Source organism: Streptomyces sp. B21-105, assembly GCF_036898465.1.
In the GTDB taxonomy this organism is placed as follows: domain Bacteria; phylum Actinomycetota; class Actinomycetes; order Streptomycetales; family Streptomycetaceae; genus Streptomyces.
Window position 1 is genome coordinate 2,412,793 of record NZ_JARUMJ010000001.1, and the last position, 225,969, is coordinate 2,638,761.

A 225,969-nucleotide genomic window follows, 5' to 3' on the forward strand; every position below is an offset into this window, starting at 1 on the left:
CCCGGTGCGGCAGCGGCAGCCCGGGCCTCGCCGGCCGCGCCGAGGCAGCACGCCGCCAGCAGGCCGGCGACGGCCGCCAGGACCGCGTGCGGTCTTGGCAAGCGCTTGCTAGGGAAGTGCGTCATTGCGGCTCCCAACAGGCTTACAGCGGAAGTGAGTCAGAGCGGTCGGATGCGGAACTCGCTGAACGTGGCCGCGCCGGCGTGCCCGGTGCCGGGCGGCGCGACGGCGAAGAGGCCGAGCAGGGCGCCGACCCAGCGCCAGGGGGTGGCCGCGAAGACGGGACCGGAGAGGCAGGGGCCGTCGCCGACGTCGTACCCGAAACGGCACCGCGCGCCCGCGCCGATCTCGATCCGCAGCCGGGCCCGCCCGTCGGGGGCGAGCCGTGGCCGGGCCGCGTCCCGCTCGCGCCCGGCGACCGGCTCGGCGAACCGGTGGACGAGGCGGACCGTGCCGTCGGCGTCCCGCTGGAGCCCGATCCAGCCGAACGCGTCGCCGAGGACCGTCAGTCCGGCGCGGGCTCCCGGTTCCTCGCTGTGCAGCCGCAGTTCCACCTCGACGGCGGACGGGACGCCGGGCAGCCGCTGGGTGAGAACGTTCGGCAGGGTGCGCAGATCATGCGCGTCCGGCGTCCGCACGCAGGTCAGCCGCAGCCCGTCGGCCGAGTGCTGGGTGGCCCAGCCGTCCTGGGGGTTGGCCGTCCACGACCACTGGCGGCCCGGACGCCCGCCGGGGAAGTCGTCGTCGACGGCGGGTGCGGCGGGCGGCTGCGGGGGCAGGGCGGGCCGCCGGTGCGTCAGGACGGGGGCGCCCTCGTCGCCGATCACCGGCCAGCCTCCCGCACCGTCCCAGCGCATCGGCTGGAGGTGGACGACCCGGCCGTACGCACCGCGCTGCTGGAAGTGCAGGAACCAGTCCTCGTCGGACGGGGTGCGCACCCAGCCGCCCTGGTGCGGGCCGTTGACCTCGGTGTCCTTCTGCTCCAGGACGATCCGTTCCTCGTACGGGCCGAAGAACTCCCGCGCCCGGAACGCGCCCTGCCAGCCCGTCTCCACCCCGCCGGCCGGGGCGAGGATCCAGAACCAGCCGTCGTGACGGTAGAGCTTGGGGCCTTCGAGGGTGAACCAGCCGGGGATGCCGTCCCCGTCGACGATCACCTTGCCCTCGTCGAGGAGGGACGTCCCGTCGGGGTGCATACGGTGGCCGGTGAGCCGGTTCTTGACGCCCGCGCGGGACTTCGCCCAGGCGTGCACCAGATAGGCCTCGCCGCTCTCCTCGTCCCACAGGGGGCACGGGTCGATCAGGCCCTTGCCCGCCTTGACCAGGTGCGGACGCGTCCAGGGTCCCCGGATCCCGGGCGCGTTGACCTGGAACACGCCCTGGTCGGGGTCGCCCCAGAAAATCCAGAAACGGTCGTCGTGGTGCCGCAACGACGGCGCCCACACCCCGCAGTCGTGCTGCGGCGTCCTGAAGTCGCCCGCCGGCTCCAGGCGTTCCAGGGCGTGCCCGACCAGCGTCCAGTTCACCAGGTCGCGCGAGTGCAGCAGCGGCAGTCCGGGGGCGCGGCCGAAGCTGGAGGCGGTGAGGTAGAAGTCGTCGCCGACGCATATGACGTCCGGGTCGGACCAGTCGGCGTTCAGGACCGGGTTCGTGTACATGCCGTGCCGCTCCCCCGTCACTGGCTGACCGCCTTCCGGACCAGCGCCGCGGCCTCGTCCCGGTCCGGGCGGCCGTCGGCGACGACGGTGACGATCCGGCGCACGACCGTCTCTCCGGGCGGGATCGGCAGCCGTTCGGCGGACGCGAGCGAGGAGCCGACGCCCGGGTACTCGGCGGTGCGGACGAACCAGGGGTCGCGGCGGGTGGCGTCGGTGGCGCCCGCGAAGACGAGCGTCCAGCCCGCGCCGGCCAGGGCGAGCCAGTCGGCGCGGGCGCCGTGCACGGCCGCCTCGCCCTCCGTGTCGGCGGTGAAGACGTCGGGGGCCCGGTCCTCCTTGCGGGCGCGCCAGAAGAAGCCGCCGTAGGCCGCGCCGGGACGTCCGTTCGTCGCCGGGCTGCCGATGGACAGCGGGGCGCCGAAGACGTTGGTGAGGGAGAAGGTGAAGTCCAGCGCCCAGGCGGAGGAGGTCAGTTCGGTCGCCGCGACCGTGCGGCGCTCGCGCAGCAGCTCCGTGCCCGACGCCACCCAGCGCAGCTCCTCCACGAAGCCGTCGGGGTCGCGCAGCTGGAAGGACCCGTGCCGCTGCGCGCCGTGGTCGTCCAGCTCCGTCGGGCCCTGGTCGCGGACGTAGGTGCGGCCGCCCCAGAAGTTGTGCCCCTCGACGTCGGGTACGGCTACACCGACGCCGAGGTGGTGGAGGTGGTCGGCCGGGCTGAGCTCGGTGACCGTGGCGCCGCCCAGGGTGGAGACGGGGTGCAGATAGGGGCGCGGGGAGAGCCGGGCGGGCAGCTCGGGCCGTGTGACGTAGCGGCCGACCGGGCGGCCGGCGACACGCAGGACGACCGGTGAGTCGGGTGCCGGTGCGGTCATCAGGGGCTCACCTCTTTCGGATGCGCGGTCGTGAACGCCCAGGGGGCGCCCAGTTCGGAGTAGAGGGCGAGGGTGTCGGCGGCGGCCGCGACGAGGCCGTCGACGCCGGGGACGACCCGCCGGTCCTCGTCGGGCAGCAGACGCCAGGCGTCGTCGGGCAGCCGCACCGGGTCGGGCGCGACCCGGATCGCCTCGACGACCCGCATGAACGACTCGGTGACAGCGGGCGGGACCAGCAGTTCCGTCCCGTCGGCGAGGTGCTCGACCAGGTTCTCCAGCAGGTCGGTGCGGCCGTGCTCGAACTCCTCGGGGCCGTGGCCGGCCCGCTGGAGCAGGACGCGGTCCTGCTTGTACCAGTAGGTGATCCGGCCGCGGCTGCCGTGGACGACGACGTAGGGGTCGTCGGGGTCCTCGGCGCACAGCGTGGCCGCGACGACGATCTGCAGGCCGTCCGCCGTGGTGACGCGGACGCAGGAGGTGTCGTCGCACTCGATGTCGTTGGCGTGCGCCAGCTCGGTCTCGATGCCCGCGACGTCCTCGGCGCGGGTGGCGCCGGCCAGCGCGAGGGCGGTGGCGACGGCGTGCGCCAGGGGGTTGGTGAGCGCCCCGTCGACGACGTCGACGCCGTTCAGGCGCCGCCTGCCCGCCCAGGGGGCGCGCCGGTAGTAGGACTCGGCGCGGGCCCAGGCGCCGGCGCCCCCGACCCCCGCGATCTCACCGATCGCCCCCTCGCGGATCAGCGCGCGGACCGCGGGCACGGCGTGCGAGCCGAGCGACTGGAAGCCGACCTGGCAGACCACGCCGGCCTCGGCGATCCCGTCGGCCATCCGGCGGAACTCCGCGTACGACGGCGCCGGCGGCTTCTCCAGCAGCAGGTGCACGCCCTTGCGGGCCGCGGTCAGCGCGAGATCGGCGTGGGTCGGGATCGGGGTGCAGATCACGGCGATCCGGGCGCCGGTGGAGTCCAGCAGCGCGCCGAAGTCGGCGGACTGCTCGGGCGTGCCGAGGCCCTCGGGGATCTCGGCCGGGGTCAGCGGGGTCAGCTCGCAGACGCCGGCGAGGCGGACGATGCCCTTGTCCTGGAGCCGGCGGATGTTGTCCAGATGCCAGCGGCCGTGGCCGCGCGCACCCGCGAGGACGATCGGTACAGCGGTGCTCATGGAATCCTCCCTGCGCCCGCGCCGCGTGCCACCGTGCGGTCGGCCGCCGCGGCGCTGTCGATCTTTGCGTGCAGGGTAGGCGTCCGGCCGCCGAACGCCGTGAGGTCGCGCCCGTCGCCGGCCGTGAGGTCGCGCCCGCCGTCGCTCGGGCCGTGGCTGCGGCGGTTGCTGCGGCAGGCGTGGCCCTGACGGCTCCTCATCCCTTCACCGCCCCTGCGCTGAACCCGGTGATCAGCCACTTCTGGATGAAGGCGAAGACGATCACCACGGGGACGGCGGCGATGATGCCGCCCGCGGCCAGCGCGCCCAGGTCGACGCTGTCGGCGCTCATCAGGGTGTTGAGGCCGACCGGGATCGTCTGCTTGGTCTGGTCGGAGAGGAACATCAGGGCGAACAGGAAGTGGTTCCAGGCGTGCACGAAGGCGAAGGAGCCGACGGCGATCAGCCCGGGCCGCAGCAGGGGCAGGACGACGATCCGGAAGGCGGTGAGCCGGTTGCAGCCGTCGACCCAGGCCGCCTCCTCCAGGGAGTAGGGCACGTTCCGGATGAAGCCGCTGATCAGGATGATCGACAGGGGCAGCTGGAAGACCGTCTCCGCGATGATGACACTGCCCAGCGAATTGATCATCTTCAGCTCGGCGAAGATCTGGAAGAGCGGGACGAGCAGCAGCGCGCCCGGCACGAACTGGGTGCACAGCAGGGCGAGCATGAACCCGCGCTTGATCTTGAAGTCGAAGCGCGCGAGGGCGTAGCCGCCGGCCAGGGCCACGAGGGTGGTCAGCAGCAGGGTCGCCACGCCGGTGAGCAGGCTGTTCTGGAAGTAGACGGCGAAGTCGCGTTCGTTCCAGACCTTGTTGAAGTGGTCGAAGGTCATCGGCCAGGGCACCAGCGAGGTGGAGCCGGCCGGGCGGAGCGCGAAGAGCAGGATCCAGTAGAAGGGGACCAGGGTGAAGATCAGGTAGATCCCCAGCGGGAGGTAGATCTGCCAGCGGGGGGCCTCGTCCCAGGCACGCTTGTGCCGGGACGGGCGGCGGTCGGGTGCGGCGGGCTCGCTCACGGGGGCGGGCACGACCTCGGGGGCCTCCTTGGTGATCACTTGTCGCCTCCTCCGAACTTGCTCAGCCGCAGATAGACCATCGAACAGAAGAGCAGGATCACGAACGCGACCGTGGTGAGGGCGGACGCGTAGCCGAAGTTGTGTGCGTCGACGCTGGTGTTGGCGATGTACAGCGGGAGGGTGGTGGTCTCCCCCGCCGGGCCGCCGCCGGTGAGCGTGTAGAGCAGGTCGACGTTGTTGAACTCCCACACCGCGCGCAGCAGCGTGGACAGGACGATGGCGTCCTTGAGGTGGGGCAGGGTGATGTGCCAGAACTGCTTGATCCGGCTGGCGCCGTCGACCTCGGCGGCCTCGTAGAGGTCCTTGGAGACGGACTGGAGGTCGGCGAGGATGAGGATCGCGAAGAAGGGGACGCCGCGCCACAGGTCGGCCACGATCGCCGCCGAGAAGACCGTGGAGGTGTCCGAGAGCCAGCTGGTGCCGTACTCGCCGATGCCCATGTCAGCGAGGTAACGGGTGATGCCCGTCTGGGAGTTGTAGAGCAGCACCCAGATCGCGGACGTCAGCACGCCGGAGACGGCCCACGGGGAGAAGACCAGCGCGCGGCCGAGCGAGCGCCCCACGAAGGTCTGGTTGACGATCAGCGCCAGGGCCAGCCCGAACAGCAGCTGCAGCCCGACCTCGACGAAGACCCACTGAGCGCTGAAGGTCAGCGTGTCCCAGAACTGCGGGTCGTCGGTGAAGGCGTGGACGAAGTTGTCGAAGCCCGCGAAGCCGTTGCGCCACGGTTTGGTGGGGTTGTAGTTCTGCAGGCTGTAGTAGAAGACGCTGACGACCGGGTAGGCGATGAAGCCCAGCATCAGCAGGGCCGCCGGCGCGACCAGCAGGTACGGCAGCCTGCGGGGCGTGGCGGAGGCACGGCGCCGCCGGGGCGGCGCGGGCCGTTTCGCCACGGCTGCGGCTTGGGCCATCACTGTTCTCCGTTCTCAGTGCGTCGTGCGTGCGTGGTGCGTGGTGCGTGGTGCGAGCTTCGGGAAGCGCTTTCTCCCTGTACAGGGGTGTGCGCCGTCCTGCCGCTTGCGCGTGGTGCGGTGGTGCGTGGTCTGTTGTGCGGTGTTCCTGTGACGCGTGGTGCGGTGGTCCTGCGACGCGTGGTCCGTGGTGCGGTGGTTCAGCCCGCGTACGGGTCGGCGACCCGGCCCGGACGAGCGAGGAACTCGAAGTCGCAGCCGGTGTCGGCCTGCGTGATCTGCTCGTTGTAGAGCGCTCCGTAACCGCGCTCGTAACGGGTGGGCGGCGGCGTCCAGTCCGCCCTGCGCCGCTCCAGCTCCGCGTCGTCCACATGGAGATGGAGGGTGCGCGCCTCGACGTCGAGGGTGATCGCGTCGCCGGTGCGGACCAGGGCCAGCGGGCCGCCGACGTACGACTCGGGCGCGACGTGCAGCACGCACGCGCCGTAACTGGTGCCGCTCATGCGGGCGTCGGAGATCCGCACCATGTCCCGCACGCCCTGCTTCAGCAGGTGGTCGGGGATGGGCAGCATGCCGTACTCGGGCATACCGGGGCCGCCCTTGGGCCCGGAGCCCCGCAGCACGAGCACGCTGTCGGCGGTGATGCCGAGCGAGGGGTCGTTGATCGTCCGTTGCATCGTCCGGTAGTCGTCGAAGACGACGGCCGGACCGGTGTGCTTGAGCAGGTGTTCCTCGGCGGCGATGTGCTTGATCACCGAGCCGTCCGGGCAGAGGTTGCCGCGCAGCACCGCGACTCCGCCCTCGGCCGCGACGGGGTTCTCCCGGAGCCGGATGACGTCGTCGTTGTGCACCTGCGCGCCGGCCAGCTGTTCGCGCAGCGTGTCGTGGGAGACCGTCGGCCGGTCCAGGTGCAGCAGGTCGGTGATGCGGGAGAGGAAGCCGGGCAGGCCGCCGGCGAAGTGGAAGTCCTCCATGAGGTACTTCCGGCCGCCGGGGCGGACGTCGGCGAGCACCGGCACCGTGCGGGCGATGCGGTCGAAGTCGTCGAGGGTGAGCCGGACGCCGGCGCGGCCGGCCATCGCGATGAGATGGATGACGGCGTTGGTGGAGCCGCCGAGGCCGAGGACGGTCGTCACCGCGTCCTCGAAGGCCTCCGCGGTGAGGATGTCGCTCAACCGGCGGTCGCTGTGGACCAGTTCGACGATGCGCAGCCCGGTCATGGCCGCCATCCGGTCGTGCCCGGAGTCCACGGCCGGGATGCTCGACGCGCCCGGCACCGTGACGCCCAGCGCCTCGGCCGCGGCGGTCAGCGTGGACGCCGTGCCCATCGTCATGCAGTGGCCGGGCGAACGGGCCAGGCCGCTCTCCAGCTCGGTCATCTCGCAGTCGCCGATGAGGCCGGCCCGCTTGTCGTCCCAGTACTTCCACATGTCGGTGCCGGAGCCGAGGACCTCGTTGCGCCAGTGCCCCGGAAGCATGGGCCCGGCGGGCACGAACGCGGTCGGCAGGTCGACCGAGGCGGCCCCCATGAGCAGGGCGGGCGTGGACTTGTCGCAGCCGCCCATCAGCACCGCCCCGTCCACCGGGTAGGAGCGCAGCAGCTCCTCGGTCTCCATCGCGAGCAGGTTGCGGTAGAGCATCGGGGTCGGCTTCTGGAAGGTCTCGGAGAGCGTGGAGACCGGGAACTCGAGGGGGAAGCCGCCCGCCTGCCACACCCCGCGCTTCACCGCCTGCGCGCGGTCGCGCAGGTGCACATGGCAGGGGTTGATGTCGGACCAGGTGTTGAGGATCGCGATGACCGGCTTGCCGAGGTGCTCCTCGGGGAGGTAGCCGAGCTGGCGGGTGCGGGCACGGTGGCTGAAGGACCGCAGCCCGTCGGTCCCGTACCACTGGTGGCTGCGCAGTTCCTCGGGCGCCTTCATATGGACCATCCGGCGGCGATGGCCGCCACCTCGGCGCGCTCGTCCTCGGGCAGCGTCCTGCTCGGCGGACGGACCTCGCGGCGGCACAGGCCCAGGGAGGCGAGGGCCTCCTTGACGACGGTGACGTTGTTGGCGGAGCCGCCTGCGGCCCGCAGTTCCTCGAACCGTCTGATCTGCTCCCACACCTTCATCGCGGCCGGGTAGTCACCCGAGCGGAGCGCCTCGATCATGTTCAGCGAGACGGCCGGGGCGACGTTCACGAGCCCGGAGGTGAAGCCGGTGGCGCCCGCGGAGAAGTAGGAGGGCGCGTACGGCTCGGCGAGTCCGGCGACCCAGACGAACCGTTCCAGGCCCGCGTCCCGCGCGAAGGCGGCGAACCGGGAGGCGTCCGGCACGGCGTACTTGACGCCGATGACGTTCGGGCAGGAGTCGGCGAGTTCGGCGAGGCGTTCGCCGTGCAGCTGCGCGTTGCGGATGTACGGGACGACGCCCAGCTCCGGCACCGCCTCGGCGATCTCCCGGTGGTAGTCGACCCAGCCGTGCTGCGAGACGTAGGGGTGGACCGGCTGGTGGACCATCACCATCTGCGCGCCCAGCTCCCGGGCGTGCCGCGCGGTGGCCACGGCGGTCGGCACGTCGTGTCCGACGCCGGCCAGGATCACGGCCCGTCCGCCCGCCTCGTCGGCGGTCAGTTCGACGACCAGCCGGCGTTCCTCGGGGGCGAGGGCGTAGAACTCCCCGGTGTTGCCGTTCGGGGTGAGGGTGGTGACGCCGCCGTCGAGCAGCCTGCGCAGCAGGGCCCGGTGGGCGTCCTGGTCGACGGAGCCGTCCTCGGCGAACGGGGTCACCGGGATGGCCACCACGTCGGCCAGGGCCGCACGCTGGGTCTCGAACGCCACGCTGCTCATTCCCGGCCTTCCTGTTCGGGTGACTGGTCCATGTCGGCGGTCTCGGGGAACGCCCGGCGCACGAAGGACGCGATGTGGGCGTGCAGGGCGCGGGCCGCGCCGTCCGCGTCGCCGGCCAGGGCGAGCCGGAGGATCTCGCGGTGCTCGCCGGCCTCCCGCTCCCAGGACGGCGAGGCGGCCCAGGCGACGGCGGAGACCAGGGCGGCCTGGTCGCGGACCTCGTCGAGCATCCGGCCGAGCAGCGGGTTCCCGCACGGCAGGTACAGGGCGCGGTGGAACTCCCGGTTGGCGAGGGACCGTTCGGCGGTGTCGGTCGCCTCGTCCGCCCTGGTCAGCGCGGAGCGTGCGGCGTCCAGGGAGGCGCCCCGGCGCACGGCCCGCTTGAGCGCCTGGGGTTCGAGGAGCAGGCGGACGTCGTACACCTCGCGCGCCATGTCCGCGTCCACCATGCGCACCGTGACGCCCTTGTACTGGCTCATCACGACCAGTCCGGTGCCGGCCAGGGTCTTGAGGGCCTCGCGCACGGGGGTCTTGGAGACCCCGAACTGCGCGGCGAGCTCGGTTTCGACCAGGGCCTGACCAGGCGTCAGGCGCCCGGTGAGGATGCGGCGTTTGATCTCCTCCAGCACGTACTGCGTGCGGGAGGGGATCGGCGTGGGCACAGAGGTCATGCGCGCCTCTCGGTGTCGCGTATCTGATCTCGCGTATCGCGTCTCATATATGACGTACGAAGTACGACGGGTTGAAGGTAGAAGCGCCTCTGTGTTTCGTCAATGCTTCTGACAAAGAAGTGTCGGAAGGGAACGGTCAGAGGGGGATGGTCTCGCCCTCGCGCGCGGTACGGGCCGGCCCGCCGAAGGCGACGGCCGCGCGGTCGGTCGCCGCCTCGCGGGTCAGCGTGGGACCGACATGGGTGATGTACAGCTCGCGCACCCCCGCCTTGCGGGCCGCGCCCCCGGCGTCCTCCGGTGTGAGATGGACCTGCTCGTCCTGTTCGCCTTCGCGATGGCTGTCGATGTCCGCCTCGCACAGGAACAGGTCGGCGCCAAAGGCGAGTTCGGTGAGCGCCCCGCACGGGCCGGTGTCCCCGGAGTACGCGAGGACGCTCCCCTGGCACTCGACGCGCAGTCCGTACGCCTCGGTGTCGTGGGCCATCGCGCGCGAGGTGAGACGCAGGTTCCAGTGCCGCACGGTGTGCCCGTCGAACAGGGCACGGAAGTCGAGGACGTCGCTGAGGAACCGCACGTCCGACCGGCCGAGGAAGCCCGCGACGCGCCGGGCGCAGTCGAGCGGCGCGTACACCGGGATCGGGGCCGGCGGGGTCATGCCTCCATAGGCGAACGCGTAGGCGGCGGCGAGGAGATCGGCGCTGTGGTCGGCGTGGAGATGGGAGATCCAGATCGCTGTGAGCCGCTCCGGGTCCGTGTGCTGTTGCAATGCGGCGAACGTACCCGGCCCGGCGTCCAACCATATCTCCGCCCCCGCTCCGCGCAGCAGGTAGCCGGAGCAGGGGCGGCCCGGCGCCGGGTGCGGAGAGGCGGCGCCGAGGACGGTGAGGCTGAGAGGCATGGTCGCGAGCGTACGTATCGCCCTCGCCGGACGCCCCCCGACTACGTCCGTCTACGGCAACCTGATGCCCGCGTCTACGGCCGGGGCGGCCGGCCGGGGTCGCGGCCGCTGAGTCCGACCGCCCGCTCCAGCAGGGGCGCGTCGTCGGGGACGGAGACGACGGGACCGAAGACGCCGTCGCCGGTGGCGGGGTCGACCGCGCCGGCGAGGAAGGCGTGCGCCGCCGCCAGCGCCGCCGGGTCGGGCTCGTACGGCTGGCCGGTGGCCCGGGCCAGGTCCCAGCCGTGGATCACCAGCTCGTCGGCGGCGACGGCGGCCGCGACCGCGCCGGGCAGCTCCACGCCGCCGGCGCGGGTCGTGCCGGTCCAGGCGGCGGGGTCGCGCCAGGCCTCGGCGAGCGCGTCGAGCGCCTTGGCCAGCTCCTCGCGCCACCCGGGGCCGATGTCGGGCGCGGCGGCGTCCGGCGGGGCGTCGGTGGTGGGGCCGAGGTCCTTGCGGGCGGCGTCACGGAAGGCCACGGCGAGGCCGGTCAGGTGCCCCAGCATGTTCCGGACGGCGCAGCCGGGGCAGGGCGTCGCGTCCTCGAGCTGGTCGTCGCGGACCGCCTCCGCGAGGCGCGCCACGACGGCGGCCTGGGGTCCGAGGTCGAACGTGAGGGTCGTGTCGTCGGTGTCGGTCATACGGGGTGGACCGGCGGCGCCGCGAGAACTCATCGGTGCGGCGCGCGTCGCCTTCCTGGCGCGTCTCCTTGGCGCGCCTCTCCTTAGCGCGCGTCGGATTCCGCGATCGTCCGCGGCCCGCCGGACAGGGCGTCTGCCCGATGCCCGGCCGGAGGCCTTAGGACCACGATGACCAGGCATGACGAAGAACTGGTCCGTGGTACGCGTCCTGCGGGACCGCGGCGCGGCGATCTTTCTGACGGCGTCGGTGGTCTCCGGCTTCGGGACCTCCGCGCTGTGGCTGGCGGCCGGCGTGTGGGTCAAGGACCTCACCGGCTCGAACGGGGCGGCGGCGCTGACCGTGCTGGCGCTGTGGGCGCCGACCCTGGCCGGCCCGCTGCTGGGCGGCCTCGCCGACCGGTTCCCCCGGCGGCCGCTGCTGCTCGCCGTCAACCTGGGTCCGGCGGCCCTGCTGCCGGTGCTCCTCGCCGTCGGCTCCCCCGGCCGGCTGTGGCTGCTGTTCGCGGTGCTGCTCGGGTACGGGGCCGCCGGCGTGGTGGCCGACGCGGCCGAGTCCGCGCTCGTCGCCGCCGTCGTCCCCGCGGGGCTGCTAGGCGACTTCAACGGGCTGCGCACCACGACGACGGAGGGCGTGAAGCTGGTGGCCCCGCTGGCGGGCGCGGGGATCTACGCGGCCTACGGCGGTCCGGCGGTGGCGCTGCTCGACGCGGCCAGTTTCGTGTGCGCGGCCGGGCTCTACACGTGCGTGCGGGTCCGCGAGAGGCACCCCCGGACGGGCGGGCGCGGCCTGCGGGGCGGAACAGCCGAGGGCGTCCGCTTCCTGTGGCGGCACCCGTCGCTGCGCCCCCTGGTGACGGCGGGCGGTACGACGATGCTGTGCGCGGGCGTCAACGGCGCGCTGCTCTACGCCGTGATCGAGGGCCTCGGCCGGCCGGCCGCCTATGCGGGCGCGCTCTACGCCGTGCAGGGGGCCGGGTCGGCGGCGGTGGGCCTGCTGTCGGGGCCCGCGCTGCGGCGGTTCGGGGAACGCCGGTTCGCCGCGTGCGGCATCGCTGTGACGGCCGTCGCGTTCGCGGTGCGGGCGGTGCCGTCGGACGCGGTGGCCCTGGTGTGCGCCGCGGCGATCGGGGCGGGGCTGCCGTGTGTGCTGATCGCCGCGCTGACGGCCGTCCAGCGGGAGACCCCCGACGCACTGCTGGGCAGGGTCGGCGCGACGGCCGGCACGCTGATGTACGCGCCGAACGCGCTCGGCCTCGCGCTGGGGGCCGCCCTGGTGGAGCTGCTGCCGTACCAGCCGCTGCTGGTCGCGCTCGGGCTGGTGCGGCTGGCGACCGTGGTGCCGCTGCTGCGCGGCGGCGCTCAGCGGGCGGCCAGCGCCTCACGCACGGACGCCAGGTCCCCGTCCGACGCCAACCCCGCGTGATACAGCCGGATCTCGGTCGCCCCGAGCTCATTCGCCCGCGCCGCGTCGGCGGCGAGCGTCCCCGGGCTGCCGCCCATTCCGGAGACGACGCCGAGGTTGGCGGCGAGGACCGTGCCCGCGCGGCGGTGCTCGGCGAACGGCGTCAGCAGTGCGGGCCCGCCCGCGCAGGGCACCACCACGCCGTCCGCCACGGACAGGATGTGCGCCGGGTCGACGCCCGGGTTGGCGCCGACGCGGTGGGTCACGGGGTCGGCGTGCAGCAGGATCTGGAAGCCGTCGGGGGCGGCCGCCCGCACCGCGCGCACGGCCGTCTCCTGGAGGGTGCGGGCCCGGTCGTCGCGCCACGCGCGCGTGGCGGCCGCGGTCTGCTCGCCGAGCAGCTTCTCGACGCCCGACCAGCCCTGGGTGTCGTCCGCCTCCCCGCGCCACAGCGGCTCCAGCGCGTCCCGTACGGCGGCGGCGAGCTCGTCGGCGTCCAGGCCCTGCTCGCCGTACCCGGCCCGGCAGGCGGGGCAGAAGCAGAGCGACATCAGGTACTGCCCGGCGTCCCCGAGTCCGACCCCGCCGGTCTTGTCGTGGGCGTGCAGATGCTGGAGGCCGTACCAGCCGAGGGACTCCAGTTCGACGCCGTTCGCGCGGGGGCGCACTGCCGCCTCGGCGGCGAGGTCGACGAGGTACGCGCGCGTGTCGGGCTGGGCGATGCAGGGCGCCCAGGGGTAGCGGTCGCCGTAGGCGTTGACGACCGAGGTGTGCGGATGCTCGGCGCCCAGCCTGGAGTTGTGCGCCAGCACCACCCAGGCGTGGACGTCGAGGCCGGCGCCCGCGAGTGCCCGGGCGGCCTCTCCGAAGGCGTCGCCGGGCGCCCAGTCGCCGGCCGGGTACGGGCGCAGGGCGCGGCCCGCCCAGCGGTCGCCGGCCGGGTACAGCACGGCCGCGTGCTCGGCGGTGACGACGCGGTGCCGCGGGTGGCGCGGGGTGAGGGCGCGGGTGGAGTGGTAGGCGGCGGCGAGGGTCACCTGTTCCACGCCGAGCCCGGCGATCCGGTCCGGTGCCGCGGGGTCGCCGATGACGTCCCAGGGATAGACGAATGTCGACGCCTTCACTCGGTTTCCTCCTCCAGCAGCGCGTAGCCGCGCTCGATCACCTGCGCGAGCTGTTTGACATGGTCCTCCCCCGGCTCGTGCAGCGGCGGACGGACCTCCCCGACGTCGAGGCCGCGCAGCCGCACTCCGGCCTTGACCAGGGAGACGGCGTACCCGCGGCCCTGGGCGCGCAGTTCGACGAACGACCGGTAGAACCCGTCGAGCAGGCGGTGGACCATGCGGTCGTCGCCGTCGGCGAGCGCCCGGTGGAAGGCCAGGGCGATCTCGGGCGCGAAGCAGAACACGGCCGAGGAGTAGAGGTCGACGCCCAGGGACCGGTAGGCGAGCTGGGTCTGTTCGGCGGTCGGCAGGCCGTTGAAGTAGAGAAAGTCGCCGGGGGTCTCGGTGCGCACGGCACTGATGATCCGCTGCAGGAGGTCGAGGTCGCCGAGGCCGTCCTTGAGGCCGACGATCCCCTCGGTGCGGGCGAGTTCGACGACGGTCGGCGGGGAGAAGACGGCGTTGTCGCGCTGGTAGACGATCACCGGGAGGTCGGTCGCCGCCGCGACCGCGCGGTAGTGGCGCAGCAGGCCCTCCTGGGCCGCGACGACGAGGTAGGGCGGCAGCGCGAGCAGGCCGTCCGCGCCGGCCGCCCGCGCCCGGCGGGCGTAGCGCACGGCGAGCGCGGTGCCGTAACCGGTGCCCGCGACGACCGGCACCCGGCCGGCGGTCTCCTCGACGGCCGCCCGCACCGCGGCCTCGAACTCCTCCGGCGTCAGCGCGTGGAACTCCCCGGTGCCGCAGCACGTGAAGACGGCGCCTGCGCCGGCCTCGACGCCCCGGCGGACGTGTGCACGGTAGACGTCGAGGTCGAGCGAGCCGTCGGGGCCGTACGCGGTGACCGGAAAGAACAGCGGTCCGCCGGCGGCGCGGAGGCGGGCGGCGAGCGGGGCTGGCGTCACGGCACTCCTTGGGACGACGCGTGCGTTCTTTTGACCGTGCGTTCTTCTGACCGATGTCCACATTTCTGAACGCGGCCAGCCTATGAAGGCCTTTCCTGCCAGGTCAAGCCCGGCACTCCCGCGCGAAGGGCGGAACAGCCTGGTCCGCGGCACACTTGACGCGAGGCACGGGAGATCCTTAGCGTGTCCACGCATGTGAATACCGTCCACACATGCGGCCGTAGATGCCAAGGAGACCCGAGGATGCCCGCTCCCCGAACCGTCCTGCTCACCGGCGCCGCCGGCGGCCTCGGCACCCTGATGCGGGACCTGCTGCCCGCCTACGGCTACCGTCTGCGCCTGCTCGACCTGCGCCCGGTGGACGGCGAGCCCGACTCGATCGTCGCCGACCTGGCCGACAAGGACGCGGTCCGGGAAGCCGTACGCGGCGTCGACGCGATCATCCACCTCGCGGGCATCTCCCTGGAAGCCCCCTTCGAGAAGATCCTCAAGGCGAACATCGAGGGCACGTACCACCTGTACGAGGCCGCCCGCGAGGAAGGCGTGCAGCGGATCGTCTTCGCCTCCTCCAACCACGCGATCGGCTTCACGCCCCGCCCCCAGGGCGACGACCCCCTGATCCCCGTCGACACCCCGCACCGCCCGGACACCTTCTACGGCCTGTCCAAGTCGTTCGGCGAGGACCTGGCCCAGCTCTACTGGGACAAGCACGGCCTGGAGAGCGTCTCGGTGCGCATCGGCTCCTGCTTCGCCGAACCGACGAGCGTGCGCATGCTGTCGGTGTGGATGAGCCCGGCCGACGGCGCCCGCCTCTTCCACGCGGCCCTGACCGCCGAGAACGTGGGCCACACCGTCGTCCACGGATCCTCGGCCAACACCCGGCTGTGGTGGGACCTCTCCACCGCGCGGGCGCTCGGCTACGAACCGCAGGACGACTCCGAGCCGTACGCCGAGAAGCTGATCGCCGAACAGGGCGAGCTGGACCCGGAGAACGTCGCCCACGCCCACCTCGGCGGCCACTTCGTCAGCGACCCGCCGATCTGGCCGTACTGACGGCGGGGCGGCTCGGCGGCTCGGGCGGACGTTCCGGCGGTGGCGCAGAGCACTCGCCGGAGGGGTGCTCAGGTAAGGGAACGGCAAAGTGGCCTCGCTCGTTCACCGGGTATGACAGCTATGACCCCCGGCTCGAACATCCCTCTCCCCACCGCGCGCGTGACGGTGGACGTCGCCGCCCCGGTGCGGCTCGACGTTTCGGGCCTGCTGCTCACCGCCGACGGCAAGGTGCGCTCCGACGACGACTTCATCTTCTACAACCAGCCCGCCGGCCCGGGGGTGACCTACCGCTCGGGCGGCGGCACGTCCCCCGACGCGATCGTGGTCGACACGGGCGCCGTCCCGCCGGGCATCGAGAAGATCGTGGTCACCGCGAGCCCGGACGCCCCGGGGCAGACGTTCCAGGGCATCGAACCGACCGCCACGATCCGCAGCGGGGACGACGGCGGCGTCCTGGCCACCTTCACTCCCCCGCGGCTCGGCACGGAGACGGCACTGGTGGTCGTCGAGATCTACCTGCGCAACGGCGCCTGGAAGGCCCGCGCGGTCGGTCAGGGATACGCCGACGGCCTGGCCGGGATCGCGACCGACTTCGGCGTGACGGTGGAGGAACCGGCGGCCCCGGCGGCCCCGGCGGCCGCGCAGGCTCCGCCGGCGCCCGCCATGACGCCCGCCGCTCCGCCCATGCCCCAGGCCCCGCCCGCACCCGCGCCCGGCACCGGAAAGATCAACCTGGACAAGGGGCGCGTCAGCCTCCAGAAGAACCAGACGGTGTCCCTCGTCAAGGGCGGCCGCCCGCTGCTCTCGCAGGTCAAGATGGGCCTCGGCTGGGAGCCCGCGTTCCGCGGCAAGGACATCGACCTGGACGCCTCGGTCATCGCCTACGGCCCGCAGCGCAACCACATCGACAGCTGCTACTTCGGCAAGCTCTCCATCGTCAACGGCGCGATCAAGCACTCCGGCGACAACCTCACCGGCGAGGGCGGTGGGGACGACGAAGTGATCGTCGTCGACCTCGGCCGGCTGCCCCAGGAGGTCAGTGGGCTGGTGTTCACGGTGAACTCGTTCTCCGGGCAGAAGTTCACCGAGGTCGCCAAGGCCTACTGCCGTCTGCTGGACGCCTCGAGCGGCGAGGAGCTCGCCCGTTTCGACCTCACCGGCGCCGAGGCACAGACCGGCGTGCTGATGGCGAAGCTGATCCGGCAGTACTCCGGCGAGTGGGAGATGACGGCGATCGGCACTTTCGTGAAGGCGCGGACCGTGCGCAACATGGTCAAGCCGGGTGCCGAGTCCCTCTGATCCGGGGTTCGTCGAGCAGTCGTCCGGCGCGGGGCGCCCGCCACCACGGGGGCGCCCGCCGCCGTCACCGCGCGGCCCGCCGTCACCGCGCGGGCCGCAGCCCCTCCGTCAGCAGCGACACATACCGGCGGACGGCGCTCCCGTCCCCTTTGGCCAGCTCGGACGCCGTGGCCACCCCGTGGGCGAGCCGCAGCACGTCGACCGGGGCGACGTCCACCCGCAGGGTCCCCTCCCGCTGGGCCGCCTCCACCAGCCGGGTCGCCGCCTCCTTCATGCCGGTGCCGCAGGCGGTGACCGCGACCGTGCCGCCGTCCGTCACGGCGGACCCCAGCAGCGACTTCATCCCGCGTACCTCGAGGGTCCCCACGCACAGTTCGCCCAGCCACTCCACCAGCGCCTCGCCCGCCGGAAGCCGGGCGGCCAGCTCGTCCGCGCGGGCCGCGAGCGCCTCCATACGGTCGAGGTAGGCGGCCTCCAGCAGCGCCTGCCGGGTCGGGAAATGCCGGTACAGCGTGCCGGAGCCGACGCCCGCCCGCTTGGCGATGTCATCGAGGGAGGCCCCCTCCCCGCGCTCCGCGAAGGCCTCCGCGGCCACCTTCAGCAGGCGCTCGTAGTTACGGCGAGCATCCGCACGCATGGGCCTGACCTGCGGCATCCACATACTCCTCGCACCCCGGGGGGACTTCCTCCGCACCCTAACGGCCCACGTCGGCGCGGGACACCGGCCGCGGGCGGCCAAACCGGCGGGGCCGGGCGCCGACACGCGGCCCGCGCCTTGTGGGAAGGCGCGGGCCGCACGACCGCGGGACTCAGGGCGCCCACGGCCACTTCGTGTCGTCGGCGGCCTCCAGCAGGGGCACCATCCGGAAGGCCGCGTCCGACAGTCCGCCGAAGGTGTGCCGGTTCGCCGTACCGGACGGGCCGTGGCCCGCGCGGTAGCCCGCGAGGTTCCAGGTGTAGACCGGCACGTGCGCCGGGACCTGGTCGGTCGGCCCGCCGTGGCGGCTGACGGCGTACTGCTCGTCGGTGACGAGCAGCACCCGGTCGTGCCCCCGGTAGTGCCGGCGTACGGCCTCGGTGGTGTCCGTACCCCCGAGGTCACCGAAGCGCTCCAGAATCTTCAACACGGACTCCCCCTTACGGAACGTGATCTCCTTGCTGGTGCTGCCGAACTCGACGAGGTCGGCGTCGGCCGCCCGCAGGGCGAGGGCCGTGCCGAAGACCGCCGCCGCGTCGGCCCGGTTGAGCTCCGAACGCTCCGACAGCCGCGAGTAGAACATCGAGCCCGAACGGTCGACGAGCACCAACGTGCGGCCGGGCAGCGCGGGCACGTTGGCCAGCGAGTGGCCGAGCGCCCGCTCCAGCGGGTACGCCCAGCGCAGCGAGGGCGCGTGCTGGTACGCGGCGAGGTACCGGAACGGGAACTGCCGCGAACGCGCGACCTCCGCCGGGTCGCTGATCTTCGCCGCCACCTGGGCGGCGACCTCGTCGCAGACTCCCGCCTCGTCGAAGTTGCGCAGGTTGCGGACCAGCGCCATCGCCCCCATGGACGGAATGACCGCCTCCCAGGCCGCCTTGTCCATCGGCCCCTGCAGCCAGCCCGCCAGCGCCTCCCAGGTCATGCCCGCCTCGGCCAGCCGCTGCGCGCCGCCCGCCCCTGTGACGACCTTGCGCCGCTTGGCGGGTCGCAGTGCCATCAGGTCGCGGTGCGCTGCCAGGAGCGGCAGCGACTTGGGTACCACGGCCGTGTCCGGGTGGTGCCGGCGGTCGAGGGCGTACTGGAACAGATCGCCCTGCCACGGCTTGGCCGGATCCGGTGCGGCGTGCACCAGGTTCAGGATGTCGCCGAAGCGGTAGCCCTTGGACGCGGTGTCGTACTTCAGCAGCGACTTGGCGTGGTAGAGCCGTCGTACGGCGTCGGCGACACCGCGCTTGACGGGCTTGGGGATGTTCCGGCCGTACGTCGCCGTCCAGTACCCGAGGAGCTCGCCGGGCTCGTCAGGCCGCCGCAGTACGGAGTCCACGACCTGCCGGTTCGAGGGGCCGCCGGTGGCGCCCGCCGCCAGCCGCGCGTGGACGTACTCGGCGGCGCCGACGAGCGCGGCGGTGCGGAGGTTGCCCTCGCCGCGCAGCCAGCCGAGCAGGCCGGCCGTCCAGTCCGGGTCGCTGACGGCGAGTTCGCGCACCAGCTTCGCGAAGCGGTCGTCGCGGGCCGCGCCGTCCTCGTAGAAGGTCTGCTGGGAGACGAAGTTGGCCAGCGCCAGCAGGAAGAGCTCGGAGCGGGCGTCCCGCTCGTGGCCGCGGCCGCCCTGGTGGGTGCGCAGCGTCCGGCCCGTGGTGGTCACGGGCGAGGTGGGCTGCGCCTTACGCGCACGGACGTTGAAACGCGCCATGGTGAATTCCCCCGAATTCGAGATTCGTCGAGCCGCCGGTCGGCGGTTCTTTTTCGGGGAGGGCGCAGCAAAGGGAAGGTGCTCGAGTTCAGGGGTCGGCGACGGACTTAGCCAGATGCTCTACCGACTGAGCTACACCGACCCGAAGTCGATGACGGGACTCGAACCCGCGACCGTCCGATCCAATGAAGTAACCGTTGCCTGCGCACCGGGCACCCACCTCATGCTGCGCCTCCCGAGATCAGTTCGGCGGCGGCATGGATTTCTGTTGAAGAGAAGTAGCCGCAGCCCGCGCACCGGGAGGTGCTGTGAAGTTGTGATGTCCAGAGATCGAGGCCGGCGGAACCGACAAGGTGCTCTGCCCCTGAGCTACACCGGCATGTCGTGCCGGCGGCGGGATTCGAACCCGCGGCCTCCCCATTATCAGTGGAAGTAGGTCCTGCCTTCGCACCTGGACGTGCATCACTTTAGGAGGACGGCCGCGGGTCGGGCGAGCGAATTAATTGCCGTTCATCGCTTACCGCTTGTGGCGCTTCCACGGCCCGGTGATCGCCAGCATGATGCCGGGCGTCTGGATGTTGGCGTACAGGGTGTGGCCGTCGGGCGAGAAGGTGACCCCGGTGAACTCGCTGTATTCCGGCTCGTCCTCGGTGCCGATGTTCAGTTCGTTGCGGGCGATGGGGTAGGTGCGGCCGCTGTCGGTGGCCCCGAAGAGGTGCTGGACGCCCTCGCCGTCCTCGGCGATGACGAGGCCGCCGTAAGGGGAGACGGTGATGTTGTCGGGGCCGTCGAAGGCGCCGTCGGCGGACGGGGCGGGGTTCACCCCGAGCAGCACCTTCAGGGTCAGTGTGCGGCGCTCGGGGTAGTAGAACCACACGGCGCCGTCGTGCTGCACGGGGCTCTCGTCACGGGCGTAGGAGGAGACGATGTAGGTGCCGCCGTCGGCCCACCACATGCCCTCCAGCTTGCGGGCGCGGGTGACCTGGCCGGCGGTGAACTGCTTGCGGACGGGCACCGTGCGTGCGTCGTGGTCGGGCACGTCGACCCAGTCGACGCCGTACACGGTGCCGGTCTTCGTGGCGCGGGAGAGGTCGTCGACGAACTTGCCTTTCGAGTCGAAGCACTTGAAGGCCTGGAGGACGCCCGCGTCGTCGGCGAGGGTGCGCAGCCTGCCGCGGCCGTGCCGGAAGCCGGCCGGCGGGGTCCAGCGGAAGAGCAGCCCGTTGGGTCCCGAGGCGTCCTCGGTGAGGTAGGCGTGGCCGCGTCGGGGGTCGATGACGACGGCCTCGTGGGCGTAGCGGCCGAACGCCTTGACGGGCTTGGGGGCGCGGTTGGCGCGGCGGTCGGCGGGGTCGACCTCGAAGACGTAGCCGTGGTCCTTGGTCATGCCGTTCTGGCCGGCCTGGTCCTCGGTCTCCTCGCCGGTGAGCCAGGTGCCCCAAGGCGTGGTGCCGCCCGCGCAGTTGATGGAGGTGCCGGCGATGCCGACCCATTCGGCGACGTGCCCGCCGGGACGCACCTCGACGACCGTGCAGCCGCCCGAGGCCGCCGGGTCGTAGACCAGGCCCTCGGTCAGGGGCACCGGGTGCTGCCAGTCGGAGCGCGGTCCCTTCAGCTCGTGGTTGTTGACGAGCAGGGTCGAGCCGCGCGGGCCGCAGAAGGCGGCGGTGCCGTCGTGGTTGGACGGGGTGATCTCGCCGGACTCGAGCCTGGTCCTGCCGCTGTACGTGATGACGCGGTACTTGAAACCGGCGGGCAGGGCGAGGAGGCCGTGGGGGTCGGGGAGCAGCGGTCCGTAGCCGACGCCCTGGTGTCCGGCGGCGGCCGGCGTGTGCGACGCGTCCCCGGGGTGCCCGGCGGCCGCGGTGTGGTCGGTGTCCGTGGCGGCGAGGGCGTTCGGCGCGCTGGCGAGGGCGCCTGCGCTGCCCGCCAGCGCGACACCGGCGCCGGTGAGCGCGGACTGCCTGGCGAAGTCCCTGCGGGTGAGCGACATGGTGTGTCTCCTGAGACGGTGAAGTGCCGGGGAGGGTGGTGGACCTCGGTTCGGCGTCACCGTCCCGTCCATGCCTGAACGGGGATTGAACGGGGGGCGGCTGCGCGGGACCCGCTTTCATGAATCCGTACGGATTCCCTACGGATTTCCCTGCGGATCCACTGCGGATCCACTGCGGACCCACTACGGATTCACTGCGTACGCATCGGGCCGCGGAACCTCGCAGAGGCCCCCCGGGGATGGTCAGCCGCCCTGCTGGGAGCGCGCCTTGAAGGCGGCCTTGCGGGCCTCCTTCGCGATGCGCTTGTCGGGGTGCAGGCGTCCCATCGCCTCGAGGACGTCGGGGGTGGCAGGGTGGTCGACGCGCCAGGCGGCCGCGAAGAACCCGCTGTGCTGCTGTGCCAGTCCCTCGACGAGGGCCTGGAGTTCCTCGGAGTTGCCCTCGGCGGCGAGTTGTGCGGCCAGGGTGTCGACGGTGAGCCAGAAGACCAGGTCCTCGGAGGGCGCGGGCACGTCCGTCGCGCCGAGTTCGCTGAGCCAGACACGGGCCAGGCCGCCGAGTTCGGCGTCGTCGAGGACCTCGCGGACAGCGGGCTCGGCCTGGCCGCCGACCAGGGAGAGGGCCTGCTGGCAGCGCAGTCGGCGCAGCGGGGCGCCCGGGTCCGAGCCGCGGGCGGCGGCCAGCAGCTCCCGGGCGGCGGCGAGCGGTTCGCGGCGGACCAGCCAGTGCTCGGTCTCGGCGAGGGCGGCGCGCGAGCCGTAGCCGGCGCTGCCGTCGAGGAGGACGTCGGCGCCCTTGTCGGCGAGGTCGCCGACGGCGGGGGCGTCGAAGCCGGCCTCCAGCAGCCGGGTCCGCATGCCGTGGAGGCCGAGCGGGGTGAGGCGGACCATGCCGTAGCGGGAGACGTCCGTCTCGTCGACCGGGGCGGCGGGCTCCTCGTCGGGGTCCGCCATCAGGGCCTCGTCGACGGGGCGGTAGGCGACGAGGCCGATGGGCTCCAGGAGCCTGAACTGGTCGTCGAGCCGCATCATCGCGTCGGAGACCTGCTCCAGGACGTCGTTGGTGGGCTCGTCCATGTCGCCGGGCACCAGCATGGAGGCGGCGAGCGCGGGGAGCGGGACGGTGCCGTCGCCGGGGCCGTCCTCGCTGGCGGTGAGGAGGTAGAGGTTGCCGAGCACGCCGTCGAGGAACTCCGTCTCGGCCTCGGGGTTCCAGTCGAGCCGGGAGAAGTCGACCTCCCCGCCCTCGTCCATCGCGTCCATCAGCTCGTCCAGGTCGGGGACGGCCGCGTCGGCGAGCACGGTCTCGAGGGCGGTGAGCCAGACGGCGAGGACGTCGTGCGGGGAGCCGGCGGTGAGCAGGGCCAGTTCCTCGCCCGCCGTGACGGTGCCGGCCTCCTCGTCGACGATCTCCACGAGTCCGGCGTCCACGGCGACCCGCCAGGCCTCGCTCGCGTAGGCCGCGGCGTCCTCCCCGGTCAGGCCGAGAACCTCGGCGGCGGACGCCAGTTGCTCCTCGACGAGCCCGCCGCCGGCGTCGACCCGGGTGTCGGGGCCGGCCCAGCGGGCGAGCAGAACGGCCCGGGAGAGCAACGGCGTGGACAGCGCGTCGCGCGCCAGCTCCGCTTCGGGGTGCAGGCGCACCGGCGGCAGGGGGGAGCTGTCTGACATCGGCTGGTTCTCCTAGGCGCGTCGTGCCACCGGCCCGGCTGTGGGCACTGGGCCACTCAGCCTAGACGGATATGGCCCCATGCCGCCCGGTTCATCTCCCGGTCAGGTTCCGTACATGGCCGAAACCTTGACAAGTGGCCTGACCAGGCAGGAGATTGACGCGCGTAGAAATCCGCTGGACATGTGTTCACCGTAGTTTCTACGCGCGTCGCGAATCGCCCCACCGGTCGCGGCTCCCGCGTCTTTGCTCCACCCTCGTCCCGACTCCCCCCTCATCCCTGCTCCACTCTCGTCCCGGCGCTCACGTACGTCCCCGGAGGGATTCCGTTGCCGAGCAAGAAGTCCGCGCGTCTCGCCGCGCTCACCGTCGCCGCAGTATGTTCCGCGGCCTCCACCGTCGCCCTGTCCGCACCCGCGCACGCGGAGACGGTGGCCGTTCACGACATCCAGGGCACCACCCGGATATCGCCGTACGTCGGCAAGGCGGTCACGGGTGTGGCCGGAATCGTCACCGGCGTGCGCACCTACGGTTCGTCCAAGGGGTTCTGGATCCAGGATCCGAACCCGGACGCCGACCCGGCCACCAGTGAGGGCGTCTTCGTCTTCACCAGCTCCGCCCCGAAGGTCGCCGTCGGCGACTTGGTCACGGTCACCGGCACGGTGTCGGAGTTCGTGCCCGGCGGCACGTCGAGCGGCAACCAGTCGATCACGGAGATCACCAAGCCGACGGTGACGGTCGTCTCCAGCGGCAACGCGGTCCCGGCGGCGGCCGTGGTGAACTCGCGGTCGGTCCCGGCCGCCTACACCCCGGCCGGCGACGCCGCCGCGGCCAACTCGATCAACGGCCTGACGCTGCGGCCCCGCACCTATGCCCTGGACTACTACGAGTCCCTCGAGGGCATGAACGTCCAGGTCGCCGACGCGCGCGTGGTGACCGCGACCGACCCGTTCACCGAGCTGTGGGTCACGGTGAAACCGCGGGAGAACGCCGGCCGCCGCGGCGGCACGCTGTACGGCTCCTACACCTCGCAGAACACCGGCCGGCTGCAGATCCAGTCGCTCGGCGCGACGGCCGACTTCCCCGTCGCGAACGTCGGTGACGCCCTCACCGGCGTCACCGCGGGCCCCCTGGACTACAACCAGTTCGGCGGCTACACGCTCGTCGCGAACCAGCTCGGCGCACTGAAGAGCGGCGGCCTGCAACGGGAGACGACGCAGAAGCAGAAGAAGAACGAGCTGGCGGTCGCGACGTACAACGTCGAGAACCTCGACCCGTCGGACGCCACGTTCGAGGAGCACGCCGCCGCGATCGTGAACAACCTCAAGGCGCCCGACATCGTGTCCCTGGAGGAGATCCAGGACAACAACGGCGCGACGAACGACGGCACGGTCGCCGCCGACCTCACGGTCGGCAAGCTGATCGACGCGATCGTGGCCGCCGGCGGCCCGCGCTACGACTGGCGCTCCATCGACCCGGCGAACAACGCGGACGGCGGCGAGCCGGGCGGGAACATCCGCCAGGTGTTCCTGTTCAACCCGCAGCGGGTCTCGTTCACCGACCGCGCGGGCGGCGACTCCACGTCGGCCGTCGCCGTCTCCAAGGTGCGCGGCAAGGCGCAGCTCAGCGCCTCGCCCGGCCGGATCGCCCCCGCCGACGCGGCCTGGGCGAACAGCCGCAAGCCGCTGGCCGGCGAGTTCGTCTTCCGCGGCCGCACGGTCTTCGTGATCGCCAACCACTTCAACTCCAAGGGCGGCGACCAGGGGCTGACCTCGCAGTACCAGCCGGTGGCGCGCAGCTCGGAGGTCCAGCGCCACCAGCAGGCGACGCTGGTCAACGCGTTCGTCAAGGACATCCTCGACGTGCAGAAGAACGCGGACGTCGTCGCGCTCGGCGACATCAACGACTTCGAGTTCTCCGGCACCGCGCAGATCCTCGAGAGCGACGGCGCGCTGTGGTCGGCGATCAAGTCGCTGCCCCGCAGCGAGCGCTACAGCTACGACTACCAGGGCAACCAGCAGGTTCTGGACCAGATCCTGGTGAGCCCGTCGATCCGGCGCGGCTGCGGCTTCGAGTACGACAGCGTGCACATCAACTCGGAGTTCCACGACCAGATCAGCGACCACGACCCGCAGGTGCTGCGCTTCGAGCCGTGATCCACGGCGGGGTCAGGCCGGGTCAGGACCGGCTGAACACGCCGTTCAGCCAGTCCTGCCACGCCTTCCCCGTCGCCCCGGCGTCGGCGTCCGGCGCGAAGTCGTGGACGCTGACGCCGACCGGGGCGCCCCAGCGGCCGCGGCCGAAGACCCGGATGAGGGCGGTGTCGGTGCGCAGTCCGAGGAAGTACGGGTTGCGGTAGTCCAGCACGGCGTCGAACCCCCGCGGCCCGCGCACGGTCACCCGGGCGCCCTGGGCGTCGTCCGCCGAGAGACCGAGCGCCGCACCGACCTCGGCGAGGGCGTCGGACGTGGCCGAAGCCGCGGGTCCCTCGGCCGAGGCGAAGGTCACCGGGCGGGGCGCGAAGTGCGTCAGGTACTCGCGCAGGGTGTGCAGATAGAAGTCGGTGTGCTTGGCCGCGCCGTCGTACTGGTTGTCCCAGTCGTCCGTGAAGATGCCGCTGTGCACATAGCGGACCCAGGCCCGCCGTCCGCCGTCGCGCGCCTCGATGACGTGCTCGAGCTGGTTCGCGCTCTGGGCGCCGAACCCGACGTCCTCGCTGCGGACGGTGAGGTGGTGCGGCGGGTCCCAGGCGGTGACGGTCGAACCGAAGGCGGCGGCGCCGCCCACCCGCGGCTCGGGCGGGTCCATCGGCCACAGATAGGCGCCGGTGCCGTGGGTGACGGCCTCCCACACCTGCTCCGGGGTGGCGTCGACCTCGAACTCGCTGACGATCTCGAATTCCTTGGACGTGACTACTCCCCCGCATAAATGCGGGGGCTTCTCGTCAAGCTGGTTGAGCTTGACGACGGGCCAGCCCGGCCCGCAGAACATTGGAAGCTCCCACGACGTCAGCGTGCGCCCGGTGGCCGCATCCAACGCAGTGGAACTTCTCCTGTGTGGGCCGGTTCTCCACGCTGACGTGCCCGCATTCGGGGCATGTCCGAGAGGTGTTGCGGGGGTCCACGGCGATCACGTCACGTCCGGCGCTTTCAGCCTTGGCGTGCAGGATCGTCAGGAACACCCCCCATCCGGCATCCGAGATCGAGCGGTTGAGGCCCGTCTTCGCCGCCGCGCCGTTGGGCAGGAATGCCCCTGGCGTGTCGGGGTCGGGCTTGGGTGCGGCGGTGCGCACCATGTTGCGGATCGTCAGGTTCTCGTGCGCGATGAGGTCGTGGTCGCGGACGAGGTCGAGCGCGGTCTTGTGTGCGTGGTCCAGGCGCTGACGCCGCACCTTGCGGTGCAGGTCGGCGACGCGCTCGACGGCCCGCTGGTGGTTCTTCGTCCGCTTGTCGCGGCGCACTCGTCCGAAGGTGGACAGCTTCCGTTGTGCGGCTTCGAGCTTCGCTGTGGCCTTGCGGCCGTGGCGCGGGTTGTCGATGTGCTCGCCGTTGGAGGTGGTGAGGAAGGAGGCGATGCCCATGTCGATGCCGACCACGGACCCTGTCCTGGGCAGCGGCTCGGGCTGGGCCTGCTCGGCGGTCAGCACCACGTACCAGCGCTTGCCCTCGCGCTTGACGGACACGGTCTTGACCTTGCCAGCCACGGGCCGGTGCTGCTTGACCTTGACGTGCCCGACGCCTTGGAGGCGTACGCGGGTCTGCGGATCATGCGGGGTGGAGTCCCAGCGGCAGCCGTCGCCGTCCTTGGGGAAGTCCACCGTGTCGAACCAGTTGACTCCCCGCAAGCGCGGGTAGCCGGGCGTCTCGCCGTGCTTGATGCGGCGGAAGAACGCGGCGAACGCCTTGTCGAGGCGCCGCAAGGTGGCTTGCTGGCTGGAGAACGACCAGCGGCCCTGACGCTCCGGGTCGAACGCCCGGATCTCCTTGAGCTGCGCGGACTGCATCCCGTACTTGATGCTCGTCTTCGACACGTGCCGGTAGGCGTCACGCCGTTCCTGCAAGGCCCCGTTGTAGAGCGAGCAGTGATCGCGCAGCATCTCGCCGAGAGCGGCGGACTGGCCCACGGTGGGCCGCATGAGGAACTTGTACGCACGGATCATCCGGCCCACCCCCTTCCTGGTCGTTGCGATCACCCTACTACCCTTGGGGTATGTCACCACGCTGGGAACCAGACACCGATATCCGCAGGGGGCGTCACGTCACCTTCGATCTCCACGCCCACTTGGTGTTCGTCACCAGATACCGGAAGGGAATCTTCGATGACGAGATGCTTCGGCGATGCGAAGAGATCATGCGGGAGGTCTGCGACAAGTTCGAGGTGGAGCTACGCGAGTTCAACGGCGAGCGTGATCACGTGCACCTGCTCGTGCACTACCCGTCCAAGCTCGCCCTCTCCAAGCTGGTCAACAGCCTCAAGGGCGTCAGCTCCCGGTACCTGCGCGCCGAATACACCGGCCGCGTCAACCGAACCGGGATGGGATCGGTGTTCTGGTCCCGCTCGTACTTCGCGGCCTCCTGCGGCGGAGCGCCGCTGTCGATCATCCGTCAGTACATCGAGGGCCAGCGCCGCCCCCTGTCCTGACCTCAACGAACAACGGTGCTCCGCACCGTTCCGCTTTCCCGCCCCGGCTGAAGCCGGGGATACCCAGCGGAGGACCTGATGGTGAGCTCCTGCTGCCTATCGGTCCAGTTCGGGGGTCTGCTGCTGGTCCTTGACCGTCGGATGCACGGCGACGACGATCCGGTGATCGCGGCCGCCCTCCGCGTCAGGGGCGTCGTACTTGCGGATCAACGCGCCGACACCGGCCGTCAACTCCTGGATGAACGCGGCCCGTTCCGCCGCGGAGGCGAAGCGCACCTCGCCGTCCAGCGCGAAGGTCGCCAGCGGCCTGCGGGCCTTGGCGGCCCCGGTGATCAGCGAACCGACGTCCCTGACCAGCCGAGCGCCGAGGGCGAGCATCCAGCGGGCGGAGAGCTGATCGCGGAAGCGGTCCGGGTCGGGCTGCACCTGGGCGAGGGCGAGCGGCGAGATCACGTACGACGCCGCGGTCGCCCGCATCAGCCGCTCGGTGACGTTGCCCTTGCGCCGCTCGCCGGCCAGCTCGACCAGGCCGTGCCGCTCCAGCGCCCTGAGGTGGTAGTTCACCTTCTGCCGCGGCAGCCCGACCTTCCCGGCCAGCATCGCGGCTGACGCGGGCCCGGCGGCCAGCTCGGCGAGCAGTCGGGCCCGTATGGGGTCCAGGGAGGCGGCCGCGGCCTCGGAGTCCTCGATCACGGTGACGTCCAGCATGCGACCACCGTCTCACCGAAAACTTTTTTTGTCCAGGAGAGTTGAGTTTTCGGTCACGCCGGACGGACGGACGGACTGCCGCGCACCCCGCCCCGTCCCGAAGCCCCGTCCCGAAGAAGCCGGAGGCGAGGGTGACCCACCCCCAATCTCGTAGCATTCCTTACGCATATATCGCAGTAGAATTAAGTAGAGCTTCACGATGGTGTCGCCGAGACTACGGCGTATGACGAAGCCCTCCCCACCCCCGCCCATGCCCCTCACCCACGCCTCCCCCTCCTCCTCCGCCCTTGCCGCTGCCCCTGCCCCCGTCTTCGGCCGCACGCTCTGCGCGATGATCACCCCCTTCACAGGCACCGGCGGCCTCGACCTCGACGGCGCTCAGCGGCTGGCGGACCGGCTGGTGTCCGAGGGCTGCGACGGGCTGGTGCTCTCCGGCACCACGGGCGAGTCGCCGACCACCTCGGACGCCGAGAAGGCGGAGCTGGTGCGTGCAGTGCGGGAGGCGGTGGGCGAGCGGGCGTCGATCGTGGCGGGCGTGGGCACCTTCGACACCCGGCACACCGTGGAGCTCGCGTCGGACGCCGAGAAGGCGGGCGCGGACGGCGTGCTGGTGGTCAGCCCGTACTACAGCCTGCCTCCGCAGGACGCCCTGGAGGCGCACTTCCGGGAGGTCGCGGACGCCTCCGGGCTGCCCGTGATGCTGTACGACATCCCCGGCCGTACCGGCGTCCGGATCGAGCCGGACACGCTGATCCGGCTCGCCGGGCACCCGAGGATCGTCGCGGTCAAGGACTGCTCCGCCGACTTCCTCGGCGCGCAGAAGGTTCTCGCCCGCACCGCGTTGTCGTACTACGCGGGCTGCGACGAACACAACCTCGCCCTGTACGCGGTCGGCGCGGCCGGATACGTCAGCACGGTCGCGAACGCGGTCCCGGAGCGGATGCGCGCCGTCCTGGACGCGTTCGACGCGGGCGACACCGCCGAGGCCGCCCGGCTCCAGCGGCGGACCACGGAACTGGTGGAGTCGATGATGGCGTCGGGTCTGCCGGGAGCCGTCACCGCCAAGGCACTGCTCAACGACCTGGGACTGCCGGCCGGTCCGGTCCGTCCACCGCTGCGACCCGCCGGCCGCGACACGGTCGCCCGGCTGCGCGCCGCCTACGAGCGCCTGACGGCCTGACAGCCCCCACCCACCTGCCTGCCGGCGCCACTCACGAGCGCCCGCAATTCCCGGGCGGGCCCCCGGCCGCGTTGCGTACGGTGGGCCGCATGAGCCGCCCGATGCTCTACCTCGACGTGGACGGTCCCCTCAATCCGTATGCCGCGAAGCCGTCGAAGCGGCCTGCGGGGTACACGACGATCAGGGCGTCCGTGGGCCGGCCGCGCCCCCTGCGGGTGTGGCTGCACCCGGGGCACGGCGCCGCTCTCCTCCGTCTTCCCTACGAGCTGTGCTGGGCCACGACCTGGATGGCGGAGGCCAACCGCTGGATCGCCCCCGTTGTCGGCCTGCCCGAGCTGCCGTACGTCGACTTCGGCGCGGTGCTGTTCGCCCACCGGCCCGACGGCGTCCACTGGAAGACGGAGATGATCGTCGCGCACGCGGCGGGCCGCCCGTTCGCCTGGGTCGACGACGAACAGTCGCCCGCCGACTCGGTGTACGTCACCGCCCACCACCCGGGACCGGCCCTGCTGCACCATGTGAACCCGCGCGTGGGTCTGCGGGACGAGGACTTCACGGCGCTGGCCGCGTTCGCCGCCGGCCTGCCGGCGGGGTCAGCGTCGGGGTCGTCCGAAGCCGGCCGAGGAGAGGAGGGACGTCGTGTCCCAGGAGGAACGTGACGCCAGGCTGGGCCTCACCGGCCTGACCGGCGCGGAGCGCCAGGCTCGGCTACGCCTGCTGACGGAGCAGGTGCGGCGGGAGGCCGCCGCGGCGAGGGCGGCACTGCGGGCGCAACGGGAACAGCGGGCGCAACGGGAGCAGCGGGCGTCCGGGAGGGCGGCGGCCGATGCCTCTGGCCCGGCGCAGGCCGGGGCAGAGGCGATCGACGACTCCGTGCACCGTCAGGACGAGTGAGCGATGCCCCGGCGTCACGGCACGGCCGCGGCCGTCGGTGATCAGTTGTGGCTGTGGAGGATCTCGTTCAGGCCGCCCCAGACGGCGTTGTTCGGGCGGGCCTCGACCGCGCCGGTGACCGAGTTGCGGCGGAACAGGATGTTCGAGGCGCCGGACAGCTCGCGGGCCTTGACGATCTGGCCGTCGGGCATGGTGACACGGGTGCCCGCGGTGACGTAGAGGCCGGCCTCGACGACGCACTCGTCGCCGAGGGCGATGCCGACGCCCGCCTCGGCGCCGACGAGGCAGCGCTCGCCGATGGAGATGATCACGTTGCCGCCGCCCGACAGCGTGCCCATCGTGGACGCGCCGCCGCCGATGTCGGAGCCGTCGCCGACGATGACGCCAGCGGAGATGCGGCCCTCCACCATCGAGGTGCCGAGGGTGCCGGCGTTGAAGTTGACGAAGCCCTCGTGCATGACCGTCGTGCCCTCGGCGAGGTGCGCGCCGAGGCGGACCCGGTCGGCGTCGGCGATCCGGACGCCCTTCGGGGCGACGTAGTCCGTCATGCGCGGGAACTTGTCGATGGACGTGACCTGGAGGTGCAGGCCCTCGGCGCGGGCGTTCAGGCGGACCTTCTCGACGTCGTCGACGGCGACCGGGCCGAGCGAGGTCCAGGCGACGTTGGCGAGGTGGCCGAACATGCCGTCCAGGCTCTGCCCGTGCGGCCGGACGAGCCGGTGCGAGAGCAGGTGCAGGCGCAGGTAGACGTCGTGAGCGTCGAGCGGCTTGTCGTCGAGGGAGGCGATGACCGTGCGGACCGCGACCACGTCGACGCCCCGGCGGGCGTCCGGGCCGACCGCCTTCGCCGCGGCGTCGCCGAGGAGCTCCACGGCCTGGTCGGCCAAGAGCCGCTCGGTGCCGGCCGGGCCGGGCTCGGCGACGAGCGCCGGCGCGGGGAACCAGGTGTCGAGGACGGTGCCGTCGGCGGCGATCGTGGCGAGTCCGGTGGCCGCGGCGCCGGTGGTGCGAGGAGCAGTCGTGTCGGTCATGACGGCAACCTAACCGGCGGGGGGCCGCAGAGGCCAACCCGCACAGCGGTGTCTCAGGAGGCGGGCCGCGGGGCCCCGCCCGCCTGCTGAGTTCTCCTTGGGAACCAACTGTGCCAGCATGGCGCTCCCCCCTCTGCGAGAGGCGGGGAGAAACCACGCAAGGCCGGGACGAGCCGCGGTGGCCGGGACGAGCCGCGGTGGCCGGGGTACGGCCGACGGCAGAGGGCCGGCAGCAGAGGGAGGGCGGGACGCATGGCGCGCAGGACGAGTCTGGAGGACTCCGGCTGCGCCATCGCGCAGGCCCTGGACGTCGTCGGGGACTGGTGGACCCTGCTGATCGTCCGGGACACCGCGCGCGGTGTGCACCGGTTCGACGAGCTTCAGCGCGAACTCGGCCTGTCACGCAAGGTGTTGACGGAGCGGCTGCGGCTGCTGGTCGACGCGGACGTGCTCACCCGGGTGCTGTACCAGGAGCGTCCGCCGCGGTACGAGTACCGGCTCACCCCGCGCGGCCGGGCCCTGCTGCCGGTCCTGGTCGCCCTCCAGGACTGGGGCGACGCCTGGATCCTCGGCGACGGCAGCGCCACGGCCACTGCCGAGGAGGCGTCCGCCGAGGCGCGGCGCGTGCACGCCCTCGTGGGCGCCCGGCTTCCCGTGCTCCGGCTGGTCGACGACCGCGGGACACCGCGCGATCCCGTGTCGGACGACGCCTCCTGCACCGTTCTCTACTGCTTTCCCGGCGCCTATGCCCGCCCCGACGGCTATCCGCCGGGCTGGACCGACATCCCGGGCGCCTCGGGCTGCACGCTGGAGTCGTGCACCTATCGCGACCGTCTGGCCGAGTTCCGCGCGGCGGGCGCCGCGGTGCACGGGGTGTCCACCCAACGGCCGGACGAGCAGCGGGCGTTCGCCGAGAAGGAGCGGCTCGGCTTCCCGCTCCTCTCCGACGCCGAACTGACGCTGATCAGCGCCCTGCGCCTGCCGACGTTCCGGGCGGCCGGGGCGAGCCGGCTGAAGCGGCTGACCCTGATCGTCGACCGGGAACGGGTCGTGCGCCACGTGCAGTACCCGGTCACCGACATCGCGGGCAGCGTGACGGCGGCCCTGGACGCCGTGCGCGACCTCGACACCCGCTGACGACACGCCGGGCGCACCGCTCCGCCGGGACCGGGCGGCACTCCGCAGGAGGCGACGGCGCTCAGCGGCCCCCGACGCCTCCGGCGTTTCCGATGCCTCCGACGCCTCCGACGCCTCCGGCGGCTCCGGCGGCTCCGGCGGCTCCGGCGGCTCCGGCGGCTCCGGCGTCCAGACGTGCGGGGACGAGCAGCCGGGCCAGGGCCTCCCGGGTGTACTCCTCGTCGTAGGGGGCGTCCGTCAGCAGGACCTGGAGGCAGATGCCGTCCATCAGCGCGACCAGGGCCCGTGCGGTGCGGGGGTCGGTACGGCGGGCGAGGAGAGCGGCGAGGTCCTCGGCCCACTCGGCGGCGACGGGGCGCAGTGCCGGGCGCCGTAGGGCGGCCAGGTAGAGCTCGTACTCCAGCTCGACGCCGGTGCGGTCGCCGGCCAGCCATTCGCCGAGCAGTCCGGCCAGTTCCGTCGGCAGGTCGACGCGGTCGTCCGCCAGTCCGCCGTGCGCCGCGACCACTTTGGCGAAGCCCTCGCTGGCCTGCCGCAGGGCGGCCGTCATCAGCTCGTCGAGGGTGGCGAAGTGGTACGTGGTGGAGCCGAGCGGGACGTCGGCCTCGGCCGCGACCGAGCGGTGGCTCAGGCCGGCCAGTCCTTTCGCCCCGACGACCCGGATCGCCGCGTCGATGATCCGCTGGCGCCGCTCGGGGTCGTAGCGGCGGGCCATCAGTGCGCACCCCCCAGGTTCAGCAGCACCACTCCCCCGACGATCAGCAGGATTCCCGCGATCCTGACAGGTGTCAGGGCCTCCCCGAACAGGACGAGCCCGATGAGGGCGATGGCCGCGGTGCCGGCCCCGGCCCAGATCGCGTAGGCGGTGCCGATCCCGACGGTCTTCAGCGTCTGCGCGAGGAGGAGGAAGGACAGCAGGTAGCCCACGGTGGTCAGCAGCGCCGGCCAGAGCCTGCTGAAGCCGTCGCTGTACTTCATGGCCGTCGTCGCGGCCACCTCGGCGGCGATGGCGCCGGCGAGCGTCAGATATCCCATGCGTACAAGCGTACACAGTGATGCGTACGGTCGTACACAAAGGCGCGCACCCAGCGCCACACCCGGTGCCAGTCCATGAAGGTGTTCCCCGCGCCCCTCCATGGGCGCGAACCCACGCGGAACCCCGCCCACCCACACGCACCCCCGCCCACCGCCACGCACCCATGCCCACCCACACACACCCGTGCGTACGCCTGGTTACGCGCAACGGCACGCATCGGTAGGCACATCCACACACATCGGCACTCCGGGCGCCGGTCGATCGCGCCCAACTGACGGGAGATTCGAAAGCGTTATGGAAGGCGCTCACCCAAACGGATGAACGCACGCCACAGCTTCCACTACTGTTTCACCGTTCACATACCGGCTCTTCAGTCGGGACGCCGCTGGAGGAACAGCGCATGCCAGAAGACAAGTCCCGGCCGCCCCAGGAACAGCCCTGGGAGAACGGCTGGGCCCCGGACACCTCCCGGGCCCCCGGAACTCGACGCCTGTGGCTGGCCGGCGGCCTCGCCGTCGCCACCGTCCTTGCGTGCGTGACCGCGATCGCCTTGAACGACAGGCCCGCTGACGCGAAGTCCGAAGCCGGCCGGCAGCAGACGCTGTCGGACGACGAGACGCCCGGCGGCCTCATCTCCTTCGCCACGCCCTCCGGCAGCGGATCCGCGACGCCGACGGGGAAGAAGCCCGCGTCCGCGTCCCCCTCGCCGTCGGCGTCCGTGTCACCGGAGACGTCCTCCTCCCCAGGGCCGCAGGGCAGTTCGTCGCCCGGCGTCTCGGCCGCTCCCTCGGCCCCCGCGCCCGGGAAGCCGGCCGACCCGCCGGCGTCCCGTGACGAACGGTCGGTGCAGGCGGTCAACTACCCCGACCGCTACTGGCACGTGAGCGGTTCGCTGGTGAAGCTCGACGCGCCGCGCGGCTCGGAGTCCCGCGAGGACTCCACCTTCCACGTGGTCAGCGGGCTGTCCGACAGCTCCTGCATCTCGTTCTCGACGCACGACGGCCGGTACCTGCGCCACCGGAACTTCGTCCTGCGCTCCGAATACAACGACGGCTCCTCGCTGTTCCGGCAGGACGCCACCTTCTGCCCCACGTACTCGGGGTATTCGGGCGCGGTGCTGTTCCAGTCGGTGAACTACCCCAACTACGCGCTGCGCCACAAGGACTTCCAGCTGCGCCTGGACCCGTACGGCTACAACACGACGAACCGGACGGACTTCGCGTTCCGGCTCGTGGGCCCGCTGGGCTGAGCCCCACCGACCGACCCGCCACCCTGCCGACTCACCGAGCCACCGGTTCCACCGACTCACCCGCACGTGAAAGCGGCGGCACCCCCGGTTGGGGGTGCCGCCGCTTTCACGTGCGGGTCCGCGTTGCTCGGTACGCGGTGACGGCTCTCAGACGTTGAAGCCGAGCGCGCGCAGCTGCTCGCGGCCGTCGTCCGTGATCTTGTCCGGGCCCCACGGCGGCATCCAGACCCAGTTGATGCGCAGCTCGTTGACGATGCCGTCGGTGGCGGACTTCGCCTGGTCCTCGATGACGTCGGTCAGCGGGCAGGCCGCCGAGGTCAGGGTCATGTCGATCGTCGCGATGTTCGCGTCGTCGATGTGGATGCCGTAGATGAGTCCGAGGTTGACGACGTCGATGCCCAGTTCCGGGTCGACGACGTCGTACAGGGCCTCGCGGACCTCCTCCTCGGAGGCCGGCTTCATCTCCAGGGTCTCGCTCATGCCGTCTTCCTTTCGACGTCGGCGTCGGCGCCCAGCGCCTGGGCCGTCGCGTCCTTCCACGCCATCCAGCTGAGGAGGGCGCACTTGACCCGGGCCGGGTACTTGGAGACGCCGGCGAACGCGACCGCGTCCTCCAGCACCTCCTCCATGGCGTCGTCGGGCTCGATCTTCCCCTTGGACTGCATCAGCTCCAGGAAGGTCTCCTGGATCTTCTGCGCGTCGGCCAGGTCCTTGCCGACCAGCAGGTCGTTCAGGACGGACGCGCTCGCCTGGCTGATGGAACAGCCCTGGCCCTCGTAACTGACGTCCTCGATCGTCGTACCGTCGTACTTCACCCGCAGGGTGATCTCGTCGCCGCACGTCGGGTTCACGTGGTGCACCTCGGCGTCGCCATCGCGCAGACCACGCCCGTGCGGGTGCTTGTAGTGGTCCAGGATGACGTCCTGGTACATCGAGTCCAGCTTCATGCGCTCGCTCGCCAACCCCTCAGCCGAAGAAGTTCCGTACGTGCTCCAGACCGTCGACCAGGGCGTCGATCTCGGCCGTCGTGGAGTACAGATAGAACGACGCTCGCGTGGTCGCGGGAATTCCGTAGCGCAGGCAGACGGGACGGGCGCAGTGGTGGCCCACCCGGACCGCGATGCCCTGCTCGTCGAGCACCTGGCCCACGTCGTGCGGGTGGATGTCGCCGAGCGTGAAGGAGATCGCCGCGCCCCGGTCCTCGGCCGTCGTCGGGCCGATGATCCGCAGGTCGGGGACCTCGCCGAGCCTGCGCACCGCGTACTCGGTGAGCGCGTGCTCATGGGCGAGGATCTTGTCCATGCCGATCGCGGACAGGTAGTCGATGGCCGCGCCCAGACCGACCGCCTGAGCGATCGGCGGGGTGCCCGCCTCGAACTTGTGGGGCGCCGGGGCGTACGTCGACGAGTGCATCGACACGGTCTCGATCATCTCGCCGCCGCCGAGGAACGGAGGCAGGTCCTCGAGCAGCTCCTGGCGGCCCCAGAGGACGCCGATGCCGGTCGGGCCGCACATCTTGTGGCCGGTGAAGGCCACGAAGTCGGCCTGCAGGGCCTGCACGTCCATCGGCATGTGCGGCGCGGCCTGCGAGGCGTCGATGCACACCAGCGCGCCGACCTCCTGCGCGCGGCGCACTATCGCCTCGACGGGGTTGACCGTGCCGAGGATGTTCGACACCAGCACGAAGGAGACGATCTTCGTCTTCTCGGTGATGATCTCGTCGATGTTGGAGAGGTCGAGCCGGCCGTCGTCGGTCAGGCCGAACCACTTCAGCTTCGCGCCCGTGCGCTGCGCCAGCAGCTGCCACGGCACGATGTTGGAGTGGTGCTCCATCTCGGTGATGACGATCTCGGTCTCGTGGTCGACCCGGTAGGGCTCGTCGGCCCAGCCGAGCATGTTGGCCACGAGGTTGAGCGACTCGGAGGCGTTCTTGGTGAAGATCACCTCGTCGCGGCTCGGCGCGTTGACGAACGCGGCGACCTTGTCGCGCGCGCCCTCGTACAGCGCCGTGGCCTCCTCGGCGAGCACATGCACACCGCGATGGACGTTGGCGTTGTAGCGCTCGTAGTAGTCACTGAGAGCGTCCAGCACCTGGCGCGGCTTCTGCGAGGTCGCCGCGTTGTCCAGGTACACGAGCTTCTTGCCGTCGTGGATCTGCCGATCCAGGATGGGGAAGTCCTTGCGGATCGCCTCGACGTCGAGGAGGCCCGGCAGCTGTGTCACGCGACTTCCTCCTTTGAGTGGCCTCCGGCCACGGGGCCACCCTTCGTGTCGACTTCGTCCTGCTTCGCGTACGCCTCGTAGCCCTCGTTCTCCAGCTTGTCGGCGAGCTCGGCGCCACCGGACTCGACGATGCGGCCGCCGGAGAAGACGTGGACGAAGTCGGGCTTGATGTAGCGCAGGATGCGCGTGTAGTGCGTGATCAGCAGGGTGCCGACCTCGCCGGTCTCGCGGACGCGGTTGACGCCCTCGGAGACGATGCGCAGGGCGTCGACGTCCAGACCGGAGTCCGTCTCGTCGAGGTCGGGATCGCGACCTTCGGCCGGAGCAGCTCCAGCTGGAGGATCTCGTGGCGCTTCTTCTCACCGCCGGAGAAGCCCTCGTTGACGTTGCGCTCGGCGAAGGAGGTGTCCATGTTGAGGCGCTGCATGGCCTCCTTGACCTCCTTGACCCACAGGCGGAGCTTGGGGGCCTCGCCGCGGATCGCGGTGGCGGAGGTGCGCAGGAAGTTCGACACGGAGACGCCGGGGACCTCGACCGGGTACTGCATCGCGAGGAACAGGCCGGCGCGGGCGCGCTCGTCGACGGACATCTCCAGGACGTCCTCGCCGTCGAGGGTGACGGTGCCGCCGGTGATCGTGTACTTGGGGTGACCCGCGAGCGAGTAGGCGAGCGTCGACTTGCCGGAGCCGTTGGGGCCCATGATGGCGTGCGTCTCGCCCTGCTTCACGGTGAGGTCGACGCCCTTGAGGATCTCCTTCGTGGCGTTGTCGGCCTCGACGGTGACGTGCAGGTCTCGGATTTCAAGCGTTGCCATGGGTGCCTCAGGACTCCTGGGTGAGGGAGACGAGCACGTCGTCCCCTTCGATCTTTACGGGGTATACGGGGACGGGGCGCGTCGCGGGAAGGCCGGACGGCTTGCCGGTGCGCAGGTCGAACGAGGAACCGTGCAGCCAGCACTCGATCTGGCAGTCCTCCACCTCGCCCTCGGAGAGCGAGACGTTCGCGTGGGAGCAGATGTCGTGGATGGCGAACACCTCCCCCTCGGTGCGGACGACCGAGACCGGCGTGCCGTCGAGCTCCACCCGTTTCGGGGTGTCGTCCTCCAGCTCGCTCAGTCCGCAGGCGCGTACGAAGGCCGTCATCAGACCGTGGCCTTCAGCTCGGTCTCGATCTTGGCGAGCAGCCGCTCCTCGATGTCGTCGACGCCGATCTGCTGGACCAGCTCGGCGAAGAAGCCGCGGACCACCAGGCGGCGGGCCTCGTCGGCCGGGATGCCGCGGGCCATCAGGTAGAAGAGCTGCTCGTCGTCGAAGCGGCCGGTGGCGGAGGCGTGGCCGGCGCCGACGATCTCGCCGGTCTCGATCTCCAGGTTGGGCACCGAGTCGACGCGCGCGCCGTCCGTGAGGACCAGGTTGCGGTTCATCTCGTAGGTGTCGGTGCCCTCGGCCTTGGCCTCGATGAGCACGTCACCGATCCACACGGCGTGCGCGGCCTCGCCCTGGAGGGCGCCCTTGTAGACGACGTTGGACTTGCAGTGCGGCACGTTGTGGTCGACCAGCAGGCGGTGCTCCTGGTGCTGGCCGGCGTCAGTGAAGTACAGGCCGAACAGCTCGGCCTCGGCGCCCGGGCCGGCGTACGTCACGCGCGGGTGGAGGCGGACGAGGTCGCCGCCGAAGGTCACCACGACCGACTTGAAGCTGGCGTCACGGCCGACGAGGGCGTTGTGCTGGGCCACGTGCACGGCCTTGTCGTCCCAGTCCTGGACGGAGACGACGGTCAGCTTCGCGCCGTCCCCGAGGACGTAGTCGACGTTGGCGGCGAGCACCGCGTCACCGGTGTGGTCGATGACGACGACCGCCTCGGCGAACGCGCCCAGCTCGATGACCTGGTGGCCGTAGGACACCCCGCCCTCGCCGTGCACCGAGACGCGGATCGGCTCGGTGAGGACCGTCTCCTTGGGGACGGTGATCACGCCGGCCTTCTCGAACGCCGAGTAGGCCTGGGCGGCGATCCGGTCCACCGGGACACCGGCCCTGCCCAGGCGCGGGTCGTCGCGGTCGGCGAGTTCGACGGTGACGCCGTCGGGGGCCTCGACGGCGACCTTCAGGCCCCCGCCCGTGGCGACGGCGGTGCCGTCGTGCAGGCCGCGCAGCCGCTCCAGCGGCGTGAACCGCCACTCCTCCTCGCGACCGTGCGGGACCGGGAAGTCCGCGACGTCGTAGGACGGGGGCGCGCTCATGCGCGTGGCGACGGTCGACTCGGCGGCCACCGCGATCTGGCCGGCGGTCGTGCTGCCCACCGGGATATTCGTAGCCTCAGCCATGGCTGTCGGTCTGCTCTCTTCCTACGTCAGAAATTGCTCGCTGCTGTCCGGCGGCGGGTCTTAACCGACCGCGCCTTCCATCTGCAGCTCGATCAGCCGGTTGAGTTCGAGGGCGTACTCCATGGGCAGCTCCTTCGCGATGGGCTCGACGAAGCCGCGCACGATCATCGCCATCGCCTCGAACTCGGTCATGCCCCGGCTCATCAGGTAGAAGAGCTGGTCGTCGCTGACCTTGGAGACGGTGGCCTCGTGGCCCATGGAGACGTCGTCCTCGCGGACGTCCACGTAGGGGTACGTGTCGGAGCGGGAAATGGTGTCGACGAGCAGCGCGTCGCACAGCACGTTCGACTTGGAGCCGTGGGCGCCCTCGCCGATCTCGACGAGACCGCGGTAGGAGGTGCGGCCGCCGCCGCGCGCCACGGACTTGGAGACGATGTTGGACGAGGTGTTCGGCGCCATGTGGACCATCTTGGAGCCGGCGTCCTGGTGCTGGCCCTCGCCCGCGAAGGCGATGGAGAGGGTCTCGCCCTTGGCGTGCTCGCCCATCAGGTAGACGGCCGGGTACTTCATCGTCACCTTGGAGCCGATGTTGCCGTCGATCCACTCCATGGTCGCGCCCTCGTACGCCACAGCGCGCTTGGTGACCAGGTTGTAGACGTTGTTCGACCAGTTCTGGATGGTCGTGTAGCGGCAGCGGGCGTTCTTCTTGACGATGATCTCGACCACGGCGCTGTGCAGCGAGTCCGACTTGTAGATCGGGGCCGTACAACCCTCGACGTAGTGCACGTAGGCGCCCTCGTCGACGATGATCAGGGTCCGCTCGAACTGGCCCATGTTCTCCGTGTTGATGCGGAAGTAGGCCTGCAGCGGGATCTCCACGTGCACGCCCTTCGGCACGTAGATGAAGGAGCCGCCGGACCACACCGCGGTGTTCAGCGACGCGAACTTGTTGTCGCCGACCGGGATGACCGTGCCGAAGTACTCCTTGAAGAGCTCCGGGTGCTCCTTGAGCGCGGTGTCGGTGTCGAGGAAGATGACGCCCTGCTCCTCCAGGTCCTCACGGATCTGGTGGTAGACGACCTCGGACTCGTACTGGGCCGCGACGCCCGCGACGAGGCGCTGCTTCTCCGCCTCGGGGATGCCGAGCTTGTCGTACGTGTTCTTGATGTCCTCGGGCAGGTCCTCCCAGGACTCCGCCTGCTTCTCCGTGGAGCGCACGAAGTACTTGATGTTGTCGAAGTCGATGCCCGACAGGTCCGAGCCCCAGTTCGGCATGGGCTTCTTCTCGAAGAGCCTGAGTCCTTTGAGACGGAGCTTCGTCATCCACTCGGGCTCGGACTTCTTCGTGGAGATGTCCCGGACGACGTCCTCGTTGATGCCGCGCTTCGCAGAGGCGCCGGCCGTGTCGGAGTCGGCCCAGCCGTATTCGTACTTGCCCAGACCCTCGAGTTCGGGGTGGGCAGTCTCCGTGGGGAGCGTCATGCGGGGTTCCTCCCGGCCGTGCTAGCGGATGCGTTCTGGGTGGCTGTGGAAACTCTGGGGATGAACGTCGTGCAGACGCCGTCGCCGTGCGCGATGGTCGCCAGCCGCTGGACGTGCGTCCCGAGCAGCTGGGAGAAGATCTCGGTCTCCGCATCGCAGAGCTGCGGGAACTTCTCCGCGACATGGGCGACGGGGCAGTGGTGCTGGCACAGCTGCTCGCCGACCGGTGCACTGCGCGCCGTAGCAGCGTACCCGTCTGCGCTCAGGGCCTTGGCCAGGGCTTCGGTGCGCTCTTCCGGGGCGGCCGCCTCGATCGCCTGACGGTATCCGGCGGCCTGCTCGGCGATCCTCGCGCGGGCGAACGCGACCACTGCCTCGTCCCCGCCGAAACGCTCCTGGATCCAGCTCAGGGCATCGGCGGCGAGCTTGTCGTAGGACTGGTCGAAGGCGTCCCGGCCGCAGTCGGTGAGAGCGAAGACCTTGGCCGGACGACCGCGCGTGCGCGCGCCGTACACGCGCTGCTCACGGGGCTGTACGACGTCGTCGGCGACCAACGCGTCGAGGTGGCGGCGTACGGCGGCCTGGGTGAGGCCCAGCCGTCCGGCCAGCTCGGCGACGGTCGAGGGCCCGTGGTCCAGGATGGACCGCGCGACCCGGTTGCGCGTCGAGCGCTCCCCGGTCGCGAGCTCCTCCTGCGGGGTCCCCGTAGGGGCCTCCCGAGCCTCGCCAACGTTTTTCACAACGCCATTGTTGCGTAATTCCTCAGGGGCAGGCAAGCCGTGCTTGATCCATCAGGCGGTGCCCTGCATCACTTAGGCATACCTAATCTGACCTGGAGAAACGATCTCCGCCCGACCGGCGACGCCCGGCCCGGCGCATAAACGGCTGGCCGGCCCGACCGGCATCCAGGAGACTGCCCGACCATGCCCACACCTCCTCCCATCGGCCCACTCGTCACCCGAAGCACCCTCGCGGCGGACCTCGGCGCGCTCGGTGTCGAATCCGGCGAAATCCTCCTGGTCCACTCCTCCCTCAGCTCCCTCGGCTGGGTGTGCGGGGGCGCCGTCGCGGTCGTGCACGGGCTGCTGGACGCGCTCGGCCCGGACGGCACGCTCGTGGTCCCGGCCCACAGCGGGCAGCTGTCCGATCCGGCGGTGTGGAGCGATCCGCGGGTGCCCGAGCCGTGGTGGGAGACGATCCGGGCGGCCATGCCCGCGTACGACCCCCTCATCACCCCCACCCGCGGCGTCGGCGTGATCCCGGAGACGGTCCGCACCTGGCCCGGCGCCCGGCGCAGCGCGCATCCGCACGCCTCCTTCGCAGCGCTCGGGGCACGGGCCGCCGAGATCGTCCACGGGCACGCGCCCGACTGCCGGCTGGGTGAGCACAGCCCGCTGGCCCGTCTGGAGCAGGAGGGTGCGCGGGTGCTCATGCTCGGCGCGGGCTACGCCGCCTGCACCAGCTTCCACCTCGCCGAATACCGCATACCGGCTCCGCTGGTGCAGGTGGGACGGCCCGGTCCGGGCGGCTGGGAGGAGGTCACCGAGGTGTCGATCAGCGCGGCCCGCTTCGACGAGCTCGGCCACGACTTCGAACGGGACCGACCCGTCGTGCGGGGCAGGGTCGGCGCGGCCGACGCCCGGCTGTTCCCGGTCGCGGACGCGGTGGCGTACGCGCAGCGGTGGCTGCCCCTGCACCGCTCCCGCGAGGACGAGTGCTGAGCGCCCCGCCGGGCCGAAGGCTGAGCCCCCGGCGGGCCGGACCCCGCCGGGCGCGGCCGCTTCCCGTACCCGCCGGTCGGGACCCCGGGCCGCGAACCTAGACTCTTGAGCCATGCGAAGCGAGCCTGTCGTGCGGGTCGAGGCCCTGGTGAAGCGGTACGGGGCGAAGACCGCGGTGAACGGCCTCGATCTGACGGCCCGGGCGGGCGTCACCGCCGTCCTCGGACCCAACGGCGCCGGCAAGACGACCACGGTCGAGACCTGCGAGGGGTACCGCAGGCCGGACTCGGGCACGGTGCGCGTCCTCGGCCTCGACCCCGTGCGACAGGGCTCCGAACTGCGCCCCCGGATCGGCGTGATGCTGCAGTCGGGGGGCGTGTACTCGGGTGCGCGGGCCGACGAGATGCTCCGGCACGTGGCGAAGCTGCACGCGCATCCGCTGGACGTCGACGCCCTCGTCGAGCGCCTCGGTCTCGGCTCGTGCGGCCGTACGAGCTACCGGCGGCTCTCCGGCGGACAGCAGCAGCGCCTCGCCCTCGCGATGGCCGTCGTCGGCCGCCCGGAACTGGTCTTCCTGGACGAGCCGACGGCCGGCCTCGACCCGCAGGCCCGCCGCTCCACCTGGGATCTCGTGCGGGACCTGCGCGCGGACGGCGTCTCGGTCATCCTGACCACCCACCACATGGACGAGGCCGAGCAGCTCGCCGACGACGTGGCGATCATCGACGCAGGCACGGTGATCGCGCAGGGCTCCCCCGAGGAGCTGTGCCGCGGCGGCGCCGAGAACACCCTGCGCTTCACCGGCCGCCCCGGGCTCGACGTCGGCTCGCTGCTGAAGGCGCTGCCCGCCGACAGCACCGCCGCCGAGCTGACCCCCGGCTCCTACCGGATCACGGGCAAGGTCGACCCTCAGCTGCTCGCCACGGTCACCTCGTGGTGCGCGCAGCACGGGGTGATGCCGGACCGGATCTCGGTGGAACGCCACACCCTGGAGGACGTCTTCCTCGAACTGACCGGCAAGGAGCTGCGCTCGTGACCGCCACCGGCACCTACACCCCCCGGCCCGGCGCGGCCCCGCTCCCCCGCATGATCGCGGCCCAGGCGGCGCTGGAGACGAAGATGCTGCTGCGCAACGGTGAGCAGCTGCTGCTCACCGTGGTGATCCCGACCCTCCTGCTGGTGCTGTTCAGCACGGTCGACGTGGTCGACACCGGCGCGGGCGAGGCGGTGGACTTCCTCGCCCCCGGCATCCTCGCGCTCGCCGTGATGTCGACGGCGTTCACCGGCCAGGCCATCGCGACCGGGTTCGAGCGCCGCTACGGGGTGCTGAAGCGGCTCGCCTCCTCACCGCTGCCGCGCTGGGGCCTGATGACGGCGAAGACGCTGTCGGTGCTGGTCACCGAGGTCCTCCAGGTGATCCTGCTGACGGGGATCGCCTTCGCGCTGGGCTGGGACCCGCACGGCGGCCCCGCGGCCGTCCTGCTGCTCCTGGTCGCCGGCACGGCCGCCTTCTCCGGCCTGGGCCTGCTGATGGCGGGCACCCTGAAGGCGGAGGCGACGCTGGCCGCCGCCAACCTGGTGTTCCTGCTGCTGCTGGTGGGCGGCGGGGTGATCGTGCCGCTCGACAAGTTCCCGTCCGGCGCGCAGGACGTGCTCGGCCTGCTGCCCGTCACCGCGCTCTCCGACGGCCTGCGGGACGTGCTCCAGCACGGCGCCGGGATGCCCTGGGGCGACCTGGCGGTCCTGGCGGTCTGGGCCGTCCTGGGGCTCGCGGCGGCCGGCCGGTTCTTCCGCTGGGAGTAACCGCGTCCGCCCCACGGCGACCCTCGTGAAAGCGTGCACAAGCGGCCCGCTTACGATGGGACGCGTGCTGAACGTGACCCGTGCCGACGCCGTAGCCGCCGTGCGCAACCCCCTCTCCTTCATCGCCGCACGCTGGACCCCCGCCCCCCGGACGGTTCGGCGGGCGGCTCTCTTCGCGCTCGTGATGTCGGTGGTGATCGTGGTCACCGGCGGCGCCGTCCGCCTCACGGGCTCCGGCCTCGGCTGCCCGACCTGGCCCAAGTGCACCGACGACTCGCTCACCGCGACGAGCGAGATGGGCTTCCACGGCGCCATCGAGTTCGGCAACCGCATGCTGACGTACGTGCTGTGCGCGGCCGTCGGCTGGGCGATCATCGCCGCGCGCTCGGAGAAGCCGTACCGCCGGAGCCTGACCCGGCTGGGCTGGGCGCAGTTCTGGCTGGTGATGAGCAACGCGGTGCTCGGCGGGATCGTCGTGCTCGTCGGGCTCAACCCGTACACGGTCGCGGCGCACTTCCTGGCCGCCTCGGCGCTGATCGCGGTCGCCGCGGTGATGTGGCAGCGCACCAGGGAGGGCGACGGGGAGCCCCGCACGCTGGTCGGCAGGCCCGTGCAGCAGCTGGTGTGGTTCCTGGTCCTCGCCTCGATGCTGCTGATCGCCGTCGGCACGGTGGTCACCGGCGCGGGCCCGCACGCGGGCGACTCCAGCGAGGTCGAGCGGATGCCGCTGGACTGGGAGACGGTGGCCAAGCTGCACGCCGTGCTCGCCTGGATCGTGGTGACGCTGACGTTCGCCCTGTGGTTCATCCTCAAGGCGGTGGACGCGCCGAAGAGCCCGCTGGACCGTACCCGGGACCTGTTCCTGGTGCTGCTCGCCCAGGGGGTCGTGGGCTATGTCCAGTACTTCACCGACCTGCCCGAGATCCTGGTCGGACTGCACATGCTCGGATCGTGCCTGGTGTGGATCGCCGTCCTGCGCGTACCCCTGGCGCTGCGCGAACGCGCCGGAACGCCGGCCGACCTGCCGCACCCGGCACCGGAGGCGACGGTCGGCACCCGCGCCTGAGCCGTACGCGCCCTGGTCACCGCGCCTGAACCGGCGCACCTGAGCCGGCCGTCCCGTCCGGCCGTACCCGCGTCTCAGCCCAGCCCGTACACCCGGCGGGCGTTGCCCGACGCGATCAGTCCGGCCACCCGCTGCGCGTCCCCCGGCGACCACGCGCCCTCCGCGACCCAGCCGCCCAGCACCCGCGTCAGGGCCTCGCGGAACAGCCGGGCCCCGACCACGTGCAGCTCGGGCAGCCCGTGTGCGCCGGTGGAGAAGAGGATCTTCCCGAAGGGCGCCAGCTCCAGGATCTCCGCGAGGACGGTCGCGGCGCGGGCGCCGGTCCGCACCAGGGCCGCCCCGGAATCGGCGTACACGTGCGGGAAGACTCCCGCGAGGTGGGCGGCATGGCGGTGGTAGGGGTAGCCGTGCAGCAGGACGAGGTCGGTGCCGAGGCCGGCCGTGGCCCGGACGAAGTCGGTGAGCAGCACGGGGTCGGTGCGGTCGATCCGCCCGCCCGGCGCCCCGAGGCCCGCGTGCAGCTGCAGCGGAAGCTCCGAGGCGACGGCACTCCACAGCAGGTGCCGCAGCAGCACCGGGTCGCTCAGCTCGCCGCCGACCCGGCGCGCGGCCAGCCAGCGGCCCGCCGCACCCCGCACCTCCCCCGGCCCGGGCGGCTCGGGCGCCAGCGCGAGGCCGTGCCGGACGCCCGCGACGGAGGTGAAGGCCACGGCGTTCACGGCCGCCCCGTGGACCGCCTCGGCGAGGTTGGCCAGGAAGGACTCGACGGTGCCGGAGGTGTCGGCGACCTGCTCGGCGAGGAGTTCCAGACGGACGATCTCGCGGGCCTCGGCGTCGCCCGTCGAGGCCAGCTCGCCCGGCCCGGTGAGATCGCCGGGCAGGCCCGTGTCGACCAGGTACGTCGTGATGCCGCTGCCGCGCAGCAGCCGGCGGCCCGCTTCCAGTACGCCGAGTTCACGGCGCCGGGCGAGATAGCGGGCGGGCGGCGCGTGCGGTTCCAGGCCGAGCAGCGGGGGGCACCAGCGGCGTACCGCGAAGCCCGTCTGGGTGTCGAACAGCGTCGTGCCGGGGGCCGGCGGGCCCTCGGTGCGGGCCAACTGGGCCTCGAACGTGCCGAGACCCAGCTCCGTTCTCAGGACGCCGTGGCAGTACTGATCCACCAAGGACGGCGTTTCGATCATCCGGACTCCCCGGGAGATGGACCACGTCGCGTGCACGTCGCTTCTACGGGTCCTAACGGGTGACCGGGGCCTCAGGTGTTGCTGCCGGCCGACTGTTCGCCGCTCAGTCGTTCTTCGGACCGCCGACCTGGATGCCCGCCATCCGCGTCCACTCGTACGGCCCTGTCCGCACCTTCGCCGCGAACTCGCCGTCGAAGGCCTCGTGGACGGTGATGCCGGCCTTCCCGACGGCCTGCTCGGCGACGGCGACCGAGGGGGCCACCAGGTCGCCCCAGCCGCCGTCCTCGCCGACGAGGACGATACGGGCGCCGCGCTCGCCGATATAGGCGATCTGGCCCTCCGCCCCGCCGTGTCGCCCGGCGAAGGCGCTGATCCGTTTGGCGAGCCGGCCCGCCGTGCGCTCGGCCTTCGCGGCCTGCTTGGCGTCGGCGGTCTCGTCAGCCTGCTTGGTGTCTGCCATGGCCAGGATGCTACCGACGGGTAGAGCGAACGGCGACGGCCGGGGTGCGTGGCGTCGACCACGCACCCCGGCCGCCGAGGGTGCCGTCGGGGGCTGCCGCTCAGCGCAGGAAGGGGTCCACCGCGACCGCCACGAAGAGCAGCGACACATAGGTGATGGACCAGTGGAACAGCCGCATCTCCTTCAGCTTCCCGCCCGTGACCTCGGCCTTCGCGCGGTTCTGCAGTCCGTGCGCCTCCCACAGCCACCAGCCGCCCGCCGCCAGCGCGATCGAGGTGTAGAACCAGCCGGTGTAGCCCAGCGGCTGCAGCAGCAGCGAGACGCCGACCATCACCCAGCTGTAGAGGACGATCTGCTTGGCGACGGTCTTGTTGGAGGCGACGACCGGCAGCATCGGCACGCCGACGCGCGCGTAGTCGTCCTTGACCTTCATGGAGAGCGGCCAGTAGTGCGGCGGCGTCCAGAAGAACATGACGAGGAAGAGGACGACCGGCGCCCAGGACACCGAGTTCGTCACGGCCGACCAGCCGATCAGGACCGGCATGCAGCCGGCGATGCCGCCCCACACGATGTTCTGCGAGGTGCGCCGCTTGAGGATCATCGTGTAGACGACGACGTAGAACAGGAGTGCGCCGAGGGCGAGCCAGGCCGACAGCCAGTTGACGGTGAGCCCGAAGAGCAGGGTCGAGACCACCGCGAGGGTGATTCCGAAGACGAGGCATTCACGCGGGCTGACCATCCCGGTGACCAGCGGACGCTGCGAGGTGCGGTCCATCAGGGCGTCGATGTCGCGGTCGATGTACATGTTCAGCGCGTTCGCGCCGCCCGCGGACAGATAGCCGCCCAGGCAGGTCAGCACCACCAGGCCCAGGTCCGGAACGCCCTGCTGCGCCAGGAACATCACCGGGACGGTGGTGATCAGCAGCAGTTCGATGATCCGCGGCTTGGTCAGCGCCACGAACGCCTTGACCCGGGCCCCGACCGGCCGCCGGCTCGGGCTCTGACTCGCCCCGACAATCCCCACTGGACGGGATTCAACGGCCGTCACGCACACCCCTGACAGAGACTCCCAGCGAGCCTCCCCATGTGAATACGGGGTAAAGGCTCGCGCGTACCACGCCACTGTAGACGTTGCCCATACCCCGGGATTCGCGGGGGTGGGGTCGTGTTGGAAGGCACCCGCGGAAGAGCCGGAAGGCACTCTGTTGAGCACTCGTACGAGCGGGTCCGTATTCACTTGCTGAGCAGGAAAGTCGCCGGTCGGCGGGCGGGTCGCGAAGCTACCCGGCAGTCTGGAATGACTCGAAAAAATGCACGTTCTGACGGGGGTAGGCTCGACATCGGCCGGTGGGCGCCGCGTGCACCGGTATTCGACATGTGTGACATGTGGAGAGGAGCCCTGACCCAGGGTGAGCACCAAGCCGACCACCACAGACCTCGAGTGGACCGAGTTGGACCAGCGGGCCGTGGACACCGCCCGCGTCCTGGCCGCCGACGCCGTACAGAAGGTCGGCAACGGCCATCCCGGTACGGCGATGAGCCTGGCGCCTGCCGCGTACACCCTCTTCCAGAAGGTGATGCGACACGACCCGGCGGACGCCGACTGGGTCGGCCGCGACCGCTTCGTGCTGTCCGCGGGCCACTCGTCCCTGACCCTGTACACCCAGCTGTACCTGGCCGGTTTCGGCCTGGAGCTGGACGACCTGAGGGCCTTCCGCACCTGGGGCTCGAAGACCCCGGGGCACCCGGAGTACGGCCACACCACCGGCGTGGAGACGACCACCGGCCCGCTCGGCCAGGGCGTCGCCAACGCCGTCGGCATGGCGATGGCCGCGCGCTACGAGCGCGGTCTGTTCGACCCCGACGCCCCGGTCGGCGAGTCGCCCTTCGACCACTTCGTCTACGTCATCGCCGGTGACGGCTGCCTCCAGGAGGGCATCTCCGCGGAGGCGTCCTCGCTGGCCGGCCACCAGAAGCTCGGCAACCTGGTCCTGCTGTGGGACGACAACCACATCTCGATCGAGGGCGACACCGAGACGGCAGTGTCCGAGGACACTGTCGCGCGGTACGAGGCGTACGGCTGGCACGTGCAGCGCGTCGCCCCCAAGCCGGACGGCGACCTGGACCCGCACGCCCTGTACGACGCGATCGAGGCCGCGAAGCTGGTGACGGACAAGCCGTCCTTCATCGCGATGCGCTCGATCATCGCCTGGCCGGCCCCGAACGCGCAGAACACCGAGGCCGCGCACGGCTCGGCGCTCGGCGACGACGAGGTCGCCGCGACCAAGCGCGTCCTGGGCTTCGACCCGGAGCAGTCCTTCGAGGTCGCGGACGAGGTCATCGCCCACACCCGGGGCGCCCTCGATCGCGGCCAGGCCGCCCGCGCCGTGTGGGAGAAGTCCTTCCAGCAGTGGCGGGACAACAACCCCGAGCGCGCCGCCGAGTTCGACCGTGTCGCCGCGGGCGAGCTGCCCGCCGGCTGGGAGGAGAAGCTCCCGGTCTTCGAGCCCGGCAAGGGCGTCGCCACCCGTGCCGCGTCCGGCAAGGTGCTCCAGGCGCTCGGCGCGGTCATCCCCGAGCTGTGGGGCGGCTCCGCCGACCTCGCCGGCTCCAACAACACGACGATCGACAAGACGTCGTCGTTCCTGCCCGAAGGCAACCCGCTGCCCGAGGCGAGCCCGTACGGCCGCACGATCCACTTCGGCATCCGCGAGCACTCCATGGCCGCGGAGATGAACGGCATCGCGCTGCACGGCAACACGCGCGTCTACGGCGGCACGTTCCTCGTGTTCTCCGACTACATGCGCAACGCCGTCCGGCTGTCCGCCCTGATGCACGTGCCGGTCACCTACGTGTGGACGCACGACTCCATCGGTCTCGGCGAGGACGGCCCCACCCACCAGCCGGTCGAGCACCTCGCGTCGCTGCGCGCGATCCCCGGCCTGAACGTGGTCCGCCCGGCCGACGCCAACGAGACCGCGATCGCCTGGCGCGAGATCCTCAAGCGCTGGACGAAGGTCTTCGGCAAGGGCGCCCCGCACGGTCTGGTCCTCACCCGTCAGGGCGTGCCGACCTACGAGCCCGACGAGAACGCCGCCAAGGGAGGCTACGTCCTGTTCGAGGCCTCCACGGGGACGCCGGAGGTGATCCTCCTCGCGACCGGCTCCGAGGTGCACGTCGCCGTCGAGGCGCGCGAGCGGCTGGAAGCCGACGGCGTGCCCACCCGGGTGGTCTCCATGCCGTCCGTGGAGTGGTTCGAGGAGCAGGACCAGGGGTACCGGGACAGCGTCCTGCCCCCGTCCGTCAAGGCCCGCGTGTCGGTCGAGGCGGGTATCGGCCTCACCTGGCACAAGTACGTCGGGGACGCAGGCCGCATCGTTTCCCTGGAGCACTTCGGTGCTTCCGCCGACGGCAAGGTCCTCTTCCAGGAGTACGGCTTCACTGCCGAGAACGTGGCGGCCAAGGCGCGGGAATCCCTCGCCGCCGCCCAGCGCTGACGCTCACACACGACCCGTAGGAGATGTAATTCCATGACAGACGCACTCAAGCGCCTCTCCGAGGAGGGCGTCGCGATCTGGCTGGACGACCTGTCGCGCAAGCGGATCACGTCCGGCAACCTCGCCGAGCTGATCGACCAGCAGCACGTCGTGGGCGTCACCACCAACCCGTCGATCTTCCAGAAGGCGATCTCCCAGGGCGACGGCTACGACCAGCAGCTCTCCGACCTCGCCTCCCGCGGGGTCACGGTCGAAGAGGCCATCCGCATGATCACGACGGCGGACGTCCGTGACGCCGCCGACATCCTGCGCCCGGTCTTCGACGCCACCGGCGGCCAGGACGGCCGGGTGTCCATCGAGGTGGACCCGCGCCTCGCGCACCACACCAAGCCGACGGTGGCCGAGGCCAAGCAGCTCGCGTGGCTGGTCGACCGCCCCAACACGCTGATCAAGATCCCGGCCACCATGGGCGGTCTGCCGGCCATCACCGAGGTCATCGGCCTGGGCATCAGCGTCAACGTCACGCTGATCTTCTCGCTGGAGCGCTACCGCCAGGTCATGGACGCCTACCTGTCCGGCCTGGAGCAGGCCAAGGAGCGCGGCCTGGACCTCTCGAAGATCCACTCCGTGGCGTCCTTCTTCGTGTCCCGTGTGGACACCGAGATCGACAAGCGTCTCGACGCGCTCGGCACCGACGCGGCCAAGGCCGCCCGCGGCAAGGCCGGCCTCGCCAACGCGCGCCTCGCCTACCAGGCGTACGAGGAGGTCTTCGCCGGCGAGCGCTGGGCCGCGCTGGAGAAGGCGGGCGCCAACAAGCAGCGTCCGCTGTGGGCCTCCACCGGCGTGAAGGACCCCGCGTACAAGGACACCCTGTACGTGGACGACCTGGTGGCGCCGAACACGGTGAACACCATGCCGGAGGCGACCTTGTTCGCCGCCGAGGACCACGGCTCGATCACCGGCGACACCGTCGCCGGCACCTACGAGCAGGCCCGCGCCGAGATCGACGCCGTCGAGAAGCTCGGCATCTCCTACGACGAGGTGGTCCAGCTCCTCGAGGACGAGGGCGTCGAGAAGTTCGAGGCGTCCTGGAACGACCTGCTCAAGTCGACCGAGGCGGAGCTCCAGCGCCTCGCCCCCTCGGAGGGCTGAGAATTTGTCGAGCAGCAACCCGCTGCGTGACCCCGCCGACCGACGGCTCCCGCGTATCGCGGGGCCGTCGGGCCTGGTCATCTTCGGCGTCACGGGCGATTTGTCCCGGAAGAAGCTCATGCCCGCGGTGTACGACCTCGCGAACCGGGGTCTGCTGCCGCCGGGCTTCTCCCTGGTGGGCTTCGCCCGCCGGGAGTGGGAGCACGAGGACTTCGCACAGGAGGTCCACGACGCCGTCAAGGAGCACGCCCGCACTCCCTTCCGCGAGGAGGTCTGGCAGCAGCTCGTCCAAGGCATGCGCTTCGTGCAGGGCACCTTCGACGACGACGACGCCTTCGACCGGCTGCGCGCGACGATCGACGAACTCGACCGGGCCCAGGGCACGGGCGGCAACTTCGCCTTCTACCTCTCGGTGCCGCCGCGTTCCTTCCCGGTGGTCATCAAGCAGCTGAAGAAGCACGGGCTGGCCGACCAGCAGAACGGTTCCTGGCGGCGCGCGGTCATCGAGAAGCCCTTCGGCCACGACCTCGCCTCAGCCGAGGAGCTCAACAAGGTCGTCCACGAGGTCTTCGGCTCGGACCAGGTCTTCCGCATCGACCACTACCTCGGCAAGGAGACCGTCCAGAACATTCTGGCGCTCCGCTTCGCGAACACCATGTTCGAGCCGATCTGGAACCGGTCGTTCGTGGACCACGTGCAGATCACCATGGCCGAGGACATCGGCATCGGCGGCCGGGCCGGCTACTACGACGGCATCGGCGCCGCCCGTGACGTCATCCAGAACCACCTCCTCCAGCTCATGGCCCTCACCGCCATGGAGGAGCCGGCATCCTTCGACGCGGACGCGCTGGCCGCGGAGAAGACCAAGGTGCTCGGCGCGGTGAAGCTGCCGAAGGACCTGGGCCGCGACACCGTGCGCGGCCAGTACGCGGCCGGCTGGCAGGGCGGCGAGAAGGCCGTCGGCTACCTCGAAGAGGACGGCATCGACCCCAAGTCGAAGACCGACACCTACGCGGCCGTCAAGCTCGGGGTGGACAACCGGCGCTGGGCGGGCGTCCCGTTCTACCTGCGCACCGGCAAGCGCCTCGGCCGGCGCGTGACCGAGATCGCGGTCGTCTTCCAGCGGGCCCCGCACTCTCCGTTCGACTCCACGGCCACCGAGGAGCTCGGCGCGAACGCCATCGTCATCCGGGTCCAGCCCGACGAGGGCATCACGGTCCGCTTCGGCTCCAAGGTGCCCGGCACCTCCATGGAGATCCGGGACGTGTCGATGGACTTCGCCTACGGCGAGTCGTTCACCGAGTCCTCGCCCGAGGCGTACGAGCGGCTGATCCTCGACGTGCTGCTGGGCGACTCGAACCTCTTCCCGCGCACCGAGGAGGTCGAGCTGTCCTGGAAGATCCTCGACCCGATCGAGCAGTACTGGGACAAGAACAGCAGGCCCGCGCAGTACCCGTCGGGCACCTGGGGGCCGGTCGAGGCCGACGAGATGCTCGCACGAGACGGACGGAGCTGGCGCCGGCCATGAAAACGGACCTCACGGACACCACTGCCAGCAAGATCAACAAGGCGCTGGTGCAGGGCCGCCGTGCGATAGGCACACCCGCCGTCGGCATGGTGCTCACCCTCGTCGTCGTCACGGACGAGGAGAACGCCTACGACGCCCTGAAGGCGGCGGGCGACGCGTCGCACGAGCACCCCTCGCGCACGCTCGTCGTCATCAAGCGCGTCTCCCGCTCCTCCCGGGGCCGCACCCAGTCCCGCCTCGACGCCGAGGTGCGCCTGGGCGCGGACGCCGGCAGCGGCGAGACGGTCATCCTCCGGCTGTACGGCGAGGTGTCCGACCACGCCCAGTCCGTCGTGCTGCCGCTGCTGCTGCCGGACGCCCCCGTGGTGGTCTGGTGGTCGGTGGACGCCCCGCGCGACCCGGCGGGCGACCCGCTGGGCGCCCTGGGACAGCGCCGGGTGACCGACAGCTACACGGCCGAGAAGCCGGTCGACGAGCTGCGTTCCCGCGCCGAGAGCTACGAGCCGGGCGACACGGACCTGGCGTGGGCCCGGATCACTCCGTGGCGTTCCATGCTGGCCGCCGCGCTCGACCAGGTCAGCTGCGAGATCGTGTCCGCCGAGGTGGCGGGCGAGGAGTCCAACCCGAGCGTCGAGCTGCTCGCCATGTGGCTCGCCGACCGACTCCATGTGCACGTCCGGCGGGCGGTCTCGGCCGGTCCCGGTCTGACCCAGGTGCGGATGGAGACCACCGGCGGCCCGATCACGCTGCACCGGTCGGACGGGGCGATGGCCACCCTGGCGCTGCCCGGCCAGCCGGACCGGGCGGTGGCGCTCAAGCGCCGGGAGACGTCCGAGCTGCTCGCGGAGGAGCTGCGCAGGCTCGACCCCGACGACACGTACGCGTCCGCCCTGCGGTTCGGCGTGGACCGGCTGGGCGGCCTGCAGTCGGCCGCCGAGCGGGTGGCGGAGCGGGCCGAGGCCGCGTCCCAGCCGCCGCCCTCCCTGCCGGTCCGCGCCGTGCCGGAACCTGCCGCCGCCGGCCGTGACTCCGCCCCGGCCGCCTCGACGGGCGCTGCTGCGGGCTCCGGTGACGCCGACCGGCCGTCTCCGGCGCAGATGCCCCCGGTCCGGAAAGCGGACCCGCAGTGAGCACGCCCCAGCTGGTCGTGCACCGCGACAAGGAGCTGATGGCGCAGGCCGCAGCGGCCCGTCTGATCACGAAGATCGTGGACGCGCAGGCCTCCCGGGGTCATGCGTCCGTGGTCCTCACCGGCGGCCGCAACGGCAACGGCCTGCTGGCCGCCCTGGCCGTCGCGCCCGCCCGCGACGCCGTCGACTGGGCGCGGCTCGACCTGTGGTGGGGCGACGAGCGGTTCCTGCCCGAGGGCGACCCGGAGCGCAACGTCACGCAGGCCCGTGAGGCCCTGCTGGACTCCGTCCCGGTGGACCCGGAGCGTGTGCACGCCATGCCCGCGTCGGACGGTCCGCACGGCGCCGACGTGGAGGCGGCCGCGGCCGCCTACGCCGAGGAGCTGGCCCGCGCGGCCGGTCCCGAGAACCACGGCGCGGTCCCGTCCTTCGACGTGCTGATGCTGGGCGTCGGCCCGGACACCCATGTGGCCTCGCTCTTCCCCGAGCTGCCGGCCGTACGGGAGACCGAGCGCACGGTGGTGGGCGTGCGCGGCGCGCCCAAGCCCCCGCCGACCCGCGTCACCCTCACCCTCCCGGCGATCCGGGCGGCCCGTGAGGTGTGGCTGCTCGCGGCCGGCGAGGACAAGGCGCAGGCCGCGGAGATCGCCCTGTCCGGAGCGGGCGAGATCCAGGCCCCGGCCGCGGGAGCCCAGGGACGCGCCCGCACCCTGTGGCTGCTGGACTCGGCGGCGGCCTCGCGGCTGCCGAGGTCCCTGTATCCGCCGGCTTCGTCGTAACGCCTTTCCCCGCCCCGCAACAGCAGTCGGCGCCGGGTCCCGTCCAGGGACCCGGCGCCGACTCGTTCGGCACTCGTTCAGCGCACCGTCAGAAGGGACGCTCCGGTCCGGGCCGCCTCACTGCCGGCCGCGCAGCTCCCGATAGGTGGCGACGAGGGCCCGGGTGGACTCGTCCAGGCCGGGCACGTCGGCGCCTTCGGTGAGGGCCGGTTCGACGCGCTTGGCGAGGACCTTGCCGAGCTCCACGCCCCACTGGTCGAAGGAGTCGATGTTCCACACCGCGCCCTGCACGAACACCTTGTGCTCGTAGAGGGCGATGAGCTGGCCGAGCACCGACGGGGTCAGTGCGCTCGCCAGGATCGTGGTCGTGGGGTGGTCGCCCTGGAACGTCTTGTGGGCGACCAGCTCCTTTGGAACCCCTTCCGCGCGGACCTCCTCGGGCGTCCTGCCGAACGCCAGCGCCTGCGTCTGCGCGAAGAAGTTCGCCATCAACAGGTCGTGCTGGGCCGCCAGTTCGCCGCCCAGCTCGTCGACGGGCCGGGCGAAGCCGATGAAGTCCGCCGGGATGAGCTTCGTGCCCTGGTGGATCAACTGGTAGTAGGCGTGCTGCCCGTTGGTGCCGGGCGTGCCCCACACCACCGGCCCGGTCTGCCAGCTCACGGGCCGGCCCTCGCGGTCCACCGACTTGCCGTTGGACTCCATGTCCAGCTGCTGGAGATAGGCGGCGAACTTCGACAGATAGTGGCTGTAGGGCAGCACCGCGTGCGACTGGGCGTCGTGGAAGTTGCCGTACCAGACGCCCAGCAGGCCCAGGATCAGCGGGGCGTTCGACTCGGCAGGCGCGGTGCGGAAGTGCTCGTCGACGAGGTGGAACCCGTCGAGCAGCTCACGGAACCGGTCCGGGCCGACGGCGATCATCAGCGACAGGCCGATCGCCGAGTCGAAGGAGTAGCGGCCGCCGACCCAGTCCCAGAACTCGAACATGTTCGCCGTGTCGATGCCGAAGCCGGCGACCTTCCCGGCGTTCGTCGACAGCGCCACGAAGTGCCGGGCGACCGCCTTCTCGTCGCCGCCCAGCCCGTCCAGGAGCCAGGAACGGGCCGACGTGGCGTTGGTGATCGTCTCGATGGTGGTGAACGTCTTCGACGCGACGATGAACAGCGTCTCGGCCGGATCCAGGTCCCGGACCGCCTCGTGCAGGTCCGCGCCGTCCACGTTGGACACGAACCGGAACGTCAACTCGCGTGCGGTGTACGGCCGCAGCGCCTCGTAGGCCATCGCCGGGCCCAGGTCGGAACCGCCGATGCCGATGTTGACGACGTTGCGGATACGCCGCCCGGTGTGCCCGGTCCACTCGCCGGAGCGCACCCGCTCCGCGAAGCCGGCCATCCGGTCGAGCACGGCGTGCACCGCGGGGACCACGTTCTCCCCGTCGACCTCCACCACCGCGTCACGCGGCGCGCGCAGCGCGGTGTGCAGCACCGCACGGTCCTCGGTGAGGTTGATCCGCTCGCCGCGGAACATCGCGTCACGCAGCCCGAAGACGTCGACGGACGCTGCCAGCTCACGCAGCAGTCGCAGCGTCTCGTCGGTGACGAGGTGCTTGGAGTAGTCGATGCGCAGGTCGCCGACCCGCACGGTGTGACCGGCGCCGCGCCCGGGGTCGGCGGCGAACAGCTCCCGCAGCCGCACCTCGCCGAGTTCCTCGCGGTGTTCGGCCAGAGCGGTCCACTCGGGCGTCTGGTTCAGCCTCGTACGGCCGTCTGCGTTCATCTCGGACTTCAGCCCTTCCTCACCTGTCCGTGCTGCCTCGCACGTCTTGCCCCGCCGCTCCCAACCTAGTTGATCACGAGAGGGCACGAGCGGACGTGCCGTTGCCCGCGGGGCAACAGGAAGTACGTCCCGGAGGCGCTCGGGTGTCAGCGCGGCGAGGGCCTGTGCGCGGAGAGGAGACCGGCGAACCGCGAAGGAGGACAGCGCGAAGGGCCGTCGCGCGGGCGCGGGCGGCGACCCGGGCGCGAAACAGGTCCGGCCGGGCGCCCTCGGGCACCCGGCCGGTCTCCGTCGCTAGATCTCGCCCCGCAGTTTGGCGAGCGCCTCGGCGAGGATCGCCTCGCCGTCCGCGTCGCTGCGCCGCTCCCGCACATAGGCGAGGTGCGTCTTGTAGGGCTCGGTGCGCGGGGGGGCCGGGGGGTTGTCCCGGTCCTGCCCGGCGGGAAAGCCGCAGCGCGGACAGTCCCAGGTCTCGGGAACCTGCGCGTCGCTGGCGAAGCTGGGCACCGTCTCGTGTCCGTTGGAGCACCAGAAGGAGATGCGCAGACGGGGCGCGGACTCGCCCCGCTCGGCCTCGCCCATCGGCCCCGCCCCGACCCGGCTACCTCGGATCGCGTTGCCACTTGCCACGGTCGTAACTCCCTGCGTGATGGTGCCGCGAAGCGAGTCGGCGTTTCGCTTCGCTGCGAGCGCCTCAGTCTACGTAAGGCCCAACGCGCGTCCAGTGATTGGAGTTACAGCTCCCACACCTGGACGCAAGCCCCATGATAGGCCGCGCTCTGCTGCGCGTACCGAACATGGGGCCTTACGTACCGGAATGTGCGTGCCTGTGAGAAGTTGATCAGTTGTTCGTCTTCATCAGGATGCCGAGGACGATGATGGAGGCGAACCACAGCATCCCGACCACGACGGTGATGCGGTCGAGGTTGCGCTCGGCGACCGAGGAACCGCCGACGGAGGACTGCATGCCACCGCCGAACATGTCGGAGAGGCCGCCGCCCTTTCCCTTGTGCATCAGCACGAGCAGCATCAGCAGCAGGCTGAAGACGATCAGGGCGATCGAGAACCCCAAAACCACGGCTGGACCAACTTCCTCGGATTCGGATAAGGACCGGAACGGACAACGGGGGCACAGCGCCGTTGTCCCGTGCGGCTGCGCCGTGTGACGTGCCGCGTGGCGCTATGCCCCCGCAAGGGTACGACGGATCGCCGCTACCGCATACTCACAGCTCGGATCACTGGTCGCGGAAGCGCACGATCTTGACGAACTCGTCCGCGTCCAGCGAGGCTCCGCCGATCAGCGCGCCGTCGATGTCGGCCTGCGCCATGATCTCGGCGACATTGCCCGACTTGACGGAGCCGCCGTACTGGATGCGCACCTGGTCGGCCAGTTCCTGGCTGTACAGCTCGGCGATCTTGGCGCGGACGGCGGCGCAGACCTCCTGCGCGTCCTCGGCGCCGCAGACCTTGCCGGTGCCGATGGCCCACACCGGCTCGTAGGCGATCACGATCGACTCGGCCTGCTCGGCCGGGAGGTCCTTCAGACCGCCCTCGACCTGCGCGAGGGTGTGTGCGACGTGGTTGCCCGCCTCGCGGACGTCCAGCTCCTCGCCGACGCACAGGATGGGGGTCAGGCCGTGCTTGTAGGCGGCCTTGACCTTGGCGTTCACCAGCTCGTCGGTCTCGGCGTGGTACTGCCGGCGCTCGGAGTGGCCGATCGCCACGAACGTGCACTTCAGCTTGGCGAGCATCGCACCGGAGATCTCGCCGGTGTAGGCGCCGGAGTCCTGCGCCGAGATGTCCTGGGCGCCGTACTTGATCTTGAGCTTGTCGCCGTCGACCAGGGTCTGCACGGAGCGCAGGTCGGTGAAGGGCGGCAGGACGGCGACCTCGACGGCCTCGTAGTCCTTGTCGGCCAGGGCGAAGGCGAGCTTCTGGACGTGTGCGATGGCCTCGAGGTGGTTGAGGTTCATCTTCCAGTTGCCGGCCATCAGCGGCGTACGAGTGGTCATGCGGGGTCAGCCTTCCAGTGCGGCGAGGCCGGGGAGCGTCTTGCCCTCGAGGTACTCGAGAGAGGCGCCGCCACCGGTCGAGATGTGGCCGAATGCGTTCTCGTCGAAGCCGAGCGTGCGCACGGCCGCGGCGGAGTCTCCGCCGCCGACGACGGTGAAGCCGTCCGAGTCGACGAGAGCCTGGGCGACCGCCTTGGTGCCCTCGGCGTAGTCGGGGTGTTCGAAGACGCCCATCGGACCGTTCCAGAACACGGTCGCGGCGTCGGCGAGCTTGCCCGCGTACAGCTCACCGGTCTTCGGGCCGATGTCCAGGCCCAGCTGACCCTCGGGCATCTTGTCCGCGTCGACGGCGGCGTGCTCGGTGGGCGCCTTGGCCTTCAGGTCCGGGAATCCGGGCGAGACCACCACGTCGACCGGGAGGACCAGCTCGACGCCCTGCTTCTCGGCGCGTTCCAGGTACTCGATGACGGCCGGGATCTGGTCCTCCTGGAGGAGGGACGCGCCGACCTCGTGGCCCTGGGCCTTGAGGAAGGTGAAGGCCATGCCGCCGCCGATGAGGATGCGGTCGGCCTTGCCGAGCAGTTCGTCGATGACGGCGAGCTTGTCGGAGACCTTGGAGCCGCCGAGCGCCACGACGTAGGGGCGCGCGACGTCCTCGGTGAGCTTCTTCAGGACGCCGACCTCGGTGGCGATCAGGTAGCCGGCGTAGTGCGGCAGCTTGCCCGGGAGGTCGTACACGGACGCGTGCCCCCGGTGCACCGCGCCGAAGCCGTCGCCCACGTACACGTCGGCGAGGGCGGCCAGCCGGTCGGCGAAGGCGGCGCGCTCGGCATCGTCCTTCGAGGTCTCGCCGGCGTTGAAGCGCAGGTTCTCGAGGACCGCGACCCGGCCGTCGGCGAGGCCGGCGACGGTGGCCGTGGCGGAGTCGCCGACGGTGTCGGTCGCGAAGGCCACGTCGGCGCCGAGCAGTTCACCGAGGCGCGCGGCGGCGGGAGCGAGCGAGAAGGCCGGGTCCGGGGCGCCCTTGGGGCGGCCCAGGTGGGAGGCGACGACCACGCGGGCGCCCGCCTCGGCCAGCGCCTTGACGGTGGGCAGCACGGCGCGGATACGGCCGTCGTCGGTGATGGTGGTGCCGGCCAGCGGCACGTTCAGGTCGGCGCGGACGAAGACGCGCTTGCCTGCGACGCCTTCGGCGAGAAGTTCGTCGATCGTCTTCATTGAGTGGGCTCCCGGGAGGACTGGTGGTGCTCGTGACCCTAAGAGGGCTGGTCTGCACGTGAGTCAGGGCCCGGGCGGCGCGTCGTTGCGCCGCCCGAGCCCTGCTCTCACATCAATGTGCTCGCTCTGTCGCTCAGAGCTGGCCGCCGACGAAGACCGTCAGGTCCACGAGGCGGTTGGAGTAGCCCCACTCGTTGTCGTACCAGCCGAGGATCTTCACCGAGTTGCCCTCCTGGACCATGGTCAGGGAGGAGTCGAAGGTGCAGGAGGCCGGGTCGCTGACGATGTCCGAGGAGACGATCGGGTCCTCGGTGTAGGCCAGGTAGCCCTTGAGGTCGCCGTCCTCGGAGGCCTTCTTGAACGCGGCGTTGACCTCGTCCTTGGTGACCTCGCGCTGGAGGGTCACGACCAGGTCGGTGGCCGAGCCGGTCGGCACCGGGACGCGCATCGCGATGCCGTCGAGCTTGCCCTTGAGCTGCGGCAGGACCAGGGCGGTGGCCTTCGCGGCGCCCGTCGTGGTCGGGATGATGTTCTCGGCGGCGGCGCGGGCGCGGCGCAGGTCCGAGTGCGGGAAGTCCAGGATGCGCTGGTCGTTGGTGTACGCGTGGACCGTCGTCATCAGGCCCTTGACGATGCCGAAGTTCTCGTCGAGGACCTTGGCCATCGGCGCCACACAGTTGGTGGTGCAGGAGGCGTTGGAGATGACGTGGTGGTTCGCCGGGTCGTACTTGTCCTGGTTGACGCCCATCACGATGGTGATGTCCTCGTCCTTGGCCGGAGCCGAGATGAGGACCTTCTTGGCGCCGCCCGCGATGTGCTTCTCGGCGTCGGCCTTCTTGGTGAAGATGCCGGTCGACTCGATCACGATGTCGACGCCGAGGTCGCCCCACGGGATGTCGGCGGGGTTGCGCTCGGACAGCACCTTGATGGTGTGGCCGTCCACAGTGATCGTGTCCGCCGTGTGCGACACCTCGGCCTTGAGACGGCCCAGGATGGTGTCGTACTTGAGCAGGTGAGCGGTGGTCGCGGTGTCACCCAGGTCGTTGACAGCCACGATCTCGATGTCAGCACCCTGCTCCAGCAGCGCGCGGAAGTAGTTACGACCGATGCGGCCAAAGCCGTTGATGCCTACGCGGATCGTCACGAACCGATCTCCTCGTTGGTACGCCGGCCACGAGGTGCCGGCGAGCTGTATTTGGGATGTCCCCGACCACCCACGACCCTACCTCTCCGGGGCCGCAGGAGTGACATCGACTTCGCCCATACACGGCACGGCGGTCCGTACCCGCCAGTAGGGGTACGGACCGCACGGGCCGGGCGGGCCTGATCACTCGATCCGGTTACGAACCGTCACCAGGGGTTGACTTGGGCGTGTCATCGCGCAAGTGAGGCGAGGGCCTTTCCGATGAGCGCCTTGCGGTCGGCCGCCGAGGTGACGTGCTCCAGGCCGAAGCCGAGCAGCACGGTGTCGTCGGTGGTGACCGCCGCGTACGTCTGGAACAGGACGCCGGTGCGCGCCCAGTCCTTCAGGACGGCCGGGCTGCCGGCGGGCGGTCCGCCGGCCTTCCAGGCGCCGAGCGACGTCTCGAAGCCCTCGGTCTCGACCCCGCCGCCGCCGACGACCAGCGAGGCCTCGTCCGCGAGGACGCCCCGGCCGCCGCTGCCCGGATCGGTGACGTAGGCGATCGAGACCTCGACGTTCTTGCCCGCGTACGCGCTCAGGTCGAAGTTCACCTGCTGCCAGCCGCTGGAGGCGCCGGTGAGGGCGTTCCAGGCGCCGGTGGAGCCGGTCGCGGCGCAGTCGTTCGTGCCGAGGGTGAGGTAGTGCTCGAGCCAGGGATGCTCACCGACGTAGAAGCCGGCCCCGCACTCCGCGGGCACGGTGGTGCGGGTGGCTCCGCTCGCCTCGGGAAGCGTGGTCCAGTCGTCCGCGCCGACGGTGTGGATCTCGACGATCGCGTTGTCGTAACCCGGTTCGGTGTCCCACAGCAGCTGGGTGCGCAGCGTCGGCTTGCCGGCCGCGCCGACACCGCCGAGGTCGATGGTGCGGGTGAGGCGCTTGTAGGCGTCGTCGGTGTGCACGGCCGCGGCCATGTAGGAGCCCGCGTAGGGCCCGTAGGGGTTGACGGTCCCGGCGAACTGGCCGGCGCCCGCGCTCGCGAACTGCGGGTAGGCCGTAGCGGGCAGCTCGTCCGAGGTGACCGCGTAGGTGCCGGCCTTGTCGAGCGGGTTGCCGGTGGCCGGGCCGAGAGCCGCGACGGGTCCGGCGAGCCTGCCGGAGCCGGTGAAGCCGGTGGCGCCGGGTGTCGTGGTGCGGGAGTAGGCGCCCAGGTAGTACTGGCTGAAGTCGTTCGAGGGGGTGCCGTCGGCGAGCGCGACGCTGCCGCCGGCCAGCTCGCCCGCCTCGATCAGCTTGCCGCCCTCGTTGAGGTACGCGCGCAGCGCGAGCTGGGTCGCGTTGCCGGGGGTGCTCGCGCCCGTGTAGTGGACGACCGTGCGGAAGTGGCCGAGCACGCCGAGCGCGTCGGGCGCCCCCTGGGCGGCGACGTCCCAGACGATCGCCTTGCGGCCGTTGGCCTTCAGCGCGTCCACATAGGTCTGCGCCTGTGTGGCGGCCGCGCCTTCCTCGGCGACCACGAGCGTGTCGGCCTGGGGCCGGGCGGCGACGGTGTAGGTGAAGTGCGCGCCGGCGACCTTCTTGCCGTTCTCGGCCCGGCCGGTGAACCACACCTCGACCTTGTCGCCCGGCCGGCCGCCCCGCACCTTGGCCCGGTACTCGTCGAAGTAGAGGTTGTCCTCCCCGCCGTAGGTCTCGCCGCCCTTCCAGCGGCGGAGCTCCTGGTCGCGGGTACGGCCGCCGTTGACGCGGTACTTGAGCTCCTTGTCGCGGACCGCCTTGCGTGCGACGACGGAGACCTGCTGGTCGGCGCCGCGCGCGTACGACGTGGTGAACGGCGCCGGGGTGAAGTCGGCGGCGGTCAGACCGACCGAGGACTTCGGCCGGTCGGGGCGTGCGGCGGACTCGGCGACCGACAGCGCGAACGGGACGTTCTTGGCGAACTCGGCCTGGATCAGCTTCTCGTCGTCCGGGAAGTGGAAGCCCGACCGGCAGTCCGCGCTCTTCCACTGGTCGTCGGGGTCGACGTCCGACGCGGTCTGACAGGTCGACATCTCGGGGGTGAACATGGCCATGCCGTTGACGTTCGAGGCGTGGCCGTCCGCCTCGCCGTTGGTGGTGTACAGCTCCGAGGAGACCTGCGGGTGGTAGCCCGGGACGGCCGAGTTGTCGGGGGTGCCGGCGAGCGCCTCGTAGGCGACGTCGTCGGGGGTGTCGGTGGCGACCTGCCAGCCGACCCCGTAGAGGAGGAGTTCGGCGGCGGAGTGGTAGTTGATGCCGTAGGTGAAGCCGATGCGCCTCTCGAAGGCGTCGAGCGCCCTGGTCTCGGGTTCGGAGGCGGGCTTCGCGCCGCGGTAGGTCTCGCTGGTGGGGTTCGGGGACGAACCCTCGTTGTCGTAGCCCCACTTGTAGGCGAAGTTGCGGTTGAGATCGACGCCGTCGCCGGTGGAGATCGCGCCGTCGCCGTTGACGTCCCGCAGGTTCTTGCGCCACATGCGGTTGTCGGTGCTCTTGAAGGTGTAGTCGTAGCCGTCGGGGTTGGCCGACAGGACGAACCACAGCTCGTTGGAGTCGACGATCTTCTTGACGCGCTTGTCGGTCCGGTAGTGGTCCAGGTAGTAGTGCATCAGCCGCCGGGTCATCTCGGGGGTGATCCACTCGCGCGCGTGCTGGTTGGACATGTACAGCACCGCGGGCCTGGAGCCGTCGGCGGACTTCTTCGCGTCCCTGGTCAGTTTGACCGCGAGGATGTCCTGGCCGTTCACGGTCCTGCCGAGGGAGACGACCTTGGTGAGGCCCGGGTTCTCCCGGCCGGTGCGCAGGATCTCCTCCCGCAGTCCGCCGCTTCCGCTGTACGGGCGGAACACGCCTTCGGCGGCGGCCGCGACGCGCTTCTCGGACGTGGCCGAAAGGGTGTGCTCGGCGAGCCGGACGCCCTGCTTGCCGAGCTTCTTCGCCTGCTCGTCCGTGAGGTAGACCTCGACGGTCGCGGTACCCTTCGCGGGCACCTGCCCGCTGAGTTCGTGTCCGTCCTGACCGGCCGCCAGCAGCAGGGGTACCTGCTGTCCGGTGACCTCCGCCCGGAAGACCTTGACCTCGGCCGGATCGGGCTTCGGTGAGTGTGCGGGCTGCGCCTGGGCGATGGGCGCGATTGCCGCTCCGCCGAGCAGGAGTGCGCCGACAGCGAGGATCGATCTCGCTCTAGGTCTCATGAACCCCCCTAGCGTGCGTTCGCCACAGCAGCGAACTCTGCCAGGCTCATGACAGTTCATGATCCAGTCAAGAGCGCCTCAAAGCCAGACAAAAGCCGGTGTCGTCGCCCGATCGGACGACGACACCGGCCTTCTGACGACCGATCAGCCCACCAGGTTGTCGGCGAGCTCCTCGCTGAGGTTGCACTCCGTGCCCGGGATGCCGAGGTCCGAGGCCCGCTTGTCGGCCATCGCCAGCAGCCGGCGGATCCGCCCGGCGACCGCGTCCTTCGTCAGCGGCGGGTCGGCGAGCGCGCCCAACTCCTCCAGAGAAGCCTGCTTGTGGTCCATGCGCAGCCGGCCGGCCGCCGCGAGGTGCTCGGGCACCTCGTCGCCGAGGATCTCCAGGGCCCGCTGGACGCGGGCCCCGGCGGCGACCGCGGCGCGTGCCGAGCGGCGCAGGTTGGCGTCGTCGAAGTTGGCGAGCCGGTTCGCCGTGGCGCGCACCTCGCGGCGCATCCGGCGCTCCTCCCAGGCCAGCACCGACTCGTGCGCGCCCAGCCGGGTGAGCAGGGCGCCGATCGCGTCGCCGTCGCGGACCACGACCCGGTCGACGCCGCGTACCTCCCGGGCCTTCGCCGCGATGGAGAGCCGGCGGGCCGCGCCGACCAGCGCGAGCGCGGCCTCGGGGCCCGGGCAGGTCACCTCCAGCGAGGACGAGCGGCCGGGCTCGGTGAGCGAGCCGTGCGCCAGGAAGGCGCCGCGCCAGGCCGCCTCGGCGTCGCAGGTCGCGCCGGAGACCACCTGCGGGGGCAGGCCCCGGATGGGGCGCCCGCGGCCGTCCACGAGCCCTGTCTGGCGGGCGAGCTGGTCACCGCCCGCGACCACCCGCACGACATAGCGCGAGCCGCGGCGCAGACCGCCGGGCGCCATCACGATCAGCTCCGAGCCGTGGCCGAAGATCTCCAGGATGTCCCGCTTGAGCCGGCGGGCCGCCATCGCCGTGTCCAGCTCCGCCTCGATCACGATCCGCCCGCTCACCAGGTGGAGGCCGCCGGCGAACCGCAGGATGGCGGAGACCTCCGCCTTTCTGCAGCAGGTCCGGGTGACGGGGAGCCGGGAGATCTCGTCCTTCACCGCTGCCGTCATCGCCATGGGCCGATCCTTCCATGCATCCGAAAAATACGGTCGTACGCGGCGGCCAACAGCTCCGGGTCGTGCCTCGGGGTGCCGTCGGGCCGGGCCACCGGCGCCAGCTCGACCGCGGCTCCGAACCTCTGGGCGGCGTCGGCCAGCGAGTCGCGGTCGGGCACGGCGGCCTCGTCGGCCAGCACCACGTCCAGGGCGAGTTTAGGGGCGTGTCGTCCCAAAACCTCCAAATGACGCTGCGGGGAGAAGCCGTCGGTTTCACCGGGTTGCGGAGCGAGGTTCAAGGAGAGCACCCGGCGCGCCTTCGTCTCCATGAGCGCGTCGAGCAGGTCGGGCACCAGCAGATGCGGCATGACCGAGGAGAACCAGGAGCCCGGCCCCAGCACCACCCAGTCGGCGTCCAGGACGGCTTCGACGGCCTCCGGGACGGCCGGCGGGTCGTGCGGCACCAGGTGCACGGACTGCACCTCGCCCGGCGTCAGGGCCACGGTCGCCTGCCCCCGGACCGTGTCGACGTCGTCGGGCCGCTCAGGATCGTGCCCCTTCACCAGCGCCTGGAGCTCCAGCGGCACGGCGGACATCGGCAGCACGCGCCCCTGCGCGCCGAGCAGCCGGCCGACCAGGTCCAGGGCCTGCACGTGGTCGCCGAGCTGCTCCCACAGGGCGACGATCAGCAGGTTGCCCACCGCGTGACCGTTGATCTCGCCCTGCGACTGGAAGCGGTGCTGGATGACCCGGGCCCAGGTCTGGCCCCAGTCGTCGTCGCCGCACAGCGCGGCGAGCGCCTTGCGCAGGTCGCCCGGCGGCAGGACGCCCAGTTCCTCGCGCAGACGGCCGCTGGAACCGCCGTCGTCGGCCACCGTGACCACGCCGGTGAGGTCGCCGGTGATCCGGCGCAGCGCGGTGAGCGAGGCGGACAGGCCCATGCCGCCGCCGAGGGCGACCACCTTGGGCTGCGCGCCGCGACGGCGCGGTTTGCCGCCGCGGGCCTCGGCCGGCCGGCCCGTGCGCCCCTCCGGGGCGACCCTGCGCAACCGGCCGAGCCGTGGAGAACGTCCCGTCATTCCCGTCCCATGTCCCGGTGCACGACCACCGTCTCCACGCCCTCGGCGGCGAGGCGCGCGGCGAGCTTCTCCGACATGGCCACCGAGCGGTGCTTGCCGCCCGTGCAGCCGACCGCGATGGTCACATAGCGCTTGCCCTCCCGGCGGTAGCCCGCGGCGACCAGCTGGAGGAGCTCCGCGTACCGGTCCAGGAACTCCTTGGCGCCGGGCTGGTTGAGGACGTACGCCGAGACCTCCTCGTTGAGCCCGGTGTAGGGGCGCAGCTCCGGGACCCAGTGCGGGTTGGGCAGGAACCGCATGTCCACGACCAGGTCGGCGTCGACCGGCAGGCCGTACTTGAAGCCGAAGGACATGACGGTGGCCCGCAGCTCGGGCTCTTCCTCGCCGGCGAACTGGGCGTCCATCTTGGCGCGCAGTTCGTGCACGTTGAGGCTGGAGGTGTCGATCACCAGGTCGGCGTCGCCGCGCAGCTCGCGCAGCAGCTCCCGCTCGGCGGCGATGCCGTCGACGATGCGGCCGTCCCCCTGCAGGGGGTGCGGGCGGCGCACCCCCTCGAAGCGGCGCACCAGGGCGTCGTCGGAGGACTCGAGGAAGACGATCCGCCGGGTGACGCCCTTCGTCTCGAGGTCGGCGAGCGACTCGCGGAGGTTGTCGAAGAAGCGCCGGCCGCGGACGTCGACGACGACCGCGATCCGCGCCACGTTGCCCTGGGAACGGGCGCCCAGCTCCACCATGGTCGGGATCAGGGCGGGCGGCAGGTTGTCGACGACGAACCAGCCGAGGTCCTCCAGACACTTGGCCGCGGTCGAACGGCCGGCCCCGGACATGCCGGAGATGATCACCAGCTCGGGGATGGCCGCCTCGGGGATCCCGGGCGGCGAGACGTCGGTACTCACCTGTGCTCCGTCTTCATGGCGTGCTTCTTGCTGCGGGCTGTCGGGGACCGCGGGGTGCCGGGCGGGATCCTCGCCGGGATCCCTGTGTCCCTGCCGGGACGCGGCTGTCGGCACAGTAGTGGGCGACTGTTCCCGCCGCCCCGTGGGGTCTGCGTCGTGCTCGGTCATGTCTCCTGCCCCCGTCGTTCTTCCGGGGCGCCCGCGGTGACGGGGTCTCCGGGGGAATCCGGCGTGGCGCCGGGTTCCTCTTCCTCAATGATCTCTCCGGTGGCCGTGTTCACGGCGGGGGCGGGCGGCGCCGCCCGGGCAAGGGCCGCGGCGATGGTCTCGGCCGTCTTGCGGCCTATCCCCGGGACCTCGCAGATCTGCTGGATCGTCGCGGCCCGGAGCTTCTTCACCGAGCCGAAGTGCTTGATCAGCGCCTGCTTGCGGGTCTCACCGAGACCCTGCACCTCGTCGAGCGGGCCGGCGCGGAAGCGCTTGGCCCGTTTGGTGCGCTGGTAGGTGATCGCGAAGCGGTGGGCCTCGTCACGGACGCGCTGGAGCAGGTAGAGGCCCTCGCTGCTGCGGGGCAGGACGACGGGGTCGTCGTCGCCCGGCAGCCAGACCTCCTCCAGGCGCTTGGCGAGGCCGCAGACGGCGATGTCGTCGATGCCGAGCTCGTCCAGCGCCCGCCTGGCGGCAGCCACCTGCGGCTGTCCGCCGTCGACGACGACGAGCTGGGGCGGGTAGGCGAAGCGCCTGGGGCGGCCGTCCTCGTCCTTGAGGCTGCTGGTCAGAGGCGCTTCGGCGGTATCGGTGAGGAGCTCCCCGGCGGCATGGACGGGGGCGCCCTCGGCGTCTGCGCGCGCGGAGATGCCTCCGGCGTCGGCGGGGAGCGTTCCGGTGGTGGCGGCGGGCGCCGTCCCGGTGGCCTCGGCGGGCGCCGTCCCGGTGGCCTCGGCGGGGGTGGTCTCGCCGTCGGTCCACTCGCCGGTGCGCTCCTTCTCGACGAGGTAGCGCCGGAAGCGGCGGGTGATCACCTCGTGCATGGAGCGTACGTCGTCCTGGCCCTCGAAGCCCTTGATCTGGAAGCGGCGGTACTCGCTCTTGCGCTGGAGGCCGTCCTCGAAGACGACCATGGAGGCCACCACGTCGTCGCCCTGGAGGTGGGAGATGTCGTAGCACTCGATCCGCAGCGGGGCGCTGTCCAGATCGAGGGCCTCGGCGATCTCCTCCAGGGCACGCGAGCGCGTGGTCAGGTCGGAGGCGCGCCTGGTCTTGTGCAGCACGAGCGCCTGCTGCGCGTTGCGCTCGACCGTCTCCATCAGGGCCTTCTTGTCACCTCGCTGCGGGATGCGCAGGGACACGTTCGACCCGCGGCGCCCGGTGAGCCACTCCTGGACGGGTTCCGCGGGCTCGGGCAGGGCGGGGACCAGGACCTCCTTGGGGACGGAGTCGCCGCTCTCCTCGCCGTACAGCTGCTGGAGGGCGTGCTCGACGAGGGCGCCCGTCGTGACGTCCTCGACCTTGTCGGTCACCCAGCCGCGCTGACCGCGCACCCGCCCGCCACGGACGTGGAAGATCTGGACGGCCGCCTCCAGCTCGTCCTCGGCGACGGCGATCAGGTCGGCGTCGGTCGCGTCCGCCAGCACGACCGCGCTCTTCTCCATGGCCTTCTTCAGCGCCTCGATGTCGTCGCGCAGGCGGGCGGCCCGCTCGTACTCCATCTCCTCGGCCGCCTCCGTCATCTGCTTCTCCAGACGGCGGAGATAGGTGCCGGTACGGCCGGTCATGAAGTCGCAGAACTCGTCGGCCAGTTCCCGGTGGTCGTCGGCGCCGATGCGCTCCACGCAGGGCGCGGAGCACTTGCCGATGTAGCCGAGCAGGCAGGGCCGACCGGTGCGTGACGCGTTCTTGAAGACGCCGGCGGAGCAGGTGCGTACGGGGAAGACGCGCAGCAGCAGGTCTACCGTGTCCCGGATCGCCCACGCGTGCGCGTACGGCCCGAAGTACCTGACGCCCTTCTTCTTCTGGCCGCGCATCACCTGCACACGCGGGTACTCCTCGTTCATCGTGACCGCGAGGTACGGGTAGCTCTTGTCGTCGCGGTACTTGACGTTGAACCGGGGGTCGTACTCCTTGATCCAGGAGTACTCCAGCTGCAGCGCCTCGACCTCCGTGGACACCACCGTCCACTCCACCGACGCGGCCGTGGTGACCATCGAGCGGGTGCGCGGGTGCAGGCCCGCCAGATCCTGGAAGTAGTTCGCCAGGCGCTGGCGCAGGCTCTTCGCCTTTCCGACGTAGATCACCCGGCGGTGCTCGTCGCGGAACCGGTACACCCCGGGAGAGTCCGGGATCTGTCCCGGCTTGGGGCGGTAGCTGGAGGGATCGGCCATGTCTCACACCCTACTGGCGCGGGGTGACACTCCGGTGGGGCTGTGGACAACGGCCGGAGCGTCCGCCCGGACCCCGCGCCGACACGGGCGCGGGAGGGGCGGGGCCGGGGCACGGGAGGGGCGGGGCCGGGGCGTCGACTCGGCCAGGCGCACATGCCACTCGGGCATCAGGTGTTGTCGGGACTTGGTCAACACGCTTCAATGCGGGGGGACTCGGGGCCTGAACGCCGCCTTACGGATGTGAAAACGCTGCGCGCGCCGGCAAGGCCCCGACCGTTGCGCGAACGGTCCGACCAGCCGTCGTGAGCATTCACAGAAAGGCCCCTTGCATGCCGCACGCCCCACAGCACGCGGACACCGCCGGTCAGGCCCCCGCCGCGGAACTGGACACGGCCCTGCAGGGCGGCCCCTTCCACGTGGCGCTGCGAGCCGCGATCGCCGCCCGCGGACTGCCGCTGCAGCGCGTCCAGCATCACCTGTCCCGGTACGGGGTCAGGGTGGGCGTGACGAGCCTGAGCTACTGGCAGCAGGGCGCCCGGCGGCCGCAGCGCCCCGAGTCGCTGCGGGCCGTGCGCGCGCTGGAGGAGATCCTGCACCTGCCGGACGAGTCCCTCATCCGGCTGCTCTCCGAGTCGGACGACGGACACGGATCCGCGTCGGCGCGGGCCTCCGCGGGCCGCTCCTACCGTTCGCTGTTGCAGGCCTCCGGAGTCCTCGAACAACTGCTCGCCGAACTGGAGTGCTCGGTGGACGAGGGTCTGCACACGCTCGGTCATCATGAGCGAGTGCGCATCGGGGCGCGACGCGAGCTTTCCGGCCGCGAGTCGCAGCACATCGTGCGCGCCCATCGCGACGGCGTCGACCGCTTCGTCGCCGTCCATCACGGCGACCCCGGCTGCGCCCCGGAGCGGATGACCGTGCACGCCCTGGAGAACTGCCGGGCGGGCCGGGTGCGCCGCCATCACGACACCGGCGTGCTCGTGGCGGAGTTCCTGTTCGACACCCGGCTGCGGGCCGGCGACACCTTCCTCTTCCGTTACTGCGTCGAGGACGGCACCGCCGGCGTGTCCCGCGAGTACGTGCGCGACTTCGGGGCGGCCGGCGGCCAGTACGCGCTCCAGGTCCGCTTCACGGAGAACGCGCTTCCCGTGCGCTGTCACCGGTTCACTCAGCACTCGGCGGCGGCGCCGCGCGGCGGCCGCCAGGATCTGCCGCTCAGCGGCCGGCACCGCTCGGTGCACCTCGTGGAGCCGCGCGTGCGGTCCGGGATGGTGGGCATCGGCTGGGACTGGGCCTGAACGGTTGCGGAGACCGGGCCTGACCGGGTGCGCCCGGGACGGAAGGGCCTTCCCGACCGTGCGCGACGTCGCCTCGCCCCGGCCTTCGAGGACGCGAAGGCGCCCCGCGGGAGTTCCCGCGAGGCGCCGTTCTACCGCCGATCCCCGCCCGTGTGCGCGGCAGGGCTCGGCCCACGCGCGGCGTGTCCGCGTCAGGCCTTGCGGGCCCGCGTCGTCTTCTTCTCAGGGGTCGCCTTCGTCGCGGCCGACTTGGCGGCAGCGGACTTCGCCGTCGTCTTCGCGGTCGTCTTCGCTGCGCTCGTGGCGGTGGCCGTGGTGGCCGTCTTGCGCGTCGTCGTCCGGGCCGCGACCGTCTTCTTCGCCGCCGCCTTGCGCGGGGCCCGGACCGGGGCCCCGTCGCTGATCCGGTCGGCGTCGAGGATCTCCCGCAGGAACTTCCCGGTGTGGCTGGTCGGCACCGCGGCGACCTCCTCCGGCGTGCCCTCGGCGATGACGAGTCCGCCGCCCGCGCCGCCCTCGGGGCCCATGTCGACGACCCAGTCGGCGGTCTTGATCACATCGAGGTTGTGCTCGATGACGATGACCGTGTTGCCCTTCTCGACCAGGCCCGAGAGGACCTTCAGGAGCTTGCTGATGTCCTCGAAGTGCAGGCCCGTGGTCGGCTCGTCCAGGACGTAGACCGTGCGGCCCGTGGAGCGCTTCTGCAACTCGCTGGCGAGCTTCACCCGCTGGGCCTCGCCGCCGGACAGGGTCGTCGCGGCCTGACCGAGCCGGACGTAGCCGAGGCCGACGTCCTTCAGGGTGTTGAGGTGGCGGGCGATCGCGGGGACGGCCTCGAAGAACTCCGTCGCCTCCTCGATCGGCATGTTCAGGACGTCGGCGATGGACTTGCCCTTGTAGTGGACCTCCAGGGTCTCCCGGTTGTACCGGGCGCCGTGGCACACCTCGCACGGGACGTAGACGTCCGGGAGGAAGTTCATCTCGATCTTGATCGTGCCGTCGCCGGCGCAGTTCTCGCAGCGGCCGCCCTTGACGTTGAAGGAGAAGCGGCCGGGCAGATAGCCGCGGACCTTCGCTTCGGTCGTCTCCGCGAAGAGCTTGCGGACGTGGTCGAAGACACCGGTGTAGGTGGCCGGGTTGGAACGCGGGGTACGGCCGATGGGCGACTGGTCGACGTGCACGACCTTGTCGACGAGGTCGTCGCCCTCCACGCGCGTGTGCCGTCCCGGGACGTTCCTCGCGCCGTTCAGTTCACGGGCCAGATGCGTGTACAGGATGTCGTTGACCAGCGTGGACTTGCCGGAGCCGGAGACGCCGGTGACCGCGGTGAACAGGCCCAGCGGGAAGGACACGTCGATGTCCCGCAGGTTGTTCTCGCGGGCGCCGTGGACGGTGAGCCGGCGCGAGGGATCCTGTGGACGCCGGATGTCCGGCAGCGGGATCGCCTTCTTGCCGGACAGGTACTGCCCCGTCTGCGACTCGGCGTTGGCCAGCAGTTCCTTCAGCGAGCCGCTGTGCACGACCTTGCCGCCGTGCTCGCCGGCGCCGGGGCCGATGTCGACGATCCAGTCGGCGACCTTGATGGTGTCCTCGTCGTGCTCGACGACGATGAGCGTGTTGCCCATGTCCCGCAGCCGGACCAGGGTCTCGATCAGCCGGTGGTTGTCACGCTGGTGCAGGCCGATGGACGGCTCGTCGAGGACGTACAGGACGCCGACGAGGCCGGAGCCGATCTGGGTGGCCAGCCGGATGCGCTGGGCCTCGCCGCCGGAGAGCGTGCCGGCCGCACGGTTGAGCGAGAGGTAGTCCAGGCCGACGTCGACCAGGAACCGCAGCCGCTCGTTGACCTCCTTGAGGACCCGCTCGGCGATCTTCTTGTCGCGGGCGTCGAGCTTCAGCTCGCCCAGGAACTCCGCGCAGTCGCTGATGGACATCCCGGAGACCTCGGCGATGGACTTCTCCATGACCGTGACCGCGAGGACGAGCGGCTTCAGCCGGGTGCCCTGGCAGGTGGGGCAGGGCACCTCGCGCATGTAGCCCTCGAAGCGCTCCCGGCTGGCGTCGCTCTCGGCCTCGCCGTGCCGCCGCTTGACGAACGGGACGGCCCCCTCGAAGGGCGTGGTGTACACCCGCTCCCTGCCGTACCGGTTGCGGTAGCGGACCTCGATCTGCGTCTTGTGGCCGTGCAGCAGGGCCTTCCTGGCGCGCTGCGGCAGACCCGCGAAGGGGATGTCCGTGCGGAAGCCGAGCGCGTCGGCGAGGGCTCCGATCAGGCGGCCGAAGTAGTCCTTTGTGTGGCCGTGCGACCAGGGGTGGATGGCCCCCTCGTCGAGTGACTTGTCCTCGTCCGGGACGATCAGCTCGGGGTCGACCTCCATGCGCGTGCCGATGCCGGAGCACTCGGGGCAGGCGCCGAAGGGCGAGTTGAAGGAGAACGAGCGCGGCTCGAGCTCCTCGAAGGACAGGTCGTCGTACGGGCAGTACAGGTGCTCCGAGTACATGCGCTCGCGCTCGGGGTCGTCCGCGGCGAGGTCGACGAAGTCGAGCACGACCATCCCGCCGGAGAGCCCGAGGGCGGTCTCCACGGAGTCGGTGAGCCGGCGCTTGGCGGTGTCCTTCACCGTGAGGCGGTCGATGACCACCTCGATGGTGTGCTTCTCCTGCTTCTTCAGCGTGGGCGGGCTGGACAGCTGGACCGTCTCGCCGTTCACGCGCGCGCGGCTGTAGCCCTTGGTCTGGAGATCGGCGAAGAGGTCGACGAACTCGCCCTTGCGCTCACGCACCAGCGGCGAGAGCACCTGGAAGCGGCTGCCCTCCGGCAGCTCCAGCACCTTGTCGACGATGGCCTGCGGCGACTGGCGGGTGATCGGCCGGGCGCACTCGGGACAGTGCGGCTTGCCGATGCGCGCGAAGAGCAGCCGCAGATAGTCGTAGACCTCGGTGATCGTGCCCACTGTGGAGCGCGGGTTGCGCGAGGTCGACTTCTGGTCGATCGAGACGGCCGGGGAGAGGCCCTCGATGAAGTCGACGTCCGGCTTGTCCATCTGCCCGAGGAACTGCCGGGCGTAGGACGAGAGGGACTCGACGTAGCGCCGCTGGCCCTCGGCGAAGATGGTGTCGAAGGCCAGCGAGGACTTACCCGACCCCGACAGGCCCGTGAAGACGATGAGCGAGTCGCGTGGCAGGTCGAGCGAGACATTCTTGAGATTGTGCTCGCGCGCGCCACGGACGATGAGACGGTCGGCCACGCCGGTCCGCACCTTTCTTCAGAGAAGTGACAGGGGCGAGGCCCCCGTCTTCCTCAGACTAGGGGGAGCCACTGACAACGCCGGTCGGGATTCAGCCGGGGTTCACCGGTTCACAACAATCCCCGGCCTTCCAGCATGCCCGACGCCGCCACCGACCTTATAGCACGTGCATTCGATTAGCGGCCTTGGCCGACCTCCTTCACCCGAACGAGTGGCGAGGCTAGGGTCAGCACCATGATTGATCACGCTCATGACCTGGCGTCCGTACGTACCGCGACCGAGCGGCTGCTCCACGCACTCGCCGGACAGGCCGACGCCTCGGTCGCCGAGCCGTCCCGACTGCCCGGCTGGAGCCGCGGGCACGTCCTCGCTCACCTCGCCCGCAACGCGGACGCCCTGGTGAACGTCCTCGAGGGCCGTCCCATGTACGCCGACGCCCAGGTGCGCGACGCCGACATCGAACGGGACGCCCCACGGCCCCTGCGGGTCCAGCTCGCGGACGTCCGGGAGAGTGCGGCCCGCTTCCAGGCGGCCGCAGCCGTGCCCGCGGACTGGTCGCGCACGGTGGAGCTGCGCAACGGCGTCGTCGACTCGGCGTCCCGTCTGCCGTTCAGGCGGTGGGTGGAGGTCGAGCTGCACGCCGTGGACCTCGGCGTCGGCTACGAGCTGGAGGACCTGCCGGCGGAGTTCACCGAGCGGGAGACCGAGTTTCTCGCCGAGCGGTTCACCGGGCATCCCGACGTGCCGCCGACGCGCCTCACGGACGGCACGCGCGCGTGGCGCACGGGCCGCAATGCGGACGAGCCCGAGGTGACCGTCACCGGCACCCCGGCGGACCTCCTCGGCTGGCTCGCCGGACGCCGCGCCGGAGCCGGGCTGACGGCCGCCGGCGGCCCGCTCCCGGCCCTTCCCCCGCTATAAGCTGCGGCCATGACGTACAGCGGACAGGTGACGGTCGGCGGCCCGGCGGACGTGCACGAGCTCAAGGACCTGATGATCACCAAGATCGCGGTCGGCCCGATGAACAACAACGCCTATCTGCTGCGCTGCCGGGCCACCGACGAGCAGCTGCTGATCGACGCGGCGAACGACGCGCGGGCACTGCTCGGCACCATCGGTGACGACGGCATCGCGTCCGTCGTCACCACCCACCGGCACGGCGACCACTGGCAGGCGCTCGCCGAGGTCGTGGCGGCCACACGCGCGCGTACCTTCGCCGGCCGCGAGGACGCCGACGGCATCCCGGTACCGACCGACGTCCCGGTCGTCGACGGCGACGTCATCCGGGTCGGGAACGTGGAGCTGACGGCACGCCACCTGGTCGGGCACACGCCGGGCTCGATCGCCCTGGTCTACGACGACCCGCACGGCCACCCCCACGTCTTCACCGGCGACTGCCTGTTCCCGGGCGGTCCTGGGCGGACGACGAACCCGACGGACTTCACGTCTCTCATGGACGGGCTCGAAGAGAAGATCTTCCCCCTCCCCGACGAGACGTGGATCTACCCGGGCCACGGCGACGACTCCACGCTCGGTGAGGAACGCCCCCACCTGAGCCAGTGGCGCGCACGCGGCTGGTAACCGGTTACCCCGGCAGCCGGCTGGTAGCCGGTTCCCCGGGAGGGAGCGCAGCCGTCCGGGGATCGGGTCACCGACCATGAGGAGGCGCCTGACGAGAAACGGGGCGACGTACGGTCGGCGGTCCTGCTGGGGCGCGGGCTTCACGCCTGACCGACCCTGGTCCACGAGGGACGACCGACGAGGGGCCGACAAAAGGAGACCCTTCATGTCCACCATGACGACCGACCACCCGGTCCCCCCACGTCGACTGTCCCCGCGAACGAGGGCCAGAAGGTGCAGCTGTTCGTCCGAGAGCACGAGGCTCCTCCGGCCCCGCTGCGAACCGCAAGGCCGTCCTCGGGACCGCACAAGCTTCTCGTCACGGTGAAGTGCGCCGGCCACTCGATGCCCTGAAAAAGCCAGCACAAGAACCTGCACAACCTGTCGAAGCACTGGCTCAAGCACACCAAGGTCGACGCCAAGACCCAGGACAAGTTCGAGATGGACGAGAACGGCAGGCAGCCCGGCGCCATGAGTCTCACCGGCTCGTGCACGGTAGGCGGTGAGACGTCGCGAACTTCGGCGTGGTCCGGATTCACGTCTGCCGTGCCGGCTTCAGGTCTGTTCACGCGCCCCGTGTGAATCGCGTGCACGCGCCGGCGCTCCACGCGCGCTCCCCCACACACGTGGTTGCACGGTCAACTGGTTGCAGCCCCGCGCGGGATGACGGCTCCGGCGCGGATGGGCCGCCGGTCCACGTTCCCCGCCCTCGACCGGCGGCCCCGGCGCACCTACGCGTTCGCCTTGGCCGGGCCCGCCAGCGCCGCGACCCGCTCCACGCCGAACACGTATCCCTGCACCCCGCAGCCCGCGATGACGCCGTCGGCGCGCAGCGAGACGTAGGAGTGGTGCCGGAACGACTCACGCTGGTGGATGTTGGAGATGTGGACCTCCAGCACCGGCAGGCCGTCGCAGGTGTTGAGCGCGTCGAGGATCGCGACGGACGTGTGCGAGTAGGCGCCCGGGTTGATCACGATGCCGCAGTGGTTCAGCCGCGCCTCCTGGATCCAGTCGACCAGCTCGCCCTCGTGGTTGGACTGGCGGAAGTCCACCGTGCCGCCGTGCCCGGCCGCCGCCTCGACGCACATCGCCTCGACGTCGGCCAGCGTGTCGGAACCGTAGATCTCCGGCTGCCGCTGCCCCAGAAGGTTCAGGTTGGGGCCGTTGAGGATCATGATCGGGGCGTGGGCCAGGCTGCGGGGCACGGTTCCTCCGGTCCGTCGGGGCGACCGTCCGGGGCCGCCGCTCGACCCCGGTTTATCACGGTGAAAGAGCGGGCGGAGCGGCCGTACGCTCCAGGCATGACGACCCCGGTGTACCCGCCCAAGCCCTGCCCCGGCGACCGCATAGCCGTCCTGTCGCCCTCGGCAGGCCTGCCGGCGCTCTACCCGCGCCCCTACGAACTGGGCCTCGCCCGGCTGCGTGAGAACTTCGGCCTGGAGCCGGTCGAGTACCCGACCACGCGCACGATGGATGCGACGCCGCAGGCGCGCGCCGACGACATCCACGCCGCGTTCGCCGACCCGGACGTCACCGCGGTGATTGCGTCGATCGGCGGGGACGACCAGATCACCGTGCTGCCGTTCCTCGACCGGGAGTTGATCCGGGCCCATCCCAAGCCGTTCTTCGGTATGAGCGACAACACCAACCTGCTGGCGTTCCTGTACACGTCCGGTCTCGTCGGCTACCACGGCACGAGTGTGATGGTCGAGCTCGGGCGCCCCGGAGCCATGCACCCGCAAACGGCCGACTCCCTACGGGCCGCGCTGTTCACCTCAGGCCCCTACGAGCTGCGGCCCGCCGAGCGGTGGGGCGACGTCAACGGCGACTGGGCCGATCCGGCGACCTTCGCGGCCGAGCCGGAGACTCCGAAGCGGGGCGGCTGGACCTGGCGGGGCCCCGACCGCGTGGTGGAGGGCCGCAGCTGGGGCGGCAACCTGGAGATCCTGTCCTGGCTGCTGATGGCCGACCGCGAGGTCTCCCCCGACCCGTCGGCGTACGACGGCGGCGTGCTGATCCTGGAGACGTCGGAGGAACTGCCGAGCGCCACGGAGGTCTTCCTGATCCTGCGCAGCATGGGCGAGCGCGGCCTGCTGCGGCGCTTTCCCGCACTGCTCATGGCCCGTGCCAGGACGTGGTCGTTCGAGCACCCCAACTCCCCCGAGGCGGCCGCCCGGTACGCCACCGAGCAGCGCGAGGCGGTGGAGCGCGCGCTGGCCGTCTACGCCCCAGACACGCTGGCCGTCTTCGACGTCGACTTCGGCCACACCGACCCTCAGTTGGTGATCCCCTACGGCGGCACGGTCCGCGTGGACGGCCCGGCCCGGCGCATCACGGTCACCTACTGACAGACCGGCGGGGCACCGGGCCGTGATCTCGTGCGCCCCGCAACCGGTGGTCGCCGTGGTGGGTTGACGCGGCATGCACGACGCACGCACCGCGGGGACGCCCTCCATGCTCCGGCTCGCCGCCGCCTCGCTCGCCGGGACCGCCATCGAGTTCTACGACTTCTTCGTCTACGGGACGGCGGCCGCACTGGTTCTCGGGCCCCTGTTCTTCCCGACGTTCTCGCCGCTGGCGGGGACGCTGGCCGCGTTCGCGACGTTCGGCGTGGGCTTCGTGGCCAGGGCGCTCGGCGCGGTGCTCTTCGGCCACGTCGGGACCGGCACGGACGACGACCCGTCCTCGTCGTCTCCCTGCTGTTGACCGGCGCCTCGACGGTCGCGGTCGGCTGCGTGCCGACGTATGACGCGATCGGCGTGGCCGCTCCCCTGCTGCTGCTCGTGCTGCGCTTCCTGCAGGGGCTCGGGCTCGGCGGTGAATGGGGCGGGGCGGTGCTGCTGACGGCGGAGCACGCGCCGGCCGGGCGGCGCGCCCTGTGGTCGAGCTTCCCTCAGGTCGGGCCGTCGGTGGACTTCCTGCTCGCCGACGGGGCGGTGCTGGCGCTGTCGGCGGCGCTGACCGACGCGCAGTTCGCGCGGTGGGGTTGGCCCCCAGCCGTCCGCGCCGATGGCTGTGCGTGGGTCGTTCGCGACATTGCCGCCCGGCTCTGCCACGACCCTGCCGTGCCGCAGCAGAGCGTGGGTGCCGTTGACGACGTCGATCGACGGGTACGCGGGGTCGAGCGGCAGGTCGACGTCGTCGGTCGGGTCCTCCACCACGCCGAGGTCCGTGGCGCGTTGGGTGTACGTGAGCTTCGCGCCCACCGTCGCGTGGTCCCTGAGCCACTGTGCGCCGCCCTCGGCCTGGGCGTCGTCACCGATGCCCTGGAGCACCATGCCCCCCGGCGGGACGTCCGTTCCGCCGCGCGGGGACTTCACCGCTGTGACACGGCCCGACGCGTCGACCTCGACGCCGTCGGCGTCGACCGCCGCCATGAAGGGAGTGTGCCGGGGCTTGGGCGTCTTCTGGCCGTAGGCAGAGGTGAAGACGACGATCTCGCTGTAGTCCTGGTAGCCGCTCTTGATGACCTTGCCGTACTGGTCGAGCCGTTGGACGTGCCCGTTGGCGTCGGTCGTGTACGGGAGGGCCGTGTCGCCTGCCTCCTGCGGGCAGAACACGATCCAGCCCGGGTACCGGTTGACGGCGTCGACCACGCGCGTGGCGTCGTCGGCGGTGTCCGGGTGTTCTGGTCGGACCCGGGTCGATGACCGCCACACGGACGATCTCGGAGGAGTCGCTGGAGTACGTGGTCCGCTCGATGCCGTCCGCCACCGTGAGGTGGTGGGCCGTCAGGTTGTCCAGGACCGACGTGATGTCGTTGGGGTCGGCTCGAAGCGGACGATCTGCACGACCTTCTGCGACGTGCTCATGGTGCCTCCACCGCCCGGTTCCGGCGCCCCACAGCGGAAACGCCCGACTACCAACGAAGCACCGGGAGCGGTGGTCGGCAATTCGCCGCGCACCGCTCCCGGGGGTGGTTGTTCCTGCGTCGTGCGTGGTCAGGCTCCGATGCTGTCCTTCGGAGCGCCTTCGCTCGCCGTCTGCGCCGCCTCGGCCGCCGCCTGCTTCCGGGAGGCCCGCAGGCTGGTGATCGTGGTGACGATCAGGACCGAACAGATGACGCCGAGCGAGACCGGGATGCTGATCTCGGGGACGTGCACCCCTGACTCGTGCAGCGCGTGCAGCACCAGCTTCACCCCGATGAAGCCCAGGATGACCGACAGGCCGTAGCTGAGGTGGACCAGCTTCCTCAGCAGACCGCCGATGAGGAAGTACAGCTGCCGCAGACCCATCAGCGCGAAGGCGTTGGCGGTGAAGACGATGTACGGGTCCTGCGTCAGCCCGAAGATGGCGGGGATGGAGTCGAGGGCGAAGAGCACGTCGGTCGTGCCGATCGCGAGCATCACGACCAGCATCGGGGTCATGACCCGCTTGCCGTTCTGCTCGATCCACAGCTTCGTGCCGTGGTAGCGGTCGGCGACGCCGAACCTGCGCTCGGCGGCCTTGAGCAGCTTGTTCTCCTCGAACTCCTCGTCCTCGTCGTCAGCCCGGGCTTCCTGGATGAGCTTCCAGGCCGTCCAGATCAGGAAGGCGCCGAAGAGGTAGAAGACCCACGCGAAGCTGGCGAGGATCGCGGCGCCCGCGGCGATGAAGATCGCCCGCAGGACCAAGGCTATGAGGACGCCGACGAGCAGGACCCGCTGCTGGTACTGCGACGGGACCGCGAACTTGCCCATGATCAGGACGAACACGAAGAGGTTGTCGACGCTGAGCGACTTCTCGGTGATGAAGCCCGCGAAGAACTCTCCGGCGGGCTGCCCGCCGGAGAAGAGGAACAGGCCGAGGCCGAACAGCCCGGCCAGGGCGATCCAGACGACCGTCCAGATCCCGGCTTCCTTGATCGAGACGTCGTGCGGTTTGCGGCCGATGAAGAAGTCGACCGCGATCAGGGCGGCCAGGCCGACGATGGTCAGAACCCACAGGTTCACGGAAACATCCACTGCGCCTCCGGCAGTACGTAACGGCAGGTGAACAGCGCCGTCGCGCTGCCGGAGGTCTCTTCCACCCGTGAAGGGCCGGCGCCCCGGGATCAGGCCTGATCCGTATTGACGGGTACGCCGCAGCAGGGAGTACTCCCCTCCGTGAGAAGAAGAGTACCCCGATTACCAAGAAAAGGTAAAGCACTTGGCAAAATCAAGGCCAAGTCTACTGGTCAGGGGAGTTTACGAATAGTTGGTGCGGGCCGCCGCCACCTGTGCCAGCACCTGCTGCAGCACCTGACTGCCGGGCGGCGCCAGGCTCGGCTCGTATGTCCACGCATGGCCCACCCAGGGGTCGGCGAGGTGGTCGTCGGCCACCGGGGTCAGCCTCAGCAGCCCGCGCCACAGCGGGTCCAGCAACGGACCGTAACCAGCGGCGTCCTCCCGGTCGGCGACCATCATCAGGTGCACGCCGACGGCTGGGCCCTCGTCCGCGAGATAGCGCAGCTGGGTCACGGCACGGTCGTCGAAGCCATGCGGGAAGTCGTTGACGACGAGCAACTGCTGGGCGGTGTCGAAGCCGGGCGGCAGGGCGTCGGCCACTCCGCCGCGCACCGCCATCTGCACCAGGTCGACCCGCTCGGTGAGCTGCCCCAGGACGGCCGCCACGCCCGCCGCACCGGCCGCGGGCGGGGCCGCGAGGACCCCGGACCGCACCAGCGGCGCCAGCTCCCCGGCGCCCGAACCGGCCGGGTCGAGGACGTGCACGGTGAACTCGCCGGCCGGATGCACCGCGAGCAGCCGGGCCGTGTGCGCCACGGCCGACTCCATGGCCAGGCGACGCATGTCGTGCGCGTCGGCGAACAGTCCGTCGGACGAGCCGGTACGCCCGCTGTCGATCCACAGCCCGCGTTCGAGGGGGAGCCGGACCAGCATCGGGATGCGCAGCGGCTCGCTCTCGGGCACGTGGAGGTCGCCCAGACGCAGCGCCATGGGCATCTCCATGGGGACGCGGTAGCCGTGCCAGACGGGGTTGTCCCAGCGCGCGTACGCGGCGGGCAGCGCCGGTTCCACGACGTCGGCCTCGGCGCCGAGCTGGCCGAGGTCGCGGTCCAGGGCCTCCCGGGCCTGGTCGACGAGCTGACCGTGCTTGGCCTGCGCCGCCTCGCGGGCGGCATCGCCCTGGCCGCTGATCCTGCTGCGCGGGTCGGACAGGACCTGATCGAGCTCCTTCTCCATCCGCGCGTCGGCGAAGTCGACCGCGCTGCGGTATGCGGCGGTGCTGCGGGCCAGGTCCTCGAACATGCCCCAGACCTGGTTGTAGAGCCGCTCCTCCATGGACCAGCCGGTCGCGTCGCCGGCCACCGGCCGGGCGGGCTCCCCGGGCTGCGCCGGGGGCGCGGTGGGCGGCAGCGGGGGCGGAGCCGTGTTCTGCCGACACGGATGGCTGTAGTCGATCGGACCGCCGGCGGCGGGCGCGGGCACGGCCTGCGCGGGCTCGGGGTCGGACGGCGTGGCGCCGCCCGCCGGGTTCGAGGGCCCATGGGGGCTCGATGTCGCTCCGTACGGGCCGCCGGTGCTCTGACTCCCCGAGGTGCCCTGGGCGCCGTGCGTTCCCTGGGCGCCGGGGGTGTTCTGCGGGCCGTACGGCGAGCCGCTCTGCTCCGGGCCGAGCGCGGACGGTGCCGTCTGCCGGGAGCGGTCGCCGTCGGGCGTGCGCGGAGGCGGAGCCGGCACCGAGCGGGCCAGGCCCCGCACCACGGCGTCGTTGATCTCGGCCGCGAGTCGGTGCGCCTGCGCCAGGCCCTGGTCGGTGAGGAGTTCGGCGAGGCCGCCCGCGTAACCCTGGCCGACCGCTCGCACCTTCCACGCGCCCTGCCGCCGGTACAGCTCCAGTGCGACGACGGCCGACTCGGCGTCCAGGCCGGTGAGGGTGAAGGTGGCGATCTCGGCCCCGTCGAGGCCGGTGACCGCGACGAAGGGGGCCGCCACCGCGCCGAAGGAGACCGGTCCGCCGACTCCCGTGGGCAGCGCCAGCACGACGCCGACCCGGTGCACGGCCGCCGGCACGGCGTCCAGGTCCACCGCGAGGCGGTGGTCCGCGGCGGCCTGGCGGGAGACCTCCAGGCCGGGCAGTGTGGGCCCGCCCGGATGGGCCACCCGTTCGACGCCGTGGATCCTGCCGCTCTCGTCGCCGAGAACGGCCGTCGCCACGACGGGCTTGCCGGCCGAGATCCGGATCTCGAGCCGGACCTGGGAGAGCGGGTGGTTCTGCCCCCGCACCAGCTCGGCCGTCATCGCCTTCGTCCCCCTGCGTCACGTGTGGTGTTGTGGTGGTACCGCTCGCCGGCCGACGGCCTTACAGTGCCGGCAGGATCGCGGGCATCAGGTCCTGGAAGGTACGGCCGTTGGCCGGGGTGCCGAGGGCCGTCATGTTCCAGCCTCCGCCGACCCGGTGCACCTTCGCCATGATCTGCGCCGTGTACGCGCCGCCACCCGCGAGCGTGTAGCGCGCCAGCTCCTGGCCGTTGGTCTCGTCGACCAGGCGGCAGAAGGCGTTCTGCACCTCCTGGAACGTCTGGCCGGTGAACGAGTTCACGGTGAAGATGATCTGGTCGATGTGGACCGGCACGCGCGCGAGGTCGACGAGGATCGCCTCGTCGTCGCCGCCCTGGCCGACGCCGCCGACCAGGTTGTCACCGGTGTGGCGGACTGAGCCGTCGTCGCTCACCAGGTGACGGAAGAAGACGACGTCGACCGGCTGCTTGTCCGCGAACAGAACGGCCGAGGCGTCGAGGTCGATCTCCCGGGTCCGGGAGCCGAACAGGCCGCGCCGCGGGGCCGCCTGCCAGCCGAGACCCATGCGCACCGCGGTCAGGCTGCCCCCGTCGTTCTTCTGCAGACTGATGGCCTGACCCTTGGTCATGTTGACGGTCACGCGCTGATTCCCCTCTCGGACTGTCCCCTGTTGCCGCGGCGCCCGCGGTTGTCGGAAACCCTACGCAAAGGCACTGACAGTGCCGTACCCAGGCCCGCACTTTGTGTCGGTCTTGCAACACAGCACGTGCGGGGCCGGGGCACAGGAGTCGCACGGGTCCGTCAGGCCAGACCCGCCTCTTTCATCTGGCGCAATTCCTTCTTCATCTCGGAGACTTCGTCGCGGATCCGGGCGGCGACCTCGAACTGCAGGTCCGCTGCGGCGGCCCGCATGCGCTCGGTCATCTCCTCGATCTGCTCGGCGAGTTCGGCCGCCGGACGGTCGGTCGGCACCGTCACCGCCGCCTTGCCCCTGGCCTGCCCGGACTTCGCGCCCTTGGCCGCCTTGTCGCCGAGGGAGGGCACCGGGGCCTTGGTGGCGCGGCCGTCCTTCTTCGCCCGGTAGCCCGAGCCGAGCAGCTGCTCCGTGTCGACCTCCTCGCGGGCGATCTGCGCGACGATGTCGTTGATCTTCTTGCGGAGCGGTTGCGGGTCGATGCCGTTGGCGGTGTTGTAGGCGACCTGCTTCTCCCGGCGGCGGTTGGTCTCGTCGATGGCCCGTTCCATGCCCGGGGTGATCTTGTCGGCGTACATGTGGACCTGTCCGGAGACGTTGCGCGCCGCCCGGCCGATGGTCTGGATGAGCGAGGTTCCGGAGCGCAGGAAGCCCTCCTTGTCGGCGTCGAGGATCGCCACCAGGGACACCTCGGGCAGGTCGAGGCCCTCCCGCAGGAGGTTGATGCCGACCAGGACGTCGAACTCGCCGGCGCGCAGCTCGCGCAGCAGCTCGATACGGCGCAGCGTGTCGACGTCGCTGTGCAGGTAGCGCACCTGGATGCCGAGTTCCAGGAAGTAGGCGGTGAGGTCCTCGGCCATCTTCTTCGTGAGCGTGGTCACCAGGACGCGTTCGTCCTTCTCGACGCGTTGCCGGATCTCGTGCACCAGGTCGTCGATCTGGCCCTCGGTGGGCTTGACGACGACCTCGGGGTCGATGAGGCCGGTGGGGCGGATGATCTGCTCCACGACGCCGTCCCCGCGCGAGAGCTCGTACTTGCCGGGAGTCGCCGACAGGTACACGGTCTGCCCGATGCGCTCCTGGAACTCCTCCCATTTCAGCGGGCGGTTGTCGAGCGCCGAGGGCAGCCGGAAGCCGTGGTCGACGAGGGTGCGCTTACGGGAGGCGTCGCCCTCGTACATGGCGCCGATCTGCGGCACGGTGACATGGGACTCGTCGATGACGAGCAGGAAGTCGTCCGGGAAGTAGTCGAGCAGGGTGTTCGGCGGGGAGCCGGGCGAGCGGCCGTCGAAGTGCATCGAGTAGTTCTCGACGCCGGAGCAGGAGCCGATCTGGCGGAGCATCTCGAGGTCGTACGTGGTGCGCATGCGCAGGCGCTGCGCCTCCAGCAGCTTGCCCTGCTTCTCCAGCTCGGCCAGGCGTTCGCCGAGCTCCTTCTCGATGTCGTTCGCGGCCCGCTCGAGCCGCTCGGGGCCCGCCACGTAATGGGTGGCGGGGAAGATGTACAGCTGCTGGTCCTCGCTGATGATCTCGCCGGTGAGCGGGTGCAGGGTGGACAGGCCCTCGATCTCGTCGCCGAACATCTCGATACGGACGGCGAGTTCCTCGTAGACCGGGAAGATCTCGATGGTGTCGCCGCGCACCCGGAAGGTGCCACGGGTGAACGCCAGGTCGTTGCGGGTGTACTGGATGTCGACGAAGCGGCGCAGCAGTTGGTCCCGGTCGAGCTCGTCGCCGACTCTGAGGGGGACCATCCGGTCCACGTACTCCTGCGGGGTGCCGAGGCCGTAGATGCAGGAGACCGAGGCGACCACGACCACGTCACGGCGGGTGAGCAGTGAGTTGGTCGCGGAGTGACGCAGGCGCTCGACCTCCTCGTTGATCGAGGAGTCCTTCTCGATGTAGGTGTCCGACTGCGGGACGTACGCCTCGGGCTGGTAGTAGTCGTAGTACGAGACGAAGTATTCGACGGCGTTGTTCGGCAGCAGCTCCCGGAACTCGTTCGCCAGCTGGGCGGCCAGGGTCTTGTTCGGCGCCATCACCAGGGTGGGGCGCTGGAGCTTCTCGATCATCCACGCGGTGGTGGCGGACTTTCCGGTGCCGGTCGCGCCGAGCAGGACGACGTCTTTCTCGCCCGCTTCGACGCGCTGGGCGAGCTCGGCGATGGCCGTCGGCTGGTCGCCGCTGGGCTGGTAGGGACTGACGACCTCGAAGGGCGCCACCGTGCGTTCGATGTGGGAAACGGGCCGCATGCCATCCACCGTACGACCCCCCACTGACAACGGGGTCCGATCAGGGGTTTCGGGGCGTCCGCAGGAGCCGGCTCAGCGGTTCTGCGGGGTGCGGGGCTCGCGGTGGGCCACGGTGCGGCGGGCGTGGAGCCGGGCGCCGCGTGCCGGGTGCCCGAGGGGCGGGTGCGCCGGGACGCCGGGTTCGTGCGGCACGGGCGTCCGGTCGAGCTTGCCCGTCGCCATCAGCGGGTCGAACATCACGACGACGCCGGCGAGGCAGAGGAACGCGAGGGGGCCGATCAGCATCGGTGCGAGCAGGGCGGCGGGCGAGTCGCCGGCGGTCGGGGCGCCGCCCGTGTGCAGATGGACGCTGAGGGCGGCCATGCCGGTGTAGTGCATGCCGGTGACGGCGAGCCCCATGACCAGGCTGGCGCCCATGCTCCACAGGAATCCCCTGACCTGCCCCGCGGCCCACAGGGCGGCGGTGGCGGCGGCCATGGCGATGGCGACGGAGACGTAGACGGTGACCGTGTTGTACTCGAAGGTGCCGTTCAGGCGCATCCCGGCCATGCCCAGGTAGTGCATCGACGCGATGCCGAGACCGGTGAGGGTCCCCCCGGTGAACAACGCGGTTCCGGTCGCGCCCCGGTAGCCGACGATGAAGATCCCGACGCCCACCATGACGACGGCGACGCCCAGGCTGCCGTAGGTCATGGGTTTGTCGTAGTGGATCGGGGCGCCCCGGACGGTGAAGCCGATCATCGCGATGAAGTGCATGGTCCAGATCCCGGAGCCGATCGCCGCGGAGCCGAGGGCGAGCCATCCCGGCCGCCAGGAGTGGGCGACGCGCAGGGCTCTGGCAGTGCAGCGCAGGCCCAGCGCACCGCCGAGGCAGGCCATGAGGTAAGCCACCAGCGGGGTGACGAGTCCGTAGCTGAAACCGTCGACCGTGCCGTGCATGCGCGGTTGCCCTTCGCCCTGTTGCTGGATCTTGCCCGATGTCTGCGGAACACGGCCTTCCAGGACCGCTGCGCGCCGTCAAGGCCGAAGGAAAGTATGACTCCCACCGGAATGGTCGAACGATTTTCCGGCAAAGAAACACGTCCTTGCCCCACATGTGCGGCACCGGTGAGGGGTGTCGGGCGTCTCCTCGCGTGGTGCGCGGTCGTCCCGCGCCCCTCCGCGGTGCACCCTGTGCTGTCACTGTTGAGCTGTATGTGATCGCTCGACGCGAGGAGTACGCATGCACACACGCGTAGTTGCCGTCACGACCACCGCGGTCCTGGGCGCCGTGGCACTCCTGATTCCCGTCCACAGCGCCCGCGCGGGCATCTCGTCGCGGCCCGCGGTGATCGCTCACCGGGGGGCCTCCGCCCTCGCCCCCGAGAACACCCTGGACGCCGTGGACCGCGCGGCGTCGCTGGGCACTCTCTGGGTGGAGAACGACGTCCAGCGCACCCGGGACGGCGAACTCGTGGTCATCCACGACGAAAGCCTCCGTCGGACGACCGACGTCGAAGAGGTGTTTCCGGACCGGGCTCCCTGGAAGGTGAAGGACTTCACCGCCGCGGAGATCGCGCGCCTCGACGCGGGAAGCTGGTTCGCCCCCGCCTACGCGGGCGTGCGTGTGCCGACGCTGACGCAGTACGTCGACCTGGTCGACCGCAACCACCAGAAACTGCTTCTGGAGATCAAGAACCCCGAGCTCTACCCGGGCATCGAGCAGGAGGTGCTCAAGCTCCTGGGCGACGAGGGGTGGCTGGACGAGCGCCACCTCGCCAACCGGCTCATCGTGCAGAGTCTCAACGCCGACTGTCTGCGGACGGTCCACGAGCTGATGCCCGCGGTGCAGACCGGCATGCTCGGCATGCCGGCTCTGTCGGACCTGCCCCGGTTCTCGGTCTTCGCCGACCAGGTCAACCCGTCCTACACGGCCCTCTCCTGGGCGTACGTCGCCGCCGTGCAGGAGCTCACCGGGCCGCACGGGCGGCCGATGAAGGTCTTCACCTGGACCGTCGACGACTCGGAGACCGCCCGGGCCGTCGCCGGATACGGCGTCGACGGCGTCATCACCGACAAGCCCGACGTGGTCCGGCGGGCGCTGTACTGGTACTGACTGGTACTGACATGCGGCCCTCGCCGGGCGTTGTCAGTGGCTGCCCGTACCGTGGGCGCATGGACAGCCATGCGGAGTACGGGCAGCGGGTCGTGTGGGCCGTCGTCGGCACCGACATCGGGCCGCTGATGCTGGCGGCGACCTCCGTGGGGCTGCTCAACGTCGTCTTCCACGCCACCGACGCGGTGCGCGACAAAGCGCTCGCCAGGCTGGCGGAGCGGCTGGGCACGGAGCCCGTCGAGGCGCCCGGCTGCCCGTTGCTGGCCGAGGCGATACGCCAGTTCGACGCCTACTTCTCAGGGCGGCGGCAGGTCTTCGAGCTACCCCTGGACTGGTCCCTGATCTCGGGCTTCAACCGCCGGGTGCTGCGCGAGCTGGCCTCCGGCGTTCCCTACGGGGCCGTCGTGGGCTACGGCGATCTGGCGGAGCGGGTGGGGCAGCCGGGGGCGGCGCAGGCGGTGGGAGCGGCGATGGGATCCAATCCGCTGCCGCTCGTCGTGCCCTGTCACCGGGTGGTGGAGAGGGACGGCGGCATCGGCGGCTTCGGCGGCGGTCTGGAGACGAAGAGGAAGCTGCTCGCCCTGGAAGGGGTCCTGCCCGAGCCGTTGTTCTGAACCGTTCGTATCGGTGGTCCGAGCCGCTCCGCCGGGGTCTGGGCGCGGCGGAGCAGAGGGGGGAGACTGCGCCGGTGACCCACATGTCCATGTGCCCGCGCGGCCGGGCCGCCACGCACCGCCACGCGGTGGCGCAGCTCGCCCTCCTGGTGGCGCAGTCCCCGTTCGTGGTGCGGACCGTCCGTGCGGCGACGCATGCCGGCGCCGTGGAGAGGAGCCTCACGTGACCGCCGCCGAGCGCGCCGCGGCGCCGCCCGTGGACGCGGTGCGGCTGCCCGCGCTGCGCCGTCGCACGACCGTCGTGCTGGTCGCCAGCCAGATCCTCGGCGGGCTCGGCGTCGCCACCGGCATCGCGCTGGCAGCCGTCCTGGCCCGGCAGGTCAGCGGCACGGAGGCCTTGTCCGGGCTCGCGCCCACCGCGACCGTCGCCGGCACGGCCGTGCTGTCGATGCCGATGGCCGCGTTGATGACCGCGCGCGGCCGCCGTCCGGGGCTGGTGCTGGCCTACCTCATCGGCGCGCTGGGTGCCGGCGTCGTGGTGGTGGCGGCACACTTCGGGAACTTTCCGCTGCTGCTGTGCGGCATGGCCGCGTTCGGCGCGGCCTCCTCGGCGAATCTGCAGGCCCGGTTCGCCGCCGCCGACCTCGCCGAGCCGCGGCACCGGGCTCGGGCCATCTCCGACGTCGTGTGGGCGACGACCGTCGGTGCGGTCCTCGGCCCGAACATCGCCGCGCCCGCCGGCCGCAGCGTCGCCGGGCTCGGGATACCCGCGGCGGCGGGCCCCTTCCTGTGGGCGGCCGGCGTCTTCGTCGTCGCGGCGGTGGTCGTGGCGGTCTGGCTGCGCCCGGATCCGCTGCTGACGGCCCGCGCGCTGGCGCCGGAGGACGAGCGGTCCTCCGAGGCCCGTTCCCTGCGGGCGGGTCTGGCGGCCGTCGCCGCCTCGCCGCGCGCACGGCTGGCGCTGGTGACGGTGGCCGTGTCGCACACGGCAATGGTCTCGGTCATGTCGATGACCCCGGTGGACCTCGCCCATCACGGCGCGAGCATCGAGCTGATCGGGCTGGTCATCAGCGGGCACATCGTCGGCATGTACGCGTTCGCGCCGTTGATGGGGCGGCTGGCCGACCGGGTGGGGCGCTTCTCGGTGACGGGCCTCGCGGCGGGGCTGCTGGCCGTGGCCCTGTTCCTGGCGGGGACGGCGGGCGACGACCCCCGGCAGACCGCCGCCGGACTGTTCGTCCTGGGCCTCGGCTGGTCGGCCGGGCTGGTCTCCGGTTCGGCGCTGCTCACCGACGCGGTGCCGCAGTCCGCGCGGGCCGCCGCCCAGGGAATCTCCGACCTCGCCATGAACACCTCGGCGGGCGTCGGCGGGGCGATCGCCGGGCTCGTGGTGGCACGGGCGAGCTACGGGTGGCTCAACGTCGCCGCGGCTGCCCTGCTCCTCCCGCTGGCCGCCCTGGCGTTGTTCACCCGGAGCGGGGGCCGCGGCGGCGGTGTGGGCGGTGTGGGCGGCGATCGTCAGTCGTAGTGCCGCGCCTCCACGACGTTGCCGTCCGGGTCGCGGAAGTAGAAGCTGCGCGTGGCGTCACCGCGGGCGCCGAAGGAGCCGTGCGCGACATCCGACACCGGGACGGCCCGCTCCTCCAGGCGGCCGCGGAGGGCGTCGAAGTCTCCCCTCGGCAGGGCGAGGCAGACGTGGTTCGCGGGATGCCCCGCGCTGTCGGCGGCCCCGGGAAGCATCCTCATGCGCTCCGCTGCCGCCGACGGCATCAGGTCGAGCAGCGAGTCCTCGCTGACGCGGACGGAGGGGAAGGGCGCCTCACCGGCGACGAACTCGGCGAGTCTGACGGGCGTCAGCCCGACGGTCCGCTCGTAGAAGTCGGCCGCGGCTGCCGGGTCGCGCACCCACAGGACGACGTGGTCGAGACGTGCCGTGTGCTCCTTCATGCCTTCCAGGCTGGTGTCCTGCCCCACAGGACGCAAGGGTTTGGCCGGGCGCCCCGCCCGCCAGAGATGAGAGGAGACCGACGGACAGGAGGCAAACGCGTGGTGCTGGTGGTGTCGGAAGAGGTGCGGAACGCGGTCGACGCGCGTCAACCCGTGGTGGCCCTGGAGTCCACGATCATCTCGCACGGGCTGCCCCGCCCGCGCAATCTCGAGGTGGCGCTGGAGCTGGAGGCCGTCGTCCGCGCGGAGGGCGCCGTGCCGGCGACGATCGCCGTGTTGGACGGGCGGCCCCATGTGGGACTGGACGAGAAGCAGTTGGAGCGGGTCGCCAACGAGGACGGCTTTCGCAAGCTGGGCCATCGCGACCTGCCGCTGGCGGTGGCGTCCGGAGCGAGCGGCGCGACCACGGTGTCGGCGACGGCGCTGCTGGCGGCGCTGGCGGGCGTGCGGGTGTTCGCGACGGGCGGCCTCGGCGGGGTGCACCGGGAGTGGACGGTCACCCAGGACGAGTCGGCCGACCTGGGGCTGCTGGCGAGCACCCGGATCACGGTGGTCTGCGCGGGGGTCAAGTCGATCCTGGACGTGCCGGCGACCCTGCAACGGCTGGAGACGCTGGGCGTCGCCGTCGCCGGGTACGGCACCGACCGCTTCCCCGGGTTCTACCTGTCCGACTCGGGTCATCCGGTGGACTGGACGGTGCGCGATCCGGAGCAGGTGGCAGCCGTGATGCGGGCCCAGGACGCCCTCGGCGCGCCCCGCTCGGCCCTGATCGTCGCCAACCCGGTCCCCGAGGAGGAGCAGCTGGATCCCGAGCTGCACGCGCGTGTGCTCGCCGACGCGCTGCACGCGTGCGAGGAGGCCGGTGTCTTGGGCCAGGGGGTCACGCCGTTCCTGCTCGACTACCTGGTCCGGCACACCGACGGCGCGTCCCTTAGCGCCAACCTGGCGGCGGTGCGCGGCAACGTACGCCTGGCGGCACGCATCGCGACGGCGTGGTCCGAGGCATGACGGCGCGACCGGACGGGGCGAGCCGTGACCACGCGGGCCCGGTCCGGAGCCCGAAGACACCCGCGGGCGCGAGGCCCACGGCGGACGCGGAGGACGCGGCAGACGCGGAGGGGACGTCCGGCGCGGAGGCGGGCATCGGGCCCCGGGTGACGGCCGGCGCGGGGGCGCCGGTCGGGTCCGGGGGCCTGTCCGGTTCCGCGCCGGAGGGTCCGTCGGGAGGGCCGTCGGGGGGTGGGGCGTTGCTGGTCGTCGGGGACGTGGTGACGGACGTCGTCGCCCGGCACCGGGGTCCGCTGGCCTCGGGAACGGACACCGTCGCGGTGATCCGGACCCTGCCGGGCGGCGCGGGCGCCAACGTGGCGTGCTGGGCGGCCCACTGGGGCTGTGCGGACGTCCGGCTGCTCGGCCGGGTGGGCGCGGACTCGGTGACCTGGCACGAACGGGCGCTGACCGCCGGCGGGGTACGGCCCCTTCTCGTCGTGGATCCGCTCGCGTCGACCGGCACGGTGATCTGTCTCGTCGACACGGACGCGGCGGCGGAGCGGACGTTCCTCACCGACAGCGGCGCCTCCCTGCGCCTCGCCCCCGCCGACTGGTCGGATTCCCTGCTGGACGGCGTCGGCCGGCTCCACCTCTCCGGTTACCTGCTGTTCTCGGAGTCGGGGCGGGCGCTGGTGCGTACGGCGTCGGGGGCGGCACGCGCGCGGGGAATCCCGGTGAGCCTCGACCCGGCGTCGGCGGGCTTTCTGGTGGAACTGGGCCTCCACCGCTTCCTGAGCCTCGTCGCGGATGTGGACGTGCTGCTGCCCAGTCGTGACGAGGCCCGTCTGCTCACCGGCGTGTCCGACGGGGAGGACGCGGCGGCCGAGCTGAGCCGCCGTGTGCCGCTGGTGGTGGCCAAGCAGGGGGCGGACGGCGCGCTGGTTGCCCGCGAGGGCGCGGTCCTCGCCCGCGTTCCCGCGACCCCCGCGACCCCCCGGGACACGACGGGCGCCGGCGACGCCTTCACCGGCGCGTTCCTCGCGGCGCTGCTCGCGGGCGTCGACGCCGTGGGCGCGGCGGCCGAGGGATGCCGGGCGGGCGCCCGGGCCGTGGAACGGGTGGGCGGCCGGCCGCCCACCCCGGAAGAGGCCACGGCGACGACGACGGACCGGGCCATCCGGGCGGGCTGAAGAGCGCGACGCCCCCGCAGGACGCTCCGGACGGGCTGAAGCTACGCGACGCCCCCGCCGGGGGCTCCGGGCGGGCTCGTTACTCCTTGCGTCCCCAAGCCGAGATCATCGGGGCCGTCGCCAGGTCCATGCCACCTCCGGCGACGTTGGCCAGATGCCGGTCGATCTCCTCGTCCGTCGCGACGCCCGCCCCGACGAGCTGCTCGCGGATCTGGCGGACCGTCGCGGACTCCAGAGCGGCGCAGGCGGGCGAGGTGACGGGGAAGTAGGCGTCGGCCTCGACACGGCGCAATCCGGCCTCGCGCAGCAGACGTGGCAGCTTGCGGCCGTAGGAGAGGTCGGCGCCCCGGCCGGCGAGGAGCTGACGGAAGCCGTGCCGCAGACGGTTCGCGAGCTGCTGCTCGGGGCCGTGCTCGTCGGGGCAGGGCAGAGGCTGCAGGGCGGGGTCGGCGTCCTCGATGAGCAGCCGTCCGCCCGGGCGCAAGGCGCCCACCATCGACCGCAACGCCCGCTCCCGGTCGGGGATGTGGACCAGCACGAGCCTGGCGTGCACCAGATCGAAGCCCTCCATCGGCGGCTCGTCGGCGCCGAGGTCGTGGACGCGGACCTCGACCGGCGGGCGGGCGGGCGACACCAGCCGGGAGGTGTCGACGTCGGTCGCGAGGACCTTGCCGGTCGGGCCTACCCTCTTCGCCAGCCAGGACACGACGGAGGAGCCGCCCGCACCGGCCTCCCAGCAGCGCCAGCCCGGTCCGACCCCGAGCCCTTCCAGATGACGGAACGTGGTCGGGTCGAAGAGGGTGGCGAAGGCGTCGAAGCGCTCCCCCGCCTCGGGCTGCCGGTTGTCGAGGAGGTATCCGTCGGATCGCGTCATAGGCCGATCATCCCAGCCCCGCGGCCTGCCGGAGGTGGTCGACGCGGCCGGGTCCAGGATGCCGTGGAGGCCCGTCAGCGGCCGAAGCGTCGTCGGGATCGGCCCGGGGTGTCCTCAGGGCCGGGGTGTCGTCAGGGTCGGGTCGGGTCGCTGCTCGCGTAGACGCTCTCCGCCCAGGCGGCGATCTGGTCGTCGGTCAGGTGCCGGGCGAGGTCGGCTTCGCTGATCATGCCCACCAGTCGCTTGTTCTCGATGACGGGGAGCCGGCGGATCTGGTGGTCCTTCATCTCCTGGACCACCTCGCCGACGTCCGCGTCGGCGTCGATCCAGCGTGGCGTTCCGTGAGCCATGTCCCCGGCGGTGATCCGGGCGGGGTCATGGCCCACGGCCACGCAGCCGACGACGATGTCCCTGTCGGTGAGGATGCCGCAGAGCCGCTCGTTCTCGTCGCTGATCGGCAGCGCCCCGACGTTCAGTTCGCGCATCAGCCGGGCGGCGTGGTCGAGGGTCTGGTGGGCGGGGATCCACTGGGCGCCCCGGTGCATGATGTCTCCGGCGGTGGTCATGAAGAACCTCCCGGTGCCGGACGGCCGGCGCGGCACGGGGGGCGCCGCAAGTCCCGGCCCTTCATTGTCGCCGGGCCGCCAGGGGCCCGCATCTCAACTCCGGCGGCTCATGGGCAAAGAGTGGCTCATGGGCAAAGAAGCCCGGCGCGTCCCCGCCGTGAGCGGTTCGCCGGCGCGGAAGCCGGCGCCCGGTCTGGGCGTCAGCCGCCCCAGGCCGGGTGACGCGGGTCGTCCGCGCGGACGAGTACGTCCGCGGTGGCGGCGGGGTCGGTCTCCTGGGCGTACCGCTCGAAGGCGGGGAGCGTCCAGTGGTCGGTTTCGGGGGTGCGGCGGCGCAGTGCGGCCGGTGAGAGGAGGGCGTGGACCGTCAGATCGAAGGGGAACCAATGCCGCAGGAGAAGGGGACCGTGCAGCAACAGGAAGCCCCCCGGGGGCAGTGCGACGTAGCCGCTGCGGGTGGCGCGGTCGGTGACGGGGTCCCGCAGGTCGGGCAGGATCCGCCCGTTCCCGTCGGCCTCGAGCGGGTTGAACACCTCGCGCCACAGCGCGCCGGTGTCGAACCAGCCGTCGAGGTAGGCGTCGACGTCGTGGTGGCCGTACTCCAGGCGGAGGGAGGCCGGGCGCAGGAAGCCGTGCGTGTCCACGACGCACGATGGCCGGCCGCGGGTACGCAGCGCTTCCGCGACGCGCTCGGCGAGATCTCCGGGGCGGGCCGCCGGCGCGCCGTCGAAGGCGATGCGGCGCCAGGGGCTGCCGTCGTCCGGTTCCAGGTCGAGCAGGCGCTCGGTGAGGAGGTCGCCGAGCCGTTCCCAGGTGATCGCTTCGAGTCGCACACGGCCATCATGCGTCAGGCGCTCGCCGCGGCGGCCTGCGGGGAGTCTGGGGAGTCTTTGGACGCGCTCTCCGGACGGGGTCTGCAGAGGGCGGTCTTCGAGGGGTCGGCGGCGGGACCGCGGGGCAGGCGGCGGGCGGGGTGCCACCGCGGCGAGGAGGGGGAATGAACCCCTCATGGCAACCACAGCCCTCCCGGCCCCTGCTCCCGGATCCGGGCCCGAGTCCAGGTCCCTTTCCGAGTCCGCGTCCGAGTCCGAGCCAAGGTCCGGTTCCGAGTCCAGGCCCGGACCCGGATCGGGAACCGGAATCGGAATCGGCATCGGGTCCGGCCTTCTGGTCGTCCAGCCGCTGCGGCGGAAGCACTGCGCCGGTTGCCAAGGCGGGCCGCTGTCGATGCTGGTCCTGGAGGACGCCGCACCGCGCTGCCTCGACTGCGCCGACCTCGGGCACATGGTGTTCCTGCCGCGCGGCGACACGGCGCTGACCCGCAGGTCACGGGAGGAGAGCGGGCTGTCGGTGGTGGTCGTCCGGTTCAACCGGCGCAGGGGACGGTACGAACGACAGGGCGTCCTGGTCGAGGAGGTGGCGCTCACCCGCGCCGAGGAACGGTGCCTGGCGGACGCGGAGGCCCGGCGCCGGCGCCGGGCGCGCGACGCCCGGCTGCGGTCGGCGCAGGACGCGCACTTCGCGGAGGCGTTCGCGGCGGAGATCCTGCGGCTGTTCCCGGGCTGTCCGGCCGACCGGGCGCGTGGGATCGCCGCGCATGCCTCGCTGCGCGGCAGCGGCCGGGTCGGCCGCAGCGCCGCCGGGCGGGCCCTGTCCGAGGCAGCGGTCGTCTTCGCGGTCAGGGCGTCCGTCCGGCACCTGGACACCCCGTACGACCGGCTGCTGATGAGCGGCGTGCCACGGTACGAGGCACGCCGCCGGATCGCGGCGGACGTGGAGACGCTGATCCGCGCGTGGGGCGGGGATCGGAACGTACGGACGGCACGGGACGGAACCGCGGCACAGAGGACGGTTGCGTAGCGCGCGGCGGTACGGGCAGGATCACGCTCGACGGGTGGGAGTTGACGTTGCCATGATCGAGGGACCGTACGTGGTGCTCGCGGTGCTGGGCGTACTGACGACGGGACTGATGGCCGGGGTCTTCTGCGCCTTCTCCGTCCTGGTGATGCGAGGGCTCGCCGCGTTGCCGCCCGCGCAGGGCCTCGCCGCGATGAACGCGATCAACGCCTCGGCGATGACACCGGTGTTCATGGTCCTGTTCCTCGGCTCCGCGGCCCTGTGCGCGGTGATCACCGTGGTGACGTTCGTACTGTGGCCGGACCACGGGACCGCACGCCTGCTGGTGGGCAGCGCGCTGTATCTGTGCGGCGCGTTCGGGGTGACCGTCGTGGCGAACGTGCCGCGCAACGAGGCGCTGAAACGGAAGGGGCCGGGCACGCCGGAGGCCGTCGCGTACTGGCCCGTCTACGTGCGTGAGTGGACGCGGTGGAACCATGTGCGCACGCTGGCGTCGGCGGCCGCGGCGGCCGCGTACCTGCTCGTCCTGGTCTGACCGAAGTCCCCCTGTCCTGCCCCTCTGCGTGCGGGGCCGGCAGAACGTATCGTGGCCGAGAGAGTGCCGCCCGACGACGCTCGGCCTGTCGTACGCGTACGCAAGGGGCACGCCATGGCCGATCCCAAGGGATTCATGACCACACCGCGCCGGGACTGGCCCCGTCGGCCGGTCGCCGAACGGGTCGCGGACTGGGACGAGGTGTACGTCCCCGGGGCGCTGCTGCCCCTCATCGGCAAGCAGGCCGACCGGTGCATGGACTGCGGCGTACCGTTCTGCCACGAGGCGTGTCCGCTCGGCAATCTGATCCCGGAGTGGAACGACCTGGTGTCGCGGGAGGACTGGCGGGCGGCCGGCGAGCGCCTGCACGCGACGAACAACTTCCCCGAGTTCACCGGCCGGTTGTGTCCGGCGCCGTGCGAGGCGGGTTGCGTCCTGGCCATCAACCAGCCCGCCGTCACCATCAAGAACGTCGAGGCGGCCATCGCCGACCGGGCCTGGGCCGACGGTCTGACGCCGCCGCGTCCGCCGGACCGGCTTTCGGGGAAGACGGTGGCGGTGATCGGCTCCGGGCCCACCGGACTGGCCGCGGCGCAGCAGTTGACCCGGGTCGGGCACACGGTCGCCGTCTACGAGAAGGACGACCGCGTCGGCGGGCTGATGCGGTACGGCATTCCCGCGTTCAAGATGGAGAAGCGCCATCTCGAACGGCGGATCGAGCAGATGCGGGCCGAAGGCACGAAGTTCCGTACGTCGACGACCGTCGGGCGGGACGTCATGGCCGCGGATCTGCGGTCCCGCTACGACGCCGTGGTGATCGCCACCGGGGCGACCGAGTGGCGCGAACTGCACGTTCCCGGCCGGGAGTTGACCGGCATACAGCAGGCGATGGAGTATCTGCCGCTGGCCAACCGGGTGTGCGAGGGGGATCTGGAGACGTCCCCGATGTCCGCCGCCGGGAAACACGTCGTCATCGTCGGCGGTGGCGACACGGGCGCCGACTGCCTGGGCACGGCGGTGCGCGAGGGCGCCGCGTCCGTGACCCAGCTGGACATCTACGCGCAGCCCGGCGCGGAGCGCGACGAGGACGCGGACCCCTGGCCGACGTATCCGAAGATCTACCGGCTCTCGGCGGCGCACGAGGAGGCGCGCGATCTGGAGTCCGCGCCGGCCGCGGACGCGGACGCCCGGCTGTTCGCCGCGTCCACGCTCCGCTTCTCCGGCGACGAGACCGGCCACGTGCGGTCCCTGCACCTCACCGAGGTGGACGCGCGCCGCAGGCCGGTGCCGGGCACGGCCCGCGCGCTCCGCGCCGACCTGGTGCTGCTCGCCCTCGGTTTCTCCGGACCCGACCGGGAGGACGGGCTCGTCGAACAGCTCGGGCTGGCCCTGGAGCCGCGCGGGACGATCGCGAGGGACGCCGACTTCGCGACGAACGTCCCCGGTGTCTTCGCCGCGGGGGACGCGGCACGCGGCCAGTCGCTGATCGTGTGGGCCATCGCCGAGGGGCGGGCGGTGGCGGCGGCGGTCGACCGCCGTCTGACGGGGAGTTCCCGGCTGCCGGCGCCGATCGGCCCGTACGACCGGCCGATGAGCGTCTAGGAGACGGGCCGCCGCGCACGCCCGCGCCGGCGCGGAACGCCGGCGCGCCAGGCGGGCAGAACTCCGGCGCGCAGACGCGCGGACTCCGACGAGCAGACGCGCGGGACGCCTTGGGAGCGAACCGACCGAAGCCGAGACGGACCGGGGAAAGACTGCCGGTAGGGTGCATCCTCATGGCAGATTCATGGGTCAATTCCGCACAGTTGATCGGCGCGGACCTGCATCTGGAGCTGTCCGGGCCGGGCGGGCGGCGAGCCGCGCTGATGCGGGCGCTGCGCGAGGCCGTGCGCAGTGGACGGCTCACCCCGGGCACCCGTCTGCCCCCCTACCGTTCGCTCGCCGCCGACCTCGGCGTCGCACGCAACACGGTGGCCGACGCGTACGCGGAACTGGTCGCGGAAGGCTGGCTGACCGCCCGGCAGGGTTCCGGCACCCGGGTGGCCGACCGGGCCGAGCCGCCGCGCCGCTCCGAGCGCGTGGCCGTCAAGGCGCCCGCACGCGTGCGCGGCCCCCGTCACGATCTGCGGCAGGGCGTTCCAGACGCGTCGTCGTTCCCGCGAGCGGCATGGCTGGCCTCCTACCGGCGTGCCCTCCAGCAGGCGCCCACCGAGGCGTTCGGGCCCGGCGACCCCGCCGGACGCCGGGAACTGCGGGAGGCCCTGACCGAGTACCTGGCACGCGCGCGTGGCGTGCGCACCGTGCCCGAGCGCCTTGTGATCTGCTCGGGCTTCGCTCACGCACTGCGTGTGCTGTTCACCCCGGGCGGCGGGGTGCTGCGCGGTCCGCTGGCCGTGGAGGCCTACGGGCTGGGCTTCCACCGGGAGCTGCTGGCGTCGGCGGGCGTACGGACGTCGCCCCTGCCCCTGGACGGGGACGGGGCGTGCGTCGACGGACTGGGGCGTGAGCGTGCGGTACTGCTCACCCCGGCGCACCAGTTCCCGACCGGCGGCCCGCTGCACGCCAACCGCCGGGCGGCAGTAATCGACTGGGCACGCGCGCGTGGCGGCGTCGTCCTGGAGGACGACTACGACGGGGAGTTCCGCTACGACCGCAAGCCGGTCGGGGCGGTGCAGGGACTCGATCCCGAGCGGGTGATCTACATCGGCTCGGTCAGCAAGAGCCTGTCGCCCGCGCTGCGCCTCGGATGGATGGCGCTGCCCGAGCGGTACGTGGACGGGGTCCTCGCGGCCAAGGGCGAGCGGGAGGCGTGGGCGAGCGTGCTGGACCAGCTCAGCCTGGCCGACCTCATCGCGTCCGGGTCGTACGACCGTCATGTACGTCGTATGCGGCAGCGTTACCGCAGTCGCCGGGACCGGCTGGTCGAGGCGCTCGCCGCGCAGGCGCCGCACGTCGAGGTCACCGGGGTGGCGGCCGGTCTCCACGCGGTGCTGCGGCTGCCGGCGGGCACCGAGCGGTCGGCGCTGAAGGCCGCCGCCCGGCAGGGCGTCGCGCTGGACGGTCTGGCCGCCTTCCGTCATCCGGCCACGGACATGACGGCGCCGGACGGGCTCGTCGTCGGATACGCGACGCCGCCCGACCACGCCTACGGGGCGGCGCTGGACGCGCTGTGCCAGGGCCTCCCGCCAAACCCGTGACGGCGCCCCGCCCACGGACGGGTCACGGCCGACGGCCGAGTCACGGCGAGCCGTCGGACGCCCTGGGGGAGGGCCGGCATCTGCCCGGCCGGGTCCGGTCCGGTCCGTCCAGTCTGTCCGGTCCGGACCCGTCGGGTCATGAGGCTCCCCGTAAGCGTCTGACGCGGTCGATGAGGATCAATTCAGTGCCAAAGTTAGGAAGTCGAGCGAAGGAAAAGGCAATCGACAGACGTCCACGGCATCGCCGAAACGTCATGGCAAGTCACCGCAAGTCACTTCACGACAACAGGAAGTCCGCCTCTCCCGCCTTCGCTCCCTCGATGAAGGCCGTCATCTCGTCGGTGGTGTAGATCAACGCCGGACCGTCCGGGTCGGTGGACTGACGGACGGCGATCCGGCCGTCGGCGAGCTTCATCGCCTCCAGGCAGTTCCCGCCGTTCCCGCCGCTCCACGGCTTGTGCCAGCCTTCACTGCCCAAGTCCTGCGCGGGCATGCCGTTGTAGACCCGTTTGCGCGGCTTGATGCGATCCATTCACAACTCCTTGCGGAGATCCCGGAGGATCTCCTTCGTGCGATGTGCTGTAGCGGCCTGCGCCGCCATGCGGTCCATGACCTCGAGGTGGGTCGCCACCTCGGTACGCGCGTCGAGATAGACCGCGCCGGTCAGGTACTCGCTGTAGACCATGTCCGGAAGCTCCGGCATGGCGAATCGGAAGAGCACGAAGGGCCCGTACGTGCCCGGGTGCGGCCCGCTCGCGAACGGGGCGACCTGCAACGTCACGTTCGGCAGCTCCGCGGCCTCGAGCAGTTTGCCGATCTGCGCGCGCATCACCTCCGGGCCGCCCGCCGGGCGGCGCAGGACGGTCTCGTCCATCACGACCCACAACCGGGGCGCGTCCTCGCGGGTGAGCAGATCCTGGCGTTGTATGCGCAGCGCGACGAGGCGCTCGATGTCCTCCGGCCGGGTCTGGCCGATCGCGCCGGACCGCAGAACCCCACGCGCGTAGTCCTCGGTCTGGAGCAGTCCGGGAACGAAGTGGGGCTCGTACTGGCGGATGAGAGCCGCCGCGCCCTCAAGACTGACGTGCATCGAGAACCAGCCGGGCAGGACGTCGTGGAAGCGCTGCCACCAGCCCGGCTTGTTGGCGTCCTCGGCGAGCTGGACGAAACCCTCGGCCTCCTCGTCGGTGACCCCGTAGGCCTTCAGCAGCAGCTGAAGGTACGGAATCTTGAGGCTGACCTCGGCCATCTCCATGCGGCGGACCGTGGCGGGCGCGACGCGCAGAATGCCGGCGGCCTCCTCGCGCTTGAGCCCGGCGCGTTCCCGCAGGTCCAGCAGACGCCGACCGAGGACGACCTGTCCGACCGTCGGCGCGGACCGCGGTTCGCTCACGCTCCACCTCCACGAAGAGCCCGGCCGGTCACGCGGGGCCCCACGAGCCCCGACCCGGCCGGTCCACGAAAAGAATCCCGACAGCCCTACGGCGCCGCTCGAGGCATGTCCGAAGGCCTGCACGGATGAGTACGGGTCTCCGGCGATCCCGACCGGCGCCGTTCTACGTGCTGTTGCGGAGCAGTGTGCCACGGCCCTCCACCGCGTCACACGGCACTCTGCATTTTTCAGAGTGACACTTGCCAAGTGTTCACGGCGGGGCGATAGTGGCAAGCGTGATTCCGTCCGCGCCCTTAGGAACAGACGCCGCCGCAGGCCGCCCCCAGGGTCTCGGTGCCAGCGCGGGAGCAGGCCCCGACCAGGCTGCTGCCGAGCGCCGGTTCCGATTCGAGCTGGCCGCCCACCCGGGTTCCCCCGCCCAGGCCAGACGCCTGACGAGGGCCCGGCTCACGGGCTGGTCGGTCTGCGAGGACACCTGCGACACCGCCGTCCTGGTCGTCTCCGAACTGGTCACCAACGCGATCGTGCACACCGCGAGCGACATCGTCGTCTGCGAGCTGCACGACGGCGACGACCTGGTCCGCATAGCCGTGCGCGACCAGGGCTGCGCCCCCGGTGAGCCGCATCCCTCTCCGCAGCGGCCCGAGGAGGAGCACGGGCGCGGACTGATCCTGGTCGAGGCCGTCTGCCACTCCTGGGGCGCCCAGGAACACGGGCCCGGCCTGCTGGTCTGGGCCGACCTGCCGCGCAAGGCCGACGTCCCCCGCGACCCGGCCGAACCCCTCAACAGCCTCGGCGTCGACGCCGCCGCGTCGCACCCCTGCGACCTCGGTGACCTCCTCGACACCCAGGACGAGTTCCACGACGGCCCCACGCGGCCGTCCGCCGTCCCGCCCGGGCCGCGCAACGACCTCGGCTGGGGCGCCCGCCCGAAGCCGGGGCCGGCCGACGACCCGGCCGACGACGACGAGCCCGCCGAACAGCGACTCCACACGACGACCGGCCCGGCGGCGGTCGCCCCCGCGCAGGCGCGCCCGCATCCCGCGTCCGGCGGCACCGGCGTCCTGGCCGCCCGCGTCGCACCGCAGTGGCACCGCGCGGCCGACCACAACGCCGCCGAGGGCCGCGACGCCCGACACCGCTGGGCGGCCGGTCACGCCGCGGCCGCACTCCCGCACCCCCTCCCCCACCCCCACCCGCTCGAGCCCGGCCGCGAGCGGGGAAGGACGTGAACCCCGCCCCCGGCCGGGCCCCCGTGCTCACCCTCGACACACTGGTGCGCCTGCAACGCGGACCGTGCGGTCCGCCCACTGCCGCACCCCCGCCCCGGCTCGCCCTCCCGGAGGGCATGACCGCCCCGTTGGGCTGTGACGCCGTCTCGGTCCCCGCCCGCCTGGGCCCGCTGCTGATGTCACGCCTGCCGCGCCTGGGCTGTGTCTACGCCGACCAGGCGCACTGGTGGTGGATGGTCCCGTCGGACTCCGACTACGCGGTGGAATGGCCCGCGCCCGCGCACTACGCCACGGGCGCGCTCCTCACGGGCTCCCCGCAGGTCCCCGCTCTCATCCACCGACCGGACGGCACCCTTCCCTACACCCCGCCGATCCCGCTCTACCTGGCCCTGTGCCGCCTCACGGACTCGACGCCCGTCTGGTCGCGGCCGATCAGCGCCTGAGCGACACCGTCCGAACCCTCCGGCGAGCGGCCGTCGTCGCCGCCGTCCCCGGAGCACGCCCGCGCGTCCTGTCTCCCTCCTCCTGCGCCCTGCCCACGAGGCTCCTCGTCCCGCGATAGTGGCCGTCGTCCGCGACGCGATCGGGGAGGCCGGCGGTGGGGCAGGCACGACAGGCGGGAAACGGACGTCCGACGGAGAAGGAGCGACAGCCGGAACGGGAGGGTCAGGACGCGGAGCAGGACGCGGGGGCAGGACGCACGTCCCGACGACCGTGACGTGTCTCAGAAGGAACTCTGTGATGCGCCGGTCCGTATCCGCGTCCCTGCCTCGTCACCGTCGGGTTGTCTCGGTCTTCGCCCAGGTGAACGTGTGCGAGATCGCCGGGCTGAGGCTGGCCGAGGGGGCGATGCGCCCGCGATTCGAGCAGGATCGCTGGGTGTTCTCCGGTCTGGTGGACTCGCACCGGATGATCACCGAGCGCGAGCAAATCTGGGACTTCACCGAGATCATCAATCCGCAGTGGCGGGTCGTGGCCAAGGAGATCCTGTTGGCGATGCTGGCCCCGCAGTACGAGGCGGTGCTGGAGTGCGCGCATGCGCTGCGGGCGGCTCGCTCCCCTCGGACTCTCAACGGCTTCCTGGAGAAGTACATCGAGTGGTTCAACTGGCTTACAGAGAAAGGCATTACCTCTCTGCGTGGCGTCTCGCAGGAACTGTGTAAGCGCTATCTGGAGGAACGCTCATGGAGCGTTCCTCGCCTGGGGCGGCCCCGACGACGTCTGGAGCCGTACTCGGGGTTCGTACCGTGGAAGGGGAAGACCTCCACCCAGGTCGTCGGCTACAAGTCGAAGGGGCCGAACCTGACACCTCCCGTGCCGGACTCCATGCTGCAACCGTTGCTGGCCACCTGCCTGCACCTGGTCAACGAGGTGGGGCCGCATCTCGTAGATCTGATGGAGACGGTGCGTGCCGACAGAGCGGCCCTTCCGACGTCGGGCGGCGTGACGCTCGCGCAGCTCCCCGCTCTGCGGCAGGTCCTGGAGCGCATGCGGACATCGGGTGCGCCCCTGCCGGCAGTCGATGACGCTCAGCTGCGCAAGCGGACCACGCTGGGAGAAGAGGGCCCGCTGAAGCATCTGGGCTGGGAAGCCCTCGCCCGCACGGTCGGCGCCCGGAGATTCGGGGACGACGCGCGGCAGGCTCTGATCCCAGAGCTGACCGCGCTGGCCGCCGAGGTCGGCTTCCAGCCGCCGCTGGCCAGACAGGCCGCGGTAATCCCGCGTGTGGTCGACGGCGAGCTCGTGCCATGGACGCTGCCGCTGGCCGACGGTGATCTCTTCTTCATGGTCGATCACGCAGTGACGGCCTGTCTGGTGGTGACCTGCGCACTCAGTGGGATGCGGACCAGTGAACTGTTGGAGCTCGAAGCTGGCTGCCGACTCGCCGCCGTGGCGACGCCCGGGGGCGGCCGTCGGTTCCGGCTCGCCAGCCGCCTGATCAAGGGGCAGAAGTTCGGAGGCGTCCCAGACGAGTGGGTGGTCATCGAGCAGGTGGACCACGCGGTGGCCCTTGCCGAACTGCTGGTGCACCGGCCAGCCGGTGAGGCGCTGTTCTGCACCATCGACCTGGCCGGCCGGTTGAAGAATCTGCGCGGCTGGCTGGAGCGGACCGGCAACCGGGAACGCTGGGGCTTGCCGGTCATTCCCCAAGGTCCGCTCAGCGCCCGGATGTTGCGCCGGACGCTGTCCCTGGCCATCGCAGAACGGCCCGGCGGCCTCCTGGCGGCGAAGATCGCCCTCAAGCACATCTCCGTGGCCACCACGGAAGGCTATGCCGCTCGCCCCGGCGGCTCCCAGCGACTGTTCCATGCCGAGGTCGAGGAAGCTGAGGAGGCCCATCACGTGCAGCTGACGGTGGAGGCATTCCGGGATGTCCAGGCGGGCCGGATGCCCGCCGGTCCGGGTGCGCGGAGCCTGATCGAGGCGTTCCACCACGTGGACGCTCAGTTGAAGAACGCGGCCCGTACGGACCCGAAGATCCTCAAGGACGACCGTCACCTGGAGGGACTCCTGCGCAAGCAGGCCAGGACACTCCACGTCGGGCCCGCCAACTTCTGCTGGTTCCGCGACCCGTCCAAAGCCCTATGCCTGCGCCTGGCCGGCACGCCTAATGCCACGAAGCCGCTGGTAGGGATGTGTGACTCGGCGCGCTGCCCGCAGGCCACCCACCATCCGTGTCACCGTCCCGTGTGGGCCGGGCAGGCCACCGCCATCGACGTGTTCATAGTCCCCGGGTCGCCAAGGGCGAGAAGGCGCGGCTGACCCCCGAACGCGACCGCGCCCTGCGAGTAGTCGCCGAGATCGACGCCGCCCAGACCGTTTCCATTGGAGAGGACTGAGATGGCCCGGCTCACCGAGGAATCCAAGACCCACGACGAGGCCGCGATCCGAGCCGCCATGGAACGGATCCTGAAGGGAGATCTCCCACCCGGCGGCAAGGCCGACCTGAAGACCCTCGCCGCCCTGGCCGGCGTGACCCGCACCGGCTTCTATCCCAAGAAGAACCGCGACGGAACCACCCGGCCCGGGGCCTACCAGCACCTCGCCGAGGAGTTCGAACGCAGGTTGAACGAACTCCGCGACGCCGGAGAGATCGTCGATCCCCGGATCGCGCAGATTGAACGACTCAAGGCACGAAATGCCGAGCTCAAATCGCGCATCGTCACCCGCGACGAGCAGATCGCGCAGCTCACCGAGTTCAGAAACCTGGCGATCTCTCGCCTTGCCGCTCAGCACGACGAGATCGAGCGTCTGCGCAGGCAAGTCACCGACAACGGCGTCGTACGACGGCTGCCAGAAGCCACGAACCACATCGCGCCCTTCGGCTCGTGTAGTTAGAAGTCATCTCATTTGGCTAGGTAAGCTGCCGCTCGTGGCAGGGATCGTTGAGCGGCTGCTGCCGGACGAGTTGTGGGCGATGTTCCAGCGGGTGGTGCCGGACGCTCCATCGCGGCCTCAGGGCGGTGGCCGGCGTCGGCACGGCGACCGCGAAGTGCTGGCCGCAATCGTCTTCGTGGCGACCTCGGGCTGCACGTGGCAGCAGTTGCCGTCCGCCTCGTTCGGGCCGTCGGGAGCGACGGCCCACCGACGATTCACCGAGTGGACGAAGGCTCGCGTGTGGGCAAAACTCCACCGCCTGGTCCTCGACGAACGCGGCTCCCGCGGCGAGCTGGACTGGTCCCGCTGCGCGATCGACTCGGTGAACATGCGGGCCCTGAAAAGGGGGAGCTGACAGGCCCGAATCCTGTCGATCGAGGCAAGTACGGCTCAAAGACCCACCTGATCACCGAGCGGAGCGGTCTGCCCCTGTCCGCCGGGATCTCAGGGGCGAACCTGCACGACAGCCAGGCGCTGATCCCGCTGGTGAAAGGGATACCGCCGATCCGCTCGCGGCGCGGACGCCGACAGCGCAGACCGGACAAACTCCACGCCGACAAGGGATACGACTACGACCACCTGCGGCGATGGTTACGCGAGCGTGGCATCACCCACCGCATTGCCCGCAAGGGCATCGAGTCCTCGACCCGGCTGGGCCGTCACCGCTGGACCATCGAGCGCACCATGGCCTGGCTCGCCGGCTGCCGACGCCTCCACCGCCGCTACGAGCGCAAAGCGGAACACTTTCTCGCTTTCACGAGCACCGCCTGCACCCTCATTTGCCACCGCAGGCTCGTGCCCACCCGGAGCAGCGAGGCTCAGGTGTTGGCGGCGCCATAGTCCAGGACGTTGCCTTGTGGAAGCAGATATCCGATGTCCCGTGTCTGCGGCAACCTTCCTGCCAGCGTCGATGCGTCGGTGCAACCAGAGACCTCGAAGCCGATGACCCCCAGGCTGAAGGAGGCGCTCTGGAAGGTTTCGGTCCCGATGGCAGCCAGCCATTCGTCCATCACGTCGGACCTGAAGCACGGCCGACCGTCCCAGTACGTAAGACCCGCGTGACCCAGCGCACCGACGGGGACGTAAAAGTCCAGCCAGTCGCCGCTTTCATCACCGCCGCGGATCGCCACACAACCGCACACGACCAGTTGGCCCGTCGGCAGACGGACCTGACCGTGGAGGTGGCCGAAGTCGGTCAGCGAGCCAACCGTGCACGGCACGGGATCCTGCTCCTCAGGTTCACAGTCTCTCTGCCCGAAGCACCCGTGAACATCTGCGGCGGACCACAGAGCACTCAGGACGGCCTGAAGCCGGGCATCATCACTCGATCCGACCTCTATGGCCAGCTCGTAGTAGCCATCGGACCAGTTGGTCTGGTCCCGGAAGGCGGCAGGATTCGTCACGGCGTAATCATGCGGCAGAACCCGCTCCAATGCCACCCGCATTCAAGCGCGCGGCCAGGCCAATTGAGATGACCTCTTAGGGCCGGTCGCGGTTCAGGACCCGGACGAGGCGGTGGCGGTTCAGCTCGCCCAGGTGGATTCCCGGTCGCGCCGTCGGCGGGCGGCGCGACCGGGACGTGGTTCAGCTAATCGGGCCGAAGATCTTGGTGCGGTCGAAGTCGGCGTCCATGCCGTCCAGCACCGCTCCCAGTTGCTTCTCCTCGTACTTGAAGTGCGTCTCCATGACCGCCTCGATCCCGTCCAGGTGGCGGTGCGCCACCTCCGGGTCGGTCGAGTCGGCCACCGCCTTCTGCAATCCACCGATGAGGTGCTCGATCATGTTGTGGTCCTGAGTCAGCTTCGCGACCACCGGCGCCAGGTCGGGTCGCGCCCGTACCAGTTCCGGGAACAGCGAACCGTCCTCGGCGCGATGGTGGCCGGACAGGGCAGCGCAGAACCCGTGGCAGAACAACAGCAGGTCGGTGGCGGCGTCAGCGGGGTCGCCGCCGTCCAGTCCCGCCCGCGCCAGCGCCAACGCATTGCGCAGCTTGCCGTGCACCCGCTGCAGTTCCCCGCCCCAGGCGGTGACGCGGTCAGTCGGCAAGAACGCCCTCCCGTCGCAGCCAGGCCGCGCACGCGGTCGTCCAGGACGCGGTGTGCGGCTCGCGCGCAATGAACTTATGCGGCTCGCCGCCATATTCCACGCCGTCGGCCAGGCCGATGCCGTGGCTGCCGCCCGGGTAGACGTGCAACTCCACCGGTACTGCGGCCGCCGCCAGCGCCCGGGTCCACTCCAGGGCGTTGGGCAGGCCCGGCGGGTCCTGAGCGGTGGCCCATACGAAGGTCGGACACACCGACGCGTCCACATGCTTGGCCGGGGATAGCTCGTCCTTGATGGGCAGCAGGTCGCCGAGCAGGTTCTCGACCACCGACGGCGGCAGCAGGTCGAGGTCGGCCAGCGCATAGGCCAGGATCGCGAAGTCCGGTCGGGGCGGGTCGGCGACGCCCTCCTCGATGGACAGGACCCGGCCGGTCATGAGCAGGCCGGCGAGTTGGCCGCCCGCGCTTGATCCGATGACGCCGATCCGGCCGACGTCGAGGCCGTGGTCGCCGTTGCGGATGTGGTCCAACCCGGCCCGGGCGTCTTCGAGCGGGGCCGGGAACCGGTCCGGCAGCAGCCGGTAGGACAGGACGAAGGCGTGGATGCCGAGGCCGGACAGCCAGCGCGCGTAGCCTTCGCCCTCGTGCGGTGGAAGTTCCCGGAAGCCGCCGCCGGGCAGGACGAGGACGGCGGGTCGGGGGCCGAAGAACCGGTCCTCGGCGGGGTAAAGCGTGATCTTCTGTGAAATTGGGGTGGGAATGGCCGGAGCCACCTTTCGAGACGACGCCTCCATGCCTGACGATCCATCCGTCACCGGCACGCGACGCTGCCTGAAACTATAACTGCCAAGGGCAGAAAGGTGGTTGCGTCGCGCTGCCGCAATGGCGTCAGGGTGAGCACGCAGTCTCCGAGGACCGCGAGTCGGCGTCATCGCCTCACACTGCGTTCTCGGCAACGTCAAGCGCGCCTCGCGCATGCCGTCTTCTCAAGCAGCCGCGCGGCGGCTACTCCGACTGGGATCCTGGTTACTCGTAACACCCGTGAAGGCACACACCGATGCACCGCAGCGCGTCACAGGCCGGGGCGCCGGCCCTCCGGAATGCGACACGACCTGCGGGGGACACGGTGTCTGCAACGACTAATCCGCTCCTGCTGCCGCTGCTGGTGACGATGACCCTGCCCAGCGCCTGGAGCGCCCTGACGAACGCCCGGCGCCGGTACGAGTCCTTCCATACCTGAGTGCAGCACGCGCGCGGGGCATCTCATCGCCGGCCTGCTCACCGAGCCGGCGGCGGCGCCCGAGATCCGGGTCCACGGGGTCGGCCCGTTCCTGCTGCATCGGAAAGATGATCGTCAAGCTCTGAGTCCGTCTCCGTCACGCCGCGGCGAGGAACCTGCCGTGCGCCGCGGCGGGGCCCTCGCGCGTCAGTCGCAGTGCAAGACCGAAACACCCTGGCGTCGCACAGATCCCGACGCCGACGGCATCACAGAAGCATGCATCGGTTGCGATCACCGACCCGCCCACTTGGCATTACGACCATAATTCAATGAGGTGGCCCTCTCAGCCACGCCATTGGCGTTCTGATCTTCATTCCTCTCCACCTCACCAGGAACTCTGTATGGACCTCTCCACCAGCACCGCCCTTGTCACCGGAGCAGCCAACCGGGGCTTCGGCCGCGCGCTCGCCGCCGAGCTGCTCAGCCGCGGCGCCACCGTCTACGCCGGGGCCCGCAACCCCGACCAGGTCGACCTGCCCGGCGCCCAGCCGATCGCGCTCGACATCACCGACCCCGCTTCCATCGATGCCGCCGCCGAGGCCACCGGCGACGTGACCATCCTGGTCAACAACGCCGGGTCCTCCACCGGCGCCGACCTGCTGACCGCCGACCTGGACGACATCCGCCTGGAGATGGACACCCACTACTTCGGCACCCTTTCGGTGACCCGCGCCTTCGCACCTCAGATGTCGGCCAACGGCGGCGGGGCGATCCTGAACATCCTGTCCGGCCTTTCCTGGGTCAGCTTCCCGGACTTCGGCGCCTACTGCGCCGCCAAGTCCGCCGAGTGGTCCCTCACCAACGCCCTGCGCCAGCAACTCGCCGACCAGCACATCCGCGTGGCCGGTCTGCACGTCGGCTACATGGACACCGACATGGTCCGAGCCGTCGACGCGCCCAAGTCCGACCCCACCGACATCGCCCGGATCGCCGTCGACGGCATCGCCGCCAACGCCTACGAGATCGTCGCGGACGACGCCTCGCGCCAGGCGCAGGCCGCACTGGCCGGAGGCGTCTGCGTGCTCTACCCCCAGCTCCCCTGAAAGCAGCCGCCCAGCGATCCGCCCCCAGTGCGGCGGATGCCGGTGCTCGCTGTCGCTTCCTCCATGCCGTCGCCCGCCGGCCTTCACGTCATTGATCCATCGCCCAGTACGTCAGCCCAGGGAATGCAGGGAACGCCATGAAACAGCAACGCAAGCAACGGGTTCGGGGCGACAGCGCCGTCTGGGCCATAGTCATCACCAGCGCGGCCGGGTTCATCACCGCGCTCGACAACCTGATCGTCACCACCGCCCTCCCGTCCATCCGTGAGGACCTCGGCGGCGGTCTGGAGGACCTCGAATGGACGGTCAGCGCCTACACGCTCACCTTCGCGGTCCTGCTCATGTTCGGCGCTTCGCTGGGTGACCGCTTCGGCCGCCGGAGACTGTTCGCCATCGGACTCGGTATCTTCACCACGGCGTCGGCCGGTGCCGCGCTCGACTGGGGAAGAGTCGGTGTTCCAACCCTGCGCTATTCGGCCCGGAAGCAAGATGATCGATTCCGAGGGATGCCAGCGGAGTGTGTGGGATGAGCGGTGGGCTGCCGGCCCTGGTTGTCGAGGTGGCAGCGGGCGGTCAGGCGTCCGGGTCGACTTCGGGGTGTGTGAACCGCACGGGCTTGCCCAGCGACCGGGCGTAGGCGATTTCGGCTCGGGTGCTGTCTCCGATGTAGTCGCCGACTACGAGCACCTCATCGGCGAGCCGGATCTTCGCCCGGTGCAGATCGTCGAGTCGAACCTTCAGCGCTTCGGCCTCGACAGGATCGGACCAAAGTTCGTGCGGCGACTTCATGTCAATGCCCGGTTTGACGACAATCTTTCCTGCTTTGGTCTCCCACAGATCGGCCTCGTTCATCTCGGTCATGAAGCGAGTGGAGCCGCAGATCACAACGATATGCGGGAGGCTCAGCAGCTTCTTCGCGTCAGCGAGCTTCTCCTCGGGGGTGGGCAGTTGCGGGTATGACACTGGTTGCTCCTGGTGGCGGGGTCCATGGGGTGCCTGCGGAGACAGGAACCTGAGCCCTGCTCGCTTACTTCCGATTCACCGTGCCTACCACAGGACGGGGCGGTTGGCGGAGATGTACTCGTCCGCGATATTGAACACGCTGGCGCAGCGTGGGCATTCGGCCTTGCCGAAGAGGTGGGCGATTCCGTCGGCGAGGGACTCGTGCCCGTCGCGGACGGCAGTCTCGTGCATCCAACGGCCGGTGCCGGAGAGTGCCTCGGACGACGCTGGCCGTAGGTCGCGACGGTCCACGTCGCCCCGGTACCGGTCCCGGATCGCTGCATATCGCCCGTGGTCCCCGATAGCGATCGTCACTTGCACGGCGCAGTGGGGGCAGGCCAGGTGGTAGAAGTCGTCCGTGAAGTCCCCCAGGACGGCACTCCAGTGGTACTCCCCCTTGGCCGCGAGCGTATCAAGGAAGGTCGCGAGGTAGTCGGCCGGCCGCGATTGCAGGTGCCGGTCCAGCAGCTTGCGGAACTCCGCGATCGCGTCGTCGCAGTCCGCCAGCAGATCGTCGCAGCCGTGGTGTCCTGCCGCGCGTCGCAAGATCGCTCCGGCCAGTCCACGCGCCCGTGCGCTCCTCGAGGCGAGACGCACCAGGCGCGGCAGGGCGGCAAAACTGGCAGGGAAGACGAGGTCGTGTTCGAGGACCAGCCGGTATCCCAGCTCCTCCCATGCTTCGGCGTTGTCCTCGAGCTCCACCCGTTCCAGAAGCACGGGGACGCGATCGACATCCCCGTAGCAGTCGTGCATCTGCGTCCAATTCACCACCTGGGCATTAAAGCGCCCCATGGCAGCAGGGGTGGCCTCTCTGTTCCTGACACCCATCGGACAGTCCCGATCCCGGCCCGCCGTGATTCCGGTGGAGATCACCCCCGTCGGGATCTGACCACGCCGATGCGCCGGCCGGCCACGGCGGTCTTCCCTTCCAGATCGAAGGCGCGCCGGCCAACCGGGGGCTGCTCGACCAGGTCGCCGCACTGGAGTGGGGGCGGGACAACATCGCCGCGTTCGGTGGCGATCCGGGCCGGGTGACGGTCTTCGGTGAGTCCGCCGGGCCGGTTCGATCGCGGCGCTGCTGGCCATGCCCCGGGCCACCGGACTGTTCCGGCGGGTGATCGCGCAGAGCGTGCCGGGCACGTTCTTCTCCCCGGAACTGGCCGACGACATCGCCGTCGCGTGCGCCGCCGAACTCGGGCTGCGGCCGACACCGGCCGACCTCTCCTCCATCGAGCCGACCGCGCTGGATCGGTGAGCAGCCACCCGCCGACGCGGTGGCCCTGCCCCAGTGGATGAGTTCCGCATGGACGGCCTTCGCCACCACCGGCACCCCCGGCTGGCCCGAGTACGACACCGAACAGCGCCTCACGCAACTCACCGACACCGAACCCCGCGTCACGCCCTACCCGGCCGAAACCACCCGCCGCATCTGGGCGGACCACACCTTCAACGCCCTTCCGCTGCGCCCGGCCTGACCACCCGCCGACGCCAGATCGAGGCCTGGCCGGATCCGCCCTTCCGCCGGCGACGCTCCGCCAGGGTTCCGGCGCAGGAGCCCTTGGCCTTGCCGGTGATACCGCCACCGCCACAACACCCGTTTCGCAACCGGTGGGAACGGCGGCCGCTCCCACTCGACATCACCAAGATCACCTAGCCGATGCTCACAACAATGCCCTGGACGCGAGGCAGTCACATCACCGCGTCTCATCGCTTGTCCCCCTCTGCTCCGGGACCGATCGACGGTCCCCGTAGTCCCTCCGGAGTTCTCCATGTACATCGCCTATGTCGTCATCGCTGTCGTGCTGCCCCTGGTGCTGGTCCTCTCTGCCGTTCCCGACATCACGCGTGATCCGAAGATCACAGAGGGGCTCAAGGCGATCGGGGTGCCCGACAGCTGGTTCTTGCCGCTCGGCCTGGTCAAGATCGCGGGCGCTCTGGGGCTGCTCGCCGGCATCGTCTACCGACCGTTGGGCATCGCGGCGGCGACCGGTGTCGTCCTGTACTTCCTGGGCGCCGTGATCACACACATCCGTGGAGGCGACACGAAGGGAATCGGCATCCCGGCCACCATCATGCTCGTTGCCGTGGCGCCGCTGGTGCTGGGTTTCGCGACGGCCTGATCGTGCTCCACGATCGCGATCAGAACAGCTCCCGATCACTCGGCGCAGCCACTGACAGACTCCTGCCTCCAGCGCCCGGGCTGGGGGCAAGTCGCTCCGGGGTGGCTGGCGTCGCCGGCCGAGCGCCGCCTCACTGCGCGGCGTCGACGCTGCGCACGACCACCAGGAACGTGTCCGTGGCGAGATCCATGACGACCTCGGCGGCCAGACCCTCCATGCGCCGCGCGTGCGCGAACTCCTCCGCGGGCCACGACCCGCGCGGCCCGCCCGCGGGAAAGCGCTCGAGCACGGTTCGCCCGTTCACCATGGCGCCACCTCCGATCAGCGTCGTACTTGTAGGAGTTAACGCTTCACGGACGCCCATCGCCTCGCCCGGTTGCGGGACTGAGACATAGGTGACACGCGTTCGGTGCGGAGTGTGAGAATCCGGTCACCTGACGAACATCCCGGCCACCTTACGTGTCAGTTGCCGTACGCGTCGTGACAGCGGCGGGCGCACACCGCCTCCGGGCTCAGCGCCGTCACGGAACGTCTCGGCCCGGAACGTCTCGACCGGGACCGTCTCAGCACGTCTCAGATGGGGGCGGCCAGGTTCGCCTGCGCGGCGGGAGGCAGGGAGGGCGCCGGGCCGGGCAGCCCCACCCGTGCGCTGCCCACCGCGAGTTCACCGAGGAGCCCGGTGAGGCGCTCGCGGTGCCGGGAGGTGAGCCGTCCCGTGTCGTCGAGGTGGACCGCGCAGGCCGTCGTCGTGTCGACGAGCCGTTCCAGGACGGCTGCGACCTCGTCCGTGCCCTCCGTGTGCCGGGCGAGCGCGGGCAGTTCGTGGGCCGCGAGAGCGATGGCGGTGCGAGCCTCGGAAAGCGTGCGGTAGGCCTCGCGGCGCAGCGTCCAGCGGACGGCGCGGTCGTCGTCTCCGTCGAGAACGGGGCCGTCGTCGACGCCATCGAGGGCGGGGCCGTCGCCGACACCGCCGAGGACGTGGGCGAGGTAGGTGTACGCGGCGTCCGCGGCCGCGGCGAGCTGGGCGCGCACCTGACCGCCGCGCTCCTCCGGCATCGGCAGATGCCCGACGATCAGCACGATCGCGCAGGCCAGCAGGGTCTCCGCGATCCGGCTGACCGACGCCTGCGGCTCCCCGCCGACCATCACCAGCGCCAGTACGAGGACGGTGGCGACGGCGGTCTGCGCGGCGAAGTGCCGGATGGCGACCGGTATCAGCGCACCGCAGACGGCGACCAGCGCGACCAGTCCCTCCGGCCGGGGCAGCACAGCGGCGAAGCCGGCGAAGAGCACCGCACCGAGCACGGTCCCCGCCGCCCGGCACAGCACCCGGGACACCAGGGGCCCGAGGTCGGGTTTCACCAGGAAGACAGCGGTGGCGGGCAGCCAGTACCAGTGCGGGTGCCGCCCGTACCCGTGCGAGTGGTAGAGGGCCTGGGCGACGGCGACGCCGGCCCCGAAGGATAGGGCGACCCGCAGGCCGTACTCGCGGCCGCCCGCCCCGAACGCGGCGCGCACCAGGTCGCGTGCGCCGCGCCGCCGGGTGTGCAGGTCGCTCCCGCGCCCCTGGTCGAAGGCGTCGGCGGCGTGCAGCAGGGCGTCGTCGAGGGCGCGCAGCGCGGGGGCGGACCGGGAGGGCGCCGGCAACGGACCGGGGTGCGTGTTCCGGCGCACCGCGTCGGCGAGCCGCCGGGGTCCGGCCGAGGCCCGCTCCGAGAGCGGTTCCCCGCTCCAGGCCAGCGCGGTCGCGGCCTCGGCGAGCGGCAGCGCGGCGGCGTACTGGGCGTGCAGCCGCCGCTCGACCGCGGAGCCGGCCCGGCGACGCAGCCGGGGGCCGGCCAAAGCGTCCTGGGCGTGGTCGAGGGCGGCGGTGAGCGCGGCCCGGAGCTCGGTGGCGCGGCCCGTGCCGACGGTGTCGAGCAGCTCCGCGACGGCGTCGTAGACGCGGGCCACCGCGTCCCGTTCCCCGTCGAAGCGGAAGTCGCCGGTCAGCGCGCCCGGCGTGGGGAGCGCGAGGCGTAGCGCCAGCAGCCAGCCCGCCCCTGCGAGGTAGGCCAGAGCGCGCGTCCATCCCGCTTCGGGCAGCGGCATCCCCGCCCCGACCGCCGCGCCGACCAGCAACTGCGTGCCCGCCGCGGAGGCGACCGGCCCTATGGCGCTCATACCGCCGGCGAGGAGCCCGAGGCCGGTGAGGACCGCCGTCAGCGCGACGGCCCTCAGCTGCTCCCCGCCGTACGTGCCGACGCACAGTCCCGCCGCTCCGGCGAGCGCGGGCGCCCCCAGCCGTTTGACGGAGGCCCGTCGGCTGCCGGGCCGGTCGTTGATGCCGGCCAGCATGGCGGCGATGGCGGCGACGACCCCGAGGGAGATCTGGCCGACGAGCAGGGCGGCCAGGAGGAGCGGGCCGGCCGACAGCGCCCCACGGGTGACCGCGCTCCACGGCACCGGTCCGCGCTGGGTGCGCAGAGCGTGGGAGAGCCAGGGCGGCAGAACGGAATGTGCGCGAGCGGGAAGGTGCGGGCGCGGGAACACGGAGCTCCTGTCGGGGCGAGGGCGGGGTGCGCCTTCGGGCGACGGTGGCCGGGGCGGTCAGCGGTGAGCTGCGGTGTCCACGGTAGGTGGTGGTTCTGTGCGGAGCGGGACCGTTGCGTTGCGAGGAGGTGACGGCTGTGGCCGGTCCCGGGTTCTTTATGAACGCAACGCCCGAAGAGCGCCGCTCGTGCCGAAACGGGACGCCCGTCCGTTCTCTTGCCCCATCTGCGCCTCTGCCGGTCAGCACTCCCACAGGTTCCGGTGACGGTGGCGGGTCGGCGGATGATCCAGTTCCTCGGCCGTTGCGAGGAGTTCGCCGGAGGGGGCCGCACGCAGACGGTTGCGGGCGGTCGAGCGGAAGACGGCCAAGGCCGCGCGGGCACGACTCTCGTAAGGGCCGTCGACCTGCGCGTTCAGGCTCCGGGGAAAGGTGCGGGCGCGGAACGCCCGGACCAGCGGTACGGGCGTCGGACGCCGCCGCTCACACCGTGCGCGACACAAGTCCGCCGCTGTGTAACGGAGTTCCACGAGGCAGTGACCGGTGACGAGGCGCCGGCTCCCGGCGGGCAGGTGCAGGGGCTCGACGCGATGTCGGGGACGGACGTGATGAACGGTTCGGGACATGGCAGACCTTCTGGGGCCCGCCGGAACTTCCGGCGTGGCCGCTAGAAGTCCGCCGCGGCGAATCGGCCCGGTTCCTTGCAGCGCATGAGAGGAAGCCTGGCGAAGACAGTCCGTTCTGTCCAACGGTTAAACCGACGAGGGGTGAGAGGCGAGAGGCGATTGTCAGTGGTCCGCGCTTCAATGGGAGTCGTCACAGAGCGTCACGAATCGAGTGCAGCGGGGAGTCGCCATGAAGGGACATGAGGAGTCCGGGGGACGCAGCGAGGAGAGCGAGTGCTGTCGGCCCTACGTGTCACTGGCCGGGCTGCGGATGAGGGGATGGACGGGTCCGCTGCTGCACCGGCTGCTGGGACCGCCGGACCGGCTCAGCGTCGATGCTCGCACGCGGGCCGCACCGCAGATACGCCTCTACCGCCTCGAGCGGGTGGAAGCGGCCGAACGCAGCGAGGAGTTCCGGAAGGGCCACGCCCCCCAGGCACCGGGACCCGGACACGGACCCGAACAGGAACCCGAACCCTAATGCGGACACGGACCCGAATACGGACACGGACCCGGACCCGACATCGAGGCGAGGTGACTCCGTGAGGAGTCAGCCGCCGCGCCGTTCCGGGGCGACTTCCGTGCCTCCCCCGGCGGGCCTCGACGCAGCGGGCGACGTCCCCGAGCCGTCCGTCCGTGCGGGCCGCCACGCCCTCCCCTTGGGCTCCGGTTTCGCGAAGCTCCCTGCTCGGCTGGTCGTCAGGCCCAACCCGACCAGCCCCTCCGCCAACTTCACCGCAGCCCCCACCCCGTCCACTACCGGAAGGCCCAGCTTGTCCCCCACCACCCGTTGCAGGCCCGTCATCCCGGCGCACCCGAGGACCAGCACCTCGGCTCCCGCCTGCCGAGCGCGCTCGGCCGCGGCCAGGAAGGCCGCCTCCGTGCGCTCGGAGTCGCCGAGGTCGAGAACACCGAGCCCGGTGCCGACGACCGCGGCGCAGTTGCGGCCCACTCCGGCGAGCTCCAGGCTGTCCTCGATCTGGCCGCAGGAGCGCTCCAGCGTGGTCACCACCCCGTACCGGCGCCCGAGCAGACATGCCAGATGCGCCGCCGCCTCGGTGATGTCGACGACGGGCACGTCGACCAACTCACGCACGCCCTCCCGTCCGTGCTCGCCGAAACCGGCCATGACGACGGCGTCGTAGGCCGGTCCGGCATAGGTCCGCAGCGCGTCCATGACCGCCGCCGCGGAGAGATAGCTGTCCAGCCAGCTCTCCGCCGACTCCGGCCCCCACGCGGGGGTCAGACCGGTCACGGCGGTGCCCGGGCCTGCCGCGGCCCGGGCGCCTCGCACGATCTCCTCGGTCATCTCCCGCGTGGTGTTGCAGTTGGTGACGACGATCCGCACGTTCCGCACGCTCGTCAGACCTCCACCGGCTTCTCAGCGACCGTCGCGGCCCCGGCCGTCCGCTCGTCGCGGCACAGCAGCACGTAGAGACCGGCGCCGAGGGCCGTCCCGATGAACCAGGAGTAGGGAGCGACATCGCTGAACGTCTTCACCAGCGCGAGGACCGCCGCGACCGCCGCGGAGGGCAGGAACGCCCACAGGGCGCGGGGGTTGACGCCCTTGCGGTAGTAGTACCGGGAGCCGGGCCGGCCGTCGAACAGCTCCTGCACGTCGACCCTGCCGCGCTTCACCCAGTAGTAGTCGACCATGATCACGCCGAACAGCGGGCCGAGGAAGGCCCCGAGGCCCCCGAGGAAGTAGTTGACGACGGTGGGGTTGGAGAAGAGGTTCCAGGGCGTGACGACCAGGGCCGCGACCGTACTGATCATGCCGCCGACCTTGAACGTGATCTTCTGTGGCCAGACATTGGCGAGGTCGTACGCCGGCGAGACGAAGTTGGCCACGATGTTGACGCCCATGGTCGCGATGGCGAAGGTCAGCGCACCCAGGACGAGCACCCAGGTGTTGCCGACCTTGGCGACCAGTTCCGCCGGGTCGGTGATGGCCTCGCCGAACACCTCCAGCGATCCTGCCGTCACGATCACGGAAACCACCACGAAGGCCGTCGAGTTCAGCGGCAGGCCCCAGAAGTTGCCGCGCCGGACCGTCCGGTAGTCGGGCGCGAAGCGGGAGAAGTCGCAGAAGTTGAGCATCAGCGTGCCGTAGGTGGCGAGGATCAGGCCGATCGCGCCGAACCACTGCCGCCACTGCTCGCCCACGGAGACCGGGTGCGGGGTGGAGGTGAGAGAGATGGTCCAGCCCGCCTTGGACAGCACCCACACCGCCAGCGCGATCATCACCAGCCAGATCGCCGGACCGCAGAAGTCCTGGAACTTGCGCACCGACTCCATGCCCCGGCTGATGATCAGCGCCTGAACCAGCCACAGGGACACGAACGACACCCAGCCGAGCGCGTCGAGGCCCAGGAACGAGCTGTGCGTCCAGGACTCGAGGCCCGGCCAGGCAGCCAGCAGCATCACGTTGACGGCGACGGAGGCGAGGTAGGTCTGGATCCCGTACCACATGATGGCGATCACGGCCCTGATGAGAGCCGGGATGTTGGCCCCCCAGATTCCGAAGCTGATGCGGCTGACGACCGGGAAGGGCACCCCGTGCCGCTGGCCGATCCTGCCCATCCAGTTCATGCCGACGTAGATGAGCACGAAGCCCACGAGGAGGGAGGTGAAGACCTGCCAGACGTTCATGCCGAGGACCAGGAGACCGGCGGCGAAGGTGTAGTTGCCGAGGTTGTGGACGTCCGACATCCACATGGCGAAGAGGTCGAAGACCTTCCAGTTCCGCTTGTCGGCGGGTGCGAGGTCTTCGTTGGTGAGCCGGGGGTCGGGGACGAACGCTGGCGTGCCGGTGACTTCGGCGCTGTCGGCGAGGGACACGGGGCCTCCCTGGGCGAGGGAACGGAGGAGGAGGACTATGACCGGTCGTTTGGTATACCAAACTGCGGACATGGTCCCGGCGTCAAGCGTTCTGACCGATGTCCGTCGCGTTACGGCCCGGTAAAAGCCCCCTCGCATCGGCGAGGATGGGTTCATGACGAAGATCGAACCGCTCGGAGCGGTGCGCGAGCGGGTGTTGGGCACCCTTCGACAGGAGATCATCGCCGGCAGTCTCCGCCCCGGGGACCGGCTCGTCGAGCGTGAGCTGGCCGAACGGTTCGGCGTCTCCAGGGTCCCGGTGCGGGAAGCCATCCGGGCCCTGGTGGCCGAGGGCTTCGTCCTGTTCGAAACCCCGCGCCGTACCGTCGTCCGCCCCCTGAGCCCCGCCGACGTCAACGAGCTCTTCGAGCTGCGCGAGGCCCTCGAGGTCTACGCGGCCGGGCTCGCTGCCGCCCGCGCCACCCCGGAGGACCTCGCCGAGCTGCGCGAACTCCTGACACGCGCGGCAATGGCCACCGAAGCCGGGGACGCCGAGACGATCACCGACATCAACACCCGCTTCCACGACCGTGTCCTCGCCATGGCCGGCAACACCTTGCTGATCTCGGTCATGGAACCCGTCGCCGGACGCCTGCAATGGCTCACCCGACGCAACGAGGAATGGCTCCAGCTCCTCACCGAGCACCAGGGGCTCTACGACGCCATCGCCTCCGGCGACCCCGACCGTGCCCGCACCCACGCCCTCCAGCACGTGCAGGCCAACTACCGCTCCACCATGCGGCACCTCTTCGGCGACGTTCACGAAGCCCCGTCGGCCTGAACCTTCCCGCCAAGGGCTCACCCGTCTCGGGCCACGGGGTCGCCACCCTCGGCCACCGACCGCGGACCACCGGTCACCCTTGACCGGCAGACGCGGCGGAGGCGGAGGCGGGCTACTCCGGTCCAGCCGCCCCCGCGGCCGTCCGGAGCACATCACGCAGCATCTCGGGGGTGAGCCGACCGGTGAAGGTGTTGCGCTGGCTGACGTGGAAGCAGCCGAAGAGATCGAGACCGTCACCGTCCTTCGGGCTCTCCAGTCGGACCCGCGTTCCATGGGCGAACCCGGGCCGCGGCCGTGGCAGAACCCAGCCCGCCTCGGCGAACGCGGGCAGCGCGGCCTGCCAGCCGAAGGCGCCGAGCACCACTACCGCGCGCAATGTCGGCCTCAGCAGCCGCAGCTCCTGTACGAGCCAGGGCCGACAGGTGTCCCGCTCCCCCGGAGTGGGCCGGTTGGCCGGCGGCGCGCAGTGCACCGGCGAAGTGACCCGGACGCCGTACAGCTGCAGGCCGTCGTCGACGGAGACGGCGGTGGGCTGCGAGGACAGTCCCACCTCGTACAGCGCCTGGTACAGCACGTCCCCGGAGCGGTCGCCCGTGAACATCCGCCCCGTACGGTTCCCGCCGTGCGCCGCCGGAGCCAGTCCGACGATCAGCAGCCGTGCGTCGGCCGGACCGAACCCGGGAACGGGCCGCCCCCAGTACGTCCAGTCCGCGAACGCCGCCCGCTTCTCACGCGCCACCTCCTCACGCCATGCCACCAACCGAGGACATGCGCGACACCCCGCGACACGCCGGTCGAGCTCGGCAAGGGCCGCCCCGGACCCACCGCACGGGCCGACAGGGACGGCAGCCCCGGCAGGGACGGCACCGGCAGAGCGACCGGAGCGAGCCTCAGGGGTGCCGGGATCGTCGGAGGCGTCCATGTCTCCACCGTAAGTCCGAGCCGAGCAATCCCTGGGGTCCTCTCCGTCACACCCAGCGTCGTCCACGCCTCAGCAGCCTCGCGTTCGACTCGCGTCGGGTCCAGGCGATGAGCGCGAGCGGCACCAGCAGGATCAGCGGTGTCACCGCGTTCTGCCCGCCGAAGAGCGTGACCTGGACGACGAACGCGCCCACCATCAGCGCCCCCAGACCGATCGCCGCCACAGACTGGAGGACCGGGATCAGCAGGGCTACCGCGCCGGCGAGTTCGAGGGCGCCGATGGTGTACATGCCCGCACTGCCCCAGCCGATCGTGTCGAAGACCTCGGAGGCCGACGGGTGCGCGATCAGCTTCGGAAGTGCGCTGGCGACCCCGTAGAACAGCGCGAGGATCACCTGGAGGCCCCGCAGAGCGATCCGCGCGCGGCGGCCCGCGGTGGGAGGAGCGGAGGGGGAGTCGGTCGCGGCGGCGAGCGAAGCGGTGGTCTCGGGCATGGCGTTCTCCTCTGGTGAGCGGTGCGTCGTGGCGTCACGGCCTGTCGCAGAGGTAGACCGACCTCCGGCACCCGACTCATCGCCTCACACCAGGTTTTCCCGCCCGCCCGGCTTCCCTCCTGCCCCGCCGGTCTCCTTTCCGGGCTCGCGACTCCTGTCCTGTCGTCAGTCCGTCATCGGCACCGCCCGCACCCAGACCCTGTCCTCCGTCAGGTATCTGTCCACCCTGAGGCCGGCTTCGGTCAGGGCCTCCTCGAACTGTTCTCGGGTCAGGGGCCGGGACAGAAAGGTCTGTGTCCAGACGGCGTCGGGGAACTCGTACTCCGCGTGTACGGCGTGGACGCCGTCCTCCGTGGGCTCGGCCGAGACGATCCGGGTTGTGAAGCCGCTCGGGTCGACCCGCTGGCGGGGCAGATCGGTGTGGTAGTCCTCGCCCTCGCGTTGGATCAGCACGCATCCGCCCTCGGCGACGTGGCGTAAGCAGGTTCGCAACATCCCGCGCCGGACTGCGACGTCTCCGCTGTGCACGAGGAACGAGGCGAGCATGACCACGTCGAACGTCTCGCCCAGGTCGAGATGCTCGATCGGGCCGCATATGGTGCGTGCGCCGCGGACGCGTTCCAGCATCTCAGCGGATTCGTCGACTGCGGTGACGGTGAATCCTCGCTCCAGCAGAGCGTGGGTCACTCGTCCGACACCGCTGCCGAGTTCCAGGATGCGGGCGCCGGCAGGCCCCGCCGCAGCGATGATGTCTGGCTCGTTCCCTACCGGGAGCCGGGTGTAGAACTCGACCGCGCAGCCGTCCGGCGTGATCGCACCGGGGCCGGTTCCCTTGTATCCGTCGCGCATTTCTCGTGTCATACCCGTCCAACGGGCGGGTGGCCGAGGGCCGTTCCCGCCCCCCGGCGGTTCACTCGTACGAGGAATGGCCCGCTGTTCGAGCGCGTCTGTGGGGGCGAGGGAGCCTGTGGAGGACGTCCGGGCAGTGGAGTACGTTGAGGTGAGGAGCCGTGATCGGGATGCGTACGGGCAGTGAGCCGACGACAGCGCGCAGTGCGCTGCGGATGCGTCTGTGGCTGTCCCTGTGGGGACTGGCCTGGGCCGTCTTCGGGACGGCCGCGTTCGCCTTGGTCGGACGCCCGGGGTGGGCGGCGGCGTGCGGGGTGCTGTGGCTGGTGATCACCGTCGACCTGGCGGTCGTCCTCAGACACCTGCGGCAGGGCCCCCACTACCAGCCGGGCCGGGACGTTCCCCCGTACCCGCCGCCCGATCCCCCTCCGCGGTGACGGGCCCCGCCTCAGCTGTCGAAGCGTGCGGCTTTCAGGTACTCGGGGTTGGGGTCCAGTGCGGCGGCCAGCCGGAAGTGACGTTTGGCCTGGTCTCCGCGGCCCTGCCGCTCGTAGGTGCGGCCGAGTGCGAAGTGCGCGAACGCGTTGTCCGGCTCCCGCTCCAGTACGACGGTGAACTCCAGCTCGGCGGGCCGTAGTTGAGCGGCGGCGAAGAAGGCGCGCGCCCGCAGGAGCCGGGCGGCGGTGTTCTCGGGGTGTGCGGCGATGACCGAGTCGAGCAATTTCACCGCGCCCCGCGGGTCCCGTGCGGCGAGGAGCTGTTCCGCGGCACGGAAGTCGATGACGTGCGTCTCCGGAGTACGTCCGGTCGAACCTGCGGTATTGGGCACGGAAAAATCCTTCCCTTGCTGGAAGGGTTCAACGCGCGGAGCCGGCGGCGCTATTCCGGGGAGCTCCCGGCTTGGGCGTGTGCTCGGCGCAGGAGGTCGTCCCAGACGTCCTGCACGCGTTGTTCCAGTTCGGGCAGCGGCACGTCGTTGTCGATCACGATGTCGGCGATCTCCCGGCGGTTCTCGCGAGTCGCCTGGGCGGCCATGCGGGCGCGGGCGTCCGCCTCGGTCATGCCGCGCAGCCGGACGAGCCGGTCGAGCTGGGTGTCGGGTCCCGCGTCGACGACGATCACGACGTCGTAGAGGGGGGCGAGGCCGTTCTCGGTGAGGAGGGGGACGTCGTGGACGACGACGGCATCCTTGGGGGCCGCCGTCTCGAGGTCGTGGGAGCGGGCGCCGACGAGGGGGTGCACGATCGAGTTGAGGAGGGCGAGTCGCTCGGGGTCGGCGAAGACGATGGAGCCCAGGCGGGGACGGTCGAGGCTGCCGTCGGGTGTCAGTACGTCCTCCCCGAAGGCGTCGACGATCGCCGCGAGACCCGGGGTGCCCGGGGCGACGACCTCGCGTGCGATGCGGTCCGCGTCGATGAGCACGGCTCCGTGCTCGACGAGCAACCGTGACACCTCGCTCTTGCCGGCGCCGATCCCGCCGGTCAGGCCCACCTTCAGCATGAGCGGAAGCTTAGGGCCTGCCGGTGACAGTGCGCCCGGCGGTCCCGGTACCGGCCGACCCGCTTCCGGGCGCCAGTCTCTGCGCGGTGACGCCCGGGACGCAGCCGGCTGCTCAGCCCTCGCCCTCCCGCTCCGCGAGGAAGCGTTCGAATTCCAGCCCGATCTCGTCGGCGGACGGGATGTCGACGGGCTCGGCCAGCATGTTTCCGCGGGTCTCGGCGCCGGCAGCAGCGTCGTACTGATGTTCGAGGCCCTGGACGAGTGAGGTCAGCTCCTCGTCGCCTTCCTGGATCTGGCGGTCGATCTCGGTCTGCGTGCGGTGTGCGTCCGTGCGCAGGGCGTGGGCGATGGCGGGCAGGACCAGTCCGGTCGCCGCGGTGATCGCCTCCAGGACCGTCAGAGCGGCGTCGGGGTACGCGGAGCGGGCGATGTAGTGCGGGACGTGCGCGGCGACGCCCAGGATGTCGTGGCCGGCTTCCATGAGGCGGTACTCGACGAGCGCCTCGGCGCTGCCGGGGACCTGCGCCTCGTCGAAGGGGCTGCGGTGGCCCGGCATGAGGTCGGTGCGGTTGCCGTGCGGGGTGAGGCCCACGGGTCGCGTGTGCGGTACGCCCATGGGGATGCCGTGGAAGTTCACCGACAGGCGGACGCCGAGCCGCTCGACGATCTGTTGTACGGCGGCGGCGAAGCGCTCCCACTCGACGTCCGGCTCGGGACCCGACAGCAGGAGGAAGGGCGCGCCGGTGGTGTCCTGGAGGAGCCGCACCTCGATGGCCGGCTCCTCGTACTCGCTCCACCGGTCGCGTTTGAAGGTGAGCAGCGGGCGGCGGGCGCGGTAGTCCACGAGCCGGTCGTGGTCGAAACGGGCGACGAGTTGGTGGGGCAGCGAGTCGAGAAGCCGCTCGACGATCTGGTCGCCGGTCTCGCCCGCGTCGATGTATCCGTCGAAGTGGTAGAGCATGACAAGTCCGGCCGACTCCTGGGCCAGCGCCATGTCGACGACTGCCAGGCCCTTCGGCTCCCATGCGTACAGACTCTGCGGATCAAGCACTTGGACCGCTCCTCCTCGTGTTCCTTCTGGTCAACGCCCGTGGGAGCGTGGGCATTCCCGTCCGGGCCCCATGATCGGAGGACTCGGAGCGTCGGAGGACTCGTGCGCGGGCGGGGTCGCGGTCAGCACTGAGGGCCCGCACCTCGAAAGGTGCGGGCCCTCAGTTACGTGCTACGCCTCAGCTACGTGCTACGCCTCGGCGGCTGCGATCAGCTCTGGCCGCCGGCCAGCTTCTCGCGCAGCGCGGCAAGCGCCTCGTCCGAGGCCAGCGCGCCGGACGTGTCGGCGCCCTCGGAGGAGTAGGAGCCGCCACCGCTGGACGCGGCCGGAGCCGCACCCGCCGTGTCGCCACCCTCGGCGGCGGCCTTCTCGTCCGCCTCGCGGGACTTGATGACCTGAGCCTGGTGCTGCTCGAAGCGCGTCTGCGCCTCGGCGTACTGGTTCTCCCAGACCTCACGCTGCGACTCGAAGCCCTCGAGCCAGTCGTTGGTCTCGGGGTCGAAGCCCTCGGGGTAGATGTAGTTGCCCTGGTCGTCGTACGACGCGGCCATGCCGTAGAGCGTGGGGTCGAACTCGACCGAGGCCGGGTCGGAGCCGAAGGACTCGTTGGCCTGCTTCAGCGACAGCGAGATCCGGCGACGCTCGAGGTCGATGTCGATGACCTTGACGAAGATCTCGTCGTTGACCTGGACGACCTGCTCCGGGATCTCCACGTGGCGCTCGGCCAGCTCGGAGATGTGGACAAGACCCTCGATGCCCTCGTCCACGCGGACGAACGCACCGAACGGAACCAGCTTCGTGACCTTGCCGGGCACGACCTGGCCGATCTGGTGGGTGCGGGCGAACTGCTGCCACGGGTCTTCCTGGGTCGCCTTCAGCGACAGGGAGACGCGCTCGCGGTCCATGTCGACGTCAAGGACCTCGACCGTGACCTCCTGGCCGACCTCGACGACCTCGGAGGGGTGGTCGATGTGCTTCCAGGACAGCTCGGAGACGTGGACCAGACCGTCGACGCCACCCAGGTCCACGAAGGCACCGAAGTTGACGATCGAGGAGACGACGCCGGAGCGGACCTGACCCTTCTGGAGGGTCGTGAGGAACGTCTGGCGCACCTCGGACTGGGTCTGCTCCAGCCAGGCGCGACGGGACAGGACCACGTTGTTGCGGTTCTTGTCCAGCTCGATGATCTTGGCCTCGAGCTCCTTGCCCACGTAGGGCTGGAGGTCGCGGACGCGGCGCATCTCGACGAGGGAGGCCGGCAGGAAGCCACGGAGGCCGATGTCGAGGATGAGACCACCCTTGACGACCTCGATGACGGTGCCGGTGACGATGCCGTCCTCTTCCTTGATCTTCTCGATCGTGCCCCAGGCGCGCTCGTACTGGGCGCGCTTCTTCGAGAGGATCAGGCGGCCTTCCTTGTCCTCCTTCTGGAGAACAAGGGCTTCGATCTCGTCGCCGACCTTGACGACCTCGTTGGGGTCGACGTCGTGCTTGATCGAGAGTTCGCGGCTCGGGATGACACCTTCGGTCTTGTAACCGATGTCGAGCAGGACCTCGTCCCGGTCGACCTTCACGATGACGCCGTCGACGATGTCGCCGTCGTTGAAGTACTTGATCGTCTCGTCGATCGCGGCGAGGAAGGCTTCCTCGTTACCGATGTCGTTGACCGCAACCTGCGGGGTGGTGGCGGTGGTCTCGGTGCTGCTCGTCATGTGGGAAAGGGCTCCGGTTACGGACAGAAAGTCGTAGGTACTGCTACGCCGGGAGCCCGTGTCGCTCTGCAGAAGCCGGACAGCCAAGGACGCGCCCCACCAGAAACTGGTGACGACGCCTCGAAAACCGAGGGGACATACAACAGATGCGAGCGCAGCCTGCTACGTCTGAGGTGCGCAGGCTCGCAGCGCAACTTGTAGCATACGGGGGCAGCCGGGCAGGGTCAATGCGCGAAGACGCACACCCGGGGCGGAACACCGCAAACCCGGCACACAACCTTTCTCCTGAGGCCATGCACGCCGCAGGAAGCCCCTCCGGCGACACCTCGGTGCGCCGTCGGGCGGGTTGCACGGAAGAGTACGACGAGGGAGCCCATCATCCAAGAGCCCGCATCGTCCGAGCCGGCCTTCGAGCCGGAAGCCACCCGACGCGACGCCGACGTCGCCGAGAGCTCCCGGGCCAACCGGGGCTGGTGGGACCGCAACGCGGACGAATACCAGGTCGAGCACGGCACCTTCCTCGGCGACGACCGCTTCGTGTGGGGACCCGAGGGTCTGGACGAGGTGGAGGCCGAGCTGCTCGGCCCGCCGGAGGACCTCAAGGGCAGGTCGGTCCTGGAGATCGGCGCCGGCGCGGCGCAGTGCGCGCGCTGGCTGGCCGCGCAGGGCGCCCGGCCGGTCGCGCTGGACCTCTCCCACCGGCAACTCCAGCACGCGCTGCGCATCGGCGGCTCGTTCCCGCTGGTGTGCGCCGACGCGGGCGCGCTGCCCTTCGCCGACGCATCCTTCGACCTGGCCTGCTCGGCGTACGGGGCGCTGCCGTTCGTCGCCGATCCGGTGCTGGTGCTGCGGGAGGTGCGGCGGGTGCTGCGTCCGGGCGGGCGCTTCGTGTTCTCGGTGACCCATCCGATCCGCTGGGCGTTTCCCGACGAGCCGGGTCCCGAGGGCCTGTCCGTGTCGTCCTCCTACTTCGACCGCACTCCGTATGTCGAGCAGGACGATCAGGGCCGCGCCGTGTACGTGGAGCATCACCGCACGCTCGGCGACCGGGTCCGCGACATCGTGTCGGGCGGGTTCCGGCTGGTGGACCTGGTCGAGCCGGAGTGGCCGGCCTGGAACTCGTCGGAGTGGGGCGGCTGGTCCCCGCTGCGCGGCCACCTGATCCCGGGAACGGCAGTCTTCGTCTGCGAGCGCGACTAGGACGTGTGCGACCGCTCGCTGCGTCCTGCCGTCCTGCCGCGCCCCCCTGCGGGGCGTACGACACTGGGTGCGTGATCCCCCGTTTCGATGCCCTGGACGCGCTGCCCGTGCGGGCCGCCCTGCCCGATCTGAACGACGCTCTGGAGGGGCACGGCGCGGCGGTGCTCGCCGCGCCGCCCGGCACGGGGAAGACGACGCTGGTGCCGCTGGTGCTGGCCGGGCTGCTGGGTGAGGGGCCCGCGCGGCGGGTGGTGGTGGCCGAGCCGCGGCGCATCGCGGCGCGGGCCGCGGCCCGGCGGATGGCCTGGCTGCTGGGCGAGCGGCCCGGCGAGAGCGTCGGTCACACCGTGCGCGGGGAGCGGGTCGTGGGGCGGCACACGCGTGTGGAGGTCGTCACGACGGGCGTGCTGCTGCAGCGGCTCCAGCGCGACCAGGAGCTGACGGGCGTCGACGTGGTGGTGCTGGACGAGTGCCATGAGCGCCATCTAGACGCGGACGCGTCGGCCGCGTTCCTGTGGGACGTGCGCGAGACGTTGCGGCCCGAGTTGCGGCTGGTGGCCGCTTCCGCGACGACCGACACGGCCGGGTGGGCGCGGCTGCTGGGCGGGGCTCCGGTGGTTCAGGCCCACGGCTCGGCGTTCGACGTGGAGGTGGTGTGGGCGCCGCCGATGCGTCCCGTGCGGCCGCCGCACGGGACGCGGGTGGATCCGGCGCTGTTGGCGCATGTGGCGTCGGTGGTGCGGCGGGCGCTGGCGGAGCGGTCGGGGGACGTGCTGTGTTTCCTGCCGGGGGTCGGGGAGATCGCGCGGGTCTCGGGGCAGCTGGGGGCGCCGGCCGGGGTGGACGTGCTGCAGGTGCACGGTCGGTCGCCGGCGGGTGTGCAGGACGCGGCGCTGTCGCCGGGTGTGCGGCGCCGGGTGGTGCTCGCGACGTCCGTGGCGGAGTCGTCGCTGACCGTGCCGGGGGTGCGGGTGGTCGTGGACTCGGGTCTGGCGCGGGAGCCGCGGGTGGACCACGCGCGCGGGCTGAGCGCGCTCGCGACCGTGCGGGCCTCGCAGGCGGCGGGACGGCAGCGGGCGGGGCGGGCCGGGCGTGAGGCGCCGGGGGCGGTGTACCGGTGCTGGGCGCAGGCGGAGGACGCCCGGCTGCCGGCGTTTCCGGCTCCGGAGATCAAGGTGGCCGATCTGGCGGCGTTCGCGTTGCAGGCGGCCTGCTGGGGTGATCCGGACGCGTCGGGGCTGGCGTTGCTGGATGCGCCGCCGGCCGGGGCGATGGTGGCGGCGCGGGAGCTGCTGACGGCGATCGGCGCGGTGGACGCGGCGGGCCGGGCGACGGCCCGGGGGGTGCGGTTGGCGCGGCTGGGGCTGCATCCGCGGTTGGGGCGGGCGCTGCTGGACGGGGCGTCGCTGGTGGGGGTGGAGCGGGCGGCGGAGGTGGTCGCGTTGCTGAGCGAGGAGGCGCCGCGGGAGTACGGCGACGATCTGACGGCGGCGCTGGGCTGCGCCCGGCGCGGGGGCGACGCCTATGCGGGGAGGTGGCGGTCGGAGGTGCGGCGGCTGCGTGCCGTCGCGGCGGACGTCGACGTGCCGCCCGTGCGGGAGGCGTCGTCGGCTGCGGGGAGCGCCGGGGGCGGGGCCGTCGACGGTGAGGATCTCGCCGTCGGCCATGTGGTGGCCCTGGCCTTTCCGGAGCGGGTCGCGAAGGGGGACGGGGGGTCGTGGCTGATGGTTTCGGGGACGCGGGCGGAGGTGCGGGAGGGGTCGGGTCTGCGGGGCGCTCGCTGGCTGGCCGTGGCCGTCGCGGACCGGCCGGTCGGCAGGGGGCACGCGCGTGTGCAGCTGGCGGCGGTGGTGGACGAGGAGGTGGCGCGGCTCGCGGCCGGTGCGCTGCTGGACGAGCGGGAGGAGGTGCACTGGGCCGACGGGGACGTGGTGGCGCGGCGGGTGGAGCGGCTCGGGGCGGTGGAGCTCGGGGCGCGTCCGTTGCGGGACGCGGGCGCGGCACTCGTGCGCGGTGCGCTGGTGGAGGGGCTGGATAAGGAGGGGCTGGGGCTGCTTCGCTGGTCGGCCGAGGCGGTCGTCCTGCGGCAGCGGCTCGCGTTTTTGCGGTTGCGGCTCGGTGAGCCGTGGCCTGACGTCGGTGACGCGTCGTTGCACGCGCGTGTGGACGACTGGCTGGAGCCGGAGCTCGGTCGGGCGCGGCGGCGGAGCGATCTCGGGCGGATCGACGCCGGGGCGGCGCTCGGACGGCTGCTGCCGTGGGCGTCCGGTGCGGCGGGCCGGCTGGACGAGCTGGCGCCCGAGCGGATGGCCGTCCCCAGCGGGTCCAGGGCGCGGATCGACTACGCGGACCCGGAGCGGCCTGTTCTGGCGGTGAAGTTGCAGGAGATGTTCGGGCTGCAGGAGTCGCCGCGGGTGGCGGGGGTGCCGTTGCTGGTGCATCTGCTGTCGCCCGCCGGGCGGCCCGTGGCCGTCACCGCGGACCTCGCGTCGTTCTGGCGGGAGGGCTACAAGGGGGTGCGGGCGGAGTTGCGCGGCCGGTACCCGAAGCATCCGTGGCCGGAGGATCCGGTCGGCGCGGAGCCGACCCGGTACACCAACGCGCGGCTCAGGCGGTGACCGGCTGTGGTGCGGCGGGGGCCGTGGGGGCGGGCGGCCGGGGGCGGCGGGAGCGGGCCTCCAGGTACAGGGAGAGCGACATGAGCAGGGCGGCCAGCAGGAGGAAGCTCCAGGGGAGGTAGGAGGTCAGCAGCAGGACCAGGGTGCGGTTGGACTTGACGACGGACACGGTGTGGTCGATGTAGTCCTCACGCATCTTGACGTGTCCGGCGAACGCGGTGACCTTGGCGCGGTCGCCGAGGAGGGTGCCGCCGCGCAGTTCCTCCTGGTGGATCTCCTCGCCGTTGACGGGTGCTCCGGTGACGGGCTCGACCCAGAACCTGCGGACCGTGGTGTACCAGCGGGTGGTGCCGGTCTTGGCGATGTCCGCCGGGGTGATGCCCTTGACCGGCATCGTTTTGGGCATGGCGACCTGGGTCCAGGGGACGGTCTGCTCGAAGTAGTAGACCGTCAGGCCGCGGAAGGTCCGGGTGCCCCGGTAGTGGATGGGGGCGCTGGTGCGGGTCTGGGCGTCGAAGTACTGGTAGTCGCGCTTCTCCGTCAGGAACGGCCACTTGAACTCGATGCCCGTGCGGCGCACGGGGTCGCCGTCGACCATTTCGCCGGTGGCGTGGACGGGTTCCTGGGTGTGGGCGTCGAAGATGTAGCGCTCGGGGACCTGGGAGACCATCTTGCCGTCGGGTCCCTGGACGTAGGACAGGCCGTCCCAGACGACGACGTCCCGGCCGGCCGTCTTCTCGATCTTCTCGGAGGCTTCGACGTCGCCCTTGAGGGTCTGCACGATGGTGACCTTGGGGACGGTGCGGGCGGTCAGGCCGACGTAGTCGAGGAGGGTGGCGTTCCTGGCCTCCAGGACCATCGTCTGGTACTCGTTCGCGGGGATCTTGGCCAGGCGGGGGAAGACGTACCAGCGCATCAGCGGGGAGAGCGCCGCGAAGAACACGGCGAGGGCGAGCAGGATCAGGCTTGCCTTGCGGCGCATCTCGGCCTCCTTCGCGCGGGGGGGGTGGGGTCAGGGGTGGGCGGGGACCGTCGTCAGCAGGGGTCGGGGGGACGTCCGGCCTGCGGAGGCGCCGAGCGCGGTGAGGGTGAACACCAGGGCGAGCGCGAGGGCGAGGCCGGTCGCGGCGGCGATCAGAGCGCGCATCGGGACCTCCTGGACGCGTCGGCGGAACTCCCACGGAACTGACAGGTCGTCAGGTCGAGCACCGTAGCAACGGGCGCGCGAGATGAGAACACGTCGGACACGACGACGGCGGCCCCTCGGTGCGGAGAGGGGCCGCCGTCGTCGTCGCGTGGAGGCGGTGCGGACCGCCCGCGGACGTGCGGGCGGGTGCGCCGGGTAGGCCGGATCTACGAGCCGGAGGGCGTCGCCTCCGGCTCCGACTCGACGGGCGCGGGGTCCGGCGTCGACGTCTCGGCGGCCTTGACGGTCAGCTCGAGGGTGAGGACGGCTCCGCCGGTGGTGGTGATGCGCAGCAGGTAGGCGCCGGCGGTGTCGCCCGCGTACAGCGGGGGCAGTTGCAGCATGCCGTCGGCGTCCGTCTGCAGGTCCAGCGTGCGGACGGGTTTCTCCGCGGCGTCCTTGAAGTAGGGGCCCTCGTCGTTCGCGGTCGGGTCGTCGGCCGACCTGACCAGGGTGGCGGTGGCCGCGACCCTGCCCGCCGCCGCTCCCTTGTACGTGGCCTTCACCACGACCCGGTCGGCGAACTGGCCGCCGACGGTGCAGGTGAGCGCGGTGTCTCCGGTGCGGGCGAGGGCGTCCGCGGCGCGGGGGGTGACGGTGGCCGCGTAGTCGACGGCGGACACCGTACGGCCGAGGACGGTGGCGCGGACGGTGAAGGCGCCGGTCTTCTCGCCTGCCTGGAGGGCGGGCGCGAGGGCGACGCCCTTGGCGTCGGTGACGATCGTGGCGACGCTCTCGCCGCCGGTGAACTCGGCGTCGGTGTCGCCGACGATGGTGAAGCGGACCCTGACCTTGGCGACGGCCTTGCCGGCCGCCGTCTCCGCCCGGGCGCTGACGCGGTCCGTGTACACGTCGCCCGCCATGGCGGTGATCTTCGCCGGGCCCACGGCCTCGAGGTGGTGGACCGTCTCGGTCGGCGTGGGAGTCGGCGTGGGCTTCGGGGTCGGCTTGGCGGGCGTGGTGGGCTTGGTCGGCTTTCCGGGCGTGGACGGCTTCGTCGGCGTGCCGGGCGTCGTCGGGGCGGACGGCGTGCCAGGCGTCGTCGGGGCGGACGGCCAGGTCGGCCGGTAGTCGTCGCTGCGGTCGGTCGGCACGGTGCCGGTGCCGTCGGGGATCTCGTGAGAGCCCTTGCGGTAGTACTCCAGCCACGACAGGACCGTGTTCAGGTAGTCCGTGGAGTTGTTGTAGCTGAGGATCGCGGTGCGCATCCCGGTCGTCGTCGCCATGTCCCAGCCGTAGCGGCACAGGTAGTGGCCGGCGGCGAGTGCGGCGTCGTAGATGTTGTTGGGGTCCTTCTTGCCGTCGGCGTTGCCGTCGCGGCCGGCCCATGCCCAGGTGGACGGGATGAACTGCATGGGGCCCACGGCACGGTCGAAGGTGGTGTCTCCGTCGTAGGCGCCGTTGTCGGTGTCCCGGATGTTGGCGAAGCCGCTGCCGTTGAGGACCGGTCCGAGGATCGGCGAGACGGTCGTGCCGTCGGCGGTGACGTTGCCGCCGCGTGCCTGGCCCGACTCGACCTTGCCGATGGCGGCGAGGAGTTGCCAGGGCAGGTTGCAGCCCGGCTTGGCCTGCGCCAGCTGGGCCTCGGCCTTCTTGTAGGCGTCCAGGACGGTCGCGGGGATGCCCGCCTCGCCTGCGCCGCCGCCCGCCGGGGTGGTGGCGGGGCTCTGGCTCGGCGCCGGGAGGGGGCTGTGCAGGGGCGGCAGGTCCGTGTAGTACGGCGAGTTGCCGGTGGCGCTGTCGTCCGAGCCGGCGCCGGTCTCGGCGCCCGTCTCGGCGGCGGGAGTGTCCGCGGCGGTCCGTCCGCCCGGGGTGTCGGCCGTGACGTCCGGTGCCTGGGACGCGGCCAGAGCCGCGACCGCCAGTGCGGCCACGGTCGTGTTGACCGCTCCCTTGCGCAGCCTTGTGCCGAAATGCGCCGACATGAAGTGAGACCCTCCCGGTGTCGCCGTTGCCACTCGCGTGACGAATCAACTGCCACTCGTGTGACGATCAACCCGCCCGGCAGGTTGCACGCGTGGGCGGTTTGCGCTGTTCTGTTCCTCGGTTCGGCGCGCCTTAGGGCGCGGCGACCCAGGTGACCCTACGACAACTTCTTTTTGACCGGCACCCGTTCGAGCGTCGTTTTCACCGGCCGCACACGTGACGAGGGCCGGGAACCGCGCCTCGCACCCCGGACGTCGTTGATCATCGGGTCGGCCGGCCCGTCAAGCCACGCCCCCGGGAGCCCTGTTGCCGTTCACTCTGAGTCACGCCGCGGCCGTGCTGCCCGCCGTGCGCACCGACGGCTCCGGCCGCGGGCGACTGGCACCGGCCGTCCTCGTGGCGGGATCGTTCGCCCCCGACCTGACGTACTACGCGGCGAGCGTCCTGCCCGACGCCATGGAGTTCGGTGACGTCACGCACTCCTTCCCCGGCGTGTTCACGGTCGACGTGCTGCTGGCGTGGGCGCTCGTCGGGCTGTGGCTGCTGGCACGCGAACCGCTGGTCGCACTGCTGCCGCGCGCCCGGCAGGGCCGGACGGCCGCACTGACCCGCTGCGGAACACCACGCGCGCGTGTCCGGCCGGCCGCGGCCCTGTGGTGGTACGTCTCGGCGGTGCTCGGCGCGCTGACCCACGTGGTGTGGGACGCGTTCACCCACCTCGACCGCTGGGGCATGCGGCTGCTTCCCGTGCTCGGCGAGACGATCGCCGGCTCCCCGCTGTACTGGTACCTGCAGTACGGCGGGTCGGCGGTGGCGGCGCTGGCGATCCTCGCGTTCCTGGTGCGCGCGGTGCGCCGGGCGCCCGATGCCGAGCCGGTGGGGGTCGCGGCGCTGTCGGCGGCGGACCGGTGGTGGGCCGCCGCCGTGATCGGCGGCTGCGCGCTGGTCGGGGCGGTACGGCGGGCGACACGGTGGTGGGACTACTGGGGCGCCCGGGACGCGAAGCCGTGGGAGCTCATCCCGACGGTGTGCTTCGGCGCGGGCGCGGGGCTGATTCTCGGCCTGCTGGTGTACGCCGTCGGCGTGCGGGTGTGGCGTCCGGCCGGCCCGGGCGGCCGCGCCGGGGAGCCGGAGCAGCCGGAGTTGCCGGAGGCGGCACCGGTGGAGGTCAGCGCGGGAGGGAGCCGTCCTGGGGCCCGGTGAGGGGCGTGGGCGGCGCGACGAAGAGGGTGATGCGGGGAGCCGTACGCGGTCCGCGGCGGAGCCGGCCGAGGACGCCGGAGACGAGCGCCCAGCGGCCGCGTACGGCCCCGGCCCATATCCGCCAGGTGTCACCGCGCGGCACGAGCCGGCCGGCGACCGGGCGGACGAACAGCTGGACAATCGGGCGGACGAACGGGCGGACGCGCCGGGACATCGGCGGGGGCGGGGGCAGGCGTCGGGCGAGCCCCTTGCCACGCAGGCGCACGGTGGCCGTACGCACGGTGGCCGTACGCAGGGCGGCGCCGGGGGTTCCCGGGATGCGGGGAGCGGCGGCCCGGGGGGCCCGGGCGGGGCGCGGGCGGCTCCAGGGACCCTTGCCGGGGCGGAGCCGCCCGGTCGCGGCGGCCGTGGCGTGAACGCGTGCGCGGGCCTTTCGGCGGTGGAGCATGCGTATACCCATGGCCGCATCCTGGTGGCGGAAGTCGGCCCGGTCCTGTTCTCGGGGGCCACGCGGGTGAGGCCCCTCCACACAAGGGGCCCGGTCCGAGGAGTCGTGTCCGAGGGGACCTGGCGGCGGGGACCTCCCTGTCCGAGGGGTCGTGTCCCAGGGCACTTGTCGGCAGGGACCTGTCCGAGAGGTCGCGTTCGAGGGCACCCGTGCGAGGGGCCGGCCCGAGGGTCCCTTCCCGCTCGCCGACCGGGCCCCTTCCCACGGTGCCGGGCGTGCCGTGCCCTGTACCCCCGGCCGTCCGGGCGGGCCGCCGGGCCGGCCTTCGCGGCCACGGGCCGTCGCCCGGCTTTCCAAAAGCCTGAACGAGCCCCAGGAACCCGCCGACCGCCGGGGCTCAGCCGTCCCACCGCCGAGGCCCCGGCCTGCCGACCGCTTGACGCTCCCGCCGACCGCCGGAAGCCCCGCCCTCCGGCCCGCCGGGACCTGAACGACCGGCCGGGGTTCGACCGGCCGTCGGGGCCCCGGTCGTCCGACCGCCTGAAGCGTGGACGACCGGCCGGAGGCCGATCGGTCGCCGCAGGCCCTACCGGGCGACGGCAGGTGGTGCCGACCTGGCGCCGAAGCACTCGGCCCGCCCCGCCGACCGGCCGCCCGAAGCCGGAAACGACCCCCGGAGCGGCCGGCCGCCAGGCCCGCCGGCCCGCCGGCCGCGTCCCGACCCCTCGGGGACAGCTAGTGCGCCGCCGACTCCCAGTCCGTGCCCGCACCGACCGACACGTCGAGAGGGGCCCTGAGCTGGACCGCCCCGGCCATCTCGCGGCGGACCAGCTCCTCCGCGGCCGCGCGCTCGCCGGGGGCGACCTCCAGGACGATCTCGTCGTGGACCTGGAGCAGCATGCGCGACTTGAGGTCCGCCGCCCGCAGCGCCGTGTCCACCTTGAGCATGGCGATCTTGACGATGTCCGCCGCCGTGCCCTGGATCGGCGCGTTGAGGGCCATGCGCTCGGCCGCCTCGCGACGCTGACGGTTGTCGCTGTTGAGGTCGGGCAGATAGCGGCGGCGGCCGAACAGGGTCGCCGTGTAGCCGGTCGCCCGCGCCTCGTCGACGGCACGGCGCAGGTAGTCCCGCACGCCGCCGAAGCGTTCGAAGTAGGCGTCCATCAGAGCGCGGGCCTCACCGGCCTCGATGTTCAGCTGCTGGGACAGGCCGAACGCCGACAGACCGTACGCCAGCCCGTACGACATGGCCTTGATCTTGCGGCGCATCTCCGCGTCCACCGCGTCCCGCTCCACGCCGAACACCTGCGAGGCGGCCGTGGTGTGCAGGTCCTCGCCGGAGGTGAACGCCTCGATGAGACCCGCGTCCTCGGAGAGGTGCGCCATCACGCGCAGTTCGATCTGGCTGTAGTCGGCCGTCATCAGCGACTCGAAGCCCTCGCCGACGACGAAACCGCGGCGGATCGCCCGGCCCTCGTCCGTGCGGACGGGGATGTTCTGCAGGTTGGGGTCGGTGGACGACAGGCGGCCCGTCGCGGCGACCGTCTGGTTGAACGTCGTGTGGATGCGGCCGTCCGCAGCGATCGTCTTGATCAGGCCCTCGACGGTGACACGGAGCTTCGCCTGCTCGCGGTGGCGCAGCATGACGACCGGCAGCTCGTTGTCCGTCTGGCCGGCGAGCCAGGCCAGCGCGTCGGCGTCGGTGGTGTAGCCGGTCTTGGTCTTCTTCGTCTTGGGCAGGCCCAGTTCACCGAACAGGACCTCCTGGAGCTGCTTGGGCGACCCCAGGTTGAACTCGTGGCCGGCGGCCGCGTGCGCCTCCTTCACGGCCTGCTGGACCGCGCCCGCGAACATCTGCTCCATGGCCTCCAGATGGGCGCGGTCGGCCGCGATGCCGTGCCGCTCCATACGGGCCAGGAGCGCCGACGTCGGCAGCTCCATGTCGCGCAGCAGATCCGCCGCGCCGACCTCCTCCAGCCGGCCGCGGAAGGACACGCCGAGGTCCACGATCGTGCGGGCCTGCACCATGAGCGCCTCGGCCTCGGCGCCGTCGTCCGTGCCGAAGGCCAGCTGGCCGTCGGCCGCGGCGGCCGGCGCCAGTTCGCGGCCCAGGTACTCCAGGGACAGCGCGTCCAGGTCGAAGGAGCGGCGGCCGGGCTTGACCAGGTAGGCGGCCAGGGCGGTGTCCATGAAGACGCCGGCGACGGACCAGCCGTGCTCGGCGAAGACCCGCATGGCGCCCTTCGCGTCATGCAGCACCTTGGGGCGGTCCTCGGCGGCGAGCCAGGCCGCCCACGCGTTGTCGTCCGCCTCGTCGAGCTCCGTCGGGTCGAACCAGGCGGCCGCTCCCTCGGCGGCGGCCAGCGCGATCTCGGTGACCGAGCCGGCGCCCAGCGCCCACGCGTCGACGGTGGCCACGCCCAGCGTCAGCGCGCCGTGCTCGGCGAGCCAGCCGGCCAGCTCGCCGGCGCCCAGCACCGTGCCGTCCAGCTCCACACCGCCGGTGATCACCGGGGTGGCCTCGGCCTCCTGCCCGCCCGGGTCGACGGCGAGCAGCCGCTCACGCAGCGACGGGTTCCTGATCTCCAGCGTGTCCAGGATCATCGCGACGGCCGTGCGGTCGTACGGGGTGCGCTCCAGATCGGTGACCGACCCCGGCAACTCGACGTCGCGAACCATCTCGGTGAGGCGGCGGTTGAGCTTGACCGATTCCAGATGGTCGCGCAGGTTCTGCCCGGCCTTGCCCTTGACCTCCTCGACGCGCTCGACGAGCTCCGCGAACGAACCGAACTGGTTGATCCACTTCGCGGCCGTCTTCTCGCCGACGCCCGGAATGCCCGGCAGGTTGTCGGACGGGTCGCCCCGCAGGGCCGCGAAATCGGGGTACTGCGCAGGCGTCAGCGCGTACTTCTCGAAGACCTTCTCCGGGGTGAACCGGGTCAGCTCCGAGACGCCCTTCGTCGGATACAGCACGGTGGTGTGCTCGGAGACCAGCTGGAAGGAGTCGCGGTCGCCGGTGACGATCAGCACCTCGAAGCCCGCGGCCTCGGCCTGGGTGGCCAACGTGGCGATGACGTCGTCGGCCTCGAAGCCGTCCACCGCGAAACGGGAGACGTGCATCGCGTCGAGCAGTTCGCCGATCAGCTCGACCTGGCCCTTGAACTCGTCGGGCGTCTTGGAACGGTTCGCCTTGTACTCGGTGAACTCCTCGGAACGCCACGTCTTGCGGGACACGTCGAACGCGACCGCGAAGTGCGTGGGCGCCTCGTCACGCAGCGTGTTGGCGAGCATCGACGCGAAGCCGTAGATCGCGTTGGTGGGCTGGCCCGTCGCGGTGGTGAAGTTCTCCGCGGGCAACGCGAAGAACGCGCGGTAGGCCAGCGAGTGCCCGTCCATGAGCATCAGGCGCGGACGGCTTGCGCCGGAGGGGGTCTCGGTCTTCTTCGATGCTGTCTCTGCCACGCCCCGATCCTGCCACGCCCCACTGACACTCGGTCCCGGCCGCCACGGATCCCGCCACACCCCGCCCCGCGGAACCCGCCGCTCCCCCTCCGGGCCGCCCCGCGGGGACCCGGCCCGCCTACCCGCCCCGCAGGACCCGGCCCGCCCGGGCTCGATGTCGGCGCCGCGTGCGAGGATCGGAGACATACCGCACCCGTGGCAGGTCGAAGGAGATCGCGCGATGGCAACGAAGCCGCCGAAGGCTGATCCGGTCCAGGACGCGCCGCTCGTCGAAGAGCCGAAGCGCGCGGCGGCGGGCCTGCCGGCCGTCGGGCACTCCCTGCGGATCGCCCAGCAGCAGATGGGCGTCAAACGCACCGCCCTGACACTGCTGCGCGTCAACCAGAAGGACGGCTTCGACTGCCCCGGCTGCGCCTGGCCCGAGCCCGAGCACCGGCACGCCGCCGAGTTCTGCGAGAACGGCGCGAAGGCCGTCGCCGAGGAAGCGACCCTGCGCCGCGTCACCCCCGAGTTCTTCGCCGCGCACACCGTCGCCGACCTCGCCGGCCGCAGCGGCTACTGGCTCGGCCAGCAAGGGCGCCTCACCCACCCCATGTACCTGCCCGAAGGCGCGGACCGCTACGAGCCGGTCACCTGGGAACGCGCCTTCGACATCGTCGCCGAGGAGTGCGCCGCCCTCGCCTCCCCCGACGAGGCCGTCTTCTACACCTCGGGCCGCACCAGCAACGAGGCGGCGTTCCTCTACCAGCTCTTCGCGCGCGAGTTCGGCACGAACAACCTGCCGGACTGCTCCAACATGTGCCACGAGTCGTCCGGCTCGGCACTGTCGGAGACCATCGGCATCGGCAAGGGCAGCGTCCTGCTCGAGGACCTCCACCAGGCCGACCTGATCATCGTCGCCGGGCAGAACCCGGGCACCAACCACCCGCGCATGCTCTCCGCGCTGGAGAAGGCCAAGGCGGGCGGCGCGAAGATCATCAGCGTCAACCCGCTGCCCGAAGCCGGCCTGGAACGCTTCAAGAACCCGCAGACACCACAAGGCATGATCAAGGGCGCGGCACTCACCGACCTGTTCCTGCAGATCCGTATCGGCGGCGACCAGGCCCTCTTCCGTCTCCTCAACAAGCTCGTCCTGGAGACGGACGGCGCGCTCGACGAGGCGTTCATCGCCGAACACACCCACGGCTTCGAGGAGTTCGCCGACGCCGCCCGCGCCGCCGACTGGGACGAGACACTCACCGCGACCGGCCTCACCCGCGCGCAGATCGAGGAAGCCCTGCGCATGGTGCTCGCCTCGAAGCGCACCATCGTCTGCTGGGCCATGGGCCTCACCCAGCACAAGCACTCCGTGCCCACCATCCGCGAAGTCGTCAACTTCCTCCTGCTGCGCGGAAACATCGGCCGCCCGGGCGCCGGCGTGTGCCCGGTGCGCGGCCATTCCAACGTGCAGGGCGACCGCACCATGGGCATCTTCGAACGGCCCGCCCCGGCCTTCCTCGACGCCCTGGAGAAGGAGTTCGGCTTCGCGCCGCCGCGCGAGCACGGCTTCGACGTCGTACGGGCCATCCGCGCACTGCGCGACGGCGAGGCGAAGCTGTTCTTCGCCATGGGCGGCAACTTCGTGTCGGCCTCCCCCGACACCGAGGTCACCGAGGCGGCCATGCGGCGCGCCCGGCTGACCGTGCACGTGTCGACGAAGCTGAACCGCTCGCACGTCGTCACCGGCGCCCGCGCGCTGATCCTGCCCACCCTGGGCCGCACCGAACGCGATCTGCAGGGCGGCGGCGAGCAGTTCGTGACCGTCGAGGACTCCATGGGCATGGTGCACGCCTCCCGGGGCCGCCTCGCGCCCGCCGGCGCCCACCTGCTGTCCGAGCCGGCCATCGTCTGCCGCCTGGCGCGCCGGGTCCTCGGCGAGGACAGCAGGACTCCGTGGGAGGAGTTCGAGAAGGACTACGCGACGATCCGTGACCGCATAGCGCGCGTCATCCCCGGCTTCGAGGACTTCAACGCGCGCGTGGCACGGCCCGGCGGCTTCACCCTGCCGCACGCCCCGCGCGACGAGCGCCGCTTCCCCACCACCACCGGCAAGGCCAACTTCACCGCCGCACCGATCGAGTACCCCCGGCTGCCCGAAGGCCGTCTCCTGCTGCAGACGCTGCGCTCGCACGATCAGTACAACACCACGATCTACGGCCTCGACGACCGCTACCGGGGCATCAGGAACGGCCGCCGCGTCGTCCTCGTCAACGTCGACGACGCGCACACGCTGGGCCTGGCGGAGGGCTCGTACGTGGACCTGGTGAGCGAGTGGCGGGACGGCGTCGAGCGGCGCGCCCCCGGCTTCCGCGTGGTGCTCTACCCGACCGCGCGGGGCTGCGCGGCCGCCTACTACCCCGAGACCAACGTGCTGGTCCCGCTGGACGCCACCGCGGACACCAGCAACACGCCCGCCAGCAAGTCCGTCGTGGTCCGTCTGGAACAATCGACGACCGACTGAGCGTTTGCTTAAGTCACCGCCGGACTTGTATCGACGAACGGAGCCGGGCCCCATGGGCGAGCAGCACCACGTGAAGTTCCCGCAGGAAGTCATCGACGAGTACGCCGCGCTCGGCGTCGACATCCTCGCCCTGTTCTCCGCCGGACACCTCGGCACCCGCATGGGCGTGCAGATCCTCGAAGCCTCCGCCGAACGCGTCGTCGCCACCATGCCCGTCGAGGGCAACACCCAGCCCTACGGACTGCTGCACGGCGGCGCCTCCGCGGTCCTCGCCGAGACCATCGGCTCGGTCGGCGCCATGCTGCACGGCGGCAGCTCCAAGATCGCCGTCGGCGTCGACCTGAACTGCACCCACCACCGCGGCGCCCGCTCCGGCCTGGTCACCGGCGTGGCCACACCCGTGCACCGCGGACGCTCCACCGCCACCTACGAGATCGTGATCAACGACGAGGAGGAACACCGCGTGTGCACCGCACGACTGACCTGCCTGCTGCGCGACGTCCGCGCCGGCGACGGGGCACCCGTCCGCACGGCCGGGGACTGACACCCGCGGAGCACACCGGCCGGCGTCCCACGCTCCCGACGCTTCCGGGGCCCGTGCCCCGGGAGCCCGCGGCACACCCCGCCCGGGCCCGACCCACCCGCCCCGGCCCGCATTCCGCCCGTTCTCCCCGCAGCGGAACAGGCGGCTCCCACAGAAAAGCGTCGCTGAACGTCGGATTTTCTTTCCCCGCCGTAACTCTACGTAACGCGCGCGCAATACCGGAGCAGGCATCCGGCCCCGGCCCGCACTACGCGCACAAGCCCTTCGAACCCCTACAGGTCGCCTCCAGCAACGAAGCACCGTCACGACCAAAACGCCCGAGACACCTGAACACCGCCACGTTCGTCCTGCACGTTCTCACCATGCGGACAGGACGAATCAGCCCTAATTCCGCCCTTCCGCCCTCCAAGTACCGCTCTGCATTACCTCGTGTCATAACAAGAGCGTCACAGCCTTGGTCAGACCCTCCTCCGAGTTCCCTCCCCGCGCCTAGAGTCACGCCCAGTCACCGCGCCACCGGTTTGGAAGTCAATTCGGCCCCGCGCTCGACTCGGCGCGTTCCAGGGGGAACCGCCGTGCCAGGGAAAGGACCTGATTCGTGCGTCAACGTTCGATCATCGCCATCACCGCCGCGCTCGCGGCGGGATCGCTGACACTCACCGCCTGTGGGTCGCGTGACGACGACGGCAAGAGCAGCAGCGGAGACAAGACCACCGTCGTGATCGGCGTCGACGCCCCGCTCACCGGCGACCTGTCCGCGCTCGGCCTCGGCATCAAGAACTCCGCCGACCTCGCCGCGAAGACCGCCAACAAGCAGGAATACGTCAAGGGCGTCGAGTTCAAGATCGAAGCGACCGACGACCAGGCCCAGCCCTCCGTCGGCCAGCAGAACGCCCAGAAGTTCATCAGCGACAAGGAAGTCCTCGGCGTCGTCGGCCCGCTGAACTCCGGCGTCTCCCAGCAGATGCAGAAGCCGCTCAACGACGCGGGCCTCACCCAGGTCTCCCCCGCCAACACCGGCACCGAACTGACCCAGGGCGACGGCTGGAAGACCGGCAACTCGGTCCGCCCGTTCAAGACGTTCTTCCGCACCGCCACCACGGACGAGATCCAGGGCGCCTTCGCCGCCGAGTACCTCTTCACCAAGGCCGGCAAGAAGAAGGTCTACCTGATCGACGACCAGAAGACCTACGGCGCCGGCCTCGCCGCCTCCTTCAAGGCGAACTTCACCAAGCTCGGCGGCCAGATCGTCGGCACCGACCACATCAACCCCGACGACCGCGACTTCAACGCCGTCGTCGCCAAGATCAAGAAGACCGGTGCCGAAGCCCTCTACTACGGCGGCGAATACCCCGCCGCCGCCCCCCTGAGCCAGCAGCTCAAGGACAGCGGCCAGAACATCCCCCTCATGGGCGGCGACGGCATCTACTCCGGCGAATTCCCCAAGCTCAACAAGAAGGCCGAAGGCGACCTCGCCACCTCCGTCGGCAAGCCCGTCGAAGAACTCCCCTCCGCCAAGGAGTTCATCGCCAACTACAAGACGGCCGGCTACAAGGACGCCTACGAGGCCTACGGCGGCCTCACCTACGACGCCACCTGGTCCATCATCGAAGCCGTCAAGATCGCCGTCGAAGGCAACGACGGCAAGGTCCCGACAGACGGCCGCAAGGCAGTCCTCGACGCCATGTCCAAAGTCAAGTTCGACGGCGTCACCGGCACCGTCTCCTTCGACGAATTCGGCGACACCACCAACCACTTGATGACCGCCTACAAGGTCACCGGCGGAACGTGGAAGCCCGAATACAGCGCCGCACCCAACGTCAGCTGAACGAAGCAGGAGCAGCCGCACCTCCCCACTTCACGCATTGATCAGGCCGCGCGGGAGTGCCCACCAGCGCTCCCGCGCGGCGCCATATCCGAACCACTCCACGGAGGCCCTGCGGTGCACGAACTGCCGCAACAGCTGGCCAATGGACTCATCCTCGGCGCGATGTACGGACTCATCGCGATCGGATACACGATGGTCTACGGCATCGTTCAGCTCATCAACTTCGCCCACGGCGAAATCTTCATGGTCGGGGGCTTCGGCGCCCTCACCGTCTGGCTCGTCCTCCCCGGCGGCTTCGCCCTCGGCGCAGCGATACCCCTCATGATCCTCGGCGGCGTCCTCGTCTCCGTCGCCGTCGCCACCGCGGCCGAGCGCTTCGCCTACCGGCCCCTGCGCACCGCCCCGCGACTGGCACCCCTCATCACCGCCATCGGCCTCTCCATCGTCCTCCAGCAGGCCGTATGGATGGGATACCCCGACGCCAAGAAGGACCGCCCCTTCCCCCAGTTCTCCGGCGGCCCCATCGACGTCCTCGGCGCCAACATCCAGCGCGGCGACCTCTTCGTCCTCATCGCCGCCCCCCTGTGCATGGTCGCCCTCGGCTTCTTCGTCACCAAGACCCGCTCCGGCCGCGGCATGCAGGCCACCGCCCAGGACCCCGACACCGCCAAACTCATGGGCATCAACACCGACCGCATCATCGTCATGGCCTTCGCCATCGGCGCCGCGTTCGCCGCCATCGCCGCAGTCGCCTACGGCCTCAAAAACGGCCAGGTCGGCTTCCGCATGGGCTTCCTCATGGGCCTCAAAGCCTTCACCGCGGCCGTCCTCGGCGGCATCGGCAACATCTACGGAGCCATGCTCGGCGGCCTCGTCCTCGGCGTCGCCGAATCCCTCGCCATCGGCTACATCGGCGACATCCCCGGCATGAACCTCTTCGGCGGCGGCGCCTGGAAGGACGTATGGGCGTTCGCCCTCCTCATCCTCGTCCTGCTGTTCAGGCCACAAGGCCTGCTCGGCGAACGCGTCGCGGATCGGGCGTGAAAGCGATGACGACCAACATCCCCACCCAGAAGAACACCGACGCCGTCAAGACGCCCACCGGCGACACGGCCCCCCTCATCCCCCTGCCCGCGGCCCTCGCCCCCGTCCTCACCCTCGCCGGATCCGCCGTCGCCCTCGCCGGCACCTTCCTCGCCTGGACCTGGACCGACGAGTTCCCCGGCAACCTCACCATCACCGGCTACCCCGGCGGCCTCCAGGTCCTCACCCTCATCGGCGCCGCCCTCACCATCCTCTTCGTCCTCTCCGGGTACGGAATCCGCGGCCTGCGCTGGCTCACCCCCGGCGGCACCAACAGCCCCGCCCGCGCCACCACCCTCGGCGTCCTCGGCGCCACCGGCTACGCCCTCGGCGCCATCAGCTACGTCCTCGGCGGCGTCGTCAACCTCGAACCCGGCGCCTGGGTCTCCGCCATCGGCGCCCTCATCGCCACCATCGGCGCCTTCGCACTCCCCGCCGACGTCCCCCACGACGCCGACGACGCGACGAACCCCTGGACCCTCTTCCGCCACAGCTTCGCCGCCCCCGAACCCGGCCGCGCCAAGGAACTCCCCTCCTGGGCAGAGATCCTCATCATCACCGCAGCCTTCGGCATCGGCCTCTACGTCTTCTCCTTCGGCATCGGCGTCGACGACGACAACCCCCAGCTGTTCATCGGCTTCCTCGTCATCACCGCGTTCAGCTTCACCGCACTCAACCGCGCCGGCCTCCTCAAGCGACTCTCCGCACTGACGGCCAAACACCGCAGCGTCACCCTCGGCGCCGCGTTCGCCGCCGCGATCTGCTTCCCCTTCACCCAGACCAACGACCAGTTCGCCCTCATCGGCGCGAACATCCTCATCTTCGCCACCGTCGCCCTGGGCCTCAACGTCGTCGTCGGCCTCGCCGGCCTCCTCGACCTCGGATACGTCGCCTTCCTCGGCGTCGGCGCCTACGCCGCCGCCCTCGTCTCCGGCTCACCCCAGTCGAGCATCGGCGTCCAGTTCCCCTTCTGGGCCGCCGTCCTCACCGGCGCCCTCGCCTCACTGATCTTCGGCGTCGTCATCGGCGCCCCCACCCTGCGGCTGCGCGGCGACTACCTCGCCATCGTCACCCTCGGCTTCGGTGAGATCTTCCGCATCACCGTCAACAACCTCAACGGCACCAGCGGACCCGACGTCACCAACGGCTCCACCGGCATCCCGAACATCCCCGACCTCAACATCCTCGGGTTCGACTTCGGAATCTCCCACGACGTCCTCGGCCACCAGCTCACCCGCCCAGGCAACTACTACCTGCTGATGCTCCTCTGCACCCTCCTCGTCGTCACGGTCTTCCGCCGCAGCGCCGACTCCCGCATCGGCCGCGCCTGGGTCGCCATCCGCGAAGACGAGACAGCCGCCACCGCCATGGGCATCAACGGCTTCCGCCTCAAACTCCTCGCCTTCGCCCTCGGCGCCTCCCTCGCCGGCCTCGCCGGCACCGTCCAGGCACACGTCTCCTACAGCGTCACCCCCGAGCAGTACCAGTTCGCCGGCTCCGTGCCGCCCAACTCGGCCTTCCTGCTCGCAGCGGTCATCCTCGGCGGCATGGGCACCATCAGCGGGCCGCTCGTGGGCGCCGCACTGCTCTACCTCATCCCCGCCAAACTCCAGTTCATGGCGGAATACCAGCTGCTCCTCTTCGGCGTCGCGCTCATGCTCCTCATGCGCTTCCGCCCCGAAGGCCTCGTCGCCGACCGCAGGAAGCAGCTCGAATTCCACGAAACCGGACAGCTCGACGTACCCGACGACAAGGGCCTGCCCGAGACCGCCACCGGCGTCGCCAAGGCAGGGGCGTGACCGCGATGACCACCACCACAACCACCGCCACGACCACCACGGTCCTCGACGCCTCGGGCGTCACCATGCAGTTCGGCGGCCTCACCGCCGTACGCTCCGTCGACCTCACCGTCAACAGCGGCGAGATCGTCGGACTCATCGGCCCCAACGGAGCCGGGAAGACCACCTTCTTCAACTGCCTCACCGGCCTCTACATCCCCACCACCGGCACAGTCAGCTACAAGGGCACCGTCCTCCCGCCCAAACCCCACCTCGTCACCCAGGCCGGCATCGCCCGCACCTTCCAGAACATCCGGCTCTTCGCCAACATGACCGTCCTGGAAAACGTGCTCGTCGGACGCCACACCCGCACCCACGAAGGCCTCTGGTCCGCGCTCCTGCGCCTGCCCAGCTTCAAAAAGGCCGAAGACGCCTCCCGCGCCAGGGCCATGGAACTCCTCGAGTTCACCGGCCTCGCCGCCAAGGCCGACCACCTCGCCCGCAACCTCCCCTACGGCGAACAGCGCAAGCTCGAAATCGCCCGCGCCCTCGCCAGCGACCCCGGCCTCCTCCTCCTCGACGAGCCCACCGCCGGCATGAACCCCCAGGAGACGCGCGCCGCCGAAGAACTCATCTTCGCCATCCGCGACCAGGGCATCGCCGTCCTCGTCATCGAGCACGACATCCGGTTCATCATGAACCTCTGCGACCGCGTCGCCGTGCTCGTCCAGGGCGAGAAGATCGTCGAAGGCCCCGCCGAAGTAGTCCAGGCCGACGAACGCGTCATCGCCGCCTACCTCGGCACCCCCTTCGAGGGCGCACCAGGAGCGGAAGAAGTCGCCGAAGTCGAAGCCGCAGAGGCCGCCGAGGCGCACAGCACCACGGAAGGAGACGAGAAGTGACCGCACTGCTCGAGGTCGAAGACCTCAGGGTCGCCTACGGCAAGATCGAGGCGGTCAAGGGCATCTCCTTCAAGGTCGCCGCAGGCGAAGTCGTCACCCTCATCGGCACCAACGGCGCCGGCAAGACCACCACCCTGCGCACCCTGTCCGGCCTCCTCCAGCCCCTCGGCGGCCAGATCAAGTTCGACGGCAAGGTGCTCAACAAGATCCCCGCCCACAAGATCGTCTCGCTGGGGCTGGCCCACTCCCCCGAAGGCCGCCACATCTTCCCCCGCATGACCATCGAGGACAACCTCCGCCTCGGCGCCTTCCTCCGCAACGACAAGGAAGACATCGAGAAGGACATCCAGCGCGCCTACGACCTCTTCCCCATCCTGGGAGAACGCCGAAAGCAGGCCGCAGGCACCCTCTCCGGCGGCGAACAGCAGATGCTCGCCATGGGCCGCGCCCTCATGTCCCGGCCCAAACTGCTCATGCTCGACGAACCCTCCATGGGCCTCTCACCGATCATGATGCAGAAGATCATGGCCACCATCCAGGAACTCAAGTCCCAGGGCACCACCATCCTGCTCATCGAGCAGAACGCCCAGGCGGCCCTGTCCCTGGCCGACCACGGCCACGTCATGGAGGTCGGCAAGATCGTCCTCTCCGGCAGCGGCCAGGAACTCCTCCACGACGAGTCCGTCCGCAAGGCCTACCTCGGCGAGGACTGAACCACCCGCACACGACGAGGCCCGCGCCCCTTCTCCGGGCGCGGGCCTCGTCGTGTACGCGTCCACGTGACGCGGACGTCCGACTCCGTCTCGCGGACTACGCCTTGTCCGCCTTCTTCTCCTCGGCGTCCTGGATCACAGCCTCCGCCACCTGCTGCATCGACATCCGACGATCCATCGACGTCTTCTGGATCCACCGGAACGCCGCCGGCTCCGTCAGCCCGTACTCCGTCTGCAGAATCGACTTCGCCCGGTCCACCAGCTTGCGCGTCTCCAGCCGCAGCGTCAGGTCCGCGACCTCGTTCTCCAACTCCCGCAACTCCGTGAAACGCGAGACGGCCATCTCGATCGCCGGGACGACATCGCTCTTGCTGAACGGCTTCACCAGATACGCCATCGCGCCGGCGTCACGCGCCCGCTCCACCAGGTCGCGCTGCGAGAACGCGGTCAGCATCAGGACCGGCGCGATGCGCTCCTCGGCGATCTTCTCCGCCGCGGAGATGCCGTCCAGCTTGGGCATCTTCACATCCAGGATGACGAGGTCCGGCTTGTGCTCACGGGCGAGCTCGATCGCCTGCTCACCGTCGCCGGCCTCCCCGACGACGCTGTAGCCCTCCTCCTCCAGCATCTCCTTGAGGTCGAGGCGGATCAGCGCCTCGTCCTCGGCGATGACGACACGGGTCGTCAGCGGAGGTACGTGCGACTTGTCGTCGTCGGGCGCGTCCACGGGCTGGGGCGACTCGGGGGCGGTCACGGGGGCTCCTCGTTCAGGGGCGGGTACTGCTGACAAGAGCCTACCTAGCTGCGCCTCGACATGGTCACCCGGTACACTCCTCTCGGGTTGGCCAGCCGGGTTGGCGGAATGGCAGACGCTGATGTCTCAAACACATCTGTCCGAAAGGACGTGCGGGTTCGAATCCCGCACCCGGCACGCTAAAGCGGAGGTTCACATTCTCGTGAACCTCCGCTTTTCCGTGCACACAGTCGCGATCAGTCACGCAGTGTGTTCGCATGAACTTTCACGGCACTGCTGTTCGCCAAAAGGCCATCACGCTCCTACGCGAGGGGGCGCGCAACGCGGACGTGGCCCGTCACTTCGACATCCCCCTGGGCACAGTCAGCTACTGGAAACACATGGACCGCGCGAAACGCGGCGAGTGTCCGGGCCGCACTCCCCCACCGTGCCCCCGGTGCGAGGGCGAACTCGCTTCCCCGCCCTACTCCTACCTTCTCGGCCTCTACCTCGGCGACGGCCACATCATCCAGAACCGCGCGATGCGAGTGCCCAGCCTGTCCATCTCCTGCGCTGATGTACACCCCGGGCTGATGGACGAGTGCGAGGACGCCATGCGGGCTGTGTTTCCCGCGAATTCTGTCTGCCGGGTCCGCCGGAAGGGCTGTCACGAGGTGAAGCTCTACTCCAAACACCTATGGTGTCTCTTTCCCCAGCACGGCCCCGGCAAGAAGCACGAGCGGGCGATCGTCCTCGAACCCTGGCAGCAGGCCATCGTCGATGAGCACCCCTGGGAGTTCATCCGCGGCCTCATCCACTCCGACGGTTGCCGCATCACCAACTGGACGACCCGCATCGTCGCCGGTGAGCGCAAGCGCTATGAGTACCCCCGCTACTTCTTCACCAACGTCTCCGACGACATCCGGCGACTCTTCACCGACACCCTGGAAAAGCTGGATATCGAGTGGACGCACTGCACCCGCAACGGGAACCCCTACAACATCTCCGTCGCCAAGAAGGCGCACGTCGCCCTCCTCGACGCCCACGTCGGCCCCAAGCACTGACCCCCGGTGGGCTACCTCGGGCCGTCGTCCTCGCCGATGTGGTGGACTCGGACCAGGTTCGTGGTGCCCGAGACGCCGGGCGGGGAGCCGGCGGTGATCACGACCACGTCGCCCTTCTCGCAGCGGCCGTACCGCAGCAGCAGCTCGTCGACCTGGTCGACCATCGCGTCCGTGGAGGCGGCCGCCGGGCCGAGGAACGTCTCGACGCCCCAGGTCAGGCTCAGCTGGGAGCGGGTCGCCGGTTCCGGGGTGAAGGCGAGGACGGGGATCGGGGAGCGGTAGCGGGAGAGGCGGCGGACGGTGTCGCCGCTCTGGGTGAAGGCGACGAGGAACTTGGCGCCGAGGAAGTCGCCGATCTCGGCGGCGGCGCGGGCGACGGCTCCGCCCTGGGTGCGGGGTTTGTTGTTCTCCGTCAGTTCGGGCAGGCCCTTGGCGAGGAGGTCTTCCTCGGCCGCTGTGACGATCTTGGCCATGGTGCGGACGGTCTGGACGGCGTGTTTGCCGACGCTGGTCTCGCCGGAGAGCATGACGGCGTCGGCGCCGTCGAGGACGGCGTTGGCGACGTCGCTGGCCTCGGCCCTGGTGGGGCGGGAGTGCTCGATCATGGAGTCGAGCATCTGGGTGGCGACGATGACCGGTTTGGCGTTGCGCTTGGCGAGTTTGATGGCGCGTTTCTGGACGATGGGGACTTGTTCGAGTGGCATTTCGACGCCGAGGTCTCCGCGGGCGACCATGATGCCGTCGAAGGCGGCCACGATCTCGTCGATGTTCTCGACGGCCTGGGGCTTCTCCACCTTGGCGATGACGGGGAGCCGGCGGCCTTCCTCGTCCATGATGCGGTGGACGTCGAGGATGTCGTGGCCGCTGCGGACGAAGGAGAGGGCGATGACGTCGAAGCCGGTGCGCAGCGCCCAGCGCAGGTCGTCTTCGTCCTTTTTGGAGAGGGCGGGGACGGAGACGGCGACTCCGGGGAGGTTGAGGCCTTTGTGGTCGGAGATGACGCCGCCTTCGACGACGCGGGTGTGGACGCGGGGGCCGTCGACGTGGGTGACTTCGAGGGTGACTTTGCCGTCGTCGACGAGGATGCGTTCGCCGGGGGTGACGTCGTCGGCGAGGCCGGCGTGGGTGGTGCCGCAGTGGGTGCCGTCGCCTGCGACGCCTTCTTCGACGGTGATGGTGAAGGTGTCTTCGCGTTCGAGGAGTACGGGGCCTTCCGCGAAGTGGCCGAGGCGGATCTTCGGGCCTTGGAGGTCGGCGAGGGTGCCGACGCTGTGGCCGGTTTCGTCTGCGGCCTTGCGGACGTGGCGGTAGCGCTCCTCGTGTTCGGCGTGAGTGCCGTGGCTGAGGTTGAAGCGGGCGACGTCCATTCCGGCTTCTACGAGGGCTTTGAGCTGGTCGTAGGAGTCGGTTGCGGGGCCCAGGGTGCAGACGATTTTTGCTCGGCGCATGTTTCGAGCTTATGTCTTACCGGTGGGTAGCGAATTGGGGGCACGTGACTGCTCAACAACCTTTGGGTGAAGGGTTGTTGACAACTTCTAAAGTGTGCGGGGTGTCGCTCTTTTGAGCGCGGGCTGTTTTCCGTGGGGATTCCTTCCTCTTGTACGTGAATTCCCCGAACGGGTGAATTCACAGGCGTGGTGGATTCATCGTGAAGCGTGCGGTGACTTCGGCGCAGACGTGGATGCGCTGGGGTTCGAGGTCGAGGGGTTCGGGGTCGGGGGACTCGATTTCCGTCGCGGCGCCGGAGAAGCGGACGGCGCTGCGGCCGAAGGCGGAGCGGGTGCGGGGGCGGGCGCTGCCGGTTGTGGTGTCGGTGAGTTCGAGGAGGGCGGCGAGGGTGGTGTCGAGTGCTTCGGCGTATTCCTTGGCGCGTCGGACGGCGTCGTGGACGGCGTGGCGGCGGGCGGTGCGGTGGACGGGAGAGGTGGGGCGCAGGGTCCAGGAGGGGCCGTCGACTCGGGTGAGGTCGAGGTCGGCGAGGCGGGTGGTGAGTTCGCCGAGGACGGTGAAGTCGGTGAGTTCGGCGGTGAGGTGGATGGTGCCGTGGTGGGTGTGGATGTGTTCGTCTCGGTCGTATGGGGTGAGTTCGGGTCTGAGGGTGAGTGTGCCGGTGGAGAGGTTTTCGACGGTGTCGCCGTAGGACTTGAGGAGGTCGAGGGCGGTGGTGTTGCGGTGGGTGAGGTCGTCGAGGGTGGTGCGGCGGTCGTGGCCTCGGGCGGTGAGGGTGACGGTGATGCGGGCGATTTCGGGGTCGACCTCGAGTTCGGCTTCGCCGCGGACGGTGAGGTGGGGGGTGTCGGGTGTGGCGTGGGGGTGGTGCTGTGGGGTGGTTGTGGTGGGTTGGGTGGGTGGGGAAGTCATACGTCCCAGGTTGTCATGTCTTCGTCGTTCGGGTGGGTGGGTGGATGTGTTCCGGTCATCAGATCGAAACCTCCGTGACCTGTTGCGGTCGGTAGTGGGCGGTGCAGAATCTACGCGCGTTGGTCTACGCGCGTCGTCCGCCATCCCCGAGGAGCACGAGTCATGTCGTTGAACCGCCGGAAGTTCCTGAAGAAGTCCGCCGTGACCGGGGCGGGGGTGGCGATCGCGGGAGCTGCGGCGGCTCCGTCGGCGCAGGCCGCGGTGGCGAAGCCGGGTAAGCCGGGCGAGCAGCCGAAGCGGTATGCGCTGACCGTGATGGGGACGACGGACCTGCACGGTCATGTCTTCAACTGGGACTACTTCAAGGACGCGGAGTACAAGGACGCGGCCGGTAACGCGCAGGGTCTGGCGCGGATCTCGACGCTGGTGAACCGGATCCGTGCGGAGAAGGGGCGTGAGAACACGCTGCTGCTGGACGCGGGTGACACGATCCAGGGCACTCCGCTGACGTACTACTACGCGAAGGTGGACCCGATCACCGCCAAGGGCGGTCCGGTGCATCCGATGGCGCAGGCGATGAACGCGATCGGGTACGACGCGGCGGCGCTGGGCAACCACGAGTTCAACTACGGCATCGAGACGCTGCGGAAGTTCGAGTCGCAGTTGCGGTTCCCGTTGCTGGGGGCGAACGCGGTGGACGCGAAGACGCTGCGGCCGGCGTTCCAGCCGTATGTGATCAAGACGTTCTGTGTGAAGGGTGCGCCGCCGGTGAAGGTGGCGGTGCTGGGCCTGACGAACCCGGGTATCGCGATCTGGGACAAGGCGTATGTGCAGGGGAAGCTGGCGTTCCCGGGTCTTGAGGAGCAGGCGGCGAAGTGGGTGCCGAGGCTGAAGTCGCTGGGTGCGGATGTGGTGATCGTGTCGGCGCACTCGGGTTCGTCGGGTACGTCGTCGTACGGTGACCAGCTGCCGTATGTGGAGAATTCGGCGGCGTTGGTGGCGCAGCAGGTGCCGGACATCGACGCGGTGCTGGTGGGTCACGCGCATGTGGAGATTCCGGAGCTGAGGGTCGTCAACGCGAAGACCGGGAAGACGGTCGTGCTGTCGGAGCCGTTGGCGTATGCGGAGCGGCTGTCGGTGTTCGATGTGGAGCTGGTGTTCGAGAAGGGGCGGTGGTCGGTCGAGTCGGTGTCTTCGAAGGTGCTGAACTCCAACTCGGTCGCGGACGACCCGAAGATCACGAAGCTGCTGGGTGACGAGCACGCGAAGGTCGTCGCGTACGTCAACCAGGTGGTGGGTTCGGCGACGGAGACGTTGACGACGGTGGAGGCGCGGTTCAAGGACGCGCCGATCATCGACCTGATCACGAAGGTGCAGGAGGACGTCGTCAAGGCGGCGTTGGCGGGGACGTCGTATGCGTCGCTGCCGGTGATCGCGCAGGCGTCGCCGTTCTCGCGTACGTCGGAGATCCCGGCGGGTGAGGTGACGATCCGGGACCTGTCGAGCCTGTACGTCTACGACAACACGCTGGTGGCGAAGTTGATGACGGGTGCGCAGGTGCGGGCGTACCTGGAGTACTCGGCGGAGTATTTCGTGCAGACGGCGGCGGGTGCGGTGGTCGACACGGAGAAGCTGACGAACGCGGCGGGGCGTCCGGACTACAACTACGACTATGTGTCGGGTCTGGCGTACGACATCGACATCGCGCAGGCGGCGGGTTCGCGGATCAGGAATCTGACGTACAACGGGGCGGCGTTGGACGATGCGCAGCAGTTTGTGCTGGCGGTGAACAATTACCGGGCCAATGGTGGTGGGGCGTTCCCGCATGTGGCGTCGGCGCAGGAGTTGTGGGCGGAGTCGACGGAGATCCGTACGCGGATCTCGGAGTGGGTGACGGCGAAGGGTGTGCTGGATCCGAAGGACTTCGCGTCGGTGGACTGGAAGCTGACGCGTGAGGGTGTGCCGGTGTTCTAGGGGTTCTTGGGCTCTTGGGCTCTTGGCTTCTTGGGCTCTTGGGCTCTTGGGCCTTCTGGTTCCCCGGGGGGGGCGGTGTGTCGTGCGGTGGCGTGGTCGGTCACCGTGTGCGCACCGCCCTTTTCGTGTGCTGGTGGTGTCTAGCGTCGGTCGACGAGGGGGGTGAGGGTGGGGGCTTGGCGGGCGGTGGGGACGCGGGGTGCGGGTTGGGGTTGTTCGAGTCCGAAGGTGGTGAAGGCGGTCCGGGTGGGCAGGGGGTAGGTCTCTTTTTCGGTGAGGGCGTTGAGGATGGTGGCGCTGCGCCAGGCGGCGAGGCCGAGGTCGGGGGCGCCTACGCCGTGGGTGTGGCGTTCGGCGTTCTGGACGTGGACGTTGCAGCCGGTGGCGGTGATGGAGGGGTCGAGGACGAGGCGGTGGTGGGCGTCGATGCGGGGGCGTTCGCTGTTGTCGCGGCGGATGTAGGGGTCGAGGCCGGCGAGGATGCGGTCGAGGGGGCGTTCGTGGTGGCCGGTGGCGAGGATGACGGCGTCGGTGGTGAGGCGGCTGCGGGTGTTCTGCTGGGTGTGTTCGAGGTGGAGTTCGATCTGGGTGGTGGAGATGCGGCCGGCGGTGCGGACGGTCACGCCGGGGGTGAGGACGGTGTCGGGCCAGCCGCCGTGGAGGGTGCGGCGGTAGAGCTCGTCGTGGATGGCGGCGAGGGTGTCGGCGTCGATGCCTTTGTGGAGTTGCCATTGGCCGGCGAGCAGGCGGTCGCGGACGTTTTCGGGGAGGGCGTGGAAGTAGCGGGTGTAGTCGGGGGTGAAGTGTTCGAGGCCGAGTTTGGAGTACTCCATGGGGGCGAACGCTTCGGTGCGGCCGATCCAGTGGAGTCGTTCGTGGCCGGTGGGGCGGTGGCGGAGGAGGTCGAGGAAGACTTCGGCGCCGGACTGTCCTGATCCGACGACGGTGATGTGGTCGGCGGTGAGGAGGGTGTCGCGGTGGGTGAGGTAGTCGTCGGCGTGCAGGACGGGGACGCCGGGGGCGTCGGCGAGGGGGCGCAGGGCGTCGGGGATGTGGGGGGTGGTGCCGATGCCGATGACGATGTTGCGGGTGTGGGTGCGGCCGAGGGCTTCGGCTTCGCCGGCTGCGTCGAGTTGGGTGTAGTCGACTTCGAAGAGGTCGCGTTCGGGGTTCCAGCGGACGGAGTCGACTTGGTGGCGGAAGTGGAGGGCGGGGAGGTGGTCGGCGACCCAGCGGCAGTAGGCGTCGTATTCGGCGCGTTGGATGTGGAAGCGCTCGGCGAAGTAGAAGGGGTAGAGGCGGTGGTGGGTTTTGAGGTAGTTGAGGAAGGTCCAGGGGCTGGTGGGGTCGGCGAGGGTGACGAGGTCGGCGAGGAAGGGGACTTGGATGCGGGTGCCGTCGATGAGGAGGCCGGGGTGCCAGTCGAAGCGGGGGCGTTGTTCGTAGAAGACGGCGTCGAGTTCGGCGAGGGGGTGGGCGAGGGCGGCGAGGGAGAGGTTGCTGGGGCCGACGCCGATGCCGACGAGGTCGCGTGGGGTGCCGGCGTCGGGGTGGGGCGTGTTCATGTGGGGGTGTTTCCTTCCACCAGTCGCAGGAGGGCGGTGAGGTCGGCGGGCCGGGTGTGGGGGTTGAGGAGGGTGGTCTTGAGCCAGAGCCGGCCGTCGAGGCGGGCCCGGCCGAGGACGGCGTGGCCGTGGGTGAGGAGGCGGCGGCGGATGTCGGCGACGGCGGTGTCGGTGGCGTGTGCGGGCCGGAAGAGGACGGTGCTGAGGGTGGGTGGGGCGTGGAGTTCGAGGCCGGGGTGGGCGGTGACGAGGTCGGCGAGGTGCTGGGCGTGGTCGCAGACCTGGTCGACGAGGGCGCCGAGGCCGCTGCGGCCGAGGGTTTTGAGGGTGACGGCGATCTTGAGGGCGTCGGGGCGGCGGGTGGTGCGCAGGGAGCGGCCGAGGAGGTCGGGGAGGCCGGCTTCGGTGTCGTCGTCGGCGTTGAGGTAGTCGGCGTGGTGGTGGAGGGCGGTGAGGTCGTGGGGGTCGCGGACGGCGAGGAGTCCGGCGGCGACGGGCTGCCAGCCGAGTTTGTGGAGGTCGAGGGTGACGGTGTGGGCGGCTTCGAGGCCGGTGAGGAGGGGGCGGCGGCGGTCGCTGAAGAGGAGGCCTCCTCCGTAGGCGGCGTCGATGTGGAGGCGGGCGCCGTGGGTGTGGCTGAGGGCGGCGAGGGCGGGGAGGGGGTCGATGAGTCCGGCGTCGGTGGTGCCGGCGGTGGCGGCGACGAGGTGGGGGCCGGGTCGGGTGGTGAGGGTGTGGTGGAGGGTGGCGGGGTCGAGGACGCCGGTGGGGGTGGGGAGGATGACGGGTTCGGGGAGGCCGAGGAGCCAGGCGGCGCGGGGCAGGGAGTGGTGGGCGTTGGCGCCGCAGACGAGCCGGAGGGTGGGTCCGTGTGCTTCGCGGGCGAGGAGGAGGGCGAGATGGTTGGCTTCGGTGCCGCCGGTGGTGACGAGGGCGTCGGCGGGGGGCGTGGGGGCGGTGGCGGTGGTGGTGGCGGTGCTCGACGGTGTGGGGTCTGTGCTTGACGGTGTGGGGGGTGTCGGGTTGTGGCCGTAGATCTGCGCGGCGAGGGCGTGGGTGAGCAGGGTTTCCAGTTCCGAGGCGGCGGGGGCCTGGTCCCAGGAGTCGAGTGAGGGGTTGAGGGCGGTGGCGGCGAGGTCGGCGGCGGTGGCTACGGCGAGGGGCGGGCAGTGCAGGTGGGCGGCGCAGAGGGGGTGGGCGGGGTCGGCGGCGCCTTCGGCGAGGGTGCGGACGAGGGTGTGCAGGGCGCCGGGGTCGCCGTGTTCGGGCAGCGGGTCGCCGACGGCCTCGCTGACGCGTGCGGCCACCGTGTGCGGTCCGCCTGCGGGCAGTGGCCCGCCGCGTGAGCGGGCGCCGGCGTCGAGCGCGTCGAGGACGGTCGCCAGCAGGGGGCGCAGGGCGTCGGAGCCTTCGGGGCCTGAGGCGAGGGGCGGCATGCTCACGGGGGTTCCTCCGGGGCCGGGGGCGGGTGCCCGCAGCGGGGAGGTCCAGCTTGTCGGGTGGGGCGGCGACGCGCCCGGAAAGCCCGGGGACAGGAACCCGAAAGTGTGGTGGTCGCCGGGCGGGATCATCCGGAGCCCGGTGCGGTGGCGGTGGGGGGTTCCCGCCGGTGCCGGGGGAGCCGTCGGCGGGGCGTGGGGCGCGCGGTGGCCGGGGCGCTGTCGGCGCGGGCGGCGGGGCTCAGGCGCGTGAGGGCGGCCGTGCCGTCGGGTCGGGCGATGAGGGAACGGGGTTCCTCGACGGCTGGGCTTCGGGGTGGAGCGGCCGGGCGCTCCCGGCGTCGGGACCTGTCGGTGAGCGGCGGTCGGGGCGGCGCGATGGGGCGGTGCGGTGGGCCGGGGTGAGGTTCGGCCCGCCGTAGGGCCCCGCACGCCGGCCGGGGTGTGCGGGGCCCTACGGGGGCCGTGGCCGGGGTGTCAGGCCTGGTGGGCTTCGCGTACGCGCAAGGCGCGGGTGAGGTCGTCGAGTTGGTCGACGAGTTTGCGGCGCAGGGCGGGGATGGGGTGGGCGTCGGTGAGGCATTGTTCGCCGAGGCGCAGGGTGTCGGGGTCGATGGCGTGGCCGGGGAAGGCCCAGCGGCCTGCGGCGTCGGCGATGGCGGGGCCGCGGCGGGCGGCGACGGCGACGGCGTCCTGGTAGTAGCGGGGGATGTAGTCGGTGAGGAGGTCGGTCTGTTCGGGCTGCCAGAAGCCCTGGGCGGTGGCGGTGAAGAGGTAGTTGGAGAGGTCGTCGTCGTCGAACATGGCGGCCCAGGCGGTGTGTTTGGCTTCGGCGTCGGGGAGGGCGGCGCGGCAGCGGGCGGCGCCTTCGCGGCCGGTGGCGGAGGGGTCGCGGTCGAGTTCGGCGGTGATGTCGGTGTCGTCGACGGCGCCGAGGACGGCGAGTCGGGCGAGGACGCGCCAGCGCAGGTCGGGGTCGAGTTCGGGGCCGCCGGGGACGGTGCCGTCGGCGAGCCAGGCGGCGATGGTGTCGGGGTGGGCGGCGACGTCGATGAAGTGGCGTACGGCGATGAGGCGCAGGCTGGGGTGGTCGCCGTCCTCGGTGCGGCGGATGAGGTCGCGGCAGAGCGCGGAGAGGGCGGCGAGGGCGGCGGGGCGCTGTTCGGGGGTGGCGTAGCGGTCTGCGGCCTGGGTGGAGGCGAAGGTGAGGACGCCTTGGACGAGGGCGAGGTCGGTTTCGTGGGGGAGGTGGGTGCGGGCGGTGTCGAGGTAGGCGGCGGGGGTGAGTTCGCCGTCGCGGACGGCGTCGCGCAGGGCGTTCCAGACGACGGCTCGGGTGAGGGGGTCGGGGAGGCCGCTGAGGCGGGCGCGGAGGGTGTCGAAGGAGGCGGGGTCGAAGCGGATCTTGGCGTAGGTGAGGTCGCCGTCGTTGAGGAGGAGCAGGGCGGGGCGTTTGCCGAGGGGTTCGGGTGTGTGCTGCGGGATGTCGATCTCGAGGCGTCGGCGTTGGGTGAGGTGGCGGTCCTCGTCGGCGAGGTCGAGGTCGTAGAGGCCGACGGCGATGCGGTGGGGGCGGCTGCCGTGGTGGTCGACGGTCAGGGCGTGGTCGCCGTTGGAGCCGCTGACGGTGGGGAGGAGGGTGTCGACGCCCGTGGTGCGCAGCCAGGCGTCGGCCCAGGCGTGGACGTCGCGGTCGGTGTGGGCGGCGAGGGAGTCGATGAAGTCGGTGAGGGTGGCGTTGGCGAAGCGGTGTCGGGCGAAGTGGGTGTTGATGCCGGCGAGGAAGTCCTTCTCGCCGAGCCAGGTGACGAGTTGGCGTAGTGCGGAGGCGCCCTTGGCGTAGGAGATGCCGTCGAAGTTGAGGAGGGCGGAGGCGGTGTCGTCGACGTTCTCGGGGGCGACGGGGTGGGTGGAGGGGCGTTGGTCGGCGTCGTAGCCCCAGGGTTTGCGGACGACGCCGAATTCGGTCCAGGTGCCGTGGAAGCGGGTGGCTTCGGTGAGTGTCTGGTAGCCCATGTATTCGGCGAAGGACTCGTTGAGCCAGATGTCGTCCCACCATTGGAGGGTGACGAGGTCGCCGAACCACATGTGGGCCATCTCGTGGGCGATGACCATGGCGCGGGTCTGGCGTTCGGTGTCGGTGACGGCGGAGCGGTAGACGAATTCGTCGCGGAAGGTGACGAGGCCGGGGTTTTCCATGGCGCCGGCGTTGAACTCGGGGACGAAGGCCTGGTCGTAGGAGTCGAAGGGGTAGGGCTCTTCGAATTTCTCGTGGTAGCGGTCGTAGCAGGCGCGGGTGATGTCGAGGAGTTCGTCGGTGTCGGCGTCGAGGTAGGGGGCCAGGGAGCGGCGGCAGTGGAGTCCGAAGGGGAGTCCGCGGTGTTCGGTGCGTACGGAGTGCCAGGGGCCGGCGGCGACGGCGACGAGGTAGGTGGAGATGAGGGGGGTGGGTGCGGCCTGCCAGCGGCCGTCGCCGAGGTGTTCGGTGATGCCGTTGGCGAGGACGGTCCAGTGTTGGGGGGCTTTGACGGTGAGGTCGAAGACCGACTTGAGGTCGGGCTGGTCGAAGGCGGCGAAGACGCGTTGGACGTCTTCCATGAACAGCTGGGTGTAGAGGTAGGTCTCGCCGTCGGTGGGGTCGGTGAAGCGGTGCATGCCTTCGCCGGTGCGGGAGTAGCGCATGTCGGCGTGGACGCGCAGTTCGTGCTCGCCGGGGGTGAGGCCGGTCAGGGGGAGCCGGTTGTCGTCGAGCGTGTCGGGGTCGACGGGGCGGCCGTCGAGGGTGACGGAGTGCAGTGCGGCGGGCCTGATCTCGACGAAGGTGTCCCCGTGGGTGCGCGCGGCGAACCGGATGACGGTGCTGGACTCGAAGGTCTCGTCGCCGGTCGTCAGGTCGAGCTCGATGGTGTAGCGGAGGACGTCGAGGAGTTTGGCACGGTTCTGCGCTTCGTCGCGCGTCAGTACGGACATGCACGACATGCTGCCTGATGCCGCTGGCCGGGCACAGGGGCGGATCGGTACGCGCCCTATGTCCCTTCTCGCGCCGGGGCGCCGATTCTGTGTCGTTTCCGCGCCGGTCGGGTTCCGGCCATGTGCCGGTCATGTGCCGGTGCCGTGTACCGGTGTGCCGTGTGCCGGTCATGTGTCGACATGCCGGCCGGCCAGGTGCCTGCGTACCGGTGATGTGCCGGTGGCAGCTGGGCAGGGCGGGTGAGTGCGGGTGCGGTGTCGGTCGCGCGGTGCCGGTGGTGCGGCTTCGGCTTCCGCGCTTCGGGCCGGTGTGGTTCAGTCGCGTCCGGGGGCCGCGGTGTCCTCGGCGATGCGCTCGTGGTGGCGGATGACCTCGGCGATGATGAAGTTGAGGAACTTCTCGGCGAAGGCGGGGTCGAGCTTGGCGCTCTCGGCGAGGGTGCGCAGTCGGGCGATCTGGCGGGCCTCGCGGGCCTGGTCGGCGGGCGGGAGCTGGTGGCGGGCCTTGAGGTGGCCGACTTGCTGGGTGGCTTTGAAGCGTTCGGCGAGCATGTGCACGACGGCCGCGTCGATGTTGTCGATGCTGTCGCGCAGCCGGGCGAGCTCCTCGCGGACGGCGGGGTCGACGTCGCCGGCGCCGGGCGCGCGGGTGTTGCTGGTGGTCATGGGCGATCACCCTAGGGCATGTCCGGACGGGCGTTGCGGGCTGCCCGTACAGTGGAATGGGGTCCTCGGCGTGTTGGGGGTGCGGCGTGGCGAACGGCGGGCCGGTCGAGCACGGTTACCCGCATCTGGAGACGGTGCGGGCGGCGGTGACGGCGTTGTACAAGCGGTTGTCGTACGACACGATCCACCAGTTCGCGACGAGTGTGGCGCCGGCGGATGTGGCGTTCTGCGACACCGATGATCTGCATCTGGGGGTGCAGCGGGTGGCCCGGGAGCTGGTGCGGCACTTCCGGTTGCCGGACGCGCGGATGGTGGTGGCGTTCCGGGAGATGGAGCATGCGGCGCACATCGAGCTGGCGGCGGGGCCGGAGTACTTCGTCGAGTTGAACGATCGTTTCCGCACGCATCGTCGGGACATCGGTGCGGCGCTGGCGCACGAGATCATGCATGTCTACCTGCACCGGTTGGGGTTGTCGTTCGCGGAGACGCGGGACAACGAGATTCTGACGGACACGGCGACGACGTATCTGGGGGCGGGCTGGCTGCTGCTGGACGCGTACCGGGTGGACGGGGTGTCGTCGCAGAAGCTGGGGTATCTGACGCCGGAGGAGTTCGGGTACGTGCTGGCGAAGCGGTCGCTGGTGTTCGGTGAGGATCCGTCGGTGTGGTTCACGAGCGCGGAGGCGTACGCGGCGTACGGGCGGGGTCTGGAGCGGGCCCGGTTCGACGAGCGGCAGCCGCCGCTGACGGCGGCGGGCTGGGCGGGCCGGCGGCGTTATGCCCGTGACCGTCGGCATGCGCAGGGGGCGCGGGCGGGGTCGGGGGACGCGGGTGCCCCGTATGCGTTCGTGCATGATCCGCAGGGGCCGTTGCGGGTGACGTTCGCGTGTCCTACCTGTCGTCAGCGGATCCGGGTTCCGGTCAGGGGGCGGGTGCGGGCGCGCTGCGGGTTGTGCGGGACGGTGCTGGAGTGCGACACGTGAGCAGGGTGACGGGTGGTGCGGTCGCGGAGTTGTTCGGCCCCGTGTCGTCGTCCGGGTGTCACGCGCCGTAGACCCGTCCCGGCTGTTCGGCGTGCGCCAGCAGCTTGCGCGCGGTGTCCCCTGCTTCTGCCGGGCTCCGGCGTCGTCCTTCGTCCGCCGTCGGTCCCGGCCGCCAGCCTTCCATGACGGTGATGCGGCCGCCCTCCGTCTCGAAGACGCGTCCGGTGACGCCCTCGCTGGCGGTGGAGCCGAGCCAGACGACCAGGGGGGAGACGTTGTCGGGGGCCATGGCGTCGAAGCCGGTCTCGGGGGCGGCCATGGTGGCGGCGAAGGCGTGTTGCGTCATGCGGGTGCGGGCGGCGGGCGCGATCGCGTTGACCTGGACGCCGTAGCGGGCGAGTTCGGCGGCCGCGACGAGCGTGAGGCCGATGATGCCGGCTTTCGCGGCGCTGTAGTTGCCCTGTCCGACCGAGCCGAGGAGTCCCGCACCGCTCGCGGTGTTGACGATGCGTGCGACGGGTGTGCGGCCTGCTTTGGCCTCGGCGCGCCAGTGTGCGGCGGCGTGCTTGAGGGTGAGGAAGTGGCCCTTGAGGTGGACGCGCTGGACGGCGTCCCAGTCGTCCTCGTCGAGGTTGACGAGCATGCGGTCGCGCAGGAAGCCGGCGTTGTTGACGAGGGTGTCGAGTCGGCCGTAGGTCTCCAGGGCGGTCGTCACGAGGGACGCGGCGCCCTGGGGGGTGGCGATGTCGCCGCCGTGGGCGAGGGCGGTGCCGCCGGCCGCGCGGATCTCGTCGGCGACCTGCCGGGCGGGGCTGTCGGGGCCGGGGGTTCCGTCGAGTCCGACGCCGAGGTCGTTGACGACGACTCGGGCGCCCTCGGCGGCGAAGGCGAGGGCGTGGGCGCGCCCGAGGCCGCGTCCGGCGCCGGTGACGACGACTACGCGTCCGTCGCAGATTCCGCTCATCGCAGGTCTCCTCTCACGTCTCTCACGTCTCTCACGTCTCTCGGGTCCTTCGCTTCAGGGCGGCCGAGGTCCGTCAAGTCGTCCCAGGGCGTCCCAGGTCGTCTCGGGGGTTCTTGTTCGCGGTCGCGGCGTCGAGGAAGGCGGGTCGTTCGCCTCCGCCGTGCAGGAGCAGGCTCGCTCCGCTGATGTAGGCGGCCGCGTCGGAGGCGAGGAAGACGGCGGCGTCGCCCACGTCGTCGGGGAGGGCGAGGCGGCCGAGGGGGACGGTGCGGGCCACGGCGTCGACGCCGTCGTCGTCGCCGTAGTGGAGGTGGGTGCGCTCGGTGTGGACCATGCCGACGACCAGGGTGTTCACGCGGATCTCCGGCGCCCATTCGACGGCCATGGACCGTGCGAGGTTCTCCAGGCCGGCTTTGGCCGCGCCGTAGGCGGCGGTGCCGGGTGAGGGACGGCCGCCGCTGACGCTGCCGATCATCACGATGGAGCCCCGGGCGCGCCTGAGGTGGTCGTGGGCGGCGAGGGACACGGTGAGCGGGGCGAGGAGGTTGAGTTCGATCACGCGCGCGTGGCGGTGCGCGTCGGTCTCGGCGAGGGGCCGGTAGGGGGCGCCGCCCGCGTTGTTGACGAGGACGTCGAGCCGGGGCAGTCCGGCGAAGAAGGTGCGGACGGCGTCGGCGTCGCGTACGTCCAGGGGCGCGAACCGGGCTCCGGGGACCGGGGCGTCGGGGGGTCGGCGGGCGCAGACGACGACGTCGGCGCCGGCGCGCGCGAGGGAGCGTGCGATGCCGGCGCCCACGCCGCGGGTGCCGCCGGTGACGACGGCGACCTTCCCGTCCAGCTTCATCGGCTGCTACCTTTCACCTAACAAACGTTTGGTGGAAAGGTAGCTGATGCTTCCATGGGTGTCTCCACCTCGTCCCCGGAAAAGGGGGCGGAAAAGGCCGTCGCACTGGTCACGGTCGACTTCCCGCCGGTGAACGCTCTGCCGGTGCACGGCTGGTTCGCCCTGGCCGAGGCGGTGCGCGCGGCGGGCCGCGATCCGGGCACTCGGTGCGTGGTGCTGGCCGCCGAGGGGCGGGGCTTCAACGCGGGCGTCGACATCAAGGAGATCCAGGCGCAGGGGCCGGGCGCGCTGATCGGCGCAAACCGCGGCTGCTTCGAGGCGTTCACGGCGGTGTACGAGTGCGAGGTTCCCGTCGTGGCGGCGGTGCAGGGGTTCTGTCTGGGCGGCGGCGTCGGCCTCGCGGGGAACGCGGACGTGATCGTGGCGAGCGAGGACGCCGTGTTCGGGCTGCCAGAGCTGGACCGGGGCGCGCTGGGCGCGGCCACCCATCTGGCCCGGCTGGTGCCCCAGCATCTGCTGCGCGCCCTGTACTACACGTCGCGCACGGTCACGGCGGCCGAACTGCACGCGCACGGCTCGGTGTGGCGGGTGACGCCGCCCGGTGAACTGCGCGCGGCGGCGCTCGAGGTGGCCGGCGAGATCGCCGCGAAGGACGGCGAGCTGGTGCGGCTGGCCAAGGCCGCCATCAACGGCATCGATCCGGTCGACGTGCGTCGCAGCTACCGCTTCGAGCAGGGCTTCACCTACGAGGCGAGCGTCGCCGGAGTGGCCGACCGGGTCCGGGACGGCTTCGGCAGAGCCGCACGGGAGGAGAGCTCGGGTGGGTGACAAGACGATGAGCGCCGAGGAGGCCGTCTCGCGCCTGGAGAGCGGCATGACCCTCGGCATCGGGGGCTGGGGTTCACGGCGCAAGCCGATGGCGCTGGTGCGGGCTCTGCTGCGGTCGCAGGTCACCGACCTCACGGTGGTGTCGTACGGCGGGCCGGACGTCGGCATGCTGGCGGCGGCCGGGCGGATCCGCAGGCTGGTCGCCGCCTTCGTCACGCTGGACTCGATCCCGCTGGAGCCGCACTACCGGGCGGCCCGCGAGGGCGGGGCGCTGGAGCTGACGGAGGTCGACGAGGCGATGTTCCTGTGGGGGCTGCGCGCGGCGGCGCACCGGATGCCGTTCCTGCCCGTGCGGGCGGGCCTCGGCTCGGACGTGATGCGGGTGAACCCCGGTCTGCGGACGGTGACGTCGCCGTACGAGGACGGGGAGACGTTCGTGGCCATGCCCGCCCTGCGGCTGGACGCGGCGCTGGTGCACGTCAACCGGGCCGACCGGCTGGGCAACGGACAGTATCTGGGCCCGGACCCGTACTTCGACGACCTGTTCTGCGCGGCGGCGGACACGGCGTACGTCAGCTGTGAACGCGTCGTCGACACCGCGGAGCTGACGAAGGAGGCGCCGCCGCAGTCGCTGCTGATCAAGCGGCACACGGTGACGGGGGTGGTGGAGGCCCCGAACGGGGCGCACTTCACGTCGTGCGCGCCGGACTACGGCCGGGACGAGGCGTTCCAGAAGCGGTATGCGACGACGCCGTGGGCGCAGTTCGCGGCCCGCTACCTCGCCGGGGACGAACAGGCGTACCGGTCGGCGGTCGGGGAGGACTCGTGAGCGGGACCACGCGTGCCGAGTACTGCGTGATCGCCTGCGCGGAGGCCTGGCGCGGCGCGGGCGAGATCCTGGCGAGTCCCATGGGCGTGATCCCCTCGGTCGGTGCCCGGCTCGCCCGGCTCACGTTCGCGCCGGATCTCCTGCTGACCGACGGCGAGGCGCTGATCGTGCGTGCGGACGGGACGCCGGAGGGCTGGCTGCCCTACCGGCAGCATCTGGAGCTGGTCACCGGCGGCCGGCGGCACGTGATGATGGGCGCGAGCCAGATCGACCGGTACGGCAACCAGAACATCTCCTGCGTCGGCGACTGGGCGAAGCCGGTGCGGCAGCTCCTCGGGGTGCGCGGGGCACCCGTCAACACCTTGAACAATCCGACGAGTTACTGGATCCCGAAGCACTCGCGGCGGGTGTTCGTCGCGAAGGTCGACATGGTGTGCGGGGTGGGGTACGACCGTGCGGCCGGCACCCGGCACCACGGCATTGCGCGGGTCGTGTCCGACCTCGGCGTGTTCGACTTCGCCACGCCCGACCGGTCGATGCGGCTGGCCTCGCTGCATCCCGGGGTGAGTGTCGAGCAGGTGCGGGAGGCGACGGGGTTCGAGCTGGCCGTCGCGGAGGAGGTGCCGTGCACCCGTGAGCCGACGGCGGCGGAGCTGCGGCTGATCCGTGAGGTGATCGACCCGGGCGGCTCCCGGGCCCGGGAGGTGCCGGCCTGATGGAGACCGCCTCATGGAGACCCCCTCATGGAGACCGCCTGATGGAGACCGCCTGATGGAGACCGCCTGATGGAGACGGCGTTCACCCGGCTGGTCGGGGTCCGTCACCCGATCGTGCAGACCGGCATGGGGTGGGTGGCGGGCCCGCGGCTGGTGTCGGCGACGGCGGAAGCGGGCGCGCTGGGCGTCCTGGCCTCGGCGACGATGACGCTCGACCAGCTGCGGGCGGCGGTGCGCGAGGTGAAGGCGCGCACGGAAGCGCCCTTCGGCGTCAACCTGCGGGCCGACGCGGCGGACGCCGGCGACCGGGTGCGGATCGTCGTCGACGAAGGGGTGCGGGTCGCGTCGTTCGCGCTCGCCCCCTCCGCCGAGCTGATCGCCGCGCTCAAGGAGGCGGGGGTCGTGGTCGTCCCGTCCGTGGGGGCGCGTCGGCACGCCGAGAAGGTGGCCGCGTGGGGCGCGGACGCGGTGATCGTGCAGGGCGGCGAGGGCGGCGGCCACACCGGCGAGGTGGCGACGACGGTCCTGCTGCCGCAGGTGGTGGACGCGGTGGACATTCCCGTCGTGGCGGCGGGCGGCTTCTTCGACGGGCGGGGGCTGGCGGCCGCGCTGGCGTACGGGGCGGCCGGTGTCGCGATGGGCACGCGGTTCCTGCTCACGTCGGACTCGCCGGTCCCGGAGGCGGTGAAGGCGCGGTACCTGGCGGCGACGGTACGGGACGTCACCGTCACCCGGGCGGTGGACGGCCTTCCGCATCGCATGCTGCGCACGCCGCTGGTCGACGGCCTGGAGGAGTCGGGCCGGGTGGGGGCGCTGCTGCGGGCGGCGCGTCACGCGGCGGGGTTCCGCAGACTGTCGGGGCTCACCTGGCGGCAGCTGGTCCGCGACGGCCTGGCGCTGCGCCACGGCAAGGACCTCGCCTGGAGTCAGGTGCTGCTGGCCGCGAACACGCCGATGCTGCTGAGGTCCGCGATGGTGGAGGGCCGCCCGGAGGCGGGGGTGATGGCCGCCGGGCAGGTCGCAGGGGTGATCGACGACCTGCCGTCGTGCGCGGAGCTGGTCGAGCGGACCATGAAGGAGGCGCAGGACGTGCTGGCCGCCCTGGACCGGCTCGGAAGGACGTGAGGACCGGCCCGCCGACCCATCGACCCGCCGGCCCGTCCCCGTCCCTCCGCACCGTTCGGCGCAGCCTCGCTGTTCGGAGCGCCCTACCGCTCCGAACAGCCTCACCGCTCAGGCATCCGTACCGCTCAGGCACCCGTGCCGCTCGGGACCCGCGTTCCCGTCAGAGCCTCTCGATGATCGTCACGTTGGCCTGGCCGCCACCTTCGCACATGGTCTGCAGTCCGAACCGGCCGCCGGTGCGCTCCAGTTCGTGCAGCAGCGTCGTCATCAGCTTCGCGCCGGTCGCGCCGAGGGGATGGCCGAGGGCGATCGCGCCGCCGTTGACGTTGACCTTCTCCGGGTCCGCGCCGGTCTCCTTCAGCCAGGCCAGCACGACGGGCGCGAACGCCTCGTTGATCTCGACGAGGTCGAGGTCGTCGATGGTGAGGCCGGTCTTCTTCAGGGCGTGCGCGGTGGCCGGGATGGGCGCGGTCAGCATGCGGATGGGGTCCTCGCCGCGCACGGACAGGTGGTGCACGCGCGCGCGGGGTGTCAGTCCGTGCTCGCGCACCGCCTGCTCCGAGGCCAGCAGCAGCGCGGCCGCGCCGTCGGAGACCTGCGAGGAGCAGGCGGCGGTGACGGTGCCGCCGTCGATGACGGGCTTCAGCGCGGCCATCTTCTCCAGGGAGGTGTCCCGGCGCGGGCCCTCGTCGGTCGTCACGTCCCGGTAGACGACGGTCTCGCGCGTGAAGCGGCCCTCGTCGATCGCGCGCAGTGCCCGGCGGTGCGAGCGCAGGGCGAACTCCTCCTGGTCCTGGCGGCTGATGCCCCACTTGGCGGCGATCATCTCGGCGCCGGCGAACTGGTTGACGGGCCGGTCCCCGTACCGGGCGCGCCAGCCCTCGCTGCCGGCGAAGGGGCCCTGGGTGAAGCCGAGCGGTTCGGCGGCCTGCCGGGTGGCAAAGGCGATCGGGATCTGCGACATGTTCTGCACGCCGCCCGCGACGACCAGGTCCTGCGTCCCGGACAGCACGCCCTGGGCGGCGAAGTGCACGGCCTGCTGCGAGGATCCGCACTGCCGGTCGACGGTCACGCCCGGCACCTCCTCGGGGAGTCCGGCGGCCAGCCAGCAGGTCCGTGCGATGTCCCCGGCCTGCGGTCCGACGGTGTCCAGGCAGCCGAAGACGACGTCCTCGACGGCCGCCGGGTCCACGCCCGAGCGGGCGACGAGCTCCTTCAGCACGTGCGCGCCGAGATCCGCCGGGTGCACCCCGGACAGACCTCCCTTGCGTCGCCCGACGGGCGTACGGACCGCTTCGACGATGTAGGCCTCGGCCATGTCAACTCCCTCATGCACAGGGGCACGTCAGTGGACTATTCGCGGACGGCGATGCCGTCCAGCACCATCGACAGGTACTGGCGGGCGATCTCCTCCGGGCTGTGCTGCCCACCGGGCCGGTACCAGGACGCGGCGACCCACACCGTGTCGCGGACGAACCGGTAGGTGAGACGTACGTCGAGGTCGGCGCGGAAGACCCGGGCCGCGACTCCGCGTTCCAGCGTGGAGAGCCAGGCCGTCTCGAACCTGCGCTGGGAGTCGGCGAGGAACCCGAAGCGTTCCTGCGCCACGAGCTGCCTGCTCTCCTTCTGGTAGATCGCGACGGCGGCGCGGTGCCGGTCGATCTCCCGGAACGACTCGGTGACCAGGGCCTCCAGGGTTTCGCGGGCGCCGAGCGGGGCCGCGAGGACGGTGTCGTAGCCGTCCCACAGTTCGTCGAGGAAGCTGCGCAGGATCTCCTCGAGCATCGATTCCTTGGAATCGAAGTGGTAGTAGAGGCTGCCCGCGAGCATGCCCGCGTGGTCCGCGATCTTGCGCACGGTGGTGGCGTTGTAGCCCTGCTCGGCGAAGACCTCGGCGGCGGTCTCGAGAAGTTCGCGGCGGCGCGCGGGCGCGGCGCTCACCTGGGGCTTCTTCTTCGTAGGTGGCTTCGTGGGAGGGGTCGTAGGAGGCACGCGTCCATTGTCCGCCTAGGGCGTGTTTCGAAAGTGGCGTCGTCTGCCCGAAGGGCAGGCCCGGCGGCGTCTGGTGCGTGCGATCGCAAGGCGGAGGGTCGCCCCGATACTGGTTGTACCGGGGTGATCCCGACAACGCGGCTGGGGGTCCCCCTTCTGGGGGAGTGCGTGCCAGGCCTCGCCGGGCAGACGGGACTTTCGAAACACGCCCTAGGGATGCTGGCCACTGACGGAGACCACTTCGCCGGTCATGTACGAGGAGTAGCCGGACGCCAGGAACACGATCACGTTGGCGACCTCCCAGGGCTCGGCGTACCGCCCGAAGGCCTCGCGGCCGGTGAGCTCCTCCAGGAGTTCGGCGGAGGTGACCTTCACCAGGTGGGGGTGCATGGCGAGGCTGGGCGAGACGGCGTTGACGCGGACGCCGTAGGCGGCGGCCTCGATCGCCGCGCAGCGGGTCAGCGCCATCACGCCCGCTTTCGCGGCGGCGTAGTGCGCCTGCCCGGCCTGGGCGCGCCAGCCGACGACGGAGGCGTTGTTGACGATGACACCGCCGCCGCTGTCGCGCATCCGCCGCAGGGCGGCCCGGGTGCAGCGGAAGGTGCCGTTCAGGGTGACGTCGAGGACGCGGGTCCACTGGTCGTCGGTCATGTCCGCGAGGGATGCGGTGCCGCCGAGGCCGGCGTTGTTGACGACGACGTCGAGCCTGCCGTGGGCGGTGACGGCGGCGTCGAACAGGGCCCGCACCTGGTCCTCGTCGGTGACGTCGCAGGGCTGGGCCGCCACCGACGCCGGCCCGAACTCCTCGGCCAGCGCGCTCTCGTGGGCCTTGAGCCGCCGGGTGTGGGCGTCGCTGATCAGCACGCGCGCCCCTTCCTCCAGGAAGCGCCGTGCGACGGCTCCGCCGATGCCGGCCCCGGCCGCGGCCGTGACGACGGCGGTGCGCCCCCTGAGCAGCCCGTGGCCGGGCACGTATGCCGGACTCTCGACGCCTGTCATGGAGCCACGCTAACCTACCAAACACTTGTTAGGGAAGAACGGCCCGTGAAAGGCCCGTGAAAGGCACCCGCAGGAGAGCACCCGAGGAGCGCCCGTGGATCTCACGCACTCCCCGCCGACGAGGCGTTCCGCGCCGAGGCCCGGGACTGGCTGCACGCGCATGTGCCGCCCGAGCCGCTGCCCTCGCTGGAGACCGCCGAGGGCTTCGCCGCGCACCGCGCGTGGGAGGCCGAACTGGCCTCGGACGGCTGGTCGGCGGTGAACTGGCCCAGGCGGTACGGCGGACGGGAGTGCGGTCTCGTCCGCTGGCTGCTGTTCGAGGAGGAGTACTACACGGCGGATGCCCCGGGCCGGGTCGGCCAGAACGGCGTGAGCCTCCTCGCCCCGACCCTGTTCGCGCACGGCACCGAGGAGCAGCGCGCGCGGGTGCTGCCCGCGATGGCGCGCGGCGAGACCGTGTGGGCGCAGGCCTGGTCGGAGCCGGAGGCAGGTTCGGACCTGGCCTCGCTGCGTGCCCGGGCAGTACGGGTCCCCGGCGGCTGGCGGCTCAGCGGCCAGAAGACGTGGTCCTCGCGCGCGGCCTTCGCCGACCGCGCCTTCGGTCTGTTCCGCAGCGACCCGGAGGCCGCGAAACCCCACCAGGGGCTCACCTACGTCATGTTCGACCTGCGGGCGAAGGGCGTCACCGTTCGGCCGATCGGCCGTCTCGACGGGAAGCCGGCGTTCGCCGAACTGTTCCTGGACGAGGTGTTCGTGCCGGACGAGGACGTGATCGGCGAGCCGGGCCAGGGCTGGCGGATCGCGATGGCGACGGCGGCCGACGAACGCGGTCTGACGCTGCGCTCCCCCGGCCGTTTCCTGGCTTCAGCCGAGCGGCTGCACGCGCTCTGGCGGGCCCGGGGCGCTCCGCAGCGCGCGCGGGCGCAGGTCGCCGACGCCCTGATCGGCGCCCGCGCCTACCAGTTGGCCACCTACGCGACCGCCTCCCGTTTCCTCGGCGGCGAGCGCGTCGGCGCGGAGGCGAGTCTGAACAAGGTCTTCTGGTCCGAGTACGACATCGCCCTGCACGAGACGGCGCTCGACCTTCTGGGCGAGGAGGGCGAGTTCGCCGAGGAGGAGTGGTCGCAGCGGTATGTCTTCGCTCTCGCCGGGCCGATCTACGCGGGCACGAACGAGATCCAGCGCGACATCATCGCCGAGCACCTGCTCGGCCTGCCGAGGGGGCGCCGGTGACGGTCTCGCCGCACACCGCCGCACCCAAGGCGCCCACGCCCGCGCCGCGCTTCCTCCTCGACGCCGAGCAGCGGGCCTTCGCCGGGTCGCTGGGCGCGATGCTGGCCGCGGCCGGCACACCGGCCGCGGTCCGCGACTGGAGCCGCGGCGAGCGGGCGGCCGGGCGGGCGCTGTGGTCGCGGATCGCCGAGGCCGGCGTCTTCGCACTGGCGGTCCCGGAGGCGTACGAAGGACTGGGCCCCAGGCCCGTCGAACTGGCCGTCGCCTTCGTCGAGTTGGGGCGGTATGCGGTGCCCGGCCCGCTGGTGGAGACGGTCGCCGCGGCTGCGGCGCTGAGCGCTCCGGGCCCGGCGGCCGGTCGGTTCCTGCCGGGCCTGGCCTCGGGTGAGTCGATGGCGACGCTGGCGCGGGAGGGCGGATACGCGCTGGACGGCGACGCGGCGACGGCACGGCTGGTGCTGGCCGCGGACGGACTGCGGCTCGCCCCGGGACACGGCCCGGTCCGCGCGTCCCTGGACCCGGCCCGCCGGCTCACCCGGCTGCACCCGGGCGGCGAACTCCTCGACCCCGATCCGGCCGCGGACCGCGCCCTGCTGTGGGCCCGTCTCGCCACCGCCGCGCAGGCGTTGGGCGTGGGCCTCGCACTGCTGGACCGGACGGTGGGGTATGTGAAGCAGCGCGTCCAGTTCGGCGTGCCCATAGGGTCGTTCCAGGCGGTCAAGCACCGGCTGGCGGACGCGAAGATCGCGCTGGAGTTCGCCCGCCCCCTGGTGCTGGGCGCCGCCGTGACGATGACCCCGGCGGACGTGGCCGCGGCGAAGGTGAGCGCCTGCGAGGCGGCGTACACGACCGCGCGCACCGCGCTGCAACTGCACGGCGCGATCGGCTACACGGCGGAGTACGACCTGTCCCTGTGGCTGACCAAGGCCCGCGCGCTGCGCACGGCATGGGGCGATCCGGACGCCTGCCGGACGGAGGTGCTGCGCGACCGCGCCTGAACCGCCACCGATGCGCGGGGCACGGCAGACCGGCGTCGCGGCCGCTCGGGGCCCGCCACGCGACACGGGCCCCGACCGGCCCGCCGCGCACACACGCACACACGCACACACGCACACACGGGGACGACGGACAGGAGGCGCGGGACGCGGGACGGTCAGCCCGTCACCTTCGCCACGAACGCGGCGAGGTGGGCGGTCGTCCGCTCGATCCGCTCCTCCAGTGTGATCGTCTCGTGCAGCCGCCCTCCCACGCCCGCGTCCCGCTTGCCCCGCACATACAGCGAGCAGGCGAGGTCGCTGCAGATGTAGGCGCCCACCGAGTTGCCCTGCTGGCCCGCCCGGCCGGCCTTCGGCGCGACCATCAGCGAGACGCCCCCGGAGTGGGTGGTCAGGCACAGCCTGCACATGCTGCGCCGGGCCTGCCCGAGCCCCCCGGCGGAGGTGCGCAGGGCGAGGGCCTTCAGCCTGCCGCCGAGCTCCACGGCGAGGTAGGCGCGGTCGGGGGCCTGGGGATCGCGCCAGCCCAGATAGTCCAGGTCGTCCCAGGGCCGGTCGGCGAGGTCGCGCGGTACGGACAGGCGCTTGGCCTCGCCCTTGCTGCAGTTCACGAACGCGGCACGGATCTCTGCTTCGGTCAGCGGCTTCATGCATGCGAGGCTAATTTGCCTAATATCTTTAGGCAAACAGATAATTGATTAAGGACACGAGGGCGGGTGCGGTACGGGCGGGGAGAAGGCGAGGACGGACATGGGCAGGGTCGGACTGACCACGGAGCGCCTGGTGCGGGCGGGCGCGGAGCTCGCCGACGAGGCCGGCTTCGAGGAGGTGACCGTCTCGGCGCTGGCCCGGCGGTTCGACGTCAGGGTGGCGAGTCTGTACTCGCACGTGAAGAACTCGCGGGACCTCCGGACCCGGATCGCGCTGCTCGCCCTCGAGGAGCTGGCCGACCGGGCCTCCGAGGCGCTGGCAGGCCGGGCCGGCAAGGACGCCCTGACCGCGCTCGCGAACGTCTACCGCGACTACGCGCACCAGCACCCCGGCCGCTACGCCGCCGCCCAGCTGCGGCTCGACCCCGAGACGGCGGCCGCGAGCGCCGGCGTCCGGCACGCGCAGATGACCCGGGCGCTGCTGCGCGGCTACGACCTCGCGGAGCCGGACCGTACACACGCGGTCCGGCTGCTCGGCAGCGTCTTCCACGGCTATGTCGGCCTGGAGCTGGGCGGCAGTTTCAGCCACAGCGCGCCGGACACGGACGAGACCTGGACCCGCGTCCTGGACGCCCTCGACGCCCTGCTGCGCAACTGGCCCGCCGCATGAGCCGCGCTCCCGAACCGGCCGAACCGGCCTGGGTCACGACGCCGGTCACCGCCGACCTGCTGCGCGGAGCCCTCGACCTGGAGCGCACCGAGCACGGCGTGCTGCCGCACCGGCTGCCCGCACGCGCGCGTGCCCAGTGCGCCGACCCGCAGCTCGCCATGGCCGAGTCCCAGCCGTCGGGTGTGCGGCTCGCGTTCCGCACCGCGGCCACCGCCGTCGAACTGGACGTCCTGCCCACGAAGCGGGTCTACGTCGGCGGCCCGCCCCTGCCGGACGGCGTGTACGAGCTGCTCGTCGACGGCCGCCCGGTCCGGGCCGCCGGCGCGACGGAGGGCGGCCGCGTCCAGACCGTCGACCTGGCGGCCGACACCGTCGACACGCGGTGCGGTCCGGTCGCCACCCTGCGGTTCACGGGCCTGCCGACCGGGGTCAAGGACCTGGAGATCTGGCTCCCGCCCACCGAGACCACCGAACTGGTGGCCCTGCGCACCGACGCCCCGCTGACCGCCGCCCCCGCGCACGGCCGCCCGGTCTGGCTGCACCACGGCAGTTCGATCAGTCACGGCTCGGACGCCGTGCGCCCCACCGCGATCTGGCCCGCCGTCGCCGCCCGGCTGGCCGAAGTGGAGCTGATCAACCTGGGCCTGGGCGGCAGCGCCCTGCTGGACCCGTTCACCGCTCGTGCGTTGCGGGACACTCCGGCCGACTTGATCAGCGTCAAGGTCGGCATCAATATCGTCAACCTGGACGTGATGCGGCTCCGTGCCTTCGCCCCGGCCGTGCACGGCTTCCTCGACACGATCCGCGAGGGCCGTCCGAGCACGCCCCTGGTGGTCGTCTCACCGATCCTGTGCCCGATGCACGAGGACACGCCCGGCCCCACCTCGCTCGACTTCGCCTCGGCGGCCGCGGGCCGGGCGTTGTTCCAGCCGATGGGCGATCCGGCCGAGGTGGCGTACGGGAAGCTGACCCTGCGGGTGATCCGCGCCGAACTGGCCCGGATCGTGGCCGAGCGCGCCGCCGACGACCCGCACCTGCACCACGTCGACGGCCTCGAGCTCTACGGCGAGGCCGACGCCGCCGGGACACCGCTGCCCGACGGCCTCCATCCGGACGCGGCCGGTCACCGTCTGATCGGCGAACGCTTCGCGCGGGTTCTCAGTGCCCGTCTCCCCCAGGTCCCGCCTGACCCGCCTGCCCCCCGTGGCCCGCGGTGAGTTCGCGGTACTCCTCGGGCGTCGGCTTGGGGATGTGACTGTCCGCCCCGAACATCGCCCGGGCCAGCCGCGCCCGCACCCGCTCGGAGACGGTGACCGGCCGCCGCACCCCGTTGTGGTCGACGAGCGGCCCGATCCCGTACGGCGGAGGCTGCTCGTGCTGGGTGAGGGTGAACAGCCGGTCCCGGCCGAGGGGTTCGTGGACCTCGATGTACTCGCCGTGCGGCAGGCGTCTGATGGTGCCCGTCTCCCGGCCGTGCAGCACCTTGTCGCGGTCGCGGCGCTGCAGTCCGAGACAGATCCGCTTGGTGACCACGAAGGCGACGACGGGGGCGACGAACACGGAGACCCGCACGAACCAGGTGATCGCGTTGATGGACAGATGCAGATGCGTGGCGACGATGTCGTTGCCGCCGCCGAGCAGCAGCACCGCGTACAGGGTCAGCCAGGCCACGCCGAGGCCGGTGCGCACGGGGGCGTTGCGCGGCCGGTCGAGGATGTGGTGCTCGCGCTTGTCGCCGGTGATCCACGCCTCCACGAAGGGGTAGACGCCGAGGGCCAGCAGGATCAGCGGGAAGAGCGAGAACGGGATGAGGACGCCCAGTTCCAGGGTGTGGCCCCAGGCGTTGATCTCCCAGCCCGGCATCACCCGGATCAGCCCCTCGGAGAAGCCGAGGTACCAGTCCGGCTGGGCGCCCGTCGTCACCAGGTCCGGCCGGTACGGGCCGAACGCCCACACCGGGTTGACGCTCGCGATCCCGCCCATCACCGCCAGCACGCCGAAGACCAGGAAGAAGAACCCGCCGGCCTTCGCCATGTAGACCGGCATGAACGGCATGCCGACCACGCTCTTCTGGTCGCGTCCGGGCCCCGGGTACTGCGTGTGCTTGTGAAAGAACACCAGGATGAGGTGGGCGACGACCAGCCCCAGCATGATGCCGGGCAGCAGCAGGACGTGGATCGGGTAGAACCGGGAGATGATGTCGTGCCCCGGGAACTCCCCTCCGAAGAGGAAGAACGACAGGTACGTCCCGACGATCGGGACGGACAGGATCGCGCCGTCGGCGAACCGCACGCCGGTGCCGGAGAGCAGGTCGTCGGGGAGCGAGTAGCCGGTGAGACCGGTGAGGATGCCGAGGAACAACAGCAGCCAGCCGAACACCCAGTTGACCTCGCGTGGCTTGCGGAACGCGCCGGTGAAGAACACCCGCATCATGTGCACGAGCATGCCGGTGACGAACACCAGCGCCGACCAGTGGTGGATCTGCCGGATCAGCAGCCCGCCGCGCACGTCGAAGCTGATGTCGAGGGTCGACTCGTACGCCCGCGTCATCCTGATGCCGTTGAGAGGCGCGTAGGAGCCGTGGTAGACGACCTCGGCGCTGCTCGGCTCGAAGAACAGGGTGAGATAGACGCCGGTGAGGATGAGGATCAGGAAGCTGTAGAGGCAGATCTCGCCCAGCATGAACGACCAGTGGTCCGGGAACACCTTGCGCAGGTTGGCCCTGGCCAGCGTGTACAGCCCGAGCCTCCCGTCGGCCCAGTCCGCGACCCGCTCACCCTTGCCGGGCTCGCCCCTCGGCCGTGAACTCCCTTGCCGCGTCGCCCCGTTCACCGATCCCGCGTACTCGCCCATACCTCGCCGCCTCCCCGTCGGATCTTCCTCAGGGTGGCACGGACGCCCCGCTGAGCCAACGGTGCGGACGGTTCCGGAGAGCCGCCGCCCCCGCCGCTACGGCCGTACGATCCCCTGCGCCCGGGCGGCCGTCAGCCACTGCGGGAACTCGCTCACGAGCCGGTCGTAGAGATCCGCGTCCGAGACCTTCCGCGGGTCCGGACCGGCGTGGAAGAAGCCGGCGTTGTCGACCGCCCGCTTCGCCGGGACGGGCAGTTCGTCGAGCTTGCGCAGGAAGTCGAACTGCTTGCTGCCGCGGTCGCCGAAGCCGATGAACTGCCAGAACAGGGGCAGCTTGGAGGCCTTGCAGAGATAGCGTTCGGCGGCCAGCTTGTTGATGGGGCCGCCGTCGGTCTGGAAGACGACCAGCGCGGGTTCCCGTGCGCCGCTGTCGAGGTAGTGGTCGATGACGGCGTCCATGGCGAGGTGGTAGCTCGTCTTGCCCATGTGTCCGAGGCAGGCCACGATGCGGTCCACCCGGCCGCAGTGGTCGTCGAGGGCGATGTCGGTGACGGCGTCGACGTCGGTGGAGAAGAAGACGACCGGCACCCGGCCGTCGTCGTCGAGATGGGCGGAGAGTCCCAGCACCCGGTCGGCGAGGGCCTGCACGCTGCCGTCCCGGTAGTACGGCTTCATCGACCCCGAGTAGTCGACGACGAGGTAGACGGCGGCCCGCTGCCCGTCGAGGCCGTGCTTGGCGAGGGACACCCCGGCGCTCTTGTAGAGGCTGACCAGCGCGGGTGCGGTCTCCTGGACCTTGGTGAGACTGATCGCGACCATGGCGCACAGCCTCCCACACTCACCGTCGTCGCCTCGGGAAACCGTCATCGCCTCGGGAACAGGTGTACGGAAATGGCGACGGCGCCTGCCCGGTCGTCCGGTCGGGGACTGTTGGGCAGGCGCCGTCAATGTTCCGCACGCCTTTGTACGGGACGTCTGGGTGCCTTTCGGCGGGGCCGTCAGACCATCAGCGAGCGGTCCGTCGGGCGGATGGGGGCCGGCAGGTCGCTCGCGCCGGTCAGGAACCGGTCGACGCCGCGGGCGGCCGAGCGGCCCTCCGCGATCGCCCACACGATGAGCGACTGGCCGCGGCCGGCGTCACCGGCGACGTACACGCCGGGCACGTTGGTCGCGAAGTCGGCGTCGCGCGCGACGTTGCCGCGCTCGTCGAGCTCCAGGCCGAACTGCTCCACCAGGCCGTTCTCCCGGTCGGTGCCGGTGAAGCCCATGGCGAGGGTGACCAGCTGGGCGGGGATCTTGCGTTCCGTGCCCGGCTTCGGGGTCAGCCTGCCCTCGACGAACTCGACCTCGGTGAGGTGCAGCCACTGGACGTTGCCGTCCTCGTCGCCCTCGAAGTGGGTGGTGGAGACGGAGTAGACCCGCTCGCCGCCCTCCTCGTGCGCGGAGGTGACCTTGTAGAGCATCGGGAAGGTCGGCCACGGCTGGCCCGGGTTCCGCTCCTCGCCCGGCCGGGGCATGATCTCCAGCTGGGTGACGGACGCCGCGCCCTGGCGGTGCGCGGTGCCCACGCAGTCGGCGCCGGTGTCGCCGCCGCCGATGACCACGACGTGCTTGCCCTCGGCCGTGATCGGGGGCGCCACGAAGTCGCCCTCCTGGACCTTGTTGGCGAGCGGCAGGTACTCCATCGCCTGGTGGACGCCCTTGAGCTCACGGCCGGGGACCGGCAGGTCACGGGCGGTCGTGGCGCCGGCGGCGATGACGACGGCGTCGTAGCGCTTCTTGAGGTCGGTCGCCTTGAGGTCGCGGCCGATCTCGATGCCGGTGCGGAAGCGGGTGCCCTCCGTGCGCATCTGCTCGATGCGGCGGTTGATGTGCCGCTTCTCCATCTTGAACTCGGGGATGCCGTAGCGGAGCAGGCCGCCGATGCGGTCCGCGCGCTCGTAGACGGCGACGGTGTGGCCGGCCCGGGTCAGCTGCTGGGCGGCGGCCAGGCCCGCCGGGCCCGAACCGATGACCGCGACCGTCTTGCCGGACAGGCGCTCGGGCGCCTGCGGGGCGACGTCACCGGTCTCCCACGCCTTGTCGATGATCGAGACCTCGACGTTCTTGATGGTGACGGCCGGCTGGTTGATGCCGAGCACGCACGCCGACTCGCAGGGAGCCGGGCACAGCCGCCCGGTGAACTCCGGGAAGTTGTTCGTCGCGTGCAGCCGCTCCTGCGCCGCCGACCAGTCCTCGCGGTAGGCGAAGTCGTTCCACTCGGGGATCAGGTTCCCGAGCGGACAGCCGTTGTGGCAGAACGGGATGCCGCAGTCCATGCACCGGCTGGCCTGCTTGCTGATGATCGGCAGCAGCGAGCCGGGGACGTAGACCTCGTTCCAGTCCTTCAGCCGCACGTCGACGGGGCGGGACTTGGCGACCTCACGGCCGTGGTTCAGGAAGCCCTTCGGGTCAGCCATGGGTCGCCGCCTCCATCATCTTCTCGGTGATCTCGGACTCGGAGAGTCCCGCTCGCTCGGCGGCGTCCTTGGCGGCGAGCACTGCCTTGTACGTGCTGGGGATGATCTTGCTGAAGCGCTCCACGGCGGCGTCCCAGTCGGCGAGCAGCTTCTCGGCGACCGTCGAGCCGGTCTCCTCGGCGTGGCGGCGCACCACGTCGTGCAGCCACTGCTTGTCGGTGTCGTCGAGCGCCTCGACGGCGTCCAGGTTGCCGGCGTTGACGTGGTCGCGGTTCAGGTCGATCACGTAGGCGATGCCGCCGGACATGCCGGCCGCGAAGTTGCGGCCCGTCTCGCCGAGGACCACCGCGTGACCGCCGGTCATGTATTCGCAGCCGTGGTCGCCCACGCCTTCGGAGACGACCGTCGCGCCGGAGTTGCGGACGCAGAACCGCTCGCCGGTGCGGCCGCGCAGGAACAGCTCGCCGCCGGTCGCGCCGTAGGCGATGGTGTTGCCCGCGATGGTCGAGTACTCGGCGAGGTGGTCGGCGCCCCGGTCCGGGCGGACGATCACGCGGCCGCCGGAGAGGCCCTTGCCGACGTAGTCGTTGGCGTCGCCCTCCAGGCGCAGCGTGACACCGCGCGGGAGGAAGGCGCCGAAGGACTGGCCGGCGGAGCCGGTGAAGGTGATGTCGACGGTGTCCTCGGGCAGGCCCGCGCCGCCGAACTTCTTCGTGACCTCGTGGCCGAGCATGGTGCCGACCGTGCGGTTGATGTTGCGGATGGAGACCTGGGCGCGCACCGGCTGGGCCTCGGTCGCGGAGTCCGCGGCGAGGGCGTCGGCGGCGAGCTTGATCAGCTCGTTGTCGAGCGCCTTCTCCAGGCCGTGGTCCTGCTCGATGACCTGGTGCAGGGCGGCGCCCTCGGGCAGGGCGGGCACGTGGAAGAGCGGGGCCAGGTTGAGGCCCTGCGCCTTCCAGTGGTCGACGGCGCGCTCGACGTCGAGGACCTCGGCGTGGCCGACGGCCTCCTCGATCGAGCGGAAGCCGAGCTCGGCCAGCAGTTCGCGGACCTCTTCGGCGATGAACCTGAAGAAGTTGACGACGTACTCGGCCTTGCCGGCGAAGCGGTCGCGCAGCACCGGGTTCTGCGTGGCGATGCCGACGGGGCAGGTGTCCAGGTGGCAGACGCGCATCATGACGCAGCCGGAGACGACGAGCGGCGCGGTCGCGAAACCGAACTCCTCGGCGCCGAGCAGCGCGGCGATGATCACGTCGCGGCCGGTCTTGAGCTGGCCGTCGGTCTGGACGACGATCCGGTCGCGCAGGCCGTTGAGCAGCAGGGTCTGCTGGGTCTCGGCGAGGCCGAGCTCCCAGGGGCCGCCCGCGTGCTTGAGCGAGGTCAGCGGGGAGGCGCCGGTGCCGCCGTCGTGGCCGGAGATGAGGACCACGTCCGCGTGCGCCTTGGACACACCGGCCGCGACCGTGCCGACGCCGACCTCGGAGACCAGCTTCACGTGGATCCGCGCCTGCGGGTTCGCGTTCTTCAGGTCGTGGATCAGCTGGGCGAGGTCTTCGATGGAGTAGATGTCGTGGTGCGGCGGCGGGGAGATCAGGCCGACGCCCGGGGTGGAGTGCCGGGTCTTGGCGACCCACGGGTAGACCTTGTGGCCGGGCAGCTGGCCGCCCTCGCCGGGCTTGGCGCCCTGGGCCATCTTGATCTGGATGTCGTCCGCGTTGACCAGGTACTCGGAGGTGACGCCGAAGCGGCCGGAGGCGACCTGCTTGATGCTGGAGCGGCGCGCCGGGTCGTACAGGCGCTCCGGGTCCTCGCCGCCCTCACCGGTGTTGGACTTGCCGCCCAGCTGGTTCATGGCGATGGCGAGGGTCTCGTGCGCCTCCTGGGAGATGGAGCCGTACGACATGGCGCCGGTGGAGAAGCGCTTGACGATCTCGGAGACGGGCTCGACCTCTTCGACGGGGATCGAGGGGCGGTCCGACTTGAGGCCGAAGAGGCCGCGCAGGGTCATCAGCCGCTCGGACTGCTCGTTCACCCGGTCCGTGTACTGCTTGAAGATGTCGTAGCGGGCCGTGCGCGTGGAGTGCTGGAGGCGGAAGACCGTCTCCGGGTCGAACAGGTGGGGCTCGCCCTCGCGGCGCCACTGGTACTCGCCGCCTATCTCCAGGGCACGGTGTGCGGGCGCGATGCCGGAGGCGGGGTAGGCCTTGGCGTGGCGGGCGGCGACCTCCTTGGCGACGACGTCGATGCCGATGCCGCCGATCTTGGTGGCGGTGCCGCTGAAGTACTTCTCGACGAAGGCGTCGTCGAGGCCGACGGCTTCGAAGACCTGGGCGCCGCGGTAGGAGGCGACGGTCGAGATGCCCATCTTGGACATGACCTTCAGGACGCCCTTGCCGAGGGCGTAGATCAGGTTGCGGATGGCCTGCTCGGGCTCCAGGCCGCCGAGGAAGGTGCCCGCGCGCAGCAGGTCCTCGACGGACTCCATCGCCAGGTACGGGTTGACGGCGGCCGCGCCGAAGCCGATCAGCAGGGCTACGTGGTGGACCTCGCGGACGTCTCCGGCCTCGACCAGCAGGCCCACCTGGGTGCGCTGCTTGGTGCGGATGAGGTGGTGGTGGACGGCCGCGGTGAGCAGCAGCGAGGGGATCGGCGCGTGCTCGGCGTCGGAGTGGCGGTCCGACAGGACGATGAGCCGGGCGCCGTTGTCGATGGCGGCGTCGGCCTCGGCGCAGATCTCGTCGATGCGGGCGGCGAGCGCGTCACCGCCGCCGTGCACCCGGTACAGGCCGGAGAGGGTCGCGGCCTTGAAGCCGGGCATGTCGCCGTCGGCGTTGATGTGGATGAGCTTGGCCAGCTCGTCGTTGTCGATGACCGGGAACGGCAGGGTGACGGTGCGGCAGGACGCGGCGCTCGGCTCGAGCAGGTTGCCCTGCGGGCCGAGGGAGGAGCGCAGCGAGGTGACGAGCTCCTCGCGGATGGCGTCCAGCGGCGGGTTGGTGACCTGCGCGAACAGCTGGGTGAAGTAGTCGAAGAGCAGCCTGGGCCGGGCGGAGAGCGCGGCGATCGGCGAGTCGGTGCCCATGGAGCCGAGCGGTTCGCCGCCGGTCTTGGCCATCGGCGCGAGGATGACGCGCAGCTCTTCCTCGGTGTAGCCGAAGGTCTGCTGGCGGCGGGTGACCGAGGCGTGCGTGTGCACGATGTGCTCGCGCTCGGGCAGGTCGCCGAGCTCGATCTCGCCGGCCTCCAGCCACTCGGCGTACGGGTTCTCGGCGGCGAGCTGCGCCTTGATCTCGTCGTCCTCGATGATGCGGTGCTCGGCGGTGTCGACGAGGAACATCCGGCCGGGCTGCAGGCGGCCCTTGCGGACGACCTTGGCGGGGTCGATGTCGAGGACGCCGACCTCGGAGCCGAGGACGACCAGGCCGTCGTCGGTGACCCAGTAGCGGCCGGGGCGCAGACCGTTGCGGTCGAGGACCGCGCCGACCTGGGTGCCGTCGGTGAAGGTGACGCAGGCCGGGCCGTCCCAGGGCTCCATCATCGTGGAGTGGAACTCGTAGAAGGCGCGCCGGGCCGGATCCATGGTGTCGTGGTTCTCCCACGCCTCCGGGATCATCATGAGCACGGAGTGCGGCAGCGAGCGGCCGCCGAGGTGGAGCAGTTCGAGCACCTCGTCGAAGGACGCCGAGTCGGAGGCGTCCGGTGTGCACACCGGGAAGATCCGCTCGATGGCCTGCTCGTCCTGGCCGAACAGGTCGGAGACGAGCTGCGACTCGCGGGCGCGCATCCAGTTGCGGTTGCCCTTGACGGTGTTGATCTCACCGTTGTGGGCGACGAAGCGGTAGGGGTGCGCGAGCGGCCACGACGGGAAGGTGTTCGTGGAGAAGCGCGAGTGGACGAGCGAGACGGCCGAGGCGAAACGGCGGTCGGACAGGTCCGGGAAGAAGGGCTCGAGCTGGCCGGTGGTCAGCATGCCCTTGTAGACGATCGTGCGCGCGGAGAGCGACGGGAAGTACACGCCGGCCTCGCGCTCGGCGCGCTTGCGCAGCACGAACGCCTTGCGGTCGAGGTCGATGCCGTGGCTCGTGCCGTCGCTCACGAAGATCTGACGGAAGGCCGGCATCGTGGAGCGGGCGGTCGCGCCGAGGAGTTCGGGGGCGACCGGGACCTCGCGCCAGCCGAGGACGGTGAGGCCCTCCGCGGCGGCGATCGTCTCGATCTGTGAGACGGCGGGCTCGGCGCCGTCCTCGGGGAGGAAGGCGATGCCGACGGCGTAGTGGCCGGCCTCGGGGAGCTCGAATCCGGCGACCTCGCGGAGGAAGGCGTCCGGGACCTGGGTCAGGATGCCCGCGCCGTCGCCGGAGTCCGGCTCGGAGCCGGTGGCGCCGCGGTGCTCGAGGTTGCGCAGAACGGTCAGCGCCTGCTCGACCAGCGCGTGGCTCGCCTCGCCGGTGAGGGTGGCCACGAAGCCGACGCCACAGGCGTCGTGCTCGTTGCGGGGGTCGTACATACCCTGCGCAGCAGGGCGAGCATCCATGAAGGACCAGTTCTGGCCATTCGCGGAATGCTGGGACGGCTGGCGCGGCGTACGCATCGGCTCTCCCGTCGTCGTCTCAGGTGGCATGTCTGCTGGCGAAGGGACGACGTTGGCCCTCTGCGGAACGCAAAATTTCGTGCAGGTTACATGATGGAGCGGTTCTCGGGAACCGGATACTCCGTTCCAGCATGCGGACGCCAGGGGTGCGCGGCGGGGGTTCCTCGCACGTGGCTGAAAGGTATGGAGGCCGGACGGGACGAGATCGGTCGGATCGTTGCCCGGCGGACCGAAGGGAGCGGCGTCACCCACCCCGCGAGTGCGCCGCAGGCGTCATTGCCCCCAGCGCTTACGGCTCATGCCCGCTGGTCATGCACTCGAAACCAGTCGGTAACGGCTGCCTATGCGGCCCAGCGCATAGGCAGCAGCCGATCTATCCTACGGCCGTTCCGAAGAAGCTGCCCAGGGCGTAGGTCACACCGGCCGCCGCACCGCCGAGGACCAGCTGCCGCAGCCCGCTGAACCACCAGGTCCGCGCCGTCACCTTGGCCACCACCGCGCCGCAGCCGAACAGGCCGAGCAGGGCGAGCAGCACGGCCGGCCACAGCGAGGAGGCGCCGAGCAGGTACGGCAGGACGGGCAGCAGCGCGCCCAGCGCGAAGGACCCGAAGCTGGACACGGCGGCGACCAGCGGGGACGGCAGATCCGACGGATCGATGCCCAGCTCTTCGCGGGCGTGTATCTCCAGGGCCTGCTCGGGGTCGCGCGACAGCTGGCGGGCGACCTGCCGGGCCAGCTCGGGTTCGACGCCCCGGGACTCGTAGAGCGCGGCGAGCTCGGCCTCCTCGTCCTGCGGGTGCTTGCGCAGTTCCCGCCGCTCGACGGCCAGTTCGGCCTCGACGAGTTCGCGCTGCGAGGCGACGGAGGTGTACTCGCCGGCCGCCATGGAGAAGGCGCCGGCGGCGAGCCCCGCGAGGCCGGTGACGACGAGGGTCTGCTGTCCCGCGGATCCGCCGGCGACGCCGGTCATCAGCGCGAGGTTGGAGACCAGGCCGTCCATCGCGCCGAAGACGGCGGGGCGCAGCCAGCCGCCGTTGACGTCACGGTGGGTGTGGTTGTCGCGGTGCGCCTCGTGCAGCGGCGCCTCGGTCTCGATGATGGCCACGGAGATCCCCCAGTAAGCTGAGCCAAAGCTAAGTTTAGACTGATTCTAAGTTCCTACAACGTGAAGATACGCCTCGGGATTCCGGCCCGCCACCAAGGAGAGGCTCGGCTAACCAGCACTTTTCCCTTCGAGCGCTCATTCGATCGACTATCCGCACAGATGTCGACCGGGTGACATATAGGGCGCCGAGGCTCGGGTCAACCGCCGACGGTGGGACACATCCGCAGACGGTTCCGCGCCCGAGCGGAGCCACGGTGGAGAGGCCCGCCCATGGCGACGATCCGTGAAAGAGCCCGCGGCGCCCTGCTCGGCCTCGCCGTCGGAGACGCCCTCGGCGCGCCCGCCGAGAACATGAAGCCGTCCGAGATCCGCGCCCGCTGGGGCCGTATCACCGGGTACGTATCCGACCGGCCGGCCGGCACGGACGACACCGAGTACGCGATCTTCTCCGGTCTGCTGCTCGCCCGGCACGGTTCCGCGCTCACCCCCGCCCACGTCGAGTCGGCCTGGCACCAGTGGATCGCCGACCGCGACGAAGGCCCCTTCCGCGGCGCGGGATTCAGCGAGCGCGGCACCCTGGAGAACCTCCGCCGCGGCCTCGCGGCGCCCATCTCGGCGCAGCACCGGCACGCCTGGAGCGACGGCCTCGCGATGCGCGCGGCCCCCTTCGGCGTCTTCGCCGCGGGCCGCCCGGCGGAGGCGGCCCGGCTGGTCGCGATCGACGGCGCGGTGAGCCACGACGGCGAGGGCATCTACGGCGGGCAGGCGGTCGCCGCGGGAGTGGCCGCGGCGATGGCCGGAGCGCCGCCGATCGCGGTGGTCGCCTCGGCTCTCGCGGTGGTCCCCGAGGACTCCTGGACGGCGCGCTCCCTGCGCCGGGCGGCGGCGGTGGCCCACCGGGGCGAGCGGGCCGTGCGCTCGGCCGTCGTCGTCGGCGGCTATCCGTGGACCGACCTGGCCCCGGAGGCCGTCGCCCTCGCGTTCGGCGCGTACGCGGCCGCCGACGGCGACTTCCGCGAGGCGGTCCTGACTGCCGTGAACATGGGCCGCGACGCGGACACCACGGCGGCGGTGGCGGGCGCCCTGGCCGGCGCCACCCGGGGGGTCTCGGCGATCCCGCCGGACTGGGCGGCGGCCATCGGCCCCGCGCGGGGCACCTGCCTGCCCTCGATGACGGGCCATCACGTGCTGGACGTGGCCGAACTGCTGGTGCCGGGCGAGGGCGGGAAGTGGGGCGAGGGCGTGGTCGTGGCGGAGATCGTGCCGAGCCTGATGAGCCCGTGCGGGCTCTCCCACCCGGACCCGACGTCCTTCACCCTGACGGCGGCAACGGCAACGGCAACGGCAACAGCGGCAGCGGCAGCGGCAGCGGCAGTAGCGACGGCAACGGCGAACGACAGCGCGGAGGCGTGCTCATGAAACCGCCCGCTCCCTGGGACGAGACGATGACGACCACAGCAGCAGCGGCAACCACAGCAGGCGCCACCACGGTCACGGCGGCGCCCTGCGCACCCGCACCGGCGCCCACACCCGACAAGGGCGCGCCACAGAGGCCGTCCGCCCCCGGCCGCGAGGGCCGCGCCGGAGCGGCGGGACGCCACCGCACCGGTGCGACGGGCCGGAGGGGCGAGCCCGCGGGCGACGCCGAGGCGGCCGAGACACGGGGGTCCGCCCGCCCGCGGCACGCGCGCCGCATCGAGGGCCTGCTGCTGGGCCTGGCCGCGGGCGACGCCGCCGGGTGGCCCGCCGCCCGCCATCGCGCCGCCCGGATGCCGGAGTGGACCCGCCGCCTGACCCGCGAGCTCGACACCTTCGCCGAACACAACGCGACGACCACCCTCCCCGTCCCCATCGCCCTGAACCAGCCCCCCGAACCCCTCCGGCTCGGCCCCTCCGACGACGCCGAGTGGGCGGCGTTCGCCGCCGAGGCGGTGCTGCGGGCCGGCGACGACACCGCCCTCGGCGACCTCGGCCGGGAACGCCGGATGCGCGCCGCCATCGACCTCACCTGGAACGCGATCGCCGGCGAGGTCGCGGCGGCGGCCGACCGCGCCCCGGAGGTCGAGTCCGCCGTCCTGCCCCTGCGCGCCCGCATCTCCGTGCGCGCCGGACTGGGCAACCTCGCCGCCGGTCTGCGTCCCCCCGCCACCGGCCACGACAACCCGCACTACTTCGACGACGCGGCCTGCGTACGCGCCTGCGTCCTCGCCGTGGCACACGCGGGCGACCCCGGCGCCGCCGCCGGCCTCGCCGAGTTCGACGCCCGCTACACCCAGGACGGCGACGGCGTGCACGGCGCCCGGGCGATGGCAGCGGCACTCGCGCTGGCCCTGGCCGGAGCGGACGTCGAGGCCTGTACGACGGCGGCGCTCGGCGAGCTCCCCGCACACACCGAGATCGGCCGCAACGCCCGGCACGCCCTGGACCTGGCCCGTGGCGCGCCGAGCGCGTTCGCGCTCATCCCGCTGCTGGAACACCAGATCGTCGACCACGTCTACAGCTACGGCATCGCGGCGGCTGAGACCGTGCCGGTGGCGCTGGCCCTGGCGACGGCGTCCGGCGGCCGCATCGGCGAGGCGGTGCCGGCCGCGGCCTGCCTCTCCCGGGTCGCCGACTCGGCCCCGGCCCTGGCGGGCGCGCTGACCGGGGCGCTCGGCGGCGCCGCCGCGATCCCCGAGGCGTGGCGCGACAGCTGCCGGGTCCTGTCCGGCTGCGCACTCCCCCGGCTCACCGGCACCGACCTCGTGGAACTCGCCGGACTCCTGGAAGCCGCACAACCGGCCCCACCAGGAGGATGATTCGATGCATGACGCCCAAAGCAGTTGAAAGCAGCGGGGCAGCCCTGGAGGAGCGGATCACCGCCGCACTGGTGGGCGCGGCCGTGGGGGACGCCCTCGGCGGCCCCGTCGAGGGCTACACCCCGGAGCAGATCCTCGAACGCCACGGCGGCCCCGTGCACGGCATCGTCGGGCCCTGGAACGGCGACGACTGGCGCACCGCCCGCCCCATCGCGCCGTACCACAAGGGCGACGGTCACGTCACCGACGACACCCTGATGACCCATGCGCTGATCAGGGTCTACGCCACGGTCCGCGACCACCTGGACGCCTACGCGGTCGCCGGCCACCTCGTCCCGGACCTGATGACGACGCCCCGCTGGATCCCGGAACTGGAGGCCGAGGCGCTCCCCCTGCACCGGATCTTCCTGGCGGAGAAATGGCTGGTCGCCCGGCTCCACTACGGCCACGTGGACCCGCGGGAGGCCGGTGTGGGCAACATCGTCAACTGCGGCGCGGCGATGTACATGGCCCCGGTGGGCCTGGTCAACGCGGCCGACCCGGCGGCGGCGTACGCGGAGGCGCTGGACGTCGCGGGCGCCCACCAGTCGTCCTACGGCCGGGAGGCGGCGGGCGTCTTCGCGGCGGCGGTGGCGGCCGCGTGCACGCCGGGCGCGACCGCGGAGTCGGTGGTGACGGCCTGTCTGGCGCTGGCGAAGGACGGCACGCGCACGGCGATCGAGAAGGTCTGCGAGGAGGCCGCCCGGCACGGCGACGCCGAGTCCGCGCTCGCCCCGCTCAGGGCGGCGGTGGCGCCCTACGACACGGTGGGACCCGACTACCGGCAGCCCTCGCTCGGCGCCCGCCGCCCCTCCCGGCTGCACGCGATCGAGGAACTCCCGGTCGCCCTGGGCATGGTGCTGGCGGCCGGCGGCGACTACCGCCGGGCGGTCCTCGGCTCCGTGAACTACGGCCGCGACTGCGACTCGATCGCCACGATGGCGGGCGCGGTGGCCGGCGCCCTCGGCTCGCCGGTCCCCGAGGACTGGTCGAAGCAGGTCGCCGAGGCCAGCCGCCTCGACCTGTGGCAGCCGGCGGCGACGCTCGCCGAGGTCGCCCGCGAGGTCTTCCACCGCGACGTCGAACGCCGCCGCACCCGCGAGCGGGCGTTCCGCACCCTCTCAGGCGGCCTCGCAGGCGCCCTCACAGGCATCCCCGAAGGCACCTTCGAAAGTGCCCTCGCAGGCTCCCCCGGAGGCTCCGGATGCTCCGACTGACCTGGGTCCAGCCGGAGGACCTGCTCGGCCACGAGCTGCGCCAGGCGGCCGAGGACGGCCGGGAGCCGTGGGCGGTCGCCGCCCGCTGGAGAGCGGCCGGGGGCTGCGAGGCGCCGCCCCGGGCCGGCGCGTCCGGGCAACGGGCCTCGGGCTATCTGCGGCTCCTCGCGGACGACCTGCTGGACGAACTGGCGGACCTGCCCAGCAGACTGGCCGAGGACGAGCCGACCGAACTCGAGAAGATCAAGGCGCTGTGCCCCCGATGGCCGGCCCGGCCGGCGGGCGCGAGGCCACCGGCGCCCGCGCAGGCCCGCCTGGAGGCGGCCTGGCTGGGCCGGGCCGCCGGCTGTCTGCTGGGCAAACCGGTGGAGAAGCTCCCCCTGGACGCCGTCCGCCGGCTCGCCCGGGCCGCCGGCAACTGGCCCCTGACCGGCTATTTCACCGCCCGGGGAGTCCCCCGCACGCTCCTCGACGAGCACCCCTGGAACCGCCGCTCGGCACCCACCTCCCTGGCCGAGAACATCGACGGCATGCCCGAGGACGACGACCTCAACTACCCCCTCCTCAACCTCCTGCTGCTGCAGCGCCACGCCAGGGGCTTCACCACCGCCGACGTGGCCCGGCTCTGGCTCGACGAACTCCCCGCGGGCCGCACCTTCACCGCCGAACGCGTCGCCTACCGCAACCTCCTCTGCGGCATCGAGCCCCCGCACACCGCCCGCCACCGCAACCCCTTCCGGGAGTGGATCGGCGCCCTGATCCGCGCCGACGTGCACGGCTGGACCAACCCCGGCGACCCGGCCGCCGCGGCCGAGCAGGCGCACCGCGACGCCGTCCTCACCCACACCGGCAACGGCGTCTACGCGGCGATGTTCACGGCGGCCGTCGTCGCCGCGGCCACGACCGGCGACCTCGACGTGCACGCCTGCCTGCGCACCGGCCTGTCCGTCGTCCCGCCCCGCTCCCGGCTCACCGTCGCCGTCACCCACGCCATCCGGCTCGCCGGGGAACACGCCGACTTCGACACCGTCGTCGACGAGCTCCACATCGCCCACCGAAGCGCCCACTGGGTGCACGCCGTCCCCAACACGGCCCTGATCGCCGCCGCCCTCACCCACGCGGACGGCGACTTCGCCGGCTCCATCTGCCGTGCCGTATCGGGGGGTTGGGACACCGACTCGGACGGCGCGACCGCGGGCGGCGTCGCCGCCCTGCTCACCGGCAGCCCGGCAGCCCTCCCCGACCGCTGGACGGCCCCCCTCAAGAACCGGCTGGCCACCTCCGTCGCCGACTTCGACGGCGTCGGCTTCGACGCCCTCGCCCACCTCACCCGGTCCCTCGTCCCTCGGGAGGCATCGCGCCCATGACCGACATCGTCGTGCTCGGCAGCACGAACATGGACCTCGTCGCCTACGTCGAGAAACCCCCGCAGCGCGGGGAGACCGTGACCGGACGGGAGTTCCGCACGATCCCCGGCGGCAAGGGCGCCAACCAGGCGACCGCCGCCGCCCACGCCGGCGGCGCCGTCTCCATCATCGGGGCAGTCGGCAACGACTCGTTCGGCGCCCGACTGCGCTCCACACTCGAGCACGCGGGCGTCAACACCGACCACCTGCGCACCGTCGAGGCCCCCTCCGGCACCGCGCACATCGTGGTGGACGACGACGGCGGCAACGCGATCGTCGTGGTACCCGGCGCCAACGGCACCGTCGACCATCTCGCCCCCGGCGACGAAGGTCTCATCGCCTCCGCGGACGCGCTGCTGCTGCAACTCGAAGTGCCCCTGGCCGCGGTCGTCGCGGGCGCGCTGGCGGCCCGGGCGCACGGCGTGCGCACGATCCTCACCCCCGCCCCCGCCCGGCCACTGCCGCCCGAACTCCTCGACACCATCGATCTGTTGGTGCCCAACGAGCACGAGGCGACCGCGCTCACCGGCCGCACCGACCCGCACGAGGCGGCCACCGTGCTGCTGGACAGCGTCCCCGAGGTGGTCATCACCCTCGGCGCGGCCGGCAGCCTCTACGCGGCCCGGGACGCCGCACCCCTCACCGTGCCCGCCCCGCGCGTCACCGCCGTGGACTCCACCGGCGCCGGCGACACCTTCGTCGGCGCCCTCGCGGTCGCCCTGGGCGAGGCACGGCCCGTACGGGAGGCGCTGGCCTGGGCGGCGGCCGCGGCCGCGCTCTCCGTCCAGCGCCCCGGCGCCTCCGCGTCGATGCCGTACCGCTCCGAGATCGACAAGCGGTACGCCTCATGACCGAACCCCTCATGACCGAACGCGTCATCGCCGCATCCCCTGGGGCCGGGCAGACCGCTCGGACCGCTCCCCTGCACGGCGTCCGGGTCCTGGACCTGGCCACCCTGTTCGCGGGGCCCCTCGCCGCCACCCTGCTCGGCGACTTCGGCGCGGACGTCGTCAAGGTCGAGCACCCCGACCGGCCCGACCCCTCCCGGGGACACGGCCCGTCCAAGGACGGCGTGGGCCTGTGGTGGAAGCTCCTCGGCCGCAACAAGCGCAACGTCACCCTGAACCTGTCCACGCCCGGCGGCCGCGACACCCTGCTGCGGCTCGCCGCAACGGCCGACGTGATCATCGAGAACTTCCGCCCCGGCACCCTGGAGAAGTGGGACCTCGGCTGGGCGGAACTGTCGGCGGCCAACCCCCGGCTGGTCCTCGCCCGGGTCACCGCCTTCGGCCAGTTCGGCCCCTACGCGCACCGCCCCGGCTTCGGCACCCTCGCGGAGGCGATGAGCGGCTTCGCGGCGATCACCGGCGAACCCGACGCCCCGCCCACCCTGCCGCCCTTCGGCCTGGCCGACTCGATCGCCGGCCTGGCCACCGCGTACGCCGTCATGACGGCCCTCACCGCCCGCGACCGCACCGGCGAGGGCCAGGTCGTCGACATGGCGATCATCGAGCCCATCCTCACCGTTCTCGGCCCCCAGCCCCTCTGGTACGACCAGCTGGGGTACGTCCAGGCCCGCACCGGCAACCGGTCCGCCAACAACGCCCCGCGCAACACCTACCGCACGGCGGACGGCACCTGGGTCGCCGTCTCCACCTCGGCCCAGTCGATCGCCGAGCGCGTGATGCGCCTGGTCGGCCGCCCGGAGCTGATCGACGAGCCGTGGTTCGCCACCGGCGCCGAGCGGGCCGCCCACACCGACGTCCTCGACGAGGCGGTCGGCTCCTGGATCGCCCGGCACACCCGCACCGACGTCCTCGCGGCCTTCGAGAAGGCGGAGGCGGCGATCGCCCCGGTCCAGGACGTCCGGGACGTGCTGTCCGACCCCCAGTACCAGGCCCTGGACACCGTCACCGCGGTGGACGACCCGGAGCTCGGCCGGATCCGTATGCAGAACGTCCTCTTCCGGCTCTCCGCGACCCCCGGCGCGATCCGCTGGGCCGGCCGCCCGCACGGCGCCGACACGGACGCCGTCCTGACCGAACTGGGCCTGACAGCGGACGAGCTGAGCACGCTGCGCGAGGCGGGCGCCCTGTGAAGAAACCCCCACTGACCTGGCTCTACGTTCCCGGTGACCGTCCGCAGACCGTCACCAAGGCCCTCGCCTGCGGCGCCGACGTCGTCATCGTCGACCTGGAGGACGCGGTCGCCCCGGACCGCAAGGAGTACGCCCGCGCCGCCACCGCCGAACGCCTTTCGGAACCCCAGCCGGTACCGGTCCACGTCCGGGTGAACTCCCTGGACACCCCCTACGCCGCGGCGGACCTGCGCACGGTGGCCGCCCTCCCCGGCGTCTGCGGACTGCGCCTGCCGAAGGTGACGGCCCCGCACCAGATCACCCGGGTCGCCGAGAGCGTGCCCAGGAGCGACCGCGGCGTCACGCCCCTGCACGCCCTGCTGGAGACCGCCCTCGGCGTCGAACACGCCTACGCCATCGCCCGCGCCCACCCCTCCCTGCGCGGCATCGCCCTCGGCGAGGCGGACCTGCGCGCCGATCTGGGCGTCCGCCACGACGCGGGCCTCGACTGGTCGCGCTCCCGTGTCGTCGTCGCCGCCCGGGCCGCCGGACTGGCGCCCCCGCCCCAGTCGGTCCACCCCGACATCCGCGATCTGGACGGCCTGGCCACCAGCTGCGCCCACGGCCGCACCCTCGGCTTCCTGGGACGCGCCGCCATCCACCCCCGGCAGCTCCCGATCATCGAACAGGCCTACCTGCCGACCCGGCAGGAGCTGGAGGACGCCGAGACGATCGTCAAGGCTGCCATCACCGAACGGGGCGCCCAGGCCCTCCCGGACGGACGGTTCGTCGACGCGGCGGTGGTGGCGGCCGCACAGCGCACGCTGGCCCTGGCCGACCGGGACTGACCCGGCCGGCGAGGCCGCTCGCCCGCGCCCTCGCCGCCGGTCGCACGACGAGGGCGCCCGGTGAACCCGGGCGCCCTCGTCGTCATGCGCGTCATCGTGCGCGTCGCGTCTCGCACGTCGTCGTACCGACGGACGTCAGCTCTTCTTGCCCGCCGACTCCGCCTCGTCCTTGACCCCGGCCTCGGCCTTGTCGTCCACGTCGGCCGCGGTCCCGTCCTTGGCTGCGGCCTCGCCGTCGGCCCCGGACGCGTCCTCCGCCTTCTTCGCCCCGGCCCCGTCGCCGGCGGCGGCCTTCGCCTCCGCGGAACCCGCCGCCCCCTCGGACGAGGACGACTCGGCCCCGGACTTCTCCTCGCCGTCCGCCGAAGCGCCCCCGGCCGCGTCACCGGAGGTCTGTGCGGCCGGTTCGGCGACCGCTTCCCGGCCCGGCCGCTTCTTCGCCGAGATGGCGATGTACGCCACCGCGAGAAGGAAGACGATGATCGCGGTCCAGACGTTGAGCCGCAGGCCCAGGATGTGGTGGGCGTCGTCGACGCGCATGTTCTCGATCCACACGCGGCCCGCGCAGTACCCGGCGACGTACAGGGCGAACGCCCGGCCGTGGCCCAGCTTGAAGCGGCGGTCGGCCCAGATCACGAGCAGGGCGACGCCGATGCACCACAGCGACTCGTAGAGGAACGTCGGGTGGTAGTAGCCGGGCACCCGGCCGTCCGCCGAGGACGTGATGTGCAGCGCCCAGGGGAGGTCGGTCTCCTTGCCGTACAGCTCCTGGTTGAACCAGTTGCCCCAGCGGCCGATCGCCTGTGCCAGGGCGATGCCGGGGGCGATCGCGTCGGCGTACGCCGGCAGCGGGATGCCCCGGCGGCGGCAGCCGATCCACGCGCCCACCGCGCCGAGCGCGATCGCGCCCCAGATGCCGAGGCCGCCCTCCCAGACCTTGAAGGCGTCCACCCAGTCGCGGCCCTCGCTGAAGTACAGCTCGTAGTCCGTGATCACGTGGTAGAGACGACCGCCGACGAGCCCGAAGGGCACCGCCCAGACGGAGATGTCGGCCACCGTGCCGGCCAGCCCGCCCCGGGCGACCCAGCGCCTGTTGCCGAGCCAGACCGCGACGAAGACGCCGATGATGATGCAGAACGCGTAGCCGCGCAGCGGAACGGGGCCGAGGTACAGCACCCCGTGCGACGGGCTGGGAATGTAGGCAAGTTCCATGGCAGGGTCGACGCTACCCTGCCACGCAGGGCCGACGGCGGGCAGCCCGGCTACGGCTCCATAACGGGCTGCTGCGAATGGGCGACGCCCGGTGTCACCCCTTGTTGGCCTCCTCCACCATCTTCTTCAGCTTCTCCGGCGTCATCGACCGGTCCTGGTAGATGTTCTTGCCGTTGAACAGCACGGTGGGGGTGCCGCCGAAGCGGCCGTTCTGGAAGGCCTGGTTGGACTTGACGACCCAGCTGTTGTGCGTGCCCTGCTCCACGCAGGAGCGGAACGCGGGCGTGTCGAGCCCGTCGACCTTGCCGGCGAGTTCGATCAGCCGGCTGTTCTCGGCGTACTCGTCGCTCGTCTCCTCCGGCTGGTTCTCGAACAGCACGTCGTGGTAGGCGGGGAACTTGCCGGCGTCCTGGGCGCAGGCCGCCGCGTTGGCCGCGCTGCGGGATCCGCTGCCGCCCATGTTGCCGTCGATGAGGGTGGCCAGGTGGTACTCGACCTTCAGCTTCCCGCCCTCCGTCAGCTTGTGGATCGCGGGCCGGTACGCCGTCTCGAACGCCTTGCAGGCCGGGCAGCGGAAGTCCTCCCACACCGTGAGCGTGGACTTGGCGCCGTCCTTTCCGACGGGGATCGCGAGGGCGTCCTCGCCCTGGGCGCCCGAGGGCGCCACGACCGGGCCCGCCTTGTCGCTGCTGTCGTCCTTGCCGGAGTTCGCGGCGACGACGCCGATCACGGCGGCCAGCCCCAGCACGCAGACGACGCTTGCGCCGACGATCAGTGTGCGCCGCCGCCGCTCGGCCGTCTTCTGCTTCTCGCGCTCCGCCGCCAGCCGCTCCCGGGCAGTGCGCTTTCCGTCACGATTCTTCTCGCTCACACCCCCAGAACGAACCGGGGAGGCGCATTGCGCCTCCCCGACCCCAGGTCCACCCGTTCGGGTGACCCATGTTCCCGTCACGCCTGGCCGCGCACGCCCTTAGCCAGTTCGCCCGCGAGCGCGCGGACCGCCTCGACGCCGGCCGCGTCGTCCGGCGCGTCCAGCATCCGCTTGACGAAGGCCGAGCCGACGATCACGCCGTCGGCGAAGCCGGCCACCTCGGCGGCCTGCCGGGCGTCCGAGACGCCGAGGCCGACGCAGACCGGCAGGCCGGAGCCGGTGGCCCGGGTCCGGTCCACGAGGTCGTGGGCCTGCGCGCCGACCGACTCACGGGTTCCGGTGACACCCATCAGCGAGGCGGCGTAGACGAAGCCGCTGCCCGCCTCGGTGATCTGCGCGAGCCGGGCGGCCCGGCTGCTCGGCGCGACGACGAAGACGGTCGCGAGGCCGTGCTTGTCGGCGTGCTCCCGCCACAGGGCCGACTCCTGCACCGGCAGGTCGGGCAGGATGCAGCCCGCTCCGCCCGCCTCGGCCAGTTCGGCGGTGAACCGCTCGACGCCGTAGCGGTCGATGGGGTTCCAGTACGTCATGACGAGGATCGGCTTGCCGGTGGCCTCGAACGCCTCGCGGACCGTGCGCATGACGTCCGCGATGCGCACCCCGCCGCGCAGGGCGATGTCGTCGGCGGTCTGGATGACCGGGCCGTCGAGGACCGGGTCGCTGTGCGGCAGTCCGACCTCGACCACGTCGGCGCCGCCGTCGAGGACGGCCTTGATCGCCTCGATGCCGCCGTCCACGGTCGGGAACCCGGCCGGGAGGTAGGCGATGAGCGCGGCGCGGTCCTCGGCCTTCGCGGCGGCGAGGGTGTCCGACAGCAGTTGGATGTTCCCGCTCACTTGGCGTCCCCCTCGATCTCCGCGGTGTCGGCCGCGTCGGCGGCGACCTCGGCGTCGGTGTCGTACAGCCCGAAGTAGCGGGCGGCCGTGTCCATGTCCTTGTCGCCGCGACCCGACAGGTTCACGACGAGCAGGCCGTCCGGGCCGAGTTCCCGGCCGACCTCCAGGGCGCCGGCCAGCGCGTGGGCGCTCTCGATGGCCGGGATGATGCCCTCGGTGCGCGACAGCAGGCGCAGCGCCTGCATGGCGGCGTCGTCGGTGACCGCGCGGTACTCGCCGCGGCCGGTGTCCTTGAGGTAGGAGTGCTCGGGACCGATGCCGGGGTAGTCGAGGCCGGCCGAGATGGAGTACGGCTCGGTGATCTGGCCCTCGTCGTCCTGGAGGACGTAGGAGCGCGATCCGTGCAGGATGCCGGGCTCGCCCGCGGTGAGGGTGGCCGCGTGCTCGCCGGTCTCGATGCCGTGTCCGGCCGGCTCGCAGCCGATCAGGCGCACGCCGGCGTCCGGGATGAAGGCGTGGAAGAGGCCGATGGCGTTGGAGCCGCCGCCGACGCAGGCGACGGCCGCGTCGGGCAGGCGTCCGGCGCGCTCCAGGATCTGGCGGCGGGCCTCGACGCCGATGACCCGGTGGAAGTCGCGGACCATGGCCGGGAAGGGGTGGGGTCCCGCGACCGTCCCGAACAGGTAGTGCGTGCGGTCGACGTTGGCGACCCAGTCGCGGAACGCCTCGTTGATGGCGTCCTTCAGGGTGCGACTGCCGGACTTCACGGCGACGACCTCGGCGCCCAGCATGCGCATCCGGGCCACGTTGAGGGCCTGCCGCCGGGTGTCGATCTCACCCATGTAGATGGTGCACTCGAGACCGAAGAGGGCACAGGCGGTGGCCGTGGCGACGCCGTGCTGGCCCGCGCCGGTCTCGGCGATCACGCGGGTCTTGCCCATGCGCTTGGTGAGCAGGGCCTGGCCGAGCACGTTGTTGATCTTGTGGGAGCCGGTGTGGTTGAGGTCCTCGCGCTTGAGGAACACCCGGGCGCCGCCGGCGTGTTCGGCGAACCTCGGCACCTCGGTGAGGGAGCTGGGGCGGCCGGTGTAGTGCACGAGCAGGTCGTCGAGCTCGCGCGCGAACTCGGGGTCGTGCTTGGCCTTGTCGTACTCGACGGCCACCTCGTCCACGGCGGCGACCAGGGCCTCCGGGATGAACTTGCCGCCGAACGCGCCGAAGTAGCCCTCGGCGCTGGGGACCTGGCCGTCGGGGTCGGGAATGAAGAACTCGCTGGGCATGCGGAAACCTCACGGTGAGACGGTTTGGTGTGCGGACACGAAACGCCGTGGGGGCGGGGTCGTCGGACGGCTAGCGGCCGTCGGTGGCTTGTCGCGCTGTTCCCCGCGCCCCTGGGGGGCGCCGCTGCCATCGCATGCCGTTCACCTGGCCCGGCTCGTCGCCGATGACGTACCGCACGCGCCGGCCGTGCACCCGGCGGGCGGGCGCGCGGCAACCGCGGGGCCGGCAGCCGCGCGCGAGGCGGGCGTACCGGTCCGTGGCGGTCGCGGGGGTCGTCGAGGTCATCGGGGCAAGCCTAGCGGGTGGTCAGCCCCGGCCATGGCGCAGTGCGGGGTGCTCGCCCGCCGCCACCAGGTCGGCCACCGCGGTCTTGGGGTCGCGGCCGGTCACCAGGGACTCGCCGACGAGGACCGCGTCGGCGCCGGCGTTGGCGTACGCGATGAGGTCGTGCGGGCCCCGCACCCCGGACTCGGCGATCTTGACGATGCTCGCCGGGATCTCGGGGGCCACCCGCTCGAAGGTGCCCCGGTCGACCTCGAGGGTCTTCAGGTTGCGCGCGTTGACGCCGATCACCTTGGCGCCGGCGTCGACGGCGCGTTCGACCTCGTCCTCGTCGTGGACCTCGACGAGCGGGGTGAGGCCGATGGACACGGCGCGCTCGATCAGCGACTCCAGGGCGGACTGCTCGAGGGCGGCCACGATGAGCAGCGCGAGGTCGGCGCCGTATGCGCGGGCCTCCCACAGCTGGTACGAGGTGACGATGAAGTCCTTGCGCAGGACGGGGATGTCCACGCGCGCGCGGACCGCCTCGAGGTCGGCGAGCGAGCCGCCGAACCGGCGCTGTTCGGTGAGGACGGAGATGACCGCCGCGCCGCCCGCCTCGTAGTCGGCGGCGAGGCCGGCGGGGTCGGCGATCGCGGCCAGCGCGCCCTTGGACGGGCTGGAGCGCTTGACCTCGCAGATCACCTTGACGCCGTCGCCGCGGAGCGCCGCGACGCCGTCCTTGGCGGCGGGGGCCTTGGCCGCCAGCTCCTTGAGCTCGTCGAGGCTGACGCGCGCCTGCCGCTCCGCGAGGTCGGCACGGACTCCGTCGATGATCTCGTCGAGCACACTCACGCGAGCGGCCCCCTTCCGGCTGAGAGACGGTCGGTGCTTTCCGCGACCGAGGGAGAAACAGATGGTCACTCGATGGTATCCGGAGCGGGGCGATGGCCTCGCATCCGGTTGACGGCGGTCCCACTACCTGGACATCGCCCCGTTGATCAAGGGTGTAGCCAGCCGCCGAACGGCAGGTTCCGGACAACCGTGAAGACCAGCAGCAACGCGCCGATCGTCCACAGCTGTCCGGAGGTGGGGTCGGCGCGCACGGGCCGGCCGCGCGCCGCGCGGACCACCCAGACGGTCCACACGACGGCGAAGCCGAGAAAGGCGAGGACGGCCGGCGCGTTGTCGTGCAGGGCGGTCTGCAGGTCGCCGTGCACGACGGCGTGCGCGCTGCGCAGGCCTCCGCAGCCGGGGCAGTACAGGCCCGTGTAGCGCAGCAGGGGGCAGGCCGGATAGTGGCCGGGTTCGTTGGGGTCGACGGCTCCGACGTAGGCGAAGGCCCCGGCGACGGCCGCGAGGATGCCCACGGGCACGGCGAGGCGTCCGAGGGCGGTGGTCGTCACGCTGCGGCTGTCGGCGTTCACGATTCGCATTGTGCCCCGCCGCGGCCGCGCGCGCGGGGCGGTCGCGCACGCGTGAGGGCGGCCGGTGGACAACCGGCCGCCCTCACGAAGGAAGTCGCGTGGGACGCTCAGCCCTCGGCGCCCGCCGGCTCGCGGGTGGCGGTGGCCGTGGCCGTGGCCTGGTGCACCGGCTGGGCCGCGGCCTTCGGCTGGCCCAGGCCCGCTGCCCGCATGGCGAGGCCCACCACTGGGGAGAGAGCCACGATCGCCATGCCGGCCCAGAAGCCGAGCGGCTCGGCCATCACCATGAACGCGCCCGCGACGGTGAACCCGATGATGGCGATGGTGACACCGGTCCAGGCGGCCGGGGTGTGTCCGTGGCTGCTGCCCGCCATGACTTGCTCCTCATTGCTGTCTCTGTGTCCGTCCGAGCCGGACGCTCGTCGTCCATTGTCCCGTACGCGTACGGGTGGCGGACGCGGGGGTGGGATCCGGTCGCGTCTGATGCGCCACATCGGGGGCTCGGGACGGCGACCTGGTCAGGGCCTGTCAGGCGGGGCCGGTGCCGGTCGGGTCCTCGCCCCGGTCCAGGGCCTTCCACATCTCCTCGGGCCGGTCGGGGTCGGCGGGCCTGGCGGCGCGCCGGGGGCGGGGCGTGCCGTCGCGTTCGTAGCGGCCCGACATGGCGGGCCACCGGCGGCCGTAGCGCAGGGCGAGCAGTCCGGCGAGCAGGATCAGGGCGCCGCCCGCGGCCGCCGCGTAGGGCCAGGCGGTGTGGGCGAACGAGGCGACGGTGGCCGAGGTGTCGCCGGAGGCCTTGGCGGCCTGCTCGTCGAGCGCGGAGCCGTCGCTCGCGCCGATCAGGGCGGTGGCCATGATCCCGGCGCCGGACAGCGCGAGCAGCGCGGAGACGGCGAGGCGGCCGGTCCGGCGGACGGCGAAGACGGCGACGAGCGCGGCCAGGCCCACTATGGCGAGCGCCGCGGGCACACCCGTCACGTCGCTGCCCCTGGCGGTCAGCGGGAAGGCGCCGCCGGCCACCGTGGCCGTGCCCTCCGACCAGCGCTGCCGGGTGGACAGCAGGGCCACGGCCGCGCCCAGCGCGCCGCACAGCAGGGCGAGGGCGAGGCTCCGGCGGCCCGACCGGGCGGAATCGGTTTCGGAACGGGGGTCAGGAGCAGCAGTCACGTACTCCACTATCGCCTGAACCCCGGGCGATCCGGCACCCGGGGTTCAGTGAGACGCGTCCTATCGGGCGGCGGGCGTCTCGGGTCGCCGGCCTTCTCAGGCGCTCGGGCCGCCCAGTCGGTTGGCGGTGTGGACGGCACGCAGGACGGCCGCCGCCTTGTTGCGGCACTCCTGGTCCTCGGCGACCGGGTCGGAGTCGGCGACGATGCCCGCGCCGGCCTGGACGTAGGCGGTGCCGTCGCGCAGGAGGGCGGTGCGGATGGCGATGGCGGTGTCGGAGTCCCCCGCGAAGTCGAGGTAGCCCACGCAGCCGCCGTACAGGCCGCGTCGGGACGGCTCCAGTTCGTCGATGATCTGCATGGCGCGCGGCTTGGGGGCGCCGGAGAGGGTGCCGGCGGGGAAGCAGGCGGTGAGGACGTCGAAGGCGGTGCGGCCGGCGGCGACCTGGCCGGTGACGGTGGAGACGATGTGCATCACGTGCGAGTACCGCTCGACGGACATGAAGTCGACGACCTCGACCGAGCCCGGCTCGCAGACCCGCCCCAGGTCGTTGCGGCCCAGGTCGACGAGCATGAGGTGCTCGGCGCGCTCCTTGGGGTCGGCGAGCAGCTCGTCGGCGAGGGCCTGGTCCTCCTGCGGGGTGGCGCCCCGGTGGCGGGTACCGGCGATGGGGTGGACCATGGCCCGTCCGTCCTCGACCTTGACCAGGGCCTCCGGGGAGGAGCCGACGACGTCGAAGCCGTCGAAGCGGAACAGGTACATGTACGGGGAGGGGTTGGTGGCCCGCAGGACCCGGTAGACGTCCAGCGCGCCGGCGGTGCACTCCGTCTCGAAGCGCTGGGAGGGGACGACCTGGAAGGCCTCGCCGGCGCGGATGCGCTCCTTGACGTCCTCGACGGCCTCCCGGAAGTCGGGGCCGCCCCACCGGGCGGTGTACTCGGGCAGTTCGGAGGGCGGCAGGACGGCCGGGGGCTGGGCGACCGCGCGGGAGAGGTCGGCCTCCATGGCGTCCAGCCGGGCCGTCGCGTCGGCGTAGGCCTCGTCGACGCCGGTGTCGAGGTCGTTGTGGTTGATCGCGTTGGCGATCAGCAGGACGGAGCCCTCCCAGTGGTCCATGACGGCGAGGTCGCTGGTGAGCATCATCGTCAGCTCGGGCAGCTTCAGGTCGTCGCGTTCGCCGGGGCCGATCTTCTCCAGGCGGCGCACGATGTCGTAGCCGAGGTAGCCGACCATGCCGCCGGTGAAGGGCGGCATGCCCTCCTGGTGGGGGGTGTGCAGGGTCTCGACGGTGGCGCGCAGCGCGGCCAGCGGGTCGCCATCGGCGGGGACGCCGACGGGCGGGACGCCGAGCCAGTGGGCCTGGCCGTCGCGTGCGGTGAGCGTGGCGGCGCTGCGGACGCCGACGAAGGAGTACCGGGACCAGGAGCGGCCGTTCTCCGCGGACTCCAGCAGGAAGGTGCCGGTGCGCTCGGCGGCGAGCTTGCGGTAGAGCGCGACCGGGGTGTCGCCGTCGGCGAGGAGCTTGCGGGTGACCGGGATGACCCGACGGTCGGTGGCCAGCTTGCGGAACGTCTCGAGGTCCATGGCGGCTGACCTTACTGATCCGAGGCCGGTGCGCCGGAATCGGCGGCCGCGGCGTCCTTCAGGGGGTCGGCGTCCTTCAGGAGCACGTCGGCCTCGAAGCAGGTGCGCGCGCCGGTGTGGCAGGCGGCGCCGGTCTGGTCGACCTGGACGAGCACGGTGTCGGCGTCGCAGTCGAGGGCGACGGACCTGACCCGCTGGACGTGACCGGAGGTGTCGCCCTTGACCCAGTACTCGCGGCGGCTGCGCGACCAGTAGGTGCAGCGGCCGGTGGTGAGCGTGCGGTGCAGCGCCTCGTCGTCCATCCAGCCGAGCATGAGCACCTCACCGGTGTCGTACTGCTGGGCGATGGCGGGGACGAGCCCGTCGGGGCTGCGCTTGAGACGCGCGGCGATGTCGGGGTCCAGGCTGCTGGGCGTGGGCGTGCTGGTCATGCCTGCCATTGTGCCGCGCACCACTGACAGTGACGGCCCGGTGTCCACTGGGCGGACCGTGCGCGGGGTCGTAGGCTGGCCGCATGTCCACTTTCGCGATGCGTGAACGGCTGTTGCTCGCCGACCTCTTGGAGACCGCGGGCCCTGAGGCGCCCACGCTCTGCGAGGGCTGGCAGACCCGTGATCTGGCCGCGCACGTGGTGGTGCGCGAACGCCGTCCGGACGCCGCCGGGGGCATTCTGATCAAGCAGCTCGCGTCGCGTCTGGACCGGGTGATGGAGGAGTTCGCCGCCAAGCCGTACGAGGAGCTGATCCAGCTGATCCGTACGGGTCCGCCGCGTTTCTCCCCGTTCCGGCTCAAGCAGCTCGACGAGGCGTCGAACACCATCGAGTTCTATGTGCACACGGAGGACGTCCGCCGGGCCACGCCCGAATGGTCCTCGCGCGAGCTCGACCCGGTCTTCCAGGACGCTCTGTGGTCGCGTCTGGAGCGCACCGCGCGCCTGATGGGCCGCGGCGCCCCGACGGGCCTGGTCCTGCGTCGTCCGGACGGCCGTACGGCGGTCGCCAACCGGGGCACGCCGGTCGTGACGGCGACGGGTGAGCCGTCGGAGCTGCTGCTGTTCCTGTACGGCCGGCAGAGCGCCGCCGTGGTGGAGCTGGACGGCGAGAAGGAAGCGATCGACCGGCTGCACGGCGGCAAGCAGCTCGGCATCTGACCCGCGCGGGCGGACAGGGGCGGCCGGGCGCAGGCGGCCCCCCGGCCCCGAGGGGCGGGGTCAGCGCGGCAGTTCGGCGCGGCGCAGGTTTCGCACGCTCAGGGCCACGACCCCGCCGAGCCCGCAGACCGCGGCGCTGGCGACGAACACGGGCCCGGTCCCCCAGGCCCCGACGGCCGCGGCCGACACCGGCATGCTGAGCGGGGTGAGGCCGACGCTGACGAGGCTGGAGACGGCGGTGACGCGGCCCAGGTAGGCCGGAGCGGTCTGGGTCTGCAGCAGGGCTCCGCACACGGCGCCGCTGAGCCCGGCGAGCAGCCCGATCAGCAGGGCGGTGCCGACGGCGGTGACCAGGGTGGGCGCGAAGGCGAGGGCGCCGATGGCCACGGAGCCCGCCAGGATCGACCAGCCGGCCAGCCGGCCGGCGTGCGGGAGCCGTCCCCGCAGGGTCAGCAGCAGCGAGGCGGCGCCCGCGCCGACGCCGAACCCGGAGAGCACCCAGCCCATGCCGGCGGCGCCCCAGCCGCGTTCGTCGGCGAGCAGGGTCAGGCCCACGTTGAGAGGCCCGACGAAGCCCAGGTCGCCGAGGGCGACGGCCAGCAGCAGCGGGGCGAGGACGCGGTGGCGGCGCACGTACCGCAGGCCGGCCAGCAGGTCGCCCCAGGCGGTGCCGCCGGCGGCGGCCGCCTTGTCGTCGGCGGGCAGCTCACGGATGCGCACGGAGCACAGCAGCGGCACCGAGACCGCTATCAGCAGCCCCGCCAGTGCGAACGCGGTGGCCGCGCCGCCGACCGCCACCCCGAGACCGCCGAGCGGTCCGCCGACGACGCTCGCGAACCGGATGCCGAGGCCGCGCATGCCCTGGACGCGCGCGAGCTGCCCGCGGCTCGTCACGCGCGCGGGGAGCGCGCCCACGGCCGGCATGAAGACGGCGTCGACGGCGCCGAAGACCAGGGCGAGCAGGGCGAGCGGCCACAGACCGGGAGTCGTCGCGTACAGCAGCGCGGCCACCGCGAGGACGGCCGCGCAGCGCACGGCGTCGCTGCCGATGACGACCCGGCGCGGTCCCAGCCGGTCGGCGATCACTCCCCCGCCCAGCATCAGCAGGGCCCGCGGCACGGCACTCGCCGTCATCACCAACCCGGCCTGTGCGGGGGTGCCGGCCTGTACGGCGGCCCACGACAGGGCGATGTAGTAGACGCTGTCGCCGACCATGGAGGCGGTGTAGGCGGTGAGCCAGCGCAGCACGTTGCGGTCGCGGTGGGCGGGGAGTTCGGGGGCCGTGCGCTGGACGGTCTCGTGCGTGGCGGTGGTCACCGGCGGCCTCTCTCCCACGGAGTCGGACACGGAATCAGGCACGTGATCAGGCACGGAATCAGGTACGCGATCGGACGCGGCGGTGGGCACGGCGTCGGGCACCGGCTCCGCCACGGGCTCAGGCACGGAACGGGAACGCGTACGTGTGCACCGAGACGTTCTCCCGGCCGTCGGCACCCCGGGCACCTCCGGCGCTCTCCTCGACCTCCGCGGCCCTGCCCCGCTCGTCGTACCTGCGCAGGAGCGCGAGCATCTCGGCGTTGAGCTCCGCGAGTTCGTCCGCGGTGAGACGCAGGATCGTCTCGGAGGACTCGGCGCTGCGGTTCCACTCGGGGCCCCATTGGGTCCGCTCGTCGAGCCAGCGCCGGTACATGTCCATGCGGTCCTCGGCGAAGAGCCGGCTGGCCGCGGTGTGCGCGGCCGCCTTCTCCGGAGCGTCGCGGAAGTCCTCGTCGCGGATGCTGACGCCGTCGGAGGCGAGCCGCCACCAGCGCTCGCGGCCGTCCGCGCTCTGCGGCTCGGCCTCCTCGATGAGCCCGTGCTCGGCGAGCTTGCGCAGGTGGTAGCTGACCAGCGAGACGGCCTCGCCGACCTGGTCGGCGAGATGGGAGGCGGTGGCGACGCGGGCGACGGTCAGCCCGCGGTACAGCTGCATCCGGAGGGGGTGGGCGAGCGCCTTGAGCGTGCCCAGGTCCGTGATCCGGCGATTGCGTTCCCTGCCTGTCGCGTCTGTCGCGTCTGTCATGTCCGCCACCGTAGACAGGAAGGAATAGTTGCGCAATATATTTTGCGCAACTTCCCTTTCCCGTCTCGGCACGAGTAAGCCCCGGCCGCCAGGCGACCGGGGCTTACCGCACGGCGCACGCCGCGGGTGTCAGCGCGCGTCCGTCAGCGTCACCGCACCGGGTGACCCGCTTCGCGCAGGGTCTGCTTGACCTCGCCGATCCGCAGGTCACCGAAGTGGAAGACCGACGCCGCCAGCACCGCGTCCGCGCCCGCCTCGACGGCCGGCGGGAAGTCCCCGAGCCGGCCCGCGCCGCCGGAGGCGATCACCGGGACCGTCACGTGCTTGCGCACGGCGGCGATCATCTCCAGGTCGTAGCCGTCCTTCGTGCCGTCCGCGTCCATCGAGTTGAGCAGGATCTCGCCCGCGCCCAGCTCGGCCGCCCGGTGGGCCCACTCGACGGCGTCGATGCCGGTGCCCCGGCGGCCGCCGTGGGTCGTCACCTCGAAGGAGCCCGACTCCGTGCGCCGGGCGTCGACGGACAGGACCAGCACCTGCCGCCCGAACCGTTCGGCGATCTCCCTGATCAGCTCCGGGCGGGCGATCGCGGCGGTGTTGACGCCCACCTTGTCGGCGCCGGCCCGCAGCAGCTTGTCGACGTCGTCCGGGGTGCGCACCCCGCCGCCCACGGTCAGCGGGATGAACACCTGCTCGGCGGTGCGGCGCACCACGTCGTAGGTGGTCTCGCGGTTGCCGGAGGAGGCGGTGATGTCCAGGAACGTCAGCTCGTCGGCGCCCTCGGCGTCGTACACCTTGGCCATCTCGACGGGGTCGCCCGCGTCGCGCAGGTTCTGGAAGTTGACGCCCTTGACCACCCGGCCGGCGTCCACGTCCAGGCAGGGGATGACTCGTACGGCCAGCGTCATGGCGCGGACACCTCCTCGTCGCCGCAGGGGCGGAACGCCTCGACCTCGACCTCGACGACCAGGCTCGGGTCCACGAAGCCGGACACGATGATCATGGACGCGGCGGGCCGGACGGCGTCGAACAGCTCCTTGTGGGCGCGACCGATGTCGTCGACGTCCCGCGCGTGGGTGATGTACATGCGGGTGCGCACGACGTCGTCGCGGCCGAGCCCCAGCTTCTCCAGCGCGGCGAAGGCGACGTTGAAGGCGTTGACCGTCTGCTCGTACGGCCCGCCGGCGGCGATCTCGCCGTCCACCACGGAGGTGCAGCCGGAGACGAGCACCAGCCCGCCCGGCAGCTGCACGGCGCGGGAGTAGCCGAAGGCCTCCTCCCAGGGGCCGCCGGACCCCACCCGGCGCACCTCGCTCACCGGGCCACCGCTTCCAAAGCCTCTTCGAGGGTGAACGCCTTCGCGTAGAGCGCCTTGCCGACGATCGAGCCCTCGACGCCGAGCGGGACCAGCTCGGCGATGGCCCGGAGGTCGTCCAGGGACGACACGCCGCCCGAGGCGACGACGGGCCGGTCGGTGACCGCGCAGACGTTCTTCAGCAGCTCGAGGTTCGGGCCCTGCAGGGTGCCGTCCTTGGCGATGTCGGTGACCACGTACCGTGCGCAGCCCTCCTGGTCGAGGCGGGCCAGCGTCTCGTAGAGGTCGCCGCCGTCGCGGGTCCAGCCGCGGCCGCGCAGGGTCGTGCCGCGGACGTCCAGGCCGACCGCGATCTTGTCGCCGTGCTCGGAGATGACCTTGGCGACCCACTCGGGCGTCTCCAGGGCGGCCGTGCCCAGGTTCACGCGCGTGCAGCCGGTGGCGAGGGCGGCGGCGAGGGTGTCGTCGTCACGGATGCCGCCGGAGAGCTCCACCTTGATGTCCATGGCCTTCGCGACGTCGGCGATCAGCGCGCGGTTGTCGCCGGTGCCGAACGCGGCGTCCAGGTCGACCAGGTGCAGCCACTCGGCGCCCGACCGCTGCCAGGCGAGAGCCGCCTCGAGCGGGGAGCCGTAGGAGGTCTCGGTCCCGGACTCGCCGTGCACGAGACGGACGGCCTGGCCGTCGCGGACGTCGACGGCGGGGAGGAGTTCGAGCTTGCTCACAGTGTTCCGATCCAGTTGGTGAGGAGCTGGGCTCCGGCGTCGCCGGACTTCTCGGGGTGGAACTGCGTCGCCCACAGGGCGCCGTTCTCCACGGCGGCCACGAACCGCTCGCCGTGCGTCGCCCAGGTCACCCTGGGGGCGCGCATCGCCGGGTTGAGCACTTCCAGGGACCAGTCGTGGACGGCGTAGGAGTGCACGAAGTAGAAGCGGGCGTCCGCGTCGAGGCCGGCGAACAGCTGGGAGTCGGCCGGGGCGTCCACGGTGTTCCAGCCCATGTGGGGCACGATCTCGGCCTGCAGCGGCTCGACCGCGCCGGGCCACTCGTCGAGCCCCTCGGTCTCCACACCGTGCTCGATGCCGCGTTCGAACAGGATCTGCATGCCGACGCAGATGCCCATCACCGGCCGTCCGCCGGACAGCCTGCGGCCGATGATCCAGTCGCCGCGGGCCTCCTTCAGGCCTTTCATGCAGGCGGCGAAGGCGCCGACGCCCGGCACCAGCAGCCCGTCGGCGTTCATCGCCGTGTCGAAGTCACGGGTGATCTCGACGTCCGCACCGGTGCGCGCGAGGGCGCGCTCGGCGGAGCGGACGTTGCCGAAGCCGTAGTCGAAGACCACGACCTTCTTCGCGCCGTTCGTGGGGCTCAATTCCACACCTCCAGCCGCATCACACCGGCGACCAGGCACATCGTGGCCCCTATCGAGAGCAGCACGATCAGACTCCGGGGCATCTGCTGCTTGACGAAGGAGTAGATGCCGCCGGCCAGAAAGAGGCCGACGACGATCAGGACGGTCGACAGTCCGGTCATGGCGTTACAGCGCGCCCTTCGTGGAGGGGAGGATGCCGGCCGCGCGCGGGTCGCGTTCGGAGGCGTAGCGCAGGGCCCGGGCGAGCGCCTTGAACTGGCACTCCACGATGTGGTGCGCGTTGCGCCCGTAGGGCACGTGCACGTGCAGCGCGATCTGCGCCTGGGCGACGAAGGACTCCAGGATGTGCCGGGTCATCGTCGTGTCGTACTCGCCGATCATCGGCGCCATCTTCTCGGGCTCGGTGTGCACGAGGTAGGGGCGGCCGGAGAGGTCGACGGTGACCTGGGCGAGGGATTCGTCCAGCGGGACCGTGCAGTTGCCGAAGCGGTAGATACCCACCTTGTCCCCGAGGGCCTGCTTGAAGGCGGCGCCCAGCGCGAGGGCGGTGTCCTCGATGGTGTGGTGCGAGTCGATGTGCAGGTCGCCGTCGGTCTTCACGGTCAGGTCGAACAGCCCGTGTCGTCCGAGCTGGTCGAGCATGTGGTCGTAGAAGCCGACGCCGGTCGACACGTCGACCTTGCCGGAGCCGTCGAGGTTGATCTCGACGAGGACCGAGGTCTCCTTCGTCGTGCGCTCTATGCGTCCCACGCGGTTCATGCGCTCTGCTCCTTCTTCAGTTCACGGACCGCGTCGAGGAACGCGTCGTTCTCTTCGGGGGTTCCGGCGGTGACCCGCAGCCAGCCGGGCACCCCGTTGTCCCGGACCAGGACGCCCCGGTCGAGGATCTGCCGCCACACCGCGTGGGCGTCGTCGAACCGCCCGAACTGCACGAAGTTGGCGTCGGACGGCGTGACCTCGTAGCCGGCCGCGAGCAGTTCGCCGACCAGGCGGTCCCGCTCCGACTTCAGCTGCTCAACGTACTTCAGCAGGGTGTCGGTGTGTTCCAGGGCGGCCAGCGCGGTCGCCTGCGTGACGGCCGACAGGTGGTACGGCAGCCGCACCAGCTGGACCGCGTCCACCACCGCGGGGTGCGCGGCGAGGTAGCCGAGGCGCAGGCCCGCCGCGCCGAAGGCCTTCGACATCGTGCGCGACACCACGAGGTGGGGCCGGCCCTCGATCAGGGGCAGCAGCGAGTCGCCGTGGCTGAACTCGATGTACGCCTCGTCGACCACGACGATCGACGGCTTCGCGGCCTGGGCGGCCTCGTACAGCGCGAGGACCGTCTCGGCCTGGACCGCGGTGCCGGTGGGGTTGTTGGGGGTGGTGACGAAGACGACGTCGGGGCGGTGCTCGGCGATGGCCTTCTCGGCGGCCGCGAGGTCGACGGTGAAGTCGGCGCCTCGCGGCCCGGAGATCCATCCGGTCCCGGTGCCGCGGGCGATGAGCCCGTGCATCGAGTACGACGGCTCGAAGCCGATCGCGGTGCGGCCGGGTCCGCCGAAGGTCTGCAGCAGCTGCTGGAGGACCTCGTTGGAGCCGTTGGCGGCCCACACGTTGGCCGGGGCGACCTCGTGCCCCGTCGTGTCCGTGAGGTACTTCGCCAGCTGCGTCCGCAGCTCCACGGCGTCGCGGTCCGGGTAACGGTTGAGTTCGCGGGCCGCGTCACGCACCCGCTCGGCGATCCGCTCGACCAGCGGCTCGGGCAGCGGGTAGGGGTTCTCGTTCGTGTTCAGCCGTACGGGGACGTCCAGCTGGGGCGCGCCGTAGGGGGACTTGCCGCGCAGCTCGTCCCGTACGGGGAGATCGTCGATTCCGAAGCTCACTTGCTCGTCGGTACCTTCCATGCGAACCGCGCCTTGATCGCCGCCCCGTGGGCGGGCAGGTCCTCCGCCTCCGCCAGGGTCACCACGTGGTGGGCGACCTCGGCGAGCGCGTCGCGCGTGTAGTCCACGATGTGGATGCCGCGGAGGAAGGACTGCACGGACAGCCCGGAGGAGTGGCAGGCGCAGCCACCCGTCGGGAGCACGTGGTTGGAGCCGGCCGCGTAGTCGCCGAGCGAGACCGGCGCCCAGGGCCCGACGAAGATCGCGCCCGCGTTCCGCACCCGGTCGGCCACGGCGGCGGAGTCCGCCGTCTGGATCTCCAGGTGCTCCGCGCCGTAGGCGTCGACCACCCGCAGGCCCTCGTCGACGCCGTCGACCAGCACGATCGCGGACTGCCGGCCGGCGAGCGCCGGGACGATCCGGTCCTCGACGTGCTTGGTGGCCGCGACCTGCGGTTCCAGCTCCTTGGCGACCGCGTCCGCCAGCTCGACGGAGTCGGTGACCAGGACGGCGGCGGCCAGCGGGTCGTGCTCGGCCTGGCTGATCAGATCGGCGGCGACGTGCACGGGGTCGGCCGTGGCGTCGGCGAGGACGGCGATCTCGGTCGGCCCCGCCTCGGCGTCGATGCCGATCTTGCCGGCGAAGTAGCGCTTGGCGGCGGCGACCCAGATGTTGCCGGGGCCGGTGACCATGTTCGCGGGCGCGCAGGACTCGGTGCCGTGCGCGAACATCGCGACGGCGGTCGCGCCACCGGCCGCGTACACCTCGTCGACGCCGAGCAGGGCGCAGGCGGCGAGGATCGTCGGGTGGGGCAGTCCGCCGAACTCGGCCTGGGCGGGCGAGGCCAGGGCGATGGACTCGACGCCCGCCTCCTGCGCGGGCACCACGTTCATCACCACGGAGGACGGGTAGACCGAGCGGCCGCCGGGCGCGTACAGCCCGACCCGGTCGACGGGAACCCACTTCTCGGTCACGGTGCCGCCGGGCACGACCTGGGTGGTGTGGGTCGTACGGCGCTGCTCGCGGTGGACGAGACGGGCGCGGCGGATGGACTCCTCCAGGGCCGCGCGAACCGCCGGGTCGAGCCCGTCCAGCGCGTCGGCGATCGCCCGGGCGGGGACCCGTACGGATTCCAGCCGCACCCCGTCGAACCTCTCAGCGAAGTCGATCAGCGCCGCGTCGCCCCGATGATGCACGGCCTCGCAGATCGGACGCACCTTCTCGAGGGCGGCCGAGACGTCGAAGTCGGCTCGGGGCAGCAGGTCGCGCAGGGCGGGTCCCTCGGGAAGGGCGTCGCCGCGCAGATCGATTCGGGAGATCACGCGGTCAATTCTCTCAGACCGGGATCGGGCGTCGTCCGCGCGTATCAATGGCTGATACAGACCGTGGCCGGAACTCGGAAGATCGCCTTCACGTTGGGTGTTCGGGGGGTCACTCAGCGGGCAGAACAGCCGTGCGAAACCGATGAGTGACGGAGGGGGTGACGGGTGACAGCGGTGACCGACGGCGCGGGCGATCTGCCGGACGACCTGACCGCGGCCGAGGCGGGCATGTGGCAGGCCTTCCGCAACGGCAGTGTGTACGACCTGAGCAGCGGCGACACGGTCGTCGACGATCCGCACGGCGGCCATCCGTGGGGCGGGGCGCGGACCGTGCGGGCCCGGATCGTCGCCTGGCTGCTGCTGGACGGGCCGCCGGCGCTGGCCGGTCGGGTGGCCTCGATGAAGCTGGCCGGTGTGCAGATCAGCGGCTCGCTGGATCTAGCGGGCGGCACCGTGGTGCCGTACGTGGAGATGAAGCGCTGCCGCTTCGAGCGGGACGTGCTGCTGCCCGAGGCCAGGTTCACGACCGTGCGGCTGGTGGACTGCTCGGTGCCGCGCCTGGAGGCGGCGCGGGTGCACACCGAGGGCGATCTGCACCTCCCGCGCTGCCGCTTCCACAACGGCGTGCGGCTCACCGACGCGCACATCGGCACGGACCTGATGCTGAACCAGGCGATCGTCCACCGGGACCGCACCGGCCGCTCGATCGCCGCCGACGGCATGACGGTCGGCCAGGACCTCCAGGCCGAACTCCTCGAGTCGCACGGTGAGCTGAGCCTGCGCAGCGCCAAGATCGGCGTGTCGCTGAGCCTGCGCGGGGCGCGGCTGGTCAACCCGTACACGCGGCTCGCGCTGAACGCGCCCCAGCTGACCGTGGAGCGTTCGCTGTACCTCACCCCGGCCGGCGTCGGCGGCCAGGCGCTGAGCGGTGTCACCCCGGCCCGCGGGACGCGCATCCAGCGTTTCGAGTGCCGGGGCGGGATACGTCTGGACGACGGCCGGTTCGGGGACGCGGTGGACCTGGAGCGGGCCCGGTTCGTCCTCACGGACGAGCAGGAGCTGTCGCTGCGCCGGGTGCAGACGCCCGAGCTGCGCTTCCTGGGCGAGCAGCCGCTGCGCGGCAAGGTGGTCCTGTCCGGCGCCCGGGTGATCAACCTGGTGGACCGGGCGAGCGCCTGGCCGGGTCCCGGCGCTCTGCACATGGGTGGCTTCGCGTACGAGAACCTGGTGCCGCAGGGGCCGTTCCCGCTGGCCGAGCGGTTGCGCTGGGTGGCCGCGGCGACCGCCGAATACGCCCCGGAGCCGTACGAGCGGCTGGCGGCCGTGCTGCGGACCGGCGGGGAGGACGAGGACGCGCGCGAGGTCCTGCTGGCCAAGCAGCGCCGTCGCCGCGAGACGCTGCCGCCGGCCGCGAAGCTCTGGGGCTACGCGCAGGACTGGACGGTCGCCTACGGGTACCGGCCGGGCCGCGCCGCGGTGTGGATGGCGGTGCTGTGGGCGGCGAGTTCGCTGGCCTTCGCGTACGCCGCGCACCCGCCCGTCGACCGGCAGGGGCACCCGCCCTGGAACCCGGCCCTGTTCGCCCTCGACCTGCTGCTGCCGGTCATCGACCTGGGGCAGGTCGGCCAGTGGCAGTTGAGCGGCGGCTGGCAGTGGCTGTCGACGGCGTTGGTCCTGCTCGGCTGGATCCTGGCGACGGCCGTGGCGGCGGGCGCGACGAGGCTGCTGCGCCGGAGCTGAGGGGATCGCGCGGCTGGGGGATCGCCGTGCTGAGGGAGGGTTTGAGGGGGTGCGGGTTTGAGGGGTGCGCGCCGGGAAAAGTTGTTGAACGCTCACCTTTACCATCCCTTGACCGGGAGGCGTACAACTTTCCACAGGTTGCGTGAAGCCTCTGGCGCAATCTGAAGCCGCGGCTTTTCAATAGTCGGCACCATGGCTCTGCTGCCCCCGTTCATCCGCGCCTCCCGCAGTTCCCGGCCGGCACGGAATGCCCCCCACAGCGCCGCCGGGCTCCCCGCCGACGACGAGGTGCTCCTCGACGTGCCCGACGACCGGCTCGGGCCCGCGCTGGTCGCCGCCGGCCTCGGCGCTTACGCGCCGGCCGCCGAACTGCTCGCCCACACCCGGGAACGGGCCGAGTGGGAGTACCGCGACCGGTACGCGACGCGGCTCGCGGCCTTCGCCCACTCCCGCCCGGAGTGGTTCGAGGACTGGCGCGCCGCCGCCCCGCGCGACCCCGACGTGCTGCTCGTCTCCGCCCAGCTCGCCGTGACGCGGGTCTGGCGGTCGCCGGCCCGGGCCGAGCTGCTGCGCGAGGTGAGTCCGCTGATCACCGCCGCCGCGCAGAGCGACGTCCGCGACCCGGTGCCGTGGCGGATAGCCCTGGACCACGCCCGCGGTTCCCGGGCCGGGCACAAGTACTTCGGCGAGCTGTGGGCGGCCGCGGTGCGCCGCGCCCCGCACCACTACGGCTGCCATGTCGCCGCCAAGCGCTATCTGGCCGAGTCGTGGCACGGCTCCCACCACGAGTGCTTCGACTTCGCCGACCGGGCCGCGCAGGACGCGCCGGCCGGCGCCCTCGTCCAGGCACTGCCGGCCCGGGCGGCCTTCGCCTACCTCACCGACGGCTGCGGCCCCGAGGTGCCGCGCGAGCGGCTGGACGCGGCCGCCGACCGCGCGGTCGCGCTCTCCGCGCGTTTCCCGGCCGCCGACCCGTGGCCGGCCGAGATCCGCAACGTGCTGACGTACGTCCTGGTCCGCCTGGACCGCCGCGACGACGCCCTCGCCCAGCTGCGGCTGATCGGCCCGTACGCGACGTCCTTCCCCTGGGGGCGGCTGTCGGACGACCCGCTCGGCCACTTCCTGGCCGTGCGCGAGGACGTCCGCTCGGGCCCGTCCGGCAGCCCGCCCTGGCGACCGGGGAACGGGCACGGCGAACGAGCCCGTCCACTGGACCATTAGGCTTCTGCGTCGTGACCACCGTCCGTCTGCCGCTCTTCCCGCTGAACTCGGTGTTGTTCCCGGGACTCGTGCTCCCGCTCAACGTCTTCGAGGAGCGTTATCGCGCCATGATGCGCGATCTTCTGAAGACTCCCGAGGACGAATCGCGCCGGTTCGCCGTCGTGGCCATCCGTGACGGCCACGAGGTGGCCCCCAGCGCCAAGGGGCTCCCCGACCGGACGGGGGTGACCGAGCGCGGCCCGGCCGCCGGTTTCGGCGAGGACCCCGCGAAGACGTTCCACGGCGTGGGCTGCGTGGCCGACGCCGCGACGATCCGCGAGCGCGCCGACGGCACCTTCGAGGTGCTGGCGACGGGCACGACCCGGGTCAAGCTGCTGTCGGTGGACGCGTCGGGCCCGTTCCTGACGGCGGAGCTCCAGGAGCTGCCGGAGGAACCGGGCGACGAGGCGGGCGCACTCGCCGAGGGCGTGCTGCGCGCCTTCCGCCAGTACCAGAAGCGGCTGGCGGGCGCCCGCGAGCGCTCGCTGACCACCGGCGCGGACCTGCCGGACGACCCCTCGGTGGTGTCGTACCTGGTGGCCGCGGCGATGATGCTGGACGTCCCGAGCAAGCAGCGCCTCCTTCAGGCCCCCGACACGGCGTCCCGGCTGCGGGACGAGCTGACCGTGCTGCGCGCCGAGACTGCCATCATCCGCAGCCTGCCCTCGCTGCCGGCGGCGGACCTGACCCGCGCCCCGACCAGTCTCAACTGAGGGCCCCATGGCGAAGAAGCCGAAGAAGCAGCAGCAGTCCGGCGGCACGCCCGCGACGGTGGCCCTGGCGGCGGCGGGCGTGGACTACACGGTCCACGCCTACGACCACGACCCGAGCCACCCCTCCTACGGCGAGGAGGCGGCCGAGGCGATGGGCGTCTCCCCCGACCGCGTCTTCAAGACCCTGGTCGCGGACGTGGACGGAACCCTCACCGTGGCGGTGGTTCCCGTCGCGGGCTCCCTCGACCTGAAGGCCCTGGCCTCGGCGGTGGGCGGCAAGCGCGCGGCGATGGCCGACCCGGCGCTGGCCGAACGCACCACGGGCTACGTCCGCGGCGGCATCTCCCCGCTCGGCCAGCGCAAGAAGCTCCGCACGGTCCTGGACGACTCGGCGACGACGCACGCCACCATCTGCGTCTCGGCGGGCCGCAGAGGCCTGGAGGTCGAACTCTCCCCAGGAGACCTGACCACCCAGACCGACGCCCTGCTGGCCCCCATCGCCCGCCCCTGACGAACGCCGCCCGGATTTCCAGCCCGTCCGGGGGTGCCCCCTATGGGGGAGTTCGAGGGCGAGGCCGTCCAAGCCGACGGGGGTCCGGGGGGCGGAGCCCCCTGGCAGGGTGCCCGCAGGGGCAGTGCCCCTGGACACGGGAAGGGAAGGGAAGGCGGGGGCGGGGGCGAAGAAACCGCCCCCGCCGCCCCGACGAACCCCCCTACGCCATCGGCGCCCCGTACCCGTCCTTGGACCCCGCCCCGTACGGCGGGAACGGCTCGGGATCCCGGGGCCCGAACAACGCCGTGAGCCCCAGATGCACCAGCATCGCGGCCAGCGACCACGCCAGCAGCGCCCCCTTCGCCCCGAGCCGCAACGGCGCCGAGAACGTGACGCCCTTGCCGGCGGCCTGCGCGTGCGCGATGACATCGGAGTCGGGCCCCAGCCACACCCCCAGCCGCCAGGCCAGCAGCGAGCCGAGCAGGCCGCCCAGACCCAGCGCCACCACCAGGGGCACTCCCCCGCGCCGCCGCCACAGGAAGACCGCCGCCGCGCTCACGGCGCCGCAGGCCAGGGCCAGCAGAGTGAACGTGCCGTCCACCCCGATCGCCTGCTCCCCCTCGGTGTCCTTGAAGTAGACGACCCAGCTGCCGTCCGACAGCTCGCCGACGAGCGGAACCCGCGGCGCCAGCCACACCCACAGCAGCCCCAGCAGCACCCCTGCGAGGGCGGTACCCGCCGTGATCACGGCGGCTTCCCGCAGTTCGGTCTTCATCCCGGGCCCGTCCTGTCCGTACGCGCCGTCGTGGGGCGCGGTGGCCACCCCCGCGTACCCTCCGGGCGGCGGGGGCCAGGCCGCGTACCCGGACGGCTCGTGCCCGGACGGTTCGTGCCCGGACGGTTCGTGCGGCGGCGGAGGCGGAGTCAGCGGTGCGGTCACACCGACATCGTGCCAGGCGCACCCGCGCGGCGCGTCACCGGACGGCGGCCCGGCGGTACGCCCAGGTGGCGACGGCGAGCGAGACGACGCCCACGCCCGCGCACACGGCGAGGTCGCCGAGCACGAACGCCCAGTCGGGATGCGGCCCGAAGGTCCGGGCGAAGGCCTCGACCCCGTAGGTGGACGGGAGCAGGTCCCGGGCGAAGCGCACCGCCTCCGGCATCCGGTCCGGCGGCAGCACGCCCAGCAGCAGCGCCGCCGACATGCCCAACTGCCCCAGCACGGTGGCCAGCTCCGGCCGCGGCGCGAGCAGCCCGAAGGCCGCCCCGAGCCCGGACAGCGCGGCGCCCGCCAGCGGGATGACGGCCGCCAGCACCCACAGGTGGGTCAGCGGCAGCCCGAACAGCACACAGCCGAAGACCGCGGTGACCAGCGTCCCCGGCACCGTGAACGAGGCGTACGCCCCGGCGGCGCCCAGCACGACGGCGGCCGGCGGCACGGGCAGGGTCGCGTAGTGGTCCAGCCCCCCGCTCGCCCGCAGCTGGCCGAAGTACTGCGCGAGCAGGTTCAGCGCGACGAAGGCCACGACGAGCACCGCGGAGCCCGCCACCACGGCCTCCGCCTCGCTTCCGCCGTCCACCACGCCCCGCATCATGATCAGGATGCCGACCGACTGGAAGGTCGCCACGAACAGCAGCGGGATGCGCGCCACCCGCGCCCGGGACAGCTGCGCCCGGTACACGGCCACGAGCGACGGCCACAGCCGGGCACGCGGCGCGAGTTCGGCGGCCGCGGCGCGGGGCGTCTCGGTGACGGCCCGGGCGCCGCCCGGCAGAACCTCGGCGGGTACGACACTCACGTGGCGTTGCTCCTCTTCCCTACGGCTCTCATACCGTCCCATACGGACCCGTCGGCTCGCCCGCTCCCCCCGTCGCTCCACACCTCGCAGCTCCGCACCTCGCAGCTCCGCACTCCGCGGCTCCGCACCTCCCAGTTCCGCACCCCGCTGTGCCCCACTCCCGGCGTCCACGCCGCTCCCGTCGTCCACGCCGCGCTCACGCCCGCACCAGCCCCTGCCGTGCCGCCCCGCCGAGCGCCAGATAGACGTCCTCCAGGCTCGGCGTGGCAAGGGTGAAGTCGTCCAGCGCGGCGAAGGCGGCCCCGCCGGTGACGGTGGCGACGACCGCGCGGGCCTCGTCCGGGGCCAGCCGCAGCGTCCAGCGGCGCCCCGACTCCACGGCCCGCTCGCGCAGCGCGGCGACCTCGGGCACCTCCAGCGGCGCCCGTTCCCGCCACACCAGCTCGACCCGCACCTCGTCGGCGACCTGCTCCTTCAGCCCGGCGGGGGTGTCGCAGGCGATGACCCGGCCCTGGTCGAGGACGGCGACCCGGTCGAGCACGGTCTCGGCCTCGATGACGTTGTGGGTGACGAGCAGCACGGTCGTGCCGCGTTCGGCGCGCCGCCGGTCCACGGCGGCCCACACCGCGCGGCGCGCCACCGGGTCCATGCCGGTGGTCGGCTCGTCCAGCACCAGCAGCGGCCGCTCCCCCACCAGCACGGCGGCGAAGCAGGCGAGGCGGCGCTGACCGCCGGACAGTTTGCGCAGCGGGCGTCCGGCGAGCGGGGTGAGGCCCAGTTCGTCGAGGACGGCGTCCCGCTCCCGGCGTGCCGTGTGCACGTCGAGGCCGCGCAGCCGCGCGGTGGTCTCGGCGGCGAGGGAGACGGTGAGGTCGTCGAGCGCGGTGGACTCCTGGCCGAGGTAGGCGAGGATGCGGGCGGCCCGCTCGGGGTGGCGCACGATGTCGTGCCCGAGGATCTCCACGCTGCCCGCGTCGGGGCGCATCAGCCCGGTCATCTGCCGGACGAGGGTGGTCTTGCCGGCGCCGTTGGGTCCGAGCAGCCCGAAGATCTCACCGCGCCGGATGTCGAGCCGTACGTCGTCGGTGGCCCGGACCTCGGGTGTCGCGGGAGTGCCGCGCCGGCCGCGGACCGCCGGATAGGTCTTGGTCAGACCGCGCACCGCACACACGACCTCGTTCCCGTGTCGAAGGGGCGGTGCCGCGCGCGTACTCACAAGGGACGAGAGTACGGGGTCGCGGACCGCCGCTCGCGGTCGGGGCGTCGCGGGCGGCCCGCTCAGTCCGCCGCCGGAGCGTGCCCGGCGGCCGTCCGCACGTCGATCTCGCGCCAGAAACCCGCCCGGATGGCGTACCGGTCATGTTCGTCGATCTGGTCGTCCTTGTGCGCGAGCAGACCGAAGCGGGCCGCGTACCTCAGCAGCTCTCCGTCGATGCGGTGCGGGATGCGCGGGTACATGCCCGACAGCTTCTGCAGATGGCTCGGGTCGCCGAGGCGTGCCATCCACCGGCGGGCGAACACCTGTCCCACCTCGTAGGGGTCGCCGCCGACGGTGGTGATGTCCTCCTCGCGGTCGGCCCAGCGCTGCTCCGCCGTGGTGACCTGCGCGAGCGTCGGCATCGAGGCGACCTCGGCGGGCTCGGGGGCGGTCCCGGGGCGGTCCACCCAGCCCTTGTCGGAGGACCAGCGCAGGGTCGCGGTGGCCGGATGCTGGACGGCGGGCGCCCCGGGTGCGCGCAGAGCGGCGAGATCCTTGGGCGTCGGGACGCCCTTGGGGGCCGGTACGCGGTCCTGCCCGCCGTTGTCGGAGCCGGCGGTCACCGAGGGGTGCTCGGCCTCCTCCGGGGGCCGCTCGGCGGTGGGGGCGAGCCCCGAGTCGGGCAGCGGGGCGGAGAGGATCGCGGCGATCTCGGGGCGGGGCACGGGCGGCGGCGCGCAGATCCCGCCGAGCTCCTTCGCGCGGACCGCCTTGGTGATCCAGATGCGGTCCAGGACGCGCCGCTCGTCGGCCTCGGCGACCAGGTCCTCGGACTGGTTGTAGTCGCCGTCGGCGGCCTGGACGGCCCAGAGGTGGACGGCGACGCCGTGCTCCTTGGCGGCCATCATCCCCGGCAGCAGGTCGCCGTCGCCGGTGACGAGGACGACGTCGGAGCAGGCGCGGTTGCGGGCCAGTTCGGTCAGCTCGGCGTGCATGGCGGCGTCGACGCCCTTCTGGGCCCACCGCCCGTCGCTGCGGGTCAGGGCGCCCAGCCGGACCGTCACCCGGGGCATCACGCGCAGCCTGCGGTGCTCCGGCTGGGGGACGCGGTCCGGGGCGCCGTCGAACCAGTAGATGCGCAGCAGCGGGCGCTCGGTCTCGGACTCGGCCTGTTCGCGCAGACCCTGGACGAGCGCGGAGTGGTCGACGGTGATACGGGATCGCGAGGGTTCCCCGGCGAGGAGACTCGCGGCCGCCCCCAGCAGATACCCGGCGTCCACCAGGACGATGCAGCGGTCCACACGACTCACCCTCTTTCCGGGAGGTTTGCTTCGGGCTTCCTTCGAGTCTGCCCGACCGTGCGGAGGTTAACGGCCGGAACTCGATCTTCGGCGTGGCGTTTGGCGGCGCCGCGCTCCGACAACCCCTGTCACGGACGGTAATTGTCCGAAATGCGTCGCAAGTCAGCCTATGTGAATCTGGTCCCGTCTCTGGCCCCCAGATCCCCCCAGGAGGCAGATCACCATGGCCAAGAACAAGAAGCAGGATCGTAAGCAGCCGCAGTCCCAGCGTGGTCCGCAGACGGCGCAGCAGCCGTCCTCGATGGAGTCGCAGGCCGAGCAGCGCATCACCCAGGCGTCGCCCGCCGACGTCGCCCGCAAGGGCCGGCAGAAGCGCTTCGGCCACAACTGACGTCCGCGCGGCGGGCTGTTGCAGCCCGGGCACGCACGAGGGGCGCATCCGGTGCCGGATGCGCCCCTCGTCGGCGTCGTGGCGGCGAGCGATCAGCCCGCGAGGCAGGACGGGCCGAGCAGGACCTTCAGATCGCCGAAGAGCGCGGGGTCGGGCTTGACCCGGTGCCGGTCCAGCCGCAGGACGGTCGTCTTCGTCGGGCCCTGGAGCCTGATCCGGACCTCGCTGTCGCCCTTGTGGTGGGTGAGGATCTCGCCGAGGCGGTTGATCATCGGCGGGGTGACCCGGGTCGCCGGGATGGTGAGGATCACGGGCGCGTTGGTGCCCGCGTTCGACAGGTCCGGGACCTGGAGCTCCATCGCGACCAGCCGCGGCACGTCCTCGCGCTTGTCGAGGCGGCCCTTGACGAAGACGACGGCGTCCTCGACGAGTTGGGTGGAGACGAGCTGGTAGGTCGCCGGGAAGAACATGCACTCGATGGAGCCCGCGAGGTCCTCCACGGTGGCGATCGCCCAGGCGTTGCCCTGCTTGGTCATCTTGCGCTGGAGGCCGGAGATGATGCCGCCGATGGTCACCACCGCGCCGTCCGCGTGCTCGCCGCCGGTGAGCTGGGCGATTCCCGCGTCCGCCTTGTCGGACAGCACGTGCTCCAGGCCGAACAGCGGGTGATCGGAGACATACAGACCGAGCATCTCCCGCTCCTGGGCGAGCAGATACGTCTTGTCCCACTCGTCCTCGGTGAAGACGACGTCCAGGCCGAAGCCCGGTTCCGTGGTCTCCTCCTCGCCCATGCCCCCGAAGAGGTCGAACTGTCCCTCGGCCTCCTTGCGCTTGACCGCGACCACGTTGTCGATCATCGGCTCGAAGTGGGCGGTGAGGCCCTTGCGGGTATGCCCCAGGGTGTCGAACGCGCCCGCCTTGATCAGCGACTCCGTGGTGCGCTTGTTGCAGGCGACGGCCTCGACCTTGTCGAGGTAGTCGGGGAAGGAGGCGTACTTGCCCTTGGCCTTGCGGCTCCTGATGATCGACTCCACCACGTTGGTGCCGACGTTGCGGACGGCCTCGAGGCCGAAGAGGATCACGTCGTCGCCCTGGGCGGCGAAGTTGTGCACCGACTCGTTGACGTTCGGCGGGAGCACCTTGATGCCCATGCGCCGGCACTCGTTGAGGTAGACGGCCGACTTGTCCTTGTCGTCCTTGACCGAGGTGAGCAGCCCGGCCATGTATTCGGCGGGGTGGTTGGCCTTCAGGTAGGCGGTCCAGTACGAGACCAGGCCGTACGCGGCGGAGTGCGCCTTGTTGAAGGCGTAGCCGGCGAACGGGACCAGCACGTCCCACAGGGCCTGGATCGCCTCGTCGCTGTAGCCGTTCTTCTTCGCGCCGGCCTGGAAGATGGTGAAGTTCTTCGCCAGCTCGTCGGGCTTCTTCTTGCCCATCACGCGGCGCAGGATGTCGGCCTCGCCGAGTGAGTACCCGGCGATGATCTGGGCGGCCTTCTGCACCTGCTCCTGGTAGACGATCAGGCCGTAGGTGACGGCCAGGACCTCCTCGAGGGGCTTCTCCAGCTCCGGGTGGATCGGCGTGATCTCCTGGAGCTTGTTCTTGCGCAGCGCGTAGTTGGTGTGCGAGTCCATGCCCATCGGGCCCGGACGGTAGAGCGCGGAGACGGCGGAGATGTCCTCGAAGTTGTCGGGCTTCATCAGGCGCAGCAGGGAGCGCATGGGGCCGCCGTCGAACTGGAAGACGCCGAGGGTCTCACCGCGCTGGAGGAGTTCGAAGGTCTTCGGGTCGTCGAGCGGCAGGGCCAGCAGGTCGAGGTCGACGCCCTTGTTGGACTTCACCATCTTGACGGCGTCGTCCATGATCGTGAGGTTGCGCAGGCCGAGGAAGTCCATCTTCAGCAGGCCGAGCGACTCGCACTGCGGGTAGTCCCACTGGGTGATGGTCACGCCGTCGGTGTGCCGCACCCAGATGGGGGCGTGGTCGACGATGGGCTCGCTGGACATGATCACGCCGGCCGCGTGCACGCCCATCTGCCGGACCAGGCCCTCGACGCCCTTGGCGGTGTCGATGACCTTCTTGACGTCCGGCTCGTTCTCGTACATCGCGCGGATCTCGCCCGCCTCGCTGTAGCGCGGGTGCGAGGGGTCGGTGATGCCGTTGAGGTCGATGCCCTTGCCCAGGACGTCGGCGGGCATGGCCTTGGTGAGGCGGTCGCCCATCGCGTACGGGTAGCCCAGCACGCGCGCGGAGTCCTTGATCGCGTTCTTGGCCTTGATCTTGCCGTAGGTGCCGATCATGGCGACCTTGTCGGCGCCGTACTTCTCGGTCACGTACCGGATCACCTCGACGCGCCTGCGCTCGTCGAAGTCGATGTCGACGTCGGGCATGGAGACGCGCTCGGGGTTGAGGAACCGCTCGAAGATCAGGCCGTGCGGGATCGGGTCGAGGTCGGTGATGCCCATCGCGTAGGCGACGATCGAACCGGCCGCGGAGCCACGCCCGGGACCGACCGCGATGCCGTTCTTCTTCGCCCACATGATGAAGTCGGCGACGACGAGGAAGTAGCCCGGGAACCCCATCTGGATGATGACGTCCATCTCGTACTCGACCTGCTTCTGCCGGTCCTCGGGGACGCCGCCCGGGAAGCGGCGGTCCATCCCCCGGCGGACCTCCTCCTTGAACCAGGTGATCTCGGTGAAGCCGTCGGGGATGTCGAACTTCGGCATGAGGTTCTTGGCCTCGAACATGCCGGTGGTGTCGATCTGCTCGGCCACCAGGAGAGTGTTGGCGCAGCCCTCCTGCCAGGCGTCCGAGGAGTCGATGGCGTACATCTCGTCCGTGGACTTCAGGTAGTAGCCGGTGCCGTCGAAGCGGAAGCGGTCCGGGTCGGAGAGGTTCTTGCCGGTCTGGATGCACAGCAGCGCGTCGTGCGCGGTCGCCTCGTGCGCGTACGTGTAGTGCGAGTCGTTGGTGACCAGCGGCGGGATGCCGAGTTTCTTGCCGATCTCCAGCAGGCCGTCACGGACCCGGTGCTCGATGTCGATGCCGTGGTCCATCAGCTCCAGGAAGTAGCGGTCCTTGCCGAAGATGTCCTGGTACTCGGCGGCCGACTTCAGGGCCTCGTCGAACTGGCCGAGGCGCAGCCGGGTCTGGAGCTCGCCGGAGGGGCAGCCGGTGGAGGCGATGAGGCCCTCGGACCACTGGGAGATGGTCTCCTTGTCCATCCGGGGCCACTTCTGGAGCCAGCCCTCGGCGTACGCGTCCGAGGAGAGCTTGAAGAGGTTGTGCAGGCCCGTCGCGTTCGCCGCCCAGATCGTCTTGTGGGTGTAGCCGCCGGAACCGGAGACGTCGTCGCGCTTCTGGTGCGGCTGGCCCCACTGGATCTTGCGCTTGTTGCGGCGCGACTCGGGGGCGACGTACGCCTCGATCCCGATGATCGGGGTGACCCCGGCCTTCTTCGCGGTGTGGAAGAAGTCGTAGGCCCCGTGGAGGTTGCCGTGGTCGGACATGGCGATGTGGGTCATGCCCATCTCGTTGCACGCGTCGAACATGTCCTTGAGCCGCGCGGCACCGTCCAGCAGCGAGTACTGGGTGTGGACGTGCAGGTGCGTGAACGGCGGCTTTGACACGGCTGCGGCCTCCAGGGGAAACACGGATCGACTGGCGTCCCACCGGTTGCGGGCGGTCGGGGGGACAGCGTCGAAGTCTATGCGACCACTGACACCAGGGCCGCCGCGCCGCGTACCTTCACCGGAGGGAAACGGGCACTCCCGCGTACCTTCGTCCGTTGGAGACGGCAGAGACGCCGTCGTACACGTCATGCACCAGGAGGCACCCAGCGATGTCGGTTCCGCAGCTCGACGACGAGCACCGCGGCGAGCAGATCCTCGCCGTCTTCGACACCGCGTTCGGCGAGCTCCTGGCCGCCGACCCGGCCGCGTTCCGCGTGAAGTTCCGGAAGATGGCGGCCTCGGCGTTCGCGTTCTACCGGGGCACGGCCGGCCTCTTCTACCACGACCTGGACGCGGAGAAGCGGGGCGGCCCGTTCCTGGACGAGCGCACCTCGCGCGTGTGGATCCACGGAGACCTGCACGCGGAGAACTTCGGCACGTACATGGACGCCAACGGGCGGCTGATCTTCAACGTCAACGACTTCGACGAGGCCTACGTCGGCCCCTTCACCTGGGACCTCAAGCGCCTCTCCGCCTCCCTCGCCCTCATCGGGTACGCGAAGGCGCTCTCCGACGACCAGATCACGGAGCTGGTGGAGGTCTTCGCGGGCGCGTACCGCGAGCGGATCCACGCGCTGGCCACCGGCGCGAAGAGCGACGAGGTGCCGCCCTTCACCCTGGACACCGCCCAGGGCCCGCTGCTGGACGCCCTGCGCGACGCCCGCTCGCTGACCCGCTTCGGCCTGCTGGACTCGATGACGGAGATCCGTGACTTCGAGCGCCGCTTCGCGCCCGGCGGCGGCTCCATCGAGCTGGACGCCGCCACCCGCTACAAGGTGCTCGCCGCCTTCGACGGCTACCTGGAGACTCTGCCGGAGACATCGCTGGCCCGCCCGGACTCCTACCGGGTGAAGGACGTCGTCGGCCGCCGCGGCATCGGCATCGGCTCGGCCGGTCTGCCGTCGTACAACATCCTCCTGGAGGGTCACAGCGACGCCCTGGAGAACGACGTCGTGATCTACATCAAGCAGGCCCAGACCCCGGCCGTCTCCCGGCACATCACCGACCCGGCGATCCGTGACTACTTCCAGCACGAGGGCCATCGCACGGTGATCTCCCAGCGCGCCCTCCAGCAGCACGCGGACCCGTGGCTGGGCTGGACCGAGCTCGGCGGTGCCGGCCAGCTGGTCGCCGAGGTCTCGCCGTACGCCGTCGACCTGGACTGGGGCGACATCGACGACCCGGAGGAGATCGCCGGCGTCGTCGCCGACCTGGGCCGGGCGACGGCCACCATGCACGCGGCGGCGGACGACACCTCCGGCGAGTCCCTGGTCCCCTTCTCCACCGAGCGGGCCATCGACGCGGCGATCGCGGCCGACGAGGAGGGCTTCGCACCCCTCCTGGTCGACTTCGCGCACGGCTACGGCGCACGCGCGCGTGCCGACCACCAGATCTTCGTCGACCTGTTCCGCAACGGACGGATTCCGGGTCTGTGACAGCAGGCGTTCTCAGACAGTGGGCCTTCTCAGACAGTAGGCCTTCTCACAGGGACTCTTTAGGGGTCTCCTACCGCGGTACGTGACACACTCTCCTCCGCTATGGACATATCCGGGACCCGCCTCAGAGCCGTACGCGCGGCGCTGTTCACGGCCTTCGTCGTGACGCTCAGCGCCGCGTCGCACGTGCTGCTGTCGCGGGCCCCGCTGCCGCTCAACACGGTGGCCGCCGTCGTGGCCGCGGTGTTCGCCCTCGCGTACGCCCTCGCCGGCCGCGAGTGCGGCTTCGGGCGGATCGCCGCCCTGCTGATCCCGCTGGAACTGGCGGCCGACACCGTCTTCACCACCGGTCAGCATGTCTGTTACGGCCGGGCCGGCGGGCCGGTCGCCGGCCCGCTGGCCTCGATCGGCTGGGACGTGCTGTGCGGCGACGGCACCCGTGTCGGCACCCCGCTCGCACAGGTCGCGGGCGGCTCCGACCCCACGGCGCTGGGCGGACACCTCGCCCATGTCTACCCGGCCGCCCCCTGGCTGCTGCTGGCCGCGCACATCTGCGTCGGCCTGATCGCCGCCGCCTGGCTGCGCCGGGGCGAGCGGGCGCTCGCCCAGCTGGTGCGGGCGGCCACCGCGACCACCTTCCGGCCCCTGCTGATCGCGGTGGCCGCCGTGACCGTCCGACGCGCCCCGGCGGCCCGCCGCCTGCCGAGGCCCGCGCGCCGCTCGGCCACCGCCCGTGACCGGATCCTCGTGCACTCCCTGGGACGGCGTGGACCGCCGCGCTCCCCCGCCACGGCCTGAACAGACCGCACGTCCGCACGTCCGCACGGACACACGCTGCACGGACCACACGTCTGCACAGACCGGGCACGCCGAGCACCACCTCACACGAAACTTCCGCGCACGACGCGTGCGCGTCCCTTCTTGGAGATCACCATGAGCAAGCGGAACAGTGCGGCGGCGAAGACGGCCGCCCGGG

At 71.5% G+C, this 225,969-nt stretch carries 202 protein-coding genes, 1 tRNA gene and 7 pseudogenes (2 of these 210 cut by a window edge); 86 read left to right on the plus strand and 124 right to left on the minus strand.

Annotated elements, in window-relative coordinates; all coding sequences use genetic code 11:
* The 12 genes from QA802_RS10890 to QA802_RS10945 form a co-directional block, all read right to left on the minus strand.
* A protein-coding gene (locus tag QA802_RS10890; RefSeq protein WP_334520579.1) for a pectinesterase family protein crosses the window boundary here: on the minus strand, positions 1–125 show its 5' end (the start). 1,933 nt of this gene lie to the left of the window's left edge; the window shows 125 of its 2,058 coding nt (coding positions 1–125); it begins with the start codon at positions 123–125; the stop codon falls past the left edge of the window.
* A 33-nt stretch (positions 126–158) separates the two neighbouring features.
* Positions 159–1,658 (minus strand): glycoside hydrolase family 43 protein, encoded by a 1,500-nt coding sequence (locus tag QA802_RS10895; protein WP_334520582.1) that lies wholly within the window; start codon positions 1,656–1,658, stop codon positions 159–161.
* 17 nt (positions 1,659–1,675) lie between these two features.
* Entirely contained in the window at positions 1,676–2,530 is an 855-nt protein-coding gene (locus QA802_RS10900) for a DUF6807 domain-containing protein (protein ID WP_334520585.1), read from the minus strand.
* Complete coding sequence (locus QA802_RS10905) at positions 2,530–3,690, minus strand: Gfo/Idh/MocA family protein (protein ID WP_334520588.1); 1,161 nt, start codon at positions 3,688–3,690, stop codon at positions 2,530–2,532. Before QA802_RS10905 ends, QA802_RS10900 begins: the two co-directional genes overlap by 1 nt.
* Positions 3,687–3,890, minus strand: coding sequence for a hypothetical protein (locus tag QA802_RS10910; RefSeq protein WP_334535205.1), 204 nt, complete (start codon positions 3,888–3,890; stop codon positions 3,687–3,689). The genes QA802_RS10905 and QA802_RS10910 overlap by 4 nt, the downstream gene beginning before the upstream one ends.
* Positions 3,887–4,786, minus strand: a complete 900-nt coding sequence (locus QA802_RS10915; protein WP_319169970.1) for a carbohydrate ABC transporter permease — start codon at positions 4,784–4,786, stop codon at positions 3,887–3,889. Before QA802_RS10915 ends, QA802_RS10910 begins: the two co-directional genes overlap by 4 nt.
* A complete protein-coding gene (locus QA802_RS10920) occupies positions 4,783–5,718 on the minus strand; it encodes a carbohydrate ABC transporter permease (RefSeq protein ID WP_319169969.1) in 936 nt (311 codons plus the stop codon). The genes QA802_RS10915 and QA802_RS10920 overlap by 4 nt, the downstream gene beginning before the upstream one ends.
* A gap of 200 nt (positions 5,719–5,918) precedes the next feature.
* Positions 5,919–7,649 carry an L-arabinonate dehydratase gene (araD, locus tag QA802_RS10925; protein ID WP_334520601.1) on the minus strand — a complete coding sequence of 577 codons (1,731 nt, stop codon included), beginning with the start codon at positions 7,647–7,649 and terminating at the stop codon, positions 5,919–5,921.
* Positions 7,637–8,548 carry a dihydrodipicolinate synthase family protein gene (locus tag QA802_RS10930; protein ID WP_334520603.1) on the minus strand — a complete coding sequence of 304 codons (912 nt, stop codon included), beginning with the start codon at positions 8,546–8,548 and terminating at the stop codon, positions 7,637–7,639. Before QA802_RS10930 ends, araD begins: the two co-directional genes overlap by 13 nt.
* The gene (locus tag QA802_RS10935; protein WP_319169966.1) at positions 8,545–9,219 is read right to left on the minus strand and encodes a GntR family transcriptional regulator; all 675 of its coding nucleotides are present in this window, start codon (positions 9,217–9,219) and stop codon (positions 8,545–8,547) included. The genes QA802_RS10930 and QA802_RS10935 overlap by 4 nt, the downstream gene beginning before the upstream one ends.
* A 136-nt stretch (positions 9,220–9,355) precedes the next feature.
* Positions 9,356–10,117: an MBL fold metallo-hydrolase gene (locus QA802_RS10940; RefSeq protein ID WP_334520605.1), complete on the minus strand. Its 762-nt coding sequence runs from the start codon at positions 10,115–10,117 to the stop codon at positions 9,356–9,358.
* Positions 10,118–10,191: 74 nt separating this feature from the next.
* Positions 10,192–10,797: a TIGR03086 family metal-binding protein gene (locus QA802_RS10945; RefSeq protein ID WP_334520607.1), complete on the minus strand. Its 606-nt coding sequence runs from the start codon at positions 10,795–10,797 to the stop codon at positions 10,192–10,194.
* Positions 10,798–10,975: 178 nt separating this feature from the next.
* Here QA802_RS10945 and QA802_RS10950 point away from each other — a divergent pair, with 178 nt between their 5' ends.
* Positions 10,976–12,220 (plus strand): MFS transporter, encoded by a 1,245-nt coding sequence (locus QA802_RS10950; RefSeq protein ID WP_334520609.1) that lies wholly within the window; start codon positions 10,976–10,978, stop codon positions 12,218–12,220.
* Here QA802_RS10950 and QA802_RS10955 read toward each other — a convergent pair.
* Both QA802_RS10955 and QA802_RS10960 read right to left on the minus strand, forming a co-directional pair.
* Positions 12,157–13,323 (minus strand): hypothetical protein, encoded by a 1,167-nt coding sequence (locus QA802_RS10955; protein WP_334520611.1) that lies wholly within the window; start codon positions 13,321–13,323, stop codon positions 12,157–12,159. The genes QA802_RS10950 and QA802_RS10955 overlap by 64 nt on opposite strands.
* Positions 13,320–14,264: a 5-dehydro-4-deoxyglucarate dehydratase gene (locus QA802_RS10960; protein WP_334520612.1), complete on the minus strand. Its 945-nt coding sequence runs from the start codon at positions 14,262–14,264 to the stop codon at positions 13,320–13,322. Before QA802_RS10960 ends, QA802_RS10955 begins: the two co-directional genes overlap by 4 nt.
* 243 nt (positions 14,265–14,507) lie before the next feature.
* On the opposite strand from QA802_RS10960, the gene QA802_RS10965 reads away from it, so the two are divergent.
* Positions 14,508–15,317, plus strand: coding sequence for an NAD-dependent epimerase/dehydratase family protein (locus QA802_RS10965; protein ID WP_319169960.1), 810 nt, complete (start codon positions 14,508–14,510; stop codon positions 15,315–15,317).
* A gap of 120 nt (positions 15,318–15,437) precedes the next feature.
* Entirely contained in the window at positions 15,438–16,616 is a 1,179-nt protein-coding gene (locus QA802_RS10970; protein WP_334534479.1) for a TerD family protein, read from the plus strand.
* 82 nt (positions 16,617–16,698) lie between these two features.
* On the opposite strand, the gene QA802_RS10975 is transcribed toward QA802_RS10970, so the two are convergent.
* From QA802_RS10975 to QA802_RS10990, 4 genes are all read right to left on the minus strand, one after another.
* The gene (locus QA802_RS10975) at positions 16,699–17,271 is read right to left on the minus strand and encodes a TetR/AcrR family transcriptional regulator (RefSeq protein ID WP_334520618.1); all 573 of its coding nucleotides are present in this window, start codon (positions 17,269–17,271) and stop codon (positions 16,699–16,701) included.
* A 154-nt stretch (positions 17,272–17,425) separates the two neighbouring features.
* Positions 17,426–19,009 carry a TROVE domain-containing protein gene (locus tag QA802_RS10980; RefSeq protein ID WP_334520621.1) on the minus strand — a complete coding sequence of 528 codons (1,584 nt, stop codon included), beginning with the start codon at positions 19,007–19,009 and terminating at the stop codon, positions 17,426–17,428.
* 517 nt (positions 19,010–19,526) lie between these two features.
* Positions 19,527–21,002, minus strand: coding sequence for an alkaline phosphatase PhoX (locus tag QA802_RS10985; RefSeq protein ID WP_334520623.1), 1,476 nt, complete (start codon positions 21,000–21,002; stop codon positions 19,527–19,529).
* Between the two features lie 243 nt (positions 21,003–21,245).
* Positions 21,246–22,673 (minus strand): hypothetical protein, encoded by a 1,428-nt coding sequence (locus tag QA802_RS10990; protein ID WP_334520624.1) that lies wholly within the window; start codon positions 22,671–22,673, stop codon positions 21,246–21,248.
* Between the two features lie 327 nt (positions 22,674–23,000).
* Between QA802_RS10990 and QA802_RS10995 the strand changes: the two genes are divergently transcribed.
* Positions 23,001–24,827, plus strand: coding sequence for a DUF8508 domain-containing protein (locus QA802_RS10995; protein WP_334520626.1), 1,827 nt, complete (start codon positions 23,001–23,003; stop codon positions 24,825–24,827).
* Positions 24,828–24,849: 22 nt separating this feature from the next.
* Here QA802_RS10995 and QA802_RS11000 read toward each other — a convergent pair whose 3' ends face one another.
* Positions 24,850–25,662 carry an SRPBCC family protein gene (locus QA802_RS11000; RefSeq protein ID WP_334520629.1) on the minus strand — a complete coding sequence of 271 codons (813 nt, stop codon included), beginning with the start codon at positions 25,660–25,662 and terminating at the stop codon, positions 24,850–24,852.
* On the minus strand, positions 25,616–26,830 hold the full coding sequence (locus tag QA802_RS11005; protein ID WP_334520632.1) for an RNA-guided endonuclease InsQ/TnpB family protein: 1,215 nt from the start codon (positions 26,828–26,830) through the stop codon (positions 25,616–25,618). The genes QA802_RS11000 and QA802_RS11005 overlap by 47 nt, the downstream gene beginning before the upstream one ends.
* Positions 26,831–26,880: 50 nt before the next feature.
* On the opposite strand from QA802_RS11005, the gene tnpA reads away from it, so the two are divergent.
* Complete coding sequence (gene tnpA, locus QA802_RS11010; protein WP_334520635.1) at positions 26,881–27,312, plus strand: IS200/IS605 family transposase; 432 nt, start codon at positions 26,881–26,883, stop codon at positions 27,310–27,312.
* 96 nt (positions 27,313–27,408) lie between these two features.
* Here the strand turns inward: tnpA and QA802_RS11015 are convergent, their stop codons facing one another.
* Positions 27,409–28,020, minus strand: coding sequence for an ArsR/SmtB family transcription factor (locus tag QA802_RS11015; protein ID WP_334520638.1), 612 nt, complete (start codon positions 28,018–28,020; stop codon positions 27,409–27,411).
* Between the two features lie 250 nt (positions 28,021–28,270).
* Here QA802_RS11015 and dapA point away from each other — a divergent pair, with 250 nt between their 5' ends.
* The 3 genes from dapA to QA802_RS11030 all read left to right on the plus strand — a co-directional run bounded on the left by dapA (position 28,271) and on the right by QA802_RS11030 (position 30,094).
* Positions 28,271–29,200: a 4-hydroxy-tetrahydrodipicolinate synthase gene (gene dapA, locus QA802_RS11020; RefSeq protein WP_334534482.1), complete on the plus strand. Its 930-nt coding sequence runs from the start codon at positions 28,271–28,273 to the stop codon at positions 29,198–29,200.
* An 89-nt stretch (positions 29,201–29,289) separates the two neighbouring features.
* On the plus strand, positions 29,290–29,859 hold the full coding sequence (locus QA802_RS11025; protein ID WP_334520641.1) for an HAD domain-containing protein: 570 nt from the start codon (positions 29,290–29,292) through the stop codon (positions 29,857–29,859).
* A complete protein-coding gene (locus QA802_RS11030; protein WP_319169951.1) occupies positions 29,840–30,094 on the plus strand; it encodes a hypothetical protein in 255 nt (84 codons plus the stop codon). Before QA802_RS11025 ends, QA802_RS11030 begins: the two co-directional genes overlap by 20 nt.
* Positions 30,095–30,135: 41 nt before the next feature.
* On the opposite strand, the gene dapD is transcribed toward QA802_RS11030, so the two are convergent.
* On the minus strand, positions 30,136–31,125 hold the full coding sequence (gene dapD / locus QA802_RS11035; RefSeq protein ID WP_334520645.1) for a 2,3,4,5-tetrahydropyridine-2,6-dicarboxylate N-succinyltransferase: 990 nt from the start codon (positions 31,123–31,125) through the stop codon (positions 30,136–30,138).
* A gap of 252 nt (positions 31,126–31,377) precedes the next feature.
* Between dapD and QA802_RS11040 the strand changes: the two genes are divergently transcribed.
* Positions 31,378–32,262, plus strand: a complete 885-nt coding sequence (locus tag QA802_RS11040) for a winged helix-turn-helix transcriptional regulator (RefSeq protein ID WP_334520647.1) — start codon at positions 31,378–31,380, stop codon at positions 32,260–32,262.
* A 172-nt stretch (positions 32,263–32,434) separates the two neighbouring features.
* Here QA802_RS11040 and QA802_RS11045 read toward each other — a convergent pair.
* Both QA802_RS11045 and QA802_RS11050 read right to left on the minus strand, forming a co-directional pair.
* Positions 32,435–32,977, minus strand: a pseudogene (locus QA802_RS11045) (TetR/AcrR family transcriptional regulator); the annotation flags it as partial.
* Positions 32,977–33,297 carry a DMT family transporter gene (locus QA802_RS11050; RefSeq protein ID WP_334520652.1) on the minus strand — a complete coding sequence of 107 codons (321 nt, stop codon included), beginning with the start codon at positions 33,295–33,297 and terminating at the stop codon, positions 32,977–32,979. The pseudogene QA802_RS11045 and the gene QA802_RS11050, both read right to left, overlap by 1 nt.
* Positions 33,298–33,698: 401 nt before the next feature.
* On the opposite strand from QA802_RS11050, the gene QA802_RS11055 reads away from it, so the two are divergent.
* Positions 33,699–34,547 (plus strand): AbfB domain-containing protein, encoded by an 849-nt coding sequence (locus QA802_RS11055; RefSeq protein ID WP_334520655.1) that lies wholly within the window; start codon positions 33,699–33,701, stop codon positions 34,545–34,547.
* A 147-nt stretch (positions 34,548–34,694) separates the two neighbouring features.
* Here QA802_RS11055 and QA802_RS11060 read toward each other — a convergent pair whose 3' ends face one another.
* The 8 genes and pseudogenes from QA802_RS11060 to QA802_RS11095 all read right to left on the minus strand — a co-directional run bounded on the left by QA802_RS11060 (position 34,695) and on the right by QA802_RS11095 (position 41,315).
* Positions 34,695–35,027 carry a metal-sulfur cluster assembly factor gene (locus tag QA802_RS11060; protein WP_005477879.1) on the minus strand — a complete coding sequence of 111 codons (333 nt, stop codon included), beginning with the start codon at positions 35,025–35,027 and terminating at the stop codon, positions 34,695–34,697.
* Complete coding sequence (gene sufU / locus QA802_RS11065; protein WP_319170067.1) at positions 35,024–35,494, minus strand: Fe-S cluster assembly sulfur transfer protein SufU; 471 nt, start codon at positions 35,492–35,494, stop codon at positions 35,024–35,026. The genes QA802_RS11060 and sufU overlap by 4 nt, the downstream gene beginning before the upstream one ends.
* A gap of 19 nt (positions 35,495–35,513) precedes the next feature.
* Positions 35,514–36,770, minus strand: a complete 1,257-nt coding sequence (locus QA802_RS11070; RefSeq protein ID WP_307041750.1) for a cysteine desulfurase — start codon at positions 36,768–36,770, stop codon at positions 35,514–35,516.
* Positions 36,767–37,584 (minus strand): annotated as a pseudogene (gene sufC / locus QA802_RS11075) (Fe-S cluster assembly ATPase SufC). The gene QA802_RS11070 and the pseudogene sufC overlap by 4 nt, the downstream one beginning before the upstream one ends.
* A 7-nt stretch (positions 37,585–37,591) precedes the next feature.
* Positions 37,592–37,912 (minus strand): non-heme iron oxygenase ferredoxin subunit, encoded by a 321-nt coding sequence (locus tag QA802_RS11080; protein ID WP_319169943.1) that lies wholly within the window; start codon positions 37,910–37,912, stop codon positions 37,592–37,594.
* Positions 37,912–39,093 carry a Fe-S cluster assembly protein SufD gene (gene sufD / locus QA802_RS11085; protein ID WP_334520666.1) on the minus strand — a complete coding sequence of 394 codons (1,182 nt, stop codon included), beginning with the start codon at positions 39,091–39,093 and terminating at the stop codon, positions 37,912–37,914. Before sufD ends, QA802_RS11080 begins: the two co-directional genes overlap by 1 nt.
* Before the next feature lie 60 nt (positions 39,094–39,153).
* On the minus strand, positions 39,154–40,575 hold the full coding sequence (gene sufB / locus QA802_RS11090; protein ID WP_266727049.1) for a Fe-S cluster assembly protein SufB: 1,422 nt from the start codon (positions 40,573–40,575) through the stop codon (positions 39,154–39,156).
* Complete coding sequence (locus QA802_RS11095; RefSeq protein WP_334520673.1) at positions 40,572–41,315, minus strand: helix-turn-helix transcriptional regulator; 744 nt, start codon at positions 41,313–41,315, stop codon at positions 40,572–40,574. Before QA802_RS11095 ends, sufB begins: the two co-directional genes overlap by 4 nt.
* Before the next feature lie 183 nt (positions 41,316–41,498).
* Between QA802_RS11095 and QA802_RS11100 the strand changes: the two genes are divergently transcribed.
* From QA802_RS11100 to QA802_RS11115, 4 genes are all read left to right on the plus strand, one after another.
* Positions 41,499–42,296 (plus strand): AAC(3) family N-acetyltransferase, encoded by a 798-nt coding sequence (locus QA802_RS11100; RefSeq protein ID WP_334520676.1) that lies wholly within the window; start codon positions 41,499–41,501, stop codon positions 42,294–42,296.
* A 112-nt stretch (positions 42,297–42,408) separates the two neighbouring features.
* A complete protein-coding gene (locus tag QA802_RS11105) occupies positions 42,409–43,332 on the plus strand; it encodes an ABC transporter ATP-binding protein (RefSeq protein ID WP_334520679.1) in 924 nt (307 codons plus the stop codon).
* Between the two features lie 50 nt (positions 43,333–43,382).
* Entirely contained in the window at positions 43,383–44,099 is a 717-nt protein-coding gene (locus QA802_RS11110; protein WP_334534486.1) for an ABC transporter permease, read from the plus strand.
* A gap of 55 nt (positions 44,100–44,154) precedes the next feature.
* Positions 44,155–45,165, plus strand: coding sequence for a COX15/CtaA family protein (locus QA802_RS11115; RefSeq protein ID WP_334520682.1), 1,011 nt, complete (start codon positions 44,155–44,157; stop codon positions 45,163–45,165).
* Between the two features lie 74 nt (positions 45,166–45,239).
* Here QA802_RS11115 and QA802_RS11120 read toward each other — a convergent pair whose 3' ends face one another.
* The 3 genes from QA802_RS11120 to QA802_RS11130 all read right to left on the minus strand — a co-directional run bounded on the left by QA802_RS11120 (position 45,240) and on the right by QA802_RS11130 (position 47,860).
* Complete coding sequence (locus QA802_RS11120; RefSeq protein WP_334520685.1) at positions 45,240–46,346, minus strand: amidohydrolase family protein; 1,107 nt, start codon at positions 46,344–46,346, stop codon at positions 45,240–45,242.
* A 103-nt stretch (positions 46,347–46,449) separates the two neighbouring features.
* Positions 46,450–46,806, minus strand: a complete 357-nt coding sequence (locus QA802_RS11125; RefSeq protein ID WP_334520688.1) for a hypothetical protein — start codon at positions 46,804–46,806, stop codon at positions 46,450–46,452.
* 100 nt (positions 46,807–46,906) lie between these two features.
* Positions 46,907–47,860 carry a heme o synthase gene (locus QA802_RS11130; protein ID WP_334520690.1) on the minus strand — a complete coding sequence of 318 codons (954 nt, stop codon included), beginning with the start codon at positions 47,858–47,860 and terminating at the stop codon, positions 46,907–46,909.
* 355 nt (positions 47,861–48,215) lie between these two features.
* On the opposite strand from QA802_RS11130, the gene tkt reads away from it, so the two are divergent.
* From tkt to pgl, 5 genes are read left to right on the plus strand one after another with little or no spacing between them, the layout of a single operon-like run.
* A complete protein-coding gene (gene tkt, locus QA802_RS11135) occupies positions 48,216–50,303 on the plus strand; it encodes a transketolase (RefSeq protein ID WP_334520693.1) in 2,088 nt (695 codons plus the stop codon).
* Between the two features lie 33 nt (positions 50,304–50,336).
* Positions 50,337–51,455 carry a transaldolase gene (gene tal, locus QA802_RS11140; RefSeq protein WP_334520696.1) on the plus strand — a complete coding sequence of 373 codons (1,119 nt, stop codon included), beginning with the start codon at positions 50,337–50,339 and terminating at the stop codon, positions 51,453–51,455.
* Between the two features lie 4 nt (positions 51,456–51,459).
* Complete coding sequence (gene zwf / locus QA802_RS11145) at positions 51,460–52,983, plus strand: glucose-6-phosphate dehydrogenase (RefSeq protein WP_334520698.1); 1,524 nt, start codon at positions 51,460–51,462, stop codon at positions 52,981–52,983.
* Positions 52,980–54,113: a glucose-6-phosphate dehydrogenase assembly protein OpcA gene (opcA, locus tag QA802_RS11150; RefSeq protein WP_334520701.1), complete on the plus strand. Its 1,134-nt coding sequence runs from the start codon at positions 52,980–52,982 to the stop codon at positions 54,111–54,113. Before zwf ends, opcA begins: the two co-directional genes overlap by 4 nt.
* Positions 54,110–54,892, plus strand: coding sequence for a 6-phosphogluconolactonase (gene pgl / locus QA802_RS11155; RefSeq protein WP_334520704.1), 783 nt, complete (start codon positions 54,110–54,112; stop codon positions 54,890–54,892). Before opcA ends, pgl begins: the two co-directional genes overlap by 4 nt.
* A gap of 117 nt (positions 54,893–55,009) precedes the next feature.
* Here pgl and pgi read toward each other — a convergent pair whose 3' ends face one another.
* From pgi to uvrC, 11 genes are all read right to left on the minus strand, one after another.
* A complete protein-coding gene (pgi, locus tag QA802_RS11160; protein WP_334520707.1) occupies positions 55,010–56,665 on the minus strand; it encodes a glucose-6-phosphate isomerase in 1,656 nt (551 codons plus the stop codon).
* A gap of 294 nt (positions 56,666–56,959) precedes the next feature.
* Positions 56,960–57,295, minus strand: coding sequence for an RNA polymerase-binding protein RbpA (locus tag QA802_RS11165; RefSeq protein ID WP_082412914.1), 336 nt, complete (start codon positions 57,293–57,295; stop codon positions 56,960–56,962).
* A gap of 211 nt (positions 57,296–57,506) precedes the next feature.
* Entirely contained in the window at positions 57,507–57,743 is a 237-nt protein-coding gene (secG, locus tag QA802_RS11170) for a preprotein translocase subunit SecG (protein ID WP_079041347.1), read from the minus strand.
* A 157-nt stretch (positions 57,744–57,900) separates the two neighbouring features.
* Positions 57,901–58,677: a triose-phosphate isomerase gene (gene tpiA / locus QA802_RS11175; RefSeq protein ID WP_319167320.1), complete on the minus strand. Its 777-nt coding sequence runs from the start codon at positions 58,675–58,677 to the stop codon at positions 57,901–57,903.
* A gap of 6 nt (positions 58,678–58,683) precedes the next feature.
* On the minus strand, positions 58,684–59,895 hold the full coding sequence (locus QA802_RS11180; protein ID WP_334520716.1) for a phosphoglycerate kinase: 1,212 nt from the start codon (positions 59,893–59,895) through the stop codon (positions 58,684–58,686).
* Positions 59,896–60,028: 133 nt separating this feature from the next.
* On the minus strand, positions 60,029–61,039 hold the full coding sequence (gap, locus tag QA802_RS11185; RefSeq protein ID WP_334520719.1) for a type I glyceraldehyde-3-phosphate dehydrogenase: 1,011 nt from the start codon (positions 61,037–61,039) through the stop codon (positions 60,029–60,031).
* 230 nt (positions 61,040–61,269) lie between these two features.
* Positions 61,270–64,224 (minus strand): M14 family metallopeptidase, encoded by a 2,955-nt coding sequence (locus QA802_RS11190; protein WP_334520722.1) that lies wholly within the window; start codon positions 64,222–64,224, stop codon positions 61,270–61,272.
* A gap of 144 nt (positions 64,225–64,368) precedes the next feature.
* On the minus strand, positions 64,369–65,358 hold the full coding sequence (gene whiA, locus QA802_RS11195) for a DNA-binding protein WhiA (RefSeq protein WP_057580302.1): 990 nt from the start codon (positions 65,356–65,358) through the stop codon (positions 64,369–64,371).
* Positions 65,349–66,416 (minus strand): gluconeogenesis factor YvcK family protein, encoded by a 1,068-nt coding sequence (locus QA802_RS11200; RefSeq protein WP_319167330.1) that lies wholly within the window; start codon positions 66,414–66,416, stop codon positions 65,349–65,351. Before QA802_RS11200 ends, whiA begins: the two co-directional genes overlap by 10 nt.
* Positions 66,413–67,480 (minus strand): RNase adapter RapZ, encoded by a 1,068-nt coding sequence (gene rapZ / locus QA802_RS11205; protein ID WP_334520725.1) that lies wholly within the window; start codon positions 67,478–67,480, stop codon positions 66,413–66,415. Before rapZ ends, QA802_RS11200 begins: the two co-directional genes overlap by 4 nt.
* Positions 67,477–69,693 (minus strand): excinuclease ABC subunit UvrC, encoded by a 2,217-nt coding sequence (gene uvrC / locus QA802_RS11210; RefSeq protein ID WP_334520728.1) that lies wholly within the window; start codon positions 69,691–69,693, stop codon positions 67,477–67,479. Before uvrC ends, rapZ begins: the two co-directional genes overlap by 4 nt.
* 329 nt (positions 69,694–70,022) lie before the next feature.
* Here uvrC and QA802_RS11215 point away from each other — a divergent pair, with 329 nt between their 5' ends.
* Positions 70,023–70,991 carry a hypothetical protein gene (locus tag QA802_RS11215; protein WP_334520731.1) on the plus strand — a complete coding sequence of 323 codons (969 nt, stop codon included), beginning with the start codon at positions 70,023–70,025 and terminating at the stop codon, positions 70,989–70,991.
* Positions 70,992–71,182: 191 nt separating this feature from the next.
* Here the strand turns inward: QA802_RS11215 and uvrA are convergent, their stop codons facing one another.
* Positions 71,183–74,239: an excinuclease ABC subunit UvrA gene (gene uvrA / locus QA802_RS11220; RefSeq protein ID WP_334520734.1), complete on the minus strand. Its 3,057-nt coding sequence runs from the start codon at positions 74,237–74,239 to the stop codon at positions 71,183–71,185.
* A gap of 234 nt (positions 74,240–74,473) precedes the next feature.
* On the opposite strand from uvrA, the gene QA802_RS11225 reads away from it, so the two are divergent.
* Both QA802_RS11225 and QA802_RS11230 read left to right on the plus strand, forming a co-directional pair.
* The gene (locus QA802_RS11225) at positions 74,474–75,160 is read left to right on the plus strand and encodes a maleylpyruvate isomerase family mycothiol-dependent enzyme (RefSeq protein ID WP_334520737.1); all 687 of its coding nucleotides are present in this window, start codon (positions 74,474–74,476) and stop codon (positions 75,158–75,160) included.
* Between the two features lie 9 nt (positions 75,161–75,169).
* Positions 75,170–75,820: an MBL fold metallo-hydrolase gene (locus QA802_RS11230; RefSeq protein ID WP_334520740.1), complete on the plus strand. Its 651-nt coding sequence runs from the start codon at positions 75,170–75,172 to the stop codon at positions 75,818–75,820.
* Between the two features lie 770 nt (positions 75,821–76,590).
* Here QA802_RS11230 and aroQ read toward each other — a convergent pair.
* The gene (gene aroQ, locus QA802_RS11235) at positions 76,591–77,064 is read right to left on the minus strand and encodes a type II 3-dehydroquinate dehydratase (protein ID WP_334520743.1); all 474 of its coding nucleotides are present in this window, start codon (positions 77,062–77,064) and stop codon (positions 76,591–76,593) included.
* Between the two features lie 96 nt (positions 77,065–77,160).
* Between aroQ and QA802_RS11240 the strand changes: the two genes are divergently transcribed.
* A complete protein-coding gene (locus tag QA802_RS11240) occupies positions 77,161–78,207 on the plus strand; it encodes a S66 family peptidase (RefSeq protein WP_334520744.1) in 1,047 nt (348 codons plus the stop codon).
* A gap of 106 nt (positions 78,208–78,313) precedes the next feature.
* Positions 78,314–78,849, plus strand: a pseudogene (locus tag QA802_RS11245) (MFS transporter); the annotation flags it as partial.
* 951 nt (positions 78,850–79,800) lie between these two features.
* Here QA802_RS11245 and QA802_RS11250 read toward each other — a convergent pair.
* The 5 genes from QA802_RS11250 to QA802_RS11270 form a co-directional block, all read right to left on the minus strand.
* On the minus strand, positions 79,801–80,802 hold the full coding sequence (locus QA802_RS11250; RefSeq protein ID WP_334520747.1) for a TerC/Alx family metal homeostasis membrane protein: 1,002 nt from the start codon (positions 80,800–80,802) through the stop codon (positions 79,801–79,803).
* A 222-nt stretch (positions 80,803–81,024) separates the two neighbouring features.
* Complete coding sequence (locus tag QA802_RS11255; protein ID WP_334520750.1) at positions 81,025–83,079, minus strand: TerD family protein; 2,055 nt, start codon at positions 83,077–83,079, stop codon at positions 81,025–81,027.
* A 61-nt stretch (positions 83,080–83,140) separates the two neighbouring features.
* Entirely contained in the window at positions 83,141–83,719 is a 579-nt protein-coding gene (locus QA802_RS11260; RefSeq protein ID WP_079663041.1) for a TerD family protein, read from the minus strand.
* Between the two features lie 161 nt (positions 83,720–83,880).
* Positions 83,881–86,025 carry an excinuclease ABC subunit UvrB gene (gene uvrB / locus QA802_RS11265; RefSeq protein WP_319167357.1) on the minus strand — a complete coding sequence of 715 codons (2,145 nt, stop codon included), beginning with the start codon at positions 86,023–86,025 and terminating at the stop codon, positions 83,881–83,883.
* 72 nt (positions 86,026–86,097) lie between these two features.
* On the minus strand, positions 86,098–86,964 hold the full coding sequence (locus tag QA802_RS11270; protein WP_334520756.1) for an MHYT domain-containing protein: 867 nt from the start codon (positions 86,962–86,964) through the stop codon (positions 86,098–86,100).
* A 283-nt stretch (positions 86,965–87,247) separates the two neighbouring features.
* Here QA802_RS11270 and QA802_RS11275 point away from each other — a divergent pair, with 283 nt between their 5' ends.
* The 4 genes from QA802_RS11275 (at position 87,248) to QA802_RS11290 (ending at position 90,262) form a co-directional block, all read left to right on the plus strand.
* Positions 87,248–88,120 carry a glycerophosphodiester phosphodiesterase gene (locus tag QA802_RS11275; protein WP_334520759.1) on the plus strand — a complete coding sequence of 291 codons (873 nt, stop codon included), beginning with the start codon at positions 87,248–87,250 and terminating at the stop codon, positions 88,118–88,120.
* A gap of 59 nt (positions 88,121–88,179) precedes the next feature.
* Complete coding sequence (locus QA802_RS11280; RefSeq protein ID WP_334520761.1) at positions 88,180–88,734, plus strand: methylated-DNA--[protein]-cysteine S-methyltransferase; 555 nt, start codon at positions 88,180–88,182, stop codon at positions 88,732–88,734.
* Between the two features lie 74 nt (positions 88,735–88,808).
* Complete coding sequence (locus tag QA802_RS11285) at positions 88,809–88,961, plus strand: hypothetical protein (RefSeq protein ID WP_334520763.1); 153 nt, start codon at positions 88,809–88,811, stop codon at positions 88,959–88,961.
* The gene (locus tag QA802_RS11290; RefSeq protein WP_334520766.1) at positions 88,958–90,262 is read left to right on the plus strand and encodes an MFS transporter; all 1,305 of its coding nucleotides are present in this window, start codon (positions 88,958–88,960) and stop codon (positions 90,260–90,262) included. Before QA802_RS11285 ends, QA802_RS11290 begins: the two co-directional genes overlap by 4 nt.
* Here QA802_RS11290 and QA802_RS11295 read toward each other — a convergent pair.
* Positions 90,253–90,681 carry a VOC family protein gene (locus QA802_RS11295; protein WP_334520769.1) on the minus strand — a complete coding sequence of 143 codons (429 nt, stop codon included), beginning with the start codon at positions 90,679–90,681 and terminating at the stop codon, positions 90,253–90,255. The two genes, QA802_RS11290 and QA802_RS11295, sit on opposite strands and share 10 nt — an antisense overlap.
* A gap of 99 nt (positions 90,682–90,780) precedes the next feature.
* Between QA802_RS11295 and QA802_RS11300 the strand changes: the two genes are divergently transcribed.
* On the plus strand, positions 90,781–91,689 hold the full coding sequence (locus tag QA802_RS11300) for a pseudouridine-5'-phosphate glycosidase (RefSeq protein ID WP_334520772.1): 909 nt from the start codon (positions 90,781–90,783) through the stop codon (positions 91,687–91,689).
* Positions 91,690–91,874: 185 nt separating this feature from the next.
* Positions 91,875–92,861 carry a carbohydrate kinase family protein gene (locus QA802_RS11305; RefSeq protein WP_334534489.1) on the plus strand — a complete coding sequence of 329 codons (987 nt, stop codon included), beginning with the start codon at positions 91,875–91,877 and terminating at the stop codon, positions 92,859–92,861.
* 79 nt (positions 92,862–92,940) lie between these two features.
* On the opposite strand, the gene QA802_RS11310 is transcribed toward QA802_RS11305, so the two are convergent.
* The 3 genes from QA802_RS11310 to QA802_RS11320 all read right to left on the minus strand — a co-directional run bounded on the left by QA802_RS11310 (position 92,941) and on the right by QA802_RS11320 (position 95,134).
* Positions 92,941–93,735 carry a methyltransferase gene (locus QA802_RS11310; protein WP_334520775.1) on the minus strand — a complete coding sequence of 265 codons (795 nt, stop codon included), beginning with the start codon at positions 93,733–93,735 and terminating at the stop codon, positions 92,941–92,943.
* A gap of 131 nt (positions 93,736–93,866) precedes the next feature.
* Positions 93,867–94,301 (minus strand): CBS domain-containing protein, encoded by a 435-nt coding sequence (locus QA802_RS11315; protein ID WP_334520778.1) that lies wholly within the window; start codon positions 94,299–94,301, stop codon positions 93,867–93,869.
* 200 nt (positions 94,302–94,501) lie between these two features.
* The gene (locus tag QA802_RS11320; RefSeq protein ID WP_334520781.1) at positions 94,502–95,134 is read right to left on the minus strand and encodes a nucleoside/nucleotide kinase family protein; all 633 of its coding nucleotides are present in this window, start codon (positions 95,132–95,134) and stop codon (positions 94,502–94,504) included.
* 394 nt (positions 95,135–95,528) lie between these two features.
* Between QA802_RS11320 and QA802_RS11325 the strand changes: the two genes are divergently transcribed.
* The 4 genes from QA802_RS11325 to pdxR all read left to right on the plus strand — a co-directional run bounded on the left by QA802_RS11325 (position 95,529) and on the right by pdxR (position 99,890).
* On the plus strand, positions 95,529–96,161 hold the full coding sequence (locus QA802_RS11325; RefSeq protein ID WP_334520784.1) for a DUF2293 domain-containing protein: 633 nt from the start codon (positions 95,529–95,531) through the stop codon (positions 96,159–96,161).
* A gap of 52 nt (positions 96,162–96,213) precedes the next feature.
* Complete coding sequence (locus QA802_RS11330; RefSeq protein ID WP_334520787.1) at positions 96,214–96,693, plus strand: anthrone oxygenase family protein; 480 nt, start codon at positions 96,214–96,216, stop codon at positions 96,691–96,693.
* A gap of 114 nt (positions 96,694–96,807) precedes the next feature.
* Positions 96,808–98,295 (plus strand): glutamate synthase subunit beta, encoded by a 1,488-nt coding sequence (locus tag QA802_RS11335; protein ID WP_334520789.1) that lies wholly within the window; start codon positions 96,808–96,810, stop codon positions 98,293–98,295.
* A 173-nt stretch (positions 98,296–98,468) separates the two neighbouring features.
* Positions 98,469–99,890 carry a MocR-like pyridoxine biosynthesis transcription factor PdxR gene (gene pdxR, locus QA802_RS11340; RefSeq protein ID WP_334520792.1) on the plus strand — a complete coding sequence of 474 codons (1,422 nt, stop codon included), beginning with the start codon at positions 98,469–98,471 and terminating at the stop codon, positions 99,888–99,890.
* A 277-nt stretch (positions 99,891–100,167) separates the two neighbouring features.
* Here the strand turns inward: pdxR and QA802_RS11345 are convergent, their stop codons facing one another.
* Positions 100,168–100,422: a DUF397 domain-containing protein gene (locus tag QA802_RS11345; protein WP_319167382.1), complete on the minus strand. Its 255-nt coding sequence runs from the start codon at positions 100,420–100,422 to the stop codon at positions 100,168–100,170.
* Positions 100,423–101,283 (minus strand): Sco1979 family transcriptional regulator, encoded by an 861-nt coding sequence (locus QA802_RS11350; protein ID WP_334520795.1) that lies wholly within the window; start codon positions 101,281–101,283, stop codon positions 100,423–100,425.
* A 266-nt stretch (positions 101,284–101,549) separates the two neighbouring features.
* Between QA802_RS11350 and QA802_RS11355 the strand changes: the two are divergent.
* The 5 genes and pseudogenes from QA802_RS11355 to QA802_RS11375 form a co-directional block, all read left to right on the plus strand.
* Positions 101,550–102,251 (plus strand): annotated as a pseudogene (locus QA802_RS11355) (ATP-binding protein); the annotation flags it as partial.
* Positions 102,252–102,511: 260 nt separating this feature from the next.
* Positions 102,512–102,958, plus strand: coding sequence for a hypothetical protein (locus QA802_RS11360; RefSeq protein WP_334520798.1), 447 nt, complete (start codon positions 102,512–102,514; stop codon positions 102,956–102,958).
* Between the two features lie 298 nt (positions 102,959–103,256).
* Positions 103,257–105,278: an integrase gene (locus QA802_RS11365; RefSeq protein WP_334520800.1), complete on the plus strand. Its 2,022-nt coding sequence runs from the start codon at positions 103,257–103,259 to the stop codon at positions 105,276–105,278.
* A gap of 78 nt (positions 105,279–105,356) precedes the next feature.
* The gene (locus QA802_RS11370; RefSeq protein ID WP_334520803.1) at positions 105,357–105,854 is read left to right on the plus strand and encodes a PilN family protein; all 498 of its coding nucleotides are present in this window, start codon (positions 105,357–105,359) and stop codon (positions 105,852–105,854) included.
* 79 nt (positions 105,855–105,933) lie between these two features.
* Positions 105,934–106,733, plus strand: a protein-coding gene (locus QA802_RS11375; RefSeq protein ID WP_443042269.1) for an IS5 family transposase whose coding sequence is annotated in 2 segments (ribosomal slippage) — positions 105,934–106,246 and positions 106,246–106,733 — 801 coding nt in all. Because the reading frame shifts where the segments join, the coding sequence is not laid out codon by codon here.
* Here QA802_RS11375 and QA802_RS11380 read toward each other — a convergent pair.
* From QA802_RS11380 to QA802_RS11390, 3 genes are all read right to left on the minus strand, one after another.
* Complete coding sequence (locus QA802_RS11380; protein ID WP_334520806.1) at positions 106,712–107,296, minus strand: hypothetical protein; 585 nt, start codon at positions 107,294–107,296, stop codon at positions 106,712–106,714. The two genes, QA802_RS11375 and QA802_RS11380, sit on opposite strands and share 22 nt — an antisense overlap.
* A gap of 181 nt (positions 107,297–107,477) precedes the next feature.
* Complete coding sequence (locus tag QA802_RS11385) at positions 107,478–107,939, minus strand: hemerythrin domain-containing protein (RefSeq protein ID WP_334520809.1); 462 nt, start codon at positions 107,937–107,939, stop codon at positions 107,478–107,480.
* Entirely contained in the window at positions 107,929–108,708 is a 780-nt protein-coding gene (locus QA802_RS11390; RefSeq protein ID WP_334520812.1) for an alpha/beta hydrolase, read from the minus strand. The genes QA802_RS11385 and QA802_RS11390 overlap by 11 nt, the downstream gene beginning before the upstream one ends.
* Before the next feature lie 371 nt (positions 108,709–109,079).
* On the opposite strand from QA802_RS11390, the pseudogene QA802_RS11395 reads away from it, so the two are divergent.
* The 3 genes and pseudogenes from QA802_RS11395 to QA802_RS11405 form a co-directional block, all read left to right on the plus strand.
* Positions 109,080–109,275, plus strand: a pseudogene (locus QA802_RS11395) (ABC transporter ATP-binding protein); the annotation flags it as partial.
* Between the two features lie 280 nt (positions 109,276–109,555).
* The gene (locus QA802_RS11400) at positions 109,556–110,257 is read left to right on the plus strand and encodes an SDR family oxidoreductase (protein ID WP_334520815.1); all 702 of its coding nucleotides are present in this window, start codon (positions 109,556–109,558) and stop codon (positions 110,255–110,257) included.
* A 137-nt stretch (positions 110,258–110,394) separates the two neighbouring features.
* A pseudogene (locus QA802_RS11405) lies at positions 110,395–110,694 on the plus strand (MFS transporter); the annotation flags it as partial.
* 136 nt (positions 110,695–110,830) lie between these two features.
* Here the strand turns inward: QA802_RS11405 and QA802_RS11410 are convergent.
* The gene (locus QA802_RS11410; RefSeq protein WP_334520818.1) at positions 110,831–111,220 is read right to left on the minus strand and encodes a hypothetical protein; all 390 of its coding nucleotides are present in this window, start codon (positions 111,218–111,220) and stop codon (positions 110,831–110,833) included.
* Positions 111,221–111,304: 84 nt separating this feature from the next.
* A complete protein-coding gene (locus tag QA802_RS11415; protein ID WP_334520821.1) occupies positions 111,305–112,030 on the minus strand; it encodes a hypothetical protein in 726 nt (241 codons plus the stop codon).
* A 161-nt stretch (positions 112,031–112,191) separates the two neighbouring features.
* On the opposite strand from QA802_RS11415, the pseudogene QA802_RS41505 reads away from it, so the two are divergent.
* The 3 genes and pseudogenes from QA802_RS41505 to QA802_RS11425 form a co-directional block, all read left to right on the plus strand.
* Positions 112,192–112,505 (plus strand): annotated as a pseudogene (locus QA802_RS41505) (carboxylesterase family protein); the annotation flags it as partial.
* 46 nt (positions 112,506–112,551) lie between these two features.
* Complete coding sequence (locus QA802_RS41510; RefSeq protein WP_443042089.1) at positions 112,552–112,734, plus strand: hypothetical protein; 183 nt, start codon at positions 112,552–112,554, stop codon at positions 112,732–112,734.
* Between the two features lie 294 nt (positions 112,735–113,028).
* A complete protein-coding gene (locus tag QA802_RS11425; protein WP_334520824.1) occupies positions 113,029–113,379 on the plus strand; it encodes a DoxX family protein in 351 nt (116 codons plus the stop codon).
* Positions 113,380–113,509: 130 nt separating this feature from the next.
* Here QA802_RS11425 and QA802_RS11430 read toward each other — a convergent pair whose 3' ends face one another.
* A complete protein-coding gene (locus QA802_RS11430; protein ID WP_319167388.1) occupies positions 113,510–113,686 on the minus strand; it encodes a DUF8839 family protein in 177 nt (58 codons plus the stop codon).
* 266 nt (positions 113,687–113,952) lie between these two features.
* On the minus strand, positions 113,953–115,911 hold the full coding sequence (locus QA802_RS11435; RefSeq protein WP_334520828.1) for an FUSC family protein: 1,959 nt from the start codon (positions 115,909–115,911) through the stop codon (positions 113,953–113,955).
* A gap of 853 nt (positions 115,912–116,764) precedes the next feature.
* Here QA802_RS11435 and QA802_RS11440 point away from each other — a divergent pair.
* Positions 116,765–117,055 (plus strand): hypothetical protein, encoded by a 291-nt coding sequence (locus QA802_RS11440; RefSeq protein ID WP_334520831.1) that lies wholly within the window; start codon positions 116,765–116,767, stop codon positions 117,053–117,055.
* Between the two features lie 69 nt (positions 117,056–117,124).
* Here QA802_RS11440 and QA802_RS11445 read toward each other — a convergent pair whose 3' ends face one another.
* Together QA802_RS11445 and QA802_RS11450 are read right to left on the minus strand one after the other, a co-directional pair.
* On the minus strand, positions 117,125–117,922 hold the full coding sequence (locus QA802_RS11445) for an aspartate/glutamate racemase family protein (protein WP_334534494.1): 798 nt from the start codon (positions 117,920–117,922) through the stop codon (positions 117,125–117,127).
* A gap of 14 nt (positions 117,923–117,936) precedes the next feature.
* Positions 117,937–119,415 (minus strand): NCS1 family nucleobase:cation symporter-1, encoded by a 1,479-nt coding sequence (locus QA802_RS11450; RefSeq protein ID WP_334520833.1) that lies wholly within the window; start codon positions 119,413–119,415, stop codon positions 117,937–117,939.
* A 154-nt stretch (positions 119,416–119,569) separates the two neighbouring features.
* On the opposite strand from QA802_RS11450, the gene QA802_RS11455 reads away from it, so the two are divergent.
* Positions 119,570–120,235, plus strand: coding sequence for a GntR family transcriptional regulator (locus QA802_RS11455; protein WP_319167398.1), 666 nt, complete (start codon positions 119,570–119,572; stop codon positions 120,233–120,235).
* 112 nt (positions 120,236–120,347) lie between these two features.
* Here QA802_RS11455 and QA802_RS11460 read toward each other — a convergent pair whose 3' ends face one another.
* From QA802_RS11460 to QA802_RS11470, 3 genes are all read right to left on the minus strand, one after another.
* Positions 120,348–121,157, minus strand: a complete 810-nt coding sequence (locus QA802_RS11460) for a uracil-DNA glycosylase (RefSeq protein ID WP_334520836.1) — start codon at positions 121,155–121,157, stop codon at positions 120,348–120,350.
* Between the two features lie 46 nt (positions 121,158–121,203).
* A complete protein-coding gene (locus tag QA802_RS11465) occupies positions 121,204–121,650 on the minus strand; it encodes a DoxX family protein (protein WP_334520839.1) in 447 nt (148 codons plus the stop codon).
* 165 nt (positions 121,651–121,815) lie between these two features.
* On the minus strand, positions 121,816–122,499 hold the full coding sequence (locus QA802_RS11470) for a class I SAM-dependent methyltransferase (RefSeq protein WP_334520842.1): 684 nt from the start codon (positions 122,497–122,499) through the stop codon (positions 121,816–121,818).
* Between the two features lie 170 nt (positions 122,500–122,669).
* Here QA802_RS11470 and QA802_RS11475 point away from each other — a divergent pair, with 170 nt between their 5' ends.
* Positions 122,670–122,936, plus strand: coding sequence for a DUF6343 family protein (locus tag QA802_RS11475; RefSeq protein WP_334520845.1), 267 nt, complete (start codon positions 122,670–122,672; stop codon positions 122,934–122,936).
* 11 nt (positions 122,937–122,947) lie between these two features.
* Here QA802_RS11475 and QA802_RS11480 read toward each other — a convergent pair whose 3' ends face one another.
* From QA802_RS11480 to rpsA, 4 genes are all read right to left on the minus strand, one after another.
* Positions 122,948–123,328, minus strand: coding sequence for a tetratricopeptide repeat protein (locus tag QA802_RS11480; protein ID WP_306953263.1), 381 nt, complete (start codon positions 123,326–123,328; stop codon positions 122,948–122,950).
* Between the two features lie 50 nt (positions 123,329–123,378).
* Positions 123,379–123,999, minus strand: a complete 621-nt coding sequence (coaE, locus tag QA802_RS11485) for a dephospho-CoA kinase (RefSeq protein ID WP_334520850.1) — start codon at positions 123,997–123,999, stop codon at positions 123,379–123,381.
* A 112-nt stretch (positions 124,000–124,111) separates the two neighbouring features.
* Positions 124,112–125,050, minus strand: coding sequence for a PAC2 family protein (locus QA802_RS11490; protein ID WP_319167413.1), 939 nt, complete (start codon positions 125,048–125,050; stop codon positions 124,112–124,114).
* Between the two features lie 209 nt (positions 125,051–125,259).
* A complete protein-coding gene (rpsA, locus tag QA802_RS11495; protein ID WP_319167415.1) occupies positions 125,260–126,762 on the minus strand; it encodes a 30S ribosomal protein S1 in 1,503 nt (500 codons plus the stop codon).
* Positions 126,763–127,137: 375 nt separating this feature from the next.
* Between rpsA and QA802_RS11500 the strand changes: the two genes are divergently transcribed.
* Together QA802_RS11500 and hrpB are read left to right on the plus strand one after the other, a co-directional pair.
* On the plus strand, positions 127,138–127,962 hold the full coding sequence (locus QA802_RS11500) for a class I SAM-dependent methyltransferase (protein ID WP_334534497.1): 825 nt from the start codon (positions 127,138–127,140) through the stop codon (positions 127,960–127,962).
* Positions 127,963–128,036: 74 nt separating this feature from the next.
* On the plus strand, positions 128,037–130,580 hold the full coding sequence (gene hrpB / locus QA802_RS11505; protein ID WP_334534500.1) for an ATP-dependent helicase HrpB: 2,544 nt from the start codon (positions 128,037–128,039) through the stop codon (positions 130,578–130,580).
* On the opposite strand, the gene pgfA is transcribed toward hrpB, so the two are convergent.
* The 3 genes from pgfA to QA802_RS11520 form a co-directional block, all read right to left on the minus strand.
* Positions 130,570–131,562, minus strand: a complete 993-nt coding sequence (gene pgfA / locus QA802_RS11510) for a cell envelope lipid trafficking protein PgfA (protein WP_334520857.1) — start codon at positions 131,560–131,562, stop codon at positions 130,570–130,572. The genes hrpB and pgfA overlap by 11 nt on opposite strands.
* Before the next feature lie 30 nt (positions 131,563–131,592).
* Positions 131,593–131,727, minus strand: coding sequence for an SPW_0924 family protein (locus QA802_RS11515; protein ID WP_334520860.1), 135 nt, complete (start codon positions 131,725–131,727; stop codon positions 131,593–131,595).
* A gap of 206 nt (positions 131,728–131,933) precedes the next feature.
* Positions 131,934–133,691 carry a lytic transglycosylase domain-containing protein gene (locus tag QA802_RS11520; protein WP_334520863.1) on the minus strand — a complete coding sequence of 586 codons (1,758 nt, stop codon included), beginning with the start codon at positions 133,689–133,691 and terminating at the stop codon, positions 131,934–131,936.
* Positions 133,692–133,998: 307 nt separating this feature from the next.
* Here QA802_RS11520 and QA802_RS11525 point away from each other — a divergent pair, with 307 nt between their 5' ends.
* Positions 133,999–134,895, plus strand: coding sequence for a DUF4184 family protein (locus QA802_RS11525; protein ID WP_334520866.1), 897 nt, complete (start codon positions 133,999–134,001; stop codon positions 134,893–134,895).
* Here QA802_RS11525 and QA802_RS11530 read toward each other — a convergent pair.
* The gene (locus tag QA802_RS11530) at positions 134,861–135,355 is read right to left on the minus strand and encodes a hypothetical protein (RefSeq protein ID WP_334520869.1); all 495 of its coding nucleotides are present in this window, start codon (positions 135,353–135,355) and stop codon (positions 134,861–134,863) included. The two genes, QA802_RS11525 and QA802_RS11530, sit on opposite strands and share 35 nt — an antisense overlap.
* 723 nt (positions 135,356–136,078) lie before the next feature.
* Positions 136,079–138,805, minus strand: coding sequence for a DNA polymerase I (gene polA / locus QA802_RS11535; RefSeq protein ID WP_334520872.1), 2,727 nt, complete (start codon positions 138,803–138,805; stop codon positions 136,079–136,081).
* A 220-nt stretch (positions 138,806–139,025) separates the two neighbouring features.
* Here polA and QA802_RS11540 point away from each other — a divergent pair, with 220 nt between their 5' ends.
* From QA802_RS11540 to QA802_RS11570, 7 genes are all read left to right on the plus strand, one after another.
* Entirely contained in the window at positions 139,026–141,305 is a 2,280-nt protein-coding gene (locus QA802_RS11540) for an FdhF/YdeP family oxidoreductase (protein ID WP_334520874.1), read from the plus strand.
* A gap of 52 nt (positions 141,306–141,357) precedes the next feature.
* Positions 141,358–141,849: a PaaI family thioesterase gene (locus tag QA802_RS11545; RefSeq protein WP_334520877.1), complete on the plus strand. Its 492-nt coding sequence runs from the start codon at positions 141,358–141,360 to the stop codon at positions 141,847–141,849.
* Between the two features lie 598 nt (positions 141,850–142,447).
* Entirely contained in the window at positions 142,448–143,677 is a 1,230-nt protein-coding gene (locus tag QA802_RS11550) for a branched-chain amino acid ABC transporter substrate-binding protein (RefSeq protein WP_416070839.1), read from the plus strand.
* Between the two features lie 114 nt (positions 143,678–143,791).
* Positions 143,792–144,721 carry a branched-chain amino acid ABC transporter permease gene (locus QA802_RS11555; protein ID WP_334520880.1) on the plus strand — a complete coding sequence of 310 codons (930 nt, stop codon included), beginning with the start codon at positions 143,792–143,794 and terminating at the stop codon, positions 144,719–144,721.
* A gap of 5 nt (positions 144,722–144,726) precedes the next feature.
* Complete coding sequence (locus QA802_RS11560) at positions 144,727–146,559, plus strand: branched-chain amino acid ABC transporter permease (RefSeq protein ID WP_334534545.1); 1,833 nt, start codon at positions 144,727–144,729, stop codon at positions 146,557–146,559.
* Between the two features lie 5 nt (positions 146,560–146,564).
* The gene (locus QA802_RS11565) at positions 146,565–147,440 is read left to right on the plus strand and encodes an ABC transporter ATP-binding protein (RefSeq protein WP_334520883.1); all 876 of its coding nucleotides are present in this window, start codon (positions 146,565–146,567) and stop codon (positions 147,438–147,440) included.
* Complete coding sequence (locus tag QA802_RS11570) at positions 147,437–148,153, plus strand: ABC transporter ATP-binding protein (protein WP_334520886.1); 717 nt, start codon at positions 147,437–147,439, stop codon at positions 148,151–148,153. Before QA802_RS11565 ends, QA802_RS11570 begins: the two co-directional genes overlap by 4 nt.
* A 97-nt stretch (positions 148,154–148,250) precedes the next feature.
* Here the strand turns inward: QA802_RS11570 and QA802_RS11575 are convergent, their stop codons facing one another.
* Positions 148,251–148,907 (minus strand): ANTAR domain-containing response regulator, encoded by a 657-nt coding sequence (locus tag QA802_RS11575; RefSeq protein WP_334520889.1) that lies wholly within the window; start codon positions 148,905–148,907, stop codon positions 148,251–148,253.
* Positions 148,908–149,001: 94 nt separating this feature from the next.
* On the opposite strand from QA802_RS11575, the gene QA802_RS11580 reads away from it, so the two are divergent.
* Positions 149,002–149,084, plus strand: a tRNA-Leu gene (locus QA802_RS11580).
* 80 nt (positions 149,085–149,164) lie between these two features.
* Positions 149,165–149,950: a helix-turn-helix domain-containing protein gene (locus QA802_RS11585; protein WP_334520892.1), complete on the plus strand. Its 786-nt coding sequence runs from the start codon at positions 149,165–149,167 to the stop codon at positions 149,948–149,950.
* Positions 149,951–149,961: 11 nt separating this feature from the next.
* On the opposite strand, the gene pyk is transcribed toward QA802_RS11585, so the two are convergent.
* Entirely contained in the window at positions 149,962–151,398 is a 1,437-nt protein-coding gene (gene pyk / locus QA802_RS11590; protein ID WP_334520894.1) for a pyruvate kinase, read from the minus strand.
* Between the two features lie 178 nt (positions 151,399–151,576).
* Entirely contained in the window at positions 151,577–152,311 is a 735-nt protein-coding gene (locus QA802_RS11595; protein ID WP_334520897.1) for an SIMPL domain-containing protein, read from the minus strand.
* A gap of 162 nt (positions 152,312–152,473) precedes the next feature.
* On the opposite strand from QA802_RS11595, the gene QA802_RS11600 reads away from it, so the two are divergent.
* Complete coding sequence (locus tag QA802_RS11600) at positions 152,474–154,285, plus strand: bifunctional metallophosphatase/5'-nucleotidase (protein ID WP_334520900.1); 1,812 nt, start codon at positions 152,474–152,476, stop codon at positions 154,283–154,285.
* A 140-nt stretch (positions 154,286–154,425) separates the two neighbouring features.
* Here the strand turns inward: QA802_RS11600 and QA802_RS11605 are convergent, their stop codons facing one another.
* The 4 genes from QA802_RS11605 to QA802_RS11620 all read right to left on the minus strand — a co-directional run bounded on the left by QA802_RS11605 (position 154,426) and on the right by QA802_RS11620 (position 160,925).
* Positions 154,426–155,850 (minus strand): lysine N(6)-hydroxylase/L-ornithine N(5)-oxygenase family protein, encoded by a 1,425-nt coding sequence (locus QA802_RS11605; protein ID WP_334520903.1) that lies wholly within the window; start codon positions 155,848–155,850, stop codon positions 154,426–154,428.
* Positions 155,847–157,286 carry a pyridoxal phosphate-dependent decarboxylase family protein gene (locus tag QA802_RS11610; protein WP_334534547.1) on the minus strand — a complete coding sequence of 480 codons (1,440 nt, stop codon included), beginning with the start codon at positions 157,284–157,286 and terminating at the stop codon, positions 155,847–155,849. The genes QA802_RS11605 and QA802_RS11610 overlap by 4 nt, the downstream gene beginning before the upstream one ends.
* 480 nt (positions 157,287–157,766) lie before the next feature.
* Complete coding sequence (gene pepN, locus QA802_RS11615) at positions 157,767–160,259, minus strand: aminopeptidase N (RefSeq protein ID WP_334520906.1); 2,493 nt, start codon at positions 160,257–160,259, stop codon at positions 157,767–157,769.
* 315 nt (positions 160,260–160,574) lie between these two features.
* A complete protein-coding gene (locus QA802_RS11620; protein ID WP_319167442.1) occupies positions 160,575–160,925 on the minus strand; it encodes a chorismate mutase in 351 nt (116 codons plus the stop codon).
* Positions 160,926–161,011: 86 nt separating this feature from the next.
* Between QA802_RS11620 and QA802_RS11625 the strand changes: the two genes are divergently transcribed.
* A complete protein-coding gene (locus tag QA802_RS11625; protein WP_334520909.1) occupies positions 161,012–161,908 on the plus strand; it encodes a hypothetical protein in 897 nt (298 codons plus the stop codon).
* A 58-nt stretch (positions 161,909–161,966) separates the two neighbouring features.
* Here the strand turns inward: QA802_RS11625 and QA802_RS11630 are convergent, their stop codons facing one another.
* On the minus strand, positions 161,967–162,872 hold the full coding sequence (locus QA802_RS11630; RefSeq protein WP_334520912.1) for an SDR family oxidoreductase: 906 nt from the start codon (positions 162,870–162,872) through the stop codon (positions 161,967–161,969).
* 73 nt (positions 162,873–162,945) lie between these two features.
* Positions 162,946–163,716, minus strand: coding sequence for an SDR family oxidoreductase (locus QA802_RS11635; protein WP_334520914.1), 771 nt, complete (start codon positions 163,714–163,716; stop codon positions 162,946–162,948).
* Between the two features lie 54 nt (positions 163,717–163,770).
* Between QA802_RS11635 and QA802_RS11640 the strand changes: the two genes are divergently transcribed.
* The 4 genes from QA802_RS11640 to QA802_RS11655 all read left to right on the plus strand — a co-directional run bounded on the left by QA802_RS11640 (position 163,771) and on the right by QA802_RS11655 (position 167,214).
* Complete coding sequence (locus QA802_RS11640; protein ID WP_334520916.1) at positions 163,771–164,544, plus strand: enoyl-CoA hydratase family protein; 774 nt, start codon at positions 163,771–163,773, stop codon at positions 164,542–164,544.
* Positions 164,537–165,373 carry a CoA transferase subunit A gene (locus QA802_RS11645; RefSeq protein WP_334520919.1) on the plus strand — a complete coding sequence of 279 codons (837 nt, stop codon included), beginning with the start codon at positions 164,537–164,539 and terminating at the stop codon, positions 165,371–165,373. Before QA802_RS11640 ends, QA802_RS11645 begins: the two co-directional genes overlap by 8 nt.
* Entirely contained in the window at positions 165,370–166,089 is a 720-nt protein-coding gene (locus QA802_RS11650) for a CoA-transferase subunit beta (protein ID WP_334520922.1), read from the plus strand. Before QA802_RS11645 ends, QA802_RS11650 begins: the two co-directional genes overlap by 4 nt.
* A gap of 69 nt (positions 166,090–166,158) precedes the next feature.
* Positions 166,159–167,214 (plus strand): NAD(P)H-dependent flavin oxidoreductase, encoded by a 1,056-nt coding sequence (locus tag QA802_RS11655; protein ID WP_334520925.1) that lies wholly within the window; start codon positions 166,159–166,161, stop codon positions 167,212–167,214.
* A gap of 160 nt (positions 167,215–167,374) precedes the next feature.
* Here the strand turns inward: QA802_RS11655 and QA802_RS11660 are convergent, their stop codons facing one another.
* The 3 genes from QA802_RS11660 to QA802_RS11670 form a co-directional block, all read right to left on the minus strand.
* Positions 167,375–168,532: an acetyl-CoA C-acetyltransferase gene (locus tag QA802_RS11660; RefSeq protein ID WP_334520928.1), complete on the minus strand. Its 1,158-nt coding sequence runs from the start codon at positions 168,530–168,532 to the stop codon at positions 167,375–167,377.
* A 35-nt stretch (positions 168,533–168,567) separates the two neighbouring features.
* The gene (locus QA802_RS11665) at positions 168,568–169,155 is read right to left on the minus strand and encodes a TetR/AcrR family transcriptional regulator (RefSeq protein WP_334520931.1); all 588 of its coding nucleotides are present in this window, start codon (positions 169,153–169,155) and stop codon (positions 168,568–168,570) included.
* Positions 169,156–169,416: 261 nt separating this feature from the next.
* Positions 169,417–170,205, minus strand: coding sequence for an SDR family oxidoreductase (locus QA802_RS11670; RefSeq protein ID WP_334520933.1), 789 nt, complete (start codon positions 170,203–170,205; stop codon positions 169,417–169,419).
* A 162-nt stretch (positions 170,206–170,367) separates the two neighbouring features.
* Between QA802_RS11670 and QA802_RS11675 the strand changes: the two genes are divergently transcribed.
* Complete coding sequence (locus QA802_RS11675) at positions 170,368–171,438, plus strand: acyl-CoA dehydrogenase family protein (RefSeq protein WP_443042090.1); 1,071 nt, start codon at positions 170,368–170,370, stop codon at positions 171,436–171,438.
* A gap of 98 nt (positions 171,439–171,536) precedes the next feature.
* Positions 171,537–172,436, plus strand: a complete 900-nt coding sequence (locus QA802_RS11680; protein ID WP_443042270.1) for an acyl-CoA dehydrogenase family protein — start codon at positions 171,537–171,539, stop codon at positions 172,434–172,436.
* A gap of 155 nt (positions 172,437–172,591) precedes the next feature.
* On the opposite strand, the gene QA802_RS11685 is transcribed toward QA802_RS11680, so the two are convergent.
* Complete coding sequence (locus QA802_RS11685) at positions 172,592–173,083, minus strand: FBP domain-containing protein (protein ID WP_334520937.1); 492 nt, start codon at positions 173,081–173,083, stop codon at positions 172,592–172,594.
* Between the two features lie 100 nt (positions 173,084–173,183).
* Between QA802_RS11685 and QA802_RS11690 the strand changes: the two genes are divergently transcribed.
* Both QA802_RS11690 and QA802_RS11695 read left to right on the plus strand, forming a co-directional pair.
* Positions 173,184–173,753 (plus strand): TetR/AcrR family transcriptional regulator, encoded by a 570-nt coding sequence (locus QA802_RS11690; RefSeq protein WP_334520939.1) that lies wholly within the window; start codon positions 173,184–173,186, stop codon positions 173,751–173,753.
* On the plus strand, positions 173,750–174,970 hold the full coding sequence (locus QA802_RS11695) for a GDSL-type esterase/lipase family protein (RefSeq protein WP_334520941.1): 1,221 nt from the start codon (positions 173,750–173,752) through the stop codon (positions 174,968–174,970). Before QA802_RS11690 ends, QA802_RS11695 begins: the two co-directional genes overlap by 4 nt.
* On the opposite strand, the gene qcrB is transcribed toward QA802_RS11695, so the two are convergent.
* From qcrB to QA802_RS11720, 5 genes are all read right to left on the minus strand, one after another.
* On the minus strand, positions 174,912–176,606 hold the full coding sequence (qcrB, locus tag QA802_RS11700) for a cytochrome bc1 complex cytochrome b subunit (RefSeq protein ID WP_334520944.1): 1,695 nt from the start codon (positions 176,604–176,606) through the stop codon (positions 174,912–174,914). The genes QA802_RS11695 and qcrB overlap by 59 nt on opposite strands.
* A 96-nt stretch (positions 176,607–176,702) precedes the next feature.
* On the minus strand, positions 176,703–177,425 hold the full coding sequence (locus QA802_RS11705; protein ID WP_334520947.1) for a vWA domain-containing protein: 723 nt from the start codon (positions 177,423–177,425) through the stop codon (positions 176,703–176,705).
* Between the two features lie 179 nt (positions 177,426–177,604).
* Positions 177,605–179,065: a glutamate synthase subunit beta gene (locus tag QA802_RS11710; protein ID WP_334520950.1), complete on the minus strand. Its 1,461-nt coding sequence runs from the start codon at positions 179,063–179,065 to the stop codon at positions 177,605–177,607.
* Positions 179,058–183,656 carry a glutamate synthase large subunit gene (gene gltB / locus QA802_RS11715; RefSeq protein WP_334520953.1) on the minus strand — a complete coding sequence of 1,533 codons (4,599 nt, stop codon included), beginning with the start codon at positions 183,654–183,656 and terminating at the stop codon, positions 179,058–179,060. The genes QA802_RS11710 and gltB overlap by 8 nt, the downstream gene beginning before the upstream one ends.
* A gap of 373 nt (positions 183,657–184,029) precedes the next feature.
* Positions 184,030–184,761 carry a VIT1/CCC1 transporter family protein gene (locus QA802_RS11720; protein ID WP_334520955.1) on the minus strand — a complete coding sequence of 244 codons (732 nt, stop codon included), beginning with the start codon at positions 184,759–184,761 and terminating at the stop codon, positions 184,030–184,032.
* A gap of 270 nt (positions 184,762–185,031) precedes the next feature.
* On the opposite strand from QA802_RS11720, the gene QA802_RS11725 reads away from it, so the two are divergent.
* From QA802_RS11725 to QA802_RS11755, 7 genes are read left to right on the plus strand one after another with little or no spacing between them, the layout of a single operon-like run.
* Positions 185,032–186,180, plus strand: coding sequence for an ADP-ribosylglycohydrolase family protein (locus QA802_RS11725; RefSeq protein WP_334520958.1), 1,149 nt, complete (start codon positions 185,032–185,034; stop codon positions 186,178–186,180).
* A gap of 26 nt (positions 186,181–186,206) precedes the next feature.
* Positions 186,207–187,559: an ADP-ribosylglycohydrolase family protein gene (locus QA802_RS11730; RefSeq protein ID WP_443042271.1), complete on the plus strand. Its 1,353-nt coding sequence runs from the start codon at positions 186,207–186,209 to the stop codon at positions 187,557–187,559.
* 8 nt (positions 187,560–187,567) lie between these two features.
* Positions 187,568–188,815 carry an ADP-ribosylglycohydrolase family protein gene (locus tag QA802_RS11735; protein WP_319167487.1) on the plus strand — a complete coding sequence of 416 codons (1,248 nt, stop codon included), beginning with the start codon at positions 187,568–187,570 and terminating at the stop codon, positions 188,813–188,815.
* On the plus strand, positions 188,803–190,182 hold the full coding sequence (locus tag QA802_RS11740; protein ID WP_334520965.1) for an ADP-ribosylglycohydrolase family protein: 1,380 nt from the start codon (positions 188,803–188,805) through the stop codon (positions 190,180–190,182). The genes QA802_RS11735 and QA802_RS11740 overlap by 13 nt, the downstream gene beginning before the upstream one ends.
* Positions 190,179–191,072, plus strand: coding sequence for a ribokinase (gene rbsK / locus QA802_RS11745; protein ID WP_334520968.1), 894 nt, complete (start codon positions 190,179–190,181; stop codon positions 191,070–191,072). The genes QA802_RS11740 and rbsK overlap by 4 nt, the downstream gene beginning before the upstream one ends.
* Positions 191,073–191,083: 11 nt before the next feature.
* Positions 191,084–192,319, plus strand: coding sequence for a CaiB/BaiF CoA transferase family protein (locus tag QA802_RS11750; RefSeq protein ID WP_334534551.1), 1,236 nt, complete (start codon positions 191,084–191,086; stop codon positions 192,317–192,319).
* The gene (locus tag QA802_RS11755) at positions 192,316–193,146 is read left to right on the plus strand and encodes an HpcH/HpaI aldolase/citrate lyase family protein (RefSeq protein WP_334520972.1); all 831 of its coding nucleotides are present in this window, start codon (positions 192,316–192,318) and stop codon (positions 193,144–193,146) included. The genes QA802_RS11750 and QA802_RS11755 overlap by 4 nt, the downstream gene beginning before the upstream one ends.
* A 135-nt stretch (positions 193,147–193,281) precedes the next feature.
* Here the strand turns inward: QA802_RS11755 and lgt are convergent, their stop codons facing one another.
* From lgt to hisI, 11 genes are all read right to left on the minus strand, one after another.
* Positions 193,282–194,358 carry a prolipoprotein diacylglyceryl transferase gene (gene lgt / locus QA802_RS11760; protein WP_334520975.1) on the minus strand — a complete coding sequence of 359 codons (1,077 nt, stop codon included), beginning with the start codon at positions 194,356–194,358 and terminating at the stop codon, positions 193,282–193,284.
* Between the two features lie 94 nt (positions 194,359–194,452).
* Complete coding sequence (locus QA802_RS11765) at positions 194,453–195,229, minus strand: thioredoxin domain-containing protein (protein WP_334520979.1); 777 nt, start codon at positions 195,227–195,229, stop codon at positions 194,453–194,455.
* A 77-nt stretch (positions 195,230–195,306) separates the two neighbouring features.
* Entirely contained in the window at positions 195,307–196,125 is an 819-nt protein-coding gene (gene trpA / locus QA802_RS11770) for a tryptophan synthase subunit alpha (protein WP_319167501.1), read from the minus strand.
* A complete protein-coding gene (gene trpB / locus QA802_RS11775) occupies positions 196,122–197,405 on the minus strand; it encodes a tryptophan synthase subunit beta (protein ID WP_334520984.1) in 1,284 nt (427 codons plus the stop codon). The genes trpA and trpB overlap by 4 nt, the downstream gene beginning before the upstream one ends.
* 70 nt (positions 197,406–197,475) lie before the next feature.
* Positions 197,476–197,691, minus strand: coding sequence for a tryptophan biosynthesis modulator TrpM (gene trpM, locus QA802_RS11780; protein WP_319167505.1), 216 nt, complete (start codon positions 197,689–197,691; stop codon positions 197,476–197,478).
* A gap of 21 nt (positions 197,692–197,712) precedes the next feature.
* Positions 197,713–198,522, minus strand: coding sequence for an indole-3-glycerol phosphate synthase TrpC (gene trpC, locus QA802_RS11785; protein ID WP_057580152.1), 810 nt, complete (start codon positions 198,520–198,522; stop codon positions 197,713–197,715).
* Between the two features lie 146 nt (positions 198,523–198,668).
* A complete protein-coding gene (locus QA802_RS11790; RefSeq protein ID WP_334520988.1) occupies positions 198,669–199,103 on the minus strand; it encodes a DUF2752 domain-containing protein in 435 nt (144 codons plus the stop codon).
* A gap of 98 nt (positions 199,104–199,201) precedes the next feature.
* On the minus strand, positions 199,202–199,468 hold the full coding sequence (locus QA802_RS11795; protein WP_334520991.1) for an HGxxPAAW family protein: 267 nt from the start codon (positions 199,466–199,468) through the stop codon (positions 199,202–199,204).
* A 154-nt stretch (positions 199,469–199,622) separates the two neighbouring features.
* Positions 199,623–200,270 (minus strand): TIGR02234 family membrane protein, encoded by a 648-nt coding sequence (locus QA802_RS11800; protein WP_334520994.1) that lies wholly within the window; start codon positions 200,268–200,270, stop codon positions 199,623–199,625.
* A gap of 87 nt (positions 200,271–200,357) precedes the next feature.
* The gene (locus tag QA802_RS11805) at positions 200,358–201,845 is read right to left on the minus strand and encodes an anthranilate synthase component I (RefSeq protein ID WP_334520997.1); all 1,488 of its coding nucleotides are present in this window, start codon (positions 201,843–201,845) and stop codon (positions 200,358–200,360) included.
* 11 nt (positions 201,846–201,856) lie between these two features.
* Positions 201,857–202,276 (minus strand): phosphoribosyl-AMP cyclohydrolase, encoded by a 420-nt coding sequence (gene hisI / locus QA802_RS11810; RefSeq protein ID WP_334520999.1) that lies wholly within the window; start codon positions 202,274–202,276, stop codon positions 201,857–201,859.
* A gap of 83 nt (positions 202,277–202,359) precedes the next feature.
* Here hisI and QA802_RS11815 point away from each other — a divergent pair, with 83 nt between their 5' ends.
* On the plus strand, positions 202,360–202,995 hold the full coding sequence (locus QA802_RS11815) for a TIGR03085 family metal-binding protein (protein WP_334521001.1): 636 nt from the start codon (positions 202,360–202,362) through the stop codon (positions 202,993–202,995).
* 60 nt (positions 202,996–203,055) lie between these two features.
* Here QA802_RS11815 and QA802_RS11820 read toward each other — a convergent pair whose 3' ends face one another.
* The 10 genes from QA802_RS11820 to hisD form a co-directional block, all read right to left on the minus strand.
* Positions 203,056–204,312, minus strand: a complete 1,257-nt coding sequence (locus QA802_RS11820; RefSeq protein WP_334521004.1) for an MFS transporter — start codon at positions 204,310–204,312, stop codon at positions 203,056–203,058.
* Positions 204,313–204,430: 118 nt separating this feature from the next.
* Positions 204,431–205,057: an ArsR/SmtB family transcription factor gene (locus QA802_RS11825; protein ID WP_334521007.1), complete on the minus strand. Its 627-nt coding sequence runs from the start codon at positions 205,055–205,057 to the stop codon at positions 204,431–204,433.
* A gap of 149 nt (positions 205,058–205,206) precedes the next feature.
* Complete coding sequence (gene hisF, locus QA802_RS11830; protein WP_334521009.1) at positions 205,207–205,962, minus strand: imidazole glycerol phosphate synthase subunit HisF; 756 nt, start codon at positions 205,960–205,962, stop codon at positions 205,207–205,209.
* The gene (locus QA802_RS11835; RefSeq protein ID WP_334521012.1) at positions 205,959–206,372 is read right to left on the minus strand and encodes a RidA family protein; all 414 of its coding nucleotides are present in this window, start codon (positions 206,370–206,372) and stop codon (positions 205,959–205,961) included. The genes hisF and QA802_RS11835 overlap by 4 nt, the downstream gene beginning before the upstream one ends.
* The gene (gene priA / locus QA802_RS11840) at positions 206,369–207,094 is read right to left on the minus strand and encodes a bifunctional 1-(5-phosphoribosyl)-5-((5-phosphoribosylamino)methylideneamino)imidazole-4-carboxamide isomerase/phosphoribosylanthranilate isomerase PriA (RefSeq protein WP_334521015.1); all 726 of its coding nucleotides are present in this window, start codon (positions 207,092–207,094) and stop codon (positions 206,369–206,371) included. Before priA ends, QA802_RS11835 begins: the two co-directional genes overlap by 4 nt.
* Positions 207,091–207,747: an imidazole glycerol phosphate synthase subunit HisH gene (hisH, locus tag QA802_RS11845; RefSeq protein WP_334521018.1), complete on the minus strand. Its 657-nt coding sequence runs from the start codon at positions 207,745–207,747 to the stop codon at positions 207,091–207,093. Before hisH ends, priA begins: the two co-directional genes overlap by 4 nt.
* Positions 207,738–207,902, minus strand: coding sequence for a CG2302 family histidine operon protein (locus QA802_RS11850; protein ID WP_319167532.1), 165 nt, complete (start codon positions 207,900–207,902; stop codon positions 207,738–207,740). Before QA802_RS11850 ends, hisH begins: the two co-directional genes overlap by 10 nt.
* Positions 207,903–207,906: 4 nt before the next feature.
* On the minus strand, positions 207,907–208,500 hold the full coding sequence (hisB, locus tag QA802_RS11855) for an imidazoleglycerol-phosphate dehydratase HisB (RefSeq protein ID WP_319167534.1): 594 nt from the start codon (positions 208,498–208,500) through the stop codon (positions 207,907–207,909).
* A complete protein-coding gene (locus QA802_RS11860; RefSeq protein WP_334534553.1) occupies positions 208,497–209,606 on the minus strand; it encodes a histidinol-phosphate transaminase in 1,110 nt (369 codons plus the stop codon). The genes hisB and QA802_RS11860 overlap by 4 nt, the downstream gene beginning before the upstream one ends.
* On the minus strand, positions 209,603–210,928 hold the full coding sequence (gene hisD / locus QA802_RS11865) for a histidinol dehydrogenase (RefSeq protein WP_334521021.1): 1,326 nt from the start codon (positions 210,926–210,928) through the stop codon (positions 209,603–209,605). The genes QA802_RS11860 and hisD overlap by 4 nt, the downstream gene beginning before the upstream one ends.
* Before the next feature lie 165 nt (positions 210,929–211,093).
* Between hisD and QA802_RS11870 the strand changes: the two genes are divergently transcribed.
* From QA802_RS11870 to ybaK, 4 genes are all read left to right on the plus strand, one after another.
* Positions 211,094–212,668: an oxidoreductase gene (locus QA802_RS11870; RefSeq protein ID WP_443042091.1), complete on the plus strand. Its 1,575-nt coding sequence runs from the start codon at positions 211,094–211,096 to the stop codon at positions 212,666–212,668.
* Positions 212,669–212,848: 180 nt separating this feature from the next.
* Entirely contained in the window at positions 212,849–213,889 is a 1,041-nt protein-coding gene (locus QA802_RS11875) for a hypothetical protein (RefSeq protein WP_334534558.1), read from the plus strand.
* Between the two features lie 11 nt (positions 213,890–213,900).
* On the plus strand, positions 213,901–214,641 hold the full coding sequence (locus tag QA802_RS11880) for an LON peptidase substrate-binding domain-containing protein (RefSeq protein WP_319167538.1): 741 nt from the start codon (positions 213,901–213,903) through the stop codon (positions 214,639–214,641).
* A gap of 7 nt (positions 214,642–214,648) precedes the next feature.
* The gene (ybaK, locus tag QA802_RS11885; protein WP_334521025.1) at positions 214,649–215,152 is read left to right on the plus strand and encodes a Cys-tRNA(Pro) deacylase; all 504 of its coding nucleotides are present in this window, start codon (positions 214,649–214,651) and stop codon (positions 215,150–215,152) included.
* Between the two features lie 202 nt (positions 215,153–215,354).
* On the opposite strand, the gene QA802_RS11890 is transcribed toward ybaK, so the two are convergent.
* The 4 genes from QA802_RS11890 to QA802_RS11905 all read right to left on the minus strand — a co-directional run bounded on the left by QA802_RS11890 (position 215,355) and on the right by QA802_RS11905 (position 219,432).
* Positions 215,355–216,074 (minus strand): DUF2567 domain-containing protein, encoded by a 720-nt coding sequence (locus QA802_RS11890; protein WP_334521028.1) that lies wholly within the window; start codon positions 216,072–216,074, stop codon positions 215,355–215,357.
* A gap of 34 nt (positions 216,075–216,108) precedes the next feature.
* Positions 216,109–216,933, minus strand: a complete 825-nt coding sequence (locus tag QA802_RS11895) for an ABC transporter permease (protein ID WP_416070842.1) — start codon at positions 216,931–216,933, stop codon at positions 216,109–216,111.
* Between the two features lie 196 nt (positions 216,934–217,129).
* Positions 217,130–218,104, minus strand: a complete 975-nt coding sequence (locus QA802_RS11900; protein ID WP_319167546.1) for an ABC transporter ATP-binding protein — start codon at positions 218,102–218,104, stop codon at positions 217,130–217,132.
* A 107-nt stretch (positions 218,105–218,211) separates the two neighbouring features.
* The gene (locus QA802_RS11905) at positions 218,212–219,432 is read right to left on the minus strand and encodes an NYN domain-containing protein (protein WP_334521033.1); all 1,221 of its coding nucleotides are present in this window, start codon (positions 219,430–219,432) and stop codon (positions 218,212–218,214) included.
* A gap of 223 nt (positions 219,433–219,655) precedes the next feature.
* Between QA802_RS11905 and QA802_RS11910 the strand changes: the two genes are divergently transcribed.
* A complete protein-coding gene (locus tag QA802_RS11910) occupies positions 219,656–219,823 on the plus strand; it encodes a hypothetical protein (RefSeq protein WP_319167550.1) in 168 nt (55 codons plus the stop codon).
* A gap of 92 nt (positions 219,824–219,915) precedes the next feature.
* Here QA802_RS11910 and dnaE read toward each other — a convergent pair whose 3' ends face one another.
* On the minus strand, positions 219,916–223,455 hold the full coding sequence (dnaE, locus tag QA802_RS11915; RefSeq protein WP_334521036.1) for a DNA polymerase III subunit alpha: 3,540 nt from the start codon (positions 223,453–223,455) through the stop codon (positions 219,916–219,918).
* A 212-nt stretch (positions 223,456–223,667) separates the two neighbouring features.
* Here dnaE and QA802_RS11920 point away from each other — a divergent pair, with 212 nt between their 5' ends.
* The 3 genes from QA802_RS11920 to QA802_RS11930 all read left to right on the plus strand — a co-directional run.
* The gene (locus QA802_RS11920) at positions 223,668–224,993 is read left to right on the plus strand and encodes a DUF2252 domain-containing protein (RefSeq protein ID WP_319167554.1); all 1,326 of its coding nucleotides are present in this window, start codon (positions 223,668–223,670) and stop codon (positions 224,991–224,993) included.
* A 102-nt stretch (positions 224,994–225,095) separates the two neighbouring features.
* Complete coding sequence (locus QA802_RS11925; RefSeq protein ID WP_319167556.1) at positions 225,096–225,791, plus strand: hypothetical protein; 696 nt, start codon at positions 225,096–225,098, stop codon at positions 225,789–225,791.
* A 135-nt stretch (positions 225,792–225,926) separates the two neighbouring features.
* A protein-coding gene (locus QA802_RS11930) for a thioredoxin domain-containing protein (RefSeq protein WP_319167557.1) crosses the window boundary here: on the plus strand, positions 225,927–225,969 show its start. It continues 800 nt past the right edge of the window; 43 of the gene's 843 nt are visible here — the first part of the coding sequence; the start codon lies at positions 225,927–225,929; the stop codon falls past the right edge of the window.

What these genes read in the sequence shown, in the direction of transcription:
- QA802_RS11055 (WP_334520655.1), top strand. Translation starts at nt 33,699, where the DNA reads ATGCCAGAAGACAAGTCCCGGCCGCCCCAGGAACAGCCCTGGGAGAAC.
- QA802_RS11325 (WP_334520784.1), top strand. Translation starts at nt 95,529, where the DNA reads ATGCTGGTCCTGGAGGACGCCGCACCGCGCTGCCTCGACTGCGCCGAC.
- hisI (WP_334520999.1), bottom strand. Translation starts at nt 202,276, where the DNA reads ATGACCAGCACGCCCACGCCCAGCAGCCTGGACCCCGACATCGCCGCG.
- QA802_RS11565 (WP_334520883.1), top strand. Translation starts at nt 146,565, where the DNA reads ATGACCACCACCACAACCACCGCCACGACCACCACGGTCCTCGACGCC.
- QA802_RS11740 (WP_334520965.1), top strand. Translation starts at nt 188,803, where the DNA reads ATGCTCCGACTGACCTGGGTCCAGCCGGAGGACCTGCTCGGCCACGAG.
- QA802_RS11660 (WP_334520928.1), bottom strand. Translation starts at nt 168,532, where the DNA reads ATGGCCGAGGCCTACATCGTCGAAGCGGTCCGTACGCCCGTCGGGCGA.
- rapZ (WP_334520725.1), bottom strand. Translation starts at nt 67,480, where the DNA reads ATGACCGAGCACGACGCAGACCCCACGGGGCGGCGGGAACAGTCGCCC.
- QA802_RS11630 (WP_334520912.1), bottom strand. Translation starts at nt 162,872, where the DNA reads ATGAGCGGAATCTGCGACGGACGCGTAGTCGTCGTCACCGGCGCCGGA.
- QA802_RS11400 (WP_334520815.1), top strand. Translation starts at nt 109,556, where the DNA reads ATGGACCTCTCCACCAGCACCGCCCTTGTCACCGGAGCAGCCAACCGG.
- QA802_RS11925 (WP_319167556.1), top strand. Translation starts at nt 225,096, where the DNA reads ATGGACATATCCGGGACCCGCCTCAGAGCCGTACGCGCGGCGCTGTTC.
- uvrB (WP_319167357.1), bottom strand. Translation starts at nt 86,025, where the DNA reads ATGCGGCCCGTTTCCCACATCGAACGCACGGTGGCGCCCTTCGAGGTC.
- QA802_RS11060 (WP_005477879.1), bottom strand. Translation starts at nt 35,027, where the DNA reads ATGAGCGAGACCCTGGAGATGAAGCCGGCCTCCGAGGAGGAGGTCCGC.
- QA802_RS11115 (WP_334520682.1), top strand. Translation starts at nt 44,155, where the DNA reads ATGGGACGCGTGCTGAACGTGACCCGTGCCGACGCCGTAGCCGCCGTG.
- QA802_RS11100 (WP_334520676.1), top strand. Translation starts at nt 41,499, where the DNA reads ATGCCCACACCTCCTCCCATCGGCCCACTCGTCACCCGAAGCACCCTC.
- QA802_RS41510 (WP_443042089.1), top strand. Translation starts at nt 112,552, where the DNA reads ATGAGTTCCGCATGGACGGCCTTCGCCACCACCGGCACCCCCGGCTGG.
- QA802_RS11225 (WP_334520737.1), top strand. Translation starts at nt 74,474, where the DNA reads ATGATTGATCACGCTCATGACCTGGCGTCCGTACGTACCGCGACCGAG.
- QA802_RS11015 (WP_334520638.1), bottom strand. Translation starts at nt 28,020, where the DNA reads ATGCTGGACGTCACCGTGATCGAGGACTCCGAGGCCGCGGCCGCCTCC.
- gltB (WP_334520953.1), bottom strand. Translation starts at nt 183,656, where the DNA reads ATGCGTACGCCGCGCCAGCCGTCCCAGCATTCCGCGAATGGCCAGAAC.
- tal (WP_334520696.1), top strand. Translation starts at nt 50,337, where the DNA reads ATGACAGACGCACTCAAGCGCCTCTCCGAGGAGGGCGTCGCGATCTGG.
- QA802_RS10970 (WP_334534479.1), top strand. Translation starts at nt 15,438, where the DNA reads ATGACCCCCGGCTCGAACATCCCTCTCCCCACCGCGCGCGTGACGGTG.
- lgt (WP_334520975.1), bottom strand. Translation starts at nt 194,358, where the DNA reads ATGGAACTTGCCTACATTCCCAGCCCGTCGCACGGGGTGCTGTACCTC.
- QA802_RS11750 (WP_334534551.1), top strand. Translation starts at nt 191,084, where the DNA reads ATGACCGAACGCGTCATCGCCGCATCCCCTGGGGCCGGGCAGACCGCT.
- QA802_RS11040 (WP_334520647.1), top strand. Translation starts at nt 31,378, where the DNA reads ATGGCGCGCAGGACGAGTCTGGAGGACTCCGGCTGCGCCATCGCGCAG.
- QA802_RS11685 (WP_334520937.1), bottom strand. Translation starts at nt 173,083, where the DNA reads ATGAAGCCGCTGACCGAAGCAGAGATCCGTGCCGCGTTCGTGAACTGC.
- QA802_RS11280 (WP_334520761.1), top strand. Translation starts at nt 88,180, where the DNA reads ATGGACAGCCATGCGGAGTACGGGCAGCGGGTCGTGTGGGCCGTCGTC.
- QA802_RS11330 (WP_334520787.1), top strand. Translation starts at nt 96,214, where the DNA reads ATGATCGAGGGACCGTACGTGGTGCTCGCGGTGCTGGGCGTACTGACG.
- QA802_RS10930 (WP_334520603.1), bottom strand. Translation starts at nt 8,548, where the DNA reads ATGAGCAGCGTGGCGTTCGAGACCCAGCGTGCGGCCCTGGCCGACGTG.
- qcrB (WP_334520944.1), bottom strand. Translation starts at nt 176,606, where the DNA reads ATGGGCGAGTACGCGGGATCGGTGAACGGGGCGACGCGGCAAGGGAGT.
- QA802_RS11025 (WP_334520641.1), top strand. Translation starts at nt 29,290, where the DNA reads ATGAGCCGCCCGATGCTCTACCTCGACGTGGACGGTCCCCTCAATCCG.
- QA802_RS11365 (WP_334520800.1), top strand. Translation starts at nt 103,257, where the DNA reads ATGCGCCGGTCCGTATCCGCGTCCCTGCCTCGTCACCGTCGGGTTGTC.
- QA802_RS11815 (WP_334521001.1), top strand. Translation starts at nt 202,360, where the DNA reads ATGTCCACTTTCGCGATGCGTGAACGGCTGTTGCTCGCCGACCTCTTG.
- QA802_RS11695 (WP_334520941.1), top strand. Translation starts at nt 173,750, where the DNA reads ATGAGCCGCGCTCCCGAACCGGCCGAACCGGCCTGGGTCACGACGCCG.
- QA802_RS11255 (WP_334520750.1), bottom strand. Translation starts at nt 83,079, where the DNA reads ATGACGGCCGAGCTGGTGCGGGGGCAGAACCACCCGCTCTCCCAGGTC.
- QA802_RS11920 (WP_319167554.1), top strand. Translation starts at nt 223,668, where the DNA reads ATGTCGGTTCCGCAGCTCGACGACGAGCACCGCGGCGAGCAGATCCTC.
- QA802_RS11465 (WP_334520839.1), bottom strand. Translation starts at nt 121,650, where the DNA reads ATGCCCGAGACCACCGCTTCGCTCGCCGCCGCGACCGACTCCCCCTCC.
- QA802_RS11050 (WP_334520652.1), bottom strand. Translation starts at nt 33,297, where the DNA reads ATGGGATATCTGACGCTCGCCGGCGCCATCGCCGCCGAGGTGGCCGCG.
- sufB (WP_266727049.1), bottom strand. Translation starts at nt 40,575, where the DNA reads ATGACGCTCCCCACGGAGACTGCCCACCCCGAACTCGAGGGTCTGGGC.
- QA802_RS10900 (WP_334520585.1), bottom strand. Translation starts at nt 2,530, where the DNA reads ATGACCGCACCGGCACCCGACTCACCGGTCGTCCTGCGTGTCGCCGGC.
- QA802_RS11530 (WP_334520869.1), bottom strand. Translation starts at nt 135,355, where the DNA reads ATGGGTATACGCATGCTCCACCGCCGAAAGGCCCGCGCACGCGTTCAC.
- hisB (WP_319167534.1), bottom strand. Translation starts at nt 208,500, where the DNA reads ATGAACCGCGTGGGACGCATAGAGCGCACGACGAAGGAGACCTCGGTC.
- trpM (WP_319167505.1), bottom strand. Translation starts at nt 197,691, where the DNA reads ATGACCTCGACGACCCCCGCGACCGCCACGGACCGGTACGCCCGCCTC.
- QA802_RS11190 (WP_334520722.1), bottom strand. Translation starts at nt 64,224, where the DNA reads ATGAGACCTAGAGCGAGATCGATCCTCGCTGTCGGCGCACTCCTGCTC.
- QA802_RS11200 (WP_319167330.1), bottom strand. Translation starts at nt 66,416, where the DNA reads ATGACGGGACGTTCTCCACGGCTCGGCCGGTTGCGCAGGGTCGCCCCG.
- QA802_RS10945 (WP_334520607.1), bottom strand. Translation starts at nt 10,797, where the DNA reads ATGACCGACACCGACGACACGACCCTCACGTTCGACCTCGGACCCCAG.
- QA802_RS11655 (WP_334520925.1), top strand. Translation starts at nt 166,159, where the DNA reads ATGGAGACGGCGTTCACCCGGCTGGTCGGGGTCCGTCACCCGATCGTG.
- QA802_RS10935 (WP_319169966.1), bottom strand. Translation starts at nt 9,219, where the DNA reads ATGACCTCTGTGCCCACGCCGATCCCCTCCCGCACGCAGTACGTGCTG.
- QA802_RS11585 (WP_334520892.1), top strand. Translation starts at nt 149,165, where the DNA reads ATGAACTTTCACGGCACTGCTGTTCGCCAAAAGGCCATCACGCTCCTA.
- QA802_RS10975 (WP_334520618.1), bottom strand. Translation starts at nt 17,271, where the DNA reads ATGCCGCAGGTCAGGCCCATGCGTGCGGATGCTCGCCGTAACTACGAG.
- QA802_RS11215 (WP_334520731.1), top strand. Translation starts at nt 70,023, where the DNA reads ATGCCGCACGCCCCACAGCACGCGGACACCGCCGGTCAGGCCCCCGCC.
- QA802_RS11230 (WP_334520740.1), top strand. Translation starts at nt 75,170, where the DNA reads ATGACGTACAGCGGACAGGTGACGGTCGGCGGCCCGGCGGACGTGCAC.
- QA802_RS11080 (WP_319169943.1), bottom strand. Translation starts at nt 37,912, where the DNA reads ATGACGGCCTTCGTACGCGCCTGCGGACTGAGCGAGCTGGAGGACGAC.
- QA802_RS11240 (WP_334520744.1), top strand. Translation starts at nt 77,161, where the DNA reads ATGACGACCCCGGTGTACCCGCCCAAGCCCTGCCCCGGCGACCGCATA.
- dapA (WP_334534482.1), top strand. Translation starts at nt 28,271, where the DNA reads ATGCCCCTCACCCACGCCTCCCCCTCCTCCTCCGCCCTTGCCGCTGCC.
- QA802_RS10990 (WP_334520624.1), bottom strand. Translation starts at nt 22,673, where the DNA reads ATGTCAGACAGCTCCCCCCTGCCGCCGGTGCGCCTGCACCCCGAAGCG.
- pepN (WP_334520906.1), bottom strand. Translation starts at nt 160,259, where the DNA reads ATGTCCGTACTGACGCGCGACGAAGCGCAGAACCGTGCCAAACTCCTC.
- QA802_RS11000 (WP_334520629.1), bottom strand. Translation starts at nt 25,662, where the DNA reads ATGTTCTGCGGGCCGGGCTGGCCCGTCGTCAAGCTCAACCAGCTTGAC.
- QA802_RS11275 (WP_334520759.1), top strand. Translation starts at nt 87,248, where the DNA reads ATGCACACACGCGTAGTTGCCGTCACGACCACCGCGGTCCTGGGCGCC.
- rbsK (WP_334520968.1), top strand. Translation starts at nt 190,179, where the DNA reads ATGACCGACATCGTCGTGCTCGGCAGCACGAACATGGACCTCGTCGCC.
- QA802_RS11335 (WP_334520789.1), top strand. Translation starts at nt 96,808, where the DNA reads ATGGCCGATCCCAAGGGATTCATGACCACACCGCGCCGGGACTGGCCC.
- hisF (WP_334521009.1), bottom strand. Translation starts at nt 205,962, where the DNA reads ATGACGCTGGCCGTACGAGTCATCCCCTGCCTGGACGTGGACGCCGGC.
- QA802_RS11670 (WP_334520933.1), bottom strand. Translation starts at nt 170,205, where the DNA reads ATGACAGGCGTCGAGAGTCCGGCATACGTGCCCGGCCACGGGCTGCTC.
- QA802_RS11475 (WP_334520845.1), top strand. Translation starts at nt 122,670, where the DNA reads ATGCGTACGGGCAGTGAGCCGACGACAGCGCGCAGTGCGCTGCGGATG.
- QA802_RS11125 (WP_334520688.1), bottom strand. Translation starts at nt 46,806, where the DNA reads ATGGCAGACACCAAGCAGGCTGACGAGACCGCCGACGCCAAGCAGGCC.
- QA802_RS11795 (WP_334520991.1), bottom strand. Translation starts at nt 199,468, where the DNA reads ATGGCGGGCAGCAGCCACGGACACACCCCGGCCGCCTGGACCGGTGTC.
- pgi (WP_334520707.1), bottom strand. Translation starts at nt 56,665, where the DNA reads ATGAACGCAGACGGCCGTACGAGGCTGAACCAGACGCCCGAGTGGACC.
- pgfA (WP_334520857.1), bottom strand. Translation starts at nt 131,562, where the DNA reads ATGCGCCGCAAGGCAAGCCTGATCCTGCTCGCCCTCGCCGTGTTCTTC.
- QA802_RS11595 (WP_334520897.1), bottom strand. Translation starts at nt 152,311, where the DNA reads ATGACTTCCCCACCCACCCAACCCACCACAACCACCCCACAGCACCAC.
- QA802_RS11270 (WP_334520756.1), bottom strand. Translation starts at nt 86,964, where the DNA reads ATGCACGGCACGGTCGACGGTTTCAGCTACGGACTCGTCACCCCGCTG.
- coaE (WP_334520850.1), bottom strand. Translation starts at nt 123,999, where the DNA reads ATGCTGAAGGTGGGCCTGACCGGCGGGATCGGCGCCGGCAAGAGCGAG.
- QA802_RS11805 (WP_334520997.1), bottom strand. Translation starts at nt 201,845, where the DNA reads ATGGACCTCGAGACGTTCCGCAAGCTGGCCACCGACCGTCGGGTCATC.
- QA802_RS11605 (WP_334520903.1), bottom strand. Translation starts at nt 155,850, where the DNA reads ATGAACACGCCCCACCCCGACGCCGGCACCCCACGCGACCTCGTCGGC.
- QA802_RS11545 (WP_334520877.1), top strand. Translation starts at nt 141,358, where the DNA reads ATGGGCGAGCAGCACCACGTGAAGTTCCCGCAGGAAGTCATCGACGAG.
- QA802_RS11455 (WP_319167398.1), top strand. Translation starts at nt 119,570, where the DNA reads ATGACGAAGATCGAACCGCTCGGAGCGGTGCGCGAGCGGGTGTTGGGC.
- pyk (WP_334520894.1), bottom strand. Translation starts at nt 151,398, where the DNA reads ATGCGCCGAGCAAAAATCGTCTGCACCCTGGGCCCCGCAACCGACTCC.
- QA802_RS11910 (WP_319167550.1), top strand. Translation starts at nt 219,656, where the DNA reads ATGGCCAAGAACAAGAAGCAGGATCGTAAGCAGCCGCAGTCCCAGCGT.
- QA802_RS10895 (WP_334520582.1), bottom strand. Translation starts at nt 1,658, where the DNA reads ATGTACACGAACCCGGTCCTGAACGCCGACTGGTCCGACCCGGACGTC.
- QA802_RS11315 (WP_334520778.1), bottom strand. Translation starts at nt 94,301, where the DNA reads ATGACCACCGCCGGAGACATCATGCACCGGGGCGCCCAGTGGATCCCC.
- QA802_RS11520 (WP_334520863.1), bottom strand. Translation starts at nt 133,691, where the DNA reads ATGTCGGCGCATTTCGGCACAAGGCTGCGCAAGGGAGCGGTCAACACG.
- QA802_RS11635 (WP_334520914.1), bottom strand. Translation starts at nt 163,716, where the DNA reads ATGAAGCTGGACGGGAAGGTCGCCGTCGTCACCGGCGGCACCCGCGGC.
- QA802_RS10965 (WP_319169960.1), top strand. Translation starts at nt 14,508, where the DNA reads ATGCCCGCTCCCCGAACCGTCCTGCTCACCGGCGCCGCCGGCGGCCTC.
- tpiA (WP_319167320.1), bottom strand. Translation starts at nt 58,677, where the DNA reads ATGACCACTCGTACGCCGCTGATGGCCGGCAACTGGAAGATGAACCTC.
- QA802_RS11105 (WP_334520679.1), top strand. Translation starts at nt 42,409, where the DNA reads ATGCGAAGCGAGCCTGTCGTGCGGGTCGAGGCCCTGGTGAAGCGGTAC.
- QA802_RS10985 (WP_334520623.1), bottom strand. Translation starts at nt 21,002, where the DNA reads ATGTCGCTCACCCGCAGGGACTTCGCCAGGCAGTCCGCGCTCACCGGC.
- QA802_RS11640 (WP_334520916.1), top strand. Translation starts at nt 163,771, where the DNA reads ATGGGTGTCTCCACCTCGTCCCCGGAAAAGGGGGCGGAAAAGGCCGTC.
- QA802_RS11710 (WP_334520950.1), bottom strand. Translation starts at nt 179,065, where the DNA reads ATGGCTGACCCGAAGGGCTTCCTGAACCACGGCCGTGAGGTCGCCAAG.
- QA802_RS10910 (WP_334535205.1), bottom strand. Translation starts at nt 3,890, where the DNA reads ATGAGGAGCCGTCAGGGCCACGCCTGCCGCAGCAACCGCCGCAGCCAC.
- QA802_RS11515 (WP_334520860.1), bottom strand. Translation starts at nt 131,727, where the DNA reads ATGCGCGCTCTGATCGCCGCCGCGACCGGCCTCGCCCTCGCGCTCGCC.
- QA802_RS11600 (WP_334520900.1), top strand. Translation starts at nt 152,474, where the DNA reads ATGTCGTTGAACCGCCGGAAGTTCCTGAAGAAGTCCGCCGTGACCGGG.
- QA802_RS11370 (WP_334520803.1), top strand. Translation starts at nt 105,357, where the DNA reads ATGGCCCGGCTCACCGAGGAATCCAAGACCCACGACGAGGCCGCGATC.
- QA802_RS11620 (WP_319167442.1), bottom strand. Translation starts at nt 160,925, where the DNA reads ATGACCACCAGCAACACCCGCGCGCCCGGCGCCGGCGACGTCGACCCC.
- QA802_RS11825 (WP_334521007.1), bottom strand. Translation starts at nt 205,057, where the DNA reads ATGACAGACGCGACAGACGCGACAGGCAGGGAACGCAATCGCCGGATC.
- QA802_RS11725 (WP_334520958.1), top strand. Translation starts at nt 185,032, where the DNA reads ATGGCGACGATCCGTGAAAGAGCCCGCGGCGCCCTGCTCGGCCTCGCC.
- ybaK (WP_334521025.1), top strand. Translation starts at nt 214,649, where the DNA reads ATGGCGAAGAAGCCGAAGAAGCAGCAGCAGTCCGGCGGCACGCCCGCG.
- QA802_RS11540 (WP_334520874.1), top strand. Translation starts at nt 139,026, where the DNA reads ATGGCAACGAAGCCGCCGAAGGCTGATCCGGTCCAGGACGCGCCGCTC.
- sufD (WP_334520666.1), bottom strand. Translation starts at nt 39,093, where the DNA reads ATGGCTGAGGCTACGAATATCCCGGTGGGCAGCACGACCGCCGGCCAG.
- QA802_RS11440 (WP_334520831.1), top strand. Translation starts at nt 116,765, where the DNA reads ATGAAGGGACATGAGGAGTCCGGGGGACGCAGCGAGGAGAGCGAGTGC.
- opcA (WP_334520701.1), top strand. Translation starts at nt 52,980, where the DNA reads ATGAAAACGGACCTCACGGACACCACTGCCAGCAAGATCAACAAGGCG.
- QA802_RS11425 (WP_334520824.1), top strand. Translation starts at nt 113,029, where the DNA reads ATGTACATCGCCTATGTCGTCATCGCTGTCGTGCTGCCCCTGGTGCTG.
- QA802_RS11735 (WP_319167487.1), top strand. Translation starts at nt 187,568, where the DNA reads ATGACGCCCAAAGCAGTTGAAAGCAGCGGGGCAGCCCTGGAGGAGCGG.
- rpsA (WP_319167415.1), bottom strand. Translation starts at nt 126,762, where the DNA reads ATGACGAGCAGCACCGAGACCACCGCCACCACCCCGCAGGTTGCGGTC.
- QA802_RS10950 (WP_334520609.1), top strand. Translation starts at nt 10,976, where the DNA reads ATGACGAAGAACTGGTCCGTGGTACGCGTCCTGCGGGACCGCGGCGCG.
- tnpA (WP_334520635.1), top strand. Translation starts at nt 26,881, where the DNA reads ATGTCACCACGCTGGGAACCAGACACCGATATCCGCAGGGGGCGTCAC.
- QA802_RS11345 (WP_319167382.1), bottom strand. Translation starts at nt 100,422, where the DNA reads ATGGATCGCATCAAGCCGCGCAAACGGGTCTACAACGGCATGCCCGCG.
- QA802_RS11180 (WP_334520716.1), bottom strand. Translation starts at nt 59,895, where the DNA reads ATGAAGACGATCGACGAACTTCTCGCCGAAGGCGTCGCAGGCAAGCGC.
- QA802_RS11790 (WP_334520988.1), bottom strand. Translation starts at nt 199,103, where the DNA reads ATGCGAATCGTGAACGCCGACAGCCGCAGCGTGACGACCACCGCCCTC.
- araD (WP_334520601.1), bottom strand. Translation starts at nt 7,649, where the DNA reads ATGGTCCATATGAAGGCGCCCGAGGAACTGCGCAGCCACCAGTGGTAC.
- QA802_RS11690 (WP_334520939.1), top strand. Translation starts at nt 173,184, where the DNA reads ATGGGCAGGGTCGGACTGACCACGGAGCGCCTGGTGCGGGCGGGCGCG.
- QA802_RS11680 (WP_443042270.1), top strand. Translation starts at nt 171,537, where the DNA reads ATGCTGGCCGCGGCCGGCACACCGGCCGCGGTCCGCGACTGGAGCCGC.
- QA802_RS11850 (WP_319167532.1), bottom strand. Translation starts at nt 207,902, where the DNA reads ATGACCGGACTGTCGACCGTCCTGATCGTCGTCGGCCTCTTTCTGGCC.
- QA802_RS11730 (WP_443042271.1), top strand. Translation starts at nt 186,207, where the DNA reads ATGACGACCACAGCAGCAGCGGCAACCACAGCAGGCGCCACCACGGTC.
- whiA (WP_057580302.1), bottom strand. Translation starts at nt 65,358, where the DNA reads ATGGCGATGACGGCAGCGGTGAAGGACGAGATCTCCCGGCTCCCCGTC.
- QA802_RS11295 (WP_334520769.1), bottom strand. Translation starts at nt 90,681, where the DNA reads ATGAAGGAGCACACGGCACGTCTCGACCACGTCGTCCTGTGGGTGCGC.
- QA802_RS10940 (WP_334520605.1), bottom strand. Translation starts at nt 10,117, where the DNA reads ATGCCTCTCAGCCTCACCGTCCTCGGCGCCGCCTCTCCGCACCCGGCG.
- QA802_RS11110 (WP_334534486.1), top strand. Translation starts at nt 43,383, where the DNA reads ATGATCGCGGCCCAGGCGGCGCTGGAGACGAAGATGCTGCTGCGCAAC.
- uvrC (WP_334520728.1), bottom strand. Translation starts at nt 69,693, where the DNA reads ATGGCCGATCCCTCCAGCTACCGCCCCAAGCCGGGACAGATCCCGGAC.
- QA802_RS11430 (WP_319167388.1), bottom strand. Translation starts at nt 113,686, where the DNA reads ATGGTGAACGGGCGAACCGTGCTCGAGCGCTTTCCCGCGGGCGGGCCG.
- QA802_RS10920 (WP_319169969.1), bottom strand. Translation starts at nt 5,718, where the DNA reads ATGGCCCAAGCCGCAGCCGTGGCGAAACGGCCCGCGCCGCCCCGGCGG.
- QA802_RS11560 (WP_334534545.1), top strand. Translation starts at nt 144,727, where the DNA reads ATGACGACCAACATCCCCACCCAGAAGAACACCGACGCCGTCAAGACG.
- QA802_RS11460 (WP_334520836.1), bottom strand. Translation starts at nt 121,157, where the DNA reads ATGGACGCCTCCGACGATCCCGGCACCCCTGAGGCTCGCTCCGGTCGC.
- QA802_RS11610 (WP_334534547.1), bottom strand. Translation starts at nt 157,286, where the DNA reads ATGCCGCCCCTCGCCTCAGGCCCCGAAGGCTCCGACGCCCTGCGCCCC.
- QA802_RS11705 (WP_334520947.1), bottom strand. Translation starts at nt 177,425, where the DNA reads ATGGTCGCGATCAGTCTCACCAAGGTCCAGGAGACCGCACCCGCGCTG.
- trpB (WP_334520984.1), bottom strand. Translation starts at nt 197,405, where the DNA reads ATGCCCAGCGAGTTCTTCATTCCCGACCCCGACGGCCAGGTCCCCAGC.
- sufU (WP_319170067.1), bottom strand. Translation starts at nt 35,494, where the DNA reads ATGAAGCTGGACTCGATGTACCAGGACGTCATCCTGGACCACTACAAG.
- QA802_RS11310 (WP_334520775.1), bottom strand. Translation starts at nt 93,735, where the DNA reads ATGACGCGATCCGACGGATACCTCCTCGACAACCGGCAGCCCGAGGCG.
- QA802_RS10980 (WP_334520621.1), bottom strand. Translation starts at nt 19,009, where the DNA reads ATGGCGCGTTTCAACGTCCGTGCGCGTAAGGCGCAGCCCACCTCGCCC.
- QA802_RS10905 (WP_334520588.1), bottom strand. Translation starts at nt 3,690, where the DNA reads ATGAGCACCGCTGTACCGATCGTCCTCGCGGGTGCGCGCGGCCACGGC.
- QA802_RS11005 (WP_334520632.1), bottom strand. Translation starts at nt 26,830, where the DNA reads ATGATCCGTGCGTACAAGTTCCTCATGCGGCCCACCGTGGGCCAGTCC.
- pdxR (WP_334520792.1), top strand. Translation starts at nt 98,469, where the DNA reads ATGGCAGATTCATGGGTCAATTCCGCACAGTTGATCGGCGCGGACCTG.
- QA802_RS11470 (WP_334520842.1), bottom strand. Translation starts at nt 122,499, where the DNA reads ATGCGCGACGGATACAAGGGAACCGGCCCCGGTGCGATCACGCCGGAC.
- dapD (WP_334520645.1), bottom strand. Translation starts at nt 31,125, where the DNA reads ATGACCGACACGACTGCTCCTCGCACCACCGGCGCCGCGGCCACCGGA.
- QA802_RS11120 (WP_334520685.1), bottom strand. Translation starts at nt 46,346, where the DNA reads ATGATCGAAACGCCGTCCTTGGTGGATCAGTACTGCCACGGCGTCCTG.